General features: G+C 50.4%; 160 protein-coding genes and 1 tRNA gene (1 of these 161 only partly in view). 42 read left to right on the top strand and 119 right to left on the bottom strand.

Translation table 11 applies throughout. The features are described from left to right. From PGL01S_RS08070 to PGL01S_RS08085, 4 genes are all read right to left on the bottom strand, one after another. Nucleotides 1–1024: the 5' end (the start) of a glycoside hydrolase family 3 C-terminal domain-containing protein gene (locus tag PGL01S_RS08070; RefSeq protein ID WP_127493284.1), read on the bottom strand. It extends 3509 nt beyond the left edge of the window; 1024 of the gene's 4533 nt are visible here — the first part of the coding sequence; the start codon lies at nt 1022–1024; the stop codon falls past the left edge of the window. Nucleotides 1025–1240: 216 nt separating this feature from the next. After that, on the bottom strand, nt 1241–2059 hold the full coding sequence (locus PGL01S_RS08075) for a carbohydrate ABC transporter permease (RefSeq protein ID WP_127493286.1): 819 nt from the start codon (nt 2057–2059) through the stop codon (nt 1241–1243). Next, nucleotides 2056–2925 carry a carbohydrate ABC transporter permease gene (locus tag PGL01S_RS08080; RefSeq protein WP_127493288.1) on the bottom strand — a complete coding sequence of 290 codons (870 nt, stop codon included), beginning with the start codon at nt 2923–2925 and terminating at the stop codon, nt 2056–2058. Before PGL01S_RS08080 ends, PGL01S_RS08075 begins: the two co-directional genes overlap by 4 nt. A 26-nt stretch (nt 2926–2951) precedes the next feature. Further along, nucleotides 2952–4283 carry an ABC transporter substrate-binding protein gene (locus PGL01S_RS08085; protein WP_127493290.1) on the bottom strand — a complete coding sequence of 444 codons (1332 nt, stop codon included), beginning with the start codon at nt 4281–4283 and terminating at the stop codon, nt 2952–2954. A 170-nt stretch (nt 4284–4453) separates the two neighbouring features. Between PGL01S_RS08085 and PGL01S_RS08090 the strand changes: the two genes are divergently transcribed. After that, the gene (locus PGL01S_RS08090; RefSeq protein WP_164775409.1) at nt 4454–6247 is read left to right on the top strand and encodes a sensor histidine kinase; all 1794 of its coding nucleotides are present in this window, start codon (nt 4454–4456) and stop codon (nt 6245–6247) included. Beyond that, nucleotides 6247–7758 carry a response regulator transcription factor gene (locus tag PGL01S_RS08095; protein WP_127493294.1) on the top strand — a complete coding sequence of 504 codons (1512 nt, stop codon included), beginning with the start codon at nt 6247–6249 and terminating at the stop codon, nt 7756–7758. Before PGL01S_RS08090 ends, PGL01S_RS08095 begins: the two co-directional genes overlap by 1 nt. Before the next feature lie 63 nt (nt 7759–7821). Here the strand turns inward: PGL01S_RS08095 and PGL01S_RS08100 are convergent, their stop codons facing one another. The 16 genes from PGL01S_RS08100 to PGL01S_RS08175 all read right to left on the bottom strand — a co-directional run bounded on the left by PGL01S_RS08100 (nt 7822) and on the right by PGL01S_RS08175 (nt 33307). Further along, nucleotides 7822–8580 (bottom strand): SDR family oxidoreductase, encoded by a 759-nt coding sequence (locus PGL01S_RS08100; RefSeq protein ID WP_127493296.1) that lies wholly within the window; start codon nt 8578–8580, stop codon nt 7822–7824. A 23-nt stretch (nt 8581–8603) separates the two neighbouring features. Next, nucleotides 8604–11396 carry a family 78 glycoside hydrolase catalytic domain gene (locus tag PGL01S_RS08105; RefSeq protein ID WP_127493298.1) on the bottom strand — a complete coding sequence of 931 codons (2793 nt, stop codon included), beginning with the start codon at nt 11394–11396 and terminating at the stop codon, nt 8604–8606. A gap of 18 nt (nt 11397–11414) precedes the next feature. Continuing rightward, nucleotides 11415–13214, bottom strand: coding sequence for a beta-glucuronidase (gene uidA / locus PGL01S_RS08110; protein WP_127493300.1), 1800 nt, complete (start codon nt 13212–13214; stop codon nt 11415–11417). 200 nt (nt 13215–13414) lie between these two features. Then, nucleotides 13415–15019 carry a response regulator transcription factor gene (locus tag PGL01S_RS08115; RefSeq protein WP_164775410.1) on the bottom strand — a complete coding sequence of 535 codons (1605 nt, stop codon included), beginning with the start codon at nt 15017–15019 and terminating at the stop codon, nt 13415–13417. After that, entirely contained in the window at nt 14994–16772 is a 1779-nt protein-coding gene (locus PGL01S_RS08120; protein ID WP_127493304.1) for a cache domain-containing sensor histidine kinase, read from the bottom strand. The genes PGL01S_RS08115 and PGL01S_RS08120 overlap by 26 nt, the downstream gene beginning before the upstream one ends. 135 nt (nt 16773–16907) lie before the next feature. Then, a complete protein-coding gene (locus tag PGL01S_RS08125; RefSeq protein WP_127493306.1) occupies nt 16908–18182 on the bottom strand; it encodes a glycoside hydrolase family 1 protein in 1275 nt (424 codons plus the stop codon). A 17-nt stretch (nt 18183–18199) separates the two neighbouring features. Next, the gene (locus PGL01S_RS08130; RefSeq protein WP_127493308.1) at nt 18200–19765 is read right to left on the bottom strand and encodes an ABC transporter substrate-binding protein; all 1566 of its coding nucleotides are present in this window, start codon (nt 19763–19765) and stop codon (nt 18200–18202) included. Between the two features lie 111 nt (nt 19766–19876). Further along, nucleotides 19877–21463: a glycoside hydrolase family 43 protein gene (locus PGL01S_RS08135; RefSeq protein WP_127493310.1), complete on the bottom strand. Its 1587-nt coding sequence runs from the start codon at nt 21461–21463 to the stop codon at nt 19877–19879. A gap of 20 nt (nt 21464–21483) precedes the next feature. After that, nucleotides 21484–22368 (bottom strand): carbohydrate ABC transporter permease, encoded by an 885-nt coding sequence (locus tag PGL01S_RS08140; RefSeq protein WP_127493312.1) that lies wholly within the window; start codon nt 22366–22368, stop codon nt 21484–21486. A 10-nt stretch (nt 22369–22378) separates the two neighbouring features. Next, the gene (locus PGL01S_RS08145) at nt 22379–23344 is read right to left on the bottom strand and encodes an ABC transporter permease (protein ID WP_127493315.1); all 966 of its coding nucleotides are present in this window, start codon (nt 23342–23344) and stop codon (nt 22379–22381) included. 176 nt (nt 23345–23520) lie between these two features. Beyond that, the gene (locus PGL01S_RS08150) at nt 23521–26190 is read right to left on the bottom strand and encodes a glycosylhydrolase-like jelly roll fold domain-containing protein (RefSeq protein ID WP_127493318.1); all 2670 of its coding nucleotides are present in this window, start codon (nt 26188–26190) and stop codon (nt 23521–23523) included. 82 nt (nt 26191–26272) lie between these two features. After that, nucleotides 26273–27847, bottom strand: a complete 1575-nt coding sequence (locus tag PGL01S_RS08155; protein ID WP_127493321.1) for a type 2 periplasmic-binding domain-containing protein — start codon at nt 27845–27847, stop codon at nt 26273–26275. A 68-nt stretch (nt 27848–27915) separates the two neighbouring features. Next, nucleotides 27916–28791: a carbohydrate ABC transporter permease gene (locus PGL01S_RS08160; RefSeq protein WP_127493323.1), complete on the bottom strand. Its 876-nt coding sequence runs from the start codon at nt 28789–28791 to the stop codon at nt 27916–27918. A 2-nt stretch (nt 28792–28793) separates the two neighbouring features. Further along, nucleotides 28794–29699 (bottom strand): ABC transporter permease, encoded by a 906-nt coding sequence (locus PGL01S_RS08165; protein ID WP_127493325.1) that lies wholly within the window; start codon nt 29697–29699, stop codon nt 28794–28796. Between the two features lie 166 nt (nt 29700–29865). After that, nucleotides 29866–31449 carry a response regulator transcription factor gene (locus tag PGL01S_RS08170; RefSeq protein WP_127493327.1) on the bottom strand — a complete coding sequence of 528 codons (1584 nt, stop codon included), beginning with the start codon at nt 31447–31449 and terminating at the stop codon, nt 29866–29868. 40 nt (nt 31450–31489) lie between these two features. Next, a complete protein-coding gene (locus PGL01S_RS08175; RefSeq protein WP_127493329.1) occupies nt 31490–33307 on the bottom strand; it encodes a sensor histidine kinase in 1818 nt (605 codons plus the stop codon). A gap of 247 nt (nt 33308–33554) precedes the next feature. Here PGL01S_RS08175 and PGL01S_RS08180 point away from each other — a divergent pair, with 247 nt between their 5' ends. From PGL01S_RS08180 to PGL01S_RS08190, 3 genes are all read left to right on the top strand, one after another. Next, nucleotides 33555–34364, top strand: a complete 810-nt coding sequence (locus tag PGL01S_RS08180) for an SDR family NAD(P)-dependent oxidoreductase (protein ID WP_127493331.1) — start codon at nt 33555–33557, stop codon at nt 34362–34364. Nucleotides 34365–34523: 159 nt separating this feature from the next. Next, nucleotides 34524–35063 (top strand): TetR/AcrR family transcriptional regulator, encoded by a 540-nt coding sequence (locus PGL01S_RS08185; protein WP_127493333.1) that lies wholly within the window; start codon nt 34524–34526, stop codon nt 35061–35063. A gap of 121 nt (nt 35064–35184) precedes the next feature. Beyond that, nucleotides 35185–35409 (top strand): twin-arginine translocase TatA/TatE family subunit, encoded by a 225-nt coding sequence (locus PGL01S_RS08190; protein ID WP_127493335.1) that lies wholly within the window; start codon nt 35185–35187, stop codon nt 35407–35409. Between the two features lie 44 nt (nt 35410–35453). Here PGL01S_RS08190 and PGL01S_RS08195 read toward each other — a convergent pair whose 3' ends face one another. From PGL01S_RS08195 to PGL01S_RS08210, 4 genes are all read right to left on the bottom strand, one after another. Beyond that, complete coding sequence (locus PGL01S_RS08195; protein ID WP_127493337.1) at nt 35454–36035, bottom strand: manganese efflux pump; 582 nt, start codon at nt 36033–36035, stop codon at nt 35454–35456. Nucleotides 36036–36223: 188 nt separating this feature from the next. Then, complete coding sequence (locus PGL01S_RS08200) at nt 36224–37393, bottom strand: MFS transporter (RefSeq protein WP_127493339.1); 1170 nt, start codon at nt 37391–37393, stop codon at nt 36224–36226. 27 nt (nt 37394–37420) lie between these two features. Then, nucleotides 37421–37816: a (R)-mandelonitrile lyase gene (locus PGL01S_RS08205; RefSeq protein ID WP_127493342.1), complete on the bottom strand. Its 396-nt coding sequence runs from the start codon at nt 37814–37816 to the stop codon at nt 37421–37423. Nucleotides 37817–37855: 39 nt separating this feature from the next. Then, the gene (locus PGL01S_RS08210; protein ID WP_127493344.1) at nt 37856–38905 is read right to left on the bottom strand and encodes an NAD(P)-dependent alcohol dehydrogenase; all 1050 of its coding nucleotides are present in this window, start codon (nt 38903–38905) and stop codon (nt 37856–37858) included. A 199-nt stretch (nt 38906–39104) separates the two neighbouring features. Here PGL01S_RS08210 and PGL01S_RS08215 point away from each other — a divergent pair, with 199 nt between their 5' ends. After that, entirely contained in the window at nt 39105–39662 is a 558-nt protein-coding gene (locus PGL01S_RS08215; RefSeq protein WP_127493592.1) for a TetR/AcrR family transcriptional regulator, read from the top strand. A 76-nt stretch (nt 39663–39738) separates the two neighbouring features. Here PGL01S_RS08215 and mraY read toward each other — a convergent pair whose 3' ends face one another. Together mraY and PGL01S_RS08225 are read right to left on the bottom strand one after the other, a co-directional pair. After that, on the bottom strand, nt 39739–40692 hold the full coding sequence (mraY, locus tag PGL01S_RS08220) for a phospho-N-acetylmuramoyl-pentapeptide-transferase (RefSeq protein ID WP_127493346.1): 954 nt from the start codon (nt 40690–40692) through the stop codon (nt 39739–39741). Between the two features lie 174 nt (nt 40693–40866). After that, nucleotides 40867–41349 (bottom strand): NTTRR-F1 domain, encoded by a 483-nt coding sequence (locus PGL01S_RS08225; protein ID WP_164775411.1) that lies wholly within the window; start codon nt 41347–41349, stop codon nt 40867–40869. Between the two features lie 325 nt (nt 41350–41674). Here PGL01S_RS08225 and PGL01S_RS08230 point away from each other — a divergent pair, with 325 nt between their 5' ends. Both PGL01S_RS08230 and PGL01S_RS08235 read left to right on the top strand, forming a co-directional pair. Beyond that, nucleotides 41675–41881, top strand: a complete 207-nt coding sequence (locus PGL01S_RS08230) for a helix-turn-helix transcriptional regulator (RefSeq protein WP_127493350.1) — start codon at nt 41675–41677, stop codon at nt 41879–41881. Then, a complete protein-coding gene (locus tag PGL01S_RS08235; RefSeq protein ID WP_127493353.1) occupies nt 41878–42309 on the top strand; it encodes a hypothetical protein in 432 nt (143 codons plus the stop codon). The genes PGL01S_RS08230 and PGL01S_RS08235 overlap by 4 nt, the downstream gene beginning before the upstream one ends. An 85-nt stretch (nt 42310–42394) precedes the next feature. Here the strand turns inward: PGL01S_RS08235 and PGL01S_RS08240 are convergent, their stop codons facing one another. The 16 genes from PGL01S_RS08240 to PGL01S_RS08320 form a co-directional block, all read right to left on the bottom strand. Next, nucleotides 42395–43741 (bottom strand): ABC transporter substrate-binding protein, encoded by a 1347-nt coding sequence (locus PGL01S_RS08240; protein ID WP_127493355.1) that lies wholly within the window; start codon nt 43739–43741, stop codon nt 42395–42397. Nucleotides 43742–43944: 203 nt separating this feature from the next. Beyond that, nucleotides 43945–44856: a glycoside hydrolase family 113 gene (locus tag PGL01S_RS08245; protein WP_127493594.1), complete on the bottom strand. Its 912-nt coding sequence runs from the start codon at nt 44854–44856 to the stop codon at nt 43945–43947. A gap of 100 nt (nt 44857–44956) precedes the next feature. After that, nucleotides 44957–45787, bottom strand: coding sequence for a carbohydrate ABC transporter permease (locus PGL01S_RS08250; RefSeq protein WP_127493357.1), 831 nt, complete (start codon nt 45785–45787; stop codon nt 44957–44959). Nucleotides 45788–45791: 4 nt separating this feature from the next. Continuing rightward, entirely contained in the window at nt 45792–46670 is an 879-nt protein-coding gene (locus PGL01S_RS08255) for a carbohydrate ABC transporter permease (protein WP_127493359.1), read from the bottom strand. A 142-nt stretch (nt 46671–46812) separates the two neighbouring features. Continuing rightward, on the bottom strand, nt 46813–48327 hold the full coding sequence (locus PGL01S_RS08260) for a response regulator transcription factor (protein WP_127493361.1): 1515 nt from the start codon (nt 48325–48327) through the stop codon (nt 46813–46815). Then, nucleotides 48324–50192: a sensor histidine kinase gene (locus PGL01S_RS08265; RefSeq protein ID WP_174806536.1), complete on the bottom strand. Its 1869-nt coding sequence runs from the start codon at nt 50190–50192 to the stop codon at nt 48324–48326. Before PGL01S_RS08265 ends, PGL01S_RS08260 begins: the two co-directional genes overlap by 4 nt. 29 nt (nt 50193–50221) lie before the next feature. Continuing rightward, nucleotides 50222–51283 carry a LacI family DNA-binding transcriptional regulator gene (locus PGL01S_RS08270; protein ID WP_127493363.1) on the bottom strand — a complete coding sequence of 354 codons (1062 nt, stop codon included), beginning with the start codon at nt 51281–51283 and terminating at the stop codon, nt 50222–50224. A gap of 131 nt (nt 51284–51414) precedes the next feature. After that, a complete protein-coding gene (locus PGL01S_RS08275) occupies nt 51415–51837 on the bottom strand; it encodes a hypothetical protein (protein ID WP_127493366.1) in 423 nt (140 codons plus the stop codon). Further along, nucleotides 51813–52475: a hypothetical protein gene (locus PGL01S_RS08280; RefSeq protein WP_127493368.1), complete on the bottom strand. Its 663-nt coding sequence runs from the start codon at nt 52473–52475 to the stop codon at nt 51813–51815. The genes PGL01S_RS08275 and PGL01S_RS08280 overlap by 25 nt, the downstream gene beginning before the upstream one ends. Nucleotides 52476–53642: 1167 nt before the next feature. Next, nucleotides 53643–54791 (bottom strand): HAD hydrolase-like protein, encoded by a 1149-nt coding sequence (locus PGL01S_RS31640; RefSeq protein ID WP_444980856.1) that lies wholly within the window; start codon nt 54789–54791, stop codon nt 53643–53645. A 50-nt stretch (nt 54792–54841) separates the two neighbouring features. Continuing rightward, nucleotides 54842–55666 (bottom strand): carbohydrate ABC transporter permease, encoded by an 825-nt coding sequence (locus PGL01S_RS08295; protein WP_127493372.1) that lies wholly within the window; start codon nt 55664–55666, stop codon nt 54842–54844. Continuing rightward, nucleotides 55663–56547 (bottom strand): carbohydrate ABC transporter permease, encoded by an 885-nt coding sequence (locus tag PGL01S_RS08300; RefSeq protein ID WP_127493374.1) that lies wholly within the window; start codon nt 56545–56547, stop codon nt 55663–55665. Before PGL01S_RS08300 ends, PGL01S_RS08295 begins: the two co-directional genes overlap by 4 nt. Before the next feature lie 98 nt (nt 56548–56645). Continuing rightward, the gene (locus tag PGL01S_RS08305; protein WP_127493376.1) at nt 56646–57980 is read right to left on the bottom strand and encodes an ABC transporter substrate-binding protein; all 1335 of its coding nucleotides are present in this window, start codon (nt 57978–57980) and stop codon (nt 56646–56648) included. 111 nt (nt 57981–58091) lie between these two features. Beyond that, nucleotides 58092–59162 carry a response regulator transcription factor gene (locus PGL01S_RS08310; RefSeq protein WP_127493378.1) on the bottom strand — a complete coding sequence of 357 codons (1071 nt, stop codon included), beginning with the start codon at nt 59160–59162 and terminating at the stop codon, nt 58092–58094. Further along, a complete protein-coding gene (locus tag PGL01S_RS08315; protein ID WP_164775412.1) occupies nt 59159–60952 on the bottom strand; it encodes a sensor histidine kinase in 1794 nt (597 codons plus the stop codon). The genes PGL01S_RS08310 and PGL01S_RS08315 overlap by 4 nt, the downstream gene beginning before the upstream one ends. A 232-nt stretch (nt 60953–61184) precedes the next feature. Then, entirely contained in the window at nt 61185–62063 is an 879-nt protein-coding gene (locus tag PGL01S_RS08320; protein WP_127493382.1) for a DMT family transporter, read from the bottom strand. 134 nt (nt 62064–62197) lie between these two features. Here PGL01S_RS08320 and PGL01S_RS08325 point away from each other — a divergent pair, with 134 nt between their 5' ends. Next, nucleotides 62198–63079, top strand: coding sequence for a LysR family transcriptional regulator (locus PGL01S_RS08325; protein ID WP_127493384.1), 882 nt, complete (start codon nt 62198–62200; stop codon nt 63077–63079). A gap of 120 nt (nt 63080–63199) precedes the next feature. On the opposite strand, the gene PGL01S_RS08330 is transcribed toward PGL01S_RS08325, so the two are convergent. The 4 genes from PGL01S_RS08330 to PGL01S_RS08345 form a co-directional block, all read right to left on the bottom strand. Continuing rightward, a complete protein-coding gene (locus PGL01S_RS08330; RefSeq protein ID WP_373864150.1) occupies nt 63200–64720 on the bottom strand; it encodes a glycoside hydrolase family 43 protein in 1521 nt (506 codons plus the stop codon). 35 nt (nt 64721–64755) lie between these two features. After that, nucleotides 64756–66456 (bottom strand): ABC transporter substrate-binding protein, encoded by a 1701-nt coding sequence (locus PGL01S_RS08335; protein WP_127493386.1) that lies wholly within the window; start codon nt 66454–66456, stop codon nt 64756–64758. A 76-nt stretch (nt 66457–66532) separates the two neighbouring features. Next, entirely contained in the window at nt 66533–67429 is an 897-nt protein-coding gene (locus PGL01S_RS08340) for a carbohydrate ABC transporter permease (protein ID WP_127493389.1), read from the bottom strand. Between the two features lie 15 nt (nt 67430–67444). Then, the gene (locus PGL01S_RS08345) at nt 67445–68308 is read right to left on the bottom strand and encodes an ABC transporter permease (protein WP_236013223.1); all 864 of its coding nucleotides are present in this window, start codon (nt 68306–68308) and stop codon (nt 67445–67447) included. Nucleotides 68309–68511: 203 nt separating this feature from the next. Between PGL01S_RS08345 and PGL01S_RS08350 the strand changes: the two genes are divergently transcribed. Then, nucleotides 68512–69381, top strand: coding sequence for a helix-turn-helix domain-containing protein (locus PGL01S_RS08350; RefSeq protein ID WP_127493393.1), 870 nt, complete (start codon nt 68512–68514; stop codon nt 69379–69381). A 50-nt stretch (nt 69382–69431) separates the two neighbouring features. On the opposite strand, the gene PGL01S_RS08355 is transcribed toward PGL01S_RS08350, so the two are convergent. The 3 genes from PGL01S_RS08355 to PGL01S_RS08365 form a co-directional block, all read right to left on the bottom strand. Next, on the bottom strand, nt 69432–69908 hold the full coding sequence (locus tag PGL01S_RS08355) for a YhjD family protein (RefSeq protein WP_127493395.1): 477 nt from the start codon (nt 69906–69908) through the stop codon (nt 69432–69434). Further along, a complete protein-coding gene (locus PGL01S_RS08360) occupies nt 69905–71158 on the bottom strand; it encodes a DNA polymerase IV (protein WP_127493397.1) in 1254 nt (417 codons plus the stop codon). Before PGL01S_RS08360 ends, PGL01S_RS08355 begins: the two co-directional genes overlap by 4 nt. Nucleotides 71159–71331: 173 nt before the next feature. Beyond that, complete coding sequence (locus PGL01S_RS08365; protein ID WP_127493400.1) at nt 71332–72624, bottom strand: DUF2515 domain-containing protein; 1293 nt, start codon at nt 72622–72624, stop codon at nt 71332–71334. A gap of 126 nt (nt 72625–72750) precedes the next feature. Here PGL01S_RS08365 and PGL01S_RS08370 point away from each other — a divergent pair, with 126 nt between their 5' ends. Continuing rightward, entirely contained in the window at nt 72751–73449 is a 699-nt protein-coding gene (locus tag PGL01S_RS08370) for an SOS response-associated peptidase (protein WP_127493402.1), read from the top strand. A 284-nt stretch (nt 73450–73733) separates the two neighbouring features. Here PGL01S_RS08370 and PGL01S_RS08375 read toward each other — a convergent pair whose 3' ends face one another. From PGL01S_RS08375 to PGL01S_RS08395, 5 genes are all read right to left on the bottom strand, one after another. Then, a complete protein-coding gene (locus PGL01S_RS08375) occupies nt 73734–74021 on the bottom strand; it encodes a stage VI sporulation protein F (RefSeq protein WP_127493404.1) in 288 nt (95 codons plus the stop codon). A gap of 73 nt (nt 74022–74094) precedes the next feature. Then, nucleotides 74095–76149, bottom strand: coding sequence for an ATP-dependent DNA helicase RecG (gene recG, locus PGL01S_RS08380; protein WP_127493406.1), 2055 nt, complete (start codon nt 76147–76149; stop codon nt 74095–74097). Between the two features lie 11 nt (nt 76150–76160). Continuing rightward, on the bottom strand, nt 76161–77015 hold the full coding sequence (gene fakB, locus PGL01S_RS08385) for a DegV family protein (RefSeq protein WP_127493408.1): 855 nt from the start codon (nt 77013–77015) through the stop codon (nt 76161–76163). A 24-nt stretch (nt 77016–77039) separates the two neighbouring features. Next, on the bottom strand, nt 77040–78854 hold the full coding sequence (gene fakA, locus PGL01S_RS08390; protein ID WP_127493410.1) for a DAK2 domain-containing protein: 1815 nt from the start codon (nt 78852–78854) through the stop codon (nt 77040–77042). 57 nt (nt 78855–78911) lie between these two features. After that, nucleotides 78912–79271, bottom strand: coding sequence for an Asp23/Gls24 family envelope stress response protein (locus PGL01S_RS08395; RefSeq protein WP_015845316.1), 360 nt, complete (start codon nt 79269–79271; stop codon nt 78912–78914). A gap of 302 nt (nt 79272–79573) precedes the next feature. Here PGL01S_RS08395 and rpmB point away from each other — a divergent pair, with 302 nt between their 5' ends. Further along, complete coding sequence (gene rpmB, locus PGL01S_RS08400) at nt 79574–79762, top strand: 50S ribosomal protein L28 (RefSeq protein WP_015845317.1); 189 nt, start codon at nt 79574–79576, stop codon at nt 79760–79762. A 398-nt stretch (nt 79763–80160) separates the two neighbouring features. Here the strand turns inward: rpmB and spoVM are convergent, their stop codons facing one another. From spoVM to coaBC, 12 genes are all read right to left on the bottom strand, one after another. Next, nucleotides 80161–80241, bottom strand: coding sequence for a stage V sporulation protein SpoVM (gene spoVM, locus PGL01S_RS08405; RefSeq protein ID WP_010345573.1), 81 nt, complete (start codon nt 80239–80241; stop codon nt 80161–80163). Between the two features lie 143 nt (nt 80242–80384). After that, on the bottom strand, nt 80385–80675 hold the full coding sequence (locus PGL01S_RS08410) for a hypothetical protein (protein WP_127493412.1): 291 nt from the start codon (nt 80673–80675) through the stop codon (nt 80385–80387). Nucleotides 80676–80680: 5 nt separating this feature from the next. Continuing rightward, nucleotides 80681–81325, bottom strand: coding sequence for a ribulose-phosphate 3-epimerase (rpe, locus tag PGL01S_RS08415; protein WP_127493415.1), 645 nt, complete (start codon nt 81323–81325; stop codon nt 80681–80683). 5 nt (nt 81326–81330) lie between these two features. Further along, on the bottom strand, nt 81331–82257 hold the full coding sequence (gene rsgA / locus PGL01S_RS08420) for a ribosome small subunit-dependent GTPase A (protein WP_127493417.1): 927 nt from the start codon (nt 82255–82257) through the stop codon (nt 81331–81333). Next, nucleotides 82244–84472 (bottom strand): Stk1 family PASTA domain-containing Ser/Thr kinase, encoded by a 2229-nt coding sequence (gene pknB, locus PGL01S_RS08425; protein WP_127493419.1) that lies wholly within the window; start codon nt 84470–84472, stop codon nt 82244–82246. The genes rsgA and pknB overlap by 14 nt, the downstream gene beginning before the upstream one ends. Further along, nucleotides 84469–85239 carry a Stp1/IreP family PP2C-type Ser/Thr phosphatase gene (locus PGL01S_RS08430; protein ID WP_127493421.1) on the bottom strand — a complete coding sequence of 257 codons (771 nt, stop codon included), beginning with the start codon at nt 85237–85239 and terminating at the stop codon, nt 84469–84471. Before PGL01S_RS08430 ends, pknB begins: the two co-directional genes overlap by 4 nt. A gap of 6 nt (nt 85240–85245) precedes the next feature. Continuing rightward, complete coding sequence (gene rlmN / locus PGL01S_RS08435; RefSeq protein WP_127493423.1) at nt 85246–86292, bottom strand: dual-specificity RNA methyltransferase RlmN; 1047 nt, start codon at nt 86290–86292, stop codon at nt 85246–85248. 97 nt (nt 86293–86389) lie between these two features. Then, the gene (rsmB, locus tag PGL01S_RS08440) at nt 86390–87865 is read right to left on the bottom strand and encodes a 16S rRNA (cytosine(967)-C(5))-methyltransferase RsmB (protein WP_127493425.1); all 1476 of its coding nucleotides are present in this window, start codon (nt 87863–87865) and stop codon (nt 86390–86392) included. Further along, nucleotides 87862–88812, bottom strand: a complete 951-nt coding sequence (fmt, locus tag PGL01S_RS08445) for a methionyl-tRNA formyltransferase (RefSeq protein WP_127493427.1) — start codon at nt 88810–88812, stop codon at nt 87862–87864. The genes rsmB and fmt overlap by 4 nt, the downstream gene beginning before the upstream one ends. Nucleotides 88813–88816: 4 nt before the next feature. After that, nucleotides 88817–89302 (bottom strand): peptide deformylase, encoded by a 486-nt coding sequence (gene def / locus PGL01S_RS08450; protein WP_127493429.1) that lies wholly within the window; start codon nt 89300–89302, stop codon nt 88817–88819. Between the two features lie 33 nt (nt 89303–89335). Beyond that, nucleotides 89336–91837: a primosomal protein N' gene (gene priA / locus PGL01S_RS08455; RefSeq protein ID WP_127493431.1), complete on the bottom strand. Its 2502-nt coding sequence runs from the start codon at nt 91835–91837 to the stop codon at nt 89336–89338. Further along, nucleotides 91834–93069 carry a bifunctional phosphopantothenoylcysteine decarboxylase/phosphopantothenate--cysteine ligase CoaBC gene (gene coaBC / locus PGL01S_RS08460; RefSeq protein ID WP_127493433.1) on the bottom strand — a complete coding sequence of 412 codons (1236 nt, stop codon included), beginning with the start codon at nt 93067–93069 and terminating at the stop codon, nt 91834–91836. The genes priA and coaBC overlap by 4 nt, the downstream gene beginning before the upstream one ends. Nucleotides 93070–93275: 206 nt before the next feature. On the opposite strand from coaBC, the gene PGL01S_RS08465 reads away from it, so the two are divergent. Then, a complete protein-coding gene (locus tag PGL01S_RS08465) occupies nt 93276–94184 on the top strand; it encodes a DnaJ domain-containing protein (protein WP_127493435.1) in 909 nt (302 codons plus the stop codon). 43 nt (nt 94185–94227) lie between these two features. On the opposite strand, the gene PGL01S_RS08470 is transcribed toward PGL01S_RS08465, so the two are convergent. From PGL01S_RS08470 to PGL01S_RS08520, 11 genes are all read right to left on the bottom strand, one after another. Then, nucleotides 94228–94812 (bottom strand): HAD family hydrolase, encoded by a 585-nt coding sequence (locus tag PGL01S_RS08470; protein ID WP_244935544.1) that lies wholly within the window; start codon nt 94810–94812, stop codon nt 94228–94230. 493 nt (nt 94813–95305) lie between these two features. Next, the gene (locus PGL01S_RS08475; protein ID WP_127493439.1) at nt 95306–96046 is read right to left on the bottom strand and encodes a LutC/YkgG family protein; all 741 of its coding nucleotides are present in this window, start codon (nt 96044–96046) and stop codon (nt 95306–95308) included. Further along, on the bottom strand, nt 96039–97553 hold the full coding sequence (locus PGL01S_RS08480) for a LutB/LldF family L-lactate oxidation iron-sulfur protein (RefSeq protein WP_127493442.1): 1515 nt from the start codon (nt 97551–97553) through the stop codon (nt 96039–96041). Before PGL01S_RS08480 ends, PGL01S_RS08475 begins: the two co-directional genes overlap by 8 nt. After that, a complete protein-coding gene (locus PGL01S_RS08485) occupies nt 97550–98278 on the bottom strand; it encodes a (Fe-S)-binding protein (protein WP_127493444.1) in 729 nt (242 codons plus the stop codon). Before PGL01S_RS08485 ends, PGL01S_RS08480 begins: the two co-directional genes overlap by 4 nt. A 28-nt stretch (nt 98279–98306) precedes the next feature. Further along, on the bottom strand, nt 98307–99065 hold the full coding sequence (locus PGL01S_RS08490) for a DeoR/GlpR family DNA-binding transcription regulator (RefSeq protein ID WP_127493446.1): 759 nt from the start codon (nt 99063–99065) through the stop codon (nt 98307–98309). A 298-nt stretch (nt 99066–99363) separates the two neighbouring features. Next, nucleotides 99364–99576, bottom strand: a complete 213-nt coding sequence (gene rpoZ / locus PGL01S_RS08495) for a DNA-directed RNA polymerase subunit omega (protein WP_127493448.1) — start codon at nt 99574–99576, stop codon at nt 99364–99366. 17 nt (nt 99577–99593) lie between these two features. After that, nucleotides 99594–100211 (bottom strand): guanylate kinase, encoded by a 618-nt coding sequence (gene gmk, locus PGL01S_RS08500; protein WP_015845336.1) that lies wholly within the window; start codon nt 100209–100211, stop codon nt 99594–99596. A 13-nt stretch (nt 100212–100224) separates the two neighbouring features. Then, nucleotides 100225–100485 carry an extracellular matrix/biofilm regulator RemA gene (remA, locus tag PGL01S_RS08505; protein ID WP_005548256.1) on the bottom strand — a complete coding sequence of 87 codons (261 nt, stop codon included), beginning with the start codon at nt 100483–100485 and terminating at the stop codon, nt 100225–100227. Between the two features lie 314 nt (nt 100486–100799). Continuing rightward, the gene (locus PGL01S_RS08510) at nt 100800–102698 is read right to left on the bottom strand and encodes a bifunctional homocysteine S-methyltransferase/methylenetetrahydrofolate reductase (RefSeq protein ID WP_127493450.1); all 1899 of its coding nucleotides are present in this window, start codon (nt 102696–102698) and stop codon (nt 100800–100802) included. 12 nt (nt 102699–102710) lie between these two features. Continuing rightward, nucleotides 102711–103544, bottom strand: coding sequence for a diaminopimelate epimerase (gene dapF, locus PGL01S_RS08515; protein ID WP_127493598.1), 834 nt, complete (start codon nt 103542–103544; stop codon nt 102711–102713). A gap of 115 nt (nt 103545–103659) precedes the next feature. After that, the gene (locus PGL01S_RS08520; protein WP_127493452.1) at nt 103660–106434 is read right to left on the bottom strand and encodes a calcium-translocating P-type ATPase, SERCA-type; all 2775 of its coding nucleotides are present in this window, start codon (nt 106432–106434) and stop codon (nt 103660–103662) included. 158 nt (nt 106435–106592) lie between these two features. On the opposite strand from PGL01S_RS08520, the gene PGL01S_RS08525 reads away from it, so the two are divergent. Together PGL01S_RS08525 and PGL01S_RS08530 are read left to right on the top strand one after the other, a co-directional pair. Then, complete coding sequence (locus PGL01S_RS08525; protein ID WP_127493454.1) at nt 106593–108332, top strand: Rqc2 family fibronectin-binding protein; 1740 nt, start codon at nt 106593–106595, stop codon at nt 108330–108332. A gap of 437 nt (nt 108333–108769) precedes the next feature. Continuing rightward, nucleotides 108770–109354: a C40 family peptidase gene (locus PGL01S_RS08530; RefSeq protein ID WP_127493457.1), complete on the top strand. Its 585-nt coding sequence runs from the start codon at nt 108770–108772 to the stop codon at nt 109352–109354. Nucleotides 109355–109419: 65 nt separating this feature from the next. Here PGL01S_RS08530 and PGL01S_RS08535 read toward each other — a convergent pair whose 3' ends face one another. The 9 genes from PGL01S_RS08535 to PGL01S_RS08575 form a co-directional block, all read right to left on the bottom strand. Beyond that, complete coding sequence (locus PGL01S_RS08535) at nt 109420–110280, bottom strand: PHP domain-containing protein (protein ID WP_127493459.1); 861 nt, start codon at nt 110278–110280, stop codon at nt 109420–109422. Continuing rightward, complete coding sequence (locus tag PGL01S_RS08540) at nt 110271–111182, bottom strand: selenium metabolism-associated LysR family transcriptional regulator (protein ID WP_127493461.1); 912 nt, start codon at nt 111180–111182, stop codon at nt 110271–110273. The genes PGL01S_RS08535 and PGL01S_RS08540 overlap by 10 nt, the downstream gene beginning before the upstream one ends. Nucleotides 111183–111282: 100 nt before the next feature. Beyond that, complete coding sequence (locus tag PGL01S_RS08545; RefSeq protein ID WP_127493463.1) at nt 111283–111720, bottom strand: hypothetical protein; 438 nt, start codon at nt 111718–111720, stop codon at nt 111283–111285. Nucleotides 111721–111984: 264 nt separating this feature from the next. Further along, entirely contained in the window at nt 111985–112248 is a 264-nt protein-coding gene (locus PGL01S_RS08550; protein ID WP_041614405.1) for a YlbG family protein, read from the bottom strand. A gap of 37 nt (nt 112249–112285) precedes the next feature. Beyond that, nucleotides 112286–112762, bottom strand: a complete 477-nt coding sequence (locus PGL01S_RS08555) for a YlbF/YmcA family competence regulator (RefSeq protein WP_127493466.1) — start codon at nt 112760–112762, stop codon at nt 112286–112288. Between the two features lie 73 nt (nt 112763–112835). Next, nucleotides 112836–114602 (bottom strand): helicase-associated domain-containing protein, encoded by a 1767-nt coding sequence (locus PGL01S_RS08560; RefSeq protein ID WP_127493468.1) that lies wholly within the window; start codon nt 114600–114602, stop codon nt 112836–112838. 14 nt (nt 114603–114616) lie between these two features. Then, complete coding sequence (locus PGL01S_RS08565; protein ID WP_127493470.1) at nt 114617–116284, bottom strand: DNA repair helicase XPB; 1668 nt, start codon at nt 116282–116284, stop codon at nt 114617–114619. Between the two features lie 124 nt (nt 116285–116408). Then, nucleotides 116409–116831: a CBS domain-containing protein gene (locus PGL01S_RS08570; protein WP_174806537.1), complete on the bottom strand. Its 423-nt coding sequence runs from the start codon at nt 116829–116831 to the stop codon at nt 116409–116411. Nucleotides 116832–116889: 58 nt separating this feature from the next. Then, nucleotides 116890–118071 (bottom strand): M20 metallopeptidase family protein, encoded by a 1182-nt coding sequence (locus PGL01S_RS08575; RefSeq protein ID WP_127493472.1) that lies wholly within the window; start codon nt 118069–118071, stop codon nt 116890–116892. Between the two features lie 266 nt (nt 118072–118337). On the opposite strand from PGL01S_RS08575, the gene PGL01S_RS08580 reads away from it, so the two are divergent. Next, the gene (locus PGL01S_RS08580; protein WP_127493474.1) at nt 118338–118682 is read left to right on the top strand and encodes a YugN family protein; all 345 of its coding nucleotides are present in this window, start codon (nt 118338–118340) and stop codon (nt 118680–118682) included. 3 nt (nt 118683–118685) lie between these two features. After that, a complete protein-coding gene (gene ftsW / locus PGL01S_RS08585; RefSeq protein WP_127493476.1) occupies nt 118686–119861 on the top strand; it encodes a putative lipid II flippase FtsW in 1176 nt (391 codons plus the stop codon). 62 nt (nt 119862–119923) lie between these two features. On the opposite strand, the gene PGL01S_RS08590 is transcribed toward ftsW, so the two are convergent. Continuing rightward, nucleotides 119924–120307: an Asp23/Gls24 family envelope stress response protein gene (locus PGL01S_RS08590; RefSeq protein WP_015845353.1), complete on the bottom strand. Its 384-nt coding sequence runs from the start codon at nt 120305–120307 to the stop codon at nt 119924–119926. A gap of 184 nt (nt 120308–120491) precedes the next feature. Between PGL01S_RS08590 and cax the strand changes: the two genes are divergently transcribed. After that, complete coding sequence (gene cax, locus PGL01S_RS08595; protein ID WP_127493478.1) at nt 120492–121550, top strand: calcium/proton exchanger; 1059 nt, start codon at nt 120492–120494, stop codon at nt 121548–121550. Between the two features lie 33 nt (nt 121551–121583). On the opposite strand, the gene PGL01S_RS08600 is transcribed toward cax, so the two are convergent. The 5 genes from PGL01S_RS08600 to PGL01S_RS08620 all read right to left on the bottom strand — a co-directional run bounded on the left by PGL01S_RS08600 (nt 121584) and on the right by PGL01S_RS08620 (nt 126246). Beyond that, nucleotides 121584–121871: an Fpa/YlaN family protein gene (locus PGL01S_RS08600; protein WP_127493480.1), complete on the bottom strand. Its 288-nt coding sequence runs from the start codon at nt 121869–121871 to the stop codon at nt 121584–121586. 138 nt (nt 121872–122009) lie between these two features. Continuing rightward, a complete protein-coding gene (locus PGL01S_RS08605) occupies nt 122010–122252 on the bottom strand; it encodes an HPr family phosphocarrier protein (protein ID WP_127493482.1) in 243 nt (80 codons plus the stop codon). Between the two features lie 101 nt (nt 122253–122353). Continuing rightward, a complete protein-coding gene (locus PGL01S_RS08610; protein WP_127493484.1) occupies nt 122354–123469 on the bottom strand; it encodes an aminopeptidase in 1116 nt (371 codons plus the stop codon). A 76-nt stretch (nt 123470–123545) separates the two neighbouring features. Further along, on the bottom strand, nt 123546–124244 hold the full coding sequence (locus PGL01S_RS08615; RefSeq protein ID WP_127493486.1) for a hypothetical protein: 699 nt from the start codon (nt 124242–124244) through the stop codon (nt 123546–123548). A 121-nt stretch (nt 124245–124365) separates the two neighbouring features. After that, complete coding sequence (locus PGL01S_RS08620) at nt 124366–126246, bottom strand: diguanylate cyclase (protein WP_244935545.1); 1881 nt, start codon at nt 126244–126246, stop codon at nt 124366–124368. Between the two features lie 435 nt (nt 126247–126681). On the opposite strand from PGL01S_RS08620, the gene rpsD reads away from it, so the two are divergent. Together rpsD and PGL01S_RS08630 are read left to right on the top strand one after the other, a co-directional pair. Next, nucleotides 126682–127281 (top strand): 30S ribosomal protein S4, encoded by a 600-nt coding sequence (gene rpsD, locus PGL01S_RS08625; protein WP_127493491.1) that lies wholly within the window; start codon nt 126682–126684, stop codon nt 127279–127281. 154 nt (nt 127282–127435) lie between these two features. Then, complete coding sequence (locus tag PGL01S_RS08630; RefSeq protein ID WP_127493494.1) at nt 127436–128209, top strand: class I SAM-dependent methyltransferase; 774 nt, start codon at nt 127436–127438, stop codon at nt 128207–128209. A gap of 73 nt (nt 128210–128282) precedes the next feature. Here PGL01S_RS08630 and floT read toward each other — a convergent pair whose 3' ends face one another. From floT to PGL01S_RS30780, 3 genes are all read right to left on the bottom strand, one after another. Then, nucleotides 128283–129818 carry a flotillin lipid rafts scaffold protein FloT gene (gene floT, locus PGL01S_RS08635; protein ID WP_127493496.1) on the bottom strand — a complete coding sequence of 512 codons (1536 nt, stop codon included), beginning with the start codon at nt 129816–129818 and terminating at the stop codon, nt 128283–128285. A 28-nt stretch (nt 129819–129846) separates the two neighbouring features. After that, nucleotides 129847–130377 (bottom strand): NfeD family membrane protein, encoded by a 531-nt coding sequence (locus PGL01S_RS08640; protein WP_127493498.1) that lies wholly within the window; start codon nt 130375–130377, stop codon nt 129847–129849. Between the two features lie 141 nt (nt 130378–130518). Then, on the bottom strand, nt 130519–130665 hold the full coding sequence (locus PGL01S_RS30780) for a hypothetical protein (RefSeq protein WP_164775414.1): 147 nt from the start codon (nt 130663–130665) through the stop codon (nt 130519–130521). Between the two features lie 138 nt (nt 130666–130803). Between PGL01S_RS30780 and PGL01S_RS08645 the strand changes: the two genes are divergently transcribed. After that, the gene (locus tag PGL01S_RS08645; RefSeq protein ID WP_127493501.1) at nt 130804–133899 is read left to right on the top strand and encodes a penicillin-binding protein 1A; all 3096 of its coding nucleotides are present in this window, start codon (nt 130804–130806) and stop codon (nt 133897–133899) included. 260 nt (nt 133900–134159) lie between these two features. On the opposite strand, the gene acsA is transcribed toward PGL01S_RS08645, so the two are convergent. Then, complete coding sequence (acsA, locus tag PGL01S_RS08650) at nt 134160–135884, bottom strand: acetate--CoA ligase (protein WP_127493503.1); 1725 nt, start codon at nt 135882–135884, stop codon at nt 134160–134162. A 237-nt stretch (nt 135885–136121) separates the two neighbouring features. Here acsA and PGL01S_RS08655 point away from each other — a divergent pair, with 237 nt between their 5' ends. After that, nucleotides 136122–136757, top strand: coding sequence for a GNAT family N-acetyltransferase (locus tag PGL01S_RS08655; protein WP_127493505.1), 636 nt, complete (start codon nt 136122–136124; stop codon nt 136755–136757). Nucleotides 136758–136783: 26 nt separating this feature from the next. Next, nucleotides 136784–137959: an acetoin utilization protein AcuC gene (locus tag PGL01S_RS08660; protein ID WP_127493507.1), complete on the top strand. Its 1176-nt coding sequence runs from the start codon at nt 136784–136786 to the stop codon at nt 137957–137959. A gap of 61 nt (nt 137960–138020) precedes the next feature. Here the strand turns inward: PGL01S_RS08660 and PGL01S_RS08665 are convergent, their stop codons facing one another. From PGL01S_RS08665 to PGL01S_RS08680, 4 genes are all read right to left on the bottom strand, one after another. Next, nucleotides 138021–138719 carry a 5'-methylthioadenosine/adenosylhomocysteine nucleosidase gene (locus PGL01S_RS08665; protein ID WP_127493509.1) on the bottom strand — a complete coding sequence of 233 codons (699 nt, stop codon included), beginning with the start codon at nt 138717–138719 and terminating at the stop codon, nt 138021–138023. Beyond that, on the bottom strand, nt 138719–139729 hold the full coding sequence (gene ccpA, locus PGL01S_RS08670) for a catabolite control protein A (protein WP_127493511.1): 1011 nt from the start codon (nt 139727–139729) through the stop codon (nt 138719–138721). Before ccpA ends, PGL01S_RS08665 begins: the two co-directional genes overlap by 1 nt. Before the next feature lie 153 nt (nt 139730–139882). Next, entirely contained in the window at nt 139883–140296 is a 414-nt protein-coding gene (locus tag PGL01S_RS08675) for a hypothetical protein (protein ID WP_015845371.1), read from the bottom strand. Between the two features lie 116 nt (nt 140297–140412). Beyond that, entirely contained in the window at nt 140413–140829 is a 417-nt protein-coding gene (locus PGL01S_RS08680) for a VanZ family protein (RefSeq protein WP_127493513.1), read from the bottom strand. Between the two features lie 55 nt (nt 140830–140884). Between PGL01S_RS08680 and PGL01S_RS08685 the strand changes: the two genes are divergently transcribed. After that, the gene (locus PGL01S_RS08685) at nt 140885–141412 is read left to right on the top strand and encodes a type 1 glutamine amidotransferase domain-containing protein (RefSeq protein ID WP_127493515.1); all 528 of its coding nucleotides are present in this window, start codon (nt 140885–140887) and stop codon (nt 141410–141412) included. 34 nt (nt 141413–141446) lie between these two features. Here the strand turns inward: PGL01S_RS08685 and ptsP are convergent, their stop codons facing one another. From ptsP to PGL01S_RS08710, 5 genes are all read right to left on the bottom strand, one after another. Next, the gene (gene ptsP / locus PGL01S_RS08690; RefSeq protein ID WP_127493517.1) at nt 141447–143195 is read right to left on the bottom strand and encodes a phosphoenolpyruvate--protein phosphotransferase; all 1749 of its coding nucleotides are present in this window, start codon (nt 143193–143195) and stop codon (nt 141447–141449) included. After that, the gene (locus tag PGL01S_RS08695) at nt 143192–145078 is read right to left on the bottom strand and encodes a glucose PTS transporter subunit IIA (protein ID WP_127493519.1); all 1887 of its coding nucleotides are present in this window, start codon (nt 145076–145078) and stop codon (nt 143192–143194) included. Before PGL01S_RS08695 ends, ptsP begins: the two co-directional genes overlap by 4 nt. A gap of 248 nt (nt 145079–145326) precedes the next feature. Next, nucleotides 145327–145761 carry a CoA-binding protein gene (locus tag PGL01S_RS08700; RefSeq protein WP_127493521.1) on the bottom strand — a complete coding sequence of 145 codons (435 nt, stop codon included), beginning with the start codon at nt 145759–145761 and terminating at the stop codon, nt 145327–145329. Between the two features lie 30 nt (nt 145762–145791). Then, a complete protein-coding gene (gene aroA / locus PGL01S_RS08705) occupies nt 145792–147084 on the bottom strand; it encodes a 3-phosphoshikimate 1-carboxyvinyltransferase (RefSeq protein WP_127493523.1) in 1293 nt (430 codons plus the stop codon). A 35-nt stretch (nt 147085–147119) separates the two neighbouring features. Continuing rightward, nucleotides 147120–147635 (bottom strand): shikimate kinase, encoded by a 516-nt coding sequence (locus PGL01S_RS08710; RefSeq protein ID WP_127493525.1) that lies wholly within the window; start codon nt 147633–147635, stop codon nt 147120–147122. A 146-nt stretch (nt 147636–147781) separates the two neighbouring features. Here PGL01S_RS08710 and PGL01S_RS08715 point away from each other — a divergent pair, with 146 nt between their 5' ends. Continuing rightward, on the top strand, nt 147782–148078 hold the full coding sequence (locus tag PGL01S_RS08715) for a hypothetical protein (protein WP_127493527.1): 297 nt from the start codon (nt 147782–147784) through the stop codon (nt 148076–148078). Between the two features lie 10 nt (nt 148079–148088). On the opposite strand, the gene gnd is transcribed toward PGL01S_RS08715, so the two are convergent. The 3 genes from gnd to PGL01S_RS08730 form a co-directional block, all read right to left on the bottom strand. Next, nucleotides 148089–149501: an NADP-dependent phosphogluconate dehydrogenase gene (gene gnd / locus PGL01S_RS08720; RefSeq protein ID WP_127493529.1), complete on the bottom strand. Its 1413-nt coding sequence runs from the start codon at nt 149499–149501 to the stop codon at nt 148089–148091. A gap of 268 nt (nt 149502–149769) precedes the next feature. Then, nucleotides 149770–150366, bottom strand: a complete 597-nt coding sequence (locus PGL01S_RS08725) for a YkzI domain-containing protein (RefSeq protein ID WP_127493532.1) — start codon at nt 150364–150366, stop codon at nt 149770–149772. 185 nt (nt 150367–150551) lie between these two features. Further along, complete coding sequence (locus tag PGL01S_RS08730; protein ID WP_127493534.1) at nt 150552–152267, bottom strand: proline--tRNA ligase; 1716 nt, start codon at nt 152265–152267, stop codon at nt 150552–150554. A 404-nt stretch (nt 152268–152671) separates the two neighbouring features. On the opposite strand from PGL01S_RS08730, the gene PGL01S_RS08735 reads away from it, so the two are divergent. Continuing rightward, nucleotides 152672–153322 (top strand): DUF1054 domain-containing protein, encoded by a 651-nt coding sequence (locus PGL01S_RS08735; RefSeq protein ID WP_127493536.1) that lies wholly within the window; start codon nt 152672–152674, stop codon nt 153320–153322. A 293-nt stretch (nt 153323–153615) separates the two neighbouring features. Here the strand turns inward: PGL01S_RS08735 and PGL01S_RS08740 are convergent, their stop codons facing one another. Beyond that, nucleotides 153616–156633, bottom strand: coding sequence for an efflux RND transporter permease subunit (locus tag PGL01S_RS08740; protein WP_127493538.1), 3018 nt, complete (start codon nt 156631–156633; stop codon nt 153616–153618). Nucleotides 156634–156876: 243 nt separating this feature from the next. On the opposite strand from PGL01S_RS08740, the gene PGL01S_RS08745 reads away from it, so the two are divergent. Genes PGL01S_RS08745 through PGL01S_RS08755 form a run of 3 tightly spaced genes read left to right on the top strand, consistent with a single transcriptional unit; the run spans nt 156877 to nt 159354 of the window. Beyond that, nucleotides 156877–157623, top strand: a complete 747-nt coding sequence (locus PGL01S_RS08745; RefSeq protein ID WP_127493540.1) for an ABC transporter ATP-binding protein — start codon at nt 156877–156879, stop codon at nt 157621–157623. Then, nucleotides 157620–158639 carry an ABC transporter permease gene (locus PGL01S_RS08750; protein ID WP_127493542.1) on the top strand — a complete coding sequence of 340 codons (1020 nt, stop codon included), beginning with the start codon at nt 157620–157622 and terminating at the stop codon, nt 158637–158639. Before PGL01S_RS08745 ends, PGL01S_RS08750 begins: the two co-directional genes overlap by 4 nt. 55 nt (nt 158640–158694) lie before the next feature. Next, nucleotides 158695–159354 carry a TetR/AcrR family transcriptional regulator gene (locus tag PGL01S_RS08755; protein WP_127493544.1) on the top strand — a complete coding sequence of 220 codons (660 nt, stop codon included), beginning with the start codon at nt 158695–158697 and terminating at the stop codon, nt 159352–159354. 80 nt (nt 159355–159434) lie between these two features. Here the strand turns inward: PGL01S_RS08755 and PGL01S_RS08760 are convergent, their stop codons facing one another. Together PGL01S_RS08760 and PGL01S_RS08765 are read right to left on the bottom strand one after the other, a co-directional pair. Beyond that, a complete protein-coding gene (locus PGL01S_RS08760) occupies nt 159435–160049 on the bottom strand; it encodes a YitT family protein (RefSeq protein WP_127493546.1) in 615 nt (204 codons plus the stop codon). 125 nt (nt 160050–160174) lie between these two features. Then, nucleotides 160175–161359 carry an MFS transporter gene (locus PGL01S_RS08765; protein ID WP_127493549.1) on the bottom strand — a complete coding sequence of 395 codons (1185 nt, stop codon included), beginning with the start codon at nt 161357–161359 and terminating at the stop codon, nt 160175–160177. A gap of 199 nt (nt 161360–161558) precedes the next feature. Here PGL01S_RS08765 and PGL01S_RS08770 point away from each other — a divergent pair, with 199 nt between their 5' ends. Next, on the top strand, nt 161559–163028 hold the full coding sequence (locus PGL01S_RS08770) for an aminotransferase class I/II-fold pyridoxal phosphate-dependent enzyme (protein WP_127493551.1): 1470 nt from the start codon (nt 161559–161561) through the stop codon (nt 163026–163028). 109 nt (nt 163029–163137) lie between these two features. Beyond that, entirely contained in the window at nt 163138–163536 is a 399-nt protein-coding gene (locus tag PGL01S_RS08775) for a DUF1885 family protein (protein WP_127493553.1), read from the top strand. 67 nt (nt 163537–163603) lie between these two features. Here PGL01S_RS08775 and PGL01S_RS08780 read toward each other — a convergent pair whose 3' ends face one another. The 3 genes from PGL01S_RS08780 to PGL01S_RS08790 form a co-directional block, all read right to left on the bottom strand. Further along, nucleotides 163604–163924: a DUF1292 domain-containing protein gene (locus PGL01S_RS08780; protein WP_127493555.1), complete on the bottom strand. Its 321-nt coding sequence runs from the start codon at nt 163922–163924 to the stop codon at nt 163604–163606. 118 nt (nt 163925–164042) lie between these two features. After that, entirely contained in the window at nt 164043–164612 is a 570-nt protein-coding gene (locus PGL01S_RS08785; RefSeq protein ID WP_127493558.1) for a stalk domain-containing protein, read from the bottom strand. 172 nt (nt 164613–164784) lie between these two features. Continuing rightward, on the bottom strand, nt 164785–165000 hold the full coding sequence (locus PGL01S_RS08790) for a hypothetical protein (protein ID WP_127493560.1): 216 nt from the start codon (nt 164998–165000) through the stop codon (nt 164785–164787). Between the two features lie 130 nt (nt 165001–165130). On the opposite strand from PGL01S_RS08790, the gene PGL01S_RS08795 reads away from it, so the two are divergent. After that, nucleotides 165131–165862, top strand: coding sequence for an MBL fold metallo-hydrolase (locus PGL01S_RS08795; RefSeq protein ID WP_244935546.1), 732 nt, complete (start codon nt 165131–165133; stop codon nt 165860–165862). A 160-nt stretch (nt 165863–166022) separates the two neighbouring features. After that, complete coding sequence (locus tag PGL01S_RS08800) at nt 166023–166256, top strand: DUF3892 domain-containing protein (RefSeq protein ID WP_127493562.1); 234 nt, start codon at nt 166023–166025, stop codon at nt 166254–166256. A gap of 65 nt (nt 166257–166321) precedes the next feature. Here the strand turns inward: PGL01S_RS08800 and PGL01S_RS30785 are convergent, their stop codons facing one another. Next, complete coding sequence (locus PGL01S_RS30785) at nt 166322–166486, bottom strand: hypothetical protein (RefSeq protein ID WP_015845397.1); 165 nt, start codon at nt 166484–166486, stop codon at nt 166322–166324. A 165-nt stretch (nt 166487–166651) separates the two neighbouring features. Here PGL01S_RS30785 and PGL01S_RS08805 point away from each other — a divergent pair, with 165 nt between their 5' ends. The 5 genes from PGL01S_RS08805 (at nt 166652) to PGL01S_RS08825 (ending at nt 170383) form a co-directional block, all read left to right on the top strand. Further along, nucleotides 166652–166843 (top strand): DUF2524 domain-containing protein, encoded by a 192-nt coding sequence (locus PGL01S_RS08805; protein WP_127493564.1) that lies wholly within the window; start codon nt 166652–166654, stop codon nt 166841–166843. 144 nt (nt 166844–166987) lie between these two features. After that, nucleotides 166988–168247: a plastocyanin/azurin family copper-binding protein gene (locus PGL01S_RS08810; protein ID WP_127493566.1), complete on the top strand. Its 1260-nt coding sequence runs from the start codon at nt 166988–166990 to the stop codon at nt 168245–168247. A gap of 10 nt (nt 168248–168257) precedes the next feature. Further along, nucleotides 168258–168965, top strand: a complete 708-nt coding sequence (locus PGL01S_RS08815) for a cupredoxin domain-containing protein (RefSeq protein WP_127493568.1) — start codon at nt 168258–168260, stop codon at nt 168963–168965. 111 nt (nt 168966–169076) lie between these two features. Then, nucleotides 169077–169649: an RNA polymerase sigma factor gene (locus PGL01S_RS08820; protein ID WP_127493571.1), complete on the top strand. Its 573-nt coding sequence runs from the start codon at nt 169077–169079 to the stop codon at nt 169647–169649. Next, on the top strand, nt 169646–170383 hold the full coding sequence (locus PGL01S_RS08825) for an anti-sigma factor (RefSeq protein WP_127493604.1): 738 nt from the start codon (nt 169646–169648) through the stop codon (nt 170381–170383). Before PGL01S_RS08820 ends, PGL01S_RS08825 begins: the two co-directional genes overlap by 4 nt. Before the next feature lie 62 nt (nt 170384–170445). On the opposite strand, the gene PGL01S_RS08830 is transcribed toward PGL01S_RS08825, so the two are convergent. Continuing rightward, entirely contained in the window at nt 170446–170784 is a 339-nt protein-coding gene (locus PGL01S_RS08830; protein WP_127493573.1) for a cupin domain-containing protein, read from the bottom strand. A gap of 133 nt (nt 170785–170917) precedes the next feature. Between PGL01S_RS08830 and PGL01S_RS08835 the strand changes: the two genes are divergently transcribed. Then, a tRNA-Val gene (locus PGL01S_RS08835) sits at nt 170918–170990 on the top strand. 180 nt (nt 170991–171170) lie between these two features. Here PGL01S_RS08835 and PGL01S_RS08840 read toward each other — a convergent pair. The 3 genes from PGL01S_RS08840 to PGL01S_RS08850 form a co-directional block, all read right to left on the bottom strand. Then, on the bottom strand, nt 171171–171461 hold the full coding sequence (locus PGL01S_RS08840) for a hypothetical protein (RefSeq protein ID WP_127493575.1): 291 nt from the start codon (nt 171459–171461) through the stop codon (nt 171171–171173). Between the two features lie 234 nt (nt 171462–171695). Next, nucleotides 171696–173198, bottom strand: coding sequence for a response regulator (locus tag PGL01S_RS08845; protein ID WP_127493577.1), 1503 nt, complete (start codon nt 173196–173198; stop codon nt 171696–171698). A 16-nt stretch (nt 173199–173214) separates the two neighbouring features. Next, nucleotides 173215–174915, bottom strand: coding sequence for a sensor histidine kinase (locus PGL01S_RS08850; RefSeq protein ID WP_164775415.1), 1701 nt, complete (start codon nt 174913–174915; stop codon nt 173215–173217). Nucleotides 174916–175135: 220 nt separating this feature from the next. Between PGL01S_RS08850 and PGL01S_RS08855 the strand changes: the two genes are divergently transcribed. The 3 genes from PGL01S_RS08855 to PGL01S_RS08865 all read left to right on the top strand — a co-directional run bounded on the left by PGL01S_RS08855 (nt 175136) and on the right by PGL01S_RS08865 (nt 178273). Beyond that, the gene (locus PGL01S_RS08855) at nt 175136–176446 is read left to right on the top strand and encodes an ABC transporter substrate-binding protein (protein ID WP_127493582.1); all 1311 of its coding nucleotides are present in this window, start codon (nt 175136–175138) and stop codon (nt 176444–176446) included. Nucleotides 176447–176567: 121 nt separating this feature from the next. After that, on the top strand, nt 176568–177443 hold the full coding sequence (locus PGL01S_RS08860) for a carbohydrate ABC transporter permease (protein WP_373864151.1): 876 nt from the start codon (nt 176568–176570) through the stop codon (nt 177441–177443). Next, on the top strand, nt 177443–178273 hold the full coding sequence (locus tag PGL01S_RS08865) for a carbohydrate ABC transporter permease (RefSeq protein ID WP_127493584.1): 831 nt from the start codon (nt 177443–177445) through the stop codon (nt 178271–178273). The genes PGL01S_RS08860 and PGL01S_RS08865 overlap by 1 nt, the downstream gene beginning before the upstream one ends. The last annotated feature ends 31 nt before the right edge of the window (nt 178274–178304 follow it).

Genomic DNA, 178304 nt, shown 5'->3' on the forward strand with positions numbered 1-178304 from the left:
CCATCAAGGCCAGGATGTGTTTCCGGTCCAGCGTATATTTGGTATCGTATCCATTACCCATACTGCCGCTCGCGAACGTATGATTTTCCGCATTAAAGTCCGGCGAAGAGTACATCCCGTATTTGGCAACCTTATTGCCTAACAGCATGTAAGGCGAGATCAGATTCGGAATTCCGTTCGTACGGCCGAATGCGGTCATAGCACCGGAGAGCGATCCCGATTCCAGCGCTTTGAAGGCTGAAGTCGCATGATACTCATAGATGCCCCTGGCACTAGCATTGTAACTGGCTGTCTGACGGAACCACTCCGCATTGTACAAAGAGAAATGCCTTGTGCCAACGATAGCCCGCTGCCAGAAGCCGTTGTTGCTCTCATCCTGATTCGTTCCGGCAAGACCGGCGGACATACTGTCAACCATGGTTGCCGTTAGAAATGGATCCTCGCCGTACCCTTCCGCGTAACGGCCATTCAGCGGGTTAACCCGTAAGTCCGTAATGGCGGTAAAAGCAATTGGCTTCGAAGCATTCGAGCCGTTATGAATGTTGGACGTACCTTGCTTCACGTTCAGCTGGCTGATTTTCTCGCTGCCCATCACTTGCCCTACTTGAGTCGCCAGCTCCTTGTTCCAGGTCTGCCCGAGGCCAAGCAGCGATGCAAAATCGGTAGATACGCCGTAAGGATTATCCGCTGCCGCAATCCCGCCGGGAACGGTTTTCCCTTTATTCGGATTATCATCCATAACGAAGGTATAATTATCCCGAATGCCCGTAGCGTACAAAGCGGCTCCTTCCAGGCCGATATAGTCGAAATAAGTATCCACGAAGGCATTAAGATGATCGGGATTACCGTCAAACAACGGCATACCGTCATAAACCCCGCCGGCTTGAGTCTTGAAGCTGCTCCCCTCCGCGGCATGCGCCGTATAATACCCTGGAGAAACAACAGAAATGGACAATGCCACCGCAACGGACAATGAGGCTACACGATTGCGGAGCTTCCTGCTTCTTTGATCTGTTCCAGCCATACTCCCTCTCCTTTACTAAGCTAATAGATTCGTAAAACGCTTACAAACCATATCCTAAAGGTTTCTATCAACCTGGAGAATGGAAATAATGAACATGCTCCCTGTAAAAATCGTACATTTATGAATAATCTTTTCTTCCTTATTTCCGGACGAAAAACAAAAAGAGCACCCTATGAAAATGAATTCATAAGGTGCTCTTCCGTTATTTTAGCTCAATCAGCCTTTCACCGATCCCGCTGTCATTCCTTCAATAATATATCGCTGTAAGAAGAGATACACGACTAGCATCGGCAGCATGACCGACAGAAGATCCGCAAAGACAAACTGCCATTCCGTGCCGTATTGCGAGACAAAGTTATAGACCGAGAACGGCAGCGTCCATTTGCTGCTGTCGCTTATAATATAAAGCGTGTTCGCAAAATCGTTCCAGGCATAGATCGAAATAAATACCGTTACCGTAGCGATGGAAGGCTTAAGCAGCGGAAAAATAACTCTAAAGAACGTATAAAAACTGCCTGCCCCGTCAATAGTAGCCGCTTCATCCAGCTCCCGCGGCAAAGTCTTTACAAATCCGCTCATTATAAAGATTGTAAGCGGCAGGTATAACGCGGCCAGAAATAAAATCAGCCCGATATACTCACCCGAAATATGAAGCGACTGCATGAGCTTAATCGACGGAATCATGGAAGGCGGAGCAATCATGCCCGCGAAGAAGAAAATAAATAAGTAAGATACCCAGCGGCCCAAACGGCGCGACAGGAAAAATGCACACATCGAGCCCGCGCCAACGGTTAAAGCAACCGTTGATACCGTAACCAGGACGCTGTTTTTAAAACCGTTTAATAGACGTCCTTCCACAAATACCGTCTTATAGTTGGACCACATCCACTTGGAAGGCAGGCTTAAGTCCAGCTTTGCGGCTTCAGCCGGGCTTTTTAATGAACCAAGAACAATCAGCAAGAGCGGCAATATGATAATCAAGCTGCCCAGAATCGCTATAAACGTACGCAGTACTGCCCCGTAGTTGATCTTCATACCGCAGTCTCTCCCCTCTTCATCAGCTTAACCAGGAGAAGAGAAACAATGGTTACCGACAGGAATAATACAACGTTAGCTGCTGTACCGTACGCATATAACCCCGCGCCAAACTGCTTGAAAATAAACGTATTCATGACTTCGGTAGCCCCGGCAGGGCCCCCTCCCGTCGTTGTGTAGATAAGCTCAAAGGTCTTCATGGATCCAATCATGCTGAGAAGAACGCTAATGGTTACTACCGGCGCAAGAATGGGCATAACGACGAAACGCAATCGTTGAAAATACGTTGTTCCATCGATAACAGCCGCTTCGATCATATCCTTCGAAATGCCTTGTAGTCCCGCTAGGTATAGAGCCATGGAAGACCCTGCCCACTGCCATACGGCTACTCCCGTAATGGAATATAACGCAAGCTTGGGATCTCCGATCCAATCCTTTGTAATAGAGGATAATCCGATTCCATCTAAAAATTGATTTAATATGCCGCTTGGATGAAGCACAATCGTAAACATATAACCTACGACCAAAGCGCTAAGGATACACGGTAAAAAGAATACGCTCCGGAAGAAATTGCGTCCTCCGATTGTGGTGTTCATAAGAAGGGCCAGGATAACACCCAGCCCGTTTTGCAGAACCGTAACTATGACGGCATAAATGACCGTATGCTTCATAGCCGTATACATCGGTTTTGTGCTTAACAGCTCCTTAAACTGGTCAAAGCCAACGAATTTAATCGTGTCCTTATACGGAGACCAGTCTGTAAGCGAGTAATAAAACCCGGATAAAGTCGGGAATACATACATAATCGCATAAATCGCAAGTGCAGGAACAATTAACCATAAGGGGTACATTCTTCTATGCAGCATATTCCCCCACTCCTTCCTTCGGGGGTTTAGAAGCCGGCTATCCCAGCTGCTTTTGCCCCTTTATCTATGTTGGATTGCAAGCTCTTCGCTACGCCTTCGGCAGACAATTGGCCGCCGTACAGCTGTTGAAGAATGCTTTGATAATCGCCGATATCAATGACGGACAAGGCATTAAAGAATGGTACCGCTTTGCCGCTCTCCACATACGTGTTCATGTCGGAAGTGCCCGGATTGAGATCAACGCTAAGACCTGTCCAAGTCGGAATCGACTTCACTTCATTGAAGTACTTCGTCAGCTCATCCTGGCTGCTGAAGAAATTCAGGAAATCCTTGGCTGCATCCACATTTTTGGAGTTTTTAAGAACATACAGACCGTTTGGATCGGAGATTGCCGCGTAGCTGTCGCCGTCAGCCGGAAGTGGGAACATACCGATTTGAGCATCCGGATATTTCTCAAGCAGCGGGCTTACAGCCCAATCGGCTTGGAAGATCATGGCGGATTTCCCGGTAGCCACTTGCTCCAGGGACATGTCATACGTTGCGGAGAACAGATCCTTGTTCACATAGCCGCTCTTCTGCAAGTCACTTTGTCTCTGAAGAACATCAACAAACTCCGGCACTTGGTCATAAGTAACTTGGCGGGCATTCAGCTTATCCATCAGATCCGGCTGCTTGTTGATGACATTGGCCATGGCGTCAAACGAGAAGATTTGCAGCGGCCAGCCTTCCTTGCCTGCTTCGTAAATCGGGGTAATTCCGGCAGCTTTGATTTTCTCGCACGCTGCTAGGAATTCCTCGTAAGTCGTCGGAATCTCGATCCCCAGATCCGAGAATACCTTTTTGTTGTACAGCACGCCGCCAACGCTTAAGCCCGTTACCGGAATACCGTACAATTTATCATTCGATTTAAGGAAATATTTGCTGACAGCAGGGTTAATGCGCGATACAAACTCTTCATTGCTGAGATCCAGAAGGTTTTTCTCCGGCTGAAGCTGGCTGATCGCACCTGCTTGGCTCCAGTAGAACAATAGATCCGGCGCATCCTGCGTAGCAAGGCGGGTATTCACCAGATCCTTGTAGCTGTTAACCGGAGCGCTTTGAATATCCAGCTTATTTCCGGTCTGCTGTTCGTAATCGTCAAATATCATCTGCCACTTTTTCTCTTTCAACCAATCGCTTGCTACCAAAACTTTAAGAGTGACGGGCTTTTTGTCAGTCGACTGCGTAGCAGCCGGAGTTGCTCCCGCGTTAGTAGTCTCACTCGAGTTATTTCCGTTATTACCGTTACCTTGGCTGCATGCTGACAGCATGACGGTCAGTCCGACTAATACAACTGCCGCTCTTTTCCCCATTGCCATGATGACCCCTCCGATTTGTATAATCGTGTTATTTGCTTAGTGCTTCTTTATCTTAGAGTATTAACCCCTGCATCGGAATGGAAAAACTGTACTTGAAGCCTGTAAAATCTGAACCTTTGCATAATCTCTTTTTGACTGCGTGCTATAATACCTTCACAGGAGGGGAACCTATGCAACTCACTATACACACTCGTTTATTCCTTAGCTTTACTCTTCTTTGCTCTATTCTTGTTGCCAGCAGCAGCTTTCTCTTCTATAGACAAACTTCTAAGGATCTAGCCATTCGCGGCGAGGAAACAAACAGACAACAGCTATACCGCTATCAGGAAGCGCTCGATAATATGATTGAAGATCTGGACCGTATTTCTGCGCAAGTGATCTATAGTTCCGATATTAAAAATTACTTATATGAACAAAGCCAGGAAGAGTCCTCTTCCTTCCAGAGTTATGCCAAGCGCAAGAAATACGAGGACTTACTGGCTTCCTTAAACGGTCCTTGGTTTATCGCCACTCAGATCAATCTGATTACATTAGAAGGCTTCTTTCTTACTTACGGTCAGAACATGAACAATACGGTCTCCGACCTTGAAGCTCAAATTCGCGATGCCCGCTGGATTCAGGATGCCATTAAGCTGGATGGCGAAAAGCTTCTCGTGCCGCCTCATCCCAGCAAATGGCAGCAAACCTTGCCTTTTAACTTTTCCCTGGTGCGAAGCTTTCGATTCCCCGCTTCTCAAACGCCTGCCGTCGTCGAGGTCGAACAAACCTACGAGCATCTATCCGATACGATGGAGATTGGCCGGAACGAGAATTCGCAAGCAAAGGTTTACGTCAAAGACGATGCCGGGAATGTGTTCTACCCCATCGCAGAACCTGACCGTGCCCAGCCCTCGCTGCCGCAGTGGACTGGTGACGTGAAAGAAATCGGTCGCGAGAACAGCAATGACACCGATATATGGAGCCAGCTTCGTTCCGACTACAGCGGTCTGACGGTTATGATTCAGCAGCCGAAGAACGAATTTATGCAGCCGATCGCCCATCTCCGACGGATTACCTGGGTCCTCGCTATTCTCGGCGAAGTCGTGTCGTTAATGATTGCGTACTTTTTGTCCGCGGGCATATCGGCACCGATCCGCTACTTACAGAAACGGCTAGAGAAATTAACCATAGACAATGTGAATACCGTACCTGTCAAGAAATTGAACAGAACCAAAGAAATCGCAGTCCTGTACTCCACCTTTGAGTCGATGAAGGAAAGTTTGAATCATTCTTTAAATGAAGTGCTTCAATCGCAAAAACGCGAAAATCTTGCTCATTTGCAAGCGATGTACGCGCAGATGAACCCGCATTTTCTATTCAACACCTTAACAGCCATGGCCTCTTACGCGGAAGAATCCGGGTTCCCCGATCAGGCAAGGATTGCTCAGAAGCTTAGCGGGATGCTGCGATACGCCACCAACTCTTTATCTGAAGCCGTAACCTTGAAGCAAGAAATGCAGTATACCGTGCAATACATGGATTTGATGCAGTTCCGGTACGAGGGGCAATTCAATTTTATCGTTCATGTTGACCCGGATCTGGAATATGAGCCCGTACCCAAGTTTCTGCTTCAGCCTCTGGTAGAGAATTCGTTCACGCATGGCTTCCAGATGGCCAGACCTCCTTGGAAAATCGAATTGACGGCTGTGGTGTCCGAGGATTTAGAGGAATGGGAGATTCGCATGAGCGATAACGGATCCGGATTTTCGGAGGAAGCTCTAAGGGAGACGCAAGCGCTTATTGCAGAGCTGAATGAAGGACAGATTCGCCAATTAGAGAACTTGTCCGCGCAAGGGATCGGTAATCTAGGTATTGTTAACACCTTAACGCGATGCCGGCTTTTCTGGAACGAAAAGGTTCAATTTGAACTCCGCAATCGGCAGCAGGGTATGGAATTTACATTACGTATCAGGAGGTCAATCTAATGTTCCGTACAATTATTGTTGAGGACGAGCCCCGGATTCTGCGTTATTTGAAGGATAAAATCATGAAACTGAATCCGGAGTTTAAGGTTGTGGGCACCTATAATAACGGCGAAGATGCGCTAATTGAGCTTCATTGGACGCAGCCTCATGTTCTTATAGCGGATATACGTATGCCCGTAATGAATGGCCTGGAGTTAATCTCACAGGTTAAAAATAAGCTGCCGGATATTCAATGCGCCATAATTAGCGGTTACGATGACTATGCTTATCTGCGCGAAGCGATCAAGCTTGAAATTACCGATTACCTTCTTAAACCCGCAACGGATTTAGAGATCATTCAGCTGCTTGAGAATTTGAAAAGCAAGCTGCTTCTCAATCAGTCTCTGCTGGAGCGAGAGGTTGGAAAACAGCTGATTGAAGCTTCCGTCAACGATCAATTGCAAATTCAATGGGATGATATTGCGCAAGAGCTTTTCTACCATGCCAATTACATGCTTGTATATACCTGGTCGCCATTCGGAGAGGTAACAGCAGACTTTAAAACCTGCTGCGAAGCCTTACTATATGATGGAGAGCGGTGTTTCCCTCTTACTTCCGGAAATAGCAATACGGCCATATGGATGTTCGGTGTTTATTCCTGCTCTCCTGAACGTCTAGCCGAATGGAAAGCTGTATTATCCTCGAGGCTTAGATCCGATTCCAACGATACCGTCTCTGTCTCTTTATCAACAAAAGGGCTAAAACCCGTTCCCACATTATTAGCGGGTGCCAAGAAACAAACGGTTTTGCAGAGCCGGTTTCGGCCCTTTTGCTTCCTTGGCGGAGAGGAAGGATATGAGGACTTACGCCCTTATTTAGATGCTATGACTCCGGCTCTGCACCGGTTGGCGCAGCATATTATTAAGCAGCAGAAGCAATATTTCGTTAAGGAATTAGGTAGGCTGCTCTTCCCTCCCCCAGCACATGCTCCAATTACCCGAAAGGGATGGGAAAATCTGCTGCTCTATCTTTCGCATACGCTGCATACCGTCACGAAGGAATCCCTTCGCACGACGTTTGACTCCAAGCAGTCTATGGAATCGGAATTGACGGAAGAGGTCTGGAAGACTAGAAGCACAACCGAGCTTGGCACTCAGGTTATGGAGATCCTGAGCTCCTATTTCTTCAAATCCGAGCTTGAGCAGCGCGCGCAAAAAGACTGGGCGGAAGATGCCAAGAAATATATACTGGCTCATTTCACGGAGAATATTTCGCTAAGCACTATCGCAGACACCTTCCAGTTGAATTCTTCATACCTTAATCGATTATTCAAACAAGCTTATCAAATCTCCATTCCCGATTTTCTCGTTCAGATCCGGATGGAGGAAGCTTGCCGCTTTATTAAAGAAAACCCTTATGTGCTAATCAAGGAAATCGCCGAGCATGTAGGGTATTTGGATGCCTTTTACTTCAGCAAAGTGTTTAAGCAGCACACGGGGCACAGCCCTAGTGATTATAAGAATCTTAGTTAGACTTCCAGGAAACGAAAAGGCCGCCGGTTATAATTAACCAGCGGCCCTTTTTATGGTTATGTTCTAATAGGCCGTCCAACCGGCGTCTGCTGTTACGGTTGTACCATTCACGAAGCTTGCCTCATCGGATGCAAGAAATAATGCGACCTTCGCAATTTCCTCCGGTTCCCCTACGCGAGGGTTGATGGCCATTCCTGCCATTGCACGCTCTGCACCAAATGGGCTTGGCGCTGTCATGGTCGCGGAGATATTTGTATTTACGCCGCCAGGCGCGATTGCATTACAGCGGATGCCAAGCGATGCGTATTGATAGCCGACGTTTTTCGTAAATCCGATTACGGCGTGCTTGGAAGCTGTGTAGGCCGCACCGGCGCGAGAGCCAAACAATCCTCCTGCAGAAGCAATATTAATGATCACGCCAGCTTTTTTAGGTACAAAGATTTCTAATGCTTTCCGCGTCGTCCGCATAGGGCCGGTTGTATTCACCGCAAATACTTTCTCCCATAGCTCATCCGTCAATTCAGCCGCAGGAACAAAGTTATCCATGATACCGGCATTGTTCACCAGAATATCGACCGTTCCGAAAGCGCTGGTTGCGGATTCGAATAACTTGCGTACATCGTCTTCTAACGCGACGTTCGCTTGTACGGCAATAGCCTTGCCGCCTGCTTCCTCAATTTGTTTCACAACCGTGGAAGCATGGTCTAGATTCAGGTCAGATACAACTACCATTGCTCCCTCTGATACGAACAACTCCGCTATTGATTTCCCCATGCCGGAAGCTGCTCCGGTTACGATTACTGATTTTCCCGATAATCTCATTTCACAACCCGCCTTTATTTGAATTAGGAATTATTTAAGGTAATCTGGTAGCTGCCGCTTCCCGTTGTAAATGTAATCCGGCCATCTGCATATCTTGCGTTAGGGAACCCGATCGTATCTTTCTGCCGCTCATCTCCCAGAAGCATAATCGTTGCGGTTGTATTAGCCGGTACCTCGAAACGGTAAGTTATCTCTTGATCCGACTTCTCCCAACTGGAACGAATGGTGCCGTAAAGAGATTCATAAGTTGCGGATGCATGGGACAACGTTCCTCCAACAAGCGGCTTTATTATAAAATGCTTGTATCCAGGGGTCTCCCATACCGGGCGTATCCCCGCAATATCCGCAAACAGGAAATCACATACAGCCCCGTAGGAATAATGGTTTAGAGATCCCGATATTTCGCCGTCCGGCATCATTCCCCTCCAGCTCTCCCAGATCGTGGTTGCTCCCTTGCTCACAGCATATAGCCAGGACGGACAAGTATCCTGCTCCAGCAAGCGGAAAGCCGTATCGGCATGTCCGTGTTCCGCTAACGCCTGAAGAATGAAAGGCGTTGAAAGAAATCCGGTATTCAAATGATAATCTTGCTCTTCAACCAGCTGTGCCAGCTTATCGGCAACGGCTTGTATGTTAACCTCATCAGCCAGCTTAAAAGCAAGTGTCCGAGCATTCGGAGCCTGCCGCTCCTCCAGAATAATGCCGTTATCTTTAATAAAATATCGATTGTATACACGCTGAATCTTCTTGTAGAGCTCGCGGTACTTCTCTTCCTCCTCGGTTTTGTCCAGCACGGAAGCCATATCCGCCAAAAGCCCTGTTGAATAGGCGTAAAAGGCTGTCGCAACATCCGGATGACAGCCCTGGGATTTACTCATTTCCGCTGCCAGATCATTAAATTCCGAATCGGCCTCCAGCCATTCTCCCCAATGGAACTTCGTATCCCAAATATAATTGGCGTCTAGTTCCCCATCCGTACAATTCTGATAAGCGGGAGTATCTTTAAACCGTTCGTTTGGATTTCTCGCACAGGCTGCCATATATTCCACCCATGCCTTTGCCGACTCAAACTGATTCTCGAGAATCGCTTTGTCACCATAACAGAGATACATCGTCCAAGGGATAATAACTGCCGCATCTCCCCAGCCCGATGAACCGTCAAGCATGCCTGCCGTTCCCGGTTTAGGTCTTCTCATAGCCAGCATTGGGTTCGTAATGAGCTTGGTCACACGCTCCCATTCCTCTATATGATGATGTCCGAGCACAGTCGGAACCGTACTTCCGACTGAACCGTCCTGAAATTGCTCTGCTGCTAAATCCGCCATCCATTTCTCAAAGAAGGGATACACATTCATGAAGTCAGCCGCCGTTCTGCTGAACACTTGTGCGTCTCCCGTCCATGCCGCCCGCTCCCGGGTTGGGCAATCGGTTGGCACCTCCATAAAGTTGCCTTTCTGGCTCCATCTGGAGTTCGATACAAGCTGATTAATTAACGGATTGGAGCAGGAAAAATCACCGGTCTCCTCCAGATCGGAATAAATCGCTACAGCCGTAAAGTTCTCGGTCCTGATCTCCCCAGGATAGTTCTTAACCAAGACATAACGAAAACCAAAGATTGAAAACTGCGGATGGTAGCTCTCTAACCCATTGCCCGCCAATATATAATGAATCTCTTGGAAATCCTCAACTTCTACATGCTCTGACAGATGCTTCAGCGTAAAGTTTCCGTCCCGGTCGAGTGCCTCTCCGTGAATCAGCACGACCTCCGTGCCCGCTTCTCCTTCCACGTTCATTTCGACCCATCCGGCGATATTCTGTCCAAAATCCAACACCGTTTCTCCATTTGGAGTCAGCAGTAGCTTAGGCGTAAATCTTTCTTTCCGCTTTACGGGAACGCTGCGGGTAGCGATCAAGTTATCGAATCCGTCCTCCACAACTTGAACAGGTTCCCAAGAAGCATCGTTGAACCCGGGCTCATTCCAGCCCTGAAGGGATATTCTGGCATCAAACAGATCGCCGGCCTTCATATCCGATTTTAACAAAGGGCCATTCGAGGTCTTATAGGTACCGTCGCTACCAATAACCTCTCGGTTGCCATCCTCATAGTCCAGTATCAGCTGCCCAAGAAAAGCCACTTTATAGCCAAAATTATTTTTCAAGCTGGCTCCGCCTGTAGCTCCTCTCCACCAGCCGTCCCCAAGCATAACTCCAAGCGCATTAATCCCTTCTCTCAAAAGCGGAGTCACATCGTATACTTGATACTGAAGCCGCTTGTAATATGAAGTGAAGCCGGGAGTAAATAAATGGTCCGTACCTTCAATCCCGTTCAAATAAAAGCTGTACAGTCCTTTTGCCGTAAGACAAGCTCTAGCCGACACCAACCCTTTCTTAACTTCAAATTCTTTCCGGATGTACGGAACGGGTTTATAAGCATGAATATCTACTTCTGTTTCCGGCTCGATCCAGCGCGCCTTCCAATCCGAAGCCTGCAGCAGCCCGGTTTCAAAGTGTACCGGCTCGCTGAACGGCGATACTTCTCCAAGATTGCTCCAGACCTTCACCCGCCAATAGATGCGCTGCAAGGAATCTAGTTCTGGGCCGTCATAAGAGATGCTTTGCGATTGACTCGTCTCTACCTTGCCGCTGTCCCAGATGGTAATTGTAAAGCTAAGTAACTCCGAAGCCTGTACTTGATAGGCTGCTTGCATCACGTTTCTTCCTTCGTTGCGAAGCTTCCAGCCTAGACGCGGTTTCTTGGCATCCAAGCCTAACGGATTGTCCAAATACTCCGTTCGCAATGATACAATTTCGAGCATAGTGAACTCCCCCACAATCTAAGCCTTGTAATTAAAATCCGGAATCGAAGTCCATCTTTTACGCAAATCATGCGCCACGTATTTCGGTTTACGGTCCCTGGTGAAGATCCCTTTCTTATTCCCTTGAACCCGGATAATGCTTTGACTCGTCTGGAAATCCGCAAAGTTCCATACCTGCTCTCCGATGAAATGCTCCATTTCGTCGAACACCTCATGATTAGCGCGGTAAAACTCAACCTGATACTCCTCAGTAAACATAACGGGATCAATATCATGAAGCCCGGCAATGGTATCTGTCCCATACTCCGTCATCATAACCGGCTTCCCGGGGCAACGCTTGCTCCATCCGTTTAATTCAGCTCGAAGAGCCATTTTGGCGGTCTCGAATTCTCCCGGGAAAGCGTACCAGCCATAGTAGCGGTTAATGCAAATCACATCTACCAGCTCCGCCACTTTATCCCGGTCGGGGGTAGCCGCAATATGCGTTACAATCGTAACCGGTCTTTTCTGCGGATCAATGACTTTAGCAAGCTCCACAAGCGGCTGGAAATATTCCACTGCGCCGTCCTCTTCAGAAGCCGGTTCATTTGCAATACACCACATCACCACGCAAGGATGGTTTTTATCACGTGCGATGAGCTCCCGAACAACCTGCTGATGAGCCTCTTGCGTCTGAAGGACCTCCCACGTATTTCGCTTTGGTCCATTGCTGTGGGCAACTACGTTAAAGCTGAGATGCAAACCAACCGCCGGCGTCTCGTCAATGACCACGATTCCCTCTTGATCCGCTAATCTCATGACTTCCTCCGAATAAGGATAATGCGCGGTACGGAAGGAATTGGCTCCCATCCATTTCATTAATTGAAAATCCATCACGTTTGCTGCTTCATTCAAGCCTCTTCCATTAATCGGCGTATCCTCGTGCTTGCCAAAGCCTTTAAAATAAAACGGCTTGTTATTGATTAGGAACTTATTGTCCTTTACTTCAACCGTTCGAATGCCAAACGGCTGCTCGTAGACGTCAACGACCTGTCCCTCTTCCATAAGCTGCAATCGGAGCTGATAGAGATAAGCATGAAGCGGTTCCCAGAGCTTCGCGTCAGCTATATGGATTGAACCGGACACCCCGGAGGCTTCTCCTACAACTTCTCCGCCTTGATCGACAACCACGGCCTTAAGCTCGCTGCCGCCTTCGACCAAAGCATCGAAGCGAACCATTCCTTCCGTACCGCTTAAGTCCGTTACGATACTTACATCCTTAACGTAGCTTTTAGGAGTCGTATAAATTTTGACCGGACGATGGATTCCCGCATAGTTAAAGAAATCAAAATACGGACTGTTTTTAACTACTTTGCCGGCTCCGGGAACTTCCGTTTCGCTATAACTCCCCATCGGAAGCGTGGTTTCGTCGACAATGTTGTTCACGGCAACGGTCAAGCGATTTTCCCCTGCGTTCAAGTATCCGTTGATTTCCGCTTCAAACGGAGTAAATCCGCCTGTATGCTCCACAACCTGCTTCCCGTTCACATAAACCTTCGCAAAATGCGTAGCAGAACCAAAGCGCAGCACAATACGCTGCGAAAGAAGGACGGTTGGTACTTTGAAGTCTCGTTCGTACCATACCCATCCCACATGATTGCGAATTTCGGAGGTAACCCCTGCATCATTAAAGGATCCCGGGACAGACATTCGGATTGGATCGGATAGAGCTTCTTGATGCCACTCTTCTTGAAACCCGGTTCCCTTGTCCAATTGAAAATTCCAAATGCCGCTAAGATCGATTACGCTTCGGGTTTCCGTTACGATTGGATATAACATGTTCATTACTCCCCTTATAGAGATTCAATTTCTACTTCAATTTCTATCTCTATCGTAAGCGAACGCATCCGGGCGAACTAACGGTTTGGCGACTTTAGGAATGCCACTTTACCGACTTTTTTCACACAAAAAAACCTCACTGCCAACAATGCTTTGTTCATCCAATCATGAACGCTTGCACTGTCAGACAAGTGAGGATATTACCCGTTGCCATATTGATTCCTGTACTCCGATGGCCCGATGCCGGCGTACTTCTTGAATATCTTCGCAAAATGCGAAAAATTCGTGTATCCGACAGAAGCAGCGATGGTGCTGATGGGAACCGAGGTTTGGGACAGCATTTCTTTCGCTGCCCGTATTCTTTCCAGCAGAATATAATCCGAAACCGAATGGCCGGTCTCCTTCTTGAACATGCGGGACAAATAATCGGGATTCAAGAATACCTGCTCTGCAATGGTCTCGCGCGACAAGTCCTGATCCATATTGATTGCGATGTATCGTCTTACTGTCTCAACCACCGAGTCGCTTTCCTTGACGGCCTCCGCTTGATGCATAGCCTTATTCACCGCGTAATGCACCCAAGCCAGCATATCCGTGACGGACCTGTCTGCCGAATCGGACAACCTCTGTGACTCCTGATCGCCAAACAATTGATGCGCCTGCACTCCTCTGGCATGCAAAAAGGAATATAAGCCTTGCAGGAAGTCCTGATGAAAGCGATGAAGATTATCCGCATTCATCTCTTGCTTACAAACAAGCTCGTCAATCAGCTTGCAGGCTTCTTGTATGACATCTTCTTTTTTTCCGTTCTTGAGCAGGAAGGACAAGCTGCTCAGACTTGGAATCAGCCCCGGCGGGGCAGCGGAGGTTTTAAAGAAGCCGTAAGGGAACACCTGATTATGGAAAGCTACATTATTACGGTCACTCAATCGCTGTTTTCCCACCATATCCGCAATCTCGAACGTCTTTGCAGGCTGCCCGAGATAACAGGATATTTCGCAATAAAAATAACGATTGCAGCAATCGATATACTCCCGGCAAGCTTGCATGAGACGTTCTTCATCCCATTCCGCAGCTTGATTACCGGCCAATATGATTAGAAGCTCTCCTCGTTCTAAGGGAAAGCATATACCGTTCCCATGGTTTCCGATGATCATTTCCTCGGCTGAATTTTTGAGCGCATACTCCATAATTTTTTCGTCCCTGCGTTTCAGCTCTTTTTTCCATCGCTGTACGGTTATGAGAACAGGCAAGAACATCGAGTTTTCTCCGATGGGAAGATGCTGAAGCTCAACCTGCCTGCGAATAGCATCGGGATGACTAGGTATGGACTGATGGATGAGATCAAGCCAGAATCGCTCGATAATCAAGGAATGATGGCTTAACCATAACTGATGAAATTCACTATTTCTGCTCATTTCGCTATTCCGGTCGATTACCCCTTGAGCTTTACGGATCGCTGCCTCCAAATCGTCTACTAGAACGGGCTTCAGAAGATAATCGACGCTTCCCAGTTGCATGGCTTCCTTCGCATATTTAAAATCAGCATGACTCGTCAGAAATATCGTCGCAGTATTCGGATACTCCTCCCGAACCCAGGATAGCAGCTCGAGGCCGCTCCCTTGCGGCATCTCGATATCGCAAAGCAAGATGTCGACAGCTTCTTCGCTGAACACCTGCTTCGCCTGTTTCATGCTATAGGCTGTGAACAGCTTTGAGATTCCCAGCTTGTCTAAAGCAAGGTCAGATTTTACGCCTTCGATCGCATGAATTTCATCATCAACAAGGAGAAGTTGATAGCTCATTGGTACCCTCCAGTTCCGCATCCGTTGGCAAGAGAATTTCGATGACAGCTCCGCCCGAATCCTTGTCATTCGAATAGCTAACGGTTACTTCATTGTTATACATCAGCCTTAACCTTCGCTGGACATTCCAAATTCCGGTATGCTCCCCTTGCCCGTTCTCAACGCTTCTGCCGGCTTGCAGCTCCTCTAGAACCTCTTGATTAAACCCGGGTCCGGTGTCTGCTATACGAATTCGGATATGGGAACCGCTGTCTTCATCGTCAAACCGAATCGTAACCGTAATATCCAAACGATCCTCCATGGTAACGGCGTGTTTAATTGAATTCTCGACAAAAGATTGTATAACGAGCGGCGGTATAGGCACATCCGATAAATATTCCGGCGAGTTAATGCTCCACTTCAGCCGATCCGGGAAACGCAGATTCTGAATGCGAAGGTAATTGCGGGTATGCTCGAGCTCGTCCTTCAGCTTAACAAGCGACGTATTGCTCCTGAACATAAAGCGGAAATAACGAATCAAAGACATGGTCATTTCTAGTACCAGCTCATAATTTTTGACCTTGGCCAAGTTGTAGACGATATTCAAAGCATTCAAGAAGAAATGAGGATTGACCTGAAGCTGAAGCCGCTGCAATTCCTCACGCTGTTTATTCAATTGTTCTTCGTATACGTTAACGCGAAGCTCTTCAATCTCCGTCATCATGGAGTTAAACGATTCTCCCAGCTGTTTAAATTCGTCGGAGGAATCCTCAAGAGACACCCGGCTTCCCCAATTGCCTATTCTTACTTTTTTCATCGTAAGAAGCAGCCGGTTCATTGGAACAAAGATGGACTTTCTAATAAAGTAAAATCCTAAAGGCACAAACAATAAGGAAGCTGTCGTAATGAACCATACAATGGACTGCAGATAAGGAAGATTGGCTAATATATGCTGATCGGGAATAAGGGCGAGCAGATTAAACTCCCCTTTGGTTGAAGGAGCGCCTATAACAAGAAACTTCTTGTTGGAACCGGTCAAATAGTACCCGCTTTTCTCTTTATTTAAATCAATGTCATATTGGTTTACTAGATTCGAATCCGTAATGGGCTTGCCTTGTTTATTGGTTAGAAGCACTCCCCCTCCCTCTCCAATCTTGAGTGAGTGAAGCGGACTTAACAGCTGATCATTCTTCACCCAGCTGCCCATATAAACATTCTCAACCTTGACGATAGTGATCAAATAATCCTCTTGTCCAATCCGGTAATATTGCCACCTTTTTTTCGGAGGAATTTCCGCAACTTTCCCCGATTGAATTAACCCAACAACGTAGTTGTGAACGAGGTCCTTTTCCTCATAGGAAAGATTCCTTTGGGATACATCCATATATTCATCCCGATCTCCGACATAGACAAAAAAAGAACCTAACGACGGAAATAGGGAAATATCTTTAATGAGCTTGTTATATAGATAAACCTTCGAGCTATAGTAGTCCGATTCGGTAGAAGCGTAACCAAGCGAAATTAAATCATAATTTCCAATACTGGTCATGGTATTCATATACGACTCTATATCGCCTAGGCCATCGTCGATCTGGTTCATATAGAGCGTCAGCATATTATTATAAGAATCAGCGACTTGTCCGCGGACAACCTTAATCGCATAGAAGTTATTGTATAGCAGCATACCCACAAGCGGGATGGTCATGAACAACACGCTTAGGATCAACTTAACCCGCAATGAGCTATGCCAGGGAAACCGCTTGTGAATGTTCATGATCTATACTCCTCCGATTGTCTCATAGATAGGCTGCCATTATGCTTCATCTTCTCATAGAAGAGAAGAAAGTCCAAGCGCCACAACCCATGGCGGGCGTGGCGTTTAGACTAGATTCTAGTTATAGAATAGACGTTATACGATCAGTTCATTTGTCCTGGCGATATTCCCGTAATGAATAGCGCTTGGCTTTGGCAAACGTTCCTGTGTCGAGCGGTCTACCGCGATGAGCCCAAAACGCTTAGAGAAGCCTAATTGCCATTCAAAATTATCAATCAGCGACCAATGCATATACCCCTTTACTGGGATTTCATCCGTTACACAGGCATATACGCCCTCCAAGGCCCGGTTGATATAAGCTTTCCGCCGTTCATCGTTATCCGTAGCAATGCCGTTCTCCGTAATGATAATGGGTTTATTCGTAGCTTTGAATACATACCGGACAACGGCCTCCAGACCCTCCGGATAAAATTCGTTGCCCATCTGCGTTTTCTCTGCCCCCTCCGGAGGCGCGAGATACCCTTCTGGTCCGTAAATCGCTCGTGTATAATTTTGTAATCCAAAGAAATCATCTTCCTCGAAATAAGGAAGGAATTGCAGAAATTCTTCATGCAATGCATTTGCCGCGTTCTCTTCACCGCCGGGCTGAGCTTGAATGTCATACAGTGACATGGTTATCCCGATTTGAGTATGCGGACTTACCCGGCGTATAGCAGCTCTTGCCTCGACATGAGCCCGGAAAATGTTTGCTAACCCCGCTTCCGTTCGAGCCATTAAGAAGCTATGAACTTCTTGAGCAGGCAAGCCAAAGGCTTTTGTTAATTCTGCGTTGTAAGTTTCCATCTTGGCCATGAATTGTGTATTGATGCCTACCTGCGCATTGGCGCTGGATTGATATCTTTTCATGATTTTTGCAATGCCAATGGAGATATTGGCCTCGTTAATGGTACAAACATAAGGGATATGCTCCCCTAGTTCCCCCATAACCCGTTCGCAATAGCGGGCGAATCGCGCCGGCGTATCCGGCGATTCCCATCCTCCGGCACGAATCAGCCATTGCGGAGAGGTAAAGTGATGCAGAGTAACGATCGGCATTATCCCATGCTCTGAGCAAGCAGCCAAGACGTCACGGTAATGCATGATTGCCGCCTCATTAAAAACTCCCTCCTCCGGTTCAATCCTGGCCCACTCAATGGAGAAACGGTAAGCGTTTAATCCGAGCTTTGCCAGCAGTGCAATGTCATCCCGATAGAGACGGTAATGATCAACTGCATCGCCTGATTTTTCGTTAAATGTAGATCCTTCCAAATGCTCCATCAACCAAAAATCGGAATTCGTATTATTGCCCTCTACTTGATGAGCCGCTGTCGAGGCACCCCAATAAAAGTTTTCAGGAAATTGAAGTTTCATCTTGTACCTCCGTTAAATTATTGATTTGAAGCCGCCCATGCATCCAGTTGCTTTTGTTTCTCGGCGATAACTTTTTCAATTCCTGCTGTCTTCAGCTTTGCAATAAACTCAGGCAGTTTATCTTGGGAATCTACCGTTCCCGTCTCGAGCACCTTCCGGTATTGGTCCATCACGTTATTCAGCGCCGTAATCTCGTTTTTAACAGGCTCCGTGTTGAACACAAATCCCAATGCTTTGGACTTCTTGGCCGATGCATTGTATTCTTTCACAAGATTTCCGATGTTCGGATCGTCATTTATTGAGGCATAAGCTGCATAGGGATTGCCCGCTACCCAGTTCTGCATGGTGTAACCAACGTTGGAAGCATTAATGCCTTCCGGATAATCAGCCTGATTGTCTCCAACTTTCACATAATGTTTGCCTTCAATGCCCCAGACCAATAAATTCGCGACTTCCGGATCTGTATACATCAGATTAATCAGCATCATAGCGCGCTCCGGATTCTCGGACTGCTGGGCAATCGTCCATAATCCAAGCAGCAAATCATTAGTCGTTGAGTATGCATCAGGCATCAGCTCGGCCATTACCATTTCCTTGCCTGTCAGTCGTTGATCTGCGGCCAAGATGCCTGGTTTGCCCATAGCAATGTAAGAGAAAGCTTTGTCCGCTTTCATAAGATCCGTGACGGTCGTTTGCGTGGTTGCGGCATCCTTGTTTATATAGCCAGCCTTGTACCAGCCCCGAACCAGGTTCAATAAATCTGCGTATTCTTGCGATTCGTAGAGATTGACTACCTTTAATCCGTTATCAAAACCAGGCAGTACGCCAAAGCCGTCCCCAAGCCGGTCATAATTTCTCATGTATTCGACGGGAGTAGTAAGACCTGCCGCCAATGGGGAAACTCCAGGTTCTTTTTCTTTGATTGTTTTAAATACAGCGTCCAGGTCGGCTACGGATTTTATGGAAGAAATATCGATATTATATTTCTCTACCAGGTCTTTCCTCATAAAGATTGCCGTCTTGCTGGAAAACGGATTGTTAATCGGTACCCCATACGTCTTTCCGTTGATCATGGCACCTTTCATGTAATCCGCGCCTATAACGTCTGCTGCACCCTGGCCATATTTTCCTATCAGTTCGTCTATCGGCAATACTTTGCCGGTTGTTGCCATGCTGGAGTAGAAACCGCCGGCACCAAAGGCGAAGGCCAAATCCAGCTTCTCGCCGCTGGACATCATCAGGTTCATCTGCTGACCGTAAGCACCAATGCTGATAGGGAGGATTTTCACCGTCGTGTTAATTTTCGCTTGCGTAATTTTGTTAAGCTCCGCTTCAACGGCCTGCATATCAGGCGGCATCGCTCCGAATATCGGCAGTGCCATCGTAAGCTCGTAAGGCTTCTTTATCGCTTCTTGAAACGCGGCATTGGGATCTTCTGCCGTTTGACCTGTGCTTTGCGAAGGTTCTGTTGAAGAATTGCCGTTGCTTGTGCTGCTGTTGTTGTTTGAGGAACAAGCGGCTAGCATGATCGTAATTAGACCCGCGACTAGCATTAGGCTGACATACTTCATTTTCCCTTTCATGTTCTTCCCCCCGTAGGTTTGTTTAACTTACATCTCTACTATATCTTTCGTCTTTCTTCTCCACTAACACTTTGCCGACCACTTCGGTAACGCTTTCACGACTTCCGCATGTCAGCCGCCTGATGATGCGGATTCGGCCATTAAGGCATATAGATTAACAGGTTTATCCTCCATCGGACAATAGTCAAAGTAGTCAAACCGGGCTGGCGTTAATGAAGCCTTTCCGTTTCCTGTCGCATACATCGCTAGATATACACCGGTAAATCCGCCGGCGACTTCCGTCGTAAGAAACATGGTTTCACCTTTACCCAGCGGAAGAGAGTTTTCATCTTCCCCTTTGTATGTGAAATAGTAGAACCTTTCATCCGCCTTAATGCCTAAGACGATACTGGGCTCATTATACTCTGCTTCCGCCTCTACTTGCACCATACTTCCTATACGACGGCGAAGCAGGATAACCGATCTCCCGTTCCGGATCGTTCTTGCTATCTCGTAATGAAAGTGTTCGTTCATAAATACGGTAAGTCCAGCTTCCTCCCCTTCCTCCAAGGGCAGGAATTCCAACCGTGCTTCGATCTCGCAGTTCTTATGCTGCTGTCTGCGTCCCAGGAATGCCGGCGACTCCTTGTCATTTAAGGAAGCTGCTTGTCCTCTCAGCGTTAGTGAGCCGGGACGTTCTGTCAACGACCAGGAACCGGGAACAGGATTACGATAGAAATTCCATGCGGCAGATAAGGTTCCGGAATTAAAATCCTCCCGATAATCCAGCTCCAGCGGCTCGTCTAGGGATAGTCCCATGGCCTCATGCTCGACTTCCGCAAACCCGTTATTTCCAAATACAGGCCAGCCGTCTTCATTCCAATAGACAGGTACCAGATTCGTCTCGCGTCCCAAATGGTGACGCTTTGAATTCCCGATTGGACGAACTCCCAGAAACACAGACCACCAGCTTCCGTCCACAGCTTGTACGAGATCTGCGTGCCCTGTCGCTTGAATAGGTCTAGAGGTGCTGCGATTCGAGAGAACCGGATTATTAGGATTACTATCAAATGGACCGAATGGGGACGTACTCCGCGCAATCGTCACCATATGTCCATATTGCGTACCCCCTTCGGCAGCCAGTAAATAGTACAGCCCGTTTACCTTATACAAATGCGGACCTTCCGGGTCGCTTCCTCCGGTACCTTCCCAAATCAATTGCCTGCCGCTCAACGGCAGCCCCGAATCGATATCCAGTTCAGCCTGATAAAGCCCGCCGCGTTCCCCTTGATGATTCGAAGTACCCGTAATATACACTTTGCCGTCATCGTCAAAAAACAACGATGGATCCACCCCGCCCCATCCTTCAATGTAGACCGGTTCGGACCATGGGCCTTCAGGTCGCTCCGCCCAGACAAAAAAGGATTTATATAACGTTATATTTGTTGTAATCATATAAAACCGGCCATTGTTAAACCGGATGGTAGGCGCAAAAATCCCTTGAGACCATCCGGGAGGAATTTGTCTGTCCAGCGGAAGCTGGCTTTCCCGGGTTAACACATGTCCCAGCTGTCGCCAATTCACCAAGTCTTTGCTGTGAAAGATCGGCACGCCGGGAAAATATTCAAACGAGCTTGTTACCAGATAATAGTCTTCTCCAACCCGGCATACGCTTGGATCGGGATGAAATCCCGGAATAATCGGATTTTTATAGTTCATGGTTATGCCCCCTCATCGTATCACCCTTTTACCGCGCCAATCATAATGCCTTTCACAAAGTACTGTTGGAAGAACGGATACGCGATCAGGATTGGTAATGCTCCGATAACCGCCATCGCCATTTTCACCGAATCCGTAGGCATTTTTTGCAAGGCGTCGCCTGAGCTGGAAGCCATGTTGCTCTGTAGAAACTGAATGTCCTGCATGATCCGGTTAAGCAGGTTCTGAACACTGAACAGGTCCGGATTCGTAATGTAGACCATACCGTTCTGCCAATCATTCCAGTACATGATTGCCGTGAACATACCGATTGTCGCAAGTACAGGTGTGGAAAGCGGAGCAACGATAGACCATAAGGTCCGATATTCGCTTGCCCCGTCCATCTGTGCCGATTCGATCAAGGCAGGAGGAATAGTGGTCTTAAAGAACGTCCTCATCATCATAATGTAATAACCGTTAGTGAGCAGCCCCGGCAGAATCAAAGCCCAAATGCTGTTCTTGATGTGAAAAATTTGAGTATACACCAGATAAGACGGCACTAATCCTCCGTGAAACAGCATCGTGAAAAAGATAAGAAACATAATTAAATTACGATGAGGCGTTACGCTTCTAGAGAGCGGATACGCCAGAAGGGTTGAAACAGCCAGCCCCAGCACCGTTCCGACCACCGTAACAAAGACGGTAACGCCATAGGAACGTCCAATTTCTGCCCCTCTTGAAATCAGATAATCATAAGCATCCGTGCTAAAAACTTGGGGAATAAACGAATAACCATGGGCCACAATCGTATCCTGATCTGTAAAGGATGCGGAGATAAGCAGCACAAAAGGAACAAGACAAGCTGCCGCGAACAGGAACATCGTAATATGGCTAAACCAGCTTAAACTTCTGCTTTCCTTCAACATAACCGCCTCCTTAGAACAATGCGTTGTCTTTGCTGTATCGTCTTACTGCGTAGTTCGCTAGAATAACCAGTACGAAACCAACGATAGATTGATAAACACCTGCTGCCGTAGACATTCCGATATCCCCGGAGCCTGTTAGTCCTCGGAATACATAAGTGTCAATGGTGGACGTTGTCTCGAACAAGGATCCCGAGTTAAGCGGTACTTGATAGAACAGACCGAAATCGGAATAGAAGATACGTCCGACATTCAGCAGCGTAAGCATAACGATGACGGGCGTCAGCATAGGCAGGGTAATCTGGGTAATTTGTTTCCAGCGGCTTGCCCCGTCTAATCTCGCAGCCTCGTAATATTCCTCGTCAATGCCAACCAATGCCGCGAAGAACACGATGCTGGAATAACCGACGCTTTTCCAGAAGTACACGAGAGTCAGAATTACCGGCCAGTATTCCGCCTCTGTATACCACGATATTCCTTCTTCGATTCCTAACCATGGCAGAAGTGTCCGGTTAATAAACCCGGTTTCCGAGCTTAACATCGCAAAGACCAGATAGCTGACGATAACCATTGAAATCAGATGGGGCAGCGTAATAATAGCCTGATAGGTTTTCAAGATCCCCTTCTTCTTAATCTCGTTCAGCAGAATGGCAGTCGCTAGAGACAACACGGTACCAAACGCAATGAATACGACATTATAGAGAATCGTATTTCTAGTAATGATATAAGCGTCCGAGGTTTTGAAGAGGTATTCGAAATTTGAAAGCCCTACCCAATCGCTATGCAGAATACCTTTCGCGAAATTAACGTCCTTGAATGCGATTACGATTCCCAGCATCGGAAGATAGTTATTGAACAGCACATACAATAGCCCGGGGACCATCATGATCAATAACGGGGCATACCTCCGATAATACGTTCTCTTTCTTTTCCCTTTAGGCACGGCTTGCACAGCGGTAACTGTTGCGGATTGTTCCATAGCCAAAATCCCTTCCCTCTATTCTTTACTGTGACCTAACCTCATCATAAGAGAATGGCGTTTCCGCAACTAACGCTAAGACGACTTTTTCAATATCGTTTTGACGACATTTTTGGATGTCGATGTTATAAAAAAAGAGATGCTGTTTCACTCAGCACCTCTTCATTCGCCCAAAGCTATTGAAATGTGATTTTCTTAACCGTAACTGGTCCGATAAGTCCGCTAGGCTCCTGCTGCGCAAAGGACGACAAGAAGTCGCGTTGATCCTTTGCAAGCGTATTTGTTACTTCAATGACAAGCTTATTGACGCCCTTTTTCAGCAGGCCGCTGATCTCGAGGCGGTAAGGAGGACAGATGCGGACGCCGGCCTGCTCACCGTTTAACCATACTTCTGCCGTTTCGTATACCTCTCCCAGTTCGAGGATAACCTGCTCCGACGCTTCGTTCCATTCAAATTCCATTTCATACCGGAATGTGCCGCTAAACCGCGGCAAATAATCCGGCCTGCTCATATTCGATAATGCCGCGAGTTTGCCCCATTCCTTGAAGCTAGGGTAATGCTCGGCTTCAGCGATCGAAACGCTCCATTCTCCCGTCAATTCGAATCCCGCTCCAACGGTATACGATGGCAGCGCGGTACATAGGTCAAGATCCTTTCCGTGCAGGAGAACAACCGATTCGTACGGAGAAAGGACCAGCTGTACCGTTTTTAAATCGCCGTTCCTTCCTATTGCCTCTACCTTGCTCAACCGATTCAGGTAGGCATCGTAAGCATAGACCTCCCCTTGGATCGAGACGGGCAAATCAAGCTTCGTATCCAGCGTTTGATACGGGTGTTCGTTAAAGAACATCCATACATCCAAGCCCTCATGTTTATATTGATAGTTTCTTAGATACGGCTGGTATTGATCAGCTCTAACTTCATAATAACCGCTTGCCGTAAGCTCCTGAGCAAGGTTGTCCAAAGCTACCCGCTTCACCTTCGGATGATGGGCAAGAGTAAATAATTCATCTAAAGCATCCAATCCCTCGCTTGCTCTTGCAGGCAAATCTTCGATAAAGAAGATCTCCAGACCTTGCTCTACGTATTGCACTAGGCTACGAATGATTGCCGCCGGAAGTGCCTCCGCGTAAGGTACGAGCAGGCATTGGTAATCTTCTTGATGAACAACCAGCCTATTGTCCTTTATGCTGGCCGATTCCAGTAGAACATCGATAGGTAGAATATCGCAGTCGATCTGATGCTGCATCAATACCTTTGCCGGTTTATGAAAATACATCGCTTTCCCGGACCACTCTGCTTCAGCATGATACATGACAGCGGCGGTCGCTACATGTCTTCCGCCTGAAATCAAGTGACTCATCCGATTCATATAGTGGTTCAAATGCTTATAGTACCGGTATTGCGGATTTTTTCCGTCAGCATACATATGCGGCGGGCAATCCGGTTCCGGGAACGCTTTTTGCGTAAAGGCATGCGGTACAAAGTAGTTCACGCCGCGAACCAGCATATGGTCGGTCAGCCACTTCATCAGCTTCAGACCTTCCGTCCAGCCATAAGCGCCGTACACTTCGCACATGGTCCTGCCTTGTTTTTTCGGGTCAATATGAGCAAGTGATACTCCTAACTTAGCTAAGCCATAATGAAAAAACTCGCTGTCTGCTTCACCCGACGTATTGCGGAAGCTTAATTCGTCGAAACCGGGAACGATCTGCCATAGCACGACATCAAGCCCCGACATGTCCTGCCCCCAGAGCGAACGGAAGAAATGCCCCGGACCTGGTCCAAGTCTGGCATGAACATTGTTATCCTCAAGGACATGCCCGATATATTCGACTCCCCTGGCTCTGCACCAATCCCCGATCTGGCTGCAGAAGTTATCCGCGTACAGCTTGCTGACGATATTCATATACGCATAGCGAACAACATTAAATTGTTCTTCCGCCTCCTCCTGCCAGAGAAGATACAGCTGCTTGCGGTATTCTCCCCCAAGTGCTTGCTCCAGCAGATCCGGCATATCGCTGCTCCACGGAAGCGGCACTCCCTTTTTACCTGGTCTCGATTGGAAATCAAAGGTCGTTTTATCGTTATAGAATCCTGGTTCATCGGAGAAAAATCCCGCAAAGGCGCTGCCGAAATCCGCTTTGTAGCGTTCATAGACGGCTTCATACACCGTATCGATCAGAATGCGGACGGAATCCCGAATCAGCGGGTTCAGGTAATCTTCTTGCGCGGCACTTCCCCCATCCTTGCTCTCCGAAATAACGAATATCCGCCAATACCCTTCCGGGATATCCCAATACAGGATGCCGTCCGTGATATGTTCGGTAAGATCTATACACTCGCTAAGCAAGGAGCCATCGGAAGAATTCCGGCGTACCGCCGTAACCGAAACGAGCTTATTTTTGCCCTTGGCATACTCTAACGTGGAAAAAGTCGGCCGAAGTCCATTCGTCAGCAGCGTGTCCAGCAAGAGGGAAGTACCCTTCGCCGGACCAACCGTATCGATATAACGTTCGGCCAGGAACTTGCGATGCAGCTCTTCCGGTGCCTGCTTGACCTTGCCTGCCGCATGCCCCGTCGGGAAATGATCGTCATCCAGCAGCCATACCTTCATGCCGCGATGTCTTGCCTCATCCATTATGACATCCAAATCCGACCACCACTTCGGACCAAGAAAATCCGGATGCGGCCGGGCTTCAACACAGACGGCGCCGATTCCCGCTTCATGCACGCGAGCCATCTCCTCCCGAATCCTGTGCTCCTCTTCCCCATGCTGCCAGAGAAATGGAAGAATATAATTTTGTTCCCGGCCTTCAAGTACTTCCTTAAGACGATTAGCCATGATTGCCTCCTGTGAGCTTTACTAAAAAATCCGCCCGTTTTGGACTCGGGTACGGGTCGATACGGGCGGATATCCATAGAGATTATTGATTAACTTTCTTGTACCACTCTCTTGCGCGCTTCGTCACTTCTTCACCGCCGGATTTGTTCCACTTCTCAACAAACTCGTCAAACTTGCTGATCGGATACTCCCCGATAATAATTTTGGTTGCATATTCCGCATACAACGTGCGGTTGTTGATATCCGGGAAGCCGTCGTAAATGCTTGCGGGCAGTCCGTCGCCAGCGATTGGTTTGGCATACTTCTGAGCTTCCTGCATGTTGCGGGTAACTTGGTCAATCTCCCACTTATTGTCTTCAGATGCGGTACTGTTAAGGAGATCGATGGTCATATCCAGTGTCGATATGCTTGTCGCAGGATTAATAATTTGATTCTCTTGCGTGCTCTTGTCATCCGGCAGCTTGATCGCTTTGCCGTCTTGCATCGTGTAGTGCATGCCTTCCACGCCCAGGAACAAATCTTTCCAATTCTTTTTATCGTACGCGTTATTAAGCAGCTTCAACGTAGCCATCAGCTTTTCCTGATCTTTATTGTTCTTGACGACCCATTGCGGGCTCGCGATTTTCTTCATCGTATAGAAGCCTTTATAGCCCGGAACCTCCGGAAGAGGGAGAACGGAATACTCCGCTTTAACGCCTGTGCTCTTATACAGATTCTCGAACACCAAATTTCCTTGCTCGACCCAGTGGAAATAGTTCCCTACTCGATTCGACTGGATTTTGCCTTCCCACTTATCCTTCGTATTAAGCAGCGATTCCTTGTCGATCAAGCCTTCCTTATACAGCTTAGCGATAAACTCCAGTGAAGCTTTCATATTTGGCGTTACCGCGGAATAAGTCAGCTGACCATCGTAAATATCCCAGTCCGGATAACCTTCAAACATCGCTACGCCGTACATGGCAAACAAATGATCCATCCAGCGGGCTTGTTCCCGGCCTCCTGTTGGGATTTCATCCTTTTGGCCGTTACCGTTCGGATCCTTGTCGCGGAATGCTTCAAGCACCTTTACGTATTCATCCTGCGTCTTAGGCATCGGCAAACCTAGCTTATCCAGCCAATCCTGACGAATCATGCTGCCATAACGTCCGTATTGCACCACATTTGGGATATAATAGATTCTGCCTTGACCGGTCGGGTCGTTCGCCTTGACCACATTCCAGATCTCTTCCGGAATCGCTGACATCACATTAGGCGCGTATTTAGGCAGTAAATCCGTCAAATCCGCAATTGCGCCGTTTTTGGCAAGATTGTCTTCAATGCCCTGCTGCGGCACGAACAGATCCGGCATTTCGTTAGCGGCGATTTTCAAGTTCAGCTGGTTGAGGTAGTTCGTGCCTCCGTTCCATTCCACATACGGGTTAATGACGCCAACCCCAAGCTTTTCTTTATAAAATTCATACAGCTTGCTGCCCTTGGTAACCGGCTTATAACCGATATTGGTACCCCATACCTCAATATCGACCGTACCATCCGCGCTTTCCGTTTGATTCTTGCCGGCATTCTCGGACGAGTTCTTTGCGTTTCCGCTACAGCCCGTTACGGCCGTAATGGCAAGGACGCCTGCAGCTAACAATAATCCCATTTTCCTAGCTTTCATTTCTTTTCCCCCTTATGTGTATGATGGATATGTTTAAGGCTGACTGCCTATAAACCGGATACGAATCCCTACCCTTTTACTGAGCCAATCATGGCCCCTTTGACGAAATACTTCTGCAGGAAAGGATACACCAGAATAATCGGGACAATCGCAAAAATGACGGTTGCAGCCCGCAAGGTCCGGCTATTATAGTTCAGATCCGCTGTTGATGCGGAGCCTGCCATAATCACGCTGTCATCCGTAATGAACTGGCGGATCTTGATTTGTAGAGGGAACCAGTCCGGATTTTGCAGGAAGAAGAGCGGATGCTGGAACTGATTCCAGAGCAGTACCCCATAGAATAACGCAAGCGTTGCAAGAACGGCCTTGGACAAAGGGAGCACCAGCTGGAACAGCATCCGGAAATATCCGCAGCCTTCCAGGAAAGCGGCTTCCTCCAGCTCCTTGGAAAATTGTTTGAAGAACGTCCGCATGATAATGAGATTAAAGGGATTCAGAATATGCGGTATGATGAGAACCAATGGATTATTATAAAGTCCAATACCCCGGACGGTCAGGAAGTAGGGTACGATTGGCGCTTTAAATATCATGGCGATTACGACGCCGATCATTATCACGCCGCCCCAGCGGAACTCCGACTTCGTCTTTGACAGCGGGTAGGCAAGCAGCGCGGTCATCAGAAGAGCCAACGCTGTTCCGATTACTGTCGTGACCAAGGTCAAGAAGAAAGATCTCCACAAATCGGGACGGTCGATAATATACGCCCAGGAGTCGAAGGTAAATTGCTTCGGCCATAAGGTTACCAGGTTCATGTCCACTGCGCTTTTGGAACTAAGCGAAGTGGAGATGACGGACAGGAGCGGTATGATCGCTATGGCGGACATGAGGATAAGAATGATCGTAATGCCGGAAACAAAAACCTTCTCGCTTCGCGATTCGAACATGTCTACCAGAGCCCCCCATCCGAAACTTTCTTCGACAGCCTGTTAAAGATATAGACCAGGATAAATCCGATAACGGACTGGAATAAGCCAACCGCCGTCGCAAAACTGTACTGTGCCTGCTGAATGCCTGTCCGGAATACGTAAGTATCGAGGATGTCCCCTACGCTATAGGTCATCGGCGTAATGAGGTTGAACACCTGGTCGAAGCCCAGATCCAGGAAATTGCCGATCTCGAGCAGGAACAGCACCAATACGGTAGGAAGCAGCAGCGGGAACGTAATGTGGCGCATTTGCCTGAGCTTGGACGCTCCGTCGATCATGGCCGATTCGTACAGCTGAGGGTCAATGGCGCTGATCGCCGCCATATACACGACGGTTCCCCAACCGGCATCCCTCCATATGGAGGAAATGACATACACGGGACGGAAGTAATCGCTCTCCTGCATCGCCAGCACCGGCTCTTGACCAAACCAGCCAAGGACGATGTTAAACAATCCGCTTAACGAGAAGAAATCAAACACGATGCCGGCTACGATAACCCAAGACAAGAAATGCGGGATATAAAGCGCGGTCTGAATGCCTTTCTTCAGCGCCGATTTGCGAATCTCGTTAATCATCAGCGCCAGCAGAACGGGTATCGGAAAGACCAATACAAGCTTGAGCAATCCGAGCATTAACGTATTCCCGAACACCCGGGCAAAATCCGGATGATGCAGCAGCGTCTCAAAGTGCTTGAAGCCCACCCACGGACTGTCGATAAACCCTTTAAATACCGAGTAATCCTTGAAGGCGATTACAGCGCCGGCCAGCGGAATGTATTTAAATACGACAAGAAAAATAATTCCCGGAATCGCCATGGCATATAGCGGCCAGTAGACCTTCATTCGATGAAATGCAATTGCTTTCAATAGGTTCCCCCCTGTATGTTCGTTGTTGAATTCGCTTACTGAATTCGCTTACATCGTAACTATACAGTCAGGGGTAAGCCTTCTCAATCGGGCTTTTTTAAGGATAAACAAGGTCATTTTTAAGTAAAAACCGGCGATCCGGCTTTCAACTGGCAACCAGATATAGCTATGCGTCGGACAGCCTTTTACGATAATCTCGAGGTTTGTAACCGGTCAATTTCTCAAACATTCTCGCAAAATGCTGCGTATCCGAATAGCCTACCATTTGGCAAATCTCATACACCTTCAAGTCGGTTCGCTCAAGCAGCTCCTTCGCTTTGTTTATCCGTATTTGGGTCAAAAAGTTAACGTAGGTATCCCCCGTCTTTTGCTTGAAATACTGGCTTAAGTAATAAGGACTGATGAAGAAACGCGCGGACAAATCCGCAAGCGTTATCTGTTCGCTGTAATGCTCGGCGACGTATTCCTTAACCTCTGCGATAATATCCTTTTTCTTCGGGATGTTATGCTCTTGCTTGAATACGATAATTTTCCGAATGACCTCAGCCATCCACTCCTCCAGGCTTTCAAGCGTCCGAAACCTGGACATCCCCTCCAGCGACAGGATATGGCGCCCCAGGAAATCATTTTGCTGCAGCTGCTGGAACGACATTTTACGGACGCTGGATAAAAGAATGTTTAAGCACTGCAGTTGAAGATCCGCCGGGCTTATGCCTGCTCTGGCTTCAATCGTCCGGAAAATGTCGCGTATGATGCTTATGCCTTCCTTCTCGTCGAGGTTTTCGAGCGCTGCTTCCAGCTTCGTAATCATCTCCTCGGGAACCGGCTCGCTCCGCCCTGTCAGATGATCAAGTTCAGGATAGGCGATTACTGCGTTTGCGCCCTTGATTACCTTATAGCTAAGCGCATGGCGGGCTTGCTCAAATGACAAGCTGATTCCGGCTGCCCCTTTTTGCACCGTGCCTACTCCAACCGTCATTGACAGCTCGTAATGCTGATAGACCTGCTCCTTCAACCGGTGCAATGAGCTTATCAGGTCCGCATAGCCGATCGAGCGGCTTTGAGACACAATGACCGCAATCTGGGTGCTTGAATAGCGAAACCGGTAAACTCCCCGGTATTTGCCGAGAATCTGGTCAATCTGAAGAAGCACCTGCTGAATAACGGAATCCTTCAAGGTATCCGCGGAGCCATAAAATTCAAGCAGCATGCAGCCAAACCAGGTGCCTGCCGACGGAATCCGCGCTATTTGAAGCAGCTCTTCAATTACTTCCTCGTTCTCGCTGCCGATATCCAGAAGATCGCGCAAGGCATTCTCTTGCATAAGGCTGTGCACCTCTTGCCTTAAATCATCGACTTCCCTGCGCTTCACCCTTTCCTCTTGAATCGCCTTCATCACGGTATACAGACAGTCCCGCAATTCCTCTTCCTCGACCGGCTTATTGATATAGAATTGCACGCCAAGCTGCATCCCTCTCCGGGCATATTCAAAGTCGGCGTAGCCGCTAAGAAGAATGAATTTTGTATGGACGCCAGCCTCCTGCACCATATGGATCATATCGAGACCGTCTGTCTGAGGCATCCGAATATCCGTAATAACAATATCCGGCTTTATTTTCTGAATAAGCTTGAACCCGTCCGCGCCGTTGTAGGCCGTATTAACAATTTCGCATTCCGGGATATAACGGCTTATCATTTTTTTGAGACCGTCCACAATGCCTTTTTCGTCATCCACCAAGATCAACCTCATATCCAACACCGCTCCTTGTCTCTTCGCATCCAGCATTCACTTAAAGCCGGGGGATTAAAATTTCCACAATGGTTCCTCGGTCCTGGCCCGGACGAATCGTCAGGGAATACCGCTCGCCGTAATGGAGCTTAATGCGTTCGGCAATATTTTTCAGGCCTAAGCCTTCATTCTCGGGCAGCTCGGCGTCTGCAAGCCTAGGCTTGCCCGCTCCTGCTTCCTCAAGCATTTGGAGCAGCTCCTTATGCTTCGATGAGGAAATCCCTGCCCCATCATCCGTAATCCGGATCAGAATCTCCCCTTCTTCCGTCCAAATGCCCTCAATCTCGATATTTAATGGCCGGCTGTAATCCTCGAATCCATGGTTGATGCTATTTTCCACAATAGGCTGGAATACAAGGGGAATAATGCTGCATGACAGCATTTCATCCGGGACCTTTATATGCAAATGGAAAGAATCGTCAAACCGGATATTCTGAAGCTGCAAGTAATTGGCCGTATACTCCAATTCATGACGCACCGAATGGTAATTGCCTTCTTTCCCCAACGTTAAGCGAAACATGCGCGCCAAAATCTTGATCATTCCCGCTGTTTCCTCGTCGTCCTTCATCAGAGCCTTCATGCGGATGGATTCCAGCGTATTGTACAGCATGTGGGGATTGATCTGGTTCTGAAGCGCGATAAGCTTGGCTTGACGCCGCTTGATCTCCGCCATATACACATCTTCGATTAAGGTTCCGATTGTCGTGATCATGTTGTTGTAGCTGCGCACGAGACTTCCAATCTCATCGCTCGACTGTACTTGTTCGATGGGCAAATATTGGCCGGTCTCCGCCTGCTTCATCCTTCTGCGGAGCGCCTTGATAGGTTTCGTAATCGTATAACTGAGTCCAAGCGAGATAAACGTAATAACCAGGCAGCTCATCAAAATAGCGATTACGGTCATCGCTTTAATTTGATTAATTTTCTGCAACAGCTTTGAGCGAGGAATCTCGGTCTTGATAAACAGCTTCTCCTGCGAAGTCGTCCCGGTTAAAATAATCTTTCCATGGCTGCTGTCATCCTGGATATATCTCTCTCCTGAGTCAAGCACCTGTTCCCAGGACAACCGGCCGCTGGCCGCATCGGAATGGTACACAATCTCCTGCTCGCGATTGCTGATAATGACGCTGATCCCGTATTTATCCCTGGCTAGTATAAAATCAGGGTCAAGCTGCAGCAGGGCAAACGGATCCAGATCAATAAGAAGCATGCCCGCATACGCTCCGTCGGAGCTGAACAGCACTCTTCCTACCGTCACTACCGCCCCCGCGCCTTTATCCTCGTAATAGGAACGGTCATGCAAGCCGGTAATAAAAAAAGTATCCTCCGAGCTGCGGAGCTGCTTGTACCAGTCCCGCGATAACAGCATCCTTTCGTTTACTCTGCTTGTTGTTGTCGTGTATTGGTACACATTGTTCTCCTTGCTGATTAATATAGCCGTTCCTATAGCCGGCTTGAGTAAAGTAATGCGCATCAGTAATCTTTGAATAGCCACTCTTTGAATAATTAACTCGTCCATGGATAAGTTCCGCTCTTCACCAAGCTTGGAAATCACTTCGCTGTCGACCAGCACCGACTTCGTAACCTTGTCATACTCATCTATAAATTCGTTTAATGTCGTCCTGATTTGGGACGTATACAAGGAAGCGAATTCCTGTGAGGATTGTTCAAGCCCTTCCGCCGATTTATGAAAAATAAGCGTACTTACTCCAAGCAGAGGAATGACGCAGGCCAAAAGGTACCCTGCCATTAATTTGTTTTGGAATCTCATATTTCTGATCAATAATGCTGCCCTTCGCAGCCAGCCTCTTCGCTCCATATGCAACCCGCCTTCGTCCATGTTTGTAACCGATTACACGGAAATATAAATTAAGCATAATCGATAATCAAATAGTGTTTTTTAAGTTTTTACCGGGTCTTTTTTATGAATTATTGTAGTCCTTATCGTCCTGTAATCAAAATACCCTCCTCCCCGGAACGGCTCATACTTGACAGTTCTGGTTGGCAAAGCTAATATCCTTATTAAAACATACACCTGTATGTTTTAATAAGAGGGGGTGTTTGGCATGACGGATTTCACAAGCGTAAGCGGTAAAATAGCCATTGTAACCGGTGCAGCCGACGGTCTCGGCAAAGCTATCGCGCTTTGTTTTGCGGAGAACGGAATGAAGGTCGTTGTCTCCGATATTCATTCGGACAAGGGCTCGGAAGTTGTACGGGAGATTACGTCAAATGGCGGAGATGCGGTCTTTTTCAAAGCGGATGTCAGCAAAGAAGAGGATGTTAGAGGATTAATCGATTTGGCGGTTGAGACTTACGGCCGACTGGACGGTATCGTCAATAATGCGGGCATAAGCGCCGACAGCAGACCCATTCACGAATATTCCATTGAAGAATTCGATAAAATTACGGCTATTGATCTCAAGGGTGTATTTATGGGAATGAAATACGGGATCGAAGCAATCCTGAAGTCGAAATCACCGGGCGGATTTGTCATTAATGTGGCATCCCTGGCAGGAATTATGGGTAATAGTTCAATGGGTATTTATACTTCGTCCAAGCATGGGGTTGTAGGATTAACGAAAACCGCCGCCCTCGATTATGCCGCTTACAACATCACCGTCAACGCCATTTGCCCGGGAACGATCCGGACTTCGATTTGGGGAGACGCACCCGAAGAAGTGATCCAGCAATACGCGAAGATCCTCTCTCCAAACGGCAGGCTTGGCGATCCGAAGGAAGTGGCTCATGTCGCCTTATTCCTGGCCTCCGATCTTGCCCGTTACATCAGCGGTTCCGCCATTACGATCGACGCCGGCTCCCACGTTGGCAAGGTGACTCCTACGCAGTGGTCTCACCCTGAGATTCTGGACTAATAAACCTACTAAAAAATAACTTCCCGACCAGGAAGTTATTTTTCGTTTTATGCTATAATCCGCATTAAGAGCACGATTATTTGAGATTACGCTTACGATGTACGTTTAGTTCATGACCAAGAATAACCTTGAACTAAACGTTTGAGGAGTTAAAAAAAAATGATCACGACAAAAGAAAATATGTGCGAACTAGCCATTCATATGTTCAAGGAAATCGGCTTTGAACAAGTTAGCATTAATATGATTTGCAATCAGCTGAAGGTTACCCGCGGTTCCTTTTACCATCACTTTTCCAGCAAGAACGACTTATTATTATTCTGGTTTTCTTCCCAGGTCGAAAAAAATATAGCCGTTGATATGAGCTTGGCCTCTCCTAAACGGATTTTGAAGAAACAAACGATGGATTACGCTGCCATTATTCATCAGGTGGGGCATGATTTCATGTACCATATTCTAATGGCGGAATTTGAGCTTGAAGGCCGGCATTTTTACACGTATCTCCATGCGGAGGAACAGTCCGTCAGCTTAATCCATAAAGCTATCGAGCTTCAAGAAATCCATTCCGCTGAATCCGCCAAGAAGCTTTTCGACGCTTATACGGCAGCCATGGTCGGAGCTATCGTTATGTGGAAGTTTGACAATGGCCAGTTCGATATTGCCGATAAAATCGAATCCATATTCGATACGATTTTTAGTTAAGTCCCATGTTCCAACGCTCTCACTGTCAACTCTCATGCAGGCCCTTACCTTCACCTTCTATTAGGCGAAGTTGTCGTTTATAATAAGTATAGCGTTTACATTGTTTTAGGAGGGTTCATGGATGGCTGACATCGGAATGCCCGGCTTTATCCTTCTTATTATTGTTGCATTGGTGCTATTCGGCCCCAAAAAGCTTCCCGAGCTTGGTCGTGCGCTTGGCCGCACCGTTCGGGAATTTAAAACCGGCATGCATGGGCTGATGAATGAGGATGAGCCAATTGCGAAAAAGAACACAGCCGAAATCGAAATAGACCGCCCCAATTCAAAACAGCAGCTTCCGGAATAACGGAAGCTGCTGTTTTCTTATCGAATATAAAAAGGCTTTCGGCCTCAAATGATAATCTCGTAAATGCCAATGCAAATTAAAATAATTCCCCCTATAGCATTGGAATACTTTCCAACTACCGTATTAGATATTTGGTGTCCGAGACTTGACCCCAATGCAATGGTAATAATCGAGAACGCTCCTACCGAAATCGTGGTTCCCCAAGCCGATACACCGGTAACACCCGCCCCTAATCCGCTGGCAATGCAATTTAACGAAAGCGCAATTCCAAGCGTCCATGTTTCTTTCCAAGTAATAATGACCTCTCCGACTTGGTCCGCCCTATGTGATTTTTGAGCATTTGATGATTTCCTTCTGCTTGTCGCCATCAGGGACTTGATTATCGCCCACAAGCCAATGGCCATAATCATACTGCCGCCAATGGCATTCGCAAAGGATGGTGACGTATAAGTTGCAATCAGATGTCCGCATCTTATTGCGATATAAGCGGATAGCGTTGATAAAGCGGCAATAAGCAGGTTAGATTGAATAGGAATTTTTATACGCCGGGTGCCAAAGGAAAAGCCGATTCCCAAATTGTCTAAATTAGATGCAAGACCGATCCCCAAAATACTAAGCCAATGCAATTTCCTTCCCGTCTCCCCTCTTGCTGACAATAGTTCATGTTATGCCGGCTTTTCTTTATGGGTTCCTGCCTAGAGTTTCTGCGGTTTAAACGTACAGAGGCATGTCTCCGGCATGTACCGCAAGCAAAAAATAAAGAAGCATGAACGGAATACGTCCATGCTTCTTTATTTTACGATTCAGCCTTTTATCAAGTGAATTGTTTTGCGTTAATAGAGGAGGAGCTTCTCAGCAATACGGAAATGGAGCTTAACAGCAAAAATAGAAATCCACCTAACACAACGTACGGCGTACCCATTCCGGTAATAAATAGTCCGCATACCGTCGCTCCAAAGGTTGTTCCTAAATTGGCTGATGTCAGAAATAATCCGTTGGCGAACTCTGGCGCCTCCGGAGCAGCGGACGTTATCCAGTATTGGTTGATATTCGCTCCGATACCTGCCACTACTCCCCAAATTACTATAATGAAGAACATGGAAATGCCGATCTGTCCCATAGAAAACATCACGATGTAAACCGCGCCCAGCACAAAAGGAAAAATAACGGCGCATTTATAGGCGTATGTTGCGAGAAGCTTTCCTGCCAGGAAGTTTCCGACGATATTGGCCGCTCCGTAAAGGAACAACGCGAAGCTGACCGTGCTCCACGCCATATTCGTAACTGTTTCCAGATATTCGGCAAGATAACTATACACGCCGTATACGGCTCCGTTCATAAAAATAACGGCGGCGATGGAGAGCCAAATGGCCGATCTTTTCAGTACGCTTACTTGTGCCCCATAGGAAACTTTTTCGCTAACGGGCATGGCCGGCACAAAAAGGAAGGTTGCCAAAAACACGAGCGCAATCACAAGAGCAAGGAATATCATCGCCATGCTTAAGGAGGTAGCTTCGGCAATTAGACTAGTGACAGGCACACCTAGAACCATGCCAGCCGATACTCCGATAAATATTTTCGAGACTGCTTTTGGAGCCTCTTCCTTGCTGACCGACGAAGCAGCTGCCGTAAAGGCCAGTGACACATATACCGGATGAAAAAGGGCCGGAATCACCCGCGCAATTAATAACAAGGTAAAATTGGACGTTGCCGCGGAGACCGCATTGCCGAGAATAAAAATAGCGAGCACAAGCAGCATCGTTGTCTTGCGATTCATGCGCGAGAACAATAAAGGCGTAATTGGACCGGATACGGCAATGGCCAGCGCAAAAAGACTAACCGCCAGCCCGGCGGTGGCTATGCTAACAGCATAGTGCTCGGCTATTAGCGGCAATATTCCAATAACGCCCATCTCGGTATTTAGTATCCCAAAGACGCCTAATGCCAAAATAATAATCAGCCATTTATTCGGGTTTGCGGTCAATAGAAATCATCCTCACGTCGCCCCCAATCAGCCTTGATACTGATCGTCGCTTACTTTCTCCAGCCATTCAACCGCCTTGCCGTCGAGACGTTCCTGTATGGCAATATGAGTCATCGCGGTCGTTGGAGAAGCGCCATGCCAATGCTTCTCTCCCGGCGGGAACCAGACCACGTCTCCGGGGAAAATGTCCTCAATCGGTCCTCCCCAGCGTTGGATCCGTCCGCTGCCCGCGGTTACGATCAGCGTCTGGCCAAGCGGATGCGTATGCCATGCGGTCCTTGCTCCCGGCTCGAACGTAACGTTTGCTCCGGCAACGCGTGCAGGGTCCGGCGCTTCAAACAGAGGATCAATACGAACCGTTCCCGTAAAATAATCAAACGGTCCTTTGCCGGAAGGCACAGAGCCAATTCTTCTAATCGTCATTTTTATAATTCCTCCATTTCGTATTCGTTCAATAAGACCTTACTCATTCATCATCGTGCCAACGTCAATGACAAATCGGTACCGTACATCCGAAGCCAATACGCGCTCCCAGGCTTCATCGATCCGATTGGCCGAAATGACTTCGATTTCGGGAGTAATCTCGTGTTCAGCGCAAAAGTCCAGCATCTCCTGCGTTTCGCGAATTCCGCCGATAGACGACCCGGCAAACGAACGTCGCTGAGGAATCAACGAGAATACTTGAACCGGCAGCGCCTCCGATGGAGCACCAACGTTGACCAATGTACCGTCCACGGCCAAGAGCGAAAGGTACGCATTAATATCGATCTTCGCGCTTACCGTATTTACGATAAGATCAAAGGAACTAGCCAGTTGCTTGAACGTCTCCGGATCGCTTGTCGCATAATAATGGTCCGCGCCAAGCTGCAGGCCGTCTTCTTTCTTTTTCAGGGATTGCGATAAGACCGTTACCTCTGCTCCCATGGCGTGAGCGAGCTTAACGGCCATATGTCCAAGCCCGCCAAGCCCCACAACGGCAACCTTTTTGCCTGGAGCGGCTCCCCAATGTCGCAGCGGCGAATACGTTGTAATGCCGGCGCACAAAAGCGGGGCGGCCGCGTCTAACGCCAACGCGTCGGGAATTTTAACCACGAACTCTTCCTTTACGACGATATGGGTCGAATAACCGCCTTGCGTATACTGCCCGTAGCGGTCGATAGAACCGTAAGTGCCGGTCATTCCTTCCAGGCAGTACTGCTCTTCCCCTTTATGGCAGTTTGCGCACTTCCCGCAGGAATCAACCATGCAGCCTACTCCAACCCGATCGCCGACGTTATATTTGGTTACTTCCGAACCAACCTTAGAAACAATTCCGGCAATCTCGTGACCCGGAACAAAAGGATATTGCACAGCCCCCCATTCCCCCCTGGCGGAATGGATATCGGAGTGGCAAATTCCGGCAAACTTAATCTCTATAAGAATATCGCTAGGCTGCAGTTCCCTGCGCTCGATCGCCGTAAGCTCGAAAGTCCCTTCTTGACTAAATGTTGCGCGTGCATGAGCTGTAATCATGAAATAACCTCCCGGTTGATTTATTGATAATAAACATCAACATGAACTGGATAAACAAAACGCATTGTTTAATCAACTCATGTTCATTATTATATAACTTAGCAGATTGCATTCAATGGTTAAAAAGTCGGGAAATGTTGATATATCAACAACGAAGACAAAAATGTTAATTATCTTGCGAAGGCCAGGTGACTATTTCATGCCCAAAGTAGATCGAAGAATTGTTAAAACGCAGGAATCATTAAAACACGCGGTTATCGAACTCATGTCGGAAAAAAGCTTCGACGAAATTACGATTCAGGATATCGCGGACCGGGCAAATTTAAACCGCGGAACGATTTATCTGCATTATCAGGACAAATACGACTTACTGGATAAACTCATCGAAACACACTTAAACGAATTGGGGGAAATGGATAAATGGGCATGCGAAATGGATTGGGTTGACGCGCTGGTTCCTTATTTCAAATATTTCGAAGAGAATTATCTCTTTTTCTCCACGATGCTTGCCAGCAAAGAAGCGAAAGGTGCCCCGTCCTCTTTCCGAACGCGGCTGCTGAATTCTTTTATGGAGGGTTTCAAAGGGGAGATTGACAGGGAAAGCGACCGAAATACCGATTTGAGCGAAGATGTTATGCTGCAGTATGCAGGGACTGCTTATGTAGGGGTAATTGAGTGGTGGATCAGGAACGGAATGCCCCATCCACCGGAAGTTATGGCAAAGCAAGTTGGGGTTTTATTGGAACGAAGTCTTTAATTAAGAAAGCTGCCGGTCAACAAAAATAAGCACTGAGACCCTAAGGCGTCAGTGCTTATCCATTACCTTTGCATGTTCATCGCATGTACTTCCATAGAACCCAGCAGATCAGGGCGGAGATCCAAGATACGAATCCGAAAATAATGACGATCTTATTCTCGCTCCAGCCATATTTCAAACTGAAATGGTAGTGAATCGGAGCCATCCGGAACAATCTCTTTTTCGTTCGCTTGTAATACCAGACCTGCAGAATGACCGATAGTTGTTCCGCTATATAGACTGAAAATAAAATCGGAATAAGAATTTCAACCTTTTCAATAACAGCTAGAAAGGTTAGCGAACCGCCAATCGCAAGCGACCCGGTATCTCCCATAAAAGCTTTGGCCGGATAAATATTGTATAGAAATAACCCCAGCAGGCAGCCAATCATCACTAACGAAAAAGTCTTAATTTCTGTTTTGTCCGAGATCATAAAAAAGAAAAAATAAGTTGGGATCGAGACGTTAATCAGCAGCCCGTCGAGCCCATCCGTAAAGTTAATCGCATTCGCGGAGCCGACGATAAACAGCATCATTAGTATCAAGTATACCCACACCGGCAGATGAACCGCTAAGTTACGAAGCAGCAGAATATCGGAGCTCAAATGAAATTGAGTCAATAGAATATAGAGCAATAGAATCGTAAACGCAAACTGGAATACCAGCTTTGTCTTCCCCGAAATGCCCGAAGGATCCTGAAAGGCTGCCTTCTTCATATCATCCATAAAGCCTACCAGGCTGAATAGAACAAACGTTGCTCCCAGAAAAAGCACAAGCGGACTGGGATGGAAATAAACCGAGGTAAACACGCCGGTAAGCAAAATGAGTCCGGCCATGAGCGGCGTGCCGCGCTTGGCCTGATGATCCGCCGGCAGCTCAACCCGAATAGGCTGAAGCAGCTTCAGGCTGCGCAGCCCCCATATCAAGACAGGAGTAAACAAGGTCACAATAACAAATGAAATACTTAACGCAACAAGTAACGAAGTATCCACCTCAGCCTCTCTCCCCCAACCGCTAACCTGCACTTCTCCTACCATGCTTATCCAATATTTTACTGCGGTATGATTCTATCTACAATGACTCGTCAATGATAATTGCATTATAAATCTTCAAGAAAAGGAAAAAGGGAAGTACAGGACGCGCCTGTTGCTTCCCTTTTCATTGCATCAGCCAAGATCCAACGCGCTGTTCAGCAGCTGGACATCATCGACGAATAAATCTACCGAATTAGCCAGCGAACCGTTCATAATGAAGATTTGAGCTATAGTTCCTCCCGAAAAGGCCGGTTCCACGTGAAAGTAGGCGGTCTTCCAGTTGTTCGCCGTGCCATCCGGCAGACGGGAAGGTATCGTAGCCAAAAGACCCGTATTCTGAAAGACAAGCCCGGTCGTAAAGTAAAAGACTCCGATAATGACCGACGGTCCAAGCCCGGAGCCGTTCTTCGACAACGAAACCATCAGCTCGAAGCTGTTGCCGTCAGGTACGCTCACGAGCTTATAGATATAGGAGCCGGACGTCCCTCCTGCAACCTGGGCGGAGTTCGAGCCAGTCTGGCTGTAAGTCGAGTTGAGAGTGACTGTCCCGGAGGTTACCCATCCCGTCAGCCCCGATTCGAATCCGCTATTCGTGACATAATTCACGATACTCATCGCATGTTTCCCCCTCATAAATGGATTGTGAAGATATCTCATTTTATGAAGGCTTGTACGGCTTGGTTCTTCCAATGGCCTGTCTTGAAGCCCATTTCATAGAATTGCAAGAAAGAAATCAACCCCAGCCAAGTAATCCCGCATGATGGAGCGTTGATTGTGCTTATTCATATCGCGAAACGCAAGAGCTTAACTCCCCCGATCAGCAGATCGGGGTTTTCTATGCCTTCTTACAGCAATAATGGAAAGCAAGCTTTACATCATACGCGTTAAGAGTTATACTTTTTCCATGGAAAGTTAACTTTCCATATGGAGGGCGAATGCATTGAACAACCGTTTAGAAGAAATACGCAAGCAACGCGGAATCAAACAAGAAGAATTAGCGGCTGCGCTTGAAGTATCGAGACAAACAATCGGTTCGCTGGAAAACGGACGTTATAACCCATCAATCCTTTTGGCTTTTAAGATTGCTCGTTTTTTCGGTTTGAGTATCGAAGAAATTTTTATTTATGAGGAGGATGGAAAGGTATGAATAAAACGATTTCAACTTATTTTCTAGCCTTGCTAGGTATTGGGCTACTGGCGGGTGGCCTGTACTTTATCAAATCCATTGAAGATCCGCAAGGCATCCTGCAAGCCTTACCCTTCATCTGTTTTGGGCTTGGCTGTGGTATTTTCGGTCACTCTATGGGAGAAATATTCATGCTTTTCGCTAGGAAGCATAATCCCGCGGCAGCAAAGCAGCTGGAGATTGACAGGAAAGATGAACGTAATTTAGCCATCGTCAATCGGGCAAAAGCAAAAGGTTATGATATGATGGCCTTTATGTTTGTCCCCATGATTTTGGCGTTTTCTTTAATGGCTATCGATATAACCGTACTATTGCTTTTGATATTTTCCTATATGTTTATCCTCGGATACAGCACCTACTACCGTGTTAAGTACCATAAAGAGATGTAGCAATTAAAATCCTTACTCTCATTCCAGCCAGCCATAATAAAAAGCCTCGCTTCGGCTATCCCGAAGCGAGGCTTTCAGCTTTTGCCTAGTAGCCCAAAGCTGTTTTTGCGTCTTTCCATTTTTTATTTAATTTATCGAATGCAGCTTTGAGATCATCGGCTACAATATACTCTTGAACGTAATCGCCAGTTCCGATGCCGATTTGCGCTTTGTTCGCAATTTCATTGTATTTAGGATCCGTTGCTTCGCTTTCGATTAACGTCGGGTTCAGCGCTTGGAACTCCGCCAACTGCGGAATAGAGGATTGCGCCGACTTGTCGATTGGCATAAAGCCGGAATCTTCAACGTAGCCGGATTCTTTTACGAAGAACTCTACCCATGCTTTAGCGAGATCCTTGTTTTTGCTGTCTTTGCTTACGGCTACGAAATAGTCGGAACCAAGCGGTGCGTTGTATTTTCCGCTGTTATCGTATGGAAGAGGGAAGAAGCCGATATCCTCCGATGCTGCGCCAGCACCGATAATTTGAGGGATTACCCAGTTGCCAAGGAAATACATGGCCGCTTTGCCGCTTGCTACTTCGCCTTTGGACATTTCCCAGTTGTTCGTGTACAAGTCTTTCTCTACATAACCTTTTTCAACGAATGTACGGCCGATGGTTGCGAGCGTGCCCCAGGCGTTATCCAATTGGAACGGCGCATCCTCGGATACTTGCTTCGTAGCGAATTGCGGGTCGCCGTTTACGTACCAAGCGGAGCCATCTCCCCAGTTGCCCATCGGCCATTGCGCGCCATAGTTCATGTACAGCGGCGTGATCTTCGCAGCTTTCAGCTTTTCGGCATCGGCATAAAGCTCATCGAGCGTTGTTGGCACTTTATCAATGCCCGCAGCCGCGAATGCTTTCTTGTTGTATACGATACCTTGCGTGTTAACTCCGGTCGATAGACCGTAACGCTTGCCGTCAAACAACGTGTTATCCGCGAAATAAACGTTGTTGAACCATTCATCCGGAAGCGGCTCGAAATATTTGCCGTATTCCGATGTAGCCAGGCCTGCCGGGATCATCAATACGTCGCCGGCTTCCCCGGTCGTCAATCGGACTTGAATGTCGGTTGCATAGTTCGTAAGACCTTCGAATTCGATCTTCGCGTTTGGATATTTTTCCTTGAATTTTGCCGCATACCGGTCGAACGTTCCATCGTTTACGTAGTCCGTTCTTTGCGTAAGCACCTTAATCGTACCGCTCAGATCGCTTGGAGCATCAGTTGCCGTACCAGCATCCGTCGTACCGGCATCGTTAGTCGCCGCAGCATTGTTAGCGCCGGAATTCGTAGCCGTTCCCGCATTGTTATTACCTGCATTGTTGCCCCCGCAGGCTGCCGTTAGGACGACTGTTAAAGCAAGAACCAACGAGACCGCAAATCTTTTTTTCATCGAAAGTTACCCCCTGCAATTCGAATTTAACAACTTCCATTTGCTTTGTTTCAATCTTTGGTATCGCTTACATCATCATCATAGCTTCTGGAAAAACAAATTCATATGAAGTTTTTTTGTTTTTATTGTCATCAATTATGCTAACATTTTTTGTTTTGTTAGGTTAGAAGACAATAGAAGACTACGATTAGGACGTATCTCCATCAGTTCCTTCGCCCATAATGCTCGCTTATGACTGCAGCCGCTGTTTTGCCGTACATGCAGTAATCGTCATTGGCTGCAGCTTTCTCACTCTCGTACAATCGTGCCGGCCAATCCCAAAGCATATAACCTTGCATCCATTCGCGTTTCGAGCAGGCTGCGAACATGGCTTCGTAATACCGCTTCTGCTCGAGCTCGGAAGGACCTCCGGGAAGCGACCAATCATTGGGCCTTGCAGGCGAACCCTCTCGGCTTGGACAACCGGCCTCCATGAAGAAGAACGGTTTGTCCCAAGACTTCACGGCCGCTTCGATCCGATCGAGCTGAGCTTCCCATTGATCAATGGGATAATAGCCGCTGGAGGAAATAATATCGACGGCATCCCACCAGGTAACCCGCTCCTCCTGATACTTGTCGCAATTATAGGTAATAAGCCCGCTGTAGATTTCTCGAACCTCCGCAATTAAAGCGCGCCATTCCTTATCGCGTTTGTCGGTCTGCACCATTTCGCAGCCGATACAGAGCATCTCGCAGCCTTCCGCTTCGGCAATAGCGGCATAATGCTGAATGAAAGAACGATAAGAACGGAACCACTCCGCCCAGCTCGGTTCGCCCGGCACCTCATCATCGAAGAAATTAATGTGAGCCCGCCAAGTCCCGTTTGCACAGTTAACGACCGGCTTCAAGCATACTTTTAATCCATGCCGCTTAGCTTCCCGGATCGCCCACAACACTTCATCGTCTGTTACCGTTGGTTCATTCCAATAAGGAATCACGGTGGACTGCGGAGTTTCTTGATTGGCAGCAAGAGCGATCGCCACCCAGTTTACATTCAGCTTCGTCATCTCAGACATGGAGTGAGCAGCTTCGGGACTTGCCCAAGTACCGCGCACGCCGGTCCACCCCCACGTCATTCCGTTCACATATTCATTCCATGGTTTCAACGTTGATGCACTCCCTCATGAATTCCTTTAGTTAAGTCCATTAGTCCATCCAGCTGCTTCGTCCATCCAACTACTTAACCGCGCCATTCGTAACTCCCGCAAAAATATAACGCTGGAGGAACAGGAACAGCAGCAGCGTCGGTATGAAAATAATAAGAATGCCGGCAGATATGACGTTTAATTGGGCAGCATTTGGTCCGACAAAGGAATAAATGGCTGTCGATACGACCTTCAGCTTCTGGCTCGGCATGTATAAGTACGGGGTATAGAAATCGTTGTAAATCGAAATGGTTTTCAGAATAACAAGCGTTGCCGTGGCAGGTCCCAGCAGCGGGAAAATAATAGAGCGGTAAATCCGGAATAGAGAAGCTCCTTCCATCATCGCGCTTTCGTCCAAGTCCTTAGGAATGCTATTCACAAACTGCAAATAAATAACGATCTGCAGCACGTCTGCGCCTAAATACAAAATGATCGGACCGCCCATCGTATTGTACAGATGCAGCGATTTAATAACGCTGAACGTAGCAACCTGGGTCGTGACCATCGGAATAACTTGGGCAATCAGATACATCCCCATAATCGGTTTTTTCAGCTTGAAATCGAATCTTCCTACCGCATAAGCGACCATCGTTCCGAACAAAACATTGCCGGCAACCGCAATAACGAGAATAATTAGAATATTTTTAAAACCCAGCCCAAGCTTACCGATCTCGATAACCTTGCTGAAGTTCTCAAAGTTGAATAAATCAGCAGGCATTCGGAGTCCGGACTGATAATATTCCCGCTGCGTCTTGAAGGCGCCGATAAATACGGAATACAAGGGAAAGAACACGACGAACAAGGCCATGGCCAGCGTCACGTATTTGAATATCGTAAAGGAGAATGACTCTTCTCGTTTCATCCCGTTACCTCTCCTCTCTGAACAGCAGCTTGCGTTGAATAACGATGAAGACAAGCACCATGATGAGCAGTATCACTGCCATTGCGGAAGCTAGACCGAAGTTCTGGTATTTGAACGCCGTGTCCACGGTCTTAATGACGAAGGTCGATGTGTCGTTCGCGCCTAGCAGCATGACATAAGGAATATCGAAAGCCTCGAGCGCTCCGGTCAAGGTCAGGATTAGCATCAGCTCCGTTACTTTGCGGATGCTCGGCAGCGTAATGAACCGGAACTTCTGTCTGCCGTTAGCCCCGTCGATGGATGCTGCTTCGTACAAGTCGCTTGGAATGGATTGAAGCGCTCCGATAAAAATAACCATGTTAAGCCCCATGTACTTCCACATCGAGATAAAAGCAAGCGAGAAATTGACGAGATGCTTGTTGCCAAGCCAGCTCTGCTGCCAGGATTCCAATCCGATCGAGCCAAGCAGCACGTTAAGCGACCCGTATTCCATGTGATACAGGTTTTTGAACATGATCACGGTTGCAACGCTATGCAGGACGTAAGGGATGAACAACATGGCCCGGAATCCGTTACGGCCGCGCAGCTTGCCCGTTAGAATAACCGCGAAATAGAGCGATAAAGCAACCTGGACAAGTCCTCCAATAAAATAATAGAGGTTGTTCTTCAGCGCGCCGAACACTTCCGGCTTCGTGAAAATTTCCTTGTAATTGTCGAGGCCGATGAAATTCATATCCCAGCCTAGTCCACTCCAATCGGTCAAGCTGTAATAGAGCAAGGAGATGGCAGGATAATAAGAGAAGGTCAGCGACAGCAGAACGGGAATCGTTAAAAACCCGAATAAAATAAGATAACGCTGTGTTTTATAACTGAAATTAAACAATAGGCTCCCTCGCTTTCTGTTTGATGACTGCAGGCTGAGTTGTTAACGCTTACATCATATTATAGGAGAAAGGCTCTATTAATTTAATGGACTCCGTTATTTTTTATTGTCTTCAATTTTGCTAACTTTCACCTAACTACAATCACCTAACTATGTCACGGTATTCCTTGGGTGTTTTACCGGTCATTTTTTTGAACACTTTCGTAAAATACGCCGGATCCGCATAACCTACCATCTCCCCGATCATGTAGGTTTTCAGGCCATACTCGTCGCGAAGCAGACGCTTGGCCTGTTCGATTCTCTCCGAAGTCAAATAGTCGGTTATCGTCTCGCCCGTCTCGGTTTTAAACAGCTTGCTCAGATAGCTTGGCGTCAAATAGACAAGATCAGCCAGACGCTGCAGCTCGATTTCTTCCGTATAGTGCTTCTGAAGATAAGCTTTAATGGTTTCAACCGCTTTATTCTCGGAACGCCCCTGCTCAAGCGTATGGAAACGGTCGCTCATATCCGAGCGCAGCTGAGCGGCAAAGGCTCGCCAATCCTCGAAGCTCTCGGGAGCAATGTTCTTGCCGGGCTCTCCGCCAACCGACAGCTGCCGGTCAAGCCTTTGCTTTATTTCCTCGCTTATAAGCACATGCATGTCCGAGCATACTTCCCTCAGCTCATCCCAATGGAAACGGTATTGGGCACACTCCGTCAGCCAGTTCTCGAAAGCGCGGCTTGCCAGAGCAACGTCGCATACCTGAAGGGCTGGCAAAACCTCCTTATCGATAATGCGGAGCAAGCGATATCTCTCTTCCTTATGCGCCGTTTGGTTACTTACTCCCGAGCACCCGCGAAGCTCATTATTATACCAAGCCTGTTGAAAAGCGGCCGAAGCCTCGCGATAAGCCTGCCCAAGGCGGCTGCTGCCGCTAAAAACACTGCTATATCCAATCTTTGCTTTCGTAAAGCCAGGCAATCGCTGCAGCAGCGTTACCGCCAGATCCCGCACCGTATTGGCGTGATCATTCTGTCCGATTGCGATAATGACAGCTTGTCGCAAACTCTCGTTCCTTACGATTTTGCGTTCACGCTGCCAATCGCCAGTCCATTTCTCAAGATGCTCATCGGTTATAGCCGGATCACCGCCTATAAGCAATACGGCATAATGCTCAGCAAACAACCGGCTGCGATCAAGCTCGCCGCTTACTTCCTCTTTTAATAAAGCAGGCAGTTGCCTGTCGTCAGCAAACAGCAGCAGACTGACCAAATCTTCCGATTCCAGCCGTCTGCGGTTATTCTCCTGCCTGACTTCCGCCTCCACCTTTGCAAGCATACGGTTCAGTTCGTCTAAATTAACGGGTTTAAGCAAATAATCCTTAACCTCATAGCGCAGCGCCTCGCGCACGTATTCGAAATCATTGAAGCCGCTCAGGACGGCGAATTTCGCCTTTTTCCGCATGCCGGTCACTTTTGAAATAAGCTGAATTCCGGTCATTTGCGGCATTTTAATATCTGTAATAATTAAATCCGGCTCCAGATGCTCGATTTCGTCCAGAAGCTCCTGACCGCTGCCGTAAGAGCCGATAATGACGTAGTTCTCTCCTGCCTGTTCGATCAGCTTGCACAATCCGAGTCTAATTCGTTCTTCGTCATCGACTACGATAATGTTCATAAGGTCATTCCCCCCTGCTTGGATTGAATCGGAAGTTTAATGGACACCGTTGTTCCTTCGCCTGGAACGCTGTCCACCGTAATGCCGTAAGCAGCGCCATAGCGTAATTTGAGCCGTTCGTTCACATTTCTCAGACCGATGCCGCGGCCTTCCCATACCGGCATTTGCTCCGCATCGAGCATGCTTCGCAGCCGCTGCAGCGCTTTCTCATCCATGCCGCTGCCCTCGTCTTTGACGATAAAATATTGATCTCCGCCAGCTTGCCTATAACCGATTGAAATAACTAAGTCTCCCGTCTGTTCGTCGTACGCATGATTAATCGCATTCTCAACGATTGGCTGGAAAAGCAGCTTCATCACTTCGATTTTCCCAACCGCGGGATCCTCCGGCAGCTTTAAGGAATACCTCGTTCCGTAACGATAGCTTAAAAGCTGCATATACATTCTTAAATGCTCCCATTCCTGCTCAGCCTGTACGGTCTCGCTTCCGGCATGAATGCTGTAGCGGAGCTGCTGCCCGAGCAGCTGCACCATCTGCCCTACTTCCGGATCATCATTAATGACCGCAGTCATCCGAATCGATTCAAGCGTGTTATAAATGAAATGAGGATTGATCTGACGCTGCAGACTCTCCAGCTCGATTTGTTTCTTGCGCTGCTCGATCCGGTAAATATCGTCAATTAAAGAGACAATGCGTGACATCATCCGGTTAAATGCGTTACCCACCATGCCTACTTCATCACGTCGCTTGATGGGGAACATCACATCCAGCTTCCCGGACTGAACCTGCTTCATCAGCTTAACGAGCGAGCGCAGCGGTTTGGTTAACGCGAAAATAGTGATAAGAGAGATGACAAGCGCCAGACACATCGTGGAAATGGCAGCCGCCGTCGTATAATTGCGTGTTCGCAATGCCTCGGACTTAAGCTGCTTCTCCGGGATTGAGATCAGCATCAGCCAACCGGATACCTCCGATTTGCGGTATATGACCAGCTGCGAATGATCCTTGTCTCCGATATGGAAGCTGCCTTCTTTGCCGGTTACCTGCTTAAGCAGCTCATTATCCGATAGATTTTGCAGCAAGTATTTTTGCTCACTGTCATAAATGACGTTCTTCTGCTCATCCAGGATGAGCGTTGTTCCATGCGTCGTCGCATCCAAATCTCGCACAATATTTGTAATGACCGAAATGTTCGCATCAACGGCGATGAGTCCGATAGGGTTATAGGATTTATCAATGATTTCGCGGACAACCGTAAATACATACTGCTTGCGGTTAACCGTGGTCACTTCCTGCGTGCTGACCAGCACAGGCTTGCCATTCGCTTCATCCGCAATTTGCTGCCAGTTTCCATAATAGTCGTTTAGATTCGATCGTACGCCCCCGCTCTTTATCACATAATAGGGATTGCCATAACGGTCGAACAAATAGATGTTGCTTGTACCCTCTTTAATATTGTTCATGAAATAGATGCTGCTCTCGATCTTGCGCTGAATCTTAAGCCTGACCGTATCATCCGCTGCCGTTTTGTCCGTTAATGTCCCTTTCGCTTCAAGCTCCTTTGCGTAATAGTCGTTGGACTGTTTCAACCCGGCTTGGATCTCGTCCAAATAAGACGGGATTATCGAAATTTTTTTCATATCCACCGTGTAATCGTCCAGCTTGCCAATCATCTTATCGGTGAGCTCCGATGCATAAGATACCGTGTTCCTTTCAATCGTTTGCGTGTATCGCTGCGCGGACAATAAAGTAAGCAAAGCTATGGGAACCAGAATAAGCAGGACAAAAACGATTAAGAGCTTCGCTTCCATCCGCGTTGACGGCCACTCGGTCCATATTCGCAAACGGGAACTCCATTTACTCAAATTGTCATCTCCTTTAACCGGCTGACCGGTTAGCCGCCCACCGGAAGCGCTGTCGACTCGCGTATGATGAATTCTCCTGCAAGCAATATTTTTTCCTGAAGACTATCCGGATGCTCCAATCTTCTAAGAAGCATCTCCACGGCCCGGCGGCCGATTGCTTCCTTCTGGACATTAACGGTGCTCAGCGTAGGCTTGGCCCATGCGGCATCCTCGATGTTATCAAAGCCCGTAACGGAGCATTGTCCGGGAACCTGTACCGACAGCTTGCCCAGCACGGTCATCATGCAAATGGCTATGGAATCGTTCGCGCAGACAAAGGCGGTTGGAAGCCGATGCTCGTTAACCAGCTCTTTCACAATGACTTCCAGAGCCTCGGTGATCTCACTCCGATTCCCGCCTTCAAAGGTAAGAAGTCCTTCCTCCTGATTAAGAGGCAGCCCATGCTCCTCCATCATTGTACGGTAACCGATATAGCGGTCAACGAAGCTGCGCGAATAGCGGGTATTGCCGACAAATTGCAGCTTGGTGTGACCGCAGCCAATCAAATAATTGGTGACGCGTCTCGTGCATTCCATATTATTCATGAATAGAACATCCGAAGGAATAAGCGGGTCCTCGTGATCGACGAGAACAAACGGAATGCCGAGATTCCGAATTTCGAGCAGCATTTTGGAAGCAATATAACCGACGCCAATGATGCCCAGAACGCCATTCGGATTAATGAGATTCGAGAAGTTGTCCTTGAAATTCTCGGTAACGACCAGGGCGCTTATATCGCGGTCGGCGAGCTCCTCCGTAACGCCGTCCATAATCCGTCCCCAGAAATAGGAGTCCCGCGTCTGGAACCTAACTTTCGGTACGAGTAAAATGACCGTATCCCGAGTATTGGTTATGAAGGATGCCGGTTTATTCCGTTTCGCGGCGGTATTCGTTTGTTTATTGACAAAATAACCAAGCTGGGTGGCAACGCTTACAATTTTGTCCCTCGTTTCCGCGCTAACGCCCGGCTTCCCCGAAAGCGCTTTGGATACCGCGAATTTCGAAACGCCAAGATGATCGGCGATTTGCTGCATCGTAACTTTAATAACCATGGGTTTGAGCACATCCTTTTGGCTGAATTAGCTGTATAAGCGTTATCATAACACAACTTTTGTTAGGTAAAAATGAATTTGTTTGTGCTAACAAACAAGAAAAATGCACGTACAGATGTACGTGCCGGGTTTTAGTTCACTATAGTAATTTCGTAAGCACCGATAAGATGGTCGCTCAAAAATCGAGTCCACACTTCAATTTCCTGCCCATTTGTTAAATCATCAACGGAGGCAATTTGTCTTTTCCCATCGCTTTTCTTTTTGAAAACAATCGTATCTTTTGTAACGACGAACCCTTTGGGTGCTTCTAAGGCCTTGTCCACGGACTCCCCTTGAAAAGTTATAGATCCTTCAAAATCAACAAAATCGATTTCTTTTTTAGACATCTGCAATTCGCTTATCGATCCTACTGACAACCAATGTTCGTCATCAGGCGCTGGGGTCCTCTTATCTTGGTAATAGAGAAAACCAAATACGGACAACCCCGCTGCCAACACAATGATGATTAGTGTTATTATAGTTTTTGAATTTAATCCTCTCTGAGGATAACCCATTTACCGTCCTCCCATACCATGGCATAGTTTGGATCAATTATGGAACCGTCCTTCATAAAGTAGAATACTTTTATCAATTTCATATTAGAATTGTTGATTTGTAACCACTCTTTTAAGGCTTCGGCTCTATTGTCAGGATCGTTTTGTATCCATAATATTTTTTCAACCTTATCCCGCTGCTTGTAAAATGAAGTTAGAACGCCCTTCCTGTCCAACTCAGCGAATTTTGCCTCGTCGTTCTTCTGCATAGCCTCAAACAAGCCCGTAATAGTCGATGCTATTTCTAATGGAACGGAACTATCAACAACAGGCGTCTGATCTCCAAACAACTGCGTTACATTAGTGGAAACCATTGCATCTGCATGTTGTAATTGTTCGTTTAACACCTTATTTTTTTCTTCATATGCCTTTCTTTCCAATTCTAAATGGTAAGTTACCTTCAGAATCTCTTTCTTCTTAGTATCCATTTCGCTTTTGGTTGAGCTGATTTCTTCTTCTTTCTCTTTTAATTCCCGATTCGATTCATTTAATTGTAATCGGAGGATTTCGATTTTTTTGTTCTGTGCCAAGAAAATGGAGATTAGCACGGCAGCAAGCGAAACAGTGATCAACCAAGCTTTTTTAGTTATTTCCATCACACCCTTTGGCTCACGAATATTTATTATCGATTGGGCGGAATCCCCAAATTGGCATAGCTGCTTAAACCCCAGAACTGAATAATGCTATGCAAGCAATACCTACTAATCCAACTTTTATATATAGACTCACTCTCCCCTCCTAATCATTTTGTTGTAGATAGACGCAAAGTAAACGAAATATGTTTCCAAAAATGTTTAAAAATACATGATATATAGTTACTGTTATAGCCAAAGAATTGCGATATGTTTCCTAATGAAAAAAACCGTAGACAGTCATAAAAACTGCCTACGGTTTTCTTTAGTTTTTTAGGAGGTAAACCTAACTCACCAATGTATGCTTAGTTATTCTTGCTCGTATTCTTATCTCTAAAAGAACCAACGATTCCAGTAATAAGTCCAACAATGCCAATAGTAAGTCCATACCCGCCAGCTTCATTATAAGCTAGTAAAATAACTGCTCCGAACACGGTTAGTTGAATGCCGAGCAGTTGGATTTGAACTAACCATCGGTAGCTTAATCATTAGTTATTTTTGCGTTTATTGCAATACGCTTTAAATGATTTAATAACCGATCACTATAAGAGTAGAGTATTATATTTTCATTTCCTTTATATACGTAGATAGTTGTTCGGTCCCATCGTTTAGTTCTTGTAATTAGAGATATCTCTTCAATTCTCCATCTTTTAGTCCTTTTGAAATAGGTATGATACATCAAGTAATCATTAGTTAACTCTACATATGATAGTTTGCCTAACCCAAATAGTATAAATGCCATGCCACCGATGATTGATGAAATGCCGGCTATGACCCCAACGATTGTATGCTCGGTTATAGGTAATATTGCTAAGCAAATGAATAGAAATCCCAAAAAGACATTTTTTTTACTTGGAGTATAAATTTCCACAGCCTTCTCCTTATCTCTTTGTCGGACTAATTTTATCATGAATTATTGAGCTGAATCCGGTATATCCAAATGATCGGAGTTGGTCAAATCCTAATTCCTTTTAGACCTCATTGTAACATTTATCCATTACAACTGCCCAGTATCGAAAGAAAAGCTACCGATCTTATACCGGCAGCTTCATCTTTTAATCTATTAAATTATCGTTCTCCATTCATTCCGCAGATCTAAATGAGTTCTTTCGCCATAGACAGCTTCGCTCCTGTTCAAGCCTTAATCCGCTTGTTCGAGGTAAGTTGTTCATTCAAGCGTTCCGCCAGCTCCACAAGCGCAAGCGGCTCTTCAATTATGTAATCCGGTCGTTCCGCGGGATCCAGCGATGTTTTCGGATAGCGCGAGGTCCAGTTTAAATGCACGCTTGTAATACCTTCCTGATTAGCTCCCCTGACGTCCCGCGACAGATTATTGCCAACCATAATGATCCTCTCCTTGTCCTGCTCGCCAAGCTCCATCGCACCCATAGCCGCTCTAAACATGCGCGGACTCGGCTTCTCTACCTTCAACTGCTCGGAGTAGATCAGTACTTCGAAGTAATCGTATAGGCCGTTTACCGAGAGCAAATTTTTGAACGATTGGGCTAAACCGTCAGCTACGATCGCCAGTCGATAACCACGCTCTGCCAATAATCTAACCATCTCATCGGCACCGGGAATAACTTTTCCCTCTATGACCGTGCCATGCTCATCGCGTACCTCCGTACCTTCATCGATAATCGTATCCCCGCAGTCTAGAAAAATAATAAGTTCCTTCACTTCATTGTTTTTCGTCTGTTCCCCGTTCATGCCCTTGCTCCCCTCAATGTCATTTGTTCCGCGTAATGGCAAGCCGCCATATGGTTGTCTCCGATTTCCCGCAATGCGGGCACTTCTTTCATGCATCTTTCCGTCTTGTATGCGCAGCGAGGATGAAAGTGGCAGCCGCTTGGCGGATTCGCCGGATTCGGTACCTCCCCTTCCAAGACCCATCTCCACCACCTTGCCCAAGTGCATGACGGCCACGCGGTCAGAAATATTCTCCACGATCGACAGATCGTGCGAGATGAATATATAAGTGATTTTATATTGCTCCTGCAGATCCTTCAACAGATTAATGATTTGGGCTTGAATCGACACGTCCAGCGCAGATACGGCTTCATCGCATACGATCAGCCTCGGCTGGGTAATGAGCGCCCGTGCAATAGCGATCCGCTGCCGCAGCCCGCCGGAAAAAGCATACGGATAACGTTTAAGATAGCTGACGGTTAAGCCCGTTTTCTCCGCGATCGCCGACACATTCCGTTCCACCTCCGACTTGGGCAGTTTAAAGTTGCAGTAAACGCCATGCCTTACTTGCGTGAGATTAAATTTCTCTTTCAAACAAAAAAACTCCCGGAAAGGGAGTTAAGATGCAAAATGCATAATCAGGATTATCCTTTGACTGCCCCTTCCGTAATGCCTTGAATGATCCACCGCTGGAAGAACGCGAAAATCAGGACAATCGGAATCGACGAAAGGATCAGGGATGCAAGAATAAGCGCCCAGTCCCGGCTGTATTTGCCGAAGAACATGTTGATCGTCAGAACAAGCGTATATTGACGGTAATCGTTCAAGAGCAGCACCGGCAGCAGGAAGTCATTCCACAGCCAAAGCAAGTTCAGCACAACAATCGTAAACGTAATGGGCAGGAGCAACGGGAAAATGATCAGGAAGAACCCTTTCCACTCGCCGCAGCCGTCCATGCTCGCGGATTCGTCCAGCTCCCGGGGGATGCCTTTAACGAAACCGTGATAGAGGAAAATCGCCATATTGACGCCGAGCCCGGCGCAGACGACTCCGAGGCCAAGGGGCGAACCCTGCAGCCCGAGATCGCGAGCCATCTTAGTCAGCGTAACCATGATCGTCTGGAACGGAATAAGCATGGACGCGACGAACAGCATGAAAATCCAGCTGCTCAGCCTACTTCTGGTGCGGGACAGCTTATAACCAGCCAAAGAGCTGCACGCAACGATGCCTACGATGCCCGTTACAGTTACGATGACGGTATTCCAGCCGCTTCGGAGCATGTTCGCTTTCTTGAATGCTTCCGTGTAATTATCGAATTTCAATGCAGACGGCAAGCCCAACACGGAGTTGTATACTTCACCCTCCGACTTGAATGAATTGACGATAGCCATGTAGATCGGGAAAAGAAAGTATACCGCCAGAACGGCAAGCACGGCCCAGGCCAGAACGGAATAGATGCGTCTGCTCATGCTTCCACCTCGCGCTTCTTCATCATCGATACTTGAATCATGGTGATGACGAGAATGATCAGGAACAGGATGATTGCTTTGGCGCTGGCATAGCCGTACCGGTTATTGCCTTGGTATGCTTCCTCGAGAATATTCATCGTGATGACCTGAGTTCCCCGTCCCGGACCTCCCCCGGTTAAGGCATAGACCAGATCATATACCTTGAACGAGCTGTTTAAGGTTAGGAAGATACAGATCGTCAATGCGTGAGCGATCAGCGGCAGCGTGATGTACCTCAGCATACGGAATGGCGTTGCCCCGTCGATGATTGCCGCTTCCTTCAGGTGTAAGGGAATCCCCTGGATGGCCGACATGTAAATCAGCATCAGCGTGCCGACCCCGCCCCATAAGGATACGAGCAGAATCGACCAGAACGACACCTGAGGATCGCCGAGCCAGGACAGATTGAGGAATTTGAATACGGCGTACTCGGACAGGGCCGGAATAACCTTCGAAAAGACGAATACCCACATAAACGTACTAATAATGACGCTCAGCATGTTCGGCATAAAGAAAATCGTCCGGAACAGCCCTTTGGCCCGCGTACGGGATTCAATGAGTATCGCCAGCAGCAGGGCGACCACGTTCTGGAAGACGACCGCGAAGATCACATACTTGGCGGTAAACCAAATAGCCGAACGGAAGTAACGGTCATCCCTCAGCGCCTCGACGAAATTTTGAATGCCGACGAAGCCGTAGGTCTTGTTCAGTCCGTTCCAATCCGTGAAGCTGTAGTACGAGCCTTGGAGCATCGGGATAACCAGAAAAAGCAGATAAAGCACGAAGGCGGGCAGCACGAACAAAATGAGAGAAAAAGTCGCTTTGTAGCGTCGGCTCGTCATGATTGCATTCACTCCTTAGGGAAGACATACCCCGCTCCCGCTTGCCCCAGAGGAGGCCTTGCGGAAGCAGGATACGCTCGTTTTGATCCGGGTTCGGGTTACTTGGCGGCTGCCGCGTTGGCTTCCTTCCATGTCTTGTCCAATTGCTTAATGACGTCTTCTTTGGACAACTTCTTGTCGAAGTAGGATTGCAGCGCTTTGCCCGACTCGTCTTTAACCGCGGATGGAATCGCAGGGTCCCTGTAGGACTGGCCTTTGTTCACGTAAACGGCGGCGTCTTCTACCCAAGGGTAAGGCTTGAAGGTATGGTTCTTGGAAACCGGGTTGAATTTCAGGCTTTGGTACAGATCGTTCGACGCTTGGTCGTCGAGGATAAAGTTAAGGAGGTCGATCGCCACTTCCTTGTTCTTGCTTGTCGGAGGCACGGACAGAGCCGTAGATACCGATACGTTAATGCGCAGCGAAGCCGGGTCGTCGTTAATCGGCAGCGGAGCAACGCCGAATTCCGCCTTGTCGTTCATCTTCAGGATACTGTCCGCATCCCATGTGCCTTGTACCCACATCGCCGCTTTACCGTTCGCAAAGTCGGCCGCGCCATCGTCGTTGCCTTTCTCGAATGCGCGATCCGTGCCATTCGCGTTGACAAGATCGATAATGTCGAACATCTCCTTGATGTCCGCGAAGCTGCCTTGGTCGCTGTTCATTTTATCCATGAAGTCCGGGTGACTGCTGTTAACGAGACCGCCTACCGTCAGCGGCAGGAATAATTGCGGAATCCAGCTTTCCTTGTAGCTGAGCAGGAACGGCGTCACTTTGTTGTCCTTCAGCTTCTGCACAACCGCTTTCATCTCGGTGAGCGTATTAGGCGGCGTGATGCCTAGATCGGCAAAAATCTTTTTGTTATACAGGTAGCCCCACGACAAGCTTTCCATTGGCACTGCAACAACTTTGCCGTCCATGGAGACGAGGTCCTTGATGCCGTCGATCAACTTGCCCGCGAGCGGCTGGTCGGACAGGTCGGTCAGGTAGCCGGCTTTGTAGAAGGTAGGCATATCGTTTCCGGCATGCAGACTGAATACATCGGGTACGTCGCCCGTGGCGAGACGGGTTTTCAAAATCTGCGGTGCGTTATCCGCGCCCGGATATTCGGAGTTAAACGTGACTTCGATGTTTTTCTCGGCCTTCTCTTTCTCCGCGAATTTCTCGAAGTAGCCGTCGAACTGCTCGCGGAAACGGTCTAGGCCGCCGAGAAAGATCTTCAACTCGACTTTCTTCGGCGCTCCCGAAGGTTTATTATCGGCCGACGTATTCGAAGGAGCATCGTTCGCCGTATTTCCGGCTCCCGCTCCGTTATTCGCATTGCCTCCACCGGAGCAGGCCGCCGTTAGTCCCAGAATTGTAACCGCTGTCAAGATCGAAATCGTTTTCTTCATTTCAAGACCTCCCTAAGTATGGATAACGCTTACGTCATTGAGTATAACGGGAGGCAGCACCTTTGGCATTGGACCGCATTTGCGTGTTTTTATGGACGATATTGATATGAATCACTGCCCGGCCGATTCTTTTCTCGCCTGCGCGGGCGTTATACCCGTCACTTTCTTAAAAATGCGGTGAAAATAGGTGAGGTCGGAATAACCGACGGCTTCCGCCGCGTTTTTGATGGATACGGAGGATTGCAGCAACCGGTTCGCCTCTTCCACCCGCTTCGTCACGATGTAGTCCATGACCGTCGAGCCCGTTGCCTGCTTGAATGTCCGCGACAGATGCTCTTTACTGACGAAGTAAAGGCTCGCGATCGACTCCAGCGTGATTGGCTCCGCGAACGAACGGTTGATAAATTGGCGGATATGCTCGATATCGATGCGATGCTTGCTTTGGCGCAGCTGAATCGTCTGTTCCAGCACCGCCCCGTACGAGGATCGGAGCATGCCGATCCACTGCTCGAGCGGCGTGAAGTCGGTCACGAAGAACGATGCTGCCTGCTCCGGAAGCGCTTTAGCGGAATCGATGCCGGCTTTCGCCATCAGCTCGTCCAGCAGCAGCATGAAATGCTTATACAGTAAATGATGCAGCCCCGGAGCGGTGTTTGCCTGCAATCGCAGCAGCGTTTCGAGCCTCGCGAACGATTCGCAAACGTCCTCGGCCCGCAGCTCCTGAAACTGCCGCGAGATTTGCTCCTTGTATTCCGTCACCACACTCATGAGATCCTTATCCATGGGCTGCGCGGCATGAAGACCCCGCGCGATCCGCAGCTCCGATACAGCCTTCTCCAGCGCCCGGTTCAATTCTTCCGCTTGCACGGGTTTCAGGATATATTCATCCACTCTGGAGAGGATCGCCTGCTTCGTGTACGCGAAATCGTCGAAGCCGCTGATGACGATCTTCCGGATGAAGGGATAATCCTCCGTCAGCTTCTTCAGCAACTCCGCGCCGTCCATTCCGCGCATGCGCATGTCCGTGATTACGATGTCCGGATGGATCTCGTTGATGATCCGCAGCCCGCTTAGCCCCTCTTCCGCTTCCTCCACTTGCTCGATCCCGAATCGCTCCCAATCCGCGAGTCGCTTGATGCTGTCGCGCGTCCAGAATTCATCGTCGATGATAACCGCCTTCATGTCTTCTCCCCCTCTTCTTGCGCGGGGATGAGCAGCTTCACCGTCGTTCCCGCATTCCACTCACTTGAGATGAACAGTCCGTATTCGTCGCCGAAAAGCAGCTTGATCCGCGCGTTGACGTTGCTTATGCCCATGCCCTCTCCGTTCTCCTGCCCGTCCGCCGGCTGGCTGAGCTGACGACGGATTTCAGCCAGCCGCGCTTCCTCAATACCCATGCCGTTGTCGGCGATATCGATTTCAATTTCATCCAGCACCTTCTCCACACGAATGGATATCGTCCAGGCATCCATTTTCCCCTCCAGTCCGTGAAAGAAGCAATTCTCCACGATCGGCTGAAGCGAAAACTTCGGAATCCTGCAGTCCAGACATTCCTCATCCGCATCGATCCGAATCTCGATCATGCTCTGAAAGCGCAGCTTCTGAATCTGCAGGTAGTTCCGGGCATGCTCTATCTCGTCCGCGATCGTGACCAGATCCGATTTCATTCGGATCGTATAACGGAACAGATCGCTAATCGCGCGAACATGGTCATTGATCTCCGGCACGTTCCGGGACAGTGCGATGCCTCCGATCGCCTGAAGCGCGTTGTGCAGAAAATGAGGATTAATCTGCGCCTGCATCGCCTTTACCTGGGCTGTCCGTTTCTCGATGGTGGCTTTGTACTCCGTCTGGATCAACTCCTTGATCCTGCTCAGCATGGAGTTGAACCGGCGCTCCAGCGTGCCGATCTCATCGCTTCTCGGCTCACGGATATCTACCTCAAAGTTTTGGATTTCGACCGCCTTCATCGACTGCGTCAGCCGGATGATTGGCCGTGTCGTCATATACGCAATGAGCACGGAAGCCGCGATCGCCACGATCGCGAACGCCAGCGCCGTGATGAGACTGAAGTTCAGCGTCGAGGAGGCACCTTCGGTCACGTATTCAATCGGAATGAACTTCACGACCCAGACTTGGCCAGATACGCTTGGCTGATAGAACAGGAAGCCCCGCTTCGACTCCGTATAGCCCTGTCCGTTCGGTTCGGCTAGTGCCGCCTTCACCATCTCCGGATCGGTCGTGATCCGCTCGGAATAAGGATTATACATAACGTTGCCGTCCGCATCCGCCACGAACACCTCGCTGTTGGATTCCGAGCGGATCATGTCAAGCACGCTGTTCATCATTTTCCACCGAACCTCGAGCCTGACGCCCCCGAGCACCTCCCTGTCCGGGAACCGGTTCATGCTCCTCACGATAGAGAAGGTGTTCTGCCCGTTGTTCAGCAGCAAATTCAAGCTTTCGTGAGACTGTCCGACAGCCCCCCAATCAACCTGCGGCGTGTTCAACTGATCGGTAGAAATCCCCGCATCCTTGTCGACGACATAGAGGCGATTTTGCGATTTCAGATACAGCGCGACCTGCGTGATGTTCTTGTTATTAGCGCTGTATAACGACTTCAGCTTGTCGATCGTATATTGGTTCACGAACGACGGTGTGCCCTCGCTCTGAATGGCACCGCCGGTCGCGTTCGGAAACAGCGTGCTGTCCAGAAGAAGCGAATAAGACACCGCCTGCAATTGATCGAATTTCTCGTCGAAATATTTGGCCGCCCATTCCATCCGGGATTCATTCGACCGGATAACCTCCGAAGCGAGCGAATGCTTGGTCGTCTTCGTCGCGAACAGCGTAACGAGTGACAGCGGCAGCACGGCGATCAGCACCATGAGCAGCATCAGCTTGTACCGAAGACTGATTTGAAACGGACGGACCATTCCCCGCAAAGTATTCCTGACCCACTTGATCCTCATCGGCATCCCCTCTTGTACGTATGATGGCATCTACAGTTTGACCTCGGGCCTGCCAAGTTGTCAACGCTTTCATTATTCCAGGCTATGAGCTTATGAGACGAGTCGATTCATCGATGATTCACTGGAACCGTTAGCAACTCCATTCCCCTTAATAACAAAATCCGCTGCAGCTGTAAGCCGAAGCGGATTTTGTTGCGTCCAACATGTATAAAAAAAGAATAGGTTCCGTACGTCAACCTTGCCGCTGTCTTCTCTTCAATCCGCTAGTTTCTCCTATCCATATGGAGCCTAGTAACAAGACAGCGCCGATAAGCTGCTGCAACGTCATCTTCTCTCCGATAACCAGAGCTGAGATTAGTAAAGAAGTCACGGGGTCGATGTAGCTCAATACGGCGATGCTTTGGCCGTTTAGTCCTTTCATGCCGGCAAAGAAAAGATAGAAACCAATCCCGCCATGAACGACACCTAATACAAGGATCAAGATAACCGTGGTTCTGGTGACCGAAATAAGGTTGAAGCCTTCCGTAAACAGTACGAATGGAGATAGAATCATAACGGACAAGCCTAGCTGCAGAAGCGTATTGGTCAGCCCATCCAGATCCCGAATAAACTTGTTGACTAATGTCAATGCGGTATAAAATCCCGCCGCGATTAGTCCGTAGCCGATACCAAGCAGTTGGTGCCCGGTTGTTTTCACCCTGCCGTTTTGCAAAATGAAAAACAAACCCAGTAGAGCCATGCCGATACATAACGCCTTTTTGAGCGACAACTTTTCTTTCAGAACGAGAGGTGAGAGCATAACAACAAGAACAGGGGCAAAATAATAGCTTAATGCCGCATTGGCGATCGTTGTTTCTTTGTATGCCTGAAACAGAAAAATCCAGTTACCGCTTAAAGCGATGCTTGCAACAAGCAAAGCGGCAGCATTCTTTTTTACGCTGCGCCACGATACTTTCTGCTTTGTCCACACAAAGACGACAAGCAGAAAAAGGGCACCGATCAGGCTCAGGAACAATGCAATTTTGCTAGAGGAAAGATCGATAAATTTTGCAAATACGCCAACTGCACCAAAGATGATCATAGACAAGACAAAATACATTTTTTCCTTCATTTTTTATCGCATCACTTTATCCTTTCGTTTGAGTTCTGCTGCAATGTAGTGTATCATCCCTTTTATTATTACAAAAGCGAATGTTTGTCATAGATTTAATGATAAAACCAGATGTATTGGATGTGAATTTTAACATGGATAAAAATATCCAGAAATTTTTAGCTTTAATCAAAACAGTCGAGTACGGGAGCTTTACTAAAGCAGCCGAGGCACTGAACTATTCACAATCAGGGATCAGCCGCATGATTAGCGACTTGGAAGCAGAGTGGAAAATATCTCTTCTTGAACGAGGACGATCCGGCGTACGTCTGACTTCAGAAGGTCTTAAAGTACTTCCATACGCGAAAAATGTGTGTAATGAATATCAGAAATTGCAAACGCAAATTGACGAATTACACGGACTCCAATCAGGATTAATTCGAATTGGAACCTTTTCCAGTGTTGCTACCCACTGGCTTCCGAATATAATCAAAGCCTTTCAAAAGGAGTATCCGAATATTGACTATGAGCTTTTGCTTGGCGATTATACGGAAATTGAAAGCTGGATTGCGGAAGGGCGTGTAGATTGCGGCTTTCTAAGGCTTCCCACACACACAGAACTGGATACGATTTTTTTGGAGCAGGACAAGCTGCTTGTAATCCTGCCTGAGAATCACCTGCTAGCCGATTGTGATCGTTTTCCTGTCACAGCATTAGGCGAAGACCCCTTTATGCTTTTAGAGAAAGGTGCAAAGGCTGAAATATCGGAAATATTTGAGCGATGCAATATTACACCTAAGGTACAGTTTACAACCTGGGATGATTATGCCATTATGTCGATGGTGGAAAGCGGGTTAGGCATCAGCATTTTACCGGAGCTTATTTTGAAGCGTATTCCCTACCGAATCGTAGTAAAAGAACTCGAAGCACCTGCCTATCGCGAGATTGGCCTTGCCATGAAAGACAAGGAATCCGCACCGCTCGCGGTCAAGCGATTTTTAGATTATTTGCAGTACAGGACTCGCGAGAAAATCTAGAGCAAGGTATCATTCTACTCCAACAAAAATGGCAACTGATCATCTAGATCAGCTGCCATTTTCGATGTTCTTAACTAGCGCGTTCATCTCGTCTTTCACGCTTTTACGCCCCGCCGCGATCTACTCCACCGCCCGGTACTCCATCCAGTCAAAATGTGCCGGCGAAATAGAGCGTAACCCATTGCCTGTTGCGTACATGGCGATAAATACACCGGTGAACCCGCCGGCTACCTCCGTAGCCAACATTCTGCACTCCCCTTGACCCATTCGGACAGGGTCTTCCGCTTCGCTTCTGGCGAAGCCAAAAACATAATCGGCTCTATCCCCTCGAATGCTCAATACAACGGTGTCATGGGGCCACGGCATCTCGCTTTCCACCTTCCAGAGCGTGCCGAGCCTTCGGCGGAAAATCAGCTTGCGCGCGCCTGCTATTTGCGTGACCGCAAGCTCGTAATGGAAGCGTTCGTTCATATACACGGCGATACCCGCTTCTTCCCCATCCCGCTTTGGCGCAAAGGTGAGGTGAGTACTGGCCCGGAATGAAAAATGCTGCTGTCTGCGCCCGACAAAAGAAGGAACGCCCGTTTCGTTTAAGGTATCCCCGGAGCCGTATAACGTCAGGCTGCCTTTCTTCGCGGAAAGCGACCAATTGCTTGAATCCGGCGAACGCAGGAAATTCCAGCATGGGGCAAGCGACGCGTCTTCGAAGTTATCTGTAACCGCAGGCTCCGTCTTGGGCTGCAACGGAAGATTTCCCGCAGGCATAATTTCATCGGCTGTTCCGTTATCTCCAATAACAGGCCAGGCATCCTCCGTCCAAGCAACGGGGGCCAAGAAGGTTTCCCTGCCCAGATAATGATGATTAGGATAACCGGCAGGGCGAATGCCGAGGAAAACGGCCCACCAGCTGCCATCCGGCCCATGAGTAAAGTCAGCATGCCCCGTTGCGTGAATGGATTTCAATTGACTGCGATGGGTTAGGATCGGGTTGTGCGGATATCCCTCGTATGGACCGTCCGGCCTCTTGCTCCTCGCAACGGTGACCATGTGACCGTACTCCGTCCCTCCCTCCGAGATCAGGAGATAGTACCATTCGCCAATGCGGTAAACATGCGGGGCTTCCGGATATTGACCGCCGGTTCCCCTCCACAGCAAGCTTACCTCGGACAGGCGTTCCCCGGTTTGAATATCGATTTTGCTCTGATAGACGCCTTGCCCGTTGGCATCATGAGAAGTTGTGTAATAGACGGAGCCATCTTCGTCGAAAAACAAATCAGGGTCAATACCCGGCTGGTCTACAAAGACGGGATCCGACCACCTTCCTCTCGGGTCGTCTGCGTAGACGAAGAAATTCCCCCCGCCGGATACATTGGTCGTCGTCATGAAGAACGTTCCGTTGTTATAGCGTATGGTTGGCGCGTAAATTCCGCCCGAGCTTCCGGCCTTGCTTAAATCCAATTGTTCCGTACGCGTTAGAACATGTCCAATCTGCTCCCAATTAACGAGATCCCTGCTGTGAAATAAGGGAACGCCCGGAAAATATTCAAACGAGCTTGTCACCAAATAATAATCTTCTCCCGCCCGGCAGATGCTGGGATCCGGATGAAACCCGCTAATAACGGGATTGCAGTATGACTTCACTATTTTCTCTCTCCTAGGTCGAATTTCATTAAGGTCTATTCATTCCAAAGCTTGACGCGGTCCTGTACATACTTCGTAAAGCCTTTTTCCATTTTCTCGACTCCTGCATCCAGCAATTGCTTCTGGTAACTATCCCACATCTTATCGAAGTCTTCCGGCTTTGCCATCACCATTTGCGGAATCTGCTTCCATGTAATATCTTTCATTTTATTGGCGAGGATGGTCACTTCGTCATCACCTGGTACCGCTATATTCCAAGCGGCTCCCCATGCTTTGACCGGGAACTCTTCCTCTTTCGGGAACAGGTCTTTCCAGGTTGTAGCGTTATAAGCCTTGAGCGTTTCCTTATCGGTGCTTGTATACGTGCTCACGATTTGCTCCGGGAAATTCTTCGTATAATAATTGCTCGTGGAATCCTTGACGCCATCGCCGTAATGCGCGCCAATATTCGAATAGAAGCCAATGCCGGATTCTTGGCTAAAAGCCGTATTATCGTTAATAATGCGCTTCTGAACATCTTCCGGAACTACCCGTTTGCCATCCTGGATCGTATAATGCTTGCCTTCAATCCCCCAGTTGTTAAGTACCTGGGCTTGCTCCGATGCCAGATAATCCAGGAATTTAATCGCCCTTACCGGATCTTTGCAGGATGTTGTAATGCCTACTCCCCAGCCAGCCATAAAGCCCGTGGACTGGAAGCGGTTATCTTTATAAGCGTCCGACAACATTACCGAGTAATGCCCGTAGGTTTGGTCAAGCTTGTTGTCAGCTTTCAGTGCTTTTTCGCCGTCCGCATAACCCCAATCCGCGTCGATCAAACCGATTACCCGACCGGAGGCAATCTTCGCCAGGTACTGGTCATTCTTCTCTACGAAGCTTTCTTTATCCAGCAACCCGATGTTATACATATGGTTTAGCCACTGAAAATACTCTTTCTCGCCTTCCGTACGGTAATGATAAGTAGCTTCATTCGTTTTCGGATCAATATAATACTCGCCGTCGCCCGATTTGCCAGTCGTTTCGGCTGCCGGGTTGGTTACGGTAATATACGTATGCCAGTCATCCCCGTTAAGGGTAAGCCCAATGTTTTTATTCCCGTTTTCATCCGTCGGGTGCTTCTCCAAGTAGGATTTGATTACATTCTCGTAATCCTGCAGGGTCTTGACCTGCGGGTAACCCGCTTCCTTCACCGCGCGGTGCTGCAGCTCGAATCCGCCTCCCGCTACAAACGTTTGTCCGTCAACAGCCGAATAGGTCGGAATCACGTAGATGGACGGATCGTCGTTGCTGTAGCGCAGCCGATTAATTTGATCGCCAAACAGCTTCTTCAGATTCGGGGCGTACTTCTCGATCAAATCCGTCAGATCAAGCATGGCTCCCGCATCGACCAATTTGTTCAAATCCCCTTTGGGGCTGATCAGATCGGGATAATCCCCGCTGGTCGCGATGAGGGCTACCTTCTGCGCAGGATCGCCAACCGCAAACTCGGCATCAAGCGTAACGCCTGTCTGCTTTGTAATTTCTTTGCCTACATCATCCTGCATATTTCTCCAATTCGGATTGCCATCCTCGCTGAAGAACGAGAAGGTAACCGGGGAGGTCTCATTTCCCTGCTCTTTTCCCGTGTTACCGCTTACAACATTGCCATTGCCGTTATTTCCCGCGCATCCGGCCAATACGCCTACCGCGAGCGTAAAGACCATGCCCAGCTTCGAGATTTCCCCTGCTTTTACCATCCTGTATACCCCCATTTAAATTAAGATTCGTATATCGTATAAACAGGTTACCCTGCCGATACCGCTGTCAGATCAATCAGCTTTTCACCGCGCCAAGCGTCATCCCCGTAACGAAATACCGCTGCAGAAACGGATAGACCAGAAGAATCGGAACAGTAACAATGATTGTGATTGCCATTTTGACCGATTCCGGAGATATTCTGTTCATCACTTGATTCATGTTCGTCCCGTTAACCTCTTGACCGCTGCTGCCCACCTGGGTGCTCTGCAGCACTTTCATTAACTCGAACTGCAGCGTGGTCAAATGCTCCTTCGAGCCGTTGTACAAATACGTATCAAACCAAGAATTCCATTGGCCAACCGCCAGGAACAGCGCAACCGTGGCCAGTGCCGGCAGCAATAACGGAAGAATGACGCGCCAGTAGATCGTAAAATCATTGGCTCCGTCCAGCTTCGCCGATTCCTGAAGGGCATACGGCAGCCCGTCGATAAACGAGCGAATAATAAACACATTGAATGCGCTTACGAGTCCGGGCAGCACATACACCCAGAACGTTCCGATAAGATGCATATCGCGCATGAGGAGGTAAAAAGGGATGAGTCCGCCCGATACATACATCGTCAGAGCCAGGAATAGGGATAAAAACTTACGTCCGTCGAATTCAGCCCGGCTCAGCACGTAAGCCAGCATGGAAGAGCTGATAAGCCCCAATACCGTACCGGCCAAGGTCCGCAGCACCGAAATCTTGAGTCCCGTAAGCAGCCCTGCGAACGAGAAAATAAGCGAATAATTGTCAAACGTCAGGTGACGGGGAAAAACCGTAATGCCTCCCCTTACCGTGTCGGTTGAATCATTCAGGGATATAGCCAGCACATTCAGGAACGGGTAAAGGGTACAGACCGCTACCAGCGAAATAACGAGATAAACGATCACGTCAAAGAGCCGATCCGTCAGTGAGATGCGAACTTTCACTATTTCAAGCCCTCCTTACATAATGCTTTCTTTGGTGATCTTCTTGAAAATGCCGTTCGCGACGAATAGCAGGATCAGACTTACCACGGAGTTGAAAATGTTAATTGCGGTGCCGAAGGAATAACGTCCCATTCCCAGTCCGTAGTTAAGGGCATACAGGTCAAGAACTTCGGATTTCTCTTTTACCAGACTGTTCCCGAGGAGAAACTGCTTCTCGAACCCGATGCTTATCAGATGTCCGATTGACATAATCAGCAAAATAATAATCGTGGAACGAATACCCGGCAGCGTAATATGCCAAATCTGCTTCAACCTGCTTGCACCGTCAACACGGGCTGCCTCGTAGAGCTCCGGACCAATCCCGGCAATGGCGGCCAGATAGATAATGGCGTTCCAGCCGGTTTCCTTCCAAATATCCGCGCTCGTCACCAGGTACCAGAACAAATTTTCCTTGGCCATAAACTGAATCGGCTCATGAATGAGATGCAGGCCTACCAAGATTTGATTCACAACGCCATTCTCCGCTGAAAGCATCTTCGTCACAATCCCCGCAACAACCACCCAGGAGACAAAATGCGGCAGATAGGAAACCGTCTGTACGAAGCGTTTCAGAAACGAAATACGGACCTCGTTCAACAGAACGGCGAAGAGGATCGGAATCGTAAAGCTCGCAATGAGCCCCATAAAACTCATCGCCAAGGTGTTTCGCAGCGCATTAAAAAATTGATCATCCTGAAATAACATCCGGAAGTTATCAAAGCCGACCCACTTCTGGTCGAAGAAGGACTTCCCTACCCGAAATTGCTGGAAAGCCATCGTCCAGCCCCATAACGGCATATAACTGAATACAAAAACAAAAATGACAAAAGGGACCGACATGTAATAAAGATACCGCTGCCGGACAATGCGCTGCCAAATGCTTATGACGGACAAATCCGCACCACTCCTCTGCTGTTTTTCTTGTTCACTTAGCATTATAATGGAGCAAATTAGACCTAATCCTTGATTTTAGGGTCTTAAAATAGCATGATTAGGACATCAAACTAGCTTACGTCATGTTTTTGAGGGGAGTTTTAAGTCTTATGACAAGCGTCCATTTAAATTGGTTTACCTCCGACGAGCAATTTCTGTTCTATATCGGATATGGCGGGCATGACGAGGACATGTATCTTCACGATCACATGGATTTTTCCGAGCTCGTTATCGTTTTGAACGGAAATGCTACTCATATCGTAAACACCGAAGCTTCGTTTATTAAGAAGGGGGATGTCTTTGTTATTGACGGCGCTGCCTCTCATGCCTACAAGGATCCCCATGATTTCCGGATCTGCAACATCATGTACCGTCCGGACATCCTTGCATCAGCCGGTCCCGATCTGCGATCCTCCAACGGCTTCCGGGCGTTGTTCGTCCTGGAACCGTTTTATCGGAATATCCAGTCCTTCAGCAGCAAACTCAGCTTGCCGATCCCGGGCCTGGAATACGTATCCTCCCTCGTCGCCTTTATGATTGAGGAATACGCGGACAAGCTTCAGGGCTATCAGACTATGCTGCGTTCACGTTTCATGGAGCTTGTCGTTTATTTGTCCAGGCAATATCAGACTCAGGGCCAGCAAGGGATCCAAGGAAATCTGATGCATTTGGCGAATGCGATTTCCTTTATGGAAGACCACTATCTTGAGCCGCTTACGCGTGAGCAGATTGCCGAGAAATCGGATATTTCGGTAAGGCACTTAAACCGGATTTTTCAGTCCTATTATCAAACGACGCCCTTTGCCTATCTTCTGCGCCTCCGCCTGGAGCATGCGTGCAATTTGCTTAAGACAACCCATGTCCCGATTACGGAAGTTTCGTATAAAAGCGGATTTAACGACAGCAACTATTTCACCCGCCAGTTCACCAAGGTTTACGGGATGTCTCCGAAGGTGTACCGCAGGGAGCAGTTTAATTAACCCCACAAAAAAACACCGCGCTGCGTGCAGCGGACGGTGCTTCCGAAGGTTCACTTAAACATCGTGGAAATATATTTGGCGATGCGGACGCTAATCTCGGCGCGGGCCGCGTCGCGAATCATGGAGAAGCGGTCCTCATAGCCTCGGCAGACGAACTTGTAATGAATCGCTCCATGCTCGCTGTCGCTCTCCTCGAGAAAGACCCGGATATTGCGCTCCTTAAGCGCTTTGCGGACAGCGGTCAGATCATTGTGAATATGCCCCATTAAGACGCGCGAGGCTTTCATAAAGAGCTGCTTCATGGAGTAGAAGGACAGCTCGATTTCCTTGCAGTTCTTATCTACGATCGTCAGCATCATGGGGAGCAGCACGTAATCGCGGATAAGCTCAAGCTCCTCTTTGCTTGGGACGGGGACAGGTCCGGAGGCTTTGGACGGCTCGCGCCGTTCTAAATATTGCTCCCGGTGCTCAGGCAGCATCATACGGCTGGATTCCCAGCGGCCGTTTCCTTCCAGTTTCTTGCTCATTTATAGTGTCCTCCAATTTTGACGCTGCGCTCACGGGCCTGGGCTGATTCAAGCAGCGAGGACGCCCGGAGAATCGAGGTCGTTCCGAATTTATGGCGGATCGCGTCCGTGACGCGATCCAGCTTTCTTTCCTTCTCCCTGTTTCCGAACAGGGTCAGCTGATACTGGTCGTCGGGTACCAGCTTCGATAGGGTCACGCCAAGCTTGCGGACGGGGAGCCGGTCCCAATGGGCGTAAAATAACGTGCGCGCCGCAGCGAATACTTCCTTCGTAATATTCGTCGGATCGGGTACCGTCATCTGGCGGAAGAAACCGGTCGGACGGTCGAAATCCGCGCCCTGCGCGCCTGCTGCGATTACGCTGCCCATATAACCCTTGGCGCGGCTGCGGCGGCATACCTCCTCGCTAAGTTCCAGCAGAACAACGTCGATCTCCTGCGGCTTACTGTAATCCCTGGGAAGCGTCATCTGGTGACCGACCGCTTTCTGCGCGTCATGGGTGCTTGGCTTGACCGGGCTCGGGTCGATGCCGTTTGCCGTCTGCCAGAACAGCTCTGCCTGAATATCGCTGTTGCGGCCCATCCGCGCCTGCAGCCTGCGCTTGAATTCCGGGAGGGGAAGACGGCCGAGATCTCCGATCGTCGAGATCCCCATCCGCTGGAAATGCGCGGTCATCCGCGAGCCGACGCCAAACATTTTGTTCACGGGAAGCGGCCATAATAAAGATTCCACCTCGGATTTCGGAAGAGTGAACTGGCCCGTATCGTTTTTTTTCGCCCAAATATCCGTGGCCATCTTGGCCAGAATCTTGTTGGAGCTGATGCCTACCCGGGCCCATACGCCGGTGTAGAGCATAATCTTGGTCTGGATCTGCGTTGCAATTTCTTCGGGAGAGCCGAAGTAAGACAAGGAACCGGTAACGTCCAGGAACTGTTCGTCGATGGAGAAGGGCTCCACCAGATCGGTAAACGAACGAAAAATGTCGGTAATCATTAGCGAGACATCGATATAAGCTTGCATCCTCGGCTTGATAATGACGAGGTGCGGACATTTGCCCAGCGCCTCGCCAAGGGTCTCGGCGGTTGTCACGCCGTACTGCTTCGCAAGCGGACAAGCTGCCAGAATAATGCCCGAACGCCTCGAAGGATCGCCGGCCACAACGACCGGATCGTTCTTATATTCGGGATGCGCCGCCTTCTCGACGGACGCGTAGAACGACTGGCAGTCAATCAGCATAATGACACGTTCCATAATCCCCACTCCAATGCAAATGCGAAAGTATGTTCGTATATTATTATATACCGAATGTATGTTCGCTATGCAAGGGATATTTAAAGGTAATTTCAAACAGTTAGGGCAGAGATAAATATGCCGTGAAAAAGAAGCCTGAAGTTCCGATTGGAACATCAGGCTTCTTTTCGTTTTCAAGGATGCCCCTCCTGCCTCAGCTGCTGGGCAGCAAGCACGGCAAGCTCAATTTTGTTCAGCAGCAGGCCGTATTCGTTCGTCAACTCGAAGCTGCGGGGGAGCTTCAGCTTTCGGAAATACGGCAGGATGCCGTCAGCCGAGCCGAACCAGTCTTCCCGCTTCGCGGTCTCGAGCTCCTGGTTCGCCCAGGCATCGCGAAGCTCCGGGCTGTAGAGAGGCGCGGCTCCCGGCAGAAGCTTGCCGCCTAACAATCGCTCCTTGTACAGCGCTGTGGGCGGCTCCCGGCGTACCCGGGCGAACAGATGCGGGGCATAGTCCGCCCTTGACCCGGTATGGCGCGCATTCGCCGAAAAAGCCAGCGCCCCTCCCCGTACCCGGGGTACGCCGAACAATATCGCATACAATGATTTGCCGAATTCGATCCGTTCGGACAGATCGTCGAAATCCTCCATGATTAATCCGGCCAGCCGAAGCTCGCGTTCTCCTTCGGTATGATACGGGAACATCACCGCGTTCAGCTGCAGCAGCGACTGCATGCCGAAGAAGAGGGTGTCGAGCACGTTTTTGCGGAAGTAATCGTCCTGTACTACCCGCTGCTCAATGAAATGCTGCTCGTTCACAATAAGCGCCACCGTTAGAGGCACGGAATCGCGTCTTCGCCAGAATTGCTCCCATACCGGCTTCATAAACCGTGTTATCCCAAAGGCCGGAAGTAGATGAAACAACGGACGCTGCACGCGTACGCTTTCCTCGTAGAGCAGCAGCTGCGGATAAGCATCGCCAAAAATAAACGTATTCGCATGCTCTAGCAGCAAGAAGACCGACTGGCGCTTATCGCCCGGGAGCAGCTGCGGCAGCCATTCGCCTGCCAGATCCGTCATATTCCACCCGCCGTTGCGGGATACGAGATGGGCCAGCATCGCCCAGTGCAGCTCCGGATGCCGTTGATACATCAACCGGTAGGCTTCCGTCCGCGTCACGTTATTGCGGTTCAGACGGGAGGTCTCCGCCCGAATCCGTTCGATAAGGATTTTCTCTTGCCCGCTCCATTCGCCGGTCACCTGCTCCGCCTGCTGCTCCTCCAGCTTCCGCCATTCTCCCTCCAGCTCGGCGACCGCATCCTCGGCAAGCTGCAGCGGAGCTGCTTCCGCCAGCATCTCATGCGAAGCCTCGAGGCCATGCCATTTGCCCACCGCGTAATCCCATGCGGCGGCAGGCAGAGAAAAGAACTGTTTGATTTTGCGAAGCCGTAGTCCGAAGCGGCCGCGCCCTCTCCCCCTGCTTAACATCGACCGCCCTCCTCTATCCTGGTAACACAAGTATTTGCCGTCAGGCCGCCTGTTCATGCATAATAAAAAGCAAAGAACGGGCGTGAAGCATATGCTTTCCCAAAAAACTTTTTAGGAGGACTGGCCATGTGCGGAAGATATACCATCACCGTATCGCTCGAGGAGCTGATGATTCGTTATATGATCGGCGAGACGAAGGTGCCTTACCATCGTCCCAAATATAACGTGGCGCCTGGCCAGCAGGTGCTTGCCATTATTAATGACGGTCAGCGCAACCGGCTGGGCGAGCTGCAGTGGGGGCTTGTTCCGCCTTGGGCGGACGATCCGAAGATCGGCAATAAAATGCTCAATGCCCGCTCCGAGACAGCCGCCGAGAAGCCGGCCTTCAAGACGCCGCTCCGCCGCAAGCGCTGCCTGATCCCGGCAGACGGCTTCTACGAATGGAAAAAGACGGACGGCGGCAAGCAGCCGATGCGTATTGTCCGCAAGGACCGCTCCATCTTCAGCATGGCGGGTCTATATGAGTCGTGGCTTGCGCCGGACGGCACAACCACCGTCAGCACCTGTACCATTATGACGACCTCTCCCAACGAGCTGATGGCCCCGATCCACGACCGGATGCCCGTGATTTTGCGCCAGGAGGACGAGCCCTTCTGGCTCGACCGGACCGTGCAGGATCCGCAGGCCTTGCAGCGTCTTTTCCTGCCGTATGCGGCGGAAGAGCTCGAAGCCTATCCGGTATCCCAAGCAGTCGGGAGCGTCAAGAATGACACCGCCGAATGCATCGAACCGGTAACCCCGGGCGGCCAGCTGCATCTGTGGTAGATAGCTTTTAAATGCTACATTGGAATTCATGCAGCATATGACGGCAATCACCCCCTTGAATGGGATCTACATTGGATTGCGTACAGGATAATCAGCGCATTTCGGCGATAAGAAGCCAAATCAAGAGATTTTACTGTAGATAATCCAACGTAGCATCAAAGTCTCTTCATTCCAGCCCGATTTTACTGTAAATAATCCAACCTAGCATCATCAAACGAAAAAAAGGAACTCACCGGGTATTGAACACCAAATCAGAAAATAAAAAAAAGCCGACCGCAAAGCGGTCAGCGGAACATCCCCCATAGCTTCAGCAAATGGAAGGTGTTGTTTGGATCTATTTTTTGCGCAAGGACAAAATCGATAATCTGTTCTTCCTGAATATCCGTCAGCGGTTCCTGTAAAATAGAAGTCGCTGATTTCACCAGCTTCCGCACCTTTACCCGGTCCTGCAGATCATACTTCGTGACATTGCCCAGCAACAGCCGTATCCGGTCCTTAACGACCGGATTTTTTAGTTTGAATTTGACGCGTTCGACCAATTGCGGCCGAATGCCGTACTTTTGGTAACTCACCAGCCTTACACCTCCATCCGGCATTCCGATGATTCGATCGTTTAACTATATGCCGTAAGAGGGAAGATATTGCTTAGTCGAGCTGTTCCCCTTGAAAAATTTGATCCTTCAGCAGTTGGACACGCATCCGTTCAAAGGTCGGATTCGTCCAGAAATCATCCCGTCCGGCAAGCTCCGCCGCATCGTCGCGGGCAAGCTCCAGCATCTCGTAATCCGCTGCCATATCCGCGATCTTGAACTCCGGCAGGCCGCTTTGCTTCGTCCCGAAGAAATCCCCCGGTCCCCGCAGCTCCAGATCCCGGCGAGACACCTCAAAGCCGTCGTTGGTCTCCGTCATCACCTTCATCCGCTCGCGTCCGTTCTCCGACTTCGGATCCGCCACGAGCACGCAGAACGACTGATGCTCCCCGCGCCCGACGCGCCCGCGCAGCTGATGCAGCTGGGAAAGCCCGAACCGCTCCGCGTCCATGATAATGATAAGCGTGGCGTTCGGAACGTCGACGCCAACCTCAACAACCGTTGTGGCAACCAGCAGCTGCGTCTCGTTGGCGCCAAACGCGCGCATCACCTCTTCCTTCTCGGAAGCCGACAGCCGGCCATGCAGGAGCCCCACCTTCAAATCCGGGAAAGCCTGCTGCATTTGCACGTACAAATCAATCGCATTTTGCACATCCAACTTGTCCGACTCCTCGATCAGCGGACAGATGACGTACGCCTGGCGTCCCTCTCCAACCTCGCGCCGGATAAAACCAAGAACGCGGTCCATCATGTCATGCTTCACCCAATACGTCTTAATGGCTTTACGGCCGTGCGGACGCTCCTTGATCGTGGACACATCCATATCCCCGAACGCCGTAATGGCCAGCGTTCTCGGGATTGGAGTGGCCGTCATCGTCAGCACGTCGGGATTCAGCCCTTTGCGGCGCAAAATACTCCGCTGGTTCACCCCGAAGCGGTGCTGCTCGTCCACCACAACTAGCCCCAGGCTGCGGAAAAAGACATCGTCCTGAATAAGCGCATGCGTGCCGACAAGAATATCGATCATGCCCATCTGCAGCCCGGCAAGCACATCGCGGCGCTTCTTCTCCGTCAAGCTGCCCGTCAGGAGAGCGACCTCTATGCCCGTGTCCGCAAACAGCTTCTGCAGCGAGCGCAAATGCTGCTCGGCCAGAATCTCCGTCGGCACCATTAGAGCCCCCTGATGGCCGGCTTTGATCGTGCAATACAGCGCAATAGCCGCAACGACCGTTTTGCCGGATCCGACATCCCCTTGCAGCAGGCGGTTCATCGCCGCCGGTTGGCGCATATCCGACATAATCTCGTTAACAACCTTCTTCTGGCCGTCCGTCAGCTCGAAAGGAAGCGTAGCCGCAAAGTTGCGGATCGTCTCCCCGTTCACCTGATGAACAATGCCGTCCCCGCGTTTCCGCGTTAAAGAACGGTAAGCCTGCAGCTTCAGTTGAAAAAGAAACAGCTCCTCATAGACCATCCGCCGGCGGGCTTCGAGACCTTCCTTAACCTCTCCCGGATCGTGGATCCGCTGCACGGCATCCCGCCTTGCCATAAGCCCGTGGCGCTCGACAAGCTCATGCGGCAGCACCTCCTCAATCATGGAGCCGTACTGAAGGAGTGCCTGCTTGATCGTCTTGCGCATCCAGGCCTGCGTAATCCCTCCGCCCACGGAATAAACCGGCTGAAGCGTGCCCGACTTCACCATGCCGGCAGACTTGTCCGCAAATTCGGATTCCGACACGGTCATTTGCAGGCGCTGCTGCTCCCATTTGCCCGTCAGCATAATTTCTCTGCCCGGCGTCAGCTGATTTTGCAGAAAATGACGGTTAAACCAGACAGCCGTCACCAGCATATGGTTAACCTCGATTTTGCAAGTCAGGCGCGATTTGTTTTTGCCGTACCGCTGCAAAATCCCGTTTCCGCGAATCGTTCCCTGCACGGTCACCTTCTCGCCGTCTTTGATCTCGGCAAGCTCCCGGATGCGGTAATCTTCGTATCGAAATGGAAAATAATCCAGCAAATCGGCGACTGTCTGAACGCCAAAGGCGTGAAGCTCTTCTTCCTTCGGAGCGCTCACGCCTTTAATTTGCCGGACCGAATACTGTTCCAGCGTCATTGTTCTCTACCTCACACTCTGCGCATGAACACAGCCATCGTGCCGGGACCCACATGGGTTCCGATTACGGCACCGACGGTTGCGTATTCAACCCCTTGAACATTGAAGCGGGCTTTAATCAGCTCGAGGAATTCCAGAGCAGCTTCCTTATTCGTGTTCCAGGCGATTGTTACAATAACCGGATCCTGGCCGCAGGCATCGCCAAGCATATCCATAATCCGCGCCATTGCTTTTTTCGTACCGCGCATTTTATCTACGGCATACACGTAGCCTTCTTTGTCGAGCGACAGGATCGGCTTAATATTAAGAATAGATCCGATAAGAGCCGAAGCTTTGCCGATCCGTCCTCCTCTTTGCAAATATTCAAGCGTATCCACGAGAAAATACAGCTGCGTTTCCCGCTTCATCCGCTCGATTTCGGTCATAATCGCTTCTTTCGAAGCCCCTTCCCTGGCCATTTTGGCTGCTGCTACAACGCGCATGCCATAGGCGTAAGAAGCTGTTTTCGAATCGATAACCGTAATATCCGGGTCTCCGTCAATCATCGAGCTAGCGATAACGGCCGACTGGTAAGTTCCGCTGACCGCGCCCGACAAATGAATCGAAATAATCGTCGCCCCGGGATCCTCCCGCAATATGCGTTCGTATACCTCTTGATACTCCATCGGCGATGGCTGGGACGAAGTAGGCATTGCCGGCGATGCCGCTACCTTCTCGAAAAACTGCTCCGTATCAATCGTAACGGCATCATAGTAAGTCTCTTCCCCGAACAGAATTTTCAGCGGAACCATCTCAATGCCAAGCTCTTGCCTCAGCGCGAGTGGAATGTCCGATGCGCTGTCGGTCACGATGCGTATATTCCCCATACGTCCCCTCCCAACTTATTATGGCTATTCCATAGCGAACAAATATGGATATAAAGGCTGGCCGCCGGCATGAACCTCAAGCTCAACATCCGGGTATGCCTCCTCGATCCATTCGCATAGTTCGGCTGTATCGGATTCCTTCGCATCCTCGCCGGTCAGGATCGTCAGAAGCTCGCCGCCCTCTTCGGCCATCGCCGCCATCAGCAGCTGGCAAGCCTCAAGCAGGGTTGGCTTGGAGGAGACAATCGTCTTCTCTTTAATCCCCATATAGTCGCCTTCTTGGATGTCTACGCCGTCAATCGACGTATTCCGTACGGCCTGCGTCACTTGGCCGGATACGACCTGCTCCGCCGCGCTCTTCATCCATGCCGCGTTGCGCTCCGCCGATTCCTCTTCCTTGAAGGCAAGAATCGCGGCCAGGCCCTGCGGAATCGTTTTTGTCGGAATAACCGTTACCTGGCGTCCGCTCAGCTCCGCGGCTTGCTCTGCCGCGAGAATAATGTTGCTGTTGTTAGGCAGCAGGTAAATATGCTCCGCCGGCAGCGATTCAATCGCGTTCACGAAATCCTCGGTGCTCGGATTCATTGTTTGTCCCCCGGACAATACGATATCCACCTCGTTGCCGAGGAAAATGTTGGCGATGCCTTCGCCAAGCGCAACCGCAACGATGCCAAATGGCGCAAGCTCATGCAGCTTCTCAGGCGCGACCACCTGCGCAGCCGGTCCTGCCAGCAGCTCCGTCGACGAAATGTCGCCGGTCAGCGCGTACTCGGGTACCGGTGCAAAAGGCTCAGCCGCCGCTTCATGCTCAAGCAGGTCGCGGTGCTGTTCCCGCATATTCAGAATATGGAAGTCCGTCAGCTCGCCGTAAGCCATGGCAAGATTCAATACATCTCCAGGCTTGCGGGAATGGACATGCACTTTGATAATATCGTCGTCGGCAATAACGAGAATCGAATCGCCGTCTTTTTCAAGCGCCTTCTTGAAAGCGTATTCATTAAAAAACGCTGCAGGTTTCCCGCTGATTTTGCGATTAATAAAGAATTCCATATCGTACAGGAACTCGATATCCTCTGTCGCCAGCTTCGATTGCGCGGATGCCGGCACGGACGGTTTTAGGGCGGCCGACGGTCTGTTCGCCGCAGCCGGTTGCGCCGCAGCCACTTCTTCCGGTGCTGCCGCTTCGGACGGGAATGCGAATACCTTCTCCTGAATGGTACCGCTATGCGTCAAATACTGAACAAAGCCCTCGTAAATAAAGACGAGACCTTGTCCGCCGGAATCAACGACGCCAACCTGCTTCAATACCGGCAGCAGATCCGGCGTGCGCTGAAGCGCTTCATTTGCCTTCGCATGAATCTCTTGCATCAGTTCAACGACATCACTCGTTCTGCGGGCATACTGAACGGCATGCTTGGCCGCTTCTCTTGCTACCGTAAGAATCGTTCCTTCGACTGGCTTCACGACTGCTTTGTAAGCCATATCGACGCCGTTTTGGAAGGCGGCGGCAATCTGCAAAGTCCCGGCCTCTTCCAGATTGGAGAGCGATTTGGCAAAGCCGCGGAATAACTGGGACAAAATAACCCCCGAGTTGCCCCTCGCCCCCATCAGAAGTCCTTTGGACAATGCTTCAGCTGCCTTTCCCAAATGGTCGGATGGCTTGTTCCGCAGTTCACGAACCCCCGAGACAATCGTTAGATTCATGTTCGTACCCGTATCTCCGTCTGGCACCGGAAACACATTTAATGCATTAACCCGGTCTACATTTCTTTCTAAATATTCCGCACCGAGCAGTGCCATGGCGGTAAAATCAGATCCGTTAATGGAGCGCTTACTCAACGACAATTCCCCTTCCTAAAAGAATTGCAAAAGCAATTCTAACTTCGTAAGCATTGACTACGTAGATACCCTTACGTCTTGAACAAATATATGGACCTGGTCCACTTGAAGACCAATTACATCATTGAGGACGTATTTTACCTTGTTCTGTATATTATGCGCGACTTCGGAAATTTTCGTGCCGTAGCTTACGATAATATGCAATTCAATATGAAGCTGTTCATTCTCCCGGCGTACCTCGACGCCCTTCGACATGTTCTCTCTGCCGAGCAGCTCGGCGATGCCATCCTTAAGCTGTTTGCGGGAAGCCATCCCGACAAGCCCATAACAATCCATGGCTGCAGAGCCTGCAATCACTGCAATGCAGTCATCATTCACAATTATCTGTCCAAGCTCGTTCTTAATCTGCAGTGGTATGGGAATACACTCCTTTACCGTAAATAATATGGACTAAGGATTATTGTACTATAAACCGCTTGATTATAGAAGGGCGCAAGGCAAAAACGATGACAAAATCCATCATTTCATGTACATTTAAGTTGCTGATACACAACAATTGTGATACGATAGTCAAGTATGTTTATGTGCAGGCTTGACCCAGGTATTTTTTAATACAGCTTGTGCTAACAATGCAGCTAATGGCTCAAAAAGCAAACTCTAAGCGCATGCTTGCAGGAAAGCCCCGCTTTCTTGCGGCACAACCTTAAGGAGGTGTACTCATGTCCCGCAAATGTTTCATTACTGGTAAATCGCCTGGTACAGGCAACCATGTATCCCACGCAAACAACAAAAACCGTCGTTCTTGGGGTGTAAACGTGCAAAAGGTTCGCATCTTGGTAGACGGCAAACCGAAACGCGTTTATGTCAGCACACGTGCACTGAAATCCGGCAAAGTAACTCGCGTTTAATTGACGGATTCCAACCGAGCGGTCTAGCGCAAACGGCTGACGCCGTCATTCTGGCGGCGCAGCAAACGTTTCGCTATGAAATATAAGCGTCGTATACTTGTTTATACTTTCTTATATTTAGACAAAAAGCACCTGAGCTCAGGTGCTTTTTCTTTGTTCATTTCTCCGGAATGCGACCCGCCCTCTGACACGGAAATAGTGGAGCCGTTTCACTCTCCGGATCGGAACGCCTACCGCCGGCACTAAATGGCGGACCGTTCTGCCTTGAATTCTAAGGATCATAAGTTCACCTTTATAATCTCGCTTAGAATTCTACGGATCGGAACGCGTGTTGCTGCTTATAGACTGCAAAACCGTTCCGCCTTGCCCACGATCGTTCGTTAAGCCGTGCATCGGACCTAATTTTTTTGGAAGGTATTCAATATTGCTTTTACGAATCCGCCCAGAAATTTCGGCAGTTTGATCGTGTAAAATTTCATGCCCATCCCTCCTCAGACACGCTCATCGAAATTGGATGTGTACCAATAATGAAAACGCAAAAATGGCTACACGAACCTTCGTTCATGTAACCATCCTATGCGATGCTAAGCTGTCCTATTCCAAAGCGCCGGCTAGTATTCTATTAGCCTGCCGGCATCGGATTATCCCGCATATAAACCACGATTGCGATGACAAGAGCCGTAGCGAAATAAACGATTATTGCGGAAACGATAAAGGAAATCCGCGGTCCCCAGGTAGAGAAGCGCTTAAAGCATTTAATGGCGATAAAAAGAGCCACCAGGGAGAATACGTACTTGATAGGCGAGCTGATGGCCGTAAAAAGCCCTAGCAGAACGCCTGCTGTTATCGCGTAAAAAGCGATCCAGAACAGTTTCTTCCAAATACTTTCCTCTAACTCGAAATCTTCATCCACACTCGTTACCGAAGCGCAGCAATCGCGGCCGCGCGATCCCTTTCCCCGAATACGGCGTTGCCTGCTACAAGCACGTTCGCACCGGCTTCTACAACCTGCTTGGCAGTAACGCTGTTAATACCGCCGTCCACTTGCACGTGAACATGGCCGAGGCCTCGTTCGTTAAGCGTTTTGCGAAGCTGGCGAAGTTTATTGAGCGATTCCTCGATAAAGGCCTGTCCCCCAAAACCAGGGTTAACCGTCATAATGAGGATCAGGTCAACATCCCCCAGAATATGTTCCAGAACCGACAAAGGCGTGCTTGGATTAAGCGCAACGCCGGCAGGCAGACCCAAATCCTTAATCTGCTGGATTGTGCGGTGCAGGTGCACCGTTGCTTCGGCATGAACCGTAATCCGGTCAGCTCCCGCCGCTGCATAGCTCGGAATCGACAGCTCCGGGCGTTCGATCATCAGGTGCACGTCAAAAGGAAGCTTTGTAGCCGGACGTACGGCCGCGATAACCGGAGGACCGAAGGTTAGGTTCGGTACGAAATGACCGTCCATAACATCGACGTGAATCCAATCCGCTCCGGCCTCTTCGGCTGCTTTGATCTCTTCTCCAAGCCGCGCGAAATCCGCCGACAGGATAGATGGTGCGATAATTGCCATATGGTTTAGTACCTCCGCTTTCTCTCTTTCATTTCCGTCATAAACGTTAAATAATTCTGATGGCGGCTAGGCGCAACCGCGCCCTCCTCTACCGCCTTCAGCACTGCGCAACCCGGCTCGTGCACGTGGGTGCACGCCCGGAATTTGCAGTCCGGCGCAAGCTCGCGCATCTCGCGGAAGCAGTACCCCAGATCCTCAATGCCAAGCTCCGTGAAATCAAGCTGGCTGAAGCCCGGCGTATCCGCCACGTAACCGCCGCCTATCTCGACGAGTTCCACGTGGCGCGTCGTATGCTTGCCCCGGCCGAGTCTGTTGCTGATCTCGTTTGTCTCAAGCTCAAGGCCCGGCACAAGAGCATTCAGCAGCGAGGATTTGCCCACGCCCGATTGGCCCGCGAAGACCGCTACATGCCCTTTAAGTCGGCCATGCAGCTCCTCAACGCCTACGCCCTGGCGCGAGCTTGTGCCGTATACTTCATAGCCAATAGCCGTGTAAATCCGGTTTACCGCTTCGGCAGCGGCTATGGCTTCTTCCGTCTCCTCGCCGTCCTGCTCCAAGTCCTGCTTGCTCAAGCAGAGCACCGCTTCAATACCCGAATGCTCGATGTGCACAAGGAATTTGTCAAGCAGCTGCAAATTCAAGGTAGGCTCCGTCACGGAGAAGACAAGGATAGCCAGGTCTACGTTAGCGACAGGCGGCCGGATCAACTCGGAAGAGCGGGGCAGGAGTTCCTCTACCGTGCCCTCGCCGTTCTCCGTTAAACTGTACACCACGTCATCGCCGACTAGCGGCGTTAAGCCTCTCTTCTTGAATACGCCTCGAGCACGGCATTGCACCGTCTGCTCCGGCGATTCCGCATCATGCGGCAATACGTAGTAATAACCGCTGAGCGCCTTGACGATTCTTCCCTTGGCTTCACTAGTGCTGCTCATCTGGAGTGCCTCCGTTGTCGTTGCTATCTGTCGGATCCGCATTTGCCGGCTGATCCGGATTTTTCGTTTTCTCTATCGGGTCGGTGCTGGTCTCCGTATCCGTGTTGCCATTACCGTTATTGCCATTATTACCATTATTACCGTTATTGCCGTTACCGGAACCCGGTATCGTAAGCGAAGAGGAGTTCGAGCCCTGAGCCAGCTCCTCGTAAGTGATCGTGCGCGTATCCACGAATTGACCGTCCCGGTAAACCGTCACTCTGGCCTCCGTATTTGGCGCCAAAATAACTTGCACGGGGAAGGATTGCGTATCTTGAATTTGGCGTTTGCCCCACTCGATGTCCTGACCGCGAGCATCGGAATACACAATGCGGATTTCGCTTGTTTTCCCCGCTTCGGCCGGCGAGATCGTTACGTTGAACGTATGGTTCTTCGCGTCCTTAGGAGGACCCGAGCTTACGGTAATCGTTATTTTCGATCCTTTAGGCACCGGATCGTTCGGCTTGAATTGATCCTGGTCAATGACGAATCCTTTGCCTTGCGTGTAGCTCGGCTCTTCCAGAATATCGTCATCCTGCAGGACCAGCCCGTTAGACTTCACGATATCTTTCGCTTCGGCAACGGTATGGCCGATCAGATTCGGCATCGGAATCGTTTCGCGGCCTTTGCTGACCATAAACTTGACGGTCGCCGTCTTCGGATCGAATTCCGAGCCAAACTCGGGCGTCTGGCTTATGATCGTGCCCGGATCCTGGTCGCTGAATACTTGCTCCGCAGAAATCTGATTATCAGGCACGCCGAGCGCTGTCAGATCATCCTTAGCCTCCTGCAGCTGCTTGCCCTTATAGTCGGTCATTTTCTCCAACACGGCACCGTCGCTGACGGACAGCTGAATCCAAGAGCCTTCCTTCACCCGCATATTGGCCTTATCCTGCGCAAAGACCTCGCCTGCAGGCACATCGCCCATAAACTCGTGAATAACGGGCTCCTTGACCCTAAGCCCTTTTTCCTCAAGCATCGTCCGAGCCACATCCTCCTGTTTGCCGACCACAAAAGGCACGTCCACTTCCGGCACGTCAAGCTTGTTCAACAAAGCAAAGAAGCCCCAAATAATCAAACCCAAGATGACGAGGGTTACCGCTACAATCGTAGTGGGACGCTTCCAGCCTTTAGGCTTTCCGCTTGCTTTCTCGTCTTTCCATTCCGTTTCCGTCTGACTTGAGGCAGCCGTCGCCTTGTTTGCCCGTTCAAGAGGAACGGAGGCTTCGACAGACGGAACAGGCGTTAATTCGTACTGCGGCGCGGAATTGAGCATATCGCCCCGTATCGCAGGCATCACGCGGGTCTCATCGAGATCGCTGCCGCTCGTGAACGTCGCCTTCGGTTCGCTCAAGCGGCTTGGCTTGAGGCAAGTATCCAGGTCGTTAAGCATCTCACGGGCCGACTGATAGCGTTCATTCGGATTTTTGCGCATCGCGCGCAATATTACGTTTTCCACGCTCTGCGGGATATGAGGGTTCACCTTCCTAGGCTCCTCGAACTCCTCCTGCAGATGCTTAAGCGCAACGCTGATCGGGCTTTCCCCGAAGAACGGAAGCTTTCCCGTCAGCATCTGGTAGAGCACGATCCCTAGGGAGTACAGGTCGGATTTCTCCCCCGTACTTATCCCTTTGGCATGCTCGGGCGAGAAATAATGCACCGAACCGACAACCGATCCGGTCTGCGTAATCGTAGAGGAAGTTACGGCACGGGCAATCCCGAAATCCGTTACCTTCACTCTTCCGTTTTTGCCGATCAAGATGTTATGAGGCTTAATATCGCGATGAATAATATGATTCTGATGGGCGTGCTCCAGCGCATCGCCAATCTGCACGGCAATCCGCACCGCTTCGTCGGCCTGCAGCGGCGCACGCTCATGAATGATTTCGTTAAGATTATGACCCTCGATATATTCCATTACGATGTAATGGGTATCCTCTTCCTGCCCTACATCGTAAATACTGACGACATTAGGATGGGATAGAGCGGCAGCCGACTGCGCTTCCCTGCGGAATCTCCGAATAAATTCCTCGTCATGGACGAATTGCTGTCTCAGCACCTTTACCGCGACGTTACGGTTCAGCAGGATATCATGCGCTTTATAGACAAGCGCCATCCCGCCTCCGCCGATTCTCGTTAAAATTTCATAGCGTCCACCTAGTTGATGTCCGATCATCCGTTGTCACCTCCTCGATAAGCAGCGCTTTCCTCCTGAAGAAGCACGACCGTAACATTGTCGTCTCCTCCGGCTTGCAGCGCCAATTGAATGAGGCGATCCGCTTTATCATCCAATCCCAGCCCTTCCTCACGAACCGTCTGCAGCATCTCTTCGTCGCTGACCATATTGGTCAGACCGTCGCTGCACAGCAGCAATACATCGTTATCGGACAAGGCTGCGGTATAAATATCTACCTCGACTTGCGCGTCCGTACCAACGGCACGCGTAATAACATTGCGGCGCGGGTGATGCGCCGCTTCTTCCAGGCTGATCTGGCCCGATTTGACCAGTTCGTTGACGAGGGTATGATCCTCCGTCAGTTGCGCAATTCCATCTGCGGTAATGAGATAGGCGCGGCTGTCCCCGATATGCCCGATAATCAATTGCTGTTCCCTGTACAGGGCAGCTACGATTGTCGTTCCCATATTGTAGTACTGCTCGTTGCGTGATGCCATATCGTAGACGACGTCATTAGCCATGACAAGCGCCTGGCGAATCAGCATTTTCCCCTCTTGCATCGATAAATCCGCCTTCGACGCGCTCTTCTCAAGCATGTCTCTGAACGTATTAACCGCCAGCTGGCTCGCTACATCCCCGGCTTGATGGCCGCCCATTCCGTCGGCGACAATCGCTAAAGTAATGCCGTTATCCAGCTGTCCTACCCACGAACGATCTTCGTTAATATGACGAATTCGTCCGACATCGCTTCGGTTTGCCGTAATCAACCGTGATCACCTCGTCGTGGACTCCATATGTTTCGCCCTCAATTGGCCGCATGCAGCCGCAATATCATGGCCTTGCTCCCTGCGGATCGTGCAATTGATTTTGTTCTTTTCCAGAATGCGCTGGAATTCGAAAATGTCATTGCGCGGCGTGCGTACATAGTTCCGCTCCGGCACGTGGTTAACAGGGATCAGGTTGACATGGCACAACATGCCTTGAAGCACGTCGGCAAGCTCCTGCGCATGCTCGGCCTGGTCGTTAACGCCGCCGATCAAGGCGTATTCAAACGTGATGCGGCGGCCGGTCTTCGCAATATGATTGCGGCAGGCTGCCATTACATCCTCAAACGGGAAGCGACGGTTAACCGGCATCAGCTTGGATCTGAGCTTGTCATTAGGCGCATGGATCGAGATGGCCAGGTTGATCTGCGTATTCTCTTCCGTGAATTTATACATGCTTGGTACGATACCGCTTGTCGAGACGGTAATATGGCGCTGGCCGATATTCAGACCCTTCTCATGAATCATAATACGCAGGAAGGTCATCGTGGCGTCATAATTCTCGAATGGTTCGCCGGAGCCCATAATAACGATGCTTGATACGCGTTCTCCGGTTGCATCCAGCATCTGCTGGGCCGTTACCACTTGCGCAACGATCTCGCCCGCGGTCAGATTGCGTTTCAGGCCGCCAAGCGTCGAGGCGCAGAAGGTACAGCCGATCCGGCAGCCGACCTGCGTCGTTACGCAGATGCTGTTTCCGTAATCATGGCGCATGATAACGGTCTCGATCGCGTGGTTGTCATGCAGGCCGAACAGGAATTTGACCGTGCCGTCCTTCGACTCGAATCTCGTAATTTCCGACAGCGTCACGAACTGGAAAGACTCCTCCAGCTTCTCGCGAAGTGGCTTCGGCAGATTGGACATGTCCTCAAAGCTCTTCACGCGCTTCACGTACAGCCAATCGAACAGCTGTCCGCCGCGGAAAGCCGGCTCGCCGTTCTCTTTCATCCAGTCTTGAAGCTGATCTAGGTTATAGTCATAAATTATTGGTTTCATCTTCTTATTATCACACCTGACTCTGAAATAGCGCGCCGTTATGCCGGCGCTGATGATTTATTTTACCACAAACGCCCATGCCGAGCCACAAGGGGCCCTACGGGCGCCTGCGGAGACGTGCAATGAAGAAGCCGTCGCTGCCGTAATGATGCGGAAGCAGCTGCGCTTGTCCGTCAAAAGAACGGTCGACAATGCCTTTCTCGCGCAGCGGCGCGAGAGCTTCCTCCGGCCATTCCGCGTCAAGCTGGAATTCGGGATGCTCATTCAGGAAAGCTGCCACCTGTTCCTCGTTCTCCGCGCTTTCGATCGTGCAGGTGCTGTACACCAGCGTTCCGCCAGGCTTAACCAGCCCTGCAACAGCCCCAAGCAGCCTGCGCTGAATCGCCGCGATCTCGGCGACATCGCCCGCTGTTTTGGTCCATTTGATTTCCGGCTTGCGGCGGATAACGCCAAATCCCGAGCATGGCGCATCCAGCAGCACCGCATCCATCGAAGCCGGAGCAAACCGCTCGCCGAGCTTGCCGGCGTCTTCGGTAATCGCCTCGATATTTTGAAGGCCGAGACGTACCGCCTGATCGACAATAAGCTGGCGCTTATGCGGATGAAGGTCGTTGGCATAGACCTTGCCTTTGCCGCCCATTAGCTCCGCCATATGGGTGGTTTTCCCGCCCGGCGCAGCGCAGCAATCCAGCACCTGCATGCCTGCCTTAGGCGCGACCACTTCGGCGACCAGCATGGAGCTTTCGTCCTGCATCGTCCAGAGGCCGTCGCGGAAGCCTTCCGTATCGGCCAGATTGCCTCCGCGCCTCACCACGATACCGGCAGGCGCAAGTCTTGAGGCCTCGGCATCGCCGCCCTGCTCGGTCAACAGGCTCAGCACCTCGTTTCGCGATGAGCGGAGCGGATTGACGCGAACGCTGGCATGCGGCGGCTCATTGCCCGAAGCGCAAATCGCTTCGGCCGTTTCCGCGCCGTACGCTTTGACCCAGCGTTCAACCAGCCACTCCGGATAAGAATGCCTGACGGAGATCCGCACCACGGGATTCTTGTCCATGATGGCGTCAACCGTCAGCTCCGCACGGTTCCGGTCAATGCTGCGAAGAATGCCGTTCACCATTCCTGAAATTCCTTGATGTCCTCTGCGCTTTGCAATGGTAACCGCCTCGTTCACCGCAGCATGGGCCGGAATACGGTCAAGATACAGCAATTGATAAGCGCTCATGCGCAATAGCTGATGCACCCAAGGCTCCAGCTTGCGCAGCCCTTTGGCCGCGAACTTGCCAAGCCAATGATCCAGCGTCAGCTGGCGCTGAATCGTTCCGTATACCAGCTCGGTTACAAGAGCAGCGTCCGCGCGCTGCAGCTGTGCATCCTGAAGGACACGGTTGAGCTGCAGGTTGCTGTACGCACCGGTCTCCGCCACCTTCACCAGCGTATCAAGCGCAAGCTCGCGCGGCGTACGGACGCGTGCCGGACGCTGTTCCTTGCGCCCCTCCGGTCCGGGCCCACGGCCTTGGCCTTTTCCGCCTGGCTTCCGCTTTGGCTGCGGTTTTAAAGATTCCCGTTCACTCATGCTTCGCCACCGCCAAATACGGCGCCGGAAGACAATCTTGCACCCGGCAGCCAGTCCGCAATCGTCATAACCCGCTTGCCTGCAGGCTGCACTTCAAGCAGGCGAAGCAGCCCGTCACCGGTCTGCACGTCAATGCCGGAGGTGCTTGCCGCAACCACGGTACCCGGAGCAGTTGTTCCATTGCCCGCCTTGCCGTCAGGCTTCGCGCATGCCCATACTTTAAACACTTCGCCGTTCAGGTATGTAAAAGCGCCTGCCATCGGAGACAATCCGCGCACCTGGTTGTAAATGCTGCGCGCCGGCTTGCTCCAGTCGATCCGCTCGTCCTCGCGCGTTAAGTTTGGCGCGTACGTAGCCAGCTCGTTATCCTGGGGCTCGGCCTTCAGTTCGCCTGCAATCAGGGCGGGAAGCGTCCGTCCCAGCAATTCGGCGCCGGCAGCGCTCAGCTTCTCGAACAAAGTACCCGAAGTATCCTCATCCGTAATCGGAACTTCAACCTTGCTGATCATATCGCCGGTATCGAGTCCTTCCGCCATGAACATAATCGTTACGCCGGTAACCGTCTCGCCGTTAATAATCGAGCGCTGAATCGGAGCGCCGCCGCGGTAGCGCGGCAGCAGCGAGCCATGCACGTTGATGCAGCCAAGCCGCGGGATGTCAAGCAGCGCCTTCGGCAAAATTTGCCCGTAAGCGGCCGTGACAATCAGATCCGGCTGAAGCTCGGCAATGGCCGCAACCGCTTCGGGGCTGCGCATCCGCTCCGGCTGAAGAACCGGCAGGCCAAGCGCAAGAGCCGCTTCCTTCAGAGGAGGCGGCGTCAATACGCGTTTGCGTCCTTTCGGGCGGTCCGGCTGCGACACGGCAGCGACTACGTCGTAGCCCTGCTCGATCAGAAGCCGCAGAGAAGGAACGGCGAATTCCGGCGTTCCCATAAATACGATACGCATTCCTTTACTCGCCGCCTTTTCTTTGTCTTGCCGTAATGTCGTATACATTTTGCGCAATATCCGTGAACAGAATGCCATTCAGATGATCAATCTCATGCTGGAACGCAACCGCAAGGAAGCCGCTTGCCTCTACCGTAAACGGATTGCCTTCCCCGTCCTGCCCGTTTACGACGATACGCTCGTAACGTTTCACGTCGCCGTTCAGGTTAGGGATGCTGAGGCAGCCTTCCGGACCAACCTGCTCGCCTTCTTTTTCAACGATAACGGGATTAACCATCGAGATGAGCCCCGTCTCGTCGCCGATATCCACAACGATGACGCGCTTCGAGATGCCGATCTGCGGAGCCGCAAGCCCAACGCCGTCCGCGTCGTACATGGTCTCTGCCATATCCTTCAGAAGCTTCTGAAGATTGGAGTTGAATTTCGTTACTTCCTTTGCCGTCTCGCGGAGCACCGGATCGGGTTCTTTCACAATAATACGAATGGCCATGGCCGTTACCTTCCTTTACAATCGTTATCTATTTTATAAAATGACTTGTGGGTCGACATCGATGCTGAACTGCGCCTGTTTTGCCGGCGAGCCCTCCACAAAAGGCGCCATTGCATGCCTTAGCAGCGCGGGTACGTCGATGTTTCCACGATATTTTATCACACATTGAAAACGGTAGCGATCTTTCATTCTGGAAATGGGCGATGCGACGGGCCCAAGAATATCCATTGCCCTCGGCAGACCGCCTTCAAGCGGGCCAAGAACCCCCTCATCCGCCGCCAATCCCCTAAGCCGCTCGGCAAACTGTTCGCTGACCGAAGACAGCAAAGGCAGCTGCTCATGCGACATCGTCACCAGAACCAGCCTGCAAAAAGGCGGATAGCCCATTACGCTCCGGTGCTTCAGCTCTTCCCGCACAAATGCGGCGTAATCATGATGCTGGGCGGTAAGGATAGCGTAATGCTCGGGAGAATACGTCTGGATGATAACCTCCCCGGGAAGATGATGGCGCCCGGCGCGCCCGGCTACCTGTGTCAGCAGCTGGAATGTCCGCTCCGCCGAACGGAAGTCCGGCAGATTGAGCGACGTATCCGCGGCTATTACGCCAACCAGCGTAACGTACGGAAAATCGAGCCCCTTCGCGACCATCTGCGTGCCCAGCAGCACATCGGCTTTCCGCTCGCCGAATTGCTTCAGCAGCTTCTCGTGGGAATGCTTCTCGGAGGTTGTATCCACATCCATCCGGATTACCCGGATTCCCGGGAACAGCTTCGCAAGCTCTTCCTCTACCCGCTGCGTCCCTGTCCCGAAATAGCGGATATGCTCGCTGCTGCAGGACGGGCATTCCTTCGGAGCCAGCTCGGCATGCCCGCAATAATGACAGCGCAGCGCCCGCGATTTCTGATGATAAGTGAGCGATATGTCGCAATGCGGGCAAGCAGCCGTATACCCGCAGGAGCGGCACATCACAAAGGTGGAGTAGCCCCGGCGGTTAAGCAAAAGCACCGACTGCTCGCCGCGTTCAAGTCTGTCGGCAAGCGCGGCATGCAGCTTCCGGCTGAACATCGACCGGTTGCCGTCCTGCAGCTCGCCGCGCATGTCAATGACTTGCACCGGCGGCATCGGACGGCTGCCGACCCGCTCCGGCATCGGCAGCAGCGCCGATTCCTTGCCGGGCGCAGGCTGCCGGCTGGCGGCGGCGAACGATTCCAGCGACGGCGTTGCGGAGCCAAGCACAACCGTGGCACCATGCTGCCGAGCACGCCTTACCGCGACATCCCGCGCATGGTATTTCGGGCTCTCCTCCTGCTTGTAAGAGGATTCATGCTCTTCATCAATAATAATAAGCCCAATCCGCTCAAAAGGTGCAAAGATCGCCGAGCGCGCCCCGATAGCGACCTGGACGCGGCGGCTCCGGATTTTGCGCCACTCGTCATAACGCTCGCCGTTCGACAGCCGGCTGTGCAGCACGGCGACGGCTTCGCCGAAGCGTCCCTTGAACCGCTCCACCATCTGCGGCGTAAGCGAAATCTCCGGCACCAGCACAATCGCTTGCTTCCCTAACTCCAGACAATGCTGGATCGACTGCATATAGACCTCGGTCTTGCCGCTTCCCGTAACGCCGTGAAGCAGCAACACCTGCGGCTCGCCGCGGCTTACCGTGCCGGCAATCCGCTCATACACGTCCTGTTGGCCCGGCATAAGCGGCAGCGGCTGCGTCCGCTGGAAATCCCGTCCGGCGTACGGATCCCGTTCCTGCTCGACCTCATGAAGGCCAAGCAGGCCCTTGTCCGCAAGCGCCCGGACGCTGGCGGGCGAACCGCCTGCTTCCGCCAGCAGCGCCTGCAGCGTCATTGCCTCCCCTCTCTCCAGCATAAAAGCGAGCAGCTCCCGCTGCTTCCCGGCCCGGGCAGGGAAGCTCTCCAGCGCTTCGCGCGCCGCAGCTTCATCATCCGGCGGGAATACGGTCAGTACCTTGCGGATCGCCAGACGGTCGCGGATCGAAGTCTGCTCCTGAAGCAGCCCATCGCGGAGCGCTTCCTTTATCGCCGCCGAGTGCTCCGGATACCGCTGCTGCAGCGTCTCCAGCTTAAGCTGCTTCTGCCTGCCGATCCACGTCAGCATCTCCTCCGGCAGCAGCGCCGTCAGGCCATAGTCGTCCGCCGTATAATCCGGATCATCGTTCAGGCTGATATAGCGTTCCGCTTTCCCTTTCAGCGCGGCCGGAATCATGGCCTGCAGGGCGGTCGTCCAAGAGCAGCAATATTTGTCGCTCATCCATTTGGCCAGCTCGATCAGATCGGGCAGCAGCGGCGGAACCGGATCAAGCAGCTCGGATACGGCCTTAAGCTTCATGGGATCCACATCCGCCGTCTCCGCGAGCTCAATGACAAAACCTTGGAGCACCCTGGGGCCAAAAGGAACGCCTACCCGGCTGCCGACCTCAATCCAGCTCTCCATGCCGGGCGGTACTTTATAATCAAACGGCCGGTCCGTCTGGCGGCTCGGCACGTCCACGATCACTTTGGCAATCATTCTTCGCCCCGACCTCCGCTTTGGGCCGCTACCTCCGTAAGGCGCTGTGCCGCAATCGTTAGAATGCGTTGAGCCGTCTCGCGCTTGGACAGCAGCGGCATCGCCTCGATTAATCCGCTTGGACCGTACAGCTGTACGATGTTCGTATCCCCATTGAAGCCTGCGCCTTCCTGGCTGACGTCATTGCCCACGATCAGATCGGCATTTTTGCGCTTCAGCTTGTCCATGGCGTATTTCTCCAGATGCTCCGTCTCCGCCGCGAATCCGATCAAGAGCTGATGCGTCTTCCGCTCGCCAAGCGTCTGCAAAATATCCGTCGTTTTCTCCAGCTCAAGCGTTAAGGTTTCCCCGGACTTCTTAATCTTCTGGCCGTGTCTGGTCACCGGACGGTAATCCGCCACGGCCGCCGATTTAACCACGATATCCGATTCTTCGAACCGTTCCAGCACGGCATCAAGCATCTGCTGCGCCGATTCTACCCGAATCACCTTCACGCCGGCCGGCGGATCAACGGATGTTCTGCCCGCGATAACCGTAACCTCGGCGCCCATCACCTTGGCGGCCTCCGCGATGGCAAAGCCCATTTTGCCGGAAGAATCGTTCGTTAAATATCGGACCGGATCGAGACGCTCCATCGTGCCTCCCGCCGTTACCAGCACGCGCTTGCCCGCAAGCGTTCCTTGCTCCTTCGCTTTCAGCAGGGAGTGAACCGCTATGACGATATCCTCAGGTTCCGCAAGACGGCCTTTGGCTACGTAGCCGCAAGCCAGCTGACCCGTTCCCGGCTCCACAAACATGACGCCTCGGGATGCCAGCAGCTCCAGATTGCGGATAACCGCCGGATGTTCATACATATGCACGTTCATGGCCGGAGCGATCAGAACCGGGCTTGTCGCGGCGAGCAGCGTAGTGCTCAGCATGTCGTCGGCCAGGCCGTTAGCCGCTTTTCCTATAATATTCGCGGTTGCCGGCGCAATTACGACCAGATCGGCACGGTCCGCCAAGTCAATGTGAGTAACGACCGAAGGGTCCTTCTCGTCGAACGTATCGATGTGCACCGGATGCCGGGACAAGGTTTGCAGCGTCAGCGGCGTAATAAACTTGGTTGCCGACTCCGTCATAATGACGTGCACCTCCGCTCCCGCCTGCACAAGCTTGCTGCAGAGCGCCGCGCCTTTATAGGCAGCAATACCGCCGGTAATGCCTAATACTATCGTTTTTCCTCTCAACATACTGTTTCCCCCGATTTATGCTGTTAATCTATGTATTGACCGTTTAGGTGAGACCCATTCGCGCTTTTTCCTATCATACCATAGGTCATCCCAATTTGTAGCCTGCACCGTTCCCAGATGGAGGAATGGAAATCTTCTATTCAAATCCGTATACTAGAGAGTAGCTATTATTTTTTTCTAATCCTAACAGAGGTGAGAGCAACTCCATGGACGAACTGAAACGAGCTTACGAAACGATGGGTCTTCCTGAAAACGCTTCGAAAGAAGAGGTCGATAAGCGTTACACCACCTTAATGCGACAAGCTCGGGCGAGACAAAGAGAGAACCCGGAAGGAACCGATCAGGCCGACTTTGAAGAAGTCACGCGCGCTTACCGGTATATTCTGGACGAGGACAACCGGAAAGCCAATGAAGCATTCAACCAGCAAGAATACGGCAAGTATAAGAAAATGGCCGGCTCCGCCGAGAAAGTAGACCATTTCTGGCGCTACTACAAGTTCCATGTGCTTGGCGGCATTATTGCCCTCATTCTTGTTATCGTCGGCATTAACAGCTATCTGGACCATCGGGCTGAGCAGGAGCGTCTGGCCAAGCTTCCGCCGGTGGATCTGTCCATCATGTTCCTCGGCGAGTATTATATGAGCGACAGCGCGGGCAAGCAGACCGAAGAGGCCGATATCGAAGAAGCGCTCATTAAGCAGTTCCCGGAATTCAAGCGGTTTAAAGTCAACTTCACGTACGTACCGCTGGATGCGAAGGATCAAATGGACATTGCTTCCCAACAAAAAGCGATGGTCGTACTCGCCACGGAGCGCCCGGACATCTATATTACGGATACGGCTGCGTTTAACTGGGTTGGCCCGCAAGGCGCGTTTATGAATCTGGATTCGCAGACGGCTATTACCAAGCTGCTTAAGCCGGAGGACAGCTTCAAGCAAAAGACGGAAGAGGATCAGTCCGAGCATACGTACGGCGTAAAAATTTCCGGCAGCCCGATCATCGGAAATATTCCGATGCAAGCCAAGGACAATTATATCGCCAGCGTTCGCGAAGGCTCCAAAAACACCGAAAAAGCACTTCAGTTCATCGAGAAATTCCTCGAGACCAAGCAATAGAAAAAAATAAAAGCAGCAGGTTCCCGAGGGGAGCCTGCTGCTTTTATATGGCAAGAAACCGGTTGACCCGATTCACCCAATCCCCCTGCTCGTCGGCGAGTACATTCGTCCAGCCGCGCAGCTCGGGTTCCTTGAAGTTTTTTTCCTGATCGTCCACAAACAAGACGGATGCCCTTGATTCGAAATGCTGCTCAACCTGTTCGTAGATGGGTGCATTGGGCTTACAGAAGCCAGCCGTACTGGAGATCGTGATGCTGCGCAAATACGGACGCAGCGGCTCAACGATCGGCTCCAGCCATTCCAAGCGGTGGTTGCTGAGCAGATGGATATGGGCATGCTTGCTCCAGCGCGGAATTTGGTCCGCGGCAGGCAGCGGCGTAATCTGGGACAACAGCTGTATTCTGGCTTCATCCCTGTCCATTGCCGGAAACCGGCTGCAAATCTCGTCCCAGAATTCATCTTCATATATAACGCCCGTCCACAAACTCACGCGGATCTCCTGTTTGAATTGGGCCAGCTTGTCGTAGGGCAGCCCATACCGCCATACAAGCTCCTGCCAAAACCGCGGCGAAAAATTCGTCACAATCACGCCCGCCGCATCTAGCACGAGCTCCGGTTTCAATTTCACAGGCAGCGCCTCCTCCTCACGGATAATCTCATTGCTTTCTCCTACTAATTCAAGCCAGTACAGTCTTTTCCTGCTCTATAGCTATACTTGAAACGCTAATCGAGGAACATCCTAAAGCGTTTCAAGTATGAGTTTAATCCGTTGGCCAGGCTTAACGATGTATCACATCGCCAAGGAGTCCCTAAGAGGGGAAAAAGAGAGGCTTAACGATGTGTCACATCGTGAAGCAATGTGAAAATCAGACGAAAACGGAAAAAATGGCTGATTTGACGCTCCTTAACGATACGTCACATCGCTAAGGAATCTCTAAAGGGTGAAAAGAAGAGGCTTAACGATGCCCCGCATCGTTAAGCCTTGTAAAAATCGCCGAATCGCCGGGATCGTAGTAATGATTGATTTGGTGTCCCTAAACAAGGTGACTGTCGTTGCAAAAAGCCCTCAAGCTCTAATCCGGCGCAAAAGCGCCAGCCCATGCTTGAGGGCATGCACAAATTCAACCGATCAGCAAAGCATGGACTACGCCGGGTCCGTGCACGCCGATCGTCAGATCATTCTCGATATCGGCCGAACGGCTTGGTCCGGATATAAAATGAATCCCGGCCGGCAGCTGCTCGCGCCCCGCTTCATCGAAACGGATCAGGATCTCGCCTAGCCGCGTCTTCAAACGCTCCAGCGGGATCAGAACAAACAATACGGTCGGCAGCAAGCTCACCGAGCGGCCTTTATCCTTCGAGGATAGGACGGTTACGGAGCCGGTATAAGCGGCTGCATAGTCGGCGATTACAATACCGAAGTCCGATTCCGCCGCGCGCGCTCTCCAGTTCTCCTCCGCCTCGCTGTTCCATACGCGGACTTCCGCCCCGGACGCGGCAAGCGTCTCCTCGAGGCCAAGCCCGTTTAACTCCGGCTGATTTTGCCGGATGACGTATTTGGCGCCAAGCGCTTCCGCTTTCTCCGCGATAAACCGCTTAGCCGCCTCCATGTCGGCAAGCCGCTCCACATGCCCGCCGGCTGCCTTGAAGTTCGCCTCGAACCGGTCCACCCGTTCCTCAAGCGGCCATTCGAACGCTTGCCAGAAATCCGGCGCCCCGCGGAACGGATGCTCCGGCGCCGAAGTCACCCGGGGACGTCTCAGCTTCTGGGCAATCCCGTTCATGAACGCCTCCTGCTTCCGCTTCGAATCTTCCGCCTGCTGCTTCAGCCATTCCTCATGGGAATCCGCCTGCTTAGCCATGACCGTTGCCTCCCTTGCTGTCTCTGCCTTGCACAATGGCTTCCATCCGGCTGCGCACGTCGGGAGCAACTTCCTTCAATCCATGGCGCAGCTCCTGCTCAAGCGTCCCCCACTGGTCGCGGAACGACTTCTTCGGCAGGCTTGGCGTTACCCGGTACGTATTCCAGCCTTTAAGCGGGCCTAGCTTCAGACGGATTCCTCCGTCTCTTACGACAAGCTTTTGCCCCAGCTTGCCCAGCTTCACAAGTCCGGCATAACGCTTCGAGCTGCCCATGACGGCGGCAAAGCCCTTCATTCCGAACGACTCCGCCGCATTGCCATGCCCTTGCTCCTGCTTGCGCCGGCGCAAATAAATCAGCATCTCGTGAAGCGGAATTTTGACCGGACAGGCCTCGTAGCAGGCGCCGCACAAGCTTGAAGCGTTGGCGATATCATCCCACTCCGCTACGTTTTTCTGCAAAGCAGGCGTCAGCACGGCACCGATAGGACCGCTGTAAGTACCGCCGTATGCGTGTCCGCCGATGTGACGGTATACCGGACAAGCGTTTAGACAAGCGCCGCACCGGATACAGTTCAGGAGCTCCTGGAACTCCGGATCGCCCAGCTGCAAGGATCGTCCGTTATCGACGATAATAATATGCATCTCATCCGGTCCGTCCGCGTCAACTTCGCGTCTTGGGCCGGTAATGCCGGACATGTAAACCGTCAGCTTCTGTCCTGTCGCCGAACGCGGCAGCAGCGTAGCCATAACCTCCAGATCCGCCCAGGACGGAATAATCCGTTCCATCCCCATCAGCGTAATCTGCGTCTTCGGAACGGTTGTGACCATCCGCGCATTTCCTTCGTTCTCGAAAAGCACCATAGAGCCGGTCTCGGCAATCGCGAAATTGCAGCCGGTCATCCCGATATCCGCCTCCAGAAACTTCTCCCGAAGCTTTTTGCGCACGAAGCCTGCAAGAATGGACGTATCCGGAGCTAGCGTCTCCCCTGCTTCCCGGGACAAAAGATCAGCCACCTGATAACGGTTCTTGTGAATAGCCGGGATAATAATATGGGAAGGCGTCTCGCCGGCCAGCTGAATGATATATTCGCCAAGATCCGTTTCAATGGCCTCAACGCCAATGGACTCAAGCTCATGATTCAAATGCAGCTCTTCCGTAACCATCGATTTCGATTTTACAACCGACTTCGCCTGCTTGCGCTGCGCAATCTCGAGAGACAGCTTTACCGCTTCCGCAGACGTTTCGGCAAAATGCACATGCACGCCGTTAGCGCGCGCCTGATTCGCAAACATATTCAAGTAGTAATCCAAATGAGCGATCGTATGAAGCCGGATTTGCCGTCCTCGCTCCCGCCAGTCATCCCAATTGCCATGCTCGGCGGAAGCTTGTTTCTTGCCGTTCCGAAGCCGTTCCGTCGTGAACTTGACCGCTTTGCGCAGAAACTCGTCGTTCAGCGCCAGCTCCGCGCGTTCTTTTACCGTTGATGCATTTCCAGCCGTACTCATGCCTGCTTCACCCCTTCATACAAGAGCTCTGCCAAATGCATCACCTTTACCGGCTGATTGCGGTACCGCAGGTTGCCGGCAATATTCATCAGGCAAGCCAGATCGAGTCCTACCAGCACTTCGGCTTCCGTCTCCAGCACATGGTCCACCTTTTCTGTTACCATCGCGCCGGAAATATCGGCCATCTTTACCGCAAACGTGCCGCCAAAGCCGCAGCAGTCCTCCGCAAACGGAAGCGGCACAAGCTCAAGCCCCTGCACATGGCGCATAAGCTCCATCGGCTCCTCTTTAATGCCAAGCAGCCTGCTGCCGTGACAGGAAGGATGGTACGTCACTTTGTGCGGGAACACCGCGCCGACGTCTTTTACGCCAAGCACTTGAACAAGAAATTGCGTAAATTCGTAGGATTTGCGTTGAAGCTTTAATGCCCGCTCATGCATAACCGGATCCGCTTCAAACAGCTTGGGATAGTGATGAACCATGCCCGTGCACGAGCCGGAAGGCGAAATCACGAAGTCCGAATCCTCGAACGCATCCAGAATCGTCTTTGCGCTCTCCCGCGCTTCCTTCCAATAACCGCTGTTGAAGGCGGGTTGGCCGCAGCAGGTTTGCACCGTTGGAAAATGCAGCTGAATTCCGTACTTGGCCAGCAGTCTAACCATTGCCTCGCCCACTCGGGGATATATCGTGTCGCTAAGACAGGTGATAAATAATGAGACCTTCACCTCGTCACCTCACAAACGTATCGATTCGTTAAACCATCGTAACCGGTATTGAACGCTCGGATAGTCCGGCTGCGGCTTCCTGGGAAAGCCGGCGGTCCGTAATAATGGCGTCAACCTCCGCCAGATCGCCTACATGGGTAAACGCCTGAACGCCGAACTTGCTGGAATCCGCAAGCAGGATGACCTGCTCCGCAATGCCGAGCATTTTATGCTTAATGCGTGCCTGGAGCTCATTCGATTCGCTGATGCCGCGCTCCAGATGCACGCCCTTGCAGGATAAAAACAGCTTGTTTACATGATAGGATTCGAGTGAGCGTTCCGCGAGCGGCCCTACATAAGATAAAGAACGCGAAGCCAAAATGCCGCCGGTCGAGATCACTTCAATCTTCTCCTTATTGCTTAGGGCGACGGCAACTTTAATCGAATTGGTCAAAACCGTGAGCGGAATATCCGGCAGGATCGATGCCATATACCATGCCGTGGAACTGGCGTCCAGCAAAATCCGGTCGTTCGGCTTGATCAGCTTGACCGCTTCTTCCGCAATACGTCGTTTCTCGTCTGCATGCATAATTTCCCGTTCCGCTACCGGAGTCTCCGGCTGCGTATCCTTCACGCTGACCGCGCCGCCATGCGAGCGGCGAAGCCGTCCCGCCTGTTCCAGGCGGTCCAGATCGCGGCGGATCGTCTCCTCCGTGACCTGACAAAGCTCGCTCAGCTCCGATACCCGGATGCTGCCCCGCTCATTCACCAATCGAACTATCGTTTCGTACCTTTCCGCAACCAGCATAGCCTACCTCTTTCTCTTTCTTCTCAATTTTTCCATACCTATCGATATTTTAAGGCCAAGCTATTTATTATACAACGAAGGATCGGAACCAGAAGGACAATATGCCGGGTTAACAGGAATCCCATAACTTGCGAGCCATTTTGTTTTCCCTCCGATTAGATTTGTTTTTGTTTGTTTATATGTTATCATGTTTGTTTATTTTTGAAAACTGTTATTTCAAACAAAAACGGGCATGGGCGGAAACGAAAAAACAAAAAAAGGATGGAGCTGATCAGCTCCATCCTTTTTTCAATCAATCTTATTGTTGTTGTTTGTCCGCTGTTTGTTCAACTTGCACGATGTCGTGGAAAATTTCTTCCAGTGCAACGCCAACAAATTTGCGGGATTTCGGGTTGCGAAGCTCGGATTTTTCACCGTTGCGCAGCATGCGTGCGCGTCTGGAAGCCGCAACTACAAGCGAATATTTGCTATCTACTTTTTTCACCATTTCATCAATCGATGGATACAACATTGTTCTTCACCTCTCGCTCAGACTTTCTCGATAGCAGCTGACAGTTCTCCCAGATGGGAATAATACCGGTCTCTCCGGCAATGCTCAGCCGTAATAATACTTTGAATACGATGGCACGCGGCGTCGATTTCATCGTTAACAACCGCATAATCATAATGACGGATCAGATTCATTTCTTCTACCGCTACCGTCATCCGGTTATTGATTGTATCCTGGGTTTCCGTTCCCCTGCCCGTAATACGGGACTTCAGCTCATCAAGCGAAGGAGGCAGCAGGAAGACAAATACGCCTTCCGGGAACTTCTCTTTCACCTTTAATGCGCCTTGTACTTCAATCTCCAGAATAACATCTTTGCCGCTTGCAAGCGTACTCTCCACGAAATCGCGAGGAGTACCATAGCAATTGCCAACATATTCGGCATGCTCGAGGAGTGCGTCTTTTGCAATCATCTCCTTGAACTGCTCTTTCGTCTTGAAGAAATAATTAATGCCATCGATTTCGCCTTGTCTCGGCTTCCGCGTCGTGGCCGATACGGAATAAACAAGCTCAGGCACCTTTTGGCGAAGGACGGAACACACGGTTCCTTTACCTACGCCTGAAGGTCCGGACAATACAATCAACAATCCCTTATCCATATTACTCCCCGTATTATTCGTCGTTATCGTCATCCTTGGTCGACAAGCGATGAGCAACCGTCTCCGGCTGCACCGCCGATAAAATGACATGGTCGCTGTCCGTAATGATAACAGCGCGCGTGCGTCTTCCGTAAGTCGCGTCAATCAGCATGTGTCTGTCGCGTGCTTCTTGAATAATCCGTTTAATTGGTGCCGACTCCGGACTAACAATTGAAATAATGCGATTGGCCGAAACAATATTGCCGAAGCCGATATTAATAAGTTTAATAGCCAAGTCAGGTTCCCCCTCCGGTCTTCCTCGTGCAACTCCCGTATAAATCATATATTAGTATAAATGTATTGGACCCTGATGAATTGCTCCACCCTGCCAAATAACGACAGAACCATTGCACTATTGTTGACGAAAAAAGTCCGGAGCATACGTTCCGCGCCGCGCCTCCATGCCTGTTCCCGCTATTCCGGGGACACTGCCTGTCCCGGGAAAGATGCAGCCGGTTAAAAAGGCAGCCCGATCCATTGTTATATAGTTTAAAGGATTTTAGGGAAACGAACAAGAGAAAACAAGAGAAATTGCGAAAACGGACTATTTTAGCGCTTTTGCATCCCCGTTTTCGCCCATACGTAGTCCGTCAGCTCGACCGCCATTTCGTAGAACATAAACGGCGTCATGAAGTAAATGCCCTTGAAATGACGGATAGCGGTATCCAGCAGCTCTTGGGAGATTCGAACGCCTTCCGCGCGCCCCACCGCACCTTCGAGTCCCGCCATCCGTTTCCGCACTTCATCGGATAATTGGATGCCCGGAACCTCGTTATGCAGGTATTCGGCATTGCGCCCGCTCGCAAGCGGCATAATGCCGAGAAACAACGGAACGGATAAATGCTTTGTCGCATCCGCGATTTTCTCGATGAGCGCCGGATCATAGACCGGCTGGGTCATAATATAATCCGCGCCGGAAGCGATCTTTTTCTCCAGCCGCTGCACTGCCTTGTCCAGATGCTTGACGTTCGGATTAAACGCCGCGCCAACGACAAAGTTGGCCTTCTGCTTCAGCGGCTTGCCGGAGAAGGCGATGCCGTCGTTAAGCTGCTTGGTCATCCGGATCATCTCGAAGGAGGTCAGGTCATACACCGAGCTGGAATCCGGCAAATCGCCGAAACGCGCCGGATCGCCCGTAACCGCCAGCACATGGTCGATTCCGAGTGCGTCCAGCCCCATCAGATGCGACTGCGTTCCGATCAGATTGCGGTCCCTGCAGGCGATATGAACGAGCGGACGCAAGCCGATTCGGTCCTTCACCAGCGCGGCTAGCGCCAGGTTGCTCATACGGGTCACCGCCAGCGAGTTGTCCGCCATCGTAACGGCATCCGCTCCGCAGGCTTTGATGGCAGCTGCGCCGGCCATAAATTTCGTGATATCCAGATCGCGCGGAGGATCCAGCTCAACGATAACCGTATGCCTTACTTTTACGGTGTCCACCAGCGATGGTTCCGAAATAATCGGCGTGTCCGCCCGCTCCCCGGAAGCATTTTTCACCACTTCGGCAGGTTCCGCCCCAATTACGATAACCTCCGCCTCCGGGGAGTCGGCAATCGCAGCGGCTGTTGCACCGCTTAGCGGAACATAGTCCTTCAATGCTTTCGCCATGGCCGCAATATGCTCCGGCGTCGTTCCGCAGCATCCGCCGATAATCCGCGCGCCGCGGTCCGCGAATTGCAGAGCGGTCTCGGCAAAATACTCCGGTCCGGCCGAATACTTGTATTTGCCGTCAACGTAATCGGGAATACCCGCGTTGGGGAAGATGGACAGCGGCAGCTCTACCGGTCCGCTTATCGACTCAACCGCCCGCATGATTCCGTTCGGGCCGCTCCGGCAGTTGAAACCGACGACATCCGCTCCCTCATCCTTCAATAAAGTGAAGGCATCCAGCAAGCCGGTACCGTCCTGCGTCCGTCCGACATCCTGAACGGCAAACTGGCAAATGACAGGCAGCTGGGTTAGCTTGCGGGCAAGCCCCAGTGCCAGGCGCATTTCGTCAAAATCATAAAACGTTTCAAACAGAATTCCGTCCACGCCTTCGGCAAGCAAAGCGTCGAGCTGACGCTCAAACGCTTGGCTGACTTCGGATGTCCGCACATCCTTCAACTTGCCCGCGCGGATCGAGCCAACAGCGCCAACCACGTAGGCATCCTCGCCTGCTGCTGCTTTCGCAATCCGCACCCCGGCGCGGTTAATCGCTTCCATATCCGGCTCCAGGCCGTATTTGGACAGCTTGACCAGATTGGCCGAGAAGGTATTGGTCTCGATTACGCGCGCCCCTGCCTCATAGTACCGGCGGTGGACGCCTTCAATGACATCCGGACGGGTCATATTCAATTCTTCGTAAGAAACGCCGACAGGGAACCCCATCTGATACAGATAGGTTCCCATCGCGCCGTCCCCGGTCAAGATACGCTGCTTAAGCTTCGTTCTTAAATCGGGCTTCATATTCATTTCTCCCTATTCCCATTCGCCGCGGTAGACTTCGGCTGCAGGTCCAGTCATATAAACATGGTTATCCGCTTCGTTCCATTCAATCGTCAGGTCGCCGCCCTTGAGCGTTACGACCGCCGTGCGGTCCGTTAAACCGTTCAATACGGAGGAAACGACCGTTGCGCATGCGCCGGTGCCGCAGGCCAGAGTTGGTCCAGCGCCGCGCTCCCAGACGCGCATTTCCGCGTGTTCGCGGGAAGTTACGGTAACGAACTCCACATTGATCTTGCGCGGGAACATCGGATGCGTCTCGAGCTTGGGTCCCCAAGTCGCAAGATCAAAGTTAGCTGCATCGTCCACGTAGATCACGCAATGCGGATTGCCCATCGATACGGCCGTGAACCGGAATTCGCGGCCGTCCACTTCAATCGGATGCTCGATTACGCGTTCTTCGTCAACCGTAGTAGGCACCTGCAGACCGTTTAGAATCGGCTCTCCCATATCGACGCGAACCTGCTGCACTTTCCCGTCCGCTACTTCCAGCTGAACCGTCTGCGCGCCGGCGCCAAGCGTTTCGATCGTTAATTCCTCTTTATCCGTAAGGCCGTTATCGTAAATGTATTTCGCCGCGCAGCGAATCGCGTTGCCGCATTGCTCGGCCTCCGAGCCGTCGGAGTTGATGATGCGCATGCGGAAATCCGCCACTTCCGAAGGAAGGATGTACACCAGCCCATCAGCGCCGATACCGAAAAACCGGTTGCAGCGGTCTATAGCCAGCTCCGCTACATTGCCAGGCAGCTGCCGCTCGCCGGCGATAACGATAAAATCATTCCCCAAACCATGCATTTTTGTAAACTTCATCATGGTGTTCCCCCTTTACTGCAGCCAATGAATAAAATAAGCTATCATTTTTCCTTAGCATACCGCAAAGCAAAGGGAAACGCTATTCATAATTCCGATCATCATTTGTACTTCGTTACACATTTTTGAATGCCATTTTTGCCGGCTTGCTTTTAGGCTTGCTTGTTCCAAGCACGCTGCCGATACCCATCAGGAAGGTAGGAATGCCGGCGGCTACGAATACCAGGCACCATTCGCGGAAGTTGAGCGGCACCGTCTTGAAGATTGGCTGAAGCATCGGAATGTAGAGCACCCCGATCATCAGGACCAAGGACGATAGAACGGCAAGCACCAGGTAACGGTTCTGGAACAAGTTGCGGTGGAAGATGGAACGCGAGCTGCGGCAGTCAAAGACGTGAATGAGCTGAGCTAAGACCAACGTGGCAAAAGCGACCGTCTGCGCCTTTGTAAGCTGCTCTGCGGCTGTACCCGGAGCAAGCTTAAGCGTAATCCAGAAGGCGCCTAGCGTACATACCCCGATCAATACGCCGCGGCTGATGATTTTCCAGCCAAGCCGTCTCGCGAATACGCTTTCCTTGGCCGAGCGCGGCTTCTGCTGCATCAGATCCTTCTCCGCCTGGTCAACCCCAAGCGCCATCGCCGGCAGACCGTCCGTCACAAGGTTCACCCACAAGATCTGAATCGGCACGAGCGGAAGCGGAAGACCCGCCATCATCGCCAGGAACATCGTCAGAATCTCGCCGACGTTGGACGCCAGCAGGTAACGGATGAATTTGCGGATATTCTCATAGATGCTCCGGCCTTCTTCGATGGCCGACACGATCGTCGCAAAGTTGTCGTCGCTTAAGACAAGCGCGGAAGCTTCCTTCGAGACATCCGTGCCGGTAATGCCCATTGCGATGCCGATATCGGCTGCTTTAATTGCCGGTGCATCGTTAACGCCGTCGCCGGTCATGGCAACCACATGCCCTTTTCTCTGCAGGGATTTGACGATCCGGAGCTTATGCTCCGGCGATACGCGGGCGTAGACATAGATGTTGTCGACATGCTTGTCGAGCTGATCGTCCGTCATATTTTCCAGCTGGCTGCCGCTCAGCGCTACGCCGCCGCGCGGCATGATGCCAAGCTGGTGAGCGATCGCTTCCGCGGTCAACTGATGATCGCCTGTAATCATTACCGTCTTGATGCCAGCTCTGCGGCAGGTCGCGATCGCATCGCGCACCTCGCGGCGCGGCGGGTCGATCATGCCGGTCAGGCCGACAAATACAAGCTGGCATTCCACATCACTTTCCGTCTCCGTTGCTTCGCCGCTGCGGATATCCCGGTAAGCGAGGCCAAGCACGCGCAGCGCGTTTTGCGCCATTTCTTCCGCGGCATCCGCGCATTTTTTCTTGAGCGTGGCGGTAAACGGCACTACCTTGCCGTCCCATAACACGTAGCTGCAATGGTCCATCAGCATGTCGGAAGCGCCTTTCGTATACACAACCTTGCCACCCTGATGCGAGACGAGAACGCTCATCCGCTTCCGTTCGGAATCAAACGGAAATTCCTTTTCCCTCTTATATAAGCCTTCCAGCGATTTGGCGGACATCCCCAGCTTGGCAGCGAGAACGGTAAGGGCTCCTTCCGTCGGATCGCCCTTCAGCACCCATTCCTCTTGCGGCTCCTTGCTTTTCCTTTTCTTCGAATCCTGCTGCTCCGCCTGCGTAACGGTCGCGTTATTGCAAAGCGCCGAAATCTGCAGGAGACGCTTGAGGGCAATATCGTGCTTCGCGTCCACCATGGAGCCATCCTCGAAAGCAGCTCCAACCGGCTCATAACCTTCGCCCGTCACCTGAAGATGCCGTCCGCCCAGCCAAACGTTCGTAACGGTCATTTTATTTTGCGTAAGCGTGCCGGTCTTGTCGGAGCATATAACCGAAGCGCAGCCTAACGTTTCCACGGAAGGCAGCTTTCGGACAATCGCCTTCCGTTTGATCATCCGCTGTACGCCAAGGGCAAGCGCAATCGTAACGATGGCCGGGAGTCCTTCCGGAATAGCCGCTACCGCAAGGCTGACACCGGCCAGGAACATGCCGTAGGCAGGCTGTCCATGCAGAATGCCGGCAACAACGACCATAATCGTAAGCCCGATCGCAACGGCGATTAATATTTTGCCTAACTGCTCCAGTCTGTGCTGAAGCGGCGTTTCCATTGATTCGGTCTGTTGAATGAGTCCCGCGATTTTACCCATTTCCGTTTCCATGCCCGTCCGGACAACAACCCCTTTGGCTGTTCCGCGCGTAAGCATGGTCCCCATAAAGCCCAAATTCCGTTGGTCGCCCAGCGGCAGGTCCTCTTCATGAATAGCGGCGGCATACTTGCCGACCGGCACCGATTCGCCCGTCAGGGCAGATTCCTCGGCATAGCAGCTGTTCGCTTCAATCAGCCGGATATCGGCCGGAATGCGGTCGCCGCTTTCGAGCAGTATAACATCCCCGTTAACCAGCTCTTTGGCTGCAATCATCAACTGTTGTCCGCCCCGAATCACTTTTGCCGTAGGCGCGGACAATTCCTTGAGGGCACTCAGCGACTTTTCCGCACGGAATTCCTGAATGAAGCCGAGTACCGCGTTAATCGCGATAATGGCCACAATCGTCACGGCATCCAAATATTCGCCCAAGAGCCCCGATATGAGAGTAGCGCCCATTAGCACAAGCACCATGAAATCTTTGAATTGATTCAGGAAAAGCACGACCGGGGAAATACGCTCGCCCTCCGCCAGCTCGTTTCGCCCGTTCTTCGACAGCCTGTCTTCTGCTTCCGATGCAGACAGCCCTTGCGCAAGCGAGCTGCCCAGCTTATTCGCCAGTTCGCCCGCTTCCATTTGGTGCCATTTCAATTGTTCCATTGTACGACTCCCTCCCGTATATGCCGAGCGCTCTCGGACAGCCTCTCAAGCCTAAATGTATTCGGACAAACTGCAAAATATCCCACTTAAAGACTTAAGTTTTTGGTTTAACTATGGCATGATAGAGAAAGACATTGATAAAGGAGACTTAAACCCTCATGGCCTTAGACGGCATTGTTATTCACGCAATAGTTGAAGAGCTTCAGCGCTGCATAGGCGCCCGCATTCATAAAATTCACCAGCCGACGGACAATGATCTCGTATTCAGCATCCGCGGCGCAGGTGCGCAGGGCAAGCTGCTCTTGTCCGCCAATCCGACGTATCCGCGCGTTCACTGGACGAATGCTTCGTACGTCAACCCGCTGGAAGCACCGATGTTCTGCATGCTGATGCGCAAATATTGCGAAGGCGCAACCATTGAAGCAGTCAAACAAATCGGACGCGAACGGATTATCCATATCGACGTCCGGCACCGCGATGAGCTTGGCGATGTTTCGCTCAAGACAATCGTTATAGAAATAATGGGACGGCACAGCAACATTATTTTGCTGGATCCCGCAACCGGGACGATTCATGACGGCATCCATCACGTGACGCCTGCCATCAGTACATTCCGGATTGTTATGCCCGGCAGCAAATATACCGCCCCGCCCGATCAAGGAAAGACCGATCCCCTTGCGATTGCAAGCGAACAGGATTTTCTGGCCGCACTCGGGCAGCATGCGGATGACGGCAATGAAAGCCTGCCGCCCCAGCGGCAGCTTGTTCAGGCGTTTAGCGGACTAAGTCCTCTGCTCGCCAAAGAGATCGTATTCCGCGCGGAGAACGGAAGCAGCAGCCTATGGAACAGCTTCCAGGCGCTTATGAGCGATGTCCGGGCACATGTCTACGCGCCAACCATAGCCCTGGATGCCAATGGCAAATCCTACTTCTCCATAACTCCGCTGACCCATGTGCAGGGCTCTTCCGAGCTTTTTGCTACAATCAGCGAATGCCTCGAAGCCTTCTATGGCGATAAAGCGGAACGGGATACGGTCAAGCAGCGGGCTTTGGACCTCATCCGGTTCGTCCAGAACGAGAAGATCAAGAACGAGAAGAAGATAGAAAAGCTGAAGGAAACGGTCGAGGAAGCACAGGATGCCGATAAATACCGCGTGTTAGGCGAGCTGCTCACTGCCTACATGCATCAGATCAACCGCGGGGACACATCCGTTGAGCTCATCAACTTCTATGACGAAGAGCAGGCAACGGTCACGATTGAGCTGGATCCGCAGCTCACGCCGTCGGACAACGCGCAGCGGTATTTCCGCAAATATACGAAGCAGAAGAACAGCATTGCCGTCGTTGAAGAGCAAATGGCGATCGCCCAAGGCGAGATATCCTATATGGAAACGCTGCTGCAGCAATTGGATAATGCTTCGCTCGCCGATATCGAAGAGATCAGGGATGAGCTCGTCGAGCAAGGTTATCTTCGCAGCAGAGTGAAGCGCGGACCGAAACGGAAAAAGCCGGCGCGTCCGACCTTGATTTGCTACACTTCCTCCGAAGGCGTAAGCATCTATGTCGGCAAGAACAATACGCAGAACGAATACTTAACGAATCGGCTCGCTTCCCCTTCGGATGTATGGCTGCATACGAAGGATATTCCGGGGTCCCATGTGGTCATCCGCGGAGGCGACTTTGGGGATGCCACCCTGGAGGAAGCAGCTATGCTATCCGGGTATTACAGTAAAGCGAGGGAATCCAGCCTGATCCCCGTGGATTACACGTTTATCCGCCATGTCCGCAAGCCAAGCGGCTCGAAACCGGGTTTTGTCATCTATGACCATCAGAAGACCCTGTTTATTACTCCCGATGAGCAGCGGATCAAAGCCATGCCATCGCGCAGCGTGAATTAAGCAAAAAGCAGTCCGTCCTCCATCCGAGGCGGGCTGCTTTTTCGTTTTTTGCTCGATCTATCCTAAATTAGAAAACTTTAACGAGCCCTAAACCCTTCGCTAACCTTCTCTGGAATAATGGCCCAATCCGCTGAATCGGGAAACCTTAAATTACCTAATCATACTTAAATATATAAATACAGATGAAAGATGAATGTTTATTATTGTTTTTCTTTCTATTATTGCAATTATAATTAGACATATTAGCAATTTTTGTTTTAAAGGTGAAATAAGGGTTTATAAAAGAATATTTATTTTAGTTCTTTTCAATGGAATTGGTAACTTTTATTAGCTGACTACCCCCTTAAAGAGTCATTAGTATTAAAAGTGCCAAACAAAACTTGTGCTGGCAGACTACACGCTTTCTTGCACAAAAAAACCATTAGGAGGATACATACATGACTAAAAAAACGATTTTCAAAAAAGGGATTATCACTTTGGCAGGCGTTATCGCTTTAACCGGGGCCGTACAAGCCCCCGCGCTTGGAGTAACTACTCCTAAAGCGGCAGCAGCAACCTCTACCCAAAGCACGCAGCTTAGCAAACTGATTACGAAAGGCAAAACCCAGCTTGGCGTGAAATGGCGCAGCGGCGTGCAAAAACCCGGTTACGGTTTTGACTGCTCCAACTTTACTTCCTGGGTATACAGCAGCACGCTCGGAATCAAGTTTTCCAGCTCTTCTCGCTCGCAGCGCTATAGCAGCAGCATCGGCAAGCAAGTTATCGTTGACTCCAAAAATAAATACAAGAACCTGAAGGTCGGAGACCTGCTGTTCTTTAAAAACTCGGCTGACCGTGGCGACGGATCTTTAAACCGCTCTACAAGCGGCGGCGGCGGCCATGTCGGCATTTATGCAGGAGTGGTTAACGGCAAGCATTACATTCTTCAAGCCGGCGGCGGACGCGCCAAAGTCACTTACGAGCCAATGGAAGGCACATGGTTTGCGTCTTCGCTGGTCTATGCTAAGAGAATCGTTAACTAACTGCAAAAATATAAAAAACAGCGGTGAAGGGATCTCTCCCTTGCACCGCTATTTTTCTTGAAAAGCTATCTATTCTTGCGAAGCTGTTCCAGCACCGCGGCGTCAACGGTTCTGCTGCCGATCTCGCCATGGAACACCTCGCCTTGACGCTCCCCGTGGAAATCCGAGCCGCCGGTTATAATAAGCCCGTGTTTCCTCGCCAGCTCCGCGTAACGCCGTTCTTCCTCCGGCCCATGGTCGGAATGGTACACTTCGATTCCCTGAACGCCCTTCCCGATCAGCTGCTCGACCAGATCATCCCTGCCATACAAGCCAGGATGCGCGATTACGCTTGTCCCTCCCGCTTCGCGTATCCATTCGATTGCTTCAAACGGATGAATACGCGGAGGATTCACGTATGCCGCGCCGTCTTCCCCCAGATACCGGTCAAATGCCTCTGCCATCGTGGCAACCGCACCTTTTCGGATCAAAAGCTCCGCAATATGCGGACGGCCAATCGTTTTCCCTTTGCCTTTATCGCTTCCGGCCAACGCCTGCTCGGCAGCAATTTGCTCGACTTCTCTCATCGTAACCGGAATCCCGAGCTGGACTAACCTCTCTATAATCATCTCATTCCGCGTGCCGCGCGTTGCCCGAAGCCCGGCAAGCCGCTCCTGCCAGAGAGCATTATGCCAGTCCGGGTAATAAGCGAGCATATGAATATCGCGACCGTCGGCAACCGTGCTCAGTTCAACGCCGGGCACGACGGCAATCTCGAGCTTCCGCCCTTCCTCGAGCGCTTCCTCAACTCCTGCCATCGTATCGTGATCGGTGATCGCAACAGCCGCCAGCCCCGCCGCCTTCGCGCGGGCAACAACGGCCGCAGGGGCCATCGTTCCGTCAGAGGCGGTCGTGTGATTGTGCAAGTCCGCTTTTCCTACAACCATTGCTGCAAATCCTTCTCTCTTAAAAAAGTGAGGAACGTAACTGCCGATATCGGCAGAAGAGTCGACTTCAAATAAATCGAGTAGAACTGCCGTTTGAACCGGGTATCTTCAATCGGAACCACATGCAAAAGCCCAAGCGCCACCTCGTGCTTTACCGAAGATTCGGAGACAAAAGAGACGCCGAGACCGGCTTCTACCGCCGACTTCACTGCTCCCGTACTGCCCAGTTCCATCACAATCTTCAGATCGGCCGGATCGATTTTTTTCCGTTTAAGCTGGTCCTCCATGACTAACCGTGTACCGGAGCCTTGCTCACGCACCACAAACGGATAATCGGCCACTTCGTCAAGCAGAACCGTCTGCCGCTTAGACAGCGGATGATCTTTCGGAACAATCAGCTTGAGCTCGTCGCTCATGACGGCCTCCATCTGCATATCCGGGTGATTGACCGGGGCTTCGATCAATCCAAAGGTCAATTGATGATGGATAATCTCTTCAATGATTTGAGCGGTATTCATCACCTTCATGCTGATCGATATTTCCGGAAACGTCTGCCCGAACGGACCAAGCAGGCGCGGCAAAATGTATTCTCCAATCGTGAGGCTGGCGCCAAGCTGGAGCCGTCCCTTGAGCTGCTTGGTAAACGCCGACATCGCTTGATCCGTATCGCGGATCAGCTCGATGCTTCTCCGGGCGTAAGGCATCAGCGCTTTCCCCGCTTCCGTCAAGTCGATTCGCTTGGTAGACCGCTGCAGCAGCTTTGTCCCGAAATAGTCCTCCAGCGACTGCACCTGCATCGTCACGGCCGGCTGAGTCATATGCAGCGACTGGGCGGCAGCAGAGAAGCTGCCCCGTTCCGCTACCGTATAAAAAATGTGCAATTGATGAAAATTAAGCGCCATCTGTCCGACCATCCTCTCTTCTTAGCGGTTATTATACTACAAATGCGCGCAAAAAAGCGCAGCACCCTTCGATTGGATGCTGCGCCCGGCGTTTCTTCGATTATTTCCTTTTTCGGCTGTTTTTCACCAAGGTCATTCTTCTGGAGTGACGAAGCCATGAATAGTATGATTTCAAATCCCGCAATTCGATCGTCTCCGACATGCGTCCCAAAAAGGTGACTACAATCATCTTGTGAAGCGGGTTGCCAAGCAGATCAATGTCCGTTTCCGATGGGGCAAATTCAGCAACAAACACCAGATCGTCGTCAATCAGGTAAACATCCTCTTCATTCCGGTAATAAGGCTCAACTCGTCCTTGCTTCAGGCATTCCCATAAGAATTCGGCAATATCCTCGTAGCCCGTCTTCTCACTTTCAACCCGATCCACCCACCGGCTCCTGGCATGGTTAGTAATAACGATGTCCGCCACTTTCTTATCGCCCAATTCGATATAAAAAGTCTCATAAGTGCTCCATCTTCTAGTCGTTTTGTCCTTCATCGTTCACCACACCTCCGTCTTAGGAACCAGGTCTTTTTTACCACTTTTTATGTATAAGGATATTTTAACCATGATTGTCCGAGATTTCAACAATAAAATAAACTCAGCCCATAAATGTAATTATTTGTAAAACTTAATAAAAGAAAGAAGATCGCCGTACATTGGTCTCTCTGTGTACCAGCGATCTTCCCGCAATTTTATTTAATTATTATTAACATCCATGCTTGAATTTCATAAATGTTCATGGCTTATGAAATTCTAGTTCTACATGCTGTAGAATCTGGTCTTATCCTCGGCATCTTTTGTATATTCTGTCTTTAATTCGTTGCGGTAAGATCGTTCAACCTTGCGCACGAAAGGCAGACGGCTTATTGTCTTTACCGCTTCCTCCGCGCGTTCTGCGTTCATATAGATCACGACATAATGCATCTTGCGCGACATATAATGAACGGTTCCGTACTTTTCCAGCGTTCTGGCCGCTTTCAGATCGCTCACCCATATGATATAACCTGTCCGTTCCGGTAACAACATCCATTCCCTCCGTCGAGTAGAATCAAGCAAAGGCTTATCCGCAGCCGCCGCTTCCGCAGCTGCAGGATCCGCCGCCACCGCAGCCGCCCGTTTTCCCTTCATTGCTCGGTACCTTAATTGTATCCGATACCGATTCGGCGATCATGCGGGATACGTCATACAGCATCGTATCTACGAGCTGCTCAGCCGTCTTGAACCGTTTCACCGCTTCAATCTGATCCAGCTCCCGCTCGATTTCCTTCACTTTATCCTTGGCTGCATGATAATCCGGATGAAATCTGCCGAACCGCTCGCATTCCGAGAACAGCTCTTTCGCTTTGGCGAATTGCTTGGTCAGCACTTTCACCTGCTCATCCTTCTGTACAGCTTCTTTCCAATATAGATAATCGGCTACCTCGGCCGATTGGTTAATAAAGTCACCCAGCTCGTAAGCGCACATCAACAGCGACGCCATATCCAGCGAAGAAACGCCGCTTGCACCATCGTAGGGCAGAACTGTGGTTGTTGGCATTTGTTCACCCTCTTTTCTTTTACACTTGCTTGAAATCTATCATATCATAATCATTCAATGAATAGATACAATTTTACACAAATCCACTCACTCCCGGCGCAACCAGCTTCATCCCTTCCCACATTTCCGGAGACAAGCATACTTCGCGGTGCGTCTCGGCTTCTCGCAGCAAGCCGGTGACGGTCCAGTTGCTTCCGCTTCTCTCCAGTCTGGCTGGCACAAAAGCCACAACGCTTTCGTTCATCCTTAGTTGGACCGGAGCCTGCCAGCTCAAAGCCCTCTCCAGAATTTCTAGGCGCGTGGAATGATGATATGATCTCAACTGCTGCATCCAGTTTATAGGTACCCTTTCAAGCTCGGGAAGAAACCGTTCTATTCTGAAATCCTCATGATTCATAAGCTCGCATCCCGCAAATGCACGACCGGAAGAACGGAGCGCGAACCCGCTTTCTTCCGGTCGGGGTTCAAGCGGCAATTCGGGATACGCGTCTGACGGCTGCTTAACAACCGCTGCCGTTTGTTTTCCCCAATCCGCCAAGCTGGTTTCGAGCAATGGCGGGATAGGGACTCCGCCTGATGCCGATTGCAATAAGTTTATAACCGAAGCTAAACTCCGTCCGTGAGTCATTGCCCGTTCTATTGAGCTTCGAGTTAATTGCCATACGGACAGCAGTTCGTCGCTCTTCCTGTCCGCCACAAGCTCCAGCTCCCACCGGACCCTGTAAGAACAGCCTGGAGGAACAAGCAAATCACCGTTAGGTTCTATCATAATGGGCTCATACCTTGCCTGCGGACGCTGCCCGTAATCGAGGGAGGACGGCATCATCGTCCACCGGAGCATTCTCTGGTCTCCGGCACGTGCGAATTCCATCCATCCGAGTCCGCGCAGCAGATTCAAACAGGCACTTCGGCTCTCTTCCCACTCCATGCCTTTCATATCAAGCAGCGGGAGCTGGGCTGCAATAGCCGCTTCCGAATACCAGGCCCCCGGTTCAAGCCGGGTCAACAACGCCATGACATGCCACATCGCAGGCTTTTTCTTCAGAAGCTCATCCAGGCACCAGTGAAATAATAAAGCCTCCCGCTTAAGCTCCTCCTCCGAGAACCAGGCAGCTAGCGTGTCTTCCTGCCACTTTAGCTGCTTTCCTTCAGCTTCCAACAGGCCTAATTGCCCGGTAAGCTTCAGCACAAAATTTACGGCAGGATTATAAGGATCCGTATCCTCCTGCTGCCAGCCGGCCTGAAGAAGATCCTCATCCGTAATGGAAACGGCCAGCGTAAGTCTCGCGGTTGTTTTCTTCGGCAGAATTCCCTTTGACGTCAAACCTAAACCGCTTCGGGCCAGCTCCGCCCAAACCGCCAGAAGCTGTCTCCCAAGCGGTTTAAGGGCTATTTCCTCCTGCCGCTGCTCCCAGATTTCGCTTGATCTATTCGCTGCGGGCAGTGGAGCAAGCGGAAACAAATAGGGATGCCACTGCATAAAACAATCGCTTGGCATCGCATACAGCCGCTCCCCCCAGCCTTGACGGAGCGCGAAAATAATTCCCGCATTTTGCAGCTGGATCATTCCGTAACGGAACTCGGCACCCGAGAACCGCTCCCGCAACGAAAAAAGCCGCTCCTCCGAAACGGGACCGGCTCCAAAGCAATTATAAAATGCCCGAAGGACGGCGGTGGTTGCTTCGTCCATCCGGTCCACCGCTTCTTCGATGGAAAGCCGGTCGATTACGGCTTCCTCCCAATGCAACCCGCGCTCCGATGCACCAGTCCATAAGGGAGACATCATATATTGCTGCTTCACGGGGCTTGTCAGTTTCTCCGACCACTGTTGTACAAACATGAAGAATAACCTCCCTACTGGTGTTTTTCAAGCTCGTATTGGTAGCCTTGCTCAAGCAGGAACATCTGGCGCCTTGCGGCGTATTCCGTTTCGCTGGTGTCATCGGTCACAATGGTATAGAACCAGGCTTCATTGCGGCCTTTCTTCGGACGCAAAATGCGGCCGATCCGCTGCGCTTCCTCCTGCCTTGAGCCGTAGCTCCCGGAAATTTGAATGGCAACGGCCGCATCGGGAAGGTCAACCGCAAAATTCGCCACCTTGGATACCGCAAGAACGGGTACATCTCCCGACTTAAACTGTTCGTATAGCCTGTGGCGTTCATTTTGCGGCAATTCTCCCGTAATGACCGGCACCTCTAACGAATCCGCAATAGAATGAAGCTGATCGAGATACTGCCCGATGATGAGAGTTGGCGTCCCCTCGTGACGCTCCAGGAGCTGGCGGACAACCGGTACCTTGCCGGGATTCTCCGCTGCGAGACGCAGCCGCGAGCGCTTCTCGGCCGAATGGTACAGCTCGGATATGCCTTGATCCATCGGCACGCGGATTTCCGTGCATTTAACCGAGGCGATATGACCCTCCGCTTCGACCGTTTTCCATTGCAGCTCGAACTGCTTTGGCCCAATCAGAGAAAATACATCCTCTTCGCAACCGTCTTCCCGGACCAACGTTGCCGTCAATCCAAGCCTTCTTGTCGCCTGGATATCGGCCGTCATGCGGAATACCGGTGCAGGCAATAAATGCACCTCGTCGTATATAATGAGCCCCCAGTCGCGTTCGGAGAACAGCTTCATGTGACGGAACGGATCTTTTTTCGACTTCCGGTGAGTCAGAATTTGATACGTTGCAATCGTTACGGGGCGGACCTCCTTAGAGGAGCCCGTATATTCTCCGACCTCCGCCGGCTGAAGGGTTGTCTTGTCCAGCAGTTCTTCCTTCCATTGCTGTACGCTGGTTGCGTTGGAGGTTAGAATAAGCGTAGCGCTGTTCAGCCTTGCCAATGCCGCGATTCCAACAATGGTTTTACCCGCTCCGCACGGCAGAACGATAACGCCGCTTCCCCCTTGAATCGTCCCTTCTTTATAAAAAAGATCAACCGCCTGCCTCTGATAGTCCCTAAGCTCGAAGAATCTGCCGCTCAGCGTTAACGGTCTAAGCGATACGGATAAAGCTTCACCCGTATGGTAGCCGGCCAAATCGATTACGGGGAACCCAAGCCGGATTAATTCCTGTTTAAGCTGGCCCCTGTACTCCGGATTTACTTCCCAGGAACCGCCGGTCCCGCGTTCCATCAAGCATTCCAGAATGATCGGATGCCCCGCGATCTCATCCAGCAAAGAATCGTCCCCGTATAACACGAGACAGTTCCCGCTTAATTCCAGCCGAAGCTTGCCGTACCGCTCCATTAGTGTGCGGATATTCGTCTCCAATACTCCGGGCAGGCCGTATCTGGCATATTTTCTTAGCGATTCGATAACCGTTGCCGCGTCCATGCCGGCAGAAGCCGCATTCCATAAGGATAAAGAGGACATTTTATACGTATGCCAATTTCCCGGACGCTTCACGAGCTCAGCGAACAAGATCAGCATCCTGCGCGCTTCCTCCGATAAAGGATGCTCGCAATCGAGCAGCACCGTCATATCCGATTGGATAATTAACGGTCCGTCCTGACGTTCCAACATAAGATCTCTCCCCTTGTACATAGAGGTAAGCATTCACCTCACAGTATGCAAAATTATCCAGAGTTTTATACGAAAAACGGGATTCTTCAAAGGCGTTCGCCCCGAAAGAATCCCGTTATTTCATCTAATGCACATGCTCCGATATTTCGTTAAGCGCCGCGCCTGCCTCGTGAATGAAGGCATCCCGGACAGCCAGATCGCCAATCGCGACAACTCCGACCAATTGACCGTTTTCTACAACAGGAAGACGGCGTATTTTATGCTTGGCCATTAGATCTGCCGCTTCCTCCATGGTTGTGTCCGGCGCGATGGTCAGCAAATCGGTTGTCATTACTTTCTCGACGGCTGTGGAGCCGGAATGCTTATCCGCATAGCCGCGTACGACAAGATCCCGGTCCGTTACGGCGCCAATCAGCTTCGATCCATCTACAATAGGTATAAATCCGATATCATGCTTCTTCATTAAGACGGCTAGCTCATATACATTATCCAGTAAAGTTGCCGTAATGCACGGCGAAGACATAACCTCTTTGATCATTTTACGCAAGGCGGACAAACCTCCTGTTCGGAATATCTTCCTTTAGGGTATCCAGCCAAAAGCGTTGTCATTCCGCCGCAAAATCTTCCGCCATTTGAATAAGCAGCTGGGCGGAATGTACCATGGCACGCTCATCGATATCAAAACGCGGATGGTGATGGGCGTATACGACTCCCGTCTCCTCGTTCCCCGCCCCGACAAACATAAAACATCCCGGTACCTTCTCCAGATAATACGAGAAATCCTCCGCGACCATCATCGCTTCCGAACGAAGGGTATTCTCGGCGCCAAACAGTTCGCCTGACACCCGGAAGAAACGTCCCGCTTCCTCCTCGTCGTTGACGACGGGCGGATACCCGATACGCATATGGTAGTCGTATTTCGCTCCGTACATGCTGCAGGTATGGTTAATCAATTGCTCAAGCCTTTCATGCGTAAGCTTTCGGGATTCCTCGTCGAATGTGCGGACCGTCCCTTTCATCGCGCAGCGCTCCGCAATGACATTATTGGTTGTTCCGGCCTGGAAGGAGCCGATTGTAACGACCGCAGGCTTCAAAGGATCAACGTTGCGGCCAACTATGGATTGAACCGCCTGCACGAGAGCCGAACCGATTACGATGGTATCGATCGTCTTGTGAGGCATGCCGCCATGTCCGCCAAGGCCTACAATCTCTAAAGTGAACTCGTCTGCCGCCGCCATAAAAGGACCCGGCTTGGTTGCGGTCTGTCCATACGGAATCGGCGACCACAAGTGCACCCCATAAATGGCGTCTACGCCGTCCAAGGCCCCGTCTTCAATCATGCGGATCGCGCCGCCCGGTGTCTGCTCCTCGGCAGGCTGGAAAATCAACCGGCGCTCGCCGGCCAGCTCCGCCTTATGCTGCTGGTAGTAATTCGCTACGGCAAGCAATGCCGACGTATGCCCATCATGTCCGCAGGCATGCATCACGCCGGAAACCTTGGACCGGTATTCGCATTCCTTCTCATCCTGAATCGGAAGCGCGTCAATATCTGCGCGCAGCGCGATAACCGGACCGGGCAGCTCCCCTTTTATCGAAACCAGCAGGCCGTGCCCGCCAACGCCTTCGCGCACCTCGCAGCCAAAGGCCTTTAATTGCTCTGCAATCCACCGGGATGTATGTACCTCTTGAAAAGACAGCTCCGGATTCTGATGGAGATGTCTGCGCCACCGGACCATTTCCGGATAAAGACGCTGCAGCTGCTCTTTTATATAGCTACTAGTCTTCATTGGACACACCTCCTAAACGTTTGTTGAATGTAAACGCATAGCCGTTCACACGCGTTATGAAGCAAAACTTATTTCCATCTATTCTAACAGAACGGCGCGATGCGGCAAAGAGAAAGCATGACTATAGCGGAGAGTAAGTCTTGCGCTGACTGGGGAAACATACTATCATGGGAAAAGATGTACAAATAAAGTTTTGCGCATTATGCAAAACGGGCTTTGCCAGCATAAACCTTACATTCCACAAGCAACTATAGGAGGAAATAACGATGATTATTGAAAACTCGGGTCTTAACGGCCTTCAAAGCGATCTGGCTCATCTGGACGAGTCTGCCGAGCAGCTTGGCTTTGTACGTTGGCAGTGGGAATACTATCGCGCTACATACGATCTGAAGCTTGAAGATCAAGCGACAAATTCGGAATACTTCCTGCGCGTCAACACTCGCGCCATTGAAGGCAAGCTCGAAAATCCTAATGCCGTGCTTGCAATTGAACATGTATATATCGGAAAAGCTACATTCCCTCATGGTCTTGAATACGAATCTCCGGTTCCGCAGCCGATCATGACGATTGCGAATCAACGCCTCGAAAAGCTGAAGCAGCTGCTTGCCTAATCTATGAAGAAGACACAGCAGAATGGCAGTCGTGGCAGACCGGACTTTCTGCTCCTTATTTTAACGCTGCTGCTGGTTGGATTCGGCCTTGTCATGGTGTTCAGCGCAAGCTCGAACATTGCACTTACAAATCCGAAATTCCACAATGATGCGTTATATTTTACTAAGCGGCAGCTCATTTGGGCGGTTCTAGGCATCTTTGCCATGCTTTTCCTGATGAATCTCCCTTACCAGATTTTTAAAAAGGGATTTATCTTCCTATTCATTCCGGTCATAGTCATGCTGATGATTGTACCAACCATTGGCTCGCTGAACGGTGCGAGCAGCTGGTTCCGAATCGGAACCATGGGAATCCAGCCGACGGAAATAGCCAAGCTTGCCATGATCCTCTATATAGGGGCTCTGATTACCAAGAAAGGCGAAAAGTTCCGGGACTTTAAAAAAGGCCTGCTTCCGGTACTAATCATTGTAGGATTTATTTGCTTCCTTATTATGATGCAGCCGGATTTGGGTTCCTGTCTCGTTCTTGCTTCGTGTGCGGGGATAATGATCATTGCAGGCGGCGCCAATCTCAAGCAGGTTGCCGTTTCAGGCGGCGTAATCGGTATCTTCGCCATCCTTTTAGCGGCAATCGGCATGGCTACCAATCCAGATGGTTGGGCTTACCGGGTTGCCCGGTTTACGGCCTATTCCGATCCGCTGGCGGATCAGCAGGGCTCTGGGTTCCAACTGGTATCCTCCTTGCAGGCGCTTGGACACGGCGGCTTTACAGGTGCGGGATTCGGGGAAAGCGTGCAGAAGCTGCATTACTTGGACTACCCTTATAATGACTTTATCTTTTCCGTCATTGCCGAGGAGCTGGGATTTATCGGTGCAAGCCTGTTCCTCTTGTTTTATTTGCTCTTTCTCTGGCGGGCGCTTATCGTTGCTCTTCGCTGCCCCGATCACTACGGAACCATAGTAGGAGTAGGAATCGTTGGTTTGTTCGGCATTCAGGCCTTCGTTAATGTCGGCGGCGTAACCGGCGCGATCCCGCTGACCGGGGTGACACTGCCCTTCGTCAGCTACGGGGGATCCTCCCTGCTGGTCTGTCTGATGTGTATCGGAGTGCTTCTCAGCATCTCTCGGGAGGCCAACAAGCAGGACAAGCCGGAGCGAGCGAAACGTCATCATCACTAAACTAAAAAAAGGCTGAACCCGTTTAATTAACGGTTCAGCCTTTTTTATGTAAGTTCCGCATACTATTTCAAGCGTTGCTGCGGTTCTTCCGACGTTTCTTCTTCTTTGAAGGCTACGCCTTCTACTTTTACATTAACTTCAACCACATTAAGACCGGTCATATTCTCAACCGATTCTCTTACATTCAGCTGCAGCTGTCTGCAGACTTCCTGAATCGGTATGCCGTAATGAACGATAACGCGAAGATCGATTGCCGCTTCCAGCTGACCTACTTCGACGGATACACCTTTTTGCACGTTTTTACCGCTAAGGCGCTTCGCCAGTCCTTCGGAGATCCCGCCCGACATTCCGGCAATGCCAGGAGTCTCAAGCGCAGCGAGTCCTGCAATCGTTGCCACTACATCGTCTGAAATACGGATAATGCCTGTTTGAAGGTCCTCGTTCATGTTATTCCACTCCTCAATTTGCCATATACCATCATTGTAATGGATGGCTCAATTTGAAGCAAGGAAGGAAGTAGATCTATATTAGGCCCTATAGCATATTTTTTTGGAAAAGTTTACATGGTTGCCTTTTTTCGTTATGATTAATAATGTTTTTTAGACTTACATAATTGAAGAGGTGGATTTGGTGAGACAGAAACTGTTTTTCGGCGGATTAATTGTCATGTTCCTCCTGAGCGCAATCGGGCATTTCGCCCATTGGGACATGACGCTTCAATTTATCATTTCCGCTATCGCCGTCGTGTTTGTGGCGGGCTTTCTCGGCAAAGCGACGGAAAGTGTTGCGCATTACGCCGGACAAAGGCTTGGCGGGTTTCTAAATGCCACGTTTGGTAACGCGGCAGAGCTGATCATTGCGATCTTCCTCGTTAAAGAAGGCTTGTTCGATACCGTGAAAGCGAGTATTACCGGTTCCATCATCGGCAACCTGCTGCTCGTCCTTGGACTTAGTCTCCTTGCCGGCGGCATTAAATTCAAACAGCAATTTTTCAATAATCAATTGGCCGAGCATAACGCAACGCTGATGATTATGGCTGTTATCGGTTTGTTTGTACCGGCTGTCTTTGTTGGCGCGGAGCATTTCACGCTTAATAAGGACCATTTCCTCAGCATCACGGTTGCCTGCATTCTGATCGTTTCTTACCTGCTGTGGCTTGTGTTCTCGATGATTACCCATAAAGACGTTCTCGCGGATAACGTGATGAATGCCGATCATGGCGAGGAGCCGATGTGGTCGAAAGGCGTATCCGTTATTATGCTGGTTGTAGCGACGGTTATGGTCGCTTTCGTCAGCGAATGGCTCGTGCATACACTCGACAGCTTTACCGAGAAATTTGGCCTGTCCCAGCTGTTTGTCGGTGCGTTCGTTATCGCAATCATCGGTAATGCAGCCGAACATAGCGCAGCGGTTATGCTGGCACTTAAGAACAAAATCGGCGCAGCAGTCGAAATCGCCATCGGCAGCAGCTTGCAGATCGCGTTGTTTGTAGCCCCGGTGCTGATTCTGGTTAGTGCGTTTATGGGCAATACAATGGATATTATCTTCACGCCAATCGAATTAACCGCCATCGGTGTTTCCGTCTTTATAGCGAAGTCCGTTTCCCGAGACGGTACGACCAACTGGTATGAAGGGTTCCTGCTGCTTATGGTTTATGTCATATTGGGCGTTGCCTTCTATCTAGTTTAAGAAAACAAAAAAAGAGTAGGCTCCAAATGGAGTCTACTCTTTATTATTTAACGCTTCATACAACTGGGCCAAGTTGCGCTCCAATCGGCTTAACATTTCTTTTCCACTCTGCTCGGCTATCAATCCCGCGCGCACAGCAAAGTCAATCTCCCGCGAGAATCCATACATTTGCGTGTCCAAAACTTCCTCGTACAGCGGACATTGACGGGTTGTCAAGTTCTCCATCTGAACTTCGATAAGTTTTTCTATTTTACTCGCATCTTCCGTTAGGAGACGAAGCGCTTTCTCATGCAATTGAACCGTGACTTCCGGTGAAGACATCGTTTTCCCCCCTGTGCGTGTACCCGCCGTCGTCTATATCTTTTATATTAGACGAAAAAGAGCCAATACACAAGGACAAAACAAAAAAGCGCTTCTTCTTTTCAGAAGAAGAAACGCTTTGTTTGCGACCATTCCGGTCTATTCGCTAATTACCGTTACATTCAAGTTATGTTTTGCGAAAATTTCTGCCATTTTTGCTTTCGCTTCTTCCGCATCAGGACCATGAACATGAAGTTCGTAAGCGTGGCCGCCTACCAACGTCGTAAACAGTCCAAGAATGCTCTTAACATCGATATATTTGTTGTCGGCTTGCAGAACGATTGAAGAGCGGAATTGGCTAGCCGCTTGAGAAATTTCTACGATAGCTGCATTGTTGGACATGGGGAATCCCTCCAGTTAATTAGTAAAGCTTTCCTTGACATCATGATAACCCGAAATATAACATCCATCAAGAGAAAAGTTCAAAAACGCTTCATTTTCATTTATTTCAAATTTTCGGAATTTAGTCCTTCCAGCTCCGGCAGTACGAAAACGCCGTCTTTTCGGATTAATACATCATCGAAATAAATTTCTCCACCGCCGTATTCCGGACGTTGAATCAATACTAAATCCCAATGAATGGAAGAACGGTTGCCATTATCGGTCTCCTCATACGCTTGACCCGGCGTAAAGTGAAGGCTTCCCGCAATCTTTTCGTCAAACAAAATATCGTTCATCGGATGCAAAATATACGGATTAAAGCCGATTGCGAATTCGCCGATGTAACGCGCGCCTTCGTCGCTGTCCAGAATCTCGTTCAACTTCTTCGTATCATTGCTGGTTGCGTTAACAATCTTGCCATTCTCGAACGTAAACGAGATATTCTGGAACGTTGTTCCGGAATAGACGCTTGGCGAATTGTACGTAATTACGCCGTTAACTGAATCCCGGACAGGCGCGGAGAATACTTCGCCGTCAGGAATATTCCGCTGGCCGGAGCATTTTTTCGCACCGATATCTTTGATGGAGAACGTTAAGTCCGTACCTGGCGAAACGATCCGTACTTTGTCCGTACGGGACATCAAGGCCTGAAGAGGATCCTGCGCGCGGTCCATTTTCGCGTAATCCAGGTTGCAAACATCAAAATAGAAATCCTCAAACGCTTCCGTGCTCATGTTAGCCAGCTGCGCCATCGATGGAGTCGGGTAACGGAGAACAACCCACTTCGTCCGCTTAACGCGCTCCTCCATATGTACGGGATGTGTGTATAATTGCTCGTATAGACGCATTTTTTCCTTTGGCACATCAGACAATTCGTTAACGTTCGAGCCCGACCGCACGCCGATATAGCCTTGCATTTGCTCCATGCGCTCAAGGTCATGCTTCGCCCAAAGCTCGATTTGCTCCTTGGTTGCATGCGTCAGCATCGTCCGCAGGACAGAGCGGTCACTCAGCTCCACAAACGGTCTTCCGCCACGCTTTGTTACTTCTTCGATAAGGCATTTGCCCAGCTCCAGCTCAAGGCCAATCAAATCGATCAGTACGTTGTCGCCGGGCTGTACATCAATCGAGTAACCGGCAAGGTTGGCCGCCAGCTTCTGTAATCTTGCATCACGCATCTTTATTCAAACCTCCATTACTTATGAGCACTGTTTTGTGAAAAACAGCCTTCGAACATATTAGCATGTTGCTTGCTTATTGAACAGTTCCTGTTCCGTTAAAGGGACTAAAGGTAACGCTGGTATCGCGTTTTTCCTGTTTGTCTTGTCCGGAGAGCGAATAATGAAGAACGGAATGCTCCTCCAGCTTAGTCGGTACAAGACTATTTCTGTCGATCAACACCGTATATTGTGCTTTTACCTGCAGGGATTTCAGCATTTTGTCCATCTGCTTTCGGGATTCGTTAAATTCTTTCAGCCAGGCTTGTTTATACGGCCCTTCTTCCAGCGGTTCCTTGGCAGCCAGCGCGTTCATCTCATCCTGAAGCTGCTCTTTCCAGAGCTTGTTGGCATCCTGATCGTTCAGCTCGATATGCAAGGCAACTTGGTTGGCTGTTGTGGCCGCGTCGACAAAGTCTACTTTCTTATGCGCGTTTTTCACTTTGTTCAGAACCTCAATCGGGCTCCACTCCAGATCCTCGCCGTCATCGCCTTGAGCATGCAGCTTGGTATGCTCTTCGACATGTCCTTGAAAGGTCCGGGGCGCGTAAGCCCATCCTTCCGCCGAGTAGATGGTTGTCTGGCCGGAGAACGCATACTGATCCTTGCCCGCAAGGCCGGCAATCGACATGTTAAGCCATTCCTCGGGCGGACGGCTGGAGGTTGAGCATCCGGTCAAGGCTAGTACAAGCGCTGCAAGCAGCGTGCTAATAAACGTATGTTTTAGGAGCTTCAATTAACACAACACCTTTCATTCAATCGTTCCATATAACCTTATCGTCCCCTGAACGGACAGCGCCTTATTCGGATCGTTTCCAAAAAGAAAAGGACACCTCTGGAGGTGTCCTTCGTAACAATTAGTTGGCTTGTCCGATATAAATCCGGTTTCTGCCGTTGTTTTTTGCTTCATAAAGCGCCATATCCGCTCTGTAGAATAGGGATTCCACGCTGATTTTCTCGTTCTCAAACGTCCATTCGGAGACACCGCAGGATACCGTCACAACCGGCTGAGTTTCTGCTTCCACATGGGTTCGGATCCGTTCCGCAATTCTGTAAGCCTGTTCCGAACGGATACCCGGCAAATAAACCGCCAATTCCTCCCCGCCCCATCTTGCGGCAATGTCGCCCTGCCGGATCGAGCTGCGGATGATGCTGCTGACCTGTACCAGAATCTGATCGCCAACCTGATGTCCGAACGTATCGTTGATTTGCTTGAAATGGTCGATATCGACGAGGATCAATGCACCGAGCGGATCTTTCCTCTGACGGCTTTGAATCTGCTCATTGAGATAATGGCGGGCGTGCAGGCCCGTCAAATTATCCGTAATCACCATTCTCCGGACTTCGGCATGAAGCGATGCATTCGTAATGGCCAGCCCTATATGAGTCGACATGACCTGCAGAAGCTTGTAATTGTCATAGGAAAAGAAATTCGCGCTTTTATGGGCAACCATTATAACGCCGACAACTTCCGAATCGACAAGAATCGGCGTAGCAATAAGCGAGCGTGCTCCCGTATTGTCCATAAGCTTGGAATTGACGACTCTCGTGTGCCAATAATCCGAAATGATAAGCGGCTCTTTCGTCCGATGCACGATGCCGCAGAACCCGTATTCGGGCGAGAAATGCTCGCTAGACATGGCAGGGATATTGCTCGCCATAACGACAAACTGATTTTTCTCTTTGTTAAGCTGAAGAACGCAGCAATAATCGGCGTCAAAGACGCTTAGAAGCTCTGATGAAGCAAATTTGAAAATTTCCTTCAGCTTCAGCGATTGGTTCAGCCTCTTCGTAAGCTCGTTAATCAATCTTAATTCATTAATAAGAAGGTTCGACTGCTCGTATAGCTTCGCGTTCTCAAACGCTGTGCCGGCCGTATCGGCCAGCAAAACAAAAGCCGGCAGGTCCGCATCATCCCAGCTGCTCGCGTTAACCGTCAAGCATAAAACGCCGTAAGCAGCCTGCTTGCCCGTCATAGGTACCGCAAGACGTTTAGTCCCATCCCGGTCCTGCTCGGTCACAAGCTTGCCTTCCAGAAACGACTTGGCTACCAGGTCATGCGCCGCATTTTTAAATACAAGGGGTTTGACTCGGGAATCCCCGTTGACATGATCCTGCGATAAATACAATTGCGCAATCGAATTCGGATATAACTGCTCCAAACTGCTTAGCATTTCGGACAATACCGAAGTGACGTCGAATTGGTCATACAGCCTTTTGGCCGCCAAAAACAAGGCATCGCGCCTGCTCGCTTCCTTGTCCGTCCGCTTTTGCTGCAATAGCAGATCTTTGATGTAGAGCTGCTCAAACCTTCGGTAAAAGCATGTCCGGAAATGAAGCGCGCTAAGCTGCGCGATGGACTTGGCCTGAGCTCCGTCAAGAAAATCTGTTACATAAACCAAGACGCAAAAAGGACGACGATCCGATCGAGTGAGTACGGGAACGGCCACGGCCTCCAACTTCCGCTCATCTTCTGTCGCAGATTCTGATGATGTCATGGAATCGGCAGCAGCCTGCCGCGCGGCGGCAATTGCCTCCGCCTGACGATATATCTCCATGGTTCCCGCGGAACCAATCACATTGCTGTTCAAATCTAACAATACGAACTGCCCGCCTACCGGCATCGCTTGCTCATCGGAATCCTTGCGCCAGCAAGCAAAGCTCTCCTGCAGCAACGGCAGCAAGTACGGTTCATCCGCAGCTTGAATATCTTCATTCTCAAACCATATTGTTCGCATATCCTCTTCAATCCGATGAGCTGCCGCGGCAGTTTCATCTAACGCCTGTGGATTATTATATAAATCCGCCATCGGCAACACCCAGCCCTTCCCTCTATATAAAGGAGACGAGTCTATCAAGCTATTATTTCAATTTATAATATACTTTATTTTTGAGAATTTTGCACTACTCAAAATTCCAACTTTTAGGTCTTTTGAACCGCGTCCGCTGACGTTGATGGGAAGTGCTGGCGCCTTGACAAAGGCAAGCAATTTCATATATTATCTATAAATGAATGCATGGGCGTACGGTTTTGTGTCACCCTCAGAAATACGTTCGCTGATATACCAGCGGCTGAACTGTTTATCAGGCTTCGAAGATTTCGAGCATAGAGCGTATTCGGCGAAACACAACCCCATCCTCAAAAATACAATTTTGAAGGAGTTACACAACTCATGTCCCGTTATACAGGTCCTAAATTTAAATTAAGCCGCCGTCTTGGTATTTCCTTGAGCGGTACTGGCAAAGAATTGAAACGTCCATTCCCTCCAGGCCAACACGGTCCTAACCAACGCAAAAAGCTTAGCGGTTATGGCGTTCAATTGCAAGAAAAACAAAAACTGCGTCACATGTACGGCTTGAACGAGAAGCAATTCCGCAACTTGTTCGACAAAGCGGCTAAACTGAAAGGTATCTCCGGTGAAAACTTCATGGTCCTTCTCGAAAGCCGCCTGGACAACCTCGTGTTCCGTCTTGGTTTCGCTAACTCCCGTGCAGGCGCACGTCAGTTGGTATCCCACGGTCACGTAACGGTTAACGGCAAAAAAGTCGACATCGCTTCCTTCACAGTATCGACTGGCGACGTAATCGGTCTGCGCGAGCGCAGCCGTGGTCTGAAATCGATCAAAGAAGCGATCGAAGGCCGTCATCACCTGCCGAACTACCTGGAATTCAACGATACAGCTGTTGAAGGCAAATACGTTCGTCTTCCAGAACGCGCTGAGCTTTCCCAAGAGATCGACGAGAAACAAATCGTCGAGTTCTACAGCCGTTAATCGCTTGACTCGGAAACCCCGGGAGCTTATGCTCTCCGGGGTTTTTACCGTTTACTTCATAGGTTAAACCTATAAAGAAGATAGATATTATATATTTCACTTATATGGCTAAAGGAGGTAAAACTAAGGTATAACCGATCGGAGGCGATGAAACATGATCAATCAAGGCACGCAGGCATGGAATCCCGGGACGTACGATACGCAGCTCGGGTTTGTATCAAAGCTCGGCAAAGGCATTCTGGATTGGCTGGATCCGCAGCCAGGAGAACATATTCTGGATCTGGGCTGCGGTACAGGCGATCTGGCCGTTGAAATCGCCGGATCGGGCGCGAAGGTAACCGGAATGGATCAGTCGGAAGCCATGATTGCGTCCGCAAGAAGCAAATATCCGGATATTACCTTCATCGTTGGGGACGGTGAGCAATTCCGCTTCGAGGCTCCGTTTGATGCCGTTTTCTCGAACGCGGCTCTGCACTGGATGACAAATGCCCGCGGTGTTATTGAATCCGTTCGGGATTCCTTAAAGGGCGGAGGAAGGTTTGTTGCCGAATTTGGCGGCAAGGGCAATGTAGATGTTTTTGTCCAGGCCTTTTACGAGGTAATGCCGCGATACGGCATAGATCCGGCTGAACGGAACCCTTGGTATTTCCCTTCGATTGGCGAATATGCAAGCCTGCTCGAACAAAATGGGTTCGAGGTCACAATTGCCGAGCATTTCGACCGACCTACTCCTTTGCCGGAAGGAGAAAAAGGGGTAATGCATTGGCTGGACGGATTCGGGGATGCTTTCTTCAAAGACCTCGATAACGCCGATAGAGAGTCTGCCAAGCAAGAGGTATACGAGGCAGCCAAACAGAAGCTGCAGGTCGTCAGTGGGGTTTATCAAGCTGATTACAGACGGATCCGTATATCTGCCGTGAAATTATAGAAAACCTATTCTATAACGGCAAAAGAAATCCCGGAGAGGCTCCTATTGTCCTCTCCGGGATTTATATGTTTCGTTATTCTTTTTTCTCCACAGGCTCGGCAGGCTGCGGGATTTGCACAGGCGCCTCTGCGGCAGCTGCCACAGGCTGAGTTAGAGAACCGGATACCCGGGACGTTAAGTTTTTCATCAGGGAGTTGACATCAATTCCGGATACGTTTTTCAGCATCTCCGGTGCTGTCGCCATTAAGCCGGTTACGTAATTGCTTAAGCGGGCAGCCCCTTCGCCATGACCGGTATCTACAACCGTCAGCTTGTCGATGCCTTTAATCGGCTCTGCCACTTTGCCCGCAAGCTCAGGCAGCATTTTTACGATGATATCGAGAACCGCAGCTTCGCCAAAGCTTTCGAACGCTTGAGCAAGCTTTTCCTTCGCTTCCGCCTCGGCAAGACCGCGCAGACGGATAACCTCGGCTTCGGCTGTACCTTTCGCGCGTTCCGCGTCGGCGATCGCAAGACCGTCCAGACGCTTCTGCTCGGCAAGCGCCTTCGCTTCCGATTCGATGCGGTATTGCACCGCATCCGCTTCGCGGAGCTTTTTGGTTTTATCCGCTTCGGCCGCTTGTTCGACCGCATAACGGTCGGCTTCGGCTTTTTTCTTCACTTCCGCATCATACTGCTTCTCGCGGCGCAAAATTTCTTTCGCTTCCAGGTCAATCTCGCGTTCTTTCCGGACGAGCTCAACCTTCATCTGCTCTTCTACCACGCTCTGCTTCGCGCGCGCTTCTTGAATCGAATAAGCTTGATCCGCTTCCGCTTTCGCCATATCCTGCTCGCGTTTGAAGGAAGCCACCTTCAGTTCTTTCTCTTTGGCAGCTTCGGCGATATTAGTATCGCGCAGAAGCTCGGCCTTTTGTCCTTCTTCCTCGGCAATCGCCTTCTTAATCCTGGAATCTCTTACGGCCTCCGCTTCCGCGATATCCGCATCGCGTTTTACGGCAGCGATACGCGGTTTACCAAGGGCATCGAGATATCCATGCTTATCCCGCAAATCCTTGATCGTGAAGGAAACGATCTGCAGGCCCATCTTTTTCAAATCCTTGGCTGCGACGCCCTGCACCTCTTGCGCGAATTTATCGCGGTTCCGGTAAACCTCTTCTACCGTCATCGTACCGAGAATAGCCCGGAGATGACCTTCCAGCACCTCTTGCGCTTCGCTCTTCAAAGCTTCGGTTGGCTTGCCCATGAACTGCTCGGCAGCCGTCGCCACATCCTCAACGATACCGCCGATTTTGATAATCGCGACACCATCCGCCATTACAGGTACGCCTTGTTCCGTGTATACTTCCGGAGTAGAGACGTCCAGCTTGTGGGAGAGCAGCGACAGAAACTCTGCCTTCTGGAAGATGGGAAGGATAAAGGCGCCTCCGCCGCGGACGATTTTAATTTTACGGCCGGTTTCATCCGCGCTTACGTTGCGGCTTCCCAAGAAGGAACCCGTTACGATCATCGCTTCGTCTGGGCTTACGGTACGGTAGCGCGCCCAAAAGGCAATACCGAGGATAACGAATACGGCAACTACAATAGAAGGAATAATAAGATACTCTGGCATGAACTTTCTCCTCTCAGTCTAGCACTTTTTAGTAAGGGTCAAGCTTGGAGACGTACAACGTATTATCTTTTACTTCCACAACAACAACCCGGGAACCGCCTGGTATGTCGTCACCGTCGAAGCTGGCGGCAATCTGGTTGGTATATCCCGCGCCAGCTTTGACAAGCACTTCGCCGTAGCCCTTGGATGGGATGGCCGTAATCACTTCGGCGATCTTGCCGCTTAGGTCCTTTTCCGAGAGCGCAATCGAATTTTCGCTTTCGCTCATCGGCTTTACATACAGGAAATAGCCGCTGCCGCCAATAACCACGCCTCCCGCAAGAGCAAGAATAAATACGGCTGCGAGCCCAAGCGACGTGTAATGCGCAAGCAGCAGCCCTGCACCGCCAAATGCGGTAATTCCGCCAACCAAGGTTGTCGGATTAAGCCATGGATGACCGTCCAGCGACAAAAAATCAAGAATTCCGCCCAGCGCGTGACCGATCAAATCCCCAAGCAGAGCGCTAATGATGGCATATAAAGCTCCGCCAATGAGACATCCCCAATATACCGCCTCCAACTTCCTCCTCCTCTCACAGCAACCATATGCTGTTAATTCATACGCGTATCCCCCCGCTTTTGTTTCGGAAAAATGGGAGATTTCTAATCGCAGGCTTCATTTTTTTAATTTTTTCAAGCATTTGCAGTAAAACTATTCTAATTACGCATACAACTTTTCTTGGCTTTCAACGTCTATATAGACGCAAATGCTGCTTAAGGCGTCCGTCGGCGAAAGCACGCTGCCGAAATTAATCATTTGGGCAATATAACAATACGTGAAGCATACTTCGTTACGATTTGACATCATTCGCCGGCATCTCCATGTCTACCAACGCATTTCAGCTTTACTACCACAGGGCTACAGGGAAGTCAATCATGCTAGTGCTCCAAATAAACGTTCTGTGTTATAATAGGTTCTGGTCATTTAGAGGGGGAATTTGTACATATGCAAGAAGAAGATCGCAAATCGCCGCCCCGCAGGAGCGGATGGCGTACTTTCGGAATCATATCATTGATGACTGTCAAATGGCTCATTTATTTCGGCATTTTTATCGGTTTATTAACCGGCGGGGCTTTAACCGGCTATGTCGCCTCGCTTGTCAAAGACGAAGCGGTGCGTCCTCGCACATTAATCGAGGAGAAAGTAAACGAAAATTCGATTACGGGATATGTGTATTTCAATGACGACACGCTGGTCGGACAGCTCCGGACCGAGGAGGACCGGACGCCAATCGAATACGACGATCTGCCTCAGCAGGTTATCGATGCCGTGCTTGCCATTGAGGATAACAACTTCATGCATCACAAAGGCGTCGATATCAACGGTCTTGGACGGGCAGTGAAACAGAAGCTATTAAATGAAGAAACGCAAACCGGCGGCAGTACGCTGACGCAGCAGCTGGCTCGGCGCGTATTCCTCAGCTTGGACAAGACGGACAGCCGTAAAGTAAAAGAGATGTTTCTTGCACTCCGCATGGAGCGTTATCTGACCAAAGGCGAGATTCTCGCCGCTTATTTGAACAAGGTCCCGTTCGGCAACGGTTCTAGCGGCTATAATCTATACGGTATTAAATCGGCAGCCCGGGGGCTGTTCAATATCACCGACCTTAATCAATTAAATATTGCTCAGGCTGCTTATCTGGCCGGCCTGCCGCAGCGCCCTTCGGCCTATACCGCGTTCACGAGCAAAGGACAATTCGATGAGGAAGGCTTCCAGCTTGCTATTGAACGCCAAGGCACCGTACTCTCGCAGATGCTGAAATTCGGACGGATTACGAAGCAGCAATACGATGAAGCAAAAGCTTTTGATATCCGCTCCTCCCTCGCACCTCCATCGGAAAAGGCATATACGACTTATCCTTACCTGATGCTGGAGGCGGAACGCCAGGCTGCTGAAATCCTGGTTCTTCAGGAGAATCCGAAGCTTACCCAGTCGGACCTGAAGAAGAAAGAAAACTCCGCGCTTGTAGAAGATGCCCGCCAGCGTCTGCTCAACGGCGGTTATCATGTCTATACTACGATTGACAAAGAGATCTACAAGATCATGCACGATATCGCGGCAAATCCTAAGAATTTCTCCGCCTTCAGCAAGGAGAAGGGTCTCGAGCAAACAGCTGCCGTCATGATCGATCACAAGACCGGCGCGATTCTGAGCATGCTGGAAGGCCGTGACTTTTACGAGGAGCAAATGAACTTTGCCACTCAGATGACGCGTCAGCCAGGCTCGGCGATGAAGACGATCGCCGCCTATCTGCCAGCTATCGATAAAGGACTCATTCAACCTGCAAGCATTGTTGATGATGCTCCCGTGGTACTGAAGGACGGACAAAAAGGCTTCCATATTCCGAAAAACTCGACGAACAGATACCTTGGGCTTGTGACGGCGCGCGAAGCGCTTAACCGCTCGCTCAACCTGCCGGCTATCAAGATCTTCCTTGACGATGTTACGATCAAAGGCGCATGGAGCTTCGCGCGCGATCTTGGCATTACGACCTTGCAGCCGCAGGACGACAATGCGCAGACCGGCGTAATTGGCGGTCTCAGCATCGGGGTTTCGGTTGAAGAGCTGACGAATGCGTATGGCGCGATTCCGAATAAAGGCGTCTTTAATGATGCTTACATGATTTCAAAAATTACCGATTCGCAAGGAAAAGCGGTTTACGAGCATAAAGCTGCTCCAAAGCAAGTATTCTCGCCGCAAACGGCATTCCTGGTTACCGACATGCTGAAGACGGTCGTATCGAGCGGCCAAGGTACCGCTCATTCGTTAACTTCCGACTTCAAGCAATACGGTAAAATTCCGATCGCAGGCAAAACCGGTACGACGCAAAGCTACGGCGACGTATGGTTTATGGGCTTCACCCCGGATGTTACCCTTGGCGTTTGGGCAGGTTACGAAGAGCAAATTCATACCTTGTCCGACCCTGGCAAGAAGCGGGCACGCTCGATCTGGGCGCTTATGATGAATGAGATTACAAAAGCTAAGCCCGAGCTCTTCCCGACGAAGGAATTCGAACGTCCTTCCGGCCTTGTGAAAGCTACGGTATCCAGCGCAAGCGGCAAGCTTCCAAGCCAGCTGACGAAGGAATCCGGCATGCTTGTCACGGACTGGTTCAATCAGAAGTATTTGCCGAAGGAAACCGATGACGCTTTGGTGAAAATGGCATATATTCCGTTCAACGGCGTCAACTATGTACCTAATCCGGCTACACCAAAAGACATGGTGCGCGAACGAATCGTTATTAAGCGGAAGAAACCGCTGGATGAATTAATGGATGAAATCAGGGCGGCGCAAGAGAAGCTTCCGGCAAGCAGCAGAAAATCGCTGGAATCCTATTTGCCTGCCGATGCGGATACCAATGCGCCATCCAAAGTGGATCCGCGGGTAGATGACGGCAATGCGCCAAATGCGCCAAGCAATGTGAAGCTGCAATCTATTGGATCCGGAGTCGTTATGCTGACCTTTACAGGCGGCACCGAGAAGGATATTGTAGGCTACCGGGTTTATCAATCCGTAAACGGACAGCCTGCCCAAAAGGTTGGGGATTCCATTCTCGTTGGCGATGAACTGAAAGCAAAAATGACGGTATCCGGCAATCAAGGCTACAGCTTCTATGTCACTGCGGTCGACGTAGCCGGCAAAGAATCTGCGGCAAGTCAAGTCGTTACATTCGGAAAAGGAGCTGTAGAGCTTCCTGGCCTTCCTGGTTTGCCTGGCGATAACACCAACACCGACAACGGCAGCAACACGGGTACCGAGCATCCGGATCTGGCTCCGCCTTCCTCACCAAGCGGCTTGGCTGCAGCACCAACTGATTTGAGCGTGCTGCTGATTTGGAACGCAAATGCGGATGCCGAATACGTTACGACTTATCATGTATACTTCAGCGCAAATAACGACGGTAAATACGTTGAGGTCGGAAAGACTCAAAAACCAAGCTTTGAATATGCTTCACCGCTTACGACCGGTACCTTCTACGTCATTGCGGAGAACGATACCGGCAAATCCCCTCCTTCTCAGCAAGTAAAGGTTGGGAAATAACGAAGCAGATTGAATAAAACATTTAAATGGCTGACTGCGCATTTGAATGTTCTTCCGATCGCTGTTGTACCCGGATTCCTTGAACAAGTTTATCAGGGTGGGAATCCGGAGTACAAAGGCGAACGTAAAAGCTTTCTGAAAGAAAGCTACTTCGTAAGCATAATCCCGCTTCTCCAGAATCATTCAAACTGCTCCGTTAAGAAAATGAACAGAAAAAAGCGCCACGGATAAATTCCGTGGCGCTTTTGTTTTATATAGGATTAGTCCTCGATAGTCGACAGGTCGCCTGTTGGGAGGTTAAGCTCCCAAGCTTTGAGAACGCGGCGCATGATTTTACCGCTTCGCGTCTTCGGCAGCTTGTCTTTGAACTCGATTTCGCGTGGCGCGGCATGAGCCGACAATCCGACTTTTACGAATTGCGCAATCTCGGCCTTCAGCTCATCCGAAGCCGTATAGCCCTCACGAAGGGCGATAAACGCTTTAATAATCTCGCCGCGCATGGGGTCCGGCTTGCCGATTACCCCCGCTTCCGCGACCGCTGGATGCTCTACAAGCTTGCTCTCTACTTCAAACGGGCCTACCCGCTCACCGGCAGTGTTGATGACATCATCAATACGGCCTTGGAACCAGAAGTAGCCGTCCTCATCCATATAAGCAGAGTCTCCGGAAATGTACCAGCCTTGAATACGGAAATATTCCTCGTATTTCGAAGGATTGTTCCAAATTTTCCGCATCATTGATGGCCATGGCGTCTGTACGGCCAGGTTACCCATGCGATATGGCGGAAGCTCGTTGCCTTGATCGTCGATAATCGCCGCTTTGACGCCTGGCAGCGGTTTACCCATCGAACCCGGCTTGATATCCATGGACGGATAGTTACAGATTAGCTGACCGCCGGTTTCCGTCATCCACCATGTATCATGGATGCGTTGATTGTAAACCTTCATTCCCCAGCGCACAACCTCCGGGTTAAGCGGCTCGCCAACGCTGAGCACGTGACGCAGGCTCGACAGATCGAAGGAGCTTGACAGGTCGTCCCCTGCTCCCATCAGCATACGGAATGCGGTTGGGGCACTATACCATACCGTTACGCCGTACTTCTGGATCGTGCCATACCAGTCGCTTGGACTGAAGCGTCCGCCGCGGATCACGTTTGTCGCTCCGTTCAGCCATGGCGCAAAGACGCCGTAAGAGGTTCCCGTAACCCAGCCCGGGTCAGCCGTACACCAGTAAATATCGCCTTCTTTCAGATCCAGTACGATTTTACCCGTGTAGTAATGCTGAATCATGGCGTTCTGTACGTGGAAGACCCCTTTAGGCTTGCCGGTAGAACCGGATGTGTAGTGGAGAATAAGGCCATCTTCGCGATCAAGCCATTCGATCTCGGCTTCTTCCGAAGCTTGCGCCATCTCCGTGTTGAAGTCGACGATAACATCGTCAGCCGCTACATTGTCGCCAAAGACAAAAATATGTTTCAGATTAGGCAGCTCGTCACGTTTAATTCGCGGAAGAAGAGCAGGCGTCGTAATAATCGCCGTAGCTTCGCTGTCCTGCAAGCGGTCTTTGACTGCCGTCTCCATAAAAGCTTCGAATAGCGGGCCTACAACGGCACCTACCTTCAGGACGCCTAATAGGCCAAAATACAATTCCGGCGTGCGCGGCATAAAGATAAATACCCGTTGTCCCTTGCCGATGCCGTATTTCCGCAATACATTCGCGAACCGGTTCGACTGCTTGCTCATTTGTTCATACGTATAAGATTCATCGCGCGCGCTGTCGCTGTAGTAAAGAGCGATATTCGCGCCTTTACCGGATTCCACATGACGGTCAATGGCTTCGTACGCCATGTTTACTTTCCCTGTCTCATGCCAGCTGAATTGGCTTTCAATCTCTTCCCATTTGAAATCATTCGATGCTTGCTCGTAATTCTTAAGATTCGGATTTGTTGCCACTGCTGGAATTCGTTCTTGATGCAAGTTGATCATTCTATCACTCTCCCATCAAATCTGTTAAACATTAACCGCAAAGAATACGCTTTCAATTGCTAGCCGGATCTTGCAGGCAAACAAGCCGTCCATCAATCGCATCTTTCCCGGTTACTCAACCGCCACAACAATTATAGCATAATGACTTTCCATTCGACTATGCTTTTCATTTTCCCCGATGTTTGCTATAACCTTAAATATAAGGGAGCTCACGGCCTCGGAAAGGAGATACCGTTATTGGAGCATCGCAAAATGTATCAACGGCAGCAGATAGAATTGCAGGACGGCCGAATCTGCATCATTGAAGGTCCCGTCTCTCCGGAGTCCTTGCAGACACTCGCCATGCATGCCGATCTGGACGCGTTCAGGCGGCCCAAGGATCAGCATGAAGCACTGGTGGAGATTGCAGGTCTTGAAGAAGGACGCATTATTTTAGCCCGCGTAGACGAGCTGATAGTCGGCTATGTCACCTTTCATTACCCGGACGAGCTGGAACGCTGGTACGAAGCCGGCATGCCGGATTTAGTTGAACTCGGAGCCATTGAAGTAGCGGATCAATACCGATCCTACGGGCTCGGCAAAAAAATGATTCAATTGGCTTTCGCAGACGGACAGCTTGAAAATATGATCGTCTTTACCACCGAGTATTACTGGCATTGGGATTTGGAAGGGACAAAGCTGAGCGTATGGGAGTACCGGGGAATTATGGAGAAGCTGATGAAATCCGTCGGCATGGTCTGGTACGCAACCGATGATCCGGAGATTTGCTCGCATCCCGCAAACTGCTTGATGGTACGCATCGGCAAAGAAGTACCACAGGAATCCGAAGAGCAGTTCGACCGAATCCGCTTCAGGCAGCGTTTCATGTATTAGCGTGTTTTTATTTGGGAGGTTAAGAAGTGACTAACGCAATATTCGTTCATCATTCTGACAGTACCCGTTATCAATTTGGAGAGCAGCATCCGTTTAGCCCTTTTCGTATTGCTCTAACGCTTGATTTGCTGCATGCCGCGGGAGCACTCCAACAGGATCAAATGAACTCCCCTTCCGCGACGGCAGACGAGGAGCTGCTTGCGCTCGTTCACCGGGCGGATTACATCAATACCGTTCAGCAGCTAAGCGCGGAGAGCCCTGCCCAAGAAGCGGCCGCGGCTGCCGGAAAATACGGACTTGATACGGAGGACACACCCTTTTTTCCCGGAATGCACAACGCGGCGGCGACTATAACCGCCGGCTCCGTTCACGCTGCTGAACTCGTCATGAGCGGCCAAGCTGTTCATGCTTATCATATGGCCGGCGGCCTGCATCACGCCTTTCCTGACCGCGGTGCGGGGTTCTGCGTCTATAACGACGCTGCCGTTGCTATTCAATACATACGCCAAACCTATGGCGCGCGCGTCTTGTATATCGATACGGATGTCCATCACGGGGACGGCGTGCAATGGAGCTTTTACCATGATCCCGATGTCTGCACCTACTCCATTCATGAAACCGGCAAATTCCTTTTCCCCGGAACCGGATTTGTCCATGAGAAAGGAGCAGACACCGGTTACGGAGCCTGCTACAATATTCCGATGGAGCCTTACACGGAGGATGACTCCTGGCTGGAATGCTTTCGCAGCTCGGTAACAAAAATCGCCGAAGCCTTCAAGCCCGATATTATCGTAAGCCAACATGGCTGTGACGCGCATGCGTATGACCCTTTATCGCATATTCATTGCAGCATGAGAATCTATCAGGAAATGCCGATGATCATCCACGAGCTTGCCCACAAGCATACGGAGGGTCGCTGGGTTGCTCTAGGCGGCGGCGGTTACGACTGGTGGAGGGTTGTCCCCAGAGCCTGGTCGCTTGTCTGGCTGACGATGACGGATCATCCGATCGTAGACCGGCTAATCCGTCATGAAGACGTTCCGCTGCCACAAGCCTGGCTGGATAAATGGTCCGCCTCAAGCCCTGATCCCCTTCCCGCAAGTTGGCTGGATGATAGAAGTCAGCTCCTGCCTATTCCGCGGAGAGCAGAAATTGAGAGCAAAAACCGCCAGACCGTAGCCATCGCCATTCAAGATCTATGAGAAACCAACGTATCTGAAAATAAAAAAACGCCCGTACCTTTCGGAACGGACGTTTTTTGCGTTAAATATGCTGAATCATGTCATCTATAATCGCATAAGAATTGTTGGCTGCCGTTACCGTAAACTCCGCGTAATTCACATGCGCCGAACCGTCAGCTTTATCCGACATCGAGCGGATAACAACAAACGGTACTTCATTCAAATCGCACACATGCGCGACCGAAGCGCCTTCCATCTCCGCACATGCGCCCTGCATGTTCTCATACAGCTCGCGAACCGTATCCCGGCTTGCGATGAACTGATCGCCGGACAATACTTTACCAATCAAGCTACGCCCTTCAAACAGACGCTCGCTTGCTTCCGATGCAAGCTTCACGAGCCGTTCATCGGCCGTGAACTCCGAACGCTCCTGATAAGGAATAACCCCTTTGGCGAATCCAAGAGGCGTTACGTCCATATCATGCTGCACGCAGATGGAAGAAACGACGATATCACCGATATTGAGACGCGGATCAAGCGCCCCTGCTACCCCGGTGAATAAGACGCTGTCAACACCCAGATCAATCAGAATCTGCGTGCAGACAGCCGCGTTAACTTTCCCTACACCGGATTTGCAGAACACAACCGTCTTCCCATGAAGCTGGCCTTCGTAATAGGTAATGCCAGCTTTCGTTACGCTGTTTGTTACATGAACATTTTGATGCAACAGCTCGATCTCTTCGACCATTGCGCCAATAATACCGATTTTATTAAAAGCCATTATGCTTGCAAACCTCCAACGGATTGCCGAACAACGATTTCATGCGGCAAAACCACTTTCGCGTGTTCAACAACTTCCTTCTTCATCAGCTTCGTGAGCAGACGCATCGATACCGCGCCAATATCATACATCGGCTGGGCAACGGCGGTCAGCTGCGGACGAACCATCGACGCCATACGCGTATTGTCAACACTGATTACCGAGACATCGTCAGGCACTTTCAGACCGGAGTCTTGAATACAGTGAATGGCGCCAATAGCCATTTCATCCGTAGCTGCAAACACGGCGGTAGGACGCACCGACAGATCAATGAAATATTTCATGGCTTCAACACCCGATTCGTAACGGTAATTACCCGTGCGAACCAGCGTTTCATCGTATGGAATTCCCGAGTCTTCAAGCGCACGCTTGTACCCTTGGAAACGGGCATAACCATTGGCCGGATCCTGCAGCGTACCGCTGATCATCGCAATACGTTTGTGGCCTTCCTGAACCAGCTTGCGCACGGCGTCGTAAGCCGCTTCTTCATGGTTAATGTCAACAGAAGGAATTTGACCGTTCTCATCCGTTGTTGCGCAAAGGACGATTGGCACATTCGCCGTCTTGAACGCCTGCATATGCTCTTCCGTCACAGCGCCGCCCATAAAGAGCAGCCCGTCCACTTGCTTTTCCAAAAGCGTGTTGATTACGCGGATCTCTTTATCCTTCTTCTTGTCCGCGTTACACAAAATAATATTATAATGGTACATATTCGCAATATCTTCAATACCACGCGCAACCTCGGCGAAATTCGCATTCGAAATATCCGGAATGACAACGCCGACCGTCGTCGTTTTCTTGCTGGCCAAGCCCCGAGCAACCGCATTTGGACGGTACCCGAGTCGTTCAATAGCCTCGTACACCTTTTTGCGCGTTGCCGGCTTCACGTTCGGATTGTTGTTCACAACCCGAGAAACCGTAGCCATCGATACTCCTGCTTCTCTTGCTACATCATAAATGGTAACCGTCACGGTACTTCTCTCCAATATCTCAAATTTTATTTACGTTCGCTGCATATTAACGTAATCATACGACAAAATATTACTTTTCGCAATGTTAGCGCATGTCTGGCGTCAATCTGTGCTTCATCATGCAGCGAATGGAGAGTGATATTCCCGTATGGCTTATGTATGCATGGACCGTCTGCTAAGTTGAGATAGCCTTTTGTTAATATCAGCAATCCATTCCTCATCATGAAGCGATTGCGCAATCAGATGCAGGTCGAGCAGATTGTTGATGCGCTCTTGCGTCAGCCGTTCGATATGATACGGATCCGGCTGGTTTTTGTCTTCACTCGCTTCTACGAGCAGGTCTGCCCATTCGTTGCATTCATTAAACAAAAATGTTTGCTTCGGCGGCTCCTGACCCAGCTTTGCGATGAGTCCGGTCAGATCCGGCTTCACATCGGGAAGTACTTCGCTGCGGCTGCATACCGAGCATGAATAGATCGGAACATTGTCGATTTCGACTTTCCCCGAATAAATCACTGTACGCAGTTTCATCTTCATGATGTCACCGCAATGACACCTTTTCTGCACTTTAGTCCACTCCCTTTACGCGCTTCTCTTCCGTTCCTCTTTTTCTATTTCGAGATGCGTAAAGGATTCGACCTTTTCTGCATAAAATCCTGCTTATCCGCACTATGTAATTTTTACTATGGAGCGACTTTCCGCCAGCGCTTCTTCAAGAATGGAATCGATACCAGAATGACCCAAATGGCCGCCCCGATCATATCGTTCCGAATATCCATCACATCGGGCATCCTGCCGCCAACAAAGGATTGATGGTATTCATCCGTCACTCCGTAAAGACCGCACCCGATAATTATCGACAGCTTGAAGAGGAGACGGTCGCCCTTTTGTCCAAGTCCGTAATCGAAAGAGGCAGCCAATATAAAGTAAGCGATGAAATGCCCCCAGTCGAAGCTTGCCATATGCGGGAAAAACTTACGGAAGAACGGCAGCATCGTATTCATCTCATCGCCCGTGCGGGAGGAAAATGCGAATATAACCGCCATCCAAATCACGGCCGGCACAAAACGGAGGATCCGGCGTCTGTTCGTTTGATTCATGTGTTCTCCTTCGTTACAATGAATATGAAATAATAAATACGGGAGGAAATCAATCATGTCACTACATAATAAAACGGTTATTTGTCTGCTTGACGACGAGTTCGAGGATCTCGAGCTTTGGTATCCGGTATACCGAGTCCGCGAAGCCGGAGCCACCGTCCTGTATGCCGGCCCGGAAAAGGGCAAGAAGCATATCGGTAAATACGGCGTCCCCGCTGTCGCCGATCTCTCCTTCGACGAAGTAAACAGCGCCGATATTGCCGGCCTGCTCGTTCCCGGCGGCTGGGCGCCGGACAAGCTGCGCCGTTATCCAAAGGTGCTCAAGCTTGTTCAGGAGCTTGATGCGGCCGGCAAGCCGATTGGCCAAATCTGTCATGCCGGCTGGGTTCTCATCTCCGCCAAAATCCTGCAAGGACGCAAAGTCACATCCACGCCGGGCATTCGCGACGATATGGAAAACGCCGGCGCCGAATGGTTCGACGAAGCGGTTGTGGTAGACGGAAATCTAATCTCCGCACGCCGTCCGCCGGATTTGCCTCCTTATGCAAAGGCTTTTGTTGACGCCTTGGAGCAGCAGGCCTAGCCGAAAGCGGCACTAAGACAAAAGGAGCCCTCCGCTAAATCGCGGAGGCTGCCCCTTTCCCGTCAACGGAATCCATAAATTGCTTCAGCTTCTGATGAATGTCCGCGCTTATGCGGCATTCCAGCAGCTGCGGCAGCAGCAAGCGGCTGTCTTCCTGCGTTGTGCAGAGCAGCCGCTCTTTCACTTGCAGAATGGAATGGGAGGACATGCTGATTTCATCCACGTCAAGCCCCAGCCAGATCGGCAGCGCACGCAGGTCACCTGCAAGCTCGCCGCATACTCCAACCTTGATTCCGTTCCGCTTGGCCGCTTCAACCGTCTGCTTCAACATGCGAAGCACCGCAGGGTGAAACGGTTCGTACAGATAACTGATCTCCTCATTCATCCGGTCGACCGCTAGCGTGAATTGAACAAGATCATTTGTTCCGATGCTGAAGAAATCAACCTCCTGCGCAAGCAAATCCGAAAGCATAACGGCAGCCGGCACTTCAACCATAATGCCCACCTGGATGCCCGGATCGTAAGCGATCCCTTCCCTCTCCAGCTCCTGCTTGGCTTCCGCCAGCACCTGGTTAGCCGCTCTTACTTCCTCTACCGACGAAATCAGCGGATACATCACCTTCACTTGCCCATAGCTGCTCGCGCGCAAAATCGCTCTCAGCTGCGTCTTGAACAAGTCCTTGCGATCAAGCGAGATTCGGATAGCCCGGTAACCAAGGAACGGATTGTCCTCTTCCGGAATATTGAAGTAATCAAGCTGCTTATCTCCGCCGATATCCAGCGTCCGGATAATAAGCGGTTCGCCTGCCAGCTTTTCGGCGACGCTTTTGTAAACCTCGAACTGCTCCTCTTCCTTAGGGAAACGGTTCCGGTCCATGTACAGAAACTCCGTGCGGAACAATCCAACGCCATGCGCGCCGCTCGACAACGCGACTTCCAGCTCCTTCAGGGAGCTGATATTGGCCGCCAGACCAAGCACCTTGCCGTCCGGTGTCACCGACTGGTGGCCGGCAATGCCGCTCAGACGATGTCTCGCTTCCGCCTGCCTGGTTTGAAGTTCGGAGTAATGCTGGATTAACGAGTCATCCGGTTCAATGAACAGCAGTCCTTCCGTACCGTCGATAATAAGGGATTGACCGGTCTGGATCGGCTCCTCCAGCTTGGCTTCTACCCCTACGACTAGCGGTACGCCAAGAGCGCGGGCCATAATGGCGGAATGAGAGGTCGAGCTTCCGGCAAGCGTCACAATGCCAAGCACGTTGTTCGGGTTGATATGGGCCAGCTGGGAAGGCGAAAGCTCCCGCGCAATCAGAATAAAAGGCTGGGTATCCGATGGGAGAGTAATCTCCGGAGCGCCAAGCAGATGCTTGAGCAAGCGGTTCCCGACATCCTTGATATCGAGGGCGCGTTCCTTCATATACTCGTCATCCAGCAGATCAAACATCGTGACGAAATGATCGATGGCTTCCTTCACCGCAACTTCCGCCGCTTTATACTGACGCTGAATGATCCCCTGAATCTCGTTCATAAACACCGGATCGTCCAAAATCGCGAGATGCGCATCGAAAATTTGCGTTTCGTCGGAACCAACCACTTCTCTGAGCTCATCTTTGATCTGTTCGATCTCATGCTTGGATGTACGTATCCCCTCGTAGACTCGCTCGAATTCACGGGCGAAATCCGCTACATCCACTCGCTGCTCGGGAAATTCCCACTCCCAGTTCGGCAGCACAAAAGACTTCCCGATCGCAATGCCGGCCGAAGCTCCTATTCCTTGTATCATGGTTTTTCCCCTCCACCATTTCTCTCTTTAAGGACAACGGATAAAACCGAAGACTGCCCCTTCTTCACTGCTTTAAAAGGCGCGAAGCGCCAGGAATGAACAAGATCCGAATTGGTAATAACCATCGGCGTAGCAAGAGATTTGCTTTCCTTGCGGACGCGCTGCAGATCAAAGCGCACGAGCATGTCGCCCGGCATAACCTCCTGCCCCTCCTCGACAACCGCTTTGAAATACGATTTTCCGGTCAGCTTGGAAGTGTCGATACCGATATGAAGCAGAACCTCAAGCCCTTCCTGCGTGCGAATGCCTACGGCATGCATCGTTGGGTACACGATCATTACCGTGCCTTTAACAGGCGATACAAGCTCGCCTTTCTCGGGAATAAAGGCAACGCCTTGTCCAACCAGCTTGCCTGCAAATATCGGATCGGGAACATCCTCGAGCGGAATCATGCGTCCTTGCACAGGCGAGCTGAACAGCACCTGCTCCTGGTCGCGTTGAATCGCTTTTAGCATCTCTGCCCGGATTAATTCCGAGTACGTACCGAATACGACCTGAACGTTACCTCCGCCGAGTCTAAGCACCCCTGCCGCCCCCAGATTTCTCAAGGCATTGTTATCGAGCAGCTTCTCGTTGGAAACTTTAAGGCGAAGCCTTGTAATACAGGACTCCATCTGCACAATGTTGTCTTTGCCGCCGATTGCCTGCAGGATAAGGGGAGCTCGGTAAGGAATGTCGCCCGCCCATTCGTCGAGCTGCGAGCCTTCCTCGCGGCCCGGGGTAGGAATCCGGAACCGGTTGATTGCCCAGCGGAACACCACGTAATACACAAGTCCAACTACAATCCCGATCGGGATCAGCAGCCAGCCTCTTGTAGCCAGATGTTCGTTAATAATGTAGTCGATAACGCCGCCGGAGAAAGAGAATCCGTGCCGGATACCCAATTCATAGGTGACCCACATAATAATGCCCGACAAGATCGCATGCACCACAAATAAATAAGGCGCAACAAACAAAAAGGCAAACTCGACAGGTTCCGTGACTCCTGTCAGAAAAGAGGCCAGAGACGCATAAAGGAACGTCTTCCGGATCTTTGGCTTCAAATCTTCCCTGGCCTCGTGAATGATGGCGAACGCGATAGCCGGTAAAGCAAACATGACGATCGGATACATGCCGGCCATAAATGCCCCGGCAGTCGGGTCGCCTGCGAAAAACCGCGGCAAATCGCCGTATACCATCGATCCGTCCGCCGTCTCGTAGCCCCCCACCTGGAACCAGAACACATGGCTGAGCAGGTGATGAAGACCAAACACAACTAGAATCCGGTACAAGAATCCGAACAAAAACACGCCAAACCCGCCGCCGGAAGCGACGATATCGCCGAGCCCCTCCAGCATGCGCTGAATTAACGGCGCAACGCCGATCATGGCCATGGACAAGATAACGGTTACAACACTGACGAATAAAGGCACAAACCGCGGCCCGCCGAAAAACTGTATATACTCCGGTAATCGCAGGTTCTTAAAACGTTCGTAACTGAAGCCGGAAATCATACCGATAATGGAACCTACAAACACGGTTGGTTCGATTTGCGGATCGGCCGTTCCCGTGACGCCAACATAAATTACCATCCCCGCGAGCGCAGCCATACCGGCTGCCAGCGCGTTGCCCGTTAAACCCAGCGATACGCCTAGGGCAAAGATATAGGGAAGAAACGTGAAAATCGCATGGCCTGCGGCCTGCAAATAGTCCGCGGTATCGGGAATTCCAAGAAGATCCCATGGCAGCTGGCTTAGAAATAAAAAGATTGCCGCAGCGGGAAGTACGATCATAGGCAGCATAAAAGCCCGTCCAAGCTGCTGAAACCTTCCTAGAAAATTCACTTTTTCACCTCCTAAAAAGAATTATTGCGTTTTTTGCGATAATTCTTGCATCGTAAGCATTCGCTTAAAGAATTATTGCGTTTTTTGCGATAATTCTTGCTTCGTAAGCATGTACTTACGCGTTTGCGATAATTCTTCTTGCCTGATCCTTTTCTCTATAACGATGGTAAGGCGTTCAGGCTTTTTTGTCAAAGCAAAGACGGGCCTTGATGGCCCGCCAATGTAAGGTATAACTTAAAAGGCACTGTTTAGGTTGTCTGCTTCCCATGGGGCAGAAGAATCGAATCCTCCACCTTGATGCAGCGGTCCATAATGACCTGAAGTCCACCTTCGGATGCAATTCTCGCCGTTTCGTCATTCGCGATGCCAAGCTGTAGCCAAAGTGTCTTCGCACCGATAGCCACGGCTTCTTCCGCAATCGGAGGCGTATGCTCGGGACGGCGGAAGACGTTCACGATATCAACCGGCTCCGGAATATCTTTGAGAGAAGCGTAACTCTTCTCGCCCAGAATGGTCTCGGCAGCGGGATTTACCGGAATGATGCGGTAGCCCTTCTTTTGCATCGCCTGCGATACCATGTAGGATACGCGGTCCGGCTTGTCGGACAATCCCACGACGGCAATGGTGTTGCTCGCTTGCAGAATTTCCTTGATTTCATCTCGGGTCGGATTTTCAAATGCCATAATCAGCGCCTCGCTTTCATCCTTTTTCCTTTATTCTACCCATTCTACGTTTGCGCCTAACGCTTTCAAATGATCAAAATAAATCGGATAAGACTTGGCAACATGATGCGCGTCGCGGATCCTGATTGGATTTTTGGCGCGCAGGCCAACAACGGTGAGCGCCATAATAACGCGGTGGTCATAATGGGCATTAATCTCTACGCCGCCTTCAACGCCTTCCGGACGGCCGTGAACGATAATCTCGGCTTGGCGTTCTTCTACATTAGCGCCTGCTTTGCGCAGCTCGTTCAAGTAGTCCGTAATCCGGTCGCATTCTTTGTAACGCAGATTCTCAACGTCGTAGAAGCGCGAAGTGCCTTCGGCAAAGACCGCCGCGGCAACCATCGCGAGAACCGCATCCGTTGCTTTATCGCCATCGAACTCAACCGCTTTAAGCTTGCCGTTGCCTTTAACGTGAACGATGCCGTTCTCGTGCGTAAGGGGTACTTCCATCATGCGCAGCACGTCAACGACCGCGCGTTCGCCTTGCTTGCTGTTCTCAGCCAGACGGTGAACGATGACGTCCGAATTCGTTACCGCAGCCGCAGCAAGAATCGCCGCCGAACCCGGGTAGTCGCCTTGAACGACATATTTCTTCGCTTCGTATTTCTGGTTGCCCGGTACGCGATAATGCATGAGATCTTCGCTGGCGTGAATCACGATGCCTGCCTGCTCAAGCACTTCAAGCGTCTGTCCCACAACAACCTTCGATTTCAGATCATGCAGCACTTCGATCTCGCTGTCTTCCGGGAGAAGCGGAGTAAGGAACAGGAGCGCGCTCAGGAATTGCGAGCTGACGTTGCCGGATACTTGAATTTTGCCGCCTTTTGGCGCTCCGCCCTGGATGCGGATTGGCAGCTTGCCTTCGTTATGTTCAATCTTTACGCCCATTTGGCCAAGCGCATCGATCAGATCGTTATGCGGGCGTTTGCCCAAGGAATCCGGATAACGGTTAATGAAAGTAACATCCGGGCACAGCGAAGCAATGGCCATCAGAAAACGCAGTACCGCGCCGGCATTGCCAACATCCAGTTGATCTACCGCTTTCGGATTTTTGCCAAAGCCCGTGATGACGATTTTCTCGTCGTCCTCTTCCACGATTGCACCCAAATCGCGGATGCAACGGCGCATCGCGTCGCTGTCTTCACTGTGAGCCGGGTAATAGATGGTGCTAGTACCATCGGCAAGAGCAGCGACTAGCAGGTAGCGAGTCGTATAGTTTTTAGAGGAAAGCGCTTGAATTTCCCCTTGGAGTGTTGGAGTAGGTGTAACAATTACGTCCATTATGCAGCAATTCTCCTTTTAATTAGAGTGGTTCGTTATTTCTCCCGCAATGCCTTCAATATCGCCTCGGCCGCTTCATGCGGCGTTAATGACGTCGTATCCAATCGGAGATGAGCGAAATCGTAAGCATTCTTGCGCTGCTCCATAATCCGGTGAACGTTGGCTGCAATATCGCCCTGCAGCAACGGACGCGACGTATCGGATTTCACCCGATCGATAATATGCTCCGCATTTGCCGTAAGCGCAACGACGAAACCATGCTTCAGCATGGCTTCCCGGTTCTGTTCCATCAGCACGCAGCCGCCGCCTGTCGCAATAACGGAGCTTTCCTCCGCTTCCAATAACGATGCCAGCACTTTGCTCTCGATGTCGCGGAAGCCCGCTTCGCCAAGAGTCTCGAACAGACTCGAGATCGTTCCTTCGCGCTCTACAATCACTTCGTCCGAATCGTAACGGGACCAGCCAAGCTGCTCTGCAAGCAATCGGCTGACGGTGGATTTGCCCGTTCCCATAAAGCCTACCAATACAATTTTGCTTGTGCGTTGCTTCAATGCAAGAACTCCCCTGTCTTCTTTTCCCCTGCATACATGCTTTTCCACAACATCATATCATTTTTTATCAGGTATAGGGTATAAAAATGTTGCATATGCCGTATGGATGATAATGATGCATATTTCATAAATAGGAGTGAAAAGGCATGACCACTGAATCGAATTTGCCTGATAGCCGCCTGACCAACGAAAGAATTGACCGAATCCTGAGTCCCGATCATCCGTTATGCCGCGAAGACGTGGTCTGGATGCTTGAATATATTAAAAAAAAGGTGGCTGACGGGGACCCTGCACTCAGGGACCTTTCGCAGCCACGCTTATTGAAAAACTTTCATTATTTCGCCGAAGCCTCCATGCTGCTGATCCGCCGCAAGCATTACTCCGAACAGGAGGCTACCCGCCTGCGGAATTGCCTCATCGAAGCTTCATACGGGCTAAAATAATCAAACCGGATTAGGAATTCATCCAGTTGTAGTGGAACGTACCTTCTTTGTCCAGACGTTTGAAGGTATGCGCACCGAAGTAGTCGCGTTGCGCTTGCAAAAGGTTTGCAGGCAGACGCTCAGAACGGTAGCTGTCGAAGTACGACAATGCGCTTGCGAATGCTGGCACCGGTACGCCGTTAGCTACAGCTGTGCCAACCACTTCGCGCCATGCGCCTTGGTACGAATCAACGACACCTTGGAAGTAAGGGTCAAGAAGCAGATTGCTCAGGTTAGGATCGCGGTCATAAGCGTCCATGATGTTTTGCAGGAAGCGCGCACGAATGATACAGCCGGCACGGAAGATCTTTGCGATGTCGCCATAGCGAAGGTTCCATTCGTATTCTTCGGAAGCTGCGCGCATTTGCGCGAAGCCTTGCGCGTACGAGCAAATTTTCGAAGCGAAGAGCGCTTTGCGAACGGATTCGATGAATGCTACTTTGTCGCCTTCGAAAGGTTTTTTCACAGGACCGTTCAGTACTTTGCTAGCTGCGATGCGCTCGTCTTTCATAGCGGACAGGAAGCGGGTAAATACGGATTCCGTGATGATCGACAGTGGCACGCCAAGGTCGAGGGAGCTTTGGCTTGTCCATTTGCCGGTACCTTTTTGGCCAGCGGAGTCAAGGATAACGTCAACCATAGGCTTGCCAGTCTCAGGATCGTATTTGGAGAAGATGTCAGCCGTGATCTCGATCAGGTAGGAGTCGAGTTCGCCTTTGTTCCACTCCGTGAAGATGCTGTGAAGCTCTTCAGCGTTCAGGTCCAACGTGTTTTTCAGCAGGTCGTAAGCTTCGCAGATGAGCTGCATGTCGCCGTACTCAATGCCGTTGTGAACCATTTTTACATAGTGGCCCGCACCGTCCGGACCGATATATGTGCAGCAAGCGTCGTCGCCGACTTTTGCCGAAATAGCTGTAAGGATAGGCTCAACCAGCTTGTAAGCCGATTCTTGGCCGCCTGGCATGATCGAAGGACCTTTCAGGGCGCCTTCTTCACCGCCGGATACGCCAGTACCGATGAAGCGGATGCCTTGCTCTTCAAGAGCTTTGCTGCGGCGAACCGTGTCAGGGAAATAAGCGTTGCCGCCATCGATGATGATGTCGCCTTTGTCCAGATGCGGAACAAGAGCGTCGATTGTTGCGTCAGTACCTGCGCCGGCTTGTACCATGATCAGGATTTTGCGAGGAGATTCGAGCGATTGCACGAACTCTTCAACTGTGTATGCAGGAACAAGATTCTTGCCTGCGGATTCTTTGATCAATTCATCTGTTTTCTCACGGGAACGGTTGTACACCGATACAGTGAAACCTCTGCTCTCAATGTTCAGGGCAAGGTTTTTACCCATAACGGCGAGGCCGATAACGCCAATTTGCTGTTTAGCCATTTGGTTCTTCCATCCTTTTCTTTATAATATGGTGGTCTTCAATAGTCTTATATTACTCCTTTTGCAAGGAGATGAAAACCATTTGCGCGAATTTGTCGGCATTCGTCCATTAGTTTTCCTGACCGCTTTAGAAAGTTTACCTTATATTGCGGAGAAATGCTAACCAGAAAATGAGAATTCCGAACAGACAAAAAAACGAATCAATCAAATGATTCGCCAGGAACCATCCGTTGATTCGTTTTTGGGAAAAAAAATTATCTATGAGATCTCAAAGCTCCAGCTGCAGCATTTCCGAACGTAGCAGTACCAGCTTTTCCTTCGACTCGGCGACGGCTTCCTCGTTGTTCTCCTGGAGTGCGTCGAACAGAACCGTCAGCTCATAATCCAGTTCATAGCGCAGCACCGCCGCGCGTTCCTCGGCACGCTTGGATTGGAAAGCCTTAATCATTTCCTCTATAGTTACGAATGGCTTCTTTTGATAAATAATCCGATGTTCCATTCCGGACACCTCCACAAGTCGTATTATTTCACCAAACATGATGTTCTCAATGACGATCTGACGATCTTTGATCCGCTTGACTATCGCATGTCCGCGCGTGTCATTAATAAGCTTTTCAAGCAACTCCGACAGCTTCTCGTCCTTAATGGTGTAATCCCCGACGATCTTGTAACGGTTCTTCATCCGCTGAAACCTTAACTTCACGAGCTTACGACCTGTTCGAATTGAAATGAGGAACTGCCCCTCCGTCTCGCTCCAATACAAGGAGTACCCTTCCTGAATGAGATCACGGATGAGGTTCTGGATTTGCCGGCGGTCAAAACGCAGCTCCAAATTGCAATATTCGACTTCGTAGCTCTTATTCACGGCAATCCCTCCTTTCAAGCATTTGACGAAATAGTCTGACAATTTGGTCTTACTTCTATCTTATACTCCATCTTATGATCTGGCAACTTGGATTATTGACTAATTTTAAAGGATTGGCCGTCCAAATCGAAAAAAGGGCAGTCAAGCCGTCCAAAATGTGATGCTTGACCGCCTCTTCTCGCTCATTATGAACCGAAATAGCCCCTTACAAGCTTCAACGCTTCCTCGGTTGATACCTGCAGGTCCTCTCCTCCGATCCTATATCTCAGTTCTACCACCCCGTCGGCCGCTTGTCTTCCGACAACGATCCGGACCGGAACGCCGATCAGATCGGAGTCCTTGAACTTCACGCCCGGGCGCTCGTCGCGGTCATCCAGGAGCACATCAAAACCTGCGGCACCAAGCTCCTCGTATAGCTTGCCGGCAACGTCCATTTGCAACGCGTCCTTGGCGGATACAGGCACGACATGGACCTGATAAGGCGCCAACTCAAGCGGCCAGCGAATTCCCTGCTCATCATGATGCTGTTCCACAACCGCGGACATGACGCGGGATATTCCGATTCCGTAGCATCCCATGATGATCGGCTTCTCCGATCCCGCAGCGTCAAGGTAATTCGCCTGCATGACTTCGCTGTACTTGGTCCCGAGCTTGAATACTTGCCCCACCTCAATCCCCCGGAACATTCGCAGCTTCCCTTCGTCGCAATTCGGACATCCATCGCCCGGTACGGCATTGCGCACGTCGCCCAGCCGGGTCATCTCAAAATGCACGCCGGGACGGACATGCTTCCAGTGGTAATCCGATTCATTCGCGCCTGCTATGGCCGAACCGATATCGGCGGCGGAACAATCAACAATAACCGGAATGCTTAATCCGATTGGTCCGGCAAAGCCGATTGCCGCGCCAGTCAATCTCTCCGTCGTTTCCTGGTCGGCGAGCTCCAGCATATCTGCCTGCAGCAAGCCTGCAAGCTTGATTTCGTTGACTTCATGATCGCCCCTTACGATTACCGCGACAGGGTTGCCATCGGCAATGAACAGCAGCGTCTTTAGCATCTTATCCGCGGAAGCATCCAGCGCCTGAACAAGCTCATCGATTGTCCGGATGTTCGGAGTATGGATTTTCTCCGGCTCAGGGTAAGCATCGGATTCTTCGGTGCTTATTGCCGTTTCAGGTATCCTGTACCCGGCTTTCTCGAGATTAGCCGCATATTGACAGCGGTCGCAGACTGCGATTGTATCCTCGCCGATATCGGCAAGCGCCATAAATTCATGGGTGCCGCCTTCTCCGCCTATGGTCCCCGCATCCGCTTCCACCGGCCGGAAACGCAGACCGCAGCGGGAAAATATCCGGTGATAAGCGTCATACATCCTTTGATAGCTTTCATGAAGCCCTTCCCAGTCTTTATCAAAAGAATAGGCATCCTTCATCAAAAATTCCCTGCCGCGAAGCAAGCCGTAACGCGGTCTCTTCTCATCCCGGAATTTAGTCTGGATCTGGTATAACGTAACCGGAAGCTGCCGGTAAGAATTTATTTCCCCGCGAACCAGATCCGTAATCACTTCCTCGTGAGTAGGACCCAGTGCGAACTCGCGGTCATGCCTGTCCTTTAGCCGGACCAGCTCGGGTCCGTATTTCTCGTAGCGGCCGGACTGCCGCCATAGATCGGCGGGCTGCATCGCGGGCATAAATACTTCCTGGCAGCCGGCATTATCCATCTCCTCCCGAATAATCTTCTCAAGCTTGCGCAATACGCGGCGGCCCGTTGGCAAATACGTATAAATTCCGGCAGCAAGCTGCCTGATCAGGCCTGCGCGCAGCATCAGCCGATGGCTGATTGCTTCCGCTTCGGAAGGCGCTTCACGCAAGGTTGGCATTAATAGTTGACTTTGACGCATAGTTCTCACTCCCGACGATTGATAGAAAAACAAAAAAGAGCACATTCGCAAGGGACGAATGTGCTCGTGGTACCACCCTTTGTTAGCCGGGGCAGCAACGCTGCCGGCTCTCTAAATAGATAACGGGATTCTCATCCCGGCAAAGACCAAGCTGGAAGCGGCGGCCTTTGCAGCTCACAAGGCAGGATGAGTCTTAAGCGTTCATAGAAGCCTCGCAGCCGTGGGCTTCCTCTCTAAAATGAACAATCGCTTAACGCTCGACCTTGATCAAAGCTGTTGGAATATTTAGATAAATTTACAACAAGCGTTATTCCGCGTCAAGATGGTCATGATGCGCGGATAAGAACAAATGTGCTATAATCAAGCTTAATTATCGGCTTTCATTACGAGGAGAGATCAAATAGATGACTACGACACCAACAACGAGCGCATTTACGGGCTTTGAGCAGAAGGATTTCGACACGTTTCTGATCGAAGGACTAGAGCAGCGCATGGCTGCCATCGAGGAACGGATTCGTCCGAAGTTCCGCTATCTGGGCGAAAAGCTTGCCGGCGACATTGCCGTGCAGGCAGGCGACGAAATGTTCCTGCATATTGCGAAGCATGCCCGCCGGACCGTAAATCCGCCTAAGGATACCTGGCTCGCCATCTGCAACAATAAACGCGGCTACAAAGCGCATCCGCATTTCCAGCTTGGCTTGTTCGACGACCATCTTTTCTTATGGTTTGCCCTTATTTACGAGGCGCCTAATAAGTCCAAAATCGCTTCCGTCTATCTGGACCATCTTGATGAAGTCATCGCGGCTGTTCCTTCGGATTACGCGCTTTCGCTTGACCATATGAAGAAGGAGTCCAAGGCCGTAAGCGAAATGAGCAAGCAGGACTGGGTCAACGCCCTTACCCGGCTTCGCGACGTGCAAAAAGCCGAGCTGCTGATCGGCCGCCATCTTCCTGCCGGCGACCCGCTTCTTCACGATGGGGATGCGCTGTACAAGCTTGCTCAGGATACCTATGAAACGTTGATGCCTTTGTATCGTTTGGCTGCTTCTGTCTAAGAGGATCAGGTTACTATTTGCATACTGCGCATGAAATGTTCTTCCGATCGCCGTTGCTCGTGGATTCCTTCGATTAGATTGAACAAGGTTGGAATCCACTCACAAAAGCGAACGCTTAAAAGCTTTCTGAAAGAAAGCTACTTCGGAAGCATAAGCCTTGCTTCTCCAGAATCATTTCATGCTTCGTTTGCCCGTAACCTCAACAAAAGCAAAAAACAATACAAAGGCTGGGAGAAGAACAGAAAAGCTGTGCGGAATAAACTCCGCACAGCTTTTTTTGTTAACCTTTTTTGTTAGACCGCGGTTGCTGCTTTGGCAGCCTGTGCTTTGGCACGGCGCTGCTTGCGGGAAGCGCGGAAGAAGAACAATTCGTACATGCAAGGAACAACGATCAGCGTCAGAAGCGTTGCCGCGGCAAGACCGCCAATCACGACGATCGCCAAGCTCTGCGATACGATGCTGCCCGATTCGCTGGCCCCGAATACGAGAGGCAGCATCGCGCAAATCGTTGCAACAGCCGTCATGATGATCGGACGCATCCGTGTAGTTGCCGCTTCTACAAGCGCATCTCGGATCGACATCGTTTCTTCGTTTTGCTTCACGCGGTCGATTAGAACGATGGCGTTCGTCACAACGATGCCTATTAGCATCAACGCGCCAAACATCGCGGTAAAGTCAGGCGTAACGCCGGAGATCAAGAGGCCTACGACTGCGCCAATCGCCGCAAGCGGCAGCGAGAACATAATGGCGAGCGGAGCGCGCAACGTTTTGAAGGTCAGCACCATAATCAAGTACACGATGCCGATCGAGATCAGCGCTGTCATCCCAATGTCCGCAAAATCGCTTGCTTGGTCAGCCGATGCGCCTCCAACCTTCAGTTCGACGCCATCCGGCAGCTTCAGCTTATCTGCGGCATTCTTAATATCCGCACCTATAACAGAGAGCTTTTGCGGATCCGCATCAGCCGTAATCCGGACATAAACCTTGCCTTCCTTGTGGTAATACAAGCTTGGCTCTTCCGTGCGAACCAGCTTCGCCACGCTTGATACCGGAACCACGCCGGATTCCGTTGCAATCGTAAGATTCTTAAGAGCCGCTTCGGTATCCGGATTAACAACCGGCTGCACGACGACGGAGGTGTCGCGTCCGTCTACCTTGATGCTGCCTACAGGCACCGGATTCAGAATGCTCTGCAGCTGCATCGAAACTTCCTGGCCTTTCGCTTTTTCCGGGTCCACCTGGAACGTATAGACCGGCTTTTTCTCTTCCTGGTTGCTTTGTACTTTAAGCACGCCTTTAATCGGTTTGATCGCTGCAATCAGTTGATCCGCTGTCTGCGTCAGCTTCTCAGGATCATCGCCCGTGACGTCAACGAAGACTTGCGATCCGCCGCCGCCCATCATCAGATCCGTGGCATTTACGGACAGCTCGGCATCGCTGAAATTCGTTTTTTGCTTCTTCACTTCATCCATGAATACTTCGGCGTCCACGCCTTTCTTCAGATCAACCATATACATTACAAGCGTCGGCGAGGATACCGAACCGTATTGCGCGTTTTCGGAGCTGTTGCCAAGCTGCATAATCACCCATTCCACGCTCTTGCTGTCTTTCAGGAAACTTTCCAGCTGCGTGCCGCCCTGCTCAACCTTCTCGGAAGGCGTATCGCTTGGATACTGAAGGGAAATGTTCAGATTCTCCGCGCTGGAGGAGTCAAGCGCACCTTTCGGCATCATCGCGTAAGAGCCGATGGAGCCTACGAACAGAACTAAAGCGATAAGCAGCGTGACCCATTTGTGCTGCAGATTCCAGCGGATAAACGATGCGAATTTCTCCGACCCTTTATGCGGCTTTTCCTTCGTTCCGCGAAGCAGAATCGCGCTAAGCAGCGGTACTACCGTTAATGCAACCAGCAGCGAAGACAAGAGAGAATACGCTACGGTAAGCGCGAATGGCAGCAGGAAGGCCTGCAGCGAACCGCGGAGCAGACCCATTGGCAGGAATACCGCCACGGTAACCAGTGTCGAAGACGTAATCGCGGTTGCGACTTCTTTTGTTGCGTCGGTAATAACGGTAACCGAGAACGGCTCCTTTTGCAGCCTGCGGTAAATGTTCTCGATAACGACGATACTGTCGTCCACAAGGCGTCCTACCGCTACGGCCACACCGCCAAGCGTAATGATATTCAGGGTTACGCCGGACAGGTCTAGCAAGTACAGCGTGATGCCAAGCGACAACGGGATTGATACGATCGTAACCAGCGTTGCGCGGAAATTGCGCATGAAGAGCAGAATGATAATCGTTGCAAACAATGCACCCATCAGCACTTCGCGAAGCATGCTGTTAACGGAGTGAGTAACGGATTCAGCCGTGCTGAGCAGAACAACCGCGTCAACGCCTTTTACATCCTTGTTCAGACGCTCGACCGTCTTCTCCACGTTTTTGCCCGTAGATACGGCATTGGCGTTAGCCGACTTCGATACCGTGAACAAAATCGCGTCCTTGCCGTTCATCCGGCTGATGCTCTCCTGCTCTTTCGCCTGCTCAACCTTTGCAACATCGGACAGCTTCACGCCAGGGGCAACCGGAAGATTGCGAAGCGTATCGACGCTTGTTACTTCGTCATATACATTAATGTTGCCGGCAGCGCCGTCTACATTGCGTTCGCCGATCGAAGCGGATACGCCGCGTCCTTGCAGCACGCTGAGCAGGGTTTGAACCGGAAGTCCCTTTTGCGCCAGCTTATCCGTATCGGGAGTAATGTGGATCGATGGCGTTGACTTGCCGTTAACGCTGATCTGGCCCGCTCCCTCGGACTTTTGCAGCTCCGTATTGACCAGCTTGATCTTGGCATCCTTCTCTTGCTCGCTAAGACCTTCGTCAAACGTAACAACAATCCAGGAGATCGGAATCATCGACGTATTAAACTGGACAACAAATGGCTTCATGACGCCTTGGGGAAGCTGAACCTGATCAACCGAACGCTCGATCTCGGCCTTCGCTTCCTTCATATTCGTATTGGAATCGAAATTTACGTTAACCTGGGCGTAACCGTTCCCCGAAGTCGAGAACATATCGGTCTTGCCTTTCGTGAACATAACCGCTTCTTCGAGCGGGTTCGTCACTTGCTGCTCCATCGATTTGGCGTCCATGCCAGGCCCGATTACGGTCACCATAACTTGCGGGTTATCCGCTTCCGGCAGGAACTCCATTGGCAGCTTCAAATAACTGATGACCCCAACCGTCAATGCCATAACGACGATCAGGATAACGGCCGCCTTGTTACGGAACGACCATTCGGTTAACTTGTTCATTACAACTACTCCTTCTCCCTATTCGGATTTCTCTTTTATGTGTTTTTGACATTTCTAAGCATACCTGCATTGAAAATAATGTAAAAACGTCTCCAGACGGTATTTTACTCTCGCCCCGGGTCGGAGCTGTTCTACGACTTAGGTCCAGTATCCAAAATGAGCAAGTACTCACTTTACAGCTGAGCGGACTGCTTTTATACTAAAAATGAGTATTCACTCATTCCATTCAAAGAGGTGTTTCTATTGACGAAATCAGCGGAAAAGCCTGCTATTGCCGTCTCCCGAATCACAAGAAAGTTCGGGGACCGGAAAGTATTGGATGATATTACGCTCACCGTGCCACGCGGGGAGCTGTTTGGACTTCTTGGTCCGTCAGGCTCCGGAAAAACGACCCTCATCAAGCTCATAACCGGCATCGACCTCGCCGACGACGGACAGGTTGAATTGTTCGGCGAGCCGATGCCCCAGCTCAAGATGCTGCAAACCTTCGGGTATATGGCGCAGTCCGATGCTCTCTATCAGGAGCTGACCGGCAAGGAAAACATGGTTTTTTACGGCTCCCTCTACGGGCTTTCCGGCAAAGCTCTCGCTTCCCGAATCCAGTCCGCCGCCGCGCTTGTGAATTTGACCGAACATCTGGATAAAGCGGTAACCGCTTATTCCGGCGGCATGAAACGCCGCTTGTCGCTTGCCATCGCGCTGCTGCATGAACCCCGGCTTCTCGTGCTTGACGAACCGACGGTTGGTATCGATCCCGTTCTCCGTCAAGCGATCTGGAATGAGCTGCGCGCCCTGACGCAGCAAGGCGTAACGATTATCGTCACCACTCACGTCATGGACGAAGCCGAGAAATGCGACCGCTTGGGACTCATCCGCGACGGTAAATTAATTGCGCTGGGCACTCCCGAAGCTATTATAGAGCAAGCAGGAGTCCATACAATCGAAGAAGCGTTTATCGCCTTTGGCAGCCGGAAGGAGGCGCAAGCATGAGAATACGTGCGCTGGTTGTGCGCATTATCCGCCAGTTTGTCCGCGATAAACGGACTTTGGCTTTGTTATTCCTCGCCCCGCTTCTCATTCTCAGCTTAACAAAGCTTGTATTCGACGGCAGAACCGTATCGCCAGAGATCGGATTGACGGGCCCGGCCAGCGCGTTTGCCGAGAAGCTTGAAGAGCAAAATGCAAGCATTACCGTTTATGATTCCGTTAGCGAAGCGGAAGAGGCTTTGAAGAACGGGAAGCTTGATGCCGTCATTCAGATTAAAGAAGGCAAACCGGATATTACGCTAGAGGGAAGCGATCCGTCGGTAAGCCGCAGCACGCAGCTTGTCATGCAGAAAGCTCTGCAGAGCCATGTTCAGGAGCTTGCTCCTACGGTTCATTATCTGTACGGCGGACCGGATATGGCCTCTTTCGATTCATTTGGTCCCGTACTCATCGGCTTCTTTTCCTTCTTCTTTGTTTTCCTGCTCGCGGGAGTATCCTTCCTTCGCGAACGCACTAGCGGAACGCTGGAAAGACTGCTGGGGACGCCAATCCGCAGATCGGAGATTGTGCTTGGCTACTTGGCCGGGTTTGGCATCTTCACGCTGCTCCAGGCTTCCCTGATCGCCTGGTTCTCCGTTCAAGTGCTTGGCATGTCGATGGCCGGCCATATCGTCAATATGCTGCTGATTAATCTTCTGCTGTCTTTGACCGCGTTAACGCTGGGCACGTTGCTGTCCTCGTTTGCGAGCAGCGAATTTCAGATCATCCAGTTCATTCCGATTATTATCGTGCCTCAGGCATTTTTCTCCGGGTTGTTTAATCTGGATGCCATGAATCCGGTCCTGCAGAAGCTCAGCTTCATCATGCCGTTGTACTACGGCGCGGATGCCATGCGGGGAATTATGATTCGAGGGGAAGGCATTGCCGATATCCAGCTCGATATTTACGTGCTGGCGGGCTTGTCGATCCTGTTCGCCCTGCTCAACGTTGCGGCATTAAAGAAGCACCGCCGGATGTAGGCGTCCTTCTTTTTCTGCTATAATAACGGGAATGGGCAAAAAGGGAGTGTCTGGCATGAGCGAGCCGATTGAAGAATGGCTGGATGAGCTGAATAAGCTTGGCGAAGAGAAATCAATGACCGATAAGCAGCTGAAAATCGTCAAGGCTGCCTCCGAAATCTTTGCGGAAAAAGGCTTTGCCGGATCATCCACGAGCGAGATCGCACAACGTGCGGGTGTGGCGGAAGGTACGATTTTCCGGCATTACAAAACGAAAAAAGAATTGCTAGTCTCCATCGTGGCACCGGTGATGGCAAAGCTGGTCGCGCCGTTTGTGATGAGGGAGTTCTATAAAGTGCTGGACAGCAGATACGACAGCTACGATCAGATGCTTCGCGCGATTCTCGAGAACAGGCTGGCGTTTCTTGAGAAGCATATAAACGTACTGAAAATTTTTATTCAAGAGATCCCATTCCATCCGGAGCTGCAGGAGCAATTCGAGAAGCTGATTCTCGCGAAAGTATTCGAAAAGGTCACCCCCAACATTCTCAGGTTCCAGGAAGAAGGCACCCTTGTGAACTGGTCGCCTTATACAATCATTAGGCTTACGGTCTCCTCACTCATTGGATATACCGCCATACGAATGATTTACGGCAAACGGGAAGGCAGCAGCTGGAATGATGAGCAGGAACGGGAAGCGACTATCGCTTTTATTATGAAGGGGTTAGCGCCGTAAACGTACGAAACAAAAAGCCGAAGGCATCGCGGGTACCTCTCTCTTGCATGAGAGCGGCTTCCCGCGACGCTTTCGGCTTTTTAATGATGCTTGAATTGGTGATTATGCGGTAAATTCCACGTGCATAGACTTGTCGCCACCCCGCCTGCCGCGACCGTTATTAGAGATAACAGAAACGTATCTTCAGGAAGCAGAATGGCTCCCGTTCCGATAATGATAAAATCCGTTAAAAAAATAATAACCCCAACGTTTAACGGTATATACCTGGACAAGAAATGGGCCAGAAGATCCGTCCCTCCCGTGGAAGTACCGTTCCTTAGCATGATACCGAGGCCTGTCCCAATGCAAAAGCCGCCAAGCACCGCCCGCGTAAACGGAGTCCATTCAATGTAATAGAGAAAGTGGAACCGGTAGGGGCTGAGCAAATCGATGACATAGCTGGATAACAGCAGGCCGTTCAGGCTCTGGTAGATCATACTCCGGCTTTGAAACCAGACCAGGGCAAAAATCGGGATACTGCATAGCAGCATGGTCAGACCCACTTGAATGTGAAGCAGATAATTGACGATAAGGGCGATCCCTATAAGCCCCCCGTCCAGAATCATCAACGGAATCAGAAAAAAATTAATCCCGACCGATATCAGCAGGCTCCCCAATATGATGGCCGCCCACCTGCGCCATGACAGAATCCCCATTCTACCTTTCACCTCTTTTTGCTCTATCTCATTTATATGCGGGCCTGGTACATGCCATTCTCTGGAAAAAACAAAAAAAAGCCGGCCTCTCATATATTCATGAGAAGCCGGCTTTACGCCAGTCCTTATTCCTGTGCTGCGGTTGAACCCGCTGTGCCGTCCATTCTGCGGAACTGTACAAGCAGGATCAAAGCCAAGAGACACAGAATGCCGCCGGAAACGTATGGCAGGCGCAAATCGAGCGTAAACAAGAACGAACCAACAAGCGGTCCAAGAATACGTCCCAAGCTGTCCATCGAAGAGCTGAGGCCGGAGGCAACGCCTTGACCCACTTTCGTCTTCTGGGTAATTAACGAGGTTACGCATGGACGGATCAGCGAGTTGCCAATGCCGAATACGGCAAGCGACATCGTAGCCCACCACAAGGAATGGGCAGCAAGCAGCAGGAAGAAGCCAACGGCCGAAATAATCAAGCCAAGCGCGATATATTGAGGCTCCTGCCCCCGCTTGATTCTCCGCCGAACGACACCGCCTTGCACAAGCGCGCCAACAAAGCCACATACGAAGAACAGCATGCCCACCTGCACCGGCGTTACGTCAAAGCGCTGAATGCCGAAGAACTGCAGCGTTGCTTCCATGCCGGCAAGCGTAAAGGTAACGAAGAACGCAAGAACGTACAGAAACTTAAGCGGCCCGGTAAAAGCCGACCAGCGGGATTCCCGCTTCTCGCCCGCAGCTCTCCGCTTCTCGGGCGGCAGCGATTCCTTCAGCTTGGTTATTGCGAAGAACAAAGTAATTAATGCCATTATCGATGCCGCGTAAAAAGGGGCTTCGAGCGAAACCTGACTAAGCAGACCGCCTACGCCGGGACCAATCGTAAAGCCGAAGCCAATCGACATTCCGACAAGCCCCATGCCTTTTGTACGCTGCTCCGGCGGCGTAATATCCGCTACGTAAGCGACAATAACCGAAGTGACCGCCCCGGAGAACAAGCCCCCGAGAATACGGGAAAGATACATCATGGTTAAATTGTCGGAAGATAAGCCAAACAAGAAGAAACTGATTGCAAAACCGGTCACGCCAATGATAATAATCGGCCTCCGGCCAATCCGGTCGGATAAGCCTCCCCAATATGGAGAGAGTATGAACGATACAGCTGAATAGAGCGCAAGCATTAAACCCGTATGATGCTCGGCGTTACCCGGGCTGACGGCTTTAATCATTTCAGGCATAACAGGAATAATAATCCCGAACCCGATGAAGGTGGTCATTAGAATAGCCATTACTATAAGAAGTCGTTTATCTCGCATTTTGTCTTCACCCCATCCCTTATCGTATCATATCAAGCTGGCCATAGTTATGAACAAATGGAGAACAATACTAGTCCAGCTTCGGAATGCCTGACTTCATCAATAAAATTGTTGCTTGCATTCCGACTTGTTTTTGCTATACTCAACTTTGTTTGTACATTAGACATTAGACGACAGTCGAAAGGCAGGGACGAAAGCGATGGATCATAACAAAACCCCGCTCTTCAGCGCACTCCGCCGCCATGCGGAGAACGATCCGGTACAATTTCATATTCCGGGGCATAAGAAAGGTCTCGGCAGCGATACTGAGTTTCGCGAATTTATCGGCGACAACGCCTTGTCGATCGATCTTATAAATATAGCTCCGCTTGATGACTTGCATCAGCCAACCGGCGTTATTGAAGAAGCGCAAAAACTTGCGGCAGATGCGTTTGGCGCGGATTACACGTATTTCTCCGTTCAAGGCACCAGCGGCGCGATTATTACGATGATTCTTACGGTCTGCAGCCCGGGCGACAAAATTATCGTCCCGCGCAACATTCATAAGTCGGTTATGGCCGCCATTATTTTCGCCGGCGCGCGTCCGGTATTTATCTCGCCTGCGCGCGATTCGAATCTCGGTATCGACCACGGCATTACGACCCGCTCGGTGAAACGCGCGTTGGACCGTCATCCGGATGCCAAGGCCGTTCTGGTCATTAACCCGACTTACTTCGGCATTTGCGCGAATCTGAAGGAAATCGTGGATCTTGTTCACAGCTACGATATTCCCGTTCTTGTCGACGAAGCCCATGGCGTACTAATTCATTTCCATGAGAAGCTTCCGATGTCCGCCATGCAGGCCGGTGCCGATATGGCAGCTACAAGCGTACATAAGCTTGGTGGCTCCATGACGCAAAGCTCGGTCTTGAACGTACGCAAAGGTCGGATCAACCCGTTCCGCATCCAGACGATCCTGAGTATGCTGACGACAACTTCGACATCTTATATTTTGCTCGCATCGCTGGACACGTCCCGCCGCAATCTGGCGATTAACGGCCATGAAATTGCGGAGAGAGCGATTGAGCTTGCCCAATATGCCCGTGAACGGATTAATCAGATCCCTGGCCTTTATTGCTTTGGCGAAGATATTCTCGGCGACGAAGCGACCTACGATTATGATCCAACCAAAGTTACGGTTCATGTCCGCCATCTTGGCGTAACCGGCTACGAGGTTGAGAACTGGCTCCGCGATCACTACAACGTAGAGATCGAGATGAGCGACATGTATAACATTCTTTGCCTCGTGACGCCCGGAGATACCTCCGAGTCGATCGAGAAATTGCTGCAAGCGCTCCGCGGCTTGTCGGAGACGTACCATGAAGGCGCGGAAGCCCGCGAGCTTGTCGTGAAAATTCCGGATATCCCGCAGCTGTCCCTGACGCCGCGCGACGCTTTCTATGGCGAGACGGAAATCGTACCGTTCAAAGAGTCAGCCGGACGGATTATCGCCGAATTTATTTACGTCTATCCGCCGGGCATTCCGATCTTGCTTCCTGGTGAAGTTATTTCGCAGAAGAACATCGACTATATCGTGGATCATGTTGAGGTCGGCCTGCCTGTCAAAGGGCCGGAGGACCGCAGCATTCAGTTCGTTAAAGTCATCGTGGAAGAAAACGCGATCTTCTAAACGAAAAGCCAACGGCAGAGCTCTTAGGCGAAGCTGTTGGCTTTTTGCATGATTCCACTTATTGTAAACCTTTAGAGCGACATGCTATGATGAGGTGGGGGTGGGATGAATGAGTCAAAGCGCATTTATTAAGCTTGTTCAAGGATCTGCCGTTAGTGAGCTTCCGCTGGAAGAACTGAAGGAAAAGCTTATCCATTACCGGGAGCAGACCGCTTTAACCGGAACGCAGCTAGACTGGGATTACGCAAAAGCGGCTTTTCCGTATACGTTCGAATCGAAACAGGATGACCGATGGTTTTACTTGCAAGGCATTAATCCCGGATACAAATATATCGTGTTTGGCAATGGAGATGAGGACCCTTCCACGATTCAAGTCGTCCTTCCCGACGGGTCCACCCATGGCGACAAAGCCAAAGCTAACGAGCTTTGCAAGTATTTGGCCAAACAACTGCTTGCCGAGCTTACGATGTTTAACGGCAGAACGATTTATTATAATCCGCGTAAATGACATACAAAAAACACCCGTCTATCCAAGGCTGAAGCAGCCGTTTGGAATAGACGGGTGTTTTAGGTCGTTAACCTTCTTTGTTCTCGTTCTCGGTGCGCGCGATTTCTTCGTAGATCGCCGTTACGCGATCCCACTCCGCATCGTCTTCGATCCCAACGAGGAATGCTTCGTCATTCTCTTCTTCAATACGGAAGATAACGCCGTCAGCCTCCGGATCGTTGCGATCCAGCAATACCGCGTAAACGTTGTTCTCCGATTCAAATGTATAGACCATGACCATTTCACGCTCTTGGCCTTCGTCGTCTGTCACGATGAACACATGCTCATCATGTTCGTGATCATGTCCGCAGCCGCAGTCTTCGCCGTGCTGATGTTGATGCTCGCTCATGGAATTACCCCATTTCAGTTATTTATACATACTTACGTATCGTACCATGCGAAGAATCGCCGGTCAAACAAAAGACGCCCGGCCGTAGTCCGGAGCGTCCTTATTCAAAGCCTTATTTTTACTGGGATGTGATGAGCTTCTCCGATACAACCGTCCAGTCATCCGATGGCGATGTCTTCAAATAGAACCGTACCGCGTATTTGCCGGCGTACTCGAAGTTGTATTTGATATCCTCCGTCCGGTACCAGAAATTATCCTTCGTGATGCTGACATTCTGGGATTGAATAACCTTCTCGGTGCCGTAAGGGTCCGTAATCGACACTTTTACAGCAGAGATGTCTGTCTTAAGGTTGTCGATTTGGGAGAAGACATTAAACGTATATTTGTTGCCTTTGTCCACATTGCCAAAGATGACTTTATCCTGGAACAGAATCATATGGACATTAGGCTTGTTAATTGTCGCTTTCTTGCTCTGATTATCCCAGTCAACAAGCGCATTCAGGCTGTTTACCATCTGGCGAAGAGGCAAGTAGGTTTTGCCGTCCACAATAATGCCGCCGTCATCCAGCTCACTGCCGTTTACAATAACGCGTACTTTCTGGGATGCAGAATCGGCGAAAATGAGCGTACCTCCGAATACCGACAAAATAGCGAGCAGAATAGCTACTTTTTTGAATCCGACTTTCATTGCTGTTAACCCTCCCTCCATCCGGTTTGTCTGGATGTTTGGTTATACTCGGGTTTTGGCCCAAAGTTGCGCCCCGCAATAAAAGTTTTTAAGCCTGACCGTTCAAGGCTGAATCTGTCAAAAGCTGTTGAATCATGCGCTTGCCCAGGAAATACTTACGTATTGCCCGCGGTTAGCTGTAAGTGCGGGTCAAGATGCAAGGTACGCCCTTCCCCACCGCTCCGGGCTCCTGCATTCGCTTCCAATAGCGCATCCCACGCTCGCATGGCGTTTTGCATACCGCGCAAGTGTCGGACAACACAAGCTTGTAGTAATACTGCTTTCTTTCACTGGACGACTTTTTCTTCTTCACAACTTTGCCTTTGCCCTTTGCCGCTGCTGCACTCATCTTCGTTCAATCCTCCCGCCGTTTTGCTTCTGCATTATATGTAGGCGGAGGGCATTATGCATCTGTTGTTTGTCAACATCTTGCGTTATTTGATAAAGTGAAGACAACTATAAAGGGAGGCGATCTAAGCTTGCAAATCCAAATGCTTGGCACCGGCGGTGCTTTCGCGAAAAAGTATTCGAATAATAATGCTTTAATTGAAGTTGACGGTTTTAAGCTGCTCGTGGACTGCGGCATCACGCTGCCCCGGTCGCTTCACGATGCCGGTTACTCGTTTAACGATCTCGATGCCGTACTAATCAGCCATATGCATGCCGACCATGTCGGCGGGCTGGAGGAATACGCGTTCCAGATGATGTTCCGTTACGGCAAAAAGCCTGTCCTGTATATTGCCGATACGCTGGTTGAGCCATTATGGGAGCAGACGCTTCGCGGAGGCTTGACGCAGGAGCCGCTTAACGCGCTGTCCGATTTCTTTGATGTTCGTCCAATCAAGGAAGGCGAGTCGTACGAGATCCATCCCGAAATTCGCGTGAAGCTGATCCGGACGGATCATATCGCGGGCAAGCTCAGCTACTCCTTCCTCTTTAACGAGAACTTTTTCTATTCCGCGGATATGAAATTTGATGGCGGATTGCTGAAGGAATTGATCGAGGACGGCGTATCAACGATCTTTCATGACTGTCAGCTTGTCTCCCCGGGTGTTGTCCATGCGAGTCTGGACGAGCTGCTCACGCTGCCCGAGGACATCCAGGAGAAAGTTTGGTTGATGCACTATAACGACAATATGGAAGAGTTCGTCGGTCATACGGGAAAAATGCGCTTCGTGGAGCAGCTTGCCGTTTACGAAATTAAAACCTAACAAGCAGATATCCACCGCGCTACTGGCGCTGCAGACATCCGCTCTAGGTATAGCTTATGCAGAGGGATGCATTCCGGTTAAAGGTTAAAATCGACATACATGCAGGTACGTGCATGTATTGGGCCAAATCGATCCATACTATCATCGGGAGGATGATAATATGGATCACACACAAGAAGAAGTCGTTGCCGTACGCAAGAACGGAGACGGCGATATTGTTGAACTGCAATTAACGTCTGGCCGGGTCGTCGATTACAAAACCGCGCAGTCGATGGTTAAAAATAATGAAATTGCCGGATTAAACGTCTTTAAAGGCCGTGACCACGAAGAGCATCTTCGTTCTAACGCGGACGGCCGCAAGGACAATAATCTCGACAATCTGCCAACCTTCTAATAACCGGAAAATCGGCTGCCGCGATCGCGGACAGCCGATTTTTTTCTTCACCTCATAATTGATGGTCATTTTTTCTTTGTTTCGGGAGGCAGCTTTCTGCGCCATACATGCGTTTGATCATACGATAAGGAATCTTTTACGACAAACCTTGCCACACATGCGATTACCGTACCCACGATGCCAAACAAGCCCAGAAGCCATACGGCCATATAGGCATACTCCTGTGCCAAACGATACCGCCTCCTATTAGTCATGCAAATGCTTTCTATACAGGTATGTATGGCTAGAATAAAATATGCTAATTTTGTCACAAGTTCGCATCATAATTGCCGATCCGGATCATACTAATTGGCGGACAAACGTACTCACAATACCGAAGGGAGAGTAACTTCACGATGACTTTGGATTTGAACAGCAGCTATGATTGCGCAAATGCTTCTTCCGACTTGCCGAACCTTATCGCGCAGCTTGATTCGTTAAGAAACGGATCCGCCTCCACTGCCGAGCAGCAGGAGGAGATTAACCGGCTCGAGAATCAGATCCGGTTCATTCAGAACAAATGCGATATTCCGCATAGTAATCATTAATAACGAGACGCAAAAGGTCCATGCTTAAGCGCATGGGCCTTCCTCTTTTGCAACCCCGAAAAAAATTCAATTTCCTTCAAACCGCTTTCTCCTTTCCTTCGTTACCTCCTATAAGAGATCATTATTCTTTGAGGAGGATTATTCATGACCACTAAAAAATTAACCATGTTTATGTTTGCCGCGGTACTCTTAACAGGTCTGCTGTCGTCAGTTATCGGAGCCTCGGCAGCGGAAACGCAGCCCCCTTCCGTGACAACCGACGCAGAATCGGCGGCGAAGCTGGGACTCCTGCTGGGCGACGGCAGCGGCGTTAACGAAACTTACCTAGCCAAGCAGACAACCCGCATGCAGGCTGCCATCATTTCTTTGCGCCTGAACGGCCATTTGAAGGAGGCCATGGCGGGCACGGGCTCTTCTTCCTTTAAAGACGCAGGCAAAGCAGGCAAATCCAATGTTCCTATTCTCGCTTACTTGAAGCAGCATCCTGAACTGGGCTGGGCCGGCAACCCGGACGGTTCCTTCCATCCGAACGATCCCGTCAGCGCTCAACAGCTGTACAAAGTTCTTCTCGAAAATATCGGCTTCCGTTCCGGTTCCGAGTTCGCCTATGCGGATACGTTGACCTTTGCCGCTTCCAAAGGGATGGCATCCATTGCGGCAGCCAGTCCGCTGACCAACGCTCATCTTGCGACAGCGCTTATCGAAGCCTTAACCGTGCAAACCCCTCAAGGGCAAACCTTTTTCGTTAACCTCCAGCAGAAAGGCGTACTCCCGCAATCCGCAGCCCTTCCTCAAGGGAAAAGAATTCAGCTGCGAAGCCATCAAGAGCTGGGTGCTTATCTGACCGACAGTAACGGCATGACCTTGTACTATTTCACCAAGGATGCCGAGAATATCAATGCTTGCGGTGGACAATGCCTCGTCAACTGGCCCGTGTTCACATCCGATGAGCTGCAAATTCCCGCTTTCCTGAACAAAGCCGATTTCTCGAGCATCACCCGTGCCGACGGCACGAAGCAATGGACTTACAAAGGCTACCCGCTCTACTACTTCATTAAGGATGCACAATCCGGGGATGTGCTTGGCCAGAACGTAAACCAAGTATGGTTTGTTATTAATCCGTCTACCTTTAAAGGCATGACACCGGAAGCCAAAACCTACCGGATAGATATTAAACAGTTCTCTTTCGGCACGGAACCTCTGACCGTTGAAGCCGGCTCCAAAATTACTTTCACTAACTTAGACGAGATGGAGCATAACGCGGTGGCCGCCGACGGCAGCTTTAAAGTTCCCGTGCTCAAAACTGGAGAGTCCTATACGATTACTCTGGATAAACCGGGTACCTACAATTACTATTGCGAGCTGCACAAATCGTTTATGACCGGTCAGATTATTGTGAAGTGAGGGATTTATCATGAAATTTATAACTAGCAAAAGCCTGCTGCTCCTGTTATCCGGACTACTGTTTGCGTTTCTTCTGGCGGCATGCGGCAGCTCATCCGATAAGGCGGCCTCCGCTCCCCCTCCATCGCAGGAGGCGGCGACCGTCACGCCAAGCCCTACTCCGGAAGCATCTATGTCTAGTGAAGAGCACGAGAATATGCAGCATGAATCAGCCGCGCCTTCGGAATCGCCGTCACCGTCTGCAGCTCCAGAAGCATCGGCAACCGCGAAACCCCAAGCTTCGGCGACGGCCAAACCACAGGCTTCGGCAGCAGTCACGCCAAAACCTTCGCCAGCCCCCACCCATGATGATCATCATGGCGGGCGCACGAACGATGATGATTCGAAGACATCTCCTGCTGCCAGCGAGGATCATCCAAAAAGCTCGCCTGCCGCAACAGCGTCGAGTGCCGACGATGGCGGCAAGGAATATATCATTGAAATTTCGAATTTCGCCTTCTCCCCTGCCAAGCTGGAAATAAAGCCGGGTGACCGCGTCAAATTTATTAATAAGGACGAAATCAAGCATAGCGCGACAGCCGATGACAATTCTTTTGATACCGGGCTGTTAGCCGAGAATGAAGCTAAGACCGTTATCTTTGATAAAGCAGGCGAGTTCGCCTATCACTGTATGCCGCATCCGGGCATGCAGGCCACGATTAGCGTATCGGACAAATAGAAATAAATTTTGGGATAACCATACTTGGTTATCCCTGTTTTCCTTATGTATTGCAAGGCTGTAAACAGTTGATAGAATAGATTTATATTATCCTCTTGGAGGTACCATCGTATGCGGGAGCTTACGGATCATCAATTGATGCTGCTCATTCAGAGCAAGCAGAGCGAAGCGCTTTCTGTTCTATATGACCGTTACTCGTCTCTCGTTTATTCCTTCGCCTGGAAAACGTTAAAAGACGAGAATGTCGCGAAAGAAATCGTCCAGGCCGTATTTATGCGATTATGGACAACCAAATCCGTCTATGATCCCGAGCAAGGCAGGTTCTCCAGCTGGCTGCTGACCATTACCCGCAATATTACGACCGACTGGCTGCGAAAAAGACGGAGAGACACGGCTCCCCTCGTTCAAGTCGAACCGGAGCAGCTGGCCAAAATTCCCGACGAAGCTTCCGCCACGCCGGAAACGGCTGCCGTTAACAGCGAGATGAAGGACCAGATCCGCAGCGCTTACCGCGATTTGTCCGCCCAGCAGATCCATTTGCTTGAGCATTTCTATTGGCAGGGCTATAGCATCAGCGAGCTTGCGACCATATATAACCAGCCGATAGGAACGGTAAAGAACCGTCTGCATCAGACGTTAAAAATATTACGCAGGCATCTCGTGGCCGAAGGAGAGCAATCATGAAGCAGCAAAATGTGACGGTTTGCCATAATGCCCTTGACTATATTTCGGGTGCTTGTTCCGATAAAGAAAAGAAAGCTTTCGAACGGCATCTTCCAGGCTGCCCGGCCTGCCAGACCGAGCTCGAAGAGCTAAGACTCGTATGGGACTCCCTCCCTTCCGATATGGAGCTGATCGAACCGCCGGCTGAGTTGAAGCAGCAGGTCATGGACGCCGCGCTGGCCTCCGTGCTACCGCGCCCTGCAAAACGTTCCTTCCGCAAGCTGACCTGGGGTGCTGCCGCCGCAGCGGTACTCGCCGTATTGGTTGCGGGCACGGCTTGGAACGTGGAGCTGTATCGCAGCCGAAGCGGCCCATCCGTTATCCCTATCGAACAGGCGTTGTCCGTATCCGCTTCCCAGATCAATCAGCTTATCTCCTTGAAGCCGGTATCGGATGACGTCGCTTCGTCTTATGCCGTCGCCTGTATTGTGGATAACGGAAGCAACAAGCAATTTGTCGTCTATGTATTTGGGGCTCCGGCTTCCAGAGACAGCTCCGTCTACCAGGTATGGCTCAACCATGCCGGGCAAAAGGATAGCGCCGGAACTTTCAGGGTTGATGACAAAGGGATCGGAGTACTCGCGATGCCCATATCCGGCGATACGCTTGCCTTTGACTCTATTGGCATAACGCTTGAGCCTGACGAGCACGGTACGCAGCCAAGGGGAACAAGATTATACAGCTCGATCTCCTGATGCATAAAAACCGCCATCCGTACGATCTTACGATCAGGTACGAATGGCGGTTTATAAACTGATTAGGAAGGATATCTGTCTCCCCTGGTTGTAGGCTCCGATATGACAAGAAACTGAATGTCGCGATCCGATTGGTTAAACATCTGGTGCGGAGTATGCGGAGCTACGTGGATCCCTTCATGCGCTTCCAGCTCAAAGGTCTCTCCGGCAATCTCAATGGTCGCCGTCCCTTCGAGAACAAAGAAGAACTGCTGAGACTTCTCGTGGTAATGGCGCGTTTCAGCCGTATGCGGCGGCATTTTCTCATGGATGATGCTCAAATCCTGCCGCTTCAGCAGATGCCAGCCGTCACATTGGTCCCCCCATATGTAGTGTTCCGCGTTTTGTCTGCTTGTCTTCATTTCGGTCTCTCCTTGTTGTCAGCTTGACCTTTAATGTGATAAATATCGTAGCAGTTTTTCGGGTTTATGAAAAGGCAATAATTGTGTTGACATTCATTTTGGATGCTGATATATTAATATTCATCACTTACACGATCTGTTAGCTCAGCTGGGAGAGCACTATCTTGACAGGGTAGGGGTCAGTGGTTCGAGCCCACTACAGATCATACTTAGTAATACGTGGAGAAGCCTTTAAACTTAAGGCTTCTTTTTTGTTGTATAACTAGAACTGTTGTCTTGATTTTCAAATTATTCTAATAAAAACAGACTCCGAGCAGGAGTCTGTTTTTATGCTTAAGCGCGCCTTATAAAACAGCACATCCATAAGTCATTCGTTAATTTTGGTTCTATTTTTTCGAACGTTTCTTGGAAGATGCTTTAGCTTGTTTCCCGCGTTTCGCGCTCGAAACCATAACGTTTTTCTCGGTATGCGTGTAAAGATGCTGATAGACGGGACAACAATGATGTTGCTTCACCGTTTCAATATTTTGGACGACATTCACAAGCTGCGGATGGTAGTAGTTCTCATATAGAGTAATCGGAGGATCATAAATCGTCTGCGTTGGACAATCGGGACAAAAGTTAGCTTCATTCATACTACCTACATTGCCCATGCCCATGTAATAGTTGCGGTTCACCGTAATTATCCCCTTCCAGTTTTGGATTACAGCTTATTGTATTCACTTAGGGGAAATACGACCTGTACACTTGACCCTGAAGGCGATAGCCTCCGATATTCATGGGAGTTGAAAGGCGAGAGAATTGCCGTGTATTGGTTATTGCCTGTTCAAGCGGCTATTACGATAATTGTTACATTCTTTGATATCCTTATAGCTAAAAAAACGGTGCATGGACTATCCATGCACCGTTTTTTAAAACTCTGAACCCACACATTGCTCCTTATATTCGCTTGGGCTTAATCCCGTATGATCCTTGAACACCCTGGAGAAATAATGCTGGTCGCTAAACGAAAGGGCATCCGCGAGCTCCTTGATTTTCAAATCCGGCTTGGCCCGCAGCTGCTTGCAGGCTTCCCCGATCTTCAGCTCCATGTAATATTGGACAAACGTCGTGTTCGTATAACGCTTTATGATCCGGCTCACATAGGACGCGCTGACATGGAATTTGGCAGCCAGATCATTGATGGAAAGCTGCGAAAATTTATGGAGCTTGACGTAAGCATCCATCTGCTCGAACAGCTCTTCTCCGCTTTTCCGGTTGCGCAGCTGCAGCTGTTCAAAGCTGTGGGCACACCAGTCCACGCATCGCTCGCAGAATCTCTGGTAGCTGCCTTGCTCCAGCATTTCTTTGACAGTTGCTGCCGCTGCCAGCCTTTCCTCGGGTCCGCTGCTTGGCAGCGCATGGGCAAAAGCATCTCCTATCGCCGATACAAGCCTCTCCAGATCGACATAACGGGCATGCTGGCTATAGGAGATTTGCAGATACTCTCGGAGTTTAATCAGGAAGGGCTGCGATTGGCGCTGTTCAATCATATCGGTAAAGCTTCTGATACCTTCATCCTTCCCCGTCTGTTCGGGAATGCGATAATCCGTATCGAGCAGCACTCTTTTATCAAGCAGCGTTTCTTCATCGAGCAGACCTTTCAGCTTGTAGTATTGAAGCTGAAGCTGGTCGAGATCAACCGGCTGAAAACGACCCGCCATAGCGATTTCAATATCAACGCTAAGCAGCAGACGTTCAACGGATTCCATCCAAGCAAGAGTTGTTGCGAACCGCTCCTTCATAGCCGGCTGAACAAAAACAAGATAACGGTCCGAATCCTTGGCCGGAAACACCCAGCAGCTTAGCGGCTGGCAGATGGCTTTAAGCATCGATTGCAGCGTTTCGACCTTCCAATTGCCTGAATCCGGAGTAAAAGGCTGCTTGCCAATCAGAAACAGCGAGACCGGCTGTTCATGAAATTGCGGTTCAAGACGCAAGCCGGATAGAAAGGCAGGTGGCACAATCGACTTTAGAGGCTCGAGGCTATACTCCAGCTTATCAGCGAGCGAATCAACGATCCGTTGCATAACCTCGATCAGCTGGCTACGCTCAACTGGCTTCAGCAAATAATCAAACACCTGCAAATTAATCGCTTTCCGCGTATATTCGAAATCGCTGTAGCTGCTAATGAGCACAACTTTCAGAGACGAATGCAGCCTCATAGCCTGCTCGATAAGTTCAAGCCCGCCCAGCTTGGGCATTCGAATATCGGTAATCAAGATGTCGACGGGCTGCTTCTTCAAATAATCCAGTGCCTCTTCCCCATTATAGGCTGTAGCGGCGATCCGGATCGGCAGTTCGGAGGATTCGAGAAGCGCCTTGATATTACGCAGTATCGGCTTGCTGTCTTCGGCTATCAAGGCGGTAAACATAGGCTTTCTACTCCTTCTAGTAAAAGTCTTTCGTGAGAGAGGCGATAATTTGCACGGTTGAACCTTTATCCTCCCCCACGTTATTGTACAGATTGAAAAATAACCTGTTCTTATACATGAGCTTAAGCCGATTCACCGTATTAACAATCCCCATATTCCCAAAGCTTGAAGGCATATGGAGCTCATGCTCCCTTGCTTCGGAATTCGAGATATTTTTCATGATTTCATTAATCTTGCCGGCTTCGATACCTTCGCCATTATCGCTGATTTCAATGGCCCATATGCCGTTATACAGCTTGACCAGAATACTGATGCGCCAAGGCGGATCAGTATTCGTAAAGGCATGCTCGATACAGTTCTCGACGAACGGCTGGATGACCAGCCTTGGAAGCTGTATGAGATTGGCGGCAGCATCTTCGGCGATAATTTCCCATTCAAGATCGGTTTCGTAGTTTTGCTCGACAAGCGACAAATAGTTTCGGGTATGCTCCAATTCTTCCGCCAAGGAAACATGCTGGTAAGGAGACGTCACGATATACCGCAAGGAATCGGACAGATGCTTGCACATATCGGATACCGCTTTGTTTTTACCCTCTTGGGCGGCAATGCTAATCAAATATAACACATTGTGAATAAAATGCGGCGAGATTTGCGCTTGAAGAGCCGAGTTCCTCGCCTTCACTTCTTCATGCAGCGCCAGCTTTTCGTTTTCGATCGATTGCTGGAGACGACCTAACAGCTCCTGAAAGGATTCGCTTAAAGCCATCAGCTCGTTGTTATGGGAACGGTTGTCCACTTTGACATCCAGGTTGCTATAGTTGATGCGCGACATCTGGCCTCGCAGCTTCCGAATCGGCAGCAGCAGATTCCGGGTGCTGAAATAAATATACACGAATGAAAACAGCATCAGGATGGAAATAAGCGTAATCGATAAATATTGGACGGAATTGACCGGTCCAAGCACGGCCTGCTTTGGTGTAACCACATAAGTTGTCCAGTCGGTGCTGGCCGAATGGTTATAGGCGATATAATTGGAATCGCCGTCCAAGTACATCCCGCTGCTCTCGGGGTTAGCCTTCGTAAGCTCCAGATGATCCGGCTCCTTGGCATTCTGCGAGCGGGCAATCAGCTGATCTTTCTGATCCATGATATAGACGTCGCCAACCGCAACGTCTTCCGTTGGAAGCTGCAGCTCGGACTGGTCCAGCTGAATGGATAGATAGCCGTAAATCTGGCCATTCTGATTGATAATCGCTCTATCAAACGCCGTTATGCCGTTCTTCTGCTGGTATAAAATATAGTCGTTGTCATCCATTGCAGTCCGCAGTCCGGCCTCGAGCAGCAGCGGGTTTGACGGATAACCGATGTAAGAAGAAACCGCCCTTCCTTCAAGATCATAGATGATCATATCCCGAATATCCACGCTTGGACCGATTGCCTCGAACATCATCTGTTTCAATATGCGGCTCTGCGTCAGACCTTCAGCGGAATCCGCCGAATGATAGCCTCCGGATAATGCCGCCGCGACTTGCTGGTTAGACAAAACGCGCTGGGACAGCTGATTCTGGTTTTTAATATATTGGTCCAGCTGTCCGCTGATTTTGGCTGCAGTGAGCTGCTTATCGTTTTCATTGTTTTCCTTCAATGGCCGGATGACCTGCCAATTCACATAGGCCAAAAAGCAGCACAGCACAAATAACAGCAAGACTAAAAACATAAGAACTACCTTCGTTTGAAGGCTGGTGTGTCGTGGAGTAAATTTAATTTTTTGACTGAAGCCTTTCAAGAATGATAGCCTCCGATTCGATATGAGTTCAGAATTTTACACAGAAAAGGTAAAGGTCAAACATGTACCTCCTTTTGAAAAAAACCTACAATTGGATTGTAAACGGATTCAGTAGAAGATACAACAAAGGGCAACATGAGGGGAGAAAAACATGAAGCAAACAGCACGTAAGCTATCATTGGGCGCGGTAAGCGCAGTACTAGCCGTATCGCTGGCAGCATGCGGTAGCAACAGCTCGAATTCCGAAAGCGGAAGCACCGGAGGCGGCAAAAAAGTAACGATTGAGCTTGCTCTATCCAAAAGCTCGCAGGACTCCGCTTTCGTACAGCAAGACCTGCTTGACGAATTCGAGAAAGAAACGAATATCAAAGTGAATTTACAGCTGCTTCCCGCAGAGCAAACGTCGACCGTTCTCCAGACCAAGCTGGCAGTTAACGAAACGCCGGACATTCTGCAATACAACCTGGCTAGCGCGACGACCGACCTTAATCTTGAGCGCAACTTTGAAATCTTGGATGACCAGCCTTGGGTCAGCCGTCTTCTGAACAAAGACGTCCTGTCCGCATACGGCCATGTTTACAGCTTCCACGTAAGCCAAGATACGGGCATGCAAGGAGTGGTATACAACAAAGATATTTTCAAAGAGCTTGGACTTGAAGTTCCGAAGACGTATGACGAATTCCTTGCGGCATGCGAGAAAATTAAAGCAGCCGGCTACACGCCAATCTTTATGCCATTCAAAGACAACTGGGCGGCTAACGTCATGCCGGGCGCATCGTTTGGCGAATACGCGGCTAAAAGCGAACCTACCCTCTTCGACGATCTGAACGCAAACAAGAAAAAATGGACGGACATTCAAGCGTTCCAGACGATCCTTGACCAGCAATACGATCTGTATAAAAAAGGCTACACCAATACCGACGTCTTGAGCGACAGCTATGACATGGCTGCGGGTAAATTCCTGAACAAGGAAGTAGCGATGATGTTCATGGGCGACTGGCTGATCGAATCGGTACAGCAGCAGGATGCTAACATGAACCTCGGCCTGTTCGCTTACCCTACCGACAACAGCGGCGACGCGTACCTTGGCGCAAGCCCGCTTGGCGGCCAGCTGTTTATTCCGAAAAAAGCGAAGCATATCGAAGAAGCCAAAAAATTCCTAGACTTCATTGCAACAAAAGAAGTGGCGCAAAAAATCGTGAACAACCAAAGCTACGTATCCAATTTCAGCGACGTAACAACGCCTGAGCTTCCTGCATACAAGCAAGAAATTTTGGACAATTACATTACGCCTAAGAAGGTTGCCATGACGATGGACGCTTACATGCTCGTTGACCGCAGCGAACTGTATAGAAGCCTGCAAGACGAGTTCACGGGCAGCAAAACATCCCAGCAAGTGCTTCAAACCTGGAATGACAAGTTTGCCGAGCTGATGAAGGACAAAGGCGAAGCAGGCTTCTAAGCTACAACAATAAACCAATGCACGTTTCTGCGGCTGCTGTTCCATACGGCGGCCGCTCCTTCTAAGGAACACCGCAGCAAAAACTAGAATATAAAATCAACAATTTTGGTGGGATGAGAAAATGATGACACGCTCCAAAAGTATGTACGGCTATTATCTCGTATGGCCTGCGCTGCTGATCTATACGGTCTTCTTCGTAATGCCGGCCATTATCGGCCTGTATTACTCCTTTACCGACTGGCGTCTGGATCGTATCGGCATCAAGTTTATCGGCATCGATAACTTCAACAAGATCTTCACGGACGATACCTTGCTTCTTGCCATGAAAAACACGTTTATTTTTGCGCTAGCAACTGTTGTCGGAAAAAATGTGATTGGCCTTGTACTGGCCATCGCTTTAAATATGCGGCTTAAATCCCGCAATTTCCTTCGCGCCATATTTTATTCTCCATCTATTCTAAGCGTACTCGTAATCTCTATCGTCTTCACCCCCATCCTTCGCACGGAAGGCATGGTGAACAAGTTTTTTGACGCCATCGGCCTTCACTTCCTGAGCCAGGCATGGCTGACCGATCCTCATCTCGTTATTTGGACGGTTGCTCTCGTTGCCATCTGGCAGCAAGCCGGCTTCCAAATGGCTATATATTTGGCTGGCCTGCAATCCATCTCGAAGGAATACTATGAAGCCGCAACGATTGACGGTGCGGGTGCGTGGAGAAGCTTTACGAACATTACCGTACCGCTTTTGCTGCCGGCCATCAATATCAACCTGATGCTTACGCTGATTGGCGGATTGAAGGTCTTTTCCGAAGTATTCGTATTGACAAGCGGCGGTCCGGGCAATTCCTCGCAGGTAGTCGGTACGATTATTCTCCGGGCGTTTGGCGAAGGCAACTGGGGCCTGGGCACGGCGATCAATACGCTTCTGTTCCTCATCGTCAGCCTGATTGCCATTCCGTTACTCGTCTTCATGCGCCGTAAGGAGGTTACCGAATAATGAATTTCGCTCGAAAAATATCGCTGCGCAACTACCTGGTAGAAATCTTGCTGTTAATCGCTTGCCTAGGCATCATCATTCCGCTGTTGCTTATGATTTTCGGTTCGTTTATGACGAGCGCGGAAGTATCCAAATTTCAAATCCGGTTCCCGGACAAATGGATGTTCTCTAACTATGTGACCGTATTTAAGGAAGGCGGTCTCGCTCGGGCGTTTTTGAACGGAATCGTCATTACCGGTGTATCCGCCATTTTGAATATTATTACGTCTTCCGCAGCCGCCTTTATACTAGCGCGCCGCGACAGCAAGGTTGCAAGCTACCTGTATCTGTTTTTCTTTATGGGACTGATCGCTCCGATGTCCACGATCACAACGATCCGCGTTGTGCAGTGGCTGGGCTTCTACGGCAGCATCACGAGCGTCATTCTGATCTACGCAGCTTTAAATACTGCTTTCAGCATCTTTTTATACAGCGGTTTTATCAAATCGGTGCCAAAGGTGCTCGATGAGGTTGCCTTTCTGGAAGGCGCGAGCCTGATGGGCGTGTTCTTCCGAATCATTACGCCGCTTATCGTACCGGTTAACGCGACGGTTGCAATCATGGTATTTATGTCGGTATGGAACGACATCACGATTCCTCTGTATTTCCTTACGGACAGCTCGACATGGACGATGCCCCTTTCCATCTACAACTTCTACGGCAAATACAGCCGTGACTGGAATCTCATTTTTGCCGATCTCGTAATGACGTCGATTCCTGTCCTCATTCTTTATTTAGCGGGACAAAAATATATCGTCAGCGGTCTTACGGCAGGCGCGGTAAAAGGTTAAAAATTGTCCTTCAGTAGAAAGCCTTGAGCGA

It is taken from the genome of Paenibacillus glycanilyticus NBRC 16618 (assembly GCF_004000805.1).
GTDB lineage: Bacteria > Bacillota > Bacilli > Paenibacillales > Paenibacillaceae > Pristimantibacillus > Pristimantibacillus glycanilyticus.

What these genes read in the sequence shown, in the direction of transcription:
- PGL01S_RS08085 (WP_127493290.1), bottom strand. Translation starts at nt 4,283, where the DNA reads ATGGCAATGGGGAAAAGAGCGGCAGTTGTATTAGTCGGACTGACCGTC.
- PGL01S_RS08770 (WP_127493551.1), top strand. Translation starts at nt 161,559, where the DNA reads ATGGATCATAACAAAACCCCGCTCTTCAGCGCACTCCGCCGCCATGCG.
- PGL01S_RS08140 (WP_127493312.1), bottom strand. Translation starts at nt 22,368, where the DNA reads ATGTTGAAGGAAAGCAGAAGTTTAAGCTGGTTTAGCCATATTACGATG.
- rpmB (WP_015845317.1), top strand. Translation starts at nt 79,574, where the DNA reads ATGTCCCGCAAATGTTTCATTACTGGTAAATCGCCTGGTACAGGCAAC.
- PGL01S_RS08240 (WP_127493355.1), bottom strand. Translation starts at nt 43,741, where the DNA reads ATGAAAAAAAGATTTGCGGTCTCGTTGGTTCTTGCTTTAACAGTCGTC.
- PGL01S_RS08145 (WP_127493315.1), bottom strand. Translation starts at nt 23,344, where the DNA reads ATGGAACAATCCGCAACAGTTACCGCTGTGCAAGCCGTGCCTAAAGGG.
- PGL01S_RS08210 (WP_127493344.1), bottom strand. Translation starts at nt 38,905, where the DNA reads ATGATTACAGCTCATGCACGCGCAACATTTAGTCAAGAAGGGACTTTC.
- PGL01S_RS08560 (WP_127493468.1), bottom strand. Translation starts at nt 114,602, where the DNA reads ATGTTTGTACAACAGTGGTCGGAGAAACTGACAAGCCCCGTGAAGCAG.
- PGL01S_RS08730 (WP_127493534.1), bottom strand. Translation starts at nt 152,267, where the DNA reads ATGCGTCAAAGTCAACTATTAATGCCAACCTTGCGTGAAGCGCCTTCC.
- PGL01S_RS08860 (WP_373864151.1), top strand. Translation starts at nt 176,568, where the DNA reads ATGATGACACGCTCCAAAAGTATGTACGGCTATTATCTCGTATGGCCT.
- PGL01S_RS08680 (WP_127493513.1), bottom strand. Translation starts at nt 140,829, where the DNA reads ATGAATCAAACGAACAGACGCCGGATCCTCCGTTTTGTGCCGGCCGTG.
- acsA (WP_127493503.1), bottom strand. Translation starts at nt 135,884, where the DNA reads ATGATCAACTTGCATCAAGAACGAATTCCAGCAGTGGCAACAAATCCG.
- PGL01S_RS08095 (WP_127493294.1), top strand. Translation starts at nt 6,247, where the DNA reads ATGTTCCGTACAATTATTGTTGAGGACGAGCCCCGGATTCTGCGTTAT.
- PGL01S_RS08465 (WP_127493435.1), top strand. Translation starts at nt 93,276, where the DNA reads ATGGACGAACTGAAACGAGCTTACGAAACGATGGGTCTTCCTGAAAAC.
- PGL01S_RS08310 (WP_127493378.1), bottom strand. Translation starts at nt 59,162, where the DNA reads ATGAAGGCGGTTATCATCGACGATGAATTCTGGACGCGCGACAGCATC.
- PGL01S_RS08580 (WP_127493474.1), top strand. Translation starts at nt 118,338, where the DNA reads ATGATTATTGAAAACTCGGGTCTTAACGGCCTTCAAAGCGATCTGGCT.
- PGL01S_RS08320 (WP_127493382.1), bottom strand. Translation starts at nt 62,063, where the DNA reads ATGAAGGAAAAAATGTATTTTGTCTTGTCTATGATCATCTTTGGTGCA.
- PGL01S_RS08150 (WP_127493318.1), bottom strand. Translation starts at nt 26,190, where the DNA reads ATGGCTAATCGTCTTAAGGAAGTACTTGAAGGCCGGGAACAAAATTAT.
- PGL01S_RS08270 (WP_127493363.1), bottom strand. Translation starts at nt 51,283, where the DNA reads ATGGTTATTAAAGTTACGATGCAGCAAATCGCCGATCATCTTGGCGTT.
- PGL01S_RS08830 (WP_127493573.1), bottom strand. Translation starts at nt 170,784, where the DNA reads ATGAAGACAAGCAGACAAAACGCGGAACACTACATATGGGGGGACCAA.
- PGL01S_RS08590 (WP_015845353.1), bottom strand. Translation starts at nt 120,307, where the DNA reads ATGAACGAGGACCTTCAAACAGGCATTATCCGTATTTCAGACGATGTA.
- recG (WP_127493406.1), bottom strand. Translation starts at nt 76,149, where the DNA reads ATGACGCTGGAACAGTATTCGGTCCGGCAAATTAAAGGCGTGAGCGCT.
- PGL01S_RS08575 (WP_127493472.1), bottom strand. Translation starts at nt 118,071, where the DNA reads ATGAAGACTAGTAGCTATATAAAAGAGCAGCTGCAGCGTCTTTATCCG.
- fmt (WP_127493427.1), bottom strand. Translation starts at nt 88,812, where the DNA reads ATGCGTATCGTATTTATGGGAACGCCGGAATTCGCCGTTCCTTCTCTG.
- PGL01S_RS08855 (WP_127493582.1), top strand. Translation starts at nt 175,136, where the DNA reads ATGAAGCAAACAGCACGTAAGCTATCATTGGGCGCGGTAAGCGCAGTA.
- PGL01S_RS30780 (WP_164775414.1), bottom strand. Translation starts at nt 130,665, where the DNA reads ATGATGTCAAATCGTAACGAAGTATGCTTCACGTATTGTTATATTGCC.
- PGL01S_RS08610 (WP_127493484.1), bottom strand. Translation starts at nt 123,469, where the DNA reads ATGCGTGATGCAAGATTACAGAAGCTGGCGGCCAACCTTGCCGGTTAC.
- PGL01S_RS08160 (WP_127493323.1), bottom strand. Translation starts at nt 28,791, where the DNA reads ATGTTCGAATCGCGAAGCGAGAAGGTTTTTGTTTCCGGCATTACGATC.
- PGL01S_RS08780 (WP_127493555.1), bottom strand. Translation starts at nt 163,924, where the DNA reads ATGAGCGAGCATCAACATCAGCACGGCGAAGACTGCGGCTGCGGACAT.
- PGL01S_RS08825 (WP_127493604.1), top strand. Translation starts at nt 169,646, where the DNA reads ATGAAGCAGCAAAATGTGACGGTTTGCCATAATGCCCTTGACTATATT.
- PGL01S_RS08125 (WP_127493306.1), bottom strand. Translation starts at nt 18,182, where the DNA reads ATGAAACTTCAATTTCCTGAAAACTTTTATTGGGGTGCCTCGACAGCG.
- PGL01S_RS08850 (WP_164775415.1), bottom strand. Translation starts at nt 174,915, where the DNA reads ATGTTTTTAGTCTTGCTGTTATTTGTGCTGTGCTGCTTTTTGGCCTAT.
- rpsD (WP_127493491.1), top strand. Translation starts at nt 126,682, where the DNA reads ATGTCCCGTTATACAGGTCCTAAATTTAAATTAAGCCGCCGTCTTGGT.
- PGL01S_RS08250 (WP_127493357.1), bottom strand. Translation starts at nt 45,787, where the DNA reads ATGAAACGAGAAGAGTCATTCTCCTTTACGATATTCAAATACGTGACG.
- PGL01S_RS08185 (WP_127493333.1), top strand. Translation starts at nt 34,524, where the DNA reads ATGATCACGACAAAAGAAAATATGTGCGAACTAGCCATTCATATGTTC.
- PGL01S_RS08520 (WP_127493452.1), bottom strand. Translation starts at nt 106,434, where the DNA reads ATGGAACAATTGAAATGGCACCAAATGGAAGCGGGCGAACTGGCGAAT.
- PGL01S_RS08735 (WP_127493536.1), top strand. Translation starts at nt 152,672, where the DNA reads ATGACTACGACACCAACAACGAGCGCATTTACGGGCTTTGAGCAGAAG.
- PGL01S_RS08315 (WP_164775412.1), bottom strand. Translation starts at nt 60,952, where the DNA reads ATGAGGATCAAGTGGGTCAGGAATACTTTGCGGGGAATGGTCCGTCCG.
- PGL01S_RS08755 (WP_127493544.1), top strand. Translation starts at nt 158,695, where the DNA reads ATGAGCGAGCCGATTGAAGAATGGCTGGATGAGCTGAATAAGCTTGGC.
- PGL01S_RS08785 (WP_127493558.1), bottom strand. Translation starts at nt 164,612, where the DNA reads ATGAAAGTCGGATTCAAAAAAGTAGCTATTCTGCTCGCTATTTTGTCG.
- PGL01S_RS08305 (WP_127493376.1), bottom strand. Translation starts at nt 57,980, where the DNA reads ATGAAGAAAACGATTTCGATCTTGACAGCGGTTACAATTCTGGGACTA.
- aroA (WP_127493523.1), bottom strand. Translation starts at nt 147,084, where the DNA reads ATGGACGTAATTGTTACACCTACTCCAACACTCCAAGGGGAAATTCAA.
- PGL01S_RS08605 (WP_127493482.1), bottom strand. Translation starts at nt 122,252, where the DNA reads ATGTCCAACAATGCAGCTATCGTAGAAATTTCTCAAGCGGCTAGCCAA.
- PGL01S_RS08800 (WP_127493562.1), top strand. Translation starts at nt 166,023, where the DNA reads ATGGATCACACACAAGAAGAAGTCGTTGCCGTACGCAAGAACGGAGAC.
- gmk (WP_015845336.1), bottom strand. Translation starts at nt 100,211, where the DNA reads ATGGATAAGGGATTGTTGATTGTATTGTCCGGACCTTCAGGCGTAGGT.
- PGL01S_RS08475 (WP_127493439.1), bottom strand. Translation starts at nt 96,046, where the DNA reads ATGGCTAAGCAGGCGGATTCCCATGAGGAATGGCTGAAGCAGCAGGCG.
- PGL01S_RS08740 (WP_127493538.1), bottom strand. Translation starts at nt 156,633, where the DNA reads ATGAACAAGTTAACCGAATGGTCGTTCCGTAACAAGGCGGCCGTTATC.
- PGL01S_RS08370 (WP_127493402.1), top strand. Translation starts at nt 72,751, where the DNA reads ATGTGCGGAAGATATACCATCACCGTATCGCTCGAGGAGCTGATGATT.
- PGL01S_RS08600 (WP_127493480.1), bottom strand. Translation starts at nt 121,871, where the DNA reads ATGTCTTCACCGGAAGTCACGGTTCAATTGCATGAGAAAGCGCTTCGT.
- PGL01S_RS08335 (WP_127493386.1), bottom strand. Translation starts at nt 66,456, where the DNA reads ATGGTAAAAGCAGGGGAAATCTCGAAGCTGGGCATGGTCTTTACGCTC.
- PGL01S_RS08480 (WP_127493442.1), bottom strand. Translation starts at nt 97,553, where the DNA reads ATGAGTACGGCTGGAAATGCATCAACGGTAAAAGAACGCGCGGAGCTG.
- PGL01S_RS08130 (WP_127493308.1), bottom strand. Translation starts at nt 19,765, where the DNA reads ATGAAAGGGAAAATGAAGTATGTCAGCCTAATGCTAGTCGCGGGTCTA.
- PGL01S_RS08245 (WP_127493594.1), bottom strand. Translation starts at nt 44,856, where the DNA reads ATGACGTGGGGGTGGACCGGCGTGCGCGGTACTTGGGCAAGTCCCGAA.
- PGL01S_RS08170 (WP_127493327.1), bottom strand. Translation starts at nt 31,449, where the DNA reads ATGAGGTTGATCTTGGTGGATGACGAAAAAGGCATTGTGGACGGTCTC.
- floT (WP_127493496.1), bottom strand. Translation starts at nt 129,818, where the DNA reads ATGCCAGAGTATCTTATTATTCCTTCTATTGTAGTTGCCGTATTCGTT.
- PGL01S_RS08820 (WP_127493571.1), top strand. Translation starts at nt 169,077, where the DNA reads ATGCGGGAGCTTACGGATCATCAATTGATGCTGCTCATTCAGAGCAAG.
- priA (WP_127493431.1), bottom strand. Translation starts at nt 91,837, where the DNA reads ATGATTGCCAAAGTGATCGTGGACGTGCCGAGCCGCCAGACGGACCGG.
- PGL01S_RS08775 (WP_127493553.1), top strand. Translation starts at nt 163,138, where the DNA reads ATGAGTCAAAGCGCATTTATTAAGCTTGTTCAAGGATCTGCCGTTAGT.
- PGL01S_RS08235 (WP_127493353.1), top strand. Translation starts at nt 41,878, where the DNA reads ATGAATAAAACGATTTCAACTTATTTTCTAGCCTTGCTAGGTATTGGG.
- gnd (WP_127493529.1), bottom strand. Translation starts at nt 149,501, where the DNA reads ATGGCTAAACAGCAAATTGGCGTTATCGGCCTCGCCGTTATGGGTAAA.
- PGL01S_RS08345 (WP_236013223.1), bottom strand. Translation starts at nt 68,308, where the DNA reads ATGTCGGTCCCTTTTGTCATTTTTGTTTTTGTATTCAGTTATATGCCG.
- PGL01S_RS08750 (WP_127493542.1), top strand. Translation starts at nt 157,620, where the DNA reads ATGAGAATACGTGCGCTGGTTGTGCGCATTATCCGCCAGTTTGTCCGC.
- PGL01S_RS08155 (WP_127493321.1), bottom strand. Translation starts at nt 27,847, where the DNA reads ATGAAAGCTAGGAAAATGGGATTATTGTTAGCTGCAGGCGTCCTTGCC.
- PGL01S_RS08100 (WP_127493296.1), bottom strand. Translation starts at nt 8,580, where the DNA reads ATGAGATTATCGGGAAAATCAGTAATCGTAACCGGAGCAGCTTCCGGC.
- PGL01S_RS08865 (WP_127493584.1), top strand. Translation starts at nt 177,443, where the DNA reads ATGAATTTCGCTCGAAAAATATCGCTGCGCAACTACCTGGTAGAAATC.
- PGL01S_RS08295 (WP_127493372.1), bottom strand. Translation starts at nt 55,666, where the DNA reads ATGAGCAGACGCATCTATTCCGTTCTGGCCTGGGCCGTGCTTGCCGTT.
- PGL01S_RS08555 (WP_127493466.1), bottom strand. Translation starts at nt 112,762, where the DNA reads ATGCCAACAACCACAGTTCTGCCCTACGATGGTGCAAGCGGCGTTTCT.
- PGL01S_RS08845 (WP_127493577.1), bottom strand. Translation starts at nt 173,198, where the DNA reads ATGTTTACCGCCTTGATAGCCGAAGACAGCAAGCCGATACTGCGTAAT.
- coaBC (WP_127493433.1), bottom strand. Translation starts at nt 93,069, where the DNA reads ATGTTGAGAGGAAAAACGATAGTATTAGGCATTACCGGCGGTATTGCT.
- PGL01S_RS08180 (WP_127493331.1), top strand. Translation starts at nt 33,555, where the DNA reads ATGACGGATTTCACAAGCGTAAGCGGTAAAATAGCCATTGTAACCGGT.
- PGL01S_RS08760 (WP_127493546.1), bottom strand. Translation starts at nt 160,049, where the DNA reads ATGGGGATTCTGTCATGGCGCAGGTGGGCGGCCATCATATTGGGGAGC.
- PGL01S_RS08535 (WP_127493459.1), bottom strand. Translation starts at nt 110,280, where the DNA reads ATGGTTGTAGGAAAAGCGGACTTGCACAATCACACGACCGCCTCTGAC.
- PGL01S_RS08805 (WP_127493564.1), top strand. Translation starts at nt 166,652, where the DNA reads ATGACTTTGGATTTGAACAGCAGCTATGATTGCGCAAATGCTTCTTCC.
- PGL01S_RS08215 (WP_127493592.1), top strand. Translation starts at nt 39,105, where the DNA reads ATGCCCAAAGTAGATCGAAGAATTGTTAAAACGCAGGAATCATTAAAA.
- PGL01S_RS08225 (WP_164775411.1), bottom strand. Translation starts at nt 41,349, where the DNA reads ATGAGTATCGTGAATTATGTCACGAATAGCGGATTCGAATCGGGGCTG.
- PGL01S_RS08260 (WP_127493361.1), bottom strand. Translation starts at nt 48,327, where the DNA reads ATGAACATTATCGTAGTCGATGACGAAGAACGAATTAGACTCGGATTG.
- PGL01S_RS08350 (WP_127493393.1), top strand. Translation starts at nt 68,512, where the DNA reads ATGACAAGCGTCCATTTAAATTGGTTTACCTCCGACGAGCAATTTCTG.
- PGL01S_RS08630 (WP_127493494.1), top strand. Translation starts at nt 127,436, where the DNA reads ATGATCAATCAAGGCACGCAGGCATGGAATCCCGGGACGTACGATACG.
- PGL01S_RS08090 (WP_164775409.1), top strand. Translation starts at nt 4,454, where the DNA reads ATGCAACTCACTATACACACTCGTTTATTCCTTAGCTTTACTCTTCTT.
- PGL01S_RS08075 (WP_127493286.1), bottom strand. Translation starts at nt 2,059, where the DNA reads ATGAAGATCAACTACGGGGCAGTACTGCGTACGTTTATAGCGATTCTG.
- PGL01S_RS08300 (WP_127493374.1), bottom strand. Translation starts at nt 56,547, where the DNA reads ATGACGAGCCGACGCTACAAAGCGACTTTTTCTCTCATTTTGTTCGTG.
- PGL01S_RS08525 (WP_127493454.1), top strand. Translation starts at nt 106,593, where the DNA reads ATGGCCTTAGACGGCATTGTTATTCACGCAATAGTTGAAGAGCTTCAG.
- PGL01S_RS08355 (WP_127493395.1), bottom strand. Translation starts at nt 69,908, where the DNA reads ATGAGCAAGAAACTGGAAGGAAACGGCCGCTGGGAATCCAGCCGTATG.
- PGL01S_RS08360 (WP_127493397.1), bottom strand. Translation starts at nt 71,158, where the DNA reads ATGGAACGTGTCATTATGCTGATTGACTGCCAGTCGTTCTACGCGTCC.
- uidA (WP_127493300.1), bottom strand. Translation starts at nt 13,214, where the DNA reads ATGTTATATCCAATCGTAACGGAAACCCGAAGCGTAATCGATCTTAGC.
- rsgA (WP_127493417.1), bottom strand. Translation starts at nt 82,257, where the DNA reads ATGAGCAGCACTAGTGAAGCCAAGGGAAGAATCGTCAAGGCGCTCAGC.
- PGL01S_RS08540 (WP_127493461.1), bottom strand. Translation starts at nt 111,182, where the DNA reads ATGGCGCTTAATTTTCATCAATTGCACATTTTTTATACGGTAGCGGAA.
- PGL01S_RS08275 (WP_127493366.1), bottom strand. Translation starts at nt 51,837, where the DNA reads ATGGGTTATCCTCAGAGAGGATTAAATTCAAAAACTATAATAACACTA.
- rpoZ (WP_127493448.1), bottom strand. Translation starts at nt 99,576, where the DNA reads ATGTTGTATCCATCGATTGATGAAATGGTGAAAAAAGTAGATAGCAAA.
- rsmB (WP_127493425.1), bottom strand. Translation starts at nt 87,865, where the DNA reads ATGAGTGAACGGGAATCTTTAAAACCGCAGCCAAAGCGGAAGCCAGGC.
- PGL01S_RS08325 (WP_127493384.1), top strand. Translation starts at nt 62,198, where the DNA reads ATGGATAAAAATATCCAGAAATTTTTAGCTTTAATCAAAACAGTCGAG.
- PGL01S_RS08620 (WP_244935545.1), bottom strand. Translation starts at nt 126,246, where the DNA reads ATGCGAACAATATGGTTTGAGAATGAAGATATTCAAGCTGCGGATGAA.
- spoVM (WP_010345573.1), bottom strand. Translation starts at nt 80,241, where the DNA reads ATGAAATTTTACACGATCAAACTGCCGAAATTTCTGGGCGGATTCGTA.
- PGL01S_RS08565 (WP_127493470.1), bottom strand. Translation starts at nt 116,284, where the DNA reads ATGTTGGAACGTCAGGACGGACCGTTAATTATCCAATCGGATATGACG.
- PGL01S_RS08810 (WP_127493566.1), top strand. Translation starts at nt 166,988, where the DNA reads ATGACCACTAAAAAATTAACCATGTTTATGTTTGCCGCGGTACTCTTA.
- PGL01S_RS08545 (WP_127493463.1), bottom strand. Translation starts at nt 111,720, where the DNA reads ATGAAGGACAAAACGACTAGAAGATGGAGCACTTATGAGACTTTTTAT.
- PGL01S_RS08645 (WP_127493501.1), top strand. Translation starts at nt 130,804, where the DNA reads ATGCAAGAAGAAGATCGCAAATCGCCGCCCCGCAGGAGCGGATGGCGT.
- PGL01S_RS08080 (WP_127493288.1), bottom strand. Translation starts at nt 2,925, where the DNA reads ATGCTGCATAGAAGAATGTACCCCTTATGGTTAATTGTTCCTGCACTT.
- ftsW (WP_127493476.1), top strand. Translation starts at nt 118,686, where the DNA reads ATGAAGAAGACACAGCAGAATGGCAGTCGTGGCAGACCGGACTTTCTG.
- PGL01S_RS08135 (WP_127493310.1), bottom strand. Translation starts at nt 21,463, where the DNA reads ATGAACTATAAAAATCCGATTATTCCGGGATTTCATCCCGATCCAAGC.
- PGL01S_RS08510 (WP_127493450.1), bottom strand. Translation starts at nt 102,698, where the DNA reads ATGAAGCCCGATTTAAGAACGAAGCTTAAGCAGCGTATCTTGACCGGG.
- PGL01S_RS08490 (WP_127493446.1), bottom strand. Translation starts at nt 99,065, where the DNA reads ATGCTGGTTGCGGAAAGGTACGAAACGATAGTTCGATTGGTGAATGAG.
- pknB (WP_127493419.1), bottom strand. Translation starts at nt 84,472, where the DNA reads ATGATCGGACATCAACTAGGTGGACGCTATGAAATTTTAACGAGAATC.
- PGL01S_RS08685 (WP_127493515.1), top strand. Translation starts at nt 140,885, where the DNA reads ATGTCACTACATAATAAAACGGTTATTTGTCTGCTTGACGACGAGTTC.
- PGL01S_RS08120 (WP_127493304.1), bottom strand. Translation starts at nt 16,772, where the DNA reads ATGAACATTCACAAGCGGTTTCCCTGGCATAGCTCATTGCGGGTTAAG.
- PGL01S_RS08790 (WP_127493560.1), bottom strand. Translation starts at nt 165,000, where the DNA reads ATGAGTGCAGCAGCGGCAAAGGGCAAAGGCAAAGTTGTGAAGAAGAAA.
- PGL01S_RS08700 (WP_127493521.1), bottom strand. Translation starts at nt 145,761, where the DNA reads ATGGCATTTGAAAATCCGACCCGAGATGAAATCAAGGAAATTCTGCAA.
- PGL01S_RS08105 (WP_127493298.1), bottom strand. Translation starts at nt 11,396, where the DNA reads ATGCTCGAAATTGTATCATTGCGAACGGAGTATTTGGACAATCCGTTA.
- PGL01S_RS08715 (WP_127493527.1), top strand. Translation starts at nt 147,782, where the DNA reads ATGACCACTGAATCGAATTTGCCTGATAGCCGCCTGACCAACGAAAGA.
- def (WP_127493429.1), bottom strand. Translation starts at nt 89,302, where the DNA reads ATGGCCATTCGTATTATTGTGAAAGAACCCGATCCGGTGCTCCGCGAG.
- rlmN (WP_127493423.1), bottom strand. Translation starts at nt 86,292, where the DNA reads ATGAAACCAATAATTTATGACTATAACCTAGATCAGCTTCAAGACTGG.
- PGL01S_RS08205 (WP_127493342.1), bottom strand. Translation starts at nt 37,816, where the DNA reads ATGACGATTAGAAGAATTGGCTCTGTGCCTTCCGGCAAAGGACCGTTT.
- PGL01S_RS08665 (WP_127493509.1), bottom strand. Translation starts at nt 138,719, where the DNA reads ATGGCTTTTAATAAAATCGGTATTATTGGCGCAATGGTCGAAGAGATC.
- PGL01S_RS08815 (WP_127493568.1), top strand. Translation starts at nt 168,258, where the DNA reads ATGAAATTTATAACTAGCAAAAGCCTGCTGCTCCTGTTATCCGGACTA.
- fakB (WP_127493408.1), bottom strand. Translation starts at nt 77,015, where the DNA reads ATGGGGAATATACGCATCGTGACCGACAGCGCATCGGACATTCCACTC.
- PGL01S_RS08765 (WP_127493549.1), bottom strand. Translation starts at nt 161,359, where the DNA reads ATGCGAGATAAACGACTTCTTATAGTAATGGCTATTCTAATGACCACC.
- PGL01S_RS08115 (WP_164775410.1), bottom strand. Translation starts at nt 15,019, where the DNA reads ATGAGCTATCAACTTCTCCTTGTTGATGATGAAATTCATGCGATCGAA.
- PGL01S_RS08365 (WP_127493400.1), bottom strand. Translation starts at nt 72,624, where the DNA reads ATGTTAAGCAGGGGGAGAGGGCGCGGCCGCTTCGGACTACGGCTTCGC.
- PGL01S_RS08175 (WP_127493329.1), bottom strand. Translation starts at nt 33,307, where the DNA reads ATGGAGCGAAGAGGCTGGCTGCGAAGGGCAGCATTATTGATCAGAAAT.
- PGL01S_RS08530 (WP_127493457.1), top strand. Translation starts at nt 108,770, where the DNA reads ATGACTAAAAAAACGATTTTCAAAAAAGGGATTATCACTTTGGCAGGC.
- dapF (WP_127493598.1), bottom strand. Translation starts at nt 103,544, where the DNA reads ATGAAGTTTACAAAAATGCATGGTTTGGGGAATGATTTTATCGTTATC.
- ptsP (WP_127493517.1), bottom strand. Translation starts at nt 143,195, where the DNA reads ATGATACAAGGAATAGGAGCTTCGGCCGGCATTGCGATCGGGAAGTCT.
- rpe (WP_127493415.1), bottom strand. Translation starts at nt 81,325, where the DNA reads ATGGCAATTATCGCACCATCTATCCTGTCGGCGGATTTCGCGCGGCTT.
- PGL01S_RS08190 (WP_127493335.1), top strand. Translation starts at nt 35,185, where the DNA reads ATGGCTGACATCGGAATGCCCGGCTTTATCCTTCTTATTATTGTTGCA.